Genomic DNA, 230686 nt, shown 5'->3' on the forward strand with positions numbered 1-230686 from the left:
CCGGAGTTTGTCGAGGAGGATCTGGTACTGCTGCAGCAACAGGTGAATCTGTGCAAGCAGGCGCTGGAGCAGCTCAAAAGCCGCGCGCGCGATCCGGCGGGTAACGAGGAATACCAGTCGGTGGCGGGCTTCATCGACCGCAGTCTGGAGCGCTGGCAGTTACTGCGCCCGGAAGCGCGTTTCCAGATGCAGCAAAGTGGCCCGCAACAAATGCGCGCGCGCTTGCCGCTGACCCTCGAGCAGACGCTGATTAACGTATTGAACAATGCACTGGATGCTTCTCAGGCGAGCGGCTCACCGGAGCCAGTCGAGCTCAAAGTGGCATGGGGGGCGGAGCATTTGCGTATTGAGGTAGCGGACAACGGTCAGGGTTTTGGCGCTGATGCCGAAGCGGAAAATGAACAGCAATCAGGCGGCTTCGGTATCGGTTTGATTCTGAGTAAAACCACGCTGGCCCAACTTGGGGGCAGCCTGACACTTACAGCCCGGCGCGATTGCCCGGGGACCGTGGCCACCATTGAACTGCCTCTTGAAAGTGACATGGCGGAGGTCTCGTGAGTAGCTCCCCGTTGCGCCTGCTAATCGTCGACGATGAGACCGGCACCCGCAATATGCTGGAGCGGGCCATGTCCCGGCGTGGCTTTGATACGCGCGTGGCAGAGTCCGTTGATGAGGCGTTAGGGCTTATTGCGCGGGAACGGTTTGATTGCGCGCTGCTGGATTTAAAAATCCATCACGACAGCGGTTTGGAATTGATTGCGCCGCTGCGCGCAGAGAGCCCTCGCGCGCGCATTATTCTCCTTACCGGTTACTCGAGTATTCCCACCGCGGTCGCCGCGATCAAGCTGGGCGCCGACGACTACCTGTGCAAACCGGCCGGAGGCGAACAGCTGGTGGCGGCGCTCACCGGTGAACAAGCCAACTCCAGCGATGCTGCCGAATTACCAGAGATCTCCAGCGCCCCACCATCGGTGAACCGTTTGGCGTGGGAGCATATTCAGCGCGTGCTGGCGGAGAATGATGGCAATATCTCGGCCACGGCGCGGGCACTGGGAATGCACCGGCGCACGTTGCAGAGAAAGCTGCAGAAGCGGCCCAAGGGCCAGTGATCCCGTAAGCAGCTAAGACTCACGGCAACATTTTCTCCAGTTGCCCGCTTCCCTGAATTTCCCGTTCCATCAAATAATGTGCAAGCGCGCGTTTCTGGCCGCTGCTGAATCCGTAATTCGGCATAGGTGGCGTCGGCGTGTCGAAATAATCGGCCAGTTGTTTCAGCGTGTAGCGGCGGCTCAGGCCTTTCAGCGGAAGCTGCTGGTGGCAGCGCATACAGTCGCGGCGTACAAAAATTTGCTCCCCCTGGCGCGCGGCATCGCCATCGATGGCGAGGGGCTTTTTCGGCGCGCTGATGGGCGGACGTTTACTGGTTACCGTGCCGGTTGTGTCTCGATCGGCTGCTCCCGCCTGTATTCGGTACACCGCACCGGCGTAATCGTCGGAGACATAAATAGTCCCGCGGATATCTTCGGTTATATCCACAGGGCGACCGAAAACCGTTTCGCGGTCTTCAGAAAGAAATCCCCACAAGAAGTCTTCACTGCGAATACGGCCACTGGTGTCCCAGTGCAGGGCCACCACCTTGTAGCCGTCTTTTACATCCCGGTTCCACGACCCGTGCAGCGCAACCAACGCCGCCTCCCGGTACCCCAGAGATTGCTCCGGACTGGTTAAAAAGCGCATGCCAAGTGGGGCATTGTGCGCGGGGAAATCGAATACCGGGGGGATCGAGTCGCGAATAATCTGCTGCAGCGCAGCGTCGCCATTTACGCCAAAGTCCGGGTCGGGAATTCGGTTGCCGTTGGCGAACGGCCAGCCGTAAAAACCGTCCTGTTGAATTCGGTTTAGCTCGCAGGGAGGGAAGTCGTTACCGACCCAGTCGCGCCCGTTGTCGGTGGCATACAGTGCGCCATCCTTTGGTGACCAGTCGAAGCCAACGCTGTTACGCAGGCCGGTAGCATATACATGGAAATTGCTGCCGTCCGGGCGGAAGCGCATGATCGTTGCGCGTTGCGGGTCTTCTTCTATACACACATTGCAGGTCGAGCCGCTGGAGAGGTACATCCAGCCATCCGGACCCAGGCCGATGGTCTTGGTCCAATGATTGCCGGTGTCGCCGAGCCCGGTGACCACGCGCTGGTAGCTGCCGGCAATACGTCCATCGGAGTGATCAAATGGCACGCGCCCCACTGCGTCGCTCTCGGCGATATACAACCAGTCTTCAAACAGCGTCAATCCGTGTGGGCGCTTCAGCTGGTCTATGAGCACGCGCTGGCCATCGGACTCGCCGTCGCCATCGCGGTCGGCAAGCAACAAACTGACCTGACCAAGCTTCGGTTGCGACACCAGCAGATCACCATTGCGGGTAATTGCCATAAACCGCGCGTTGGGTACATCGTCATTAAACAGCGTTACGTGAAAGCCGTCGGCAACTTTGATTTGATGCTGCACGGTTTTTTCATCGGTGCTGACACCAAACATCTGCCCCCAGGGCACATTCACACCGGGTACCAGACCGAATGCCAGGGCGACGATGAGGGCTAGAACTGAAATTACGCCAGCTGTGGCAAACAGATAAAAAACTAGCGCCTTTTTCGACATGTGTCCCCCAACGTCCTTGATCTCGTAACAAAAGTAACTATAGTAAGCCGCTAAATGTCGCACAGCAGTACCAGTTGCGATACGCGCCAAGCCTTTTCAAGCAGCCTGTTCAGGTTAAATGTGACGACGGTCACGTGTGTGTAAGACATCTCTTACAACAAGTTCAGCACTTTCCCACTACCGCATCTTTCTGAAAAGACCATAATGTAATTGCAAGGACGGAGAACGGATTGCAACGGCGGCAAGGATAGATCCCCAAGGAATGGAGATCGCGCTGCCAGCCCGAAAGGATTTGGGCACCATCCTGTGAGACGCACCGCTTGGGCCGGATTGCTCAAGCGGTGTTTTACGTTTTGGGCCAGAATAAATTGTTTTCTCCCCGCCCTGGCGCCTCAGTTATCTTGAACTTCCCTTTTCCTGTCTATACAAGTTTGCCGCTCGGCTAGCCTGATCGTTCGCGTGCATACAATTTCTGCAGCAGTTTATTTGCTTCGTCTGGAAATCGTAACAAACCTCCGCTTTAATCAGGTCAAGCCGGTCAACTTTTTTTGACCGTGGAGGATGATGCATTCAGTAACCTAGTGCTTTACCCGTTTATCGTACAACCACCTTTTCACCACTGGTGGTCGAGCCTCCATCGCCTCCAAATTTCGCCCCTTTCCTCCGATTCGCCCGATTTACTCCGCGCACTCTCTTCAAGAATCGTCAAATTCCTCATCCTGCAACAAAGCCCCGTCGGTATGCCCGCGGGGCTTTGTTGCTTTTCAGGCTCGCAAAAACGGGAGGTGAACTCGTGCAAGCACAAATCCTGAGGTTGAATCTCGCCGGGCAACCCCTGGAATGGCTGAGCTGGGAGGAGGCCGCCTGCCTGTATGTACGGGAGCTGGTTACCTGGACCCTGGGTGGTGTCGTACAGACGGTGCACGGTGGTATTAACCGCCAGGGCGAGCGGTCCACGCTGGATCTGGCGGCCATTATTGCCTGCGGTGGTGATCGCATGGCGCGACCGCGCAATCGGCCGCCGTTGAATAATCGCGCGCTGTTCGCCCGCGATCAGCATACCTGCCTGTACTGCGGCAGCTGGTTTCCAATACGAGACCTCACCCGAGATCACGTTCACCCGGTTTCCAAAGGTGGCCGCGACACTTGGGAGAATGTGGTCACCGCCTGCCGTCGTTGTAATCAACATAAGGGCAACCGGCTGCTGGAGCATATCGATATGGAATTGCTGGCCCTGCCATTTGTGCCCAACGCCGCGGAGTATCTGGCGCTAACCAATAGCGCGCGGATTCGTGGTGACCAGATGGAGTTCCTGCGCGGGCAGTTTTCGCGCAAACGGCAGGATGGATGGTTGTTGGAAACGCTACAACAGGTGAGTTAACGAAAGCAGCTTCTACAAACTTCTAAACTTGCACTATGCACATCGACTGAATAAGTGAATCAGCTATGAGAGTCTATCTGGGTATGCTGTTCGCGGTTTTTGCATTAACCGTGTGTACAACAGAAGCTTCCGAAATATCAGCCAAGATCGCCGACACCATTTATACCGGCGGACCAATACTCACAATGGATGATAAGCACCCCAAAGCCGACGCGGTGGCGGTAAAAGACGGGCGTATTATCGCGGTAGGCAGTCTGGCAGATCTAAGGAAATACAAAGGCAGTACCACCAAGGAGTTCAATTTAAACGGCAGGGCGATGGTGCCCGGGTTTGTGGATAGTCACGGTCACGTTGTATTTGGCGGCCTACAGGCGCTTTCCGCAAACCTGCTTTCGCCGCCAGACGGTAAAGTGACAGATATTGCCTCGTTAAAGAGCACCCTCTCTCAATGGGCGAAAGACAATGCCGATGCTGTTGCCGCAACCAAGATGATCATCGGCTTCGGATATGACAACGCCCAGATGAAGGAGCTGCGCCACCCGACGCGAGAGGATCTCGATGAAGTCTCAAAGGATATCCCCGTGCTTATTGTGCATCAGTCGGGGCATCTCGGAGTGGCGAATTCCAAAGCACTGGAAATGGCGGGGATCAACAAGGATTCCAAAGCGCCCGCCGGTGGCGTTATCCAGCGCGATGAGAATGGTGAACCGAACGGTGTGCTGGAAGAATACGCCTTTTTCTCTGTGTTTGTGCCGCTTCTTGGTCAGCTCGGCGATGAGGGCCTGGTGACCTTTGCCCGCGCTGGTAGCAAGCTGTGGGCCAAGTTCGGCTATACCACGGGGCAGGACGGCCGTTCATCGGAGGCGGCGGTCAAAGCACTGAAGAAGGCGGCCGCGGATGGCGATATTTTGATTGATGTGGTGGCCTTTCCGGATGTTTTGGAGGGGCGTGATTTTATCAAGCAAAGTATGTCCAGAGATTACGTGGATAACGTGCGAGTAGGCGGCTGCAAGTTAACAATCGATGGGTCACCGCAAGGGTTTACCGCACTGCGAGATCGTCCTTACTACGACCCGGTAGGAAAATACCCCAAAGGTTACAAAGGCTACTCCGCAATTACCCAGGAGCAGCTGCAGGATGCGGTCAACTGGTGCTTTGAACACGGCCTGCAGATTCTGGTGCATTCCAATGGCGAAGGTGCATCAGATATGTTGATTGCCGCGTTTAAAAAAGCGCGCGAAAAATATGGTGATCCGGGTAATCGCCCCGTGCTGGTTCACGGTCAGTTTCAGCGCGAGGACCAGGTAGACAGCTTTCAGGAGCTGGGCGTCTTTCAGTCGGTATTTCCCATGCACACCTATTACTGGGGTGATTGGCATCGTGAGCATACGGTCGGCCCGAAAAAAGCAGAAAATATTTCCCCTACCGGGTGGATTCGCAAACGCGGCCTGATGTTTGGTACCCATCACGATGCGCCAGTGGCCTTCCCCGATAGCATGCGGGTACTCGATGCCACGGTGAATCGCCGCACACGCTCCGGTTATATTCTCGGCCCCGAGCAGCGGGTTGATGTGGATACCGCGCTGAAGGCCATGACGATCTGGCCCGCATGGCAGCACTTTGAAGAGGATGACAAAGGCTCAATCGAGGTGGGTAAGTTGGCGGACTTCGTTGTTCTGTCGGAAGACCCAACGGCTGTCGCGCCGGAGAAGCTTGCTGACCTCAAGGTGCTTAAGACGATCAAGAAAGATAAGGTTATTTTCGAGCGCAAACCGGGTGAGCCAAGCGCACGCCTGCAATATGCACCACTCTCCAATAGCCCCGAGGCCGCCCATCACGTATTGCACACTCTGTTCTCTGGACTGGCAGCAGATTAAGAAATAACGCAGTATTACCCGGGAGTCATGGTGAGATGGCCGCCCGGGTTAAAGTCGTAAGGGTGAAGTGAGTATAAGGCTTGCCGACTTAATGCACCGCCGCCTGGATTAGCGCAGCCAGGTATTCCGAAAAATCATGCCCCTGATTCTTCAGCATCTTCGGAAACATGGAGATCGAGGTCATACCGGGGAAGGTATTTACTTCGTTCAGGTAGATCTCGCCCTCGTCGGTGAGGAAGAAGTCGATGCGGGAAAGGTCTTTTAGCTGCAGGCCGACAAACGCGCGTCTCGATGCTTCGCGAATCCAGTTCAGTTGCCCTTCGGACAACCCTTCCGCTTCCACAAAGGTTTCTGCGCGGCTGTCTTCCGCATACTTTTCGTCGTAGCTGTAGAAGGTGTCCGACGGCGCGCGCACTTCGCCCGGTGGGGTTACCACCAGTTCGCCCTGGTATTCGTAGGACGCAACTTCCAGCTCGCGCACATTCAGGCACTTTTCTACCAGCACGTAGGGGGAGAGTTTGAATGCGTCCTTCAATGCTTCATTGAGAGCTTCCGGAGTACTTACCTGATAGCAGCCCACGGATGAGCCCTGATTGGAAGCTTTCACAAACACCGAGCCCCACTCGCTCAGCGCATCCTGGGCCTTGGCAAATTCCTCCGGGGTTTCTGCGCACAGGAACTGGTAGGGGGTATTGTCGATACCCAGTGCCGTCAGCCACAGTTTGGTGGTGACCTTGTTGAAGCAGTTTTTGCTGGCCTCCGGGCCACAGCCGTAATACGGCAGGCCGAGAATTTCCAATTGTGACTGCAGGTCGCCGGTTTCACCGGGGTAGCCGTGGATGGCCGGGATCACATAGTCCACCGGTTGCGCGCTGCCACCGGCGTTGTACAGCAGTTTGTCCGAGCGCAGTTCGCGCAGCTGGCCGTCCGCATCGATAAAGCGGCCATCCGCATCCATGGTCACCCGCGTCAGCTTTAGCGCTGGGGACTTGGCCAACTCCTGTTGAATAAAATCCGCGGTGCGCAGGGATACATCGTGTTCGCTGCTGCCGCCGCCGCAGATCAGCAGGACGTTGATGGGATTGGCAGACTCGTTTGTCATCGGTCTCTCATTTGTTTGTTGTCGTACGTTAGCGCTTACTTTCGCCAGCGGGTGCACTCAATACCTGGGCACACTGGGAGGGCATTGGCGGCTTCTCGGCCGGCTTTTCCGGCTCTTTGGAAGGCGGACGGTTAAGGATGGCGTAAAACTCATCACTAAACCACCAGTCCAGACCACCGCCACAAGGGTCGCCCTTAACCTTCGCCTGCGGTTTGCAACTGTTGTCCCCGGGCGGGCAATTCAGGCGCACATGAAAGTGATAGTTGTGTCCCCACCAGGGGCGCACCTTGCGCAGCCATTCGTTATCGCTCCCTGCAATATCGCACATTTTCCGCTTGATGGTGGGGTGTACGAAGATGCGCGCGACACGGGGGTCTTCCGAGGCGAGGCGCACGATGCCCGGGATGCGTTTATCCCAGTTTTTTTCCAGCAAAACATGCTTTTTGGCATCGGCCATGGGGATGGCGGCGATATTGTCGCGCTCCCAGGGAGACAGCGGACGCTCGGCAGCGCGGCGGTCCTGGGAAAACCAGATGTCGGCATCCAACCCCATCTGGTGGCTGGTATGGCCGCTACTGAAGGGCCCGCCGCGGGCCATGGACATATCCCCAATCTGCAGACGCCCGAGATTGTTCTTTTCCACACTACTGGAAAAGTCCTTGAGGAATTTCACCAGATACGGATTGCCGTAGTGGCGGTCGCGCCCCGTGCGCACCAGTTGAAAACCGTCGCCGCGCAGGGGCATCTGTTCGGCGCCACTCAGGCAGCCATTGGTGTAGGCGCCGATACTTTCCGGAGACTGCTTGGAAGGGGTTTTCACATCCTCCCACGGGTTTTGCGCGGATGCGTTCGTTGCTGCGAGCAGCAGGCTCAGGCTCAGGGGCAGGGCGGCGATAAGAAGTCGGGCGAAGAGTGATTTGGTCAGCGGCATAACAACGGCGGATGCGTCCGGTTGAGGCTCAAAGTGGGGCCGGTTTAGGCATTAGTGCTCGGGGAATTATAGAGGTTCCCCGAGCCGCTTCTGTGGGCGTATCCGCTATTGTGGAAAGTGGCGACGTGGGCGCTTACTGCAGAATTTCCTGGCAAGCGCTCACCAGTGCCTGCATCTCCTCATCGGTGCCGATGCTGATGCGCAAGTACTCACTAATCCGCGGCTTGTTGAAATAGCGCACGATGATATTGCGCTCGCGCAGGGCGAGAAACAGTGCCTCGGCAGAAGTCTTCGTCGGCTTGGCGAAGATAAAGTTCGCGGTGGATGGGACTATGTCGAAGCCCAGCTCAGACAACTGTTCACAGGTCCACTCGCGAGTGGCGATTACCTTGGCGCAGTTGTCGGTCAGCCACGCGCGGTCGGCGATCGCCGCGGTGGCCACCTTCTGTGCAATCCCGTCGATGGGGTAGGAATTGAAGGAATTCTTCGCCCGGTTCAGTCCCTCGATCAGGTGTGCCTGACCCATGCCATAGCCCAGGCGCAAACCGGCCAGTGCGTGGGATTTCGACAGGGTGTGGATAACCAGCAGGTTGGGGTAGCGGTCGATCAGGCTTACCGCGCTCTCGCCACCGAAATCGATATAGGCCTCGTCGATGACGACCACACGCTCCGGGTGCAGCTGCAGCAGCTTTTCGATCTCTGCCAGCGGCAGGTAGCGGCCGGTGGGCGCGTTGGGGTTGGGGATAATCACCCCGCCGGCATTCTCTACCGCGTAGTCCTCGACACCGATGGAGAAGTCCTCGCGCAGGGGCAGGGTGCGGGATTCAATACCGTAGAACTGGCAGTACACCGGGTAAAAGCTGTAGGTGATATCTGGAAACAGCAGTGGTTCCGGGCGCTGGAAGAAGCTGTAGAAGGCATGTGCCAGTACTTCGTCGGAACCGTTGCCGACGAATACCTGCTCGGGAGCAAGGTCGAACTCCGCGGCGATGGTTTCACGCAGCTGGGTAGATTCCGGGTCCGGGTACAGGCGCAGATGTGCGGCCAGGCCGTCTTCCTGCAGTACCGCCTGTGCCTTGGGCGAGGGCGGGTAGGGGCTCTCGTTGGTGTTGAGCTTGATCAGGCGCTCGTTGCTCTTGGGCTGTTCGCCGGGCACGTATGGCTTCAGCTGGGCAACAGCGGGGCTCCAGAATACGCTCTGTTCGGTGGTGGACTCGGTCATGGCATCTACTCCTGATTCGCGCCGCTACGGCGTCGGCGCGGGGAGATTTTATGCGTTCGCGGCACAGAGTTCGACCGTGTGGTGATAATTAGCCGTGGCCAATAACCTGTCTGCTCATTCGCCTTCGGCGCTCGCCGGTGTTTTTGACTCGGTGCTTTTCTCGGCCTTTTTATCGTCCTTATCCTTTTTGATGGGGATATCGAACAGGGCCGGAGTAGCCGCGAGGAACTCGTCCATGGGCACCGGCTTGCGCCACAGCAGGGTCTTTGACTTCAGTTCCTTGGACACTTCCGGCGAGCCACTGAACTCGTCCATGCGGCCAATTTCCACCGCGGCCAGAAAGCCGAGGAAACACCAGGGCAGCACAATGGAGGCCACCAGGCGCCAGTGCGGCGCAATATTCAGGGCCAGATAGGCCGCGCACCACAGCATCACCGGCAGGATCACCGCCAGCGCCAGGATGTTGAGCAACGGTATCGCATGGTGAATGGAATAGTTGAAATTGAGCAGCGAGCCGAACCACTGCCAGGCGGCGTACACCAGGGCCGCCGTAGCGGCGATGGAAAAGTGGGCGAGGAAGTGTGATTCGTGCTTCACCACCTTGCCGATAAATGCCCAAGCAGCGGCGTAGATCAGCAGGCCGAAGATCACATCGGTCAGTACCTCCACCACGCGGGTCCAGGGGAATTCGCTGGTGCTGCCGAGGAACGCGAGCCACAGGCTGATACCGGCGACCAGCAGGCACAGCAGTATGGCGACCAGTGGCGTCGCCAGGCGGTCGAACACGTTTTCTGCCGAATGCAGCGGAATGGCCGGCGACACGCTCATGGCCGAGTCAATAAAACGCACCCGGCTCTTGCCCAGCTGCACCTCATCGCCACACTGGATCTGGTAGGCATCCACATCCATCGGCTTTACCGACTTGTCGCGGAAGTTGCGCATCAGGCGCATGCCGTTGAGGCTCTTCAGGTCGTGCAGGACGTAACAGCCGTCGTCGTCCTTCAGTACTTCTGCGTGCACCGGGTCCACATGCGGGTCTTCCAGCATCACCTCGTTGCTGTAGCAGCGGCCGAGGGTCGCGCGGTCGCCCTCCATCCGGAAGCGGTTACACACCCGGTGGGCACGATCTATGGTCTCAATAATCAGTGCCATTGGATTTCGCTCACAAACTTCTGGGTAAAGGCGGTGGCCGACTTCTGGGTGAATCCGGACAGGGTGAAGTGGCTCACCAGCGCGCGGTTTTCATGGTCCACGGTGAGGCTCACAAAGAACACATCGAACAGGTCCGGGAAGTTCTTGTAGCGGCGCACGCAGTAGGTGGTGCGGGCAATCACCGGCTCATGGTTGCCATTGGCCTTGGGTGGTTTCTGTTCGTCACCGCTGGCTTCTTTGTTATCTTCCTTGTCCGCGCCATTGGTTTTGGCGGCATTGCCATTGCGCGGCTGGGTGGTGAACTGCTGCTTGCAGTTAAAGTCGGTGACATCCTCTTCACTGGCGCTGTTACCAGGGAAGAAGCCGCTCATATTTTCTTCATAGGCCGCGTAAAAGCGCGACGACAGGAAGTCGTCCTCGGATTCCAGCCAGAAGAATTCGTATTCCACCCGCCCGGTGTCGAAGTCTTCCGATAGGTACACCACATCCTGCCCGGTGCAGCCCTTGGCCACCTGCTTGATCATCTCGTCTTCGTCGTCGCTGGTGTTCCCCCAGCACTGGATCGACGGCACGATTTCGCCGACCACCATGGCGTCGCCCAGTGGGCGCAGCTTCCAGTCGGCGCCGAGTATTTCGTCGATAATGCGCTGCTGGTTTTTGTGCAGCTGACGGTCGATGATCGGCTGCAACTCCGGGGTGCCGTTGCCGTTCTTCAGGTCATTCTTGAAGTCTTCCAGCAGGTTGATGAGCTTGTCCACCGGCACCAGAAAGCTGATTTGGTTACCGGCGGTGGCCACATTGATGCCTACCACCTCGCCATTGCGATTGATCACCGGGCCGCCACTCATGCCGGGGTTGATGGAGCCGGAGAAGTGGATGCGGTCGTAAAAACTGCCGCTGGCGATCCCGTTATAGGTGCCGGGCACAATGGTCATACCCAGGTCCAGCGGGTTGCCCATAGAGACAATGGTTTCACCGCGGCTTGGCGGCTGCTGTGCTAGCCGCAGGTAATCTGGCCCCGGTTCACCTTTTTGCCGCAGGATGGCCAGGTCATTGATGACATCCACATCCAGCAATTCCAGGTCGCCTTCCTTGCCATCCACCGACAGATACTTGAGCGCGTACTTGTCTTCATCGTGCACCGCGGCGGATACCACGTGGTAGTTGGTGGCAATCAAGCCGTCACTGGAAATCTGGAAGCCGGAGCCGAGGCCGGATTTGGAATTGGAGGAGAGTTCGATCAGGCGGATCTGGTAAAGGCTGCCGCGGTAATCGCTGTACAGCTGTTCGTAACTTTGTGCCTGGCTGAAGCTGCCATATAGAAGCAGCGAGAAGACAGCCAGGTAGCTCAGAAGATTCAGGCGCGTAAACATTCTCGGCATTGTGGATAAATCAGCGCTGTTTAATTTGTGGGCGAAATGACCGCCGAGTTTACGGGAAGGCCCGGTGCCCAACAAGCAAGCAACAGGCGTCACACAGGGTACCCGTGAAGCGCGGGCACCGATTTCACAGTGTAGTGAATGGTTTCACATTACGCGGTGCTTCCATGTGCCCCAGTCGTCTACATAGTTTCAACAAGAGGCACAGAGTTCCACAGCCCGCATAATTGCTTAATTTGTAGTTTAAATACGCGCCAAATTGGCGTGACGCAATTGTCGTGTAATTTCGTGTAATGGCGTGTGATCGACCTGTAATAGAGAAATCCGTAAATTTCACTTCAAGGTTGAAGGGGACGCGATGCCCGGCCCTCACAGGAGCCGCGGCAAGGTGGATTGCAGACACCCTGTTTCCGGTGTCCGTTAAGGAAAACGGATCTACGGATAAGGATCATCGGGTTGCTCAGGATGAGCACCCGTCATCGGCAAGCAGTACAGCGCCTTTCAACCATTTCGCCAATGGATTGGTAGTTGACCGTCACCACAGAGCCCAATTGGGTGCGGTCAGCAATTCAGGAAGACTTCAGCGCAAGCTGAACCGTCAGGCCGGCCCGGCAACCACAGAGCCTAGGAAGCCGGGATTGTGGAAGGGCCTGACAGAGGCACGGATGCCTCATTTCGCTCTTGATAGTGTTGTTGTAACCGTAGATGGCTGGGACCATCTTTTTACTACCGGCAGTAAGCGTGCTTACTGCCGGTTTTTTTTGCTCAAAATTTGATGGAATTTCCTGCGCCGGTTGCATTAAGCTATGTGACTCAGTTCTCACTCTGAGTCTGTGTTTGTAATTCAATTATTTCAAGACCAACGATCACCCTGGGCGGTTTGCAGGGATACAGTCAAAACGTACAGGATAGAAAAATGACAGAAGCAGCTGAACTCGTTGAATCGACAGTTACAGTACCGGCGAAAGGTAAAACTACCGCGGAGTTTACTCTGGAGCCTACTGGTGCAGATCAGTTATGGATTCTCAAGGATGCTGAGGGCGTAGAATTCGATACTTTCCATGTTGTGTTTGAAGGGGTAAGTACTGGAGGTACCAGCAACTCCGGCAAGGCGACCCTGGTAGTTACATTGGTTAATACAGACTTAGAGTTTGCCAAGCAACCGGGCAAATATGACGGTATCGATACCTACGATAACGAAAATGACGGTCTCGGCGCGATCCAGAAGTGCAAGGTTAAGAATCAGGCCCCTCAAGTTCTAGAAATTGAACTGAAGGCAAACAAGCAATCTGAAAATGGTTTTTCTTTTAAGTGGGTGGCAGAAGATACGAGCGGTAATCCTGTGGTGTCTGCTGACCCAAATGCGCGACTTGAACCGCGCTAATCAGTTACAGATTGCTGTTCTCACTTGATCCGAAACCTGAGGTTGGGCGCAGAGTTGCTGGAATGCCGGCAGACTAAACCACTCTGTGCTCATACCTTGGTTTAGAAGTTCTTGCATATATAATCCAGCCGAAACCGACTGACCTGAAAGTGCGTAAACGTGCGCGGCGGTGTATTTCACATCAGTATCTGAAGGGGATAATCGTATTGCTTCCAGAGTTAGGCGAATCGCTTCAGGGTGTTGCTTTAGATTTGCTAAGGCGACAGCTCTGCTAAGAATAGACTCTAGACCCGATTCATTTTCAGTATATTCAAGAACGGAAGAAAAGCTTTCTTGCGCGGCGGTTATTTTTCCTAGAGCAAGCTGTGCTTCGCCTATTTGAGAAAATGTATATGCATCACTTGGGAATATCGATAATACTTTTTCGTATTCTTTGATGGCTTTTTCATACTCACCAGTAAGAAAGTAAACAATCCCCAAATTTGATTTTGTGCGCCAACCTCTTAAGTTTTCAGGAATTTTTTTGATTGCGATCTCTGCTTGAGAAAAGTTTCCGCTTTCCAGCTCAATAACCCCAAGCGCCGAATAGGAAGACCAGTGCTCGGGATAGTTCTCAGTAGTCTCGTTTAAGGTGATACGGGCATCATTATATTTCCCGCTAGAAATCTGATTTAGTGCCATCAAATAAAGATTGTCTGCTGACGGGTTTAACGCAGTAGCTTCTCTTGCGTATTTTAAGCCGGACTCATAGTTTCCTTGCGAAAACAGAAATCTTGAATACTGACCGAGCAGGTCAGCTTTTGGGAAGTCTCGCGCATTTAGCTCAGAAAAAGCTCTATCAAATGCATCCTCATCGGTATCAAATGAACGAAGAAGTAACTCAATAGCAAGGAGTTCTGTGTGGTCGTCAGATTGTGCTTTACCGAAGTTGATTAAGTTTAATGCTTGCTTCAGGCGTTCAATTTCCCCATCTTCCAAGAACAAGTAAGTAGTAATGTCCGCATAGGTGCGATAAAGGTTGTAGTTGGCTGAATAGGTTTCGATTAGTTGCTTAAGTGTGGCTAAGTCCGCACCTGAGGTGTTTCGACTTTCGGTACGAGCTGCAATCTCAATATATCGATCGTAGTGCTCGTCAGACATCGCAACAATAGAGGCGTTTTGGTGTCGATATTGTTTAGGGAAGAGAGCCGAACTGACGCTAGCAGTTCTGTCCCATGCAGCCTGCCGACTATTGGTCAAGAAGATGAAGTTGTCTTGCCGTTGAACTTGAGCATTCGAAGGGTTTATTCGTTGTAGCTCAGTATCACAGCGAACCTGTGTACACTCCAGACGTGCGAAAAGAGCATCCGTTACCCCTTTGTCATTGAGCTCTTGAAGCTGGGAGTCAAAGTCCTGTTCTTCTTTCGGTTCAAAGCTGACCAGCGCACTGGCCTTTAGCTGAGAAACCGAATTCATCAATGCCTGGCGCACCATAGTCTTGGTCAACGCCTTGGCACTCTCCTCTCCGTGAATTTCCCCATTTATCTCCACCGGCATCACCGCAATATACTGCGGTTCCAGTCGGGTAATTTCTTTCCAGCCCCAGTAGCTTCCCGTCCCCAGTACCAGAGTCGCGGCAACACCTGCAACCACTCGCTGCCAACGTCGGCGACTTTTAACTTTTTGCTGGGTAAACAGGTCGGTCAGAGTCGCGGTAAAATCTTCAGCTTCCGATTCCATTCCCTGTTTGTGCAGCAGGGCAAAACCCTGATACACAATCTGCGCACTTTCCGGGCGCTGCGCGGGCTCTTTGGCGAGAAGCTTGTCCAGTAGTATCGCCAGTGGCTCGGGAATACCCGCCCACGCCTGTTGCGGCAGGATATGCGGTTCACAGGTAATGCGGTTGGCCATGGCCAGGGCGCCGGCTTCGTGTTTTTCAAACGGACGGCTGCCGCAAAGCAGCTCAAACGCGATTGCGCCCAGGCTAAACAGGTCACTGCGCGCGGTGAGGGTTTTACCGAGAATCTGTTCCGGCGACATGGCGGTGATGGTGCCGGCCAGCTGGTTTTCCGCGGTGAGGGTTTTCTCGTCCAGCTGCTGGGATTTGGCGATGCCGAAATCGGTGATCTTGGCTACCGGCTCGCCCTTGGCGTTTTCCGCGATCAGGATGTTGTCGGCCTTGAGGTCGCGGTGGATGATGCCGAGTTCGTGGGCCTGCTGCAGGCCTAAGCAGATCTGCATCAGCAGGCTGAGCTTCTGCTGCAGGCTGGGGCTGCGCTCGCGCATCCACGCGCGCAGTGTGGTGCCCTCGATATATTCCATTACCAGGGCGACGCTGGTGTCACTGCCGGCGGTTTCCTCCAGCACATCGTGCAGGGCGACAATATTTGGGTGGTTGAGCTGGGCGAGCAGGCGGGCTTCCTGCTGGATGCGCTCGCGGGCATTTTGTGTGGCAACGTCTTCCCGGAGCTTTTTGATCGCGACCTGGCGGTGCAGCTTCAGGTCTTCGGCGAGGTAGACAATACCCATGCCGCCCGCACCTAGAGTGCTGTGGATGCGGTAGCGGTCGCTGCCTAACTCCGGTGTTTCCTGGGGAGCATCGGTTGCGTTGTTTTTCCGTACAACCTCGGGATCTGCAATATCCATCTGCGTCGCTTCATTGTGTGGTTGAGCCCGAACCCGTTACTCCTGGGTCCCATTGAGGGCAAGCTGGGAATTGCCCTCTTTTTTATTCTTCCCCTTGCCGCCGCATAGCCCTGGATATTGCTGCCGCAGGTCGTCGAAGCTGGGGATAGTGCAGATTTTGGCAAACCGCGGCGTGTAATACCAGATGGGGGATATCCCATGCTCCAGGGTTTTGCGCATATGCGCCTTGGCGGAGAGCAGGTCTCCGGTGGTGATGTATACCTGGGCCCGGGCGTAATTGGTGTACAGGTCGTCCGGGGCATCGCGACGGATCTTGATCAGGTTCTCTACCGCTTTTTCCGGCTGGCCGAGTTCGGCATAGGCGCGGGCCTGCATCAGCAGCCCCTCCCAGTCGTCGCGGTTCTGGGATGCACGCAGCGCGCGGCGGGCAAAGTTCAGTGCGGTTTTGTGTTCGTTGAGTTCGTAGGCAATCTCTGCCTGATACATATAGGCTTCGGCATCTTTGGGGGAGAGTTGGTTGACGCGGTCGAAGCAGCCGCGGGCCTCGCCGTACTGTTTTTCGATGTAGTAGGCCAGACACAGGTTATACAGGTCCAACGGGCCAATGCTGTCCACGCCGGCCTCGGACAGCAGGCGCACGGTTTCCCCGGTTTCCCCCAAATCCAGCTGGTTGCTGGCGAGCAGCGATACCGCCGCGATGTGGTCGCCATTCAGTGCGATGGCTTCGCGCAGGGTCTGGTTGGCTGAGGTCATATCGCCGCCGCGGGTCTCCGCCAGGGCTTTCTGGATCAGGTAGCCGTAACTGGTGCGCAGTTGCAGGGCCTTGTTGATTTCCTGCAGGGCCTGGTCGTAGTTGCCGCGCTGTTCCTGATACATGGCGCTCAGCTGGTAGTAGCTGGCCTTGTCCGGCAGGATCAGCTCCAGACGCGCGAGCAGCGCTTCCGCGCGGCCCGGATCATTAGCGTGGATGGCCAGGCGCAGTTCGCTGATCAGCAGCTGGGGCGTATTTGCCAATGATGCCGGCGCGCGCTGTAAAAAGCCCTGCAGGCGCTCGACGGCCTCGGCGGCGCGGCTATTGAGGTCGTGGTCAATTACGATATGCGCGTAGAGTTCATATAGAGGTGCAAAGTTGCTCGCCTTCTGCTGCAGCGCGTCCATTTCGTTCAGCAGCTCGGGCTGGTGCAGCTCATCGGCTCGGCGCTCGTAAATTTCCAGATAGCGCTGATAGTTTTCGGCACTGATTTGCAGAGCCTGTTCGGCACCACTGGAAGGGAAGTTGGGCAGCAGGTTGTTGAGCTGGTGCAGTGTCCGCGCGCGGCTTTCCAATCCCTCGTCCAGTGCCAGGCGCGTGCTGCGATTGCCGATCACTGCCAGCGATTTGCTGTCGAGCAGCTCCATGGATAGCTCGCAGCTGTGGCGGATGCAATCCAGGGTGGGGACCAGCAGCAGGTCGGCATTGAGGCTCTTTGCCTGTGCCGCAATGGGCTGGCCGTGCAACTTGTGGGATTCCGCAAAGGAAATCAGATTGAGCCCTGTGCGGTTAGACAGCCCCTGTTTGAGGGCGCTGTGCACATTGTTGAGCAGCAGGCGCTGTTCGCGCGAGATGCTGTCGTCATCGTGGTTGTCTTCAACCTCGAGAACGGCAATGTATTGGTTGTGCGCGGGCTCTTCTGTTGTGGGCAGCCAGTTCAGCTGTGATCCTGCAAACAGCGCGGCAACACCCAGGGCACCGCCCACCACAATACCAGTGGCAATTTGCAGGCGGCGCCAGAGCGAGGGTTTCTCTGCAGGGTACTGGTAAAAAGTATCCGCGGAGATAGTGGCGGTCAGGCTGTGGGTGCGGGTAAAGCTGGTATTGCTGCCGCGCAGTTGCGAGAGCAGGGCTTCCAGTTCGGTGGCAACCGCAGCCGCGTTGATCGGGCGCTGCTCGGGCTTCTTCGCCAGCAACAAGTCCAGCAGCTGGCACAGCTGCGGCGGCAGTTCGGGAGCCAGACGCGCGGGCGGCACATGCGGTTGCTTTACGATACGGTCGGCAACCACATAGGGGCTGCTGTTATCGCCAAACGGGCTCTGCCCACATAGCAGGCGGTAGGCGAGTACCCCGAGGGAGAAGAGGTCGCTGCGGTTGTCGAGGGGTTTACCCTGGGCCTGTTCCGGCGACATGGCGCCCCAGCTCCCGGCCACATGCTGTTCGCGGGTGAGGCCGCTGTCTTCCTGCCAGTTTTTGGCAATACCGAAGTCGGTAATCTTGATGGTGCCGCCGTTGTCCACCAGGATGTTTTCGGCTTTTAGGTCCCGGTGAATAATGCCGGCACTGTGCGCGCGGGTAAGGCCGCTGCAGATTTGCTTGATCAGTTGCAGTTTTTGAATCAGGTCTGGCGAGCGTTCCTTTTGCCAGCGGTCGAGGCTGCAGCCATCGACGTATTCCATCACCAGCGCGATGCCATTGTCTGTGTCTACCACATCGTAGAGCTGGACAATATTGCTGTGGTTGAGCTGGGCGAGTAGTAACGCCTCGCGGCGGATGCGTTCGTCGGCGTTGCTGCTGTTGGGGTTGCGGAGCAGTTTTTTGATCGCCACCTGGCGGTTGAGGCGTTCGTCGGTGGCTAGGTAAACCACGCCCATGCCGCCGGACCCGAGTCTGGCGGTGGCGTGGTAACGGCCGATATAAAACGGTAACTGCTCAGATTGCATGTGATGACTGCGGTAAACAAATCTACGGGAAAAACCGCCGTCCGTGGATTCCAACTTGCTCCTTGCAAAGGGGCCTCTGATCGAGGCTGGGCCGGCGATCAGGCCGGCGTCAGGTCGCTCTCCTGTGCAGGCTCTTTGGCAAGAGGGTATTCACCGGTAGAGGCTTCCAGTTCTTCCCTCTGAGAGCCTTTGAAGATATCCAGCTGGGTGCAGCCGAGGCGCATTTCATACGCGCGGCGCTCTACCAGCTGTGAGGTATCAATGGCATCGGGCAGGCTGTCGGCGATCTGTTTGCGTGCGCGGAAAATCTGCGTGTTCAGGTGGTTGATGGTGATGCCCAGCTCGCGGGTGGCGAGGTCCACCGCAACCCAGCCCTGGTCGGCGGGGTCGACACCGCGCTTGATGTCGCTGATGCGCGCACGGGCCAGGTAAAGCAGCAGGTAGTTGTGCGAGCGTGCCGGCAAATCCTGCTTCATGTCGTCCTTCAGCAGTTGCAGTTGCACGTGTTCCTCGTGATGGCTCACGGTATAGCGCAGGCGGAAGTCGGCGATGCACAGGTTCTTGAGGGAGAGCTCGGTGGTGGTGCCCTGGCTGTTGCCAAGGAACAGTTGCCAGCTGTTGCGCGCACAATCGACACGCGCACCGTGACTCACCACTTTAGCGTTATCGCTGTTTTCTTCGCAGTCGAGGAACTCGTAAATCCACACCCCATTGGTGGGGTTGAAGTGCAGGCTGGCAATGGGGTCGTGTTCGTCCGGCAGCAGATGGTAGGACTCGAGGGTGGTGGCTTCGCCGGTTTCCAGGTCGATCAGCAGGTTTTCCGGCGGGTCGAGGTTTTCTACCTTCCATTCGGGGTTGGTGGCGCGGCCAAAGGTAATCTTGTCACCCAGCTGTAATTGCTGGTTTTTGGCGGGGATAAGTTGCTGGCCATTGACCCAGGTACCGTTGCGGCTGACGTCGCGAATAATCCAGTGGCTGCCAGTCCATTGGATGGCAGCGTGAATACCGGAAATTTCCGGCAAGGTGATACGCGTGTCCGCGACTCCCTGGCGGCGGCCAACGGTGTGATGGGCCAACAGGTAGACGGGTTGATCCCGGTCCGGGTGCTGCAAGCAAGCCATGATTTGTCCTTTCCCCTAAGAGCTGCACAAAAAAACGGCGCGGTGCAGCTGTCAAAACGGCTGCAGTTGCCGAAAATCTGAACAGAAATTGCAAGACAGGGTGGCCGGAATTTGTTGTGCCGGGCACGGCCTTGTGCACGGTTGGGCGAATGGGTTTACCACTCTGTTTTTAGCCCCGGGTGCGGTCGCGGATATAGACAATCAGAACGATCTACGGAAAGGGTGCACCTGTCCGAAGCGTTGTCGTCTATCGATATACGAAAGTATTGCGGATTCGTTTGTTTTCGCCGCGACAGCTGTTCACCGCTGTCTTGTATTAGTGATCACAAGTCTGTTGCTGACTTCTTCCTAGTCAACAGACCTGCAGCCACTCTAGTGTTGCCCGTCCTTTATACCCGACTTCGCTTTGAATGCAACGACCTTGGGGGCAAATTAGGGGAAATAGCACCCTAATTGCACGGCCGTACAATTTGATGGCGAGTTTTTGCGTTTTTAGCGGAATTCGTGAGGTGGCTGGTTCGGCATAATTGCACTGATTTTGTGCTGGAGTGCCCGGCGATGTGTCGGGGCCCTTTAGCTTTCCTCAGAATTGCCGGGTGGTTTTGTTGCGTCTTGCGCGGGTAGTTTGCGGCTATCCTTGCGGTCGAGTTCTCCCACATCCAACACCGGGGAAGCATCGATATGCTCAGCGTCCATCATTAGTGCCACTCGTTGCAGAGAGGAGATGATCATGGATTGTTCCCATTCGCGCAGGTCGCGGAACTGTTTGACGAAGTGTTCCTGCAGTGGGGTTGGTGCATCGCGAATAATATCTGCGCCTTTGTCGGTGAGGTAGGCGTGCACTTTGCGCTTGTCTTCCTGTGAGCGCTCCCGGTACACCAGACCGCGCTTTTCCAGGCGGTCGAGTACCGTAGTAACCGTAGCCTGACTTAGGCTGATTTCTTTGGCCAGCGCGCCGATGGTGACCTGTCCCTGTTCTCGAATTGCCTGTAGCAGCAACAGTTGCGGCGCAGTGAGTCCGGCAGTTTTCACCAGTTGCTTGGAGTGTAGGTCGGTGGCGCGAATCAGGCGGCGCAGAGTGGTCAATACTTCTTCGATTTTATCCATCGGCAGCACATTCTCGGATTAGTGATGGGTTTCTACACGTGGCCGATTTTGAATTCTGCTGTCGGTTTGTCAATCGGTCAGTAAATCTATTGGTGTTTGGGCTGCCCGTAGAATGTGTATTCCACCGGTTAGGGCCGGGTTGGTGCGCGCTATTTGGGTGCGTCACAAGGCCGCTCATATGCCCTACTCCCTCGATTCTGTTCAAGATTTCACCTTGTCTACGCGATAATATTTAGAGTACTATTGATATAAATGTTTAGAGTCGTAAATATTTTTTTACGAAATTGAATGAATTTCAAGCGGAATCCCACCATTTTGGCTGGATTATGTTTTTTTTGATGTCATGCACATACTGCTCTAACAGTTTGATGACTAAATATTTATAGGGCGGTATTGGTTTGAGTACAGTAGATGGGTGCGACGTGGAACTGGGTGGTGGCAGCGCACCGCAAGAGGGCGTTGCTGTGCAAAACAAGGCCACTTCGGTTCAGTTGCGCCTCCCGCAGAGTCAAGATGGGGCCCGCGTACACTCGTTGGTCGCGAATTGTCCGCCGCTGGATACCAACTCCCTATACTGCAATTTGTTGCAGGCTACCCACTTTTCCCAGACCAGTGTTGCCGCGGAGCGCGATGGTGAGCTGGTTGGGTTCATCTCCGGTTACATCCTTCCTGACCGTTCTGACACCTTGTTTATTTGGCAGGTGGCGGTAGCAGAGCGCGGCCGCGGTGAAGGCCTAGCTGGCCGCATGCTCCGAGAAATCCTGTCGCGCACCGCCTGTGCTTCGGTCACTCACCTTGAAACCACCATTACGCCAGACAATGCCGCCTCTTGGGCGTTATTTCGTAGTCTCGCAGCCAAGCTGCAGGCGAGTTTGTGCGATTCAGTGATGTTTGACCGCGATCGCCACTTCAACGGTGCGCATGACAGTGAGCTGTTGGTACGCATCGGCCCCATTGCGCCAGCAGAATCCATGCGCTGAGTGCTCCGCCCGAATTTCTGTTCCAGTATTTAAAACCAACCACCAAATAAAGGTTGCCTTGTGAAAATCTTTGATGAGATTGAGTCCGAAGTCATGAGCTATGCCCGCGCTTTCCCGCGGGTGTTTAATAAGGCTCAAGGGGAGTACCTGTACGATGAGGAGGGCAATCAGTATCTGGACTTCCTCGCCGGTGCAGGCACCCTGAATTATGGCCACAACAATCCTGTGTTTAAGGAAGCACTGCTGGATTACATTCAGCAAGACGGTATTACTCACGGACTGGACCTGCATACCAAGGCCAAGCGTGAGTTTCTGGAGGTGTTCTCCGAGAAAATTTTGCAGCCACGTAACCTGAGCTATGTGGTGCAGTTCACTGGCCCTACTGGTACCAATGCGGTGGAAGCAGCGCTGAAGATTGCGCGCAAATACAAAGGCCGCGAAAATATAATCTCCTTTACCAACGGTTTTCACGGATGCAGTTTGGCTGCTCTGGCTGCTACCGGTAATTCCCATCATCGCGGCGCCTCGGGTGTGAGTATGAGCGGTGTTACCCGTATGCCTTACGAGGGCTATTTGGGTGACGGCATCGATACCACCGCATATCTGGATAAGGTCCTGAGTGACTCTTCTAGCGGTATTGACCACCCCGCAGCAGTACTGGTGGAGACGGTGCAGGGTGAGGGCGGCATCAATGCGGCCAGTATCGAGTGGCTGCGTAACCTGCAGTCTGTATGTACCAAGCACGATGTACTACTGATCGTTGATGACATTCAAGCGGGCTGTGGCCGTACTGGCAGTTACTTCAGTTTTGAAGAGGCCGGTATTGTCCCGGACATCGTCACCATGTCCAAATCGCTTAGTGGCTATGGCTTACCGTTTGCGGTTGTGTTGATGAAACCGGATCTGGATCAATGGAAGCCCGGTGAGCATAACGGTACATTTCGTGGCAACAACCTGGCCTTCGTTACTGCTGCGGCTGCCATCAATCATTACTGGAGTGACGATACTTTTGCGCGCGATGTGCTGCGTAAGGGTGAGTACATTGAGCAGCGCCTGGAGCGCATTGTCGATAAGTACGGTGATGGCAACATGACCACGCGCGGCCGCGGCATGTTCCGCGGACTGAACTGCGTCAGTGGCGACTTGGCGGACAAAATCACCTCGGAAGCCTTCCGCAACGGTCTGGTGATCGAAACCAGTGGCGCTGATGACCATGTGGTGAAAACCCTTTGCCCACTGACTATTACCGATGCCAACCTGACCCGAGCATTGGATATCATCGAGGCTGCCGTGTCCAAGGCCGTGAAAGGCGAAGGTGTGCCGGTAGAGCGTAATTTCTTTGCCACTGAGTTCGAAGAGCAAACACTGGCCGGTGCAGCTTAAATCCGAATATTAGATTCGATCAAAGAATTGAGACAGAGATAGAAATGATTGTAAGAAAGCTACAAGAAGCCGAACAGACAGACCGCCGCGTTGTATCTGAAGGTTGGGAAAGCACCCGCCTTCTACTGAAGAACGACAATATGGGTTTTTCTTTCCACATCACCACGATTTACGAAGGTGCGAACCTGAACCTGCATTACCAGAACCATCTGGAATCGGTTTACTGTATCTCCGGCGAGGGTTCGGTTATGGCGGAAGCCGATGGCGTGGTACATGAAATTACCCCGGGCACGATCTACATATTGGATAAGAATGACAAGCATGTGCTCAAGGCAAAGTCGGAGATGAAAATGGCCTGTGTGTTTAACCCGCCACTCAACGGCAAGGAAGTACACAATGCAGAAGGTGCATATGAGCTGCAAGCGGAAGAGGTGATGGACGTAAAATAGACGCCCTGTTATCCACTGGCTATGCAGAATACAGCAGCGGAGTTTTGGTGCGACGGCCGAGACGCCACCTTCGCAAATGACATTGGCTTAAATCGGAAGTTTGAACGCGGTAAAAGCAAGGAATCCATGAAGGCACATACGGTTGAAAAAATCGGTGGTACGTCCATGAGCGACTACCCCGCAGTACGTGACAACATCATTTTAAAAAACGGCAAGGCAGAAACGGAAGGTTTGTACGGGCGTGTGTTCGTGGTATCTGCGTACGGCGGTATTACCGATATGCTGCTGGAACATAAGAAATCCGGCCGCCCGGGAATTTTTGCGTTGTTTGCCGGCGCCGATGATGAGCGCGAATGGTCTGATGCGATAGCCGCCTTGCGCGTACATATGGAAGAGCTGAACGCTCAGCTGTTCACTGATGAAGTGACCCTGGCTAAGGCCAACGGGTTTATTGCTGAGCGTTTGAATGACACCGCCAATTGTCTTGGTGACCTGGAGCGAGTCTGCCAGCACGGCCACTTTGCCCTTGAGGGCCACCTGGATGTGGTTCGGGAAATGCTTGCCAGTTTGGGTGAGGCGCACAGTGCCTGGAACATGGCACAGCTGCTACGGCAGGAAGGTGTGAATGCCCGTTTTGTAGACCTGACCGGTTGGCGCGACGGCGAGCACCTGACTCTCGATCAGCGTATCGAGCGAGCCTTTGCGGGTGTGGACTTCGATAATGAACTTCCCATAGCGACTGGTTATGCACACACTGCTGAGGGGCTGATGAAAACCTTCGCCCGTGGCTATAGTGAAATGACCTTCAGCCGTATCGCGGCTATTACCGGTGCCAGTGAAGCAATTATCCACAAAGAGTATCACCTCAGTAGTGCCGACCCTCGTCTGGTCGGTGAAGAGCAGGCGGTACCCATTGGCCGCACCAATTACGATGTGGCCGATCAACTGGCCAACCTGGGAATGGAGGCCATCCACCCGCGCGCGGCCAAGGGGCTGCGCCAGAAGGAAATCCCGCTGCGCGTCATGAATACCTTTGAGCCGGAACACCGCGGCACGTTGGTGACCGGTGATTACGTTAGTGATACACCGCGGGTGGAAATCATCGCCGGGCGTAAAGGCATTTACGCGGTGGAGTGCTTCGACCAGGACATGATGGGTAGCCTCACTAGCTACGACGGTGTGATCAACGGCATTATCGCCCGGTTTAAGGGTGCAGTAGTGACCAAAGATACCAACGCCAACACCATCACATATTATCTGAGCAGTAACCTGAAGACCGTAAAGCGAATTAAAAAGGTGATTGGTGAACAATTCCCGGACTGCGATCTGCAGGTACGTAAAGTTGCAGTGGTTTCTGCCATCGGCAGTGACATGAAAGTGCCCGGCATGCTGTCCGGCGCCGTTGGTACATTGGCGCAATCCGGTATCAGCATTCTCGCGGTGCACCAGTCCATGCGTCAGGTTGATATGCAGTTCGTGATTGACGAGAGTCATTACGAGGTTGCGGTTAAGAGTTTGCACGCCGCACTGGTGGAAGTGCATGAGCATGGCGAAGCCATCTGCGCAGCCTGATTCTCTCGTTTTTGTTTGGCCGCCAGTGCTGCTGGCGGCGCTTTCCTAGAACGGCTTGTCCAAGCAGTGTTTAACAGCCGCAATAATAACCACTAGCGATCGTATTGCTGTTTTAAGAGGCTAGCCGTGCTAATCAGTTTTTTGTTCTTTCTTTCCCTGTTTGCCGCAGTGGGAATTAGCTCTTACCGGAAAAGTCGCGGTACCAAAAGTGACTATTATCTGGCAAGCCACGATGTGTCACCAATGCTGGTGGGGCTCTCAGCCGTGGCCACCAATAACAGCGGCTACATGTTTATCGGTGTCATCGGCTACACCTATGTCACCGGCCTTGCCTCTATTTGGTTAATGGTTGGCTGGATTCTCGGTGATTTCCTCGGCTCCCTATGGATACATCGCAACCTGCGTCAGGCGGCAAAGCGCAGTGGTGAATCAAGCTATGCCGGTGTGCTCGCTTGCTGGCAGGGTACACGCTTTGGCGCCTGGCAGAGACTGGCCGGCATACTTTCTCTGCTATTTCTGCTTGCCTATGCCAGTGCGCAGCTGGTGGCTGGTAGCAAGGCACTGTATGTGGTGCTGGACTTGCCTATCTGGAGTGGTGCGGTTATCGGCGGTGTGATTGTCGCGGCTTACTGTCTTGCCGGCGGCATCCGCGCGTCTATTTGGACTGACGTGGCCCAGTCGCTAGTGATGGTGCTGGCGATGGCCACAGTGCTGGTTGTGGCAACCCAATCCGTTGGCGGTGTTGGTGCCGCTTGGAGTGCCATGGGGCAGGTGCCGGGGTTCTTAAACTGGTACCCCAGCGACTTGTTAATACCCGGCATTGGGGGGGCTGCGTTGTTTGTAATGAGCTGGGTATTTGCGGGTATTTCTGTGGTGGGGCAACCTCATGTCATGGTGCGTTTTATGGCGTTGGATGATGTGGGTAACATGGTGCGCGCACGCTGTTGGTATTACCTGTGGTTCATCTTATTTTATGGGATGGCCACCGGTGTGGGCATGTTATCGCGAATTCTTCTCAGTGAGTCGGGTGCATTTGATGCGGAACTAGCGCTTCCGATGATGGCGATGGAATTACTGTCGCCGGTATTGGTTGGATTGATTCTGGCAGGTATTTTTGCTGCCACCATGTCCACCGCCGACTCACTTGTTCTGAGTTGCTCTGCAGCACTGACCCACGATCTCCTTCCTGAGCGCACGGAGAGCACCCGGATCCTTAAGTTGGCGACGGTCGCCATTACTTCGCTGGCGGTGGCTTGGGCGCTGTTAAACGAACAAAGTGTATTTAGCCTGGTGGTGATGAGCTGGTCTGCACTGTCTTCCGCTTTTGCACCGTTGTTGATGGTTCTGGCCGCCGGTGGTCGCCCTTCACAGAAGCTGGCCATCATAATGAGTTTATTGGGACTGGCGACGGCACTGGGTTGGCGTTGGCTTGGCTGGCACGCACACATCTATGAAGGGATGCCCGGAATTTTAATGGGTCTTGTCGTGTATGGGGTGGGCCAGCTGTTGGCCCGAGCGACGGTTGCACGCACAGTAAATGCATAAAGAAAAAGCCCGGCATTAAGCCGGGCTTTTTTGTATTTGGTTGAGGCGGGTGGTTAAAGGCGAATACCTTCAACATCCAGAATCATCTCTACGGTTTGAGACGCAGGGCCCAGGTCGTAGTCGATACCGAAGTCTTTCAGTTTGAATTCGGTGGTGCCGGTGAAGCCCTGACGGTAGCCGCCCCACGGGTCCTGGCCGCCGCCAATCTCGGTCACGTCGATGGTGATCGGCTTGGTAACACCGTGCAGGGTCAGGTCGCCCTTCAGCAGCGCCTTGCCTTCGCCATTGGGTTCAAAGCTGGTGCTCTTGAAGGTGGCGGTGGGGAAGTCCGCAACATTCAGAAAGTCTTTACCGCGCAAGTGCTTGTCGCGCTCGGCGTGGTTGCTGTTCAGGCTGGTGGTGTCCACGGTTACCTGCACGGTAGACGCTTCGGGCTTGGCTTCGTCGTAGACGAAGTTGCCGTCGAACTTGTCGAAACGGCCATACAGCCAGCTGTAACCCAGGTGCTTGATGCGGAACTGTACAAACGCATGAGCGCCCTTGGTGTCGAACTTGTACTCGGCGGCGTTAGCGGTGGTGCTGATGGAGCCGGCTACCAGCGCGGCAAACAAAAAGGTTGCGATTTTTTTCATTGAGCGGGTTTCCTGTTTCAGGGTTATTACTGGGTTAACTAGGTTCAAATGATGATTTAGCGGCTAAATTATCAAGGTGTTTGGGTCAGGTGCTTTCCGTTTGTCGCATGCTGCAGGGCATCTGTCTCGGCCTCGGCCTTGCTGGGTTGCTTCCCCAGCATCTTGCGCAGCGTGTTGTCTTTGTTCACAAAGTGGTGCTTGAACGCCGCCAGCGCATGCAGTGCGATCAGTCCAATCAGCGTCCAGGCCAGCCACTCGTGTACTACGCCGGCAATGTCTTCCTGGTTTTCTAATCCTTGAAGCGTGGCGGGAACGCTGAACCAGTTGAATACCTCGATGGCGCGGCCATCGGCGGTGGAAATCAGGTAGCCGGTAATACAAATGGCAATCAGCAGTAGATACAAAACACCGTGGGCAATGCTCGCCGCTTGCTGTTGCCAGCGGGGCGCGGGCTCTGGAGCCGGGGATACGTTCAGCCAGCGCCATACCAGGCGCGCCACCAGCAGAATCAGCAGCAGAATACCAATGGACTTGTGGATGCTCGGGCCCTGGCGGTACCAGGGGTCGTAATAGGAGAGGTCCACCATCCACCAGCCGAGCACAAACATGCCGATGATGGCCGGTGCCATCAGCCAGTGCAGGGTGACGGCCACCCAGCCGTAATGGGTTTTACTGTTGCGGGACTGCACGCTCCGACGCCTCCGTATGAGCAGGTTTGTATTCGTTAGGGAGGATTATAAAAAGCTGGCGTGCGGTGAATAGCGCAAAAACATGGCGCTAAGTTTCGAAAAAATCGCATTTGCCCGTTGGTGGTTTGTTTTTTGTACGATTTTCGTGCTCTTAGCGCTAACGGGCTGAGGGTAAAGGTGGGGGAGGTCTTCGATCAGTAATGCGTCGCGTGCTGGCGCTCGGCTGCATTCAAGACCTTGCCCAGCAGCCTGGGGTCGAGCTTGGTGCGGTCGCTCAGCTCGTCGGTTAGCCAGTTCAGATCATGGGGGTGTTCGTGGGCTTGGCCGTTTTCCATGGCCATCTGTTCCAGTTGCCAGATAACGTCCAGCAACAGGCCCGCCTCCAGAGGTTGCTCGTCCTCTTCCGCGAGCATCTGGCTTTCCAGGTTATCCAGATCCCGGCGTCTAACTACCAGCTCGGAATAATTGGGATACCAGCGGCCACTGAATGGCTCGGGACGATCGTGAAAGCCAAAGGTGATGCGCAGGCGGTTGCCTTCGGCATCCAGCAGGGTGGGGGTGTCGTTTTCCGTTGCTGGCAAGGCGGGCTGGTGGCGCAAGATACCGACAATCGCCCGCCAGTCCCCCCGGTTCTGGGGAGACAGACGCAGGGGTTCACTGAGCTCGATATTGCTCCAGCCGGTTTTGTCGATGAATTTGAGTTGCTGGCCCGGGCGGTACCAGTAAAGGTCGAGTTTCTGGTCTTCCGCGAGACGTGCCAGGTCGTCGCCGGTGAGTTGTTCTTCCGTTAGCACATTCAGGTGGTCGACGGCCTGTTGCGCGCTGAGCCAGCGTCGCAAGTGGAAAGGTTTGTGTGTGGATTGCTCCGAATTGTTACCGCCCGCCGTCGCCATTATCGTCCTGCTTCCCTGTTATGGCTTTCCAACGCATTAAGGTTAGCAGGTGGTGGCCTAGAGCCACCCTTTCTTTTTGAAATACAGGTAGGGTGCCATGCCCGCCAGCAGCATCAGCATGAGTGCCCAGGGGTAGCCCAGCAGCCACTCCAATTCCGGCATGTGTTCGAAGTTCATGCCGTAAATGCTCGCGACCATGGTCGGCGGTAGGAAAACCACCGCAGCGATGGAGAAAATCTTGATAATTTTGTTCTGCTCGATGCTGATAAAGCCCTGGGTGGAATCCATCAGGAAGTTGATCTTTTCGAACAGGAAGGTGGTGTGAGACATCAGGGTGTCGATGTCGCGCAAAATTCCCCAGCAATCTTCGCGCAGCTCCGGGTCGTCTTTCAGGTGGCGCTGCAGGAAAGCGATGGAGCGCTGGGTATCCATCAGGCACAGGCGGATTTTCCCGTTGGAATCTTCCAGCTTGGCCAGGTGATCGATCGCGTCTTCGAGATTGCCTTCCTCTTCTTCCAGCACCAGGTGGCTGACTTCCCCCAGTTTCAGGTAGTTGTCTTCCAGGGCGTCGGCGAGATTTTCCACCTTCTGCTCAAACAGCTGGATCAACAGCTCCTGAGCGTTGTGTGCCTCAACCTGATTGCGGCGCGCGCGCATACGCAGCAGGCGGAAGTCTGCCAGTTCGGTATCGCGTACGGTGATCAGGCGCTTGGGCTGCAGGATGAATGCGGCGGTCGCGGTGTCGTGCCGGCCCTCGCTCTGGGTGAGATACAGGGAGTGAACGTGGATGCCTGCGGAATCGATGAAGTAGCGCGCGGAAGACTCCAGTTCGTCGACGTCTTCGGATTCCGGCAGTTCGGTACGCAGCAGATGTTCCAGCAGGTCGCGCTCTTGTTCTTCCGGTTCCTGCAGGTCAATCCAGGCGGCGTCCTCAAGGGGCTGGCTGCGATAGTCGCTTCCGGAGTAGGTTTCTTTGATTTTGCCGTGCTGGATTTGAAACAGTCGTAGCATGCCGCTTCCTTGGAGGTGTGACTTGTGCGCGGGCCCTGGCCTCAGGCTGGTTGGGTGGCATGGTCTCAGGGTGGCGATAACAAATCAATTGCCGCCACCGGGCGTCTTGGCCCGGTGGTGGGTAAGGTTTTCCGTAACCATTTTAGGTGCTAGACGCTGCAGGAGCGAAAGCGAGGACCGCCCGTCTGCGGGCTGACGGCTATAGCCACATGGGCAGCTGCGCGCGAATTTCCTCGGTATCGCTCTTCGTCAGGTTTTTGCGCGCCTCGCCGGCAATACTTGCCAGGCAAGGGGAGCTCATGGAGAGGCGCAGGTTACCGGCCATCGAGGGTTCGGCGACGATGTAGAGGCGGTCAAAGCGGCCTTGCTGGCGGCCCTTTTCCAGGGTGTGGGCAATGTCTTTGGCGAAGCGCTTGGCGCCTTGCTTACGCACATTTGGCCCTTCCATGGCGTGGCGGCCATCGCCGCGGCTGTCGAAGGTACGCCCGGGTGCGTCACTGAGCAATTCGTGCCCCTTCATCCGCCCTTCCGGGTATACCAGTGTTTCTATCTCGTTGAGGGTCCCCGCGCGTTTTTCCGCCTCAAACAGGCGGGCGTGAGTATGATTGGCTACCAGAACCCAGGCTTTTGACATGGCGGTTACCTCTGTTTTTCTCGGTTTTACCGCTGAATATTAGGGCCGGTGGGGACGGGTTCCTAATGGACGATTGTCAGCTGCTGACTGCGCGCCCGCGGTACATCTTCACCGGGGTATCCGGCTTCTTGTCCTGCCCACCGTGTAGCGCCAGTTCATCGCCATAAATCATCTCGTAGATGTCTTGCTTTTTCTCCTCTTCAACCAGTACCTGGCGTCCCCGATACAGGCGCGGCGCTCCTTCATCATCGGTCTGGAAGGGGCTGCCGCGCAGGCCTTCCAGTTCGGCAACTAGCGCACGGCTCTGCTCGTCCTGAGTGCGGTGTTTTAATGCGGCGAGGTGTGATTCGAAGTCGAAATCGGAAAAGCGCAGGGTGATATCAAACTCTGCCTGAATACGCTTGCGCAGTTTGCGCAGGGTGTTCAGCGCCTGAGAGGTCATTAGCCACTGGTGGTCGGTCATCATCGTTAAGCCTTATTGGTTCTTGTTTTCATTGCACTTGCACCAGCAAGGAACGGGCCAAGTTAATTGTTAACGAATACTGCGCCATTCAGGCACTTTTGCGGGCTATCGGCACTGACCTGGTGCGCCAAATATGTGCGAGGAATAAGTTGGTGCGCACCTTTGCACTATTTGAATGCGTTGTGCGGCGCAGATTCTTTATTCAGATCTGATAAGCTGGATGCGATTGTCAGGACGATACACCCATAGCCCAGGAGAAAAGGTATGTCAGCAGAGCCCATAACGTGTAAGGCAGCGGTTGCGTGGAAGGCTGGAGAGCCGTTGTCGATTGAGGAAGTTGTGGTGGCGCCGCCCAAGGCGGGCGAGGTGCGTATTCGACTGTTGGCTACCGGGGTTTGTCATACCGACGCGTTTACGCTGTCTGGCGCTGATCCGGAGGGCGTGTTTCCGGCGATTCTTGGCCACGAGGGTGGTGGCATCGTCGAGTCTATTGGCGAGGGGGTTACCAGTGTGGCGGTGGGCGACCATGTTATTCCGCTGTATACCCCCGAGTGCGGCGAGTGCAAATTCTGCCTGTCGGGAAAAACCAATCTTTGCCAGAAGATCCGTGCCACCCAGGGTAAAGGCCTGATGCCGGATGGCACATCGCGTTTTACCGTCAACGGTAAGCCCGTGTTCCATTACATGGGAACTTCTACTTTTTCCGAATACACGGTGCTGCCGGAAATTTCCGTCGCCAAGGTCAATAAGAGTGCCCCGCTGGAGGAAATTTGCCTGCTGGGTTGTGGTGTTACCACCGGCATGGGCGCTGTGGCCAATACCGCAAAAGTGGAAGAGGGGGCGAGTGTTGCCGTATTTGGCCTGGGTGGTATTGGTCTGGCCACGATTATTGGTGCAAGGCTGGCAAAAGCCGGGCGGATTATTGCTATCGATATTAACGAAGGAAAATTTGAGCTGGCGAAAAAGCTCGGTGCCACCGACTGTATCAATCCAAAGAACTACGACAAGCCAATTCAGGATGTGATCGTTGAGCTTACCGATGGTGGTGTGGATTATTCCTTCGAGTGTATCGGTAATGTGGATGTGATGCGCTCGGCGCTGGAGTGCTGTCACAAGGGTTGGGGCGAATCAGTGATTATCGGTGTGGCCGGGGCTGGCAAGGAAATTTGCACCCGTCCGTTCCAGCTGGTTACCGGGCGCGTCTGGCGCGGCACGGCCTTTGGCGGTGTGAAGGGGCGCTCACAGTTGCCTGACTATGTGGAACGTTATCTGGCCGGTGAATTCAAGCTCGATGACTTTATTACCCACACCATGCCGCTGGAAAAAATTAACGAAGCTTTTGACCTGATGCATGAGGGTAAAAGTATCCGCAGTGTTATCCACTACGCGTGAGGATTGTCGATGACTCTAGAACTTGTCAGCAAGACGCAGTGTTTCGACGGCAGTCAGTGCCAGTACACGCATCGCTCTAGCGTGTTGGACTGTGCCATGCGCTTTTCGGTTTTTCTGCCCTCACAGGCGGAAAAGGATCAGCGCTTTCCGGTGCTGTACTGGTTGTCTGGCCTCACCTGTAGTGACGAAAACTTCTCTCAGAAGGCCGGTGCACAGCGTATGGCGGCGGAGCTCGGCATTGTGCTGGTGATTCCTGACACCAGCCCTCGTGGGGACGACGTGATGGATGACCCGGGTTACGACCTGGGGCAGGGCGCCGGGTTTTATGTGAACGCCACTGAGGAGCCCTGGCGCGCGCACTACCGCATGTACGACTATGTGGTGGATGAGTTGCCGGGCCTGATCGAGGCGCATTTCCCGGTAAGTGAGCGCCGTGCAATCTGCGGTCACTCCATGGGTGGGCATGGTGCACTGACCATCGCGCTGAAAAACCCCAAGCGCTACACCTCGGCATCCGCATTCAGTCCTATTTGCAACCCCATGGCGTGTCCTTGGGGTGAGAAGGCGTTGGGGGCGTACCTGGGGCCAGATAAATCCAAGTGGCAGGAATACGATACGACAGAGCTGCTGGCGCACGCGAGTGAGCAGCTGCCGATACTCGTGTCCCAGGGTGAAGATGATCAGTTTCTCGAAGAGCAGCTGAAGCCGGAGGCCCTGAAGGCTGCGGCAAGTGCGGCCCAGTACCCGCTGCGTCTGGAGTACCATGCGGGATACGACCACAGTTACTTTTTCATTGCGTCGTTTATCGAGCAGCACCTGCGTTTTCACGCGGATTTCTTGTTAGCCCACGAATAGTGGTGTTCGAGCTCTTGGTGCTTGCCAAGAGCTCTCGCCTGAGTTTCCCGCCTAGTCTTCTTATCTTGCCCGGCACTCTCCGCGGACTTCCACAGAACCCTGCAAGTTGGTTTGTTCAATCACAAACCAGCCGTGGGGGCAGTAGTGAGTCTCCGCGAGAATTTCCTCAAGCCGCTCGCGTGCTGCCTTCTCCGGATTCCCGCGCCCTTGCTGTTGCATTCCGCTGCTCGGCCCTCCCATTCCGCCACCACTCATGCCGCCCTTTCCGCCTCCTTTGCCCCCTCCTTTACCGCCGCGTCGACCATCGGCAGGACCACTTGGTCGGCGCTGTCTGTCGCCGGTATTTACCTCGGCGGTGTAGGTGAACATGCGGTTGCCCTGTTCGGTGATGTTGGTGATAAAGGCTTCCGAGAATACGGGTGGAGCTTTCGGTGTGGAGGTGCAGCCTGCAAGGGTGCCAAGTGCGGCCAGCGCGGCCACGGCGTAAGCGTGTTTCATGGTGTCTCCTGAATTGTGAGACCTTTATGACCATGAATGGGGGGAGAGAGTTGGCACCCGCCGGGTAAAGATGCGTAAACGAATGTTAACCCGAAGGGTGTGGAGTTTGGTTAGTTACCGGATTCTGCGAGCTGCTGCAGCTGGGCTTCAAATACACTGGTCTCCTCGGCTCCGCTGATGGCGTAGTCATGGTTGAACATGAACAGAGGAACACCACTAATACCCTGCATCAGTAATTGCTCTTCGCGGGCGAGTGTTTGTCGTTTGATGGCGGCGTCGTGCAGTGCAGCCGAGGCTTCTTCGCGGTTCAGTCCCACGCTGTCGACCGCATCCAGCAGTACACGTTCGTGATTGAGGTTTTTACCGTGGGTGAAGTAATCCTCAAACAGGCGCATTTGAAGCTCGGTTTGGCGCCCGGTTGGCTCGGCCCAATGCAGTAACCTGTGGGCATGGTTTGTGTTGTAGATCCGCATCTCGTCGGAGAAATTGAAGTCGAAACCGAGCGCCGAGCCAATTTCTTTCAGGCGCTCCCTGCTCTCGAGGCTTTCTTCCGGAGAAATCTGGTACTTGGCGACCATATGCTCGCGCAGGTTCTCACCGGCCTCTGGCATTTGTGGGTTCAGCTCGAATGGGTGCCAGACGAAGTTGGGTTCAAACTGCCCGGGGAACTTGGCAAGGGCCTGTTCCAGGCGCTTGAATCCGATGACACACCAGGGACAGACAACATCGGAGACTATGTCGATTCGCAGGTAAGTTTTTGCCATCACTGACGGTCTTCTTTTCGTTATGGTCTTATTTTTTCCAAATAATGACTAAGGATTCTTGGCATGTAAACGATCTTTGTCAAATGTCCAGTATGACTGATGCCTTCATCTGTGACTCAATTCAGGGTTGGCTGGCGCTTACACATCGTCCAGCGGCCCGGTACCCATGCTGGCCCAGTTACCTCAAAAATCCTTCGTCGGGAAGGCTGCCTGGCACAATTGCGAGTATAGAAGTGATTGCTGAGACCCATGAGGCATGGCTGGCAGTATGTGCTCAAAAGCTACAAATCACGCCGGTTTTGTGTCATTTTGCTGACACAAATTTGTTTATGTTGAAGTGGTTATGAAGCGTCTCGTCCTGTCTCTACTGATCGCCGGTTTCCCCGGATATTCGTCCGCGGAAAAGCTAACTATTGATCGAATATTCTCCGACCCCGCCTTGAGCGGAACCAGCCCCCGTGCCCTGCAGTATTCCCCGGACGGCAGCCGCGTGACGTTCCTGAAAGGCCGCGAGAACGACTACAACCGCTACGACCTGTGGGAGTACAGTCTGCAGGATGGCGAAACCCGTGTGCTGGTCGACTCCGATTCGCTGCATCAGGGTGAGGAAAAACTTTCCGACGAAGAAAAGGCCCGTCGTGAACGCCAGCGTATCTTTGGCAGTGGCATCATGGAGTACAGCTGGTCAAAAGATGGCAAGTCGCTGCTATTCCCGCTGGCCGGTGATGTTTTCTATTACGCATTGAACGACGGCAAGTCCAAGCGCCTGACCGAGACCGAGGCTTTTGAAACCGATGTGCGGGTTTCTCCCAAAGGCAACTTTGTTTCGTTTATTCGCGACCAGAATATTTATGTGGTTGACCTGGAAACCGGTAAAGAGCGCCAGCTAACCACTGACGGCAAGGGTCCGATCAAAAACGGCATGGCCGAATTTGTGGCGCAGGAAGAAATGGGCCGCATGACCGGCTACTGGTGGTCACCGGATGAAAAGCGCATTGCCTATTTGCAGGTGGACGAGAGCCCGGTCGACGAGGTAACCCGCAGCGAAATCTATGCGGACCGTATCGAAATGATCAGCCAGCGCTACCCTGCGGCCGGCCGCCCCAATGTGACCGTCAAGCTGGGGGTGCTGGACCTGGACAGTGGCAAGACCCAGTGGCTGGATCTTGGCAAGGACCAGGATATTTATATCCCACGGGTAAAGTGGGCCCGTGACAACCTGCTGTCTTACCAGTGGCAGAACCGTAGCCAGCAGCAACTAGCGCTGCGTTTTGTGAATATCCCCAGTGGCGAGACCCGCGACGTGCTGGTGGAGTCCAGCGATACCTGGGTGAACCTGTTTGATGACTTGCGCTTCCTGAAAGATAGTGAGCGTTTTATCTGGTCTTCGGAAAAGGATGGCTTCAAGCACCTTTACCTGTACGACTTTGATGGCAAGCAATTGGCCCAGCTGACCCGTGGTGAGTGGGCAATAGATGAGCTGGAAGCGCTGGATGAACAGTCCCGCCAGGTGTATTTCTCCGGTCGTAAAGATACGCCGCTGGAGCGTCACCTGTATGTGACCGATCTGGAAGGCAGCGGCAAGATCGAAAAGGTTTCTTCCCGCGCTGGCATGCACACGTTTGCGTTTGCCGGTGATGCGTCCGGTTACATCGACACCTATTCCAATCCGACCACGCCGCCTCAGGTGAGCCTGCACGGTACCGATGGCAAACGCGTGACCTGGCTGCAGGAAAACAAGGTTGAAAAGGGGCATCCGTTGCACCCGTATATGTCCGACTGGATCGAGCCCGAGTTTGGCGAAATTACCGCACCTGAAGGCCACACCCTGCACTACCGGATGTACAAGCCGGCGGACTTCGACCCGAAGAAAACCTACCCGACCATGGTGTTCCTGTATGGCGGCCCACACGCGCAGTTGGTAACCAACAGTTGGGACAGGCCGTTTAATCAGTTCATGGCGCAGCAGGGCTATGTGGTATTTACCCTGGATAACCGTGGCTCTGCTAATCGCGGCAAGAAATTTGAAGACCCGATCTTCCAGAAGATGGGTGGCGTGGAAGTGGAAGACCAGGTTACCGGTGTGAAGTTCCTGCGCACATTGCCGTTTATTGATGCTGAGCGCATCGGTGTGTTCGGCCACAGCTACGGTGGCTATATGGCTCTGATGACCATGTTCAAGGCCGGGGATTATTTCAAAGCGGGCATTTCCGGTGCGCCGGTAACCGACTGGGGGCTTTACGATACCCACTATACCGAGCGCTACATGGGTAACCCGAATCAGGTACCGGAAGCGTACGAGGCTTCTTCTGTATTCCCTTACGCGGAAAACCTGAAGGGCCCGCTGCTGATTTATCACGGTATGGCGGACGACAACGTCCTGTTCACCAACACCACCAAGCTGATCAAGCAGCTGCAGGATAATGGCCAGCAGTTTGAACTGATGACCTACCCGGGCAAAAAGCACAGCCTGCGTGGCAAGGAAACCCGCAAGCACTGGTACCAGATGATGAAGGACTTTTTTGATCGCACGCTTGCGGCTGGCAACTAAGCCTGTCAACCGCGGTAACGAAAAAGGGGCTTCCGGTTGGAAGCCCCTTTTTTATTTAGTGGTAATCCAACTGCGTCGCTTTACCTCTGAACACATGATAAGAAAAAGCGGTGTACAGCAAGATCAGCGGTATTACGATAAGCGCGCCGACGAGGATGAACTGCAGCGAGTTGCGCGCGCTAGCGGCTTCCCAAATGGTGAGCTCACCGGGCACGATATACGGATAAAAGCTGAAGCCGATACCACTGAAACACAGGGTGAAAATAATCGTGGTGATAAAAAACGGTAGCGCGCTGTGCCGGTCGTTGTCTTTCGGCAGGCGTTTCAGCAGGATATCGTTAAAGATAAAGCCCAGGAAACATATCGCCGGGATCAGCAGTACAAACATTACCAGTGGATAGTTAAACCAGCGGTCAAATACGCCGGGGTTAACCAGCGGGTTGATGATACTAACCGAGATAACCCCGAGCAGTGCGGCGCGGCCTGCGCGACGCGCCCAGCGTATTACACGCGTTTGCAGCTCTCCCTCGGTTTTCAATACCAGCCAGGTGGCGCCGATGTAGCTGTATGCCGCAGTAACCCCCAACGCTGACAACAGGCAGAACAGCAGCGAAGACACACTGTAGTCAAAGCCCATGACGTACTGCCCAAGCATATAGCCCTGGGTAAGGGTTGTGATCAGCGAGCCGATTTTGAAGGTGCGGTCCCAGGTGAGTTTGTGATCCACTGCGGCCTTGGCGCGGAAGTCGAACGCAACGCCGCGCATAATCAGCCCAACTAGCATCAACGCCACTGGAATATACAGGTGCATGAGAATAAGACTGTGGGCCGAAGGGAAGGCGATGAGCAGAATACCGACGGCGAGCACCAGCCAGGTTTCGTTGGCATCCCAGAACGGGCCGATGGATGCGATCATGGTGTCGCGTTCGGGTTCATCCTGCTCGCCCATCGGCAGCAGGATACCCACGCCGAGATCGTACCCGTCGAGAACCGCGTAAGCCAGCACCGCGAGTCCCATCAAGCCAATAAATACCACGGGTAGCCAGTCGCTCCCATTATTGATGATCTCGTTCATGCCACACCTCCGCTGGTGTCGACTTTTGCCTTTGGTACATTCGGCAGGTTGCCGTGCGCTCTGGGTTCAGCGGTTTCAAATTCTTCCACGGTGACCGCCTTGAGCGCCATGCGTTTCAGGGTGTGGATATACGCCCACATTAATACTGCGTAGGTGGTGAGATAGAGTGCGAGTGAGAGTGCAACGTTTTTTGGTGCAATTGGTGTGACTGCATCCGCCGTTCTTAATATGCCGGTGACCAGCCATGGCTGCCGCCCGATCTCGGTAACATACCAGCCCGCAAGGGTTGCCACCCAGCCGGCAAAGGTCATCACCACAAGCCACTTTAGATAGGCTGTCGGTAGCGTTTTTTTGCGGTATAGGAAGTAACAGCCTGTCCACGCGGTGATTAGCATAAGAACTCCCATGCCCACCATGATGCGGAAGCCAAAGAACATTGGCGCTACCGGAGGATGGTCGTTGGGGAACTCGTTGAGCCCAAGAATTTTGCCGTCGGGTTTGTGCGTGAGAATCAGGCTGGCTAGTTTCGGGATGCCAATGGCGAAGTCATTGCTGCGAGTTTCTTCGTTGGGGATGGCGAACAGCAATAATGGCGCGCCGTCTTCTGTCTCCCACACCCCTTCCATCGCGGCAATCTTTTGCGGCTGGTACTTGAAGGTGTTGAGTCCGTGGGCGTCGCCGACGAAAGCCTGAATCGGGGCCAGTATGGCGGCGACGATCAGGCCGGTTTTCAGTGCCAACCGCGGCGCCAGCTTTGGGTCACCTTTGAGGATACGGTAGGCAGAAATACCACAGACAAAAAAGGCGGCAGTAAGGCCCGAGGCCAGCAGCATATGCGTTAGTCGATAGGGGAAAGAGGGATTGAAGATGATCTCCATCCAACTAACGGCATGGGCAACACCGTCGCGCATCTCGTGCCCGGTGGGTGTTTGCATCCAGGAATTGAGTGCGAGGATCCAGAAGGCGGAGAGTGTGGTGCCTATTGCCACCATGAGTGCAGAAAATGTGTGGACTTTACTGGGCACGCGCTTGATGCCGAATAGCATGATGCCGAGAAATGTCGCTTCGAGGAAGAATGCGGTCAGTACTTCATAGCCCAATAGCGGTCCGGCAATGTTACCCACCGTTTCCATGTACCCTGGCCAGTTGGTGCCGAACTGGAACGACATGGTGATTCCGCTGACAACTCCAAGGGCAAAAGTAAGCGCGAAAACCTTTACCCAGAAGCGATATGCACGCATCCACACCGGATCACTGGTGAAATCGAAGCGAAGTTTAAAAAAGACCAGAATCCAACAGAGTGCGATGGTGATGGTGGGGAATAGAATGTGAAAGCTGATATTGGCAGCAAACTGTATTCGGGAGAGCAGCAGTGTATCCAGCATGGGCACCTCTAGAGAGCAGCCGCGACCGGGGTGGCCGCAGCCTGTAACAGCGTGCGGCGATGTTTAGCCCGGTGCCGCACGCCCGGGTTGTAAAACTGGCGAGCTTGGCAGTGACTATTTGCGTGTTGAATTTTTCTTTGCGCTGGACCCGGTGGCTTTGGATTTAAGGTCCAGCAACTTGTTCAGCCCAGAACCGAGTTTCATGAGCTTGAGCAGGTCTTTTTCATCCAGCTTGCTGAGTGTATTGGCAAACTGGTCGAGCATTTCCAGCAGGCTGTACACCTCCTGGATTTTTTCTTGTGCGACGCTTTCCTGTTCGTCCCGCGGTTCGGTGAGCAGCAGCTGGCGCAGGAGGGTGAGGGTCGGGTCCAGCTCCCGTTTGCGCCGCTCCTCGAAGACGGTGCGCGCCAGATCCCAGATACTGCCCGCTGCGGTAAAGTAGTCCTTCCGGTCACCGGGCTGATGATGCAGTTCAATCAGCCGCCAGGCCTGCAATTCCTTGAGGCCCATGCTCACGTTGCCACGGCTGATTTTCAGTGCCTCCGCCAACTGGTCGGCATTTACCGGCTCATTGTGGATGGTCAGCAGGGCGAACATCTGGCCGACTGTGCGATTGAATCCCCAGCGGCTTCCCATCTCACCAAAATGTAGTACAAAGGCCTGCGCTTGATTGGAAAGCTTCATCTGTTTTGATTTCTTCTTAACTTTCAGAAATTTCTGAAAATTGTAAATATAAATTGATCTGTGTCAAGCAAGATTGTGTGGGCGTGGCTGAACGATCGGGGGGTGGTGCGTTGCTTTGCGCGCGGCAGCGCTGCCGGGAGGGTTGCTATCAGGCTTGGCAGGGAATGGATGCCAGTGCACGCGCTTGCCAGTCTGCCGGCACCAGGAAGCCGCGGCTCAGTTTTCCCTCTGGCGCAGTACGCGCCACACAGATGGGGCCGCGGGATAGCAGCGCTTCGCTAAGTTCGGGCTCTGCCTCAGTACTGGCAGGTACGCCGTCAGCCATGCGCATCGGATAGGGGGCAAGCCAGCAGGACTTGGGCAGCTGGTACCAGGTATCGAGATTGTCCCCGCGAGCGGTGGGGAAATAGGCGCGAAAGGTGGCGAGGTCGGCCCACCAGTAATCTCCTGGCCGCGGATCCGGTGCGGGCAGCGACGCCAGGGGCCGGAACAGGCGGCCGGGCATTAGCGCCCACTGCCGGTCCAGCTGAATGCCCTGATTGCGCAAGATTGCGCTGGCTGTTTCGCCGAGAGCTACCGGCAACTGGTGGTCGCGCATGCGCTGCAGTTTGATATCCAGGCGATCCTTGAGGCCGGGACCCACCCAGTATTCGTCTATCTGCAGGTAGAACTTGAGTGCCAGCTCCCAGTGTTCCACTGCGTTATCGAGGTGGTGGCGTACCACGAAGTCGAGCTCACCCAGCGTTTTGCCCTCCGCGCGAATCGGCAGGTTGCGAGCGAGTAAGGTGTAGTCCGGGTGGTGAGTGAAAGCGAAGGCCCAGAGCTGTTCGAAGTAGATACCGAGGCGGTGGCTTGTGCACTGCTGCAGTGTTTCCAGCAGCGGAGCCTCAAGTTGCGCGCGGACTCCGGGTGCTGAAAAATATTCCGCCAGTGCCTGACGTCGCGTCTGTGGCAACCACGGCAGTGGATACTCCGGTGCGATGTCGGTGGTATTCAACATCCACAGGAAGTTATCCCAGTGATCCGGGGTAGCGATAGGCAGTTGGGCACTCATGGGGCGAGTATAGGGAATTCGGCTGGCGCTCGATACTTGCGAATATCCGAGCGATTCAGAGAGGGCAGATTACCACTTGTAGCGAAAACCGAAGGTCAGCTGCACGCTGTAACTATCCCCCAGGTTGTTCAGGCTGGTCGCGTAGTCCAGTTCACCATACACCGAGCATCCGTCACCGCACTCGTCGTAGGTAAAACCCGCACCAATTTGTCCCCACCACTGGTCCCGTTCCTGAAACAGCGAGGTACCGGATACCTTCACCTCAGTCTGGTCGTCAAAATAAAAGTAGGTGTTGGCGATGGCGTAAAAGCCGATGCGTTCCAGCAGCAGGTTGCCGTACATATTGCGGTTCACCCGCTGGCTGAGGCGTTGCTCGAAAGCGACGCCCATCCGGGCAAAGCCCCCCTGATTTTCCGCGTCCGTCATGCTGGCGCCGTAGGGGTCTTGGTTATCGTCGATGTCTTCAGCGGTGAACGCGAGTTGCAATTGCGGGGTGAGGGAGTAGAAGTCACACAGTTTGAGACTGTGCCCGCCTTCGACGGAAAAATTAAATCCGACAGCGTCATTGTCTTTGCCCAGGTACCAGAGTTCGCTGGAATACAGGTCTGAGTCGAACCAGTTGAACTGGGCCTGTATATCGGCATAACTGCCCTGACTGCCGTGCCAGGTCAGCGAAGCGCCGACACCGAAGTAATCGGTATCGATATCGCCGCGGCCAAAGAAACTGTCGAGCTCGGTGCTGCCACTGCCGTACTGGGCGAACACGCCGAGCATCATGCGGCCGTAGTACACCGCAGGATCGAAAGAAAAGTCGCTACCGATTTGTACCTGGCCGAAGTCCTGCTGCCACTCGGCGTGTGCGGTAGATCCCTCTGGCGCATTGTCGTTGTACTCGGTGTTCAAACGCATCCACCAGCCGCCGCCGTCGATGGTGCGTTCTACGGCCTCGCCGTAACAGCAGGTGCCGCGATCCCTGAAACTGGTGCCGGCCCAGAAACGATTACCCACGCGCTTGCGCAACGTGGTTGGTGTGTTCATGCGGCGAATGGACTGGGCATAGGTTTCGTAGAGCACGGCGCCTGGTTGCCAGCGCGGGATTAAGTTACCGCTGCCATTGAACGGATTGCTGATCGTGGAGCGAAGGAACCAGGTGTCATTGCTGCCGCCATCGATGCCGCCCCGGTGCAATGTGTAACCATAGGCGCCGCCGACAATCGCCGAGCGCCCATCAAAACCTGTGTAGTCTGGTGCGAGGGTAAAGGCACTCCGCGGGTTATTGCCTTCAACCTGGATGATGGGAATGCCATCGCCAACGGTGAGCGCGCCATTTCCACCTAGGTTGAAAATACCGACGAAGGTGCGCCCGCTCGCATTGCCGGCGATGGAGAGAAAATCGCTTGGTGCGTTGTCGCCTGCGAGTTGCGTATCCATCCACAGGCGTCCGTCGCGACCATGATAAGAGCCAAAACGTCCGTCGTCATGGGTGGCGATATTGAGCTGATTGAAGACGCCGTTTTCCAGGTCGAGGGTGCCGGCATTTTGCACGTCGCCAAAGATGGAAAACTCCGTATCGGTCGGTTCCAGAATGCCGCCGAAACGGATGTCCAGCCCAAGTGATTCGCCTCCGCTGCGCCCGCCACCGACGGTCAGATCGTTGAACATGCGCAGCTTGGAGCTGCCGTTGATAATCAGGTTCTCCCAATTCAACAGCTTGCTGCCATCAAGCAGGTGATCGAGTTTGAAGCGCAGCGTGTCGATATCACCGTCGTCTGCTGTGGCATCGTCGCCGCCGTCGAGTATGGTGTCTTCCTCGTCGAAGGCGCGGGCGTCAATCTCCAGGTAATCGGAGCCGCTGCCTCCCACAAAGTGGTTGATAATGCCCTCGTCGTAATAAAACGTGTCGTCGCCAGCGCCCATGTTCGCGATTTCGAATATGAAGCCGCCGTCGAGCAGCAGAGAATCGTCGCCAGCACCTGCGTTCAGGCGAAAGGTCAGGCCGTCGTATATCTCGATACGGTCGTCCCCATCGCCGGTATCCAAACCGCCGTTAAAGAAATTACCAATCTGCGAATCGCGGTTTTCCACAATCACCGTGTCGTTGCCATCTCCCGTGAACAGGTTGGTCTCGATCACTGCACCATTGACGTTGATCTGGTCATCACCAGTGCCCGCATTGGCGATACCAATGGTGCCGCCATCAAGGTTGAGTACATCGTCACCACCAAGTGCGTCTACGTCGGCACCGGCGGCATCATTGTCTGTGTCACAGAGGATGGTATCCGGGCCTTCGGTACCAATATTCCCCGGCGAGCAATCGGCCTTGGCTGGCGTTGGCAACAGCAGTAACGCAATAAGCCCGATTACCCAGGATGCGCCGACGGCCATTGCTGTAGGGCCGTGCGGCCGGGTGTCAGAACTCATAGGTGACGCCCAGGTTGAATGTCCATGGGTCGGTATTGAAGTCTGAATAAAGCCGCTCGTAACCGAGCGTTGTGGGGAAGGTAACCTCAGCATCGACACTGGAATCGACATAAATTACTGCGGCGTTGATGAGCCAGGAGCGCATCTTGCCCCACCCCAGTCGCCAGTCCACACCCAGTTGAGCCGTGACTCCCCAGGAGTGGCCCACACCGAAATGTCCCGGACCTGTCGCCATGCCGCTGTTAATCAGGTAGTTCTGGAATTCCGGGTACAGGTGGTCGTCATGGTAATCGGAATAATTCACGCCGATGCCCAGGTAAGGTTGCCCCAGGCAATCCAGGTCTGTCATATACCAGTTAACAAACAGATTGGTGGAGGAGAGGCTAAATCGCCCAAAGTGGATATTGTCCCGGCCCGGGCGTGCGCGAAAGTTTCCTAAAGAGAGCGGGTGGCCGGAGTCACCGACATGCATTAGCTCCACGCCAAGGTAAGGCAATGGCCGCCATACCCCAGAAATATTCCAGGTGGTGTCGTCATCGGTTTCCCAGGAAGTACGGTAAAGCTCCCAGTCCTGAAACAGGTAGTACTTCAGTGAGGTGTGGCTGTCGTCGGGGTGTACCGAGCTGGCGCCAATACGCAGGTAAAACCGGGTGAGGTCGACATCGGAAACAGGAATCTGGGCCGTTGCGAAAATCGGGAACAGAATTGCCAAGCAAGCGGTCAGCCTGAGTCTTTTCATGGTTAACTCCATGTCACACCGGTTGATGCAGGCGATCTGATTATCGTGATGGACCGCCAGCCGGATCTTGAGAAATCGCCGGACCTGTTTGTGTTTAGGTGGCCCGGAAAGCAGTGCGCGCAAGTTACCTCGTGAATAAAAAGGCCGCACGCGAGAGCAACACTAAAAGTAGCATGGCGTACGGAAGTTGCCGGGGTGTTTGTGACTCATTGCGGCGGGCCGTTTCAGGGGGCGCGGGGTAGGTTTTGTGGAGGGTGTATCGTAGGCTGGCTGCGACCTTCACCCCTGACCGGTGGGTAACAAATAGCGGTGGGACTTACGCCGATCCAATGTGTAAAATCTCGCCGTTTCTCGTTACGGAAAAGTGACAGCAATTCCGCTCACTGCGAAGTTTATGAATTCCAACAGCTATACCCGCCTGCGCGACCAGGAACTGGCAAAATCCACCAAACCTTTTCAGGCCAAAGGCAAAAGCGTGAAGCGCTGCCCGGACTGCCAGATGGGTGAGTTTGCCTGTATGTGTGCGTGGCGGCCGCAAGCGCAAAGTGCGCTGGACTTCGTATTGTTGATGCATCGCAAGGAGCTGTTCAAGCCCACCAATACCGGGCGGCTGATTGTGGATGTGTTTCCCGATACGCCGGCCTTTCTGTGGAACCGGCTGGAGGCGCCAGCAGAATTGAAGCAGCTGTTGCAAGATCCTGAGCGAAACTGCTTTGTGGTTTTCCCCGCTGATGGCACAGAAAACTGCTCCCGCGAGGTGGTACAGAGCGTGCCGGTGAGCGATAAAAAAACCACGCTCATCATCCTCGATGGCACCTGGAAACAGTGCAGCCGTATGATCGGTCTCAGCCGCTGGTTGGATGATGTACCCTGTTTGAGTTTGCCGGAAACCCTGGTGCGCTCTTACTCGGTGCGCGATTCAGGCAGAAGCCATCGCTTTTCCACCGCCGAAGCCGCCATCAGTTGCCTGTTACTGGCCGGTGAGGAACAGCCAGCGCTAACACTCCAGCATTACTTCAGGGTGTTCAACCAGCACTACCTGGCCACGCGCGGCTGTTGCTTGCCGGAGATTGGTGAGAGCCACCAGTTTTTAGACGCGACTACCTGAACATTGTGGCGCTCAAAGAGCGCCTACCGGGGCGCTAATCAGCCGTTAGGCAGCTGGCATTGCATCAGCTGCGCTTCCCACTCGTCTTCCAACTGTTGTGCAATGATTTCGATGCGGCTTTCGGCGCAGTCGTCCAGCTCTATCTCGGTAAGGGTGTCCGGAGTCAGGTTGTAGCCGAGTACACCTTCGTCGGTAATAAACACCGCTTTCATGCGTTCCACTGTCAGGCCGCTCAAGAAGTTGAACAGCTTTTTCTGGTCGAACACGATATCCGGAGCGAAGCGCCAGCCAACACTCTGATAACTTTCTCCCTGATTGACCGCCTTAACGAAGCCCGCTTGCGGAATTTCAGCTTCTTCCGGTGCCGAGGGTGCACCATGGCTTTCGTGATAATGCGGGGAGACGCGCGTGGCAGTTGGGCCCGATAGGATGGAAAAGTCTATCTGGCCCTGTTCGGCAAATAGCACTTCGGTTGCATTTGGACTGTGCTCTTTGACGTATTCCTGCAGTGCGGCTTTTTCCCGCTCACCGTAAAGATCCTGTTTGTTGCCCACGACGATATCGGCAATAGCGATTTGCTGATTAAAGGTCTTGTGGCTGGTGTAGCGTTCGTCCGCCAGCTTGCGCGCATCTACCAGGGTGAGAATCTTTTGAATGGAGAGTACGTCTTTGTAGTGCTCTGCTGAGAGTGTTTCCAAAACCTCAATCGGGTGGCCGAGGCCGGTGGGTTCGATCAGTAAGCGGTCGGGCTTGGCGCGGGTTAGCAACTGGTTTAATGCTATTTGCATGGGCAGACCGGCGGCGCAACACATGCAGCCTCCGGGTACTTCACGAATAAACACCCCATCTTCTTCGCGGTGTGTACCTTGAAACAGGCTGCCGTCGATACCAATTTCCCCGAACTCATTTACCAGCACCGCCCAGCGTTCATCGGCGGGCTTACTTTTTAGCAGGTGCAGAATGGTCGAGGTTTTACCGGCTCCCAGGAACCCGGTAATGATGTTGGTTGGAACGGCAGAAATCTTTGTCTTCTCGGCGCCCATGCAATATTCCTTCACAAAGTGCAGCGCGCCACCACTACCTGTAGTAGCTATGGGGGCTGTTCAAATGGGGAGCAAACCTATCGAGCGCGAACTCAGTGACAGTTACAGTTGCCGTGCTGCTGGCAGCGACGATAGTTCTGGAAGTGGGCAAGTGCCAGCAGCGCCGCGCCGGTCAGGGTGAGCCCCTTCTCTACAAATTCACCAGCATTCTCCCTCAGGACGATGGCGATAACCAGCAGTGCCAACCCGGCAACGCCCATTGCCGCAAAACGATACTGCTTGTGGGCCTTACAGCCCATGGCCAGTGCATAGATACTGGTTGGCAGTACGGCCGCGACCATCCACTGGTGGAATTGTTCGCCGGCAATGGTCAGCGTGGCAATACTCGGCACCAGCAGAATCAGCAGCGGTACCAAAAGGCAATGCGCGGTACAAAGAATCGACAAGCCGATGGCGGCTTTATCAGTGGAGTACTGAAGTGTTGTCATTTGTCAGCTTGAATTTGGTTGGGCCACATCGAGACGCGTGGGTCATAGATGTTGGGGCTGTTGCAATGCGGTGCTATCCAGTGTGCAGGCACTGCTGTACCTGAGGAAAGCCTGCGATGCTACCATAACGTTATGTTGCAGTGTAACTTTTGCGTGTTTTGATTGAGCTGGATCGTGGGCTGCGTATCGGTGGACATCCCGTTTGCGAGCAATCGCGGGGCCCGGAAAGAAACTAGACTGAAAGGCGATTTCCCAATTTTTCTGTCGTTTTGTGTAAAGGGACGCCGCGAAAATGCAGAGATTCCTGCCTGTCGCATTGAGTTTGTTCGCTTTTGGCCTGCTTTTCGCGGAGAGCAGTCACGCGGATAAAAGCGTATTCGACCTGAGCGTGGTGGAGCGCAAGAACTTCGAGCCGGCCATTCCCCGGCCTCATCAGGAAGAGCTGGCGGCGAAGAAGCTGGAAGAGTTCCAACAACGGGCTGGGCAGAAACCGAATATCCTTATATTCCTTGTGGATGATATGGGCTGGGGCGACCCGGGCGCGTTTGGCGGCGGAGTAGCCATTGGTGCGCCCACGCCGAATATCGACAAGCTGGCGCGCGAGGGTCTGAAGTTAACCTCGATGTACTCCCAGCCAACCTGCACTTCCTCACGGGCGGCGTTAATGACGGGGCGTTTGCCGGTGCGCAGTGGTCTGGTGCGCCCGATCCTCACTGGCGACGTGATCACCAAGAACCCGTGGCGAATCGAACAGTCCAGCGGCAAGATGCTCACCTCTGCCGGCTACAAGACCGCGGTGATCGGCAAGTGGCATATTGGTGAGGCGGAAGGGATGCTGCCCCACGAGGTGGGCTTCGATTATTTCTTTGGGTTGCCGTCGGTACAGTCGGATTACACCCAGTTCCTGTTAAAGCGCCAGTACTCCGACATGATCAATAACCCGGAGCTGCACGAATTGGCGTTTACCCTGCGTCCGGAAGGTCTGATCGAGGGTGAAAAGGGTGGCCGGCGCAAGGTCGCGTACCCGATCAATACCGTCGACGATATGCGCATGGTTGACCAGGTGTTACGGGATAAATCGCTCAAGTTTTTAAAAGATGCCAAAGCAAAAGGCACACCTTTCTACCTGGTCCACTCGTTCTCAAAAATCCACAACGATTCCTTGGTAGCACCCGCATATATCGGCAAAAGCCCGGCCGCCATGCCGGTGCGTGATGCGATGGTTGAGGTCGACGACATTGTTGGTGAGATCATGCAGGCGTTGGAGGAGAATGGGCAACTGGAAAATACCATTGTGTATTTCACCTCGGACAACGGCGCCAATGAGGACGTTTGGCCGGATTCTGGCTATCACCCATGGCGTGGCGGCAAAGGCACCACCTGGGAGGGCGGCGTCAGAGTGCCCGGCATTGTGTTCTGGAAAGGCATGATTGAACCCGGACAGGTAAGCAATGAGTTGGTGGACCTCACCGACCTCTATATGACGTCCCTGCGTATGGCCGGCGTGCTCGACAATTTACCCAATGATCTGTATTTCGATGGCATTGACCAGACTGCATTTTTCCTTGCGCCCAATGGGCACTCGCGGCGTCAGGTTGTGTATATGTGGAACCGTAATGAATTTTGCGCACTGCGCTGGCGTGACTATAAGGTGCACTTCAAAATTTTCGATGTGAAAGTGCCACGGCGTAATCTTGACGCCAGCGTATTGTCCGATGTGGGCACCGCGCTCTGGGTCTTTAACCTCAATGTCGATCCCAAAGAGATGTCCAGCACCGGACATCAATTTTTCGAGTGGGGTATGCCGCAGGCAATTAAATTTTCCAAGCAGCACCAGGCGACCATGAAAGAGTATCGCAACACAGATATCGGCCTCGGCTTATAAGCGCCTGTTTACTGCTCTTCCTGTTGCATTTTTTCAAACATTTTCGGGCGCCAATCTTCTTTCTGCAGATTGTTCTTTTCCATGTATTTATCGAGGGCCGGGTCCTGGGCCTCGAAACCGGGGCGCCAGCGCCCGGCGTTCATCGATTCGCTGAGCGGACTCGGCTGTCCTTTTTCCGGTGGAGGTTGCTGCGCGGTACCCGGTACCGACCAGGCGTCGTCGGTTGAAACTGCCATGCGCTCGACGATGCCATCTTTCGTCACATTCCACACCATCATATCGGTAGCCATGGACAGCGGCCCATCGTAGGTCTCGCGGATACTCTGGTAAATTTGATAGCGGGTATCCGGCTCATTAAAAAAGTGAAAGGCCACCGCGTGTCGCGGCTGGATGGTGCTCATGATCTTGCCGAATGCCTGCGGGGAAGTGTGAAATTCGCAACAGGTGCGCCAGCCCAATTGCGGTGGTTGGTTGTACAGGCGGACGAACTGCTCGGGGGTGTGCATGGCTTCGTGTATTGCCAGGTCTACATCTTTTCCGTGTTCGATAAACCAACGGTTGGGTACCGTGTCCCCGCTGAAGAATACACTCAGACCTGCATATTCGAGCTTGTAACTTACCGGTCCGTCGCCGGCATGCACCGCCGGATAGGAACGAATCGTTACCCCGTTTTGCTGGTACACCACCTGGTCCACCACCGCATAGTCAAACTCGGTCACGTCCAGTTGACCGGGAATCGGACTGATCTTGTACTCGCGGGTGACCTTGTCCCAGTTCACGAACTTCAGGAAATGCTCCATGGCATAGGCCGTGCCCATTTCTGGGTCTGCCCCACTTGGACCCCAAATACGCAATGCATTTGGCCGGCCCGCGGTCCAGCCGCCCGCCCACAAGCCGAGGAGGTCGCCCATATGATCGGTATGTAAATGGGAAAGGAAAACCTTGTCGAGATACTGATAGGGAATCATCAGACTGGCCACATTGGCCATGGAGCCGGTGCCAATATCAAACAGAAATTTGTCTCCGTTTCCCACTTCAATCAGAAAGCAGCTTGCGGCTTGCCCGCGCCGCGCTGCAGGCATACCAGTTCCACAAGCCACTACGCGAATTTCGTCCTTGGCCAGTGCTTCGGTGCCGGGGTAGTAGGCATAGCGATCCGGTGCGGTCCCCGTTGGTGATTTAACTTCGCACCCGCCGCTTCGGCCAAGGGAATCGTAGTCAATGAATAGATACTGCTCAGCCAGAAGGCGAGTGCGCCAAACGCGGCGCCCACCAGAAAAATGAGGGAGGCAGAACGAAGAGGAGCGCGAATAGGAGAAGGCTGTGCCATCCTGAAACCCTTTGCGAAGTTATGCAAACTAATTAGAAGGGTAGTGGAAAGCCAAGCAGCGCTCATCGCACGACAGATTAAATGCAGCAATCTCTACTTTATGTGTCGATCATGACGAATCGCATTCAATCATCTACTCCGTGCCGGATGAGCGCCGTTATGTATTCGACGGAATAATCTTACTCATTGGGGTTTCCTGCACCTGCATAGGCAACCCCGGAGAGTAGCGCCATATCCCGGTTCCAGGTCGTCAGGTCCGACGCGTTAAACCCACTTAGACTATCGTGGCCACATGCACGGGCCATGACCTGCATAAGTTCGACGGAAGCCTCGAAGAAGTTCTTCAGCTGCTGGGCAGACTTGTCGACATTCAGCCGTTGCCGCAAGTCTGCTTTTTGTGTGGCGATTCCGGCGGGGCAATTGTTGGTATTACAAATACGCGCAGCGACGCAGCCAATGGACTGCATGGCGCTGTTGGCAATGGCGACACCGTCGGCGCCCAGTGCCAGGGCTTTTACAAAGTCTATGGGTACGCGCAGGCCGCCGGTGATGATCAGCGTGACGTCACCGCTGGCTCCGTTGTCGTCGAGAAAGCGTCGCGCCCGTGCCAGGGCGGGAATCGTCGGCACACTAATATGGTCGCGAAACATAGCCGGGGCAGCGCCGGTACCGCCGCCACGTCCGTCGAGGATGATGTAATCGGCACCGGCATCCAGCGCGAACTGCATATCGTCTTCAATGTGGTTGGCACTCAGTTTGAACCCGATCGGAATGCCGTCGGTAATTTGTCGCACTCGATCGGCAAAGCGCTTGAAGTCATCGACCGTATGCAAATCTTCGAATGAGGGCGGCGACACGGCGGGCTCCCCTTCCGGAATACCGCGCACCTCGGAGATCTTGCCCACGTTTTTTGCCCCCGGAAGGTGACCGCCGGTACCCGTCTTGGCGCCCTGTCCGCCTTTAAAGTGGAAGGCCTGCACCTTGAGCAACTTGGATTCCTCAAACCCAAACTTGGCACTGGCGAGCTCGTAAAAGTAACGTGAGTTGGCCTCCTGCTCTTCCGGCAACATCCCGCCCTCGCCGGAGCAGATACCGGTGCCCGCCATCTCGGCACCTTTCGCCAGTGCGACCTTGGCCTCTTCAGAGAGTGCGCCAAAGCTCATATCCGATACAAACAGCGGTATTTTCAGTTTGAGTGGCTTGTTGGCGCGGGGGCCAATAACCAGCTCGGTGCCGACGGCGGCATCTTCCTGCAGCGGTTTTCTTGCCATCTGTGCGGCGAGCAACTGAATGTCGTCCCAGTGGGGCAACTGATGGCGCGGGATTCCCATCGCCGTCATGGGGCCGTGATGGCCCATTTGCGACAAACCTTCGCGCGCCAGCTGATGGATAAATTCTACGGTGGGTTCTTCTTTGGTGGCTTTTGCGGTCGGGGTGCCATCATTGTCCGCACGGATTCCCGGGCCTTCCTTGCCCAGCATTTCATCGGAAAACTGTTTGTGGGTTCCGTCGCAGTAAGGGATGTTCGCGGAATGCTTGCACTGGCAAAGATAGGCCTCACCGCTCTTCTCCGGCACAAAGAGTTTCGGTTCCAATCCCGTCCCCGCATGGGAGCCATCGCAAAATGGCTGGTTGCCGGATTTTCCGCAGACACAGAAGAAGTATTCTTTGCCCTGCTCAAGGTTCACTTTGCTGGGCTTATTATTGGCAATGATTGGATTCATCGGGCGCTCGATCCGGTTGCTTGCTGAAAGGCAGACTGTATTTATACACACAGTGGCTAGGCTTTGGATCGCTGGACGGATTGAAAGCGGTAGTTAGAGGGATTTACGCGTCATTTTTGTGCGCTATTACCGTGAAGCAAAAACGTAAGGGTTCGGCCAGCTTCTATCGAAACAACTACGCTTCAATTTTCCGACGTTGCGATATCGCTGTGATCGCGCAATAAGTCGTGCTCTTTGATCCAGCGGTGTTCAACGCGGGTTTTGGGGGCTGGTCCTATTTAAATAGGGAGACAAGGTGGGCATCGAATCATCCGTATCTGACGAGCATTCAAAGCGCGGCATGTGGATCGTCCTGGCAATGACCGCCATGTGTATGACCGTTGTTGCCTATAACACGACAGCGATTACCACGGTCATCCCAATGTTGCGCAAAGATCTGGACCTCACACCCAGTGAAGTGCAGGGCATCATGGCCGTTTACATGGTGGCGGCATCGTCGCTGATGCCGATCATGGGACGTTGCGCTGATCTGTTTGGGCGGGTACGTATCTTCGTGCTCGGCATGTTGACCTTTGCATGTGGTTCACTGTTTGTCGCCATTTCCACCGGCGGCACGGAAATGTTACTCGGGCGTATGTTGCAGGGTTTTGGCGCTTCATCCCTATTTGGTACCTCTCTTTCCCTACTGACATCCGCGACCCCGCCCAAAGACCGGCCGGTAGTGGTCGGTGTATGGGGTGCGATGATCGCACTGGGTATGAGTCTCGGCCCGATCATTGGCGGTGCGCTTGGGCAGTATCTGAGCTGGCGCTGGATCTTTTATATGGATCTTGCCGTACTCGGGTTGGCCCTGATCCTTGTGCGCATTGTTTCGCGCAATAATTATGTGCCGGCGACACAAAGGCTCAATAAATCACTGGATATTCTCGGCGGTATTCTATTGATATTGACTCTGGGGCCGGTTGCCTATGGACTTGCGAATAGCTCACTTGCCGGCTGGACAAACCCGGTCACACTCACTTCCATCGGTATCGGCATAGTCTCCGGTATCGCCTTTTGGTGGCGTGAGCAGCATTGCGAAAGTCCACTATTACATCTCGATTACTTTCGTCACCCGCGCTTCAAAATGGCGACGCTGGGAATCTTTATCGCCGGTTTTAACCTGCTCGGTTTCTTTATCTTCTACAACCTTTTCGTGCAGTCCCCAGCCGCGTTCGGGATGAGCCCGGTTGAAGCTGGTGCTGCGGTGCTGCCGATGACCGCGGTTATGTTGGTCTTCTCCATTTGGGGGCCGAAGATCCTCGGGCCTTATAGTTACCGCTGGCCGATTACCATCGGCATGCTGTGTTTGGCGCTCAGTGGGATTTTGCTATCTACGGTATCCAACGACTCTACTTACCGCGACACCTGGTGGATGTTGCTGGTGACCGGGGTTGGCTTTGGTCTCACCATTCCGCTCTTGCCGCGTATCGGCTTGCGTCTCTGTGCGGAGGAGCATACCGGCCAGGCATCGGGCATGGTTAATGCCTGCCTAACCTTCGGCGCATCCGTAGGTTCCGTCGTCGCCGGTGCGGCGCACGTAGCGTCAATTCGAAAGCATTTGGAAGCCGTATTGCACGCCTTGCCGATAAAGTCTGAGCAGCGACATGAGCTCGCCCAGGCGCTCGCCAATGGATCCAACAGCGACATACTGACCAAGCTCGGCACATTAAAGCCAGAGACCAGTCACGCATTGCAGCAGGCCCTGCGTGATGTGCAGGATGATGCATTTAGCGCGGCCATGTTGACCTGTTCCGTGGTTTCCATTGTCGGGGCGATTATCGCGGTGTATTTGATGCGCGGTCCGGTGCCGGAGGAGGGGAGTGCCAAGGCGCTACTGCGGCACTGATCGAATATGAGAGCGATACTTACCGTGGTTAATCACGATTTAATAAGAAGGCTCCCATCCGGGAGCCTTCTTATTACGAGTTGAAATCTATATATAGTTAGTCGAGATCCGCTACATCCGTTCGTTCAGCAGAAATTGCCCTCTTAAACTCTTCCGAATTGGCATTGCGCAGTGCGATGCACTGATCAATCATTTCTAGGCTTTGATTGGCGGCTCGCGTAATGCCGGGAATTTTTTCTTCGGCTCCAGCAAAGAAATTTGCTGCCTTTTGGCGCTGACTTTCGTTGCAGAATTGGTTGGCAGCCGATGCCGTGTAGTGCTTAAAAAGCCCGCCAATACCTTCCGTTACTAGATCGGTATTGTCTACTAGGAAGTCAAAGCTGCGATCTTGTAAATCTCGATTGTGTGGAAACATGAATACGATCATTCGTGCCCGATCGTGTCCGGATAGGCGTTCATCAAAAAGAAGTTCTGTGAACATATGCTCGATATATTTGGTATCTTTTGACTTTGATAAAGCGTAAAGCATCCGGTCGCGCAACATTTGATCCGATGTTGAGAGGGCCATGTCCTCCATGCGCACGAGTAGATCGTAGTCAGCATTTATCGCGGTTCCACGGAGTGCGACGTTAATCCAGTCGTCGGGCATAGAGTTTGCTTCGTCTCCTGCTTCGATAGCCGAAATGTGCTCACGGCCGAGTTTGCCAAGTATCTCAATGACACGCTCGGATTCTGCCTCCATCGCCATAAGGTCAATCGTATCGCGCCTATCCAAACGTGTCATTGGGGAGTCATCTGACGAATGCTCCATTCGCAATTCCGTTAGTCTTGGCGCATACATATCTTCAACGAAAATGCGGTAGTCTTCCGTCGCCTCTCCATCGAGCAAACTGAGGCGGAGTTTCTGTAAAACATCCCCTACAGAAGAAGCTACTTCATAGTTTTCGTGCTTAGCTAGTGCCCGAAGGATGTCAACATAGGCTCCCGACTTAAGTTTGCCTGCTTTAAATGCTGATGTTGAACTGTCAGAGAGATTAACCAGCTCAGAAACCGAGAGAGCGTCTCGATTCGCCAAGAGTTTGGCCCAGCTATCGGCATCGAGATTCCAACGGTAGTAACCGGCACTACGTGCATTGGGCATAAGATAATCGGGGCAGGATGCCAGCTCGATTTCGGTTTTCTCTTCGGAGATCAACTCGCAGGCTTCACTATCTTCTGTTTTGTAACAGAGCGGCAACTGCCAAATGGTATCAACAGGGAACTTGGCACCAAGTGGACGATAGCGACTTTGTGTGGCGGTGAGTTTTGCTCCGTCGTCGCTACAGCTGACTTCCACATCCACCGTCGGTGCTCCTACCTCTTCTACAAAACTTTGTAAAACCTGCTGTAGCCGCGGTTCATTGGATCCAGCGGCCATTGATTCGAAGAACTGAGAGGAAGTAGCAACGCTATGTTCAAAACGCTGGATGTGATGGCGTACTCCATCGCGAAAGCGGTCTTCTCCAACAAATGCTTCCACCATCGCCAATACTGCTGCTCCTTTGTTGTAGGTGACGCTGTCAAAGGTTTTCCCTATCTCGGCATTATCGCGGACTGGCTGCTGGATCTGACGCGATGCAGCGGTAGAGTCCTGATTGATGGCTCCCAGACTGAATTTTTGCTGAACGGTGTCGATGGCCAGGTCGGGGCGAACTGCGTGCGCAGCCTTCGCAGCTAGCCACGAAGCAAAAGATTCGTTTAGCCATATATCCTCCCACCAGTGTGGTGTAACCACATTGCCAAACCACATATGGGCTAGTTCGTGCGCGTGCACTCCGTAATACCACTGTAGGGTGGCGGGCGTGGAATCTTCGTCAACGAGCAATCCCTGTTCGCCGTAAACGATAGCTCCTGGATTTTCCATTGCGCCACCGAACTGCGGGTGCGCGATCAGGTCGATTTTTTCGTAGGGATACGGTGTGCCGAAGTAATTCTCGAGCTCTTCCAGCAGAGGCTGAGTATTGCGCAGTGCATACTCGGCCTTGTCGCGTTTGCCTTTAGTCACAATGGCGCGGAGTGGTACTTCGTAATCGCGTAACTCGGTCTTGGGAAGATTATCCCACTCGTAGATATCGAATGGGCCAACCGCGAAAGCCAGCAGGTAGGTTGGCAAAGGTTTGGTAGTGGCAAAGATATGTCGAATATTGTCTTCGTCTCCTGCTACCTCCTTCGTAACGGGAGTATTGAAGATAACCACATTTTTATCGGCAGAGGTTACCTCAACCGAATATGCTGTTTTGAATTGTGGATCATCAAACCCTGGGAATACTCGTCGCGCGTCGATGGCCTGCATCTGGGAGAAAACATAGTATTCTTCGTTTTCCTCAATGCTGTGGAGGGCTGAGGATGACTTGCTAAAGGGGGCGGTATAGCTGAACTGCAAATCACCACTGCCTGATACTGGAGTGGAAAAAGATACGCTGGAAACCCCTAGTCGATTGGCTTGCTCATAAGAGCCGATGAAAGTCTTCTCACCCTGCGTAAATGCAACTGAGTTCACCTGTAGGTCCTGGCCATGTAACCAGATTTTGGTCGTCGCCTTCTCGATGCTGATGGCAATCCGTGCCATGCCGGAGAATTCAGCTTGTTCCGGTTGGATATTTAATGACAGGGAATATTCGTGAGGTCGGACATTGGTGCCAAGGCTGCCTAACGGCATGGGTTCTTCGTAAACATCTCTATCGGAGTCGGAGCTGCAGCCGGCAAAGGTAAAAATGAGCACCAAAAGAAGTGCGATTCGGGTACGCATTGCGTCTCTCCCTGTTTTTTATGGTTTGTGATGTACCTCTCTACTTCTAAAAACAACGTTTCATTAACCCTTATTTTTTCAATGCGCGCAATTACACGGAGTTGCATATGTGTACCAGCGTGTAATTGCGCACATTGTCGTCACGGCACTCTTCACGTTTATCACTACTTGATGACTCATAAGGGCTAACGAGCGCCGTTGAAAACGAATGGTGCTCTGGGTGGTTTATGCTTTCTTTAGGCAGACGCGCGATGCGCGCGGGAATTGCAAAGAGTTGATTGAAGGGCGAGGGAGGTGTGCCATGTCTGCGAATCGAGAAATAGGTAAAACAGGACTGAAAGTACCGCCCATCTGTTTTGGCTCAACAGGCCTGGGCAGCATCCCTGACTTGTATGGCTATGAGGTGGACGAAGCCCGCGCACTGGATACCATACGCGCGATCCTCGAGCGGCCAGATGGCTTTATCGACACCGCACGTGTCTACGCGATGGGGCGCAGTGAGGAGCGTATTGGCAAGGTGGTCAGCGAACTGGGTGGCTGGCCTGAGGGCAGAGTGCTGGCGACCAAGCTGGATATGGATGGTGAAAGTCGTGTGTTTGATGGCCATCAGGCGCGCAAGTCGTTTGAACAGAGTCTCGAGGCGCTGTGTGTCGACCGCGTGGATATTCTGTATGTGCACGATGTGGAGTACGCCGCGAATCTAACGGATGTCACCCGCGAAGGCGGCGCGTTGGATGTATTGTTCGAGCTCAAGGAGGAAGGGCTGGCGACCGCCGTCGGCCTTGCGGCGGGCAATATTGATGTGATGATGCCGATCGTGCGCGACCGGGACTTCGATGCATTGCTCACCCATAACCGGCATACACTGGTGAACAACAACGCGGCGCCAATGATCGAGCTGGCCAAATCAAAGGGCATCTCGGTACTTAACGCGGCACCTTTTGGTGGCGGCATGTTGTCAAAAGGCAGTGCTGTTCAGAATCATTACGCTTATCGCGAAGCCGACGAGAAGACGCTGGCACTGGTGCGGGCGGTCGAAGAGATTTGTGTCCGTCACGATGTGCCACTAGGTGCGGTCGCCCTGCAATCCTCACTGCGGGATCCGGATATTACGTCCACCGTGTGCGGAGTGACCTGGCCTGAGCATGTGCGCCAGGCCTACGAGTGGGCCGACTGGCCTATCGACGATGCAGTCTGGCAGGAGCTTGCCAAGATCAAACCCTCCGCTGCCAACCCAGAGGCTGCCACAGGCTGATGTCGTGATACTGGAGGTTAGGTTTTGGCTTTCTTGGCGTATTGCTGCAGGAAGGTTGTGAGTGCGGTATCCACCACCCGCGATTCTTCATTGGGGTCTAGCCGCGGTGCCCCGGTCAGCAGCTGTGGCCAGAAGGCAAAAGTGTCCAGGATTCCCTGCATATGCCGACCGGCATACATCACATCCTTCTTCTCCAGGTGGCCGTCTGCGGCCGCCGCTTCCAACCAGTGCAGCAGAGGCCCCGGGGTGGCATTCAGTAACTCGGTCAGTTGCTGCGCGCGCTCCGGGTCGGCCAATACCTCGGGGATGCCGATACGCGCCAGTGTGACATAGGCCGGGTCTGCAAGGATCTCCAGCTTCGCGTGTAGCAGTGAACGCAGCTGCGGCTCCAGCGGTGTATCGGGCTGGTAAGTCTGGTTTACCTGCGCCACACATCGCTCCGCTAATCCTCCCAGCACGTGCGCAAACAGCACTTCTTTGGTGGGGAAGTGCCGGTACAGGGTTCGCTTGGATACTTCCGCTTGTTCCGCCACCTGGTGCATGGCCGTGGTGGCGAAGCCTTTCTCCAGGAACAGATCGCGGGCGGTGTCCAGAATCTGTTGTCGCTTCTGCTCAGAAACTTTCACTGTCTCGGTTCTTTTTCAATTCGCATTGGTTACGCCTGTGTATGGCAACGATGGCTTACACAGGCGTGGCGCAAGTATCCGACGGACCCTGCGGTATATCGCTAAGGGCGGAGGTTAGAGGGTTGCAAGTCAAAGGTAAACACCTGTGTTTACTTTTTCCCGGGCTTGACGCAATATGGCCTTAAGCTGAATTTGGGGCAGAATCGAGTCATGAAAAAGCGAATTGTAGGCCTGCTGGGGGCGGGCATTGTGCTGGTGGTGGCAATTGCCAGTGTCCGCGCGGTAATGGTCTATCCAGACCGACAACTGGTGATCGAAAATCCGCAACCGCCGCTTGTGTTGGATGCGGAGCAGGCTGCACAGCGCCTGGCCGATGTCATCCGCTTTCCAACCATTACCCAGGATGAAGCGCCATACCTGGAGCCGCAGCCATTTATCGATTTTCACAACTATCTCGAAGCGCAATACCCTGCGGTGACGGCATTCGCTACACGCCATGTCTTTAATAAATACTCTCTGGTGTATGAGTTCCCCGGTACCAATCCAGAGCTGAAGCCCATTCTGTTGATGGGACATATGGATGTGGTCTCTGTGGATGAGGACACCCTGTCCGACTGGACGCACCCACCGTTTGCCGGCGTGATCAGCGATGGCCAGATCTGGGGCCGCGGTGCCATCGACGATAAAGCCAGCGTGATGGCGTTGATGGAAGCCATGGAGCACCTGCTGCAAACCGGCGCACAGCCTGAGCGCAGTATCTTTTTCTCCTTCGGCCACGACGAAGAAATCGGTGGGGAAAACGGCGCTGCAGAAATTGCGCGCTACTTCGCCAGCCGCGATCTTAATTTCGAATTTGTGCTGGATGAGGGCGGTGCGATTACCGAGGGCCTGATGCCGGGCTTCGAGCAGCCGATTGCCGTTATTGGCGTGGCCGAGAAAGGTTTTGTGAATGTACGGCTGGTAGTGGAACAGCCCGGGGGCCATTCATCCAAGCCGCCCGCCAGCACCGGCGCCGGTATTCTGGCGCGCGCGATTGTGCAGCTTGAGGACAATCAATTCCCCACCACGCTCAAGTTTACCAACATGACATTTGATGCGGTTGGCCATTACGCAGGCTTTGGTGCCCGCTTTGGCATGGCAAACCAGTGGCTGACCGGCCCACTGGTGGAATCCGCGATCCTCGCTAACGAGAGCAGTGCCTCCGGCATTCGCACCTCGACCGCTGCCACCATGCTCAAAGGCAGCAGCAAGTCCAATATCCTGCCGACCCGCGCCAGTGCGGTGGTGAACTTCCGCATTATGCCCGGCGAAACAGCCGAGTCCGTCGTCACGCGAGTGCGTTCGGTCATCGACGATCCGCGCGTATCCATTGAGCCGTTCATGGCCAGTAACCCATCGCCGGTATCGAGCACCGATGCCTACGGCTACCAGCTGATCGAAAAGAACATCCGCGAGTTGGATCCGAATGTGCTGGTAGCACCGTATCTGGTACAGGGTGGTACCGACTCCAAACATTTCTATGGTTTGTCGGATGCGGTATACCGCTTCCTGATGGTGCGTGTTACCCCCGAGACGGTAAACACATTCCACGGCATCGATGAACGACTTGGCGTGGAAGATTTTGCCAACGGTATTCGCTTTTTTGTTATGTTGCTTGAGCAGTCGTCCTTTCCCGATAAAGACCAGCGCGGTGGCGAGGCCACGGCAAAAGCCCACTAAATAAAACCCAAAAAATAGAACGGATAACAGAGGTTATCGATTGTGAAAAAAATCCTAAAGTACACCGGTGGCACTTTGCTCGCCGCCATCGTCGCAGCCGGTGGTATTGCCACGCATGAAGTAATTGCCGAGAAACCCTTTTCCTTCCGTGTGTTTATCGATCGCCCGCTGGTGAGCATGGCGTTTGACAGCCCAGAGATGCTGACTTCCCTCGGCTTTCTCGAGTCCATGGGAATCAAGGGCCACAATGCTCGCCTGGACGAAACAGATCCCGAAAAAACCGCACAGATGTTTGCCGACTTTAAACAGTTCCGGGCGACTCTGGATCGCTATGAGGGGCTGGACGAAAACGAGGAGCTGACCCGCGATATCGCCACATACCTCGCAGATATGATCATTGCTGCGGAGCCATACCGCTACCACACCTACCCGGTGAATCAGTTGTTTGGTGTGCAGAATGGCTATCCAAGCTTTATGGAAGCGCAGCATCGTGTGGAAGACCTTGAAGACGCACAGAATTATCTGTCACGCCTGCAGGCGGTGGAGTCGAAATTCGGCGCGCAACTAGAAGATCTCAAGGTACGTGAAGAGCGTGGCATCGTTCCCCCGCGCTTTGTGATTGATCGGGTACTCGATGAGATGCGCGGTTTTGTGGAAACGCCGGCGCAAGAGAATATTCTGTATACCGCACTCGTGAAAAAGCTCGACGAAGCTGAAGACATTGACGCGGAAGCCGGCGCGCAGATTCTTGCCACTGCCGAGCAGCATATCGAGCAGTACGTGTACCCCGCCTATCAGGACATGATTGGTTACTTCTCCAACCTTTCCGACCGCGCTGGCAATGACCACGGCTATTGGCATCTGCCCGAGGGCGAAGAGGTCTACAAGCTCGCCCTGAAAATGTTTACCACTACCGACTACACCCCGGATCAAATCCATGAACTGGGCCTGTCTGAGGTGCAGCGTATTCAGTCGGAAATTCTCACCATCTTGAATGGAGAAGGTTTCGATACCTCCGTTGGCTTCACCGCGACCATGGCAGACCTCGCCGCGCGTCCAGAGTTTTATTATGAGGACACTGAGGAAGGCCGTGCGCAGATTCTGCAGGACTACCAGAAGATCCTCGACGAGATTGATGAGGGCATCGATGGTGCCTTCCGTGTGCGCCCGAAGGCCGGCATGGAAGTAGTGCGTATTCCTGAATTCAAGGAGAAGACCGCACCGGGTGCCTACTACGAACAGCCGGCACTGGATGGCAGCCGCCCCGGCCGTTTCTTTGCCAACCTGTACGATATCAAGGCTACTCCGAAATATGGTATGCGCACGCTTGCCTACCACGAGGGCATTCCCGGGCATCACTTCCAGATCGCCATCGCCATGGAGCTTGAAGGTATGCCATTTATGCGCCGCATGGCCCCGTTTACCGCCTATATCGAAGGCTGGGCCCTGTATGCGGAGCAGGTGGCGTGGGAACTCGGCTATCAGGATAACCCCTATGACAACGTGGGCCGTTTAGTCGGCGAGCTGTTCCGCGCGGTGCGCCTGGTTGTCGATACCGGCATTCACCACAAGCGCTGGACCCGCGAGCAGGGCATCGAATACATGCTGGCCAATACCGGTATGGCGGAGAGCGATGTAGTCTCCGAAATTGAGCGTTATATCGTCATGCCCGGCCAGGCGACCTCGTATAAGATCGGTATGATCAAGATTTTGGAGCTGCGTGAGAAAGCCATGCAAGAACTGGGCGACCAGTTTGATCTGCGCGACTTCCACGACGTGGTGCTGAAGAATGGTGCGGTGCCGCTGGATATTCTGGAGAAGATTGTTGACCGGTATATTGCAGACACCAAAAGCGGGTTCGAATATGTACCGGCTTCTTGATCAATAGTGTCAGTCTAGAAATTTTAACGCGTTGCTAGAAAACCCTGACAACTTAGGTGTCAGGGTTTTTCGAAAACAGTGTCCAAGGTAAACGGTTAGACTGAAAACCCATCTTTCACGTATTAAAGGCGCAGGCTCAAACCGAAGTATGGGCCCGTTGCCTCAAAATCCATGTTTAGCTCATCCAATTCAGTACTATCCATAAGAAGACCGCGATAGCCCGCTTCAAGTGCAAAATCCATCGTAGGCACGAAGTCCCAACGGACCTTTGCAGTCAATTCGCTTATTGTGTCACCGCGATAATTGGTTCCATTACCTTGAGCGATAATAGATAAGCCTGTGACGGGAAGCTCAAATTCGGCCATTAGATAAGCCATAGGTACTGTGCCAGCGAAGTCCAGGAGAATGCTTCTCGAGGGAATCAAATCCCACGAGCAGCTATCTGGACATCCGACAAGGCCAATCGGCGTCTTCTTTAATCGACCATCGTAGTTACGAGCGGTCAGGCCTAGATCGAGATTTAGCCAGTTATCTAAGACTTCATAATACAGCGTGGCGTCGGTATGGCTAAGGTCCATGTCATACGTGCCGTCCTCAAAAATCGTTTCGATATTGTTATGAGCCACTAGTATATTGGGCAGATAAGGTACGGGATGTTCCACTGCTATCTGTATGGTGATGTTACTCTCTTCTTGAAAAAAGTCTGCCGCGCGCAGGCCGTCGATCGAGCCCTCATAGGCTGTGGTCCAACTGCCGATTGTTGTATCAACGCCCAGAAGTGTGTCTGCGCTGGCGTGCGTAGACGCAAGGACTGCAAGTAAGGTTAATGTTGTCTTTTTCATCTTTAATATCCCTGCAAAAATTCAGCGATATTACAGATATTTTCAGCGGCAGTCATGATGGAGTTGGTCGGAGAGCTATTCTGAATAGTGCGCCTGGTTGTCGATACCGGCATTCACCACAAGCGCTGGACCCGCGAGCAGGGCGTCGAATACATGCTGGCCAATACCGGTATGGCGGAGAGGGATGTGGTCTCCGAAATCGAGCGCTATATTGTCATGCCCGGCCAGGCGACCTCGTACAAGATCGGTATGATCAAGATTCTGGAGCTGCGAGAAAAAGCCATGCAAGAACTGGGCGACCAGTTTGATCTTCGCGATTTCCACGATGTGGTATTGAAGAATAGTGCGGTGCCGCTGGATATTCTGGAGAAGATTGTTGACCGGTATATTGCTAATACACACGAAGGCTTAGGTAGCTGCGCAGAATCCTGATGGGATGTATCGGATAGTTCTAAGTAAAAAGCCCCGTTACCTTTTGGTGTCGGGGCTCCATTGTCCGAATTGGATTATTCTCCAATCAACGTTAAAGCTCGGCGGTCAATAGCACCGTGGCACCAGACTTCGGATCCATCGCAATCACTCTGCCTGTATAGAGATATACAAGTTCGCGTTCGCTGTCCCAAGTCAAACCATCGATACGGCTTTTAAGATTTGCGCCCGCGGTGTCTACAATTTCTCGCTCACCAGACTCCGGATCTATCGATATTAAGCGGTAGTAACCACCACTATCTCCGAGGGCATAGAGTTTTTGTATTTCCGGAACCCAGAGTAGCTTCCCGATAGTTGAAATTTCTGGTTGAAGGCCATCGTCATTGGAAGAAAGGACCGCCCTATCACCGCTAGCCAGGTCAACGGAAAGGATCTGTTCATCAATCGATATATAGGCGAGATTCTCGGTTTCATTTATCCCGATACCCGCTCCCCATACTGTATATGGTGATGGTCCTGTTCCCATGCCATCCTCAGGGCTGCTAATGAGGAGGCTATGTCCAGTCGATGTGTCGATAGAAACCAAATCAATATCATCAGACTTATCAATAATACCGATCAGGCGGCCATTAAACTCTTGTGACAGCCCCATATAGACTTCGCCGTAAGCGAGAGAGTGCCCGCTGCTTTCCGGGCTGTTTATTTCGCGCCGCACACCGTCGTCTAGTCCAACATAAGAAATATAATTGTCATTACTAAAATACAGCGCATTCTGGTTTCCTGCTGGAACAATGTTTCCGCCTTGCCAGCCCAGAAGAGCATCGCGATCATTTACCTTGACCTCTCTTTTACTGCCGCTATCGGGATCTACGGCGTACAGGTGATCATTGCCATATGCCAAGTAAATCGTGTCGGCGGCGCTGACATAGGCCATATCTTCAATAAGGCCGGAATTAGCGTCACCAAAGCGGGTAGTTCCAGTGACAATGCCTTGGTCAATGGCTAATTCCACAATGAATTCTTCGTAGCATTGCGCCAGATACAAATTGCCGGTTAGCGAATCCTTGTCCAATGTTGGGTTGTCGAGACTATAGACCTGAAAATTTCGCAGAATTTCACTGAAAGAAAACGCGATTTCCTGTGAGTTTCGGTCAACGGCAAACCCCGTATTGCTCCTAGCTCCCACGAAATAAAAATAGGTTTCGTCGACTACAAGTTGCGCCAGAGCGGCGTAGTGGTGGGTGTAAAGCTTGGTGCGTTCACCGGTGGTTAAATCAACCTGATAAACTTCACTTGATTCTGGTCTGTCAAAATTACCGCTGTCACCCACAAGCCAGTACAGCTGACCACTATGGAACCACACGTCAGCATATTGACCTGAAAGCAGTGGGCTTCCAGCAGAAGACTCCGTCGATAGGCGCTGGAGTGTACCGGACTCCAACGGATATACCCAAATAGCGGCAGCACTTCCAAAGTAGAGATTCTTTCCGCTTTCGTCGAAGGCCATTTCAATAACCGATCCATCGAACGTACTCAGGGTATCAATTTCGTTGATCTGTCCTGTGGTTAAATCATGCCTATAGAGCGTATGTTTAACCATTCCATATAAGGCATTCTCTATGGGAGAGTGTACAAAGCTATCAAACTTCAATTGCTGGTTGGCGGGTAAGAAATTCGCACTAGCACTGGCATAGTCGATGGTGAAGCCGGCGTGAGGCGTATACAAAAGACCATTGTGCGCGGCGACTCCCCCGCACCAGTCAAGTTCGGTTTCAGTTGTGACGTCGACCTCTAGCTCGACTGGCTCACTGACGTTTCCACTTATGTCAACTGCGACAGCTTTGACGGTATTTCTACGAAAGTCTGTTAGATTGATTTCTGCGACCCAGTAGCCGTCCTCGTCTATCGGGAAGCCCCCGATACCATTGACTTCGATTTCTGCAACTTCTTCATTATCAGTTGCATATCCGGCCAGGCGGAACCTTGTGGAATCAATCTTTACCGGGTTTTGGTGAGGAAAGCTGATCGATATTTCGGGGCTGACATCATCATTGATCACCGCGGGTGGTGGATCCTCGACGACGGGCTCTTGTGGTTGAGGTGTACTGTTGCCTCCACCTCCACCACATGCGGCGAGAGTGAATGCCATAGGCAGGAGCAGCCTTTTCGCGGAAAGGATCATTTTGAAACCCCTTATGATTATTAGACACGCAAGGTGGACATCTACAGCGGATGTAAGGCGTGTATTTAAACATAATGGTTTATAAAAAAGGAATCGCTTCTCAGGCGGGAATCGAAAGTTCTCACCCTCTTAAATCGCGAGGGTTTCGACACCTCCGTTGGCTTCACCGCGACCATGGCAGACCTCGCCGCGCGTCCAGAGTTTTATTATGAGGACACTGAGGAAGGCCGTGCGCAGATTCTGGAGGACTACCAGAAGATCCTCGACGAGATTGATGCGGGTATCGATGGTGCCTTCCGGGTGCGCCCGAAGGCGGGCATGGAAGTAGTGCGTATTCCTGAATTCAAGGAGAAGACCGCACCGGGCGCCTACTACGAACAGCCCGCATTGGATGGCAGCCGCCCCGGTCGCTTCTTTGCCAACCTGTACGATATCAAGGCCACTCCGAAATATGGCATGCGCACACTTGCCTACCATGAGGGTATCCCCGGACATCACTTCCAGATCGCCATCGCCATGGAGCTTGAAGGTATGCCATTCATGCGCCGCATGGCCCCGTTTACCGCTTACATCGAAGGCTGGGCCCTGTATGCGGAGCAGGTGGCGTGGGAGCTCGGCTATCAAGACAATCCCTATGACAACGTGGGTCGTTTAGTCGGCGAGCTGTTTCGCGCGGTGCGCCTGGTTGTCGATACCGGTATTCACCACAAGCGCTGGACCCGCGAGCAGGGCATCGAATACATGCTGGCCAATACCGGTATGGCGGAGAGCGATGTGATCTCCGAAATCGAGCGCTATATCGTCATGCCCGGCCAGGCGACCTCGTACAAGATCGGTATGATCAAGATTTTGGAGTTACGCGAAAAAGCCATGCAAGAACTGGGCGACCAGTTCGATCTGCGCGACTTCCACGATGTGGTGTTGAAGAATGGTGCGGTACCGCTGGATATTCTGGAAAAGATTGTTGACCGGTATATTGAGAGCAAAAAAGAAGGCATGGCGCTAGCTGCAGCCAGCTGATTCCACGTCCAAGCGACGTTTCAATTCTGTGCAAAAGAAGGCCCGGTATGACGCATATCGGGCCTTTTTAGTTTGGTCAGTCCTTCCCTAAAAGAGAGTAATCGGGGTTAGTTACCCGTTTTTTTAGTTCGGTGGAACCCATAGGTCACCACGTTTCTTACGTCGATTTAGTCATGTCTTGATTGCCACATTACCCTATCGTCTGATTCAAGTACCCTGCGCGCAATAATGGTTCTGCTGGCTGGGAGCAGAGGTTTGAGCGTATTCGTTGGAGAGTGGTATGAGCAGTTCCAGAACAGTCTGGGGTATTGGCACCGAGCGGACGATACGCCCTTTATGGGCTTTGGCTGAGCTCGGGCTGGACTATGAACATCAGAAAGTTCTGCCCCGGGGTGGTGGTATTGAGAACTCGGGATTACTCGAGCGTAGCCCACGTCACAAAGTACCATTTTTTGAGGATGATCGCGTCAGTATTGGCGAGAGCGCAGCGATCGTATGTTACCTGGCTGACCGCTATAGCGATCGGGGTCTACCTATGCCGGCTCTTGCTACCGCCGAGCGGGCGGTGCTGTTCGATCACATTTTCTACATCATGACCGAGATGGATGCGAGGCTGTATACGGTACGCATGCATTGTGATCCGCCCCAGGGCCTTTCGCAGACTTATGGTTCTGCCCCGGTGGCTGTCGATGCCGCAAAGAAATATGTCGGCCGCGGACTTAATGAGGCCGCGAGATGGTTCGAAGATGGGCGTGCATTTGTCATGGGCGAAGATTTCGGTGTCGCAGACTTGCTGCTTACCACCTGCCTGGACTGGGCCTTGGGCTATGAAATGGACATACCGGATGCGCTAACCACGTTTCGCGACAAGATTGCCAAACGCCAAGGTTATATCCAAGCAACGAATTGCAATGATGCCTCAAAGCTGTGAGCGGGCGCATGGCATATGTTGAGCCGATGCGTCGTCACCTTGCTGCTGTAATGAATCCTGCTACCTTGTTGTAACTCAGATATTTCGGAGAGATTTTTACGGAATAATTTGAGCTTAAGCGCGGTTACCAAGAAATCGATATTTTGAAACCGTTTGAATAAGCGATTGTGTGGCAAGTTGGCAACGAGTGTATGGATAAAATTGTTTCGTTCGATAGCGAACCATTAATTCTTGTTGATCATAATGGTAATGCTATTGGCCCAAAAGGCAAGAGTGACTGCCACGACGGGGAAGGTGTTTTGCACCGAGCCCTGTCTGTATTCGTATTCAATCCTGAGGGCGAAGTCCTCCTGCAACAGCGCAGCGGAGAGAAACGGCTTTGGCCAAACTTTTGGTCCAATAGTTGTTGTAGCCATCCACGTTGGGGTGAGAAATTGACTGCCGCAGCGCATCGTAGAGTCGATGAGGAGCTGGGGATGCGCGCGACATTAACATTCTGTTTTGATTTTGAGTATCACGCCAGATTCAGGGATCTCGGCTCGGAGCATGAGTACTGTGGTGTATTTGTTGGCACCTCAATTGATACACCGGAAATCAACAAGAACGAAATTTCAGACTGGCGCTGGATTAGCCAGTCTGAACTGACGGACGCATTAGCTGCCGACGCAAGTCATTTCACACCTTGGTTGGTCGCCGAGTGGAAAACGTTAACGACTAAATTCCCGCACCTTCTGCCCAAGAAACATTAGCGTCTAACTGGCGCACTTTTCTCATTACTGTCTGAATACTGTTAGCTCTGTCGGGCTTATTTCCCATTGCTTACTCGAGTGCTGGCGCGTGCAATGCTCGCATCAGACTTTGCGCGCCATGTTCCTTGCGTTTGAGTGGGCGCGGTCTAGATTTCTTGCAGCTAGTTCCAGCTGCACTCCGGTAGCTCGGTCATTGATTGTTCAATGAAACTGGGGTGTGAAAGACCGACCCACAAATAGTGCGTCACTTGTGACCACGATCCATATAACGTTAATAGGATCAGACACTGCTTCATGTCAATTGAACTCGGAAGCTTGTTGATGCCTTCTTTGGCTCCGGAAGTCTCGATAGCCGAAGGACAGCAGGCGGCATTAAATGAAATCGCGCTACTTGACTCGCTAGGCTTTTCCGAAGCTTGGATCGGGGAACATTTTACCGCGCCATGGGAACCATGCCCCGCACCAGACCTGCTGATTGCTCAGGCTTTACAGAAGACCCAGCAGATACGACTGGGCCCACTCGGGCATTTACTGCCTTATCACCACCCTATCGAGCTCGCACACCGTGCAGCCTATCTCGATCATATGGCACAGGGGCGTTATCAGCTCGGTGTGGGTATCAGTGCACTGCCCTCAGACCGAGAGCTGTTTGCGCTGGATTCGGCCCCGGATACCAATCGCGACATGACGTTTGAAAGTCTCGAGATGATGACGCGTCTTTGGGCCGAGGGCGATCAGGAGATGACGGGTAAATACTGGTCGTGCGGTAAGGTGCAAACCAATCTCGCGGGCCTTGGTTACCATTTAAAGCCTTACACCCAGCCTCACCCGCCAATCGCGATCGCAGGCCTTACGCCTGGCTCTCGCAACCACAAGCTTGCTGGTGAGCGGGGCTATATCCCTGTCAGTCTCAGTGTCAGTCCAGATCACCGAATAACCGCAGCGCACTGGTCAGCCGTCGAGGAGGGGGCCGCCAGAGTACAGCGAGTCCCTAACCGGAATGACTGGCGCATCGTGCGCGACATTTATGTCGCGCCTACTGATGAGGAGGCAAGAGAACTCGCGCTAAACGGAATGATGGGGCGTTGCTGGCAGGAGTTCTTACTGCCCGTATATCTGGGACTGGGTTTGGGGCCCTTCCTCAAAAAGAGCCCGGAGATGCATGAAGACCAGATTGATCTTGAATATGTGGCCGACAACCTCTGGTTTGTCGGTTCACCGGAAACGGTCGCGCAAAAAATTATGGATATGTACGGCGCAACAGGCGGCTTCGGCAAGCTTGTGATTCTGTCCTATCACTCTGAAAAGGAGCGGACTAACTGGGAGCGAAGTCTGCGGCTATTGACCGAAGATGTTCTGCCCCGTTGCAATGCCGCCATTGATGCGACAACGGCTGCGCAAAGGCTCCGTGAAAGCAGTGCCCAATTGACCGATTAACCCGCGTAAAGCGTTGCTGATATTTTTTATATTTACACAGGAAGTGAACCATGGCTTACACAGTGGATCGTGCCGCAATCCCTCGTACTTACCGCGAATACATCGAAAAGTTGGTTGAGATGGGCGAGGCGGTTGAAATCAATGACGAGGTGGACATAAAGCTGGAAATGGGTGCGATCTGTCGCCACTCATATGAAACCCGGGCCGAAGTCCCGGTGTTTAACAGCGTGTCTGGCACGCCGGAAGGAGAAGGTTTCCGCGCGTGCGATATCGGTTACACCAAGTCCGGTACACCGGGCAAAGAGTGGTGTCGGCTGGCAGTCATGCTCGGGCTGCCACCGGAAGCTGGCCTGATGGATATTCAAAAGGCCTATCTTGAAGCCCGTGACGGTACCGACGTGCATGATCCGGTGATTGTCGATGCTGCGGATGCCCCGTGTAAGGAAAACAAATGGACCGGTGATGAGGTAGACATCAACAAGATACCGGCACCGCTGGCGCATGATGGTGATGCTGGCCGTTACATTGGAACGGCCGGTGTAAACATCGTACGCACGCCAGACGAGAGCTGGACCAGTTGGTCGATCAACCGCGCAATGATCGTCAATAAGAACACCATGACGGGCCTGTGGTTGCCGTCTCAGCACAATGGCATGGTGCACGACGCCTGGGCGAAGGAAGGCAAAGATACCCCCTGGGCAATGGCCTTCGGTGTACCTCCGGTTGTGCTGTCCCAGGCTTCCGCCAAGGCACCGGACTATGAGAATGAATACGACTATGCCAGTCGCCTACTTGGCGAAGGCATTCGTATGGTTAAGTGCGAAACGAATGACCTACTGGTACCTGCGGACTCGGAAATTGTTCTCGAAGGCTATGTATCGAAAGATCAGGTTGAAAGCGAGGGCCCGTTTGGCGAATACCAGGGATACCTGCCTTTTGATTCCGTAAACCGGGCCCGCGTCACGGTGACCTGTGTCACCTATCGCAATAAGCCGCTCTTTCCGATTTCGATCCCGGGGAAACCCATCGACTCCTGTACGGTTGGTATGGGTTTCTTCATGTCTGGCGATGTTCTCGATGCACTGAAAAAAGAAGGGCTGCCGGTGGTCGATGCCATGCTCACTATGGAGTCGGCACTTGCGTGGCTGGTTGTACGTGTCTGTAATGACTGGCATGAAAAAACCGGCATGGCCATGGAAGAGTTTGTCAGAAAAATTGCCACCACCCTGTGGACCCAGCACTGCGGTAACGTCACGACCAAGCTGATCGTCGTCAATGAGGACATCGATCCGGACAATGTCAGTGATCTGAGCTGGGCGTTTGCCACCCGTAACCACCCAACAAAGGGCACCTTCGGCTTTCCGGATATCACCAACGTGGTCGGTACCGGTCTCGAGGCCTATCACTGCCAGAGCGATTTCATCCATGGCAGTGGCCTGACGGCATACAGCTGCCTGCCTGCAGAGAGTAAAACTGGGCAGCCTCTCGAGCGCATTCTCACGTTTGAAGATAACTATCCGAGCAACTTGCAGAAAAAAGTGGTGGATAACTGGGATAAATGGGGATTTGGTAAGTCCTAAGGCGCTGTGTCTATTTTTGACTGAGCCGGCGGGCGCGCGTGACCTACCTGCGCCACCGGCTAGGAAAGCGTCTGTTATCTGAGTAACAGCAAATTCGGAGGTTGTACTTGAGCTTTATTGCACTGGCGACCAATCAGTTTGAGGCTGTTGCCGAATTTTATGAGGAGATGCTCGGCTTGCCGGTTGTCGATCAATGGGACCGTGCACGGGGCCGAGGGCGACGCTTTGATCTGGGTGGTATGCAGCTGGAGATATTAGACAATCAGCGTGTGCCAGAGCCGATGAATCTTGGGCCCTCACGCAATAGCGTGCATGTGGTGGTGGAAGTGTCGGATATCGATGACTCCCACACGCAACTGAGAGAAAGGGGCAATAAGCCTCCGGCAGTAGAAGATACATCTTGGGGCGCTCGTCTATTTCGTCTCAATGATCCGGATGGCGTCGCTGTCACCTTCCTCCAGTGGACGTGAGAGCAAATAGGTACAAGGAGTAGAAGTATGAAACGACTCATTATTGGGCTTTCGGGTGCCAGTGGTGTTATTTACGGTATTCGCCTGCTCGAAATGCTGCGTGATATTCCTGATGTAGAAACGCACCTGATTATGAGTCGCTATGCGAGGCTCAATATCGAGATTGAAACAGAGCTTTCGGCAAAGTATGTAGAAAGTCTCGCGGACGAGGTGCACAGTCATAGTAATCAGGCAGCGAGTATTTCCAGTGGTTCGTTTAAAACCGATGGGATGATCATTGCTCCATGTTCCATCAAGACGCTATCTGCGATTGCACACTCGTCTGCTGAAAGCCTGATGTCGCGCGCAGCAGATGTCGTGCTGAAGGAGAGTCGCCGGCTTGTGCTTATGCCACGTGAAGTTCCCTTGCACACCGGTCACTGCAAGCTTCTTTATGAGGTATCCATGTTGGGTGCTCTGATTGCGCCGCCAATGCCTGCCTTCTACAACCATCCCAAAACCATCGACGACATTGTTAATCACAGCGTTGGCCGGGTACTGGACTTATTCGATATCGAATATTCCGGAGTAAAGCGCTGGCACGGAACTTCATCTTCATCGCAGTCTGTCGACAGGGAGAAAGCGCCAGAAGTTTTGGTTGCCGATCCGGATCAGGCGACTTCGTAGACGGCCGTGTGATCGAATGGTATGAAAATGTCTAAGTTCTATACCTGCCAATATATTCAATGCGTTCAGTGGTGTCTGGTTGTCATTTTATGCGTGTCGTTTTCGGGCGGGATAAATGCAGAATCCGATTGGCGCTACGATGTAACCCTCTACGCCAATGTGCCCACCCTCGAGGTGGAAACCCAGGATGGAACCAAAACCACGATCAGTCGCGGTGATGTTATTTCGGACCTCGACCTGGTGTATCAGTCACGTTTACGCGCGATGAAGGGTAAGTGGTCGCTTACTGCGGATCTTTATTACTTCGATATATCCAACTCGGATAAAGTCCAGCTTGAACCGGGCGTGATTCGCGACAAGGTCAGTCTTCAGGGGTTTTTGGGCACGCCCAGTATTGGTTACCGGGTTCACGGTTCCGCCACTGATGATATGTCCACGCATACCGATCTTTACCTCGGCGCGCGCTACCTGTGGATCGATAATGATACGTGGACGACAGAAGAGGGGCCGCCTCCGGTAGCAACCACTACCTCTGTGTCCTTTCGAAATTGGGATGCGATTGTCGGCGTACGCGGTCGATATTTTTTCAATGATCGTTGGTATGCACCGTATTTCGCCGATATCGGATCTGGCGAGTCGGACTCACTGGGGCAGGCAGCACTCGGTATTGCATATCGCTTCAGGTGTTTCAGTATGAGCGGCGGTTGGCGTTACATTCGTTACAATTTAGGTGATAGCGGCGGGCCGGTAAAGGAGCTGGATGCTAGCGGGCCCTTCGTCGGCGTAACGCTGTTTTTTAATTAATTGAGTATTATTTCCGCACTGTTATCTAAGTTTGTGATCTCTTTTAAGATTACTTTTCACGCGCATCTTTTCTTTTTCAAACCTGGCTGTCCGTTTTTTCTCTCCGCATGAATAAGTTGCTGCTAGAGGCTTGTCACCTCTAAGTATCTGTTGGTAGGGAGAATATCTCTCTGCACTGCAGACAGTGCCCACTTCCCACTTTCGACCCAGGCGCCCACTTTTCCAGGCTTGCTCCAACTGGGACGCAAGCTGACAGTCATTTCTGGCAATGTCATTCTCGAGTAGTCCCAAGCTCAAACAAAACAATAACGAGTGGACCAACGCGATGATACGTTCCCCCCTCTTGTCGACAGTGGCTTCACTGTTGATTTGCTCGGCTGTGGCCGGGCAAGCCCATGCTCAGTCTCTAATCCATGTCGAGGCTGAAGACTATGACGCATATTACGATTCCGATCCTGGTGACAACGGCGGCGCAGGCAATGGTGACGACGTTGACATTGAAACAACGACCGACGATGGCGGCGGCCGCAATATTGCCTGGACCGAAACTGGTGAGTGGCTGGAGTACACCCTCAGACCCAAACCCGGCTTTTACTCGGTATTTGCCCGCGTAGCTTCCAATACTGGTGGAGGTGCATTCAGCCTGTCTCTGGATGGCGTTTCCATTGGCTCCGATACAGTGCCGTCCACCGGCGGCTGGCAGACCTTTGAAACCCGCTATGTCGGTTCTATTGATCTATCCAGCCGGGGGCGCAAGACATTCCGCATGGATGTCGATGCCGGCAATTTCAATGTGAACTGGTTTGAACTGGTTCCCGATGCCGACAGTGATGGCGACGGTATACCGGACCTTGTTGATCAGTGCGCGGCTACGCCTGCGGGTACCACGGTCGATGCGGTCGGCTGCCCTGTGACCACTGGTGGCGGCGACAGCGACAACGATGGCGTGAGCGACGCTCTCGACCAGTGCCCGGGTACTCCCGCCGGCACCACGGTTGATGCGAACGGTTGCCCAGTGTCGAGTGGCGAATACGGTTTGACGGAAACCGGTGTGGACAGTGTCCAGTTGTTCGTAAACAGCTCCTCGTGGGCCGATGCACACTACAGCGTAAACGGCGGCGGCCAGCAAAATGTGCGCATGACGCAAGCGAACAATCGTAATACCTACACCGTCACCGGCCTCGCGAACGGCGACGAGATCACCTACTACTTCACCTATTGGGATGACGCACTGCCCGGAGCGAAATCCACCTCGCCGGTTACCCATGTGTTCGGTGGTGGTGACCCGAGTGCGGACAGTGATGGCGATGGTGTCGTTAACGGTCAGGACCAGTGCCCGGCCACACCGCCCGGTGCAACCGTCGACGCAAACGGTTGCGAAGTAATTGTCGACAGTGATGGCGATGGTGTTGCCGATGGCAGCGACCTGTGCCCCGGCACCCCGGCTGGCACGCAAGTGGATGCGAATGGCTGTGAACTTGCGGCGGGCGACGCCGATGGTGATGGTGTTGAAGATGCGCAGGACTTGTGTCCCGGCACCGCGGCAGGCACACCGGTAGACGCTACAGGTTGCCCGTTACCCAGTGGACAGGTTGAGGTGTCCTTCGCAAATACCATGTTGGTGGGCGGTGCCGATAGTGCCCAGCCTGGCTACACCCTGTACGTGTTTGACAGTGACCTGAATGTGCCCGGCACCAGCCAGTGTAACGATGGCTGTGCCACTAACTGGCCACCGGTTCTGGTAACCGATGGCTTTGCTACCGGTGTGGTAAACCTGAGCACCATTCAACGTGCGGATGGTAGCTACCAGGCTGCCTATGAAGGCCGCCCGCTGTATTTCTACGCCGGTGACAATGTCGCTGGTGATACCAATGGCGATGGTGCCGGCGGTGTGTGGTGGACGGTGCCCTACGGCGTGCTCGGCGCGGTAACCCGGCTCTTCGATAATGCCACGGTGCTCGAGCCCGATACCCAGTATGAAACGGCTACCGCATTGGTTACGCGCTTCTCCGATCGTCCGCGTACGCGTCATGCCCGGGAAGATGAGTTCCAATCCTACGATCACTTCATCAAGTTCTACTTTGAGCACCGCTCCAGCAGCATTGAGATCATCGACGAAGTTGCCAAAGGCGGTGACACCGTAACGATGAATGTGCGCACTGTGTTCCCCCTCGATCCAAACCAGGCGGAAAACCGCTGGTGGTACACCGGCTTCACCACCGTTGCTTCCTATGCAAGTAACGTGATGATGGATTACCTGGGTACCGATGGCGAGTTCTACTACTACCGTAAGACCAGCAATTTCAACAATCGTCTGGGACGCGAAATACAGGTAGGCGACCGCATGGAATTTGAGATCAGCCAGTTCAGTGATCCGAGTATTCCGCGCGGTCAGACAAACTATTACGGCACCACATTCCTGTACGTTGTAGGCGAAGGCATCGTGCCCTGGTTTGCGGAGGCTCCCGGCGTCAGTCAGTTCCGCGAAGACAGTGCCAAGATTCCGGAGGAATACTGGTTGGGCGGCAAAACCAGTATGCACTATCAATACACCAACGAGCCGAACGACCATTTCATGCAGATGGCCACCAACCTTGGCTATGACAATGCGCAGAAGTTCCTCGAGGGGCGCCGCGTACACCACTCTTCCTTTATCGACGGTATGCACGATGAAGATCCGGAGAACGGGGTACTCGAATCCAACGTGGGGCTGACCGGAACACGCTACATCAACGAGCGCTGCTCCGACTGTCACGAGCGCAATGGCGGTGCACCGGTTGCTACGGATGGTGAACTGCTGGACCGCTGGGTATTTAAGATTGGTGACGCCACTGGTGCGCCTACCGCCGACCGCGGCGGCGTATTGCAGCCGAACGGATCGGGTGGTGAAGGCGACGTGTCGATTGCTTCCTGGACCGAAACACCAGAGGGCCTGCGCACGCCAAATTATCAGTTCACCGGTGGTACTCCGGAAACCTTCTCCGCGCGTATTGCTCCGCGTCTGGTAGGTCTCGGTCTGTTGGAGGCAATTCCTGAAGCGTCGATTCTTGCCCTTGAGGATGCCAATGATGCAGATGGCGATGGTATTTCCGGTCGCGCCAACCGCGTACTCGACCCGGAAAATCCGAGCCTGACACGCATTGGCCGGTTCGGCTGGAAAGCAACGGCGGCCAGCGTGCGTCACCAGGCGGCAGCAGCCCTGAATACCGACATGGGGGTACGCACCAGCGTAATGCCAGATCCGGATTGCGGTTCCGCACAGGCCAACTGCGGCCAGAATAGTCCGCTGATGCCGGAAGAAAATCTGGACAAGCTGGTTACCTACCTGTCCACCCTGGGTGTGCGCCCGCAGCGGGTTTGGAAAGCCGGTGTGGAAGACACCACCGTACTGCAGGGGCGCGATGTGTTCCGCCGCATTGGCTGTACCGGCTGTCATACCGAGTCATTCCAGACCAGCGAATTCCACCCGCTCGCCGAAGTGCGCAACCAGACCATCCACCCATACAGCGACATGTTGCTGCACGATATGGGGCCGGGTCTGGCCGATAGCCTCGGCGATGGTCAGGCGTCTGGCAGCGAATGGCGTACCACTCCGCTGTGGGGGCTTGGACTGGCCGCGTGTGTTACCGGCGGTGTAACCAACCCAACCGGCGCCGAGGGCGATGAAATCTGTACGCCACATCATGCCTATCTGCACGATGGTCGCGCGCGCACCGTGGATGAAGCAATTCGCTGGCACGGCGGTGAATCGCAAGACTCCAATGATGCCTATCAGGCCCTGAGCGATACCGATCGTCAGGCGCTGCTCCACTTCCTCAATAGTTTGTAATCCAGGCTAGATGTTGAGAGAGCCCGAAGCCCTCTGCGGCTTCGGGGTTTTCAAAAACCAAAAAAATATCCAGGAAGAGATAACAATGCATAAAACCAAAATAATGCGTCGTACCTTTAAAACCCTCGTGCTCAGTTCCGCAATCGGTGCCATATCCAGTGGCGCTTATGCGCAACAGTGTCAAACGCCGATTTTTGAAGATAATTTTGATCAGGCCAGCCTCGACACCAACGCCTGGGACATCATGATCGGTGATGGCTGTAGCTACGGGATTTGTGGCTGGGGTAACAGTGAGCTGCAAAGCTATCAGGCCGAAAATATCACCCTGAACAATGGTGTTATGACCATTGAAGCGCGCAAGGAGCGTATTCGCGGCTCGCAATACACCTCTGCGCGTATCCGCACTGCGAATATGCCGGGCTCTGGTGAATGGGCATTTGGGCGCTTTGAAGCGCGCATGAAATTCCCCGATGGCCAGGGCATGTGGCCGGCCTTCTGGATGTTGCCTACCGACCCGGTAAACGGGTGGCCCATGAGTGGTGAGATCGACATTTTTGAATCCGTCGGCCAAAGCGCAAATTTCGCCTACGGCACCATCCACTACGGGCAGCCGTGGCCGGATAATTCCCATCAGGGCAACGGCATTATGATGCAGCCCGGTAAGTGGTCGGACGATTACCACACCTATGCCATTGAATGGGAATCCCACGAAATACGCTGGTATGTGGATAACCTTCTGTACTCGGTAAAAACCCCGGCGGATGTCTCTCCGGAAGACTGGCCGTTTGATGGCCGGAACAAGTTCCACTTTCTGCTGAACCTCGCCGTCGGTGGTTCCTGGGGCGGTGAGGTGGATGATTCCGTAATGCCGCAGCAGCTGAATGTCGACTATGTACGCGTTTATCCGGGCAGCCAGCCGGCACTGAGCGGCAATCACTTGCCGCTGCCGGGCAGTACCGAAACCTATAGCGTACTGAATGGATCCGGCAGCCCAACCTGGTCGGTGACCGGCGGTACCATTTCTGGTTCCGGTTCCAGTATTCAGGTGACCTGGGATGAGGCGAGTGCGGCAACTACGCAGACACTTACCGTTAATAGCGGTGGTTGTGAGGTTTCCACCGGCATCTACGTCGGTAAAAATCTGAGCACCGAAACCGTACTGGAAGACTACGACGGCAACAGCCAGATGTCCGTAAGCTCTGCCAGCGGTACTTATAGTGCGGATAACGGTGTGCTCACTTACACCCGCGACGCGGGGTCTCAGTGGGATGTACTTGCTCACGCGACTTCGGCCATCCCCGATGCCGGTCCCTTTACCCTGGGCGACAAAGCCTTCCAGCTGGATGTGAATAACACCGATACCGCAATGGTCGGCAAAGAGATTCTTATTCAGCTGGAAAATAGTAACGTTGCTACCCCGAGTAACTATCCTAGCGGCCGTCACAGTGGCTATCGCGCCTATATTGAGCACGCCAATGGCTGGCAGACCCTACGCCTGCAAATGGCAGACCGTATCGATGGCGCCACCACGGACGCTGATGTAAATGCATTATTGGTGATGGTGGACCCGGGCAACTTTACCAGCGACACCTATGTGTTGGATAACATTGTGATCCTTGGGGAGGGCGGTACGACTCCTCCGGGTAACAACGCGCCGGTCGCAGTATTCTCTGAAAGTTGCACCGATCTCGCGTGTACGTTTGACGCCTCCGCAAGTAGCGACAGTGACGGCAGTATTGCCGGCTACAGCTGGGACTTCGGCGACGGCAATAGCGATATTGGTGTAACCGCAAGCAACAGCTATGCGGCGGCCGGTAGCTACACCGTAACCCTCACCGTCACCGATGATCAGGGCGCGAGCGATACCGCGAGCAAGGTTGTCAGTGTGAGTGATGGTTCGTCCGGTGGCGAAGCGACCAGTCTGGTGGTGAGTTCCGTGGTAACCGGAACCCAGGATGCCGGCCGCGGTGCAAAATCCGGTACCGCGACAGTGACCGTGCTCGACGACTTGGGCAATCCGGTTTCTGGTGCGACCGTTACCGGTGACTTTAGTGGCACCTGGAGCGAATCCGCTTCTGCTGTTACCGATGCGAACGGTGTGGCGACACTGGTGACATCAGGCACCGCAAAAGGTGGTGTTACCGTTAACTTCTGTGTCAGTGATGTAAGCGGTACTCTGGCATTTGATCCCGCATCAAGTGTTAACGTCTGTCAGTAACAGACACAGAGTTCTACTAAAAAACCCGGCCTTGGCCGGGTTTTTTAGTTTTTGAATTTCGCCTCTAGGGAGCATCGTGAGCCGATCGAGCCTGAACTAGAATTACTGAATATTCCCCAGTAATTAAAGGTCTCATAGTGAATCTTCTGAATCAATCTGGCGCGGGAAAGTTGTACGAGAAAAACGACTTTCTGATTCCGGTTCTCTCTGGCGACGCCCATGACATGGGAGTGCAATATGGCGCCCTGATGATCGACGCCATGCAAAAAACCTGGGACGTGCTGGTAAAGCCCCAGCTGGATTCCGGAATGCTCACGCAAGAGGAAATGCAGCGCTGGGCACGCCGGGCCTATATCTCCTGTTCAACACGTAACCGCCAGTGGTACGACGGCGTTGCGCAAGGTTCATCCTGGCCGACAGAGAATGTCTGTATGCTCGATCAGGTGATGGAATATGGCATCTTCCAGTCCAAGTGCCATTCCTTCGCCGGTTGCACCTCGATCCTGTCCTGGGGCAAGCACTCCGCCAATGGGAATATGGTTATCGGGCGCAACATGGACTGGAGCGAAACCTTCAATGAGTTTCCACAGGTGTTGACCGTACGCAAACCCACCGACGGCTCTTATCGCTTTGCCGCGTTCGGCTGGCCCGGCATGTATTGCCCGTTTACCGTGATTAACGAACATGGCGTATATCTGGATGTGCACGATGGCACGAGTATGGGCGGATCTGTGGTTTATGTGGAGCGGCCTTCAATCCTCAACGAGTTGACGGACATAATGAGTGAGGCGCACACACTGTCTAGTCTTATCACGCGGCTAAACGGCATCCTGACCAGCACCTCCATGATCCTGTCGATCGGCGATGAGCACCGCGGCGCGTCTATGGAGTGCTCTTCTCTCGGTGGCAACCGTCTGCGCTCACCCGACGATCATTCGCTGGTGGTGGTGAATTCCTTTATGGGGGAGCACTGGGGGCTGGGTAAGCGCGAGACGGTGAGTAATTCCCTGCGCCGTTTTGCGAATATGACCGAACGCCTGAAAGAGAATGCCGGCGCGGTAGACGCGGACAAGGTGCGCGAACTCATGGACCTGCGCCTGTTCAATGACGATGGCACTTTCGCGAACAATGGCGGATCAACCAAGCCCATCAAGCAGGATGCGGATTTAACCACCCACCAAATGGTCACCGATGTTGCCCAGCGCACCCTGTGGCTGAAGGTGCCAGTGCCCGATTACTTCAGCGATTGGACCGCCATCGACCTGAAGCAACTATGGAATTGAGCGTTTCAGGTCGGAGCGATGACTGTGTTTAGATAGGGTTACTCCCCGGGCAATTCGATCACTGCCTCGTAGGGATTTTGCTCCCGCTCCGGCACGGTTTCGGCACTGGGAATCATTGGGAAATTCGGCGTGAAGGTGACCAGAGCCTGGCCGAGCTGATACAGCAGTTGTACATTGCCATCCGCCTTGGCCGTGCCATCTTCAATCGCCGCTTTCAGCGTCTTCTTGCCCATCATGACCTGCTCGAGGTCGGAGCGATTGATACGCAAGGTCAGGTCTGGGTCATCAACTTCGAAGCCCTCGATGTTGGTCAGCGTGCCGTCGGACAATTCAATCGCATACTTCTCATCGTTATCCGGTGTTATCAGGGTCATGCGGAAGCCGAGATCTTCCACTTTTCCTGGGTCAAGACGCACGCCAAGAAAATCCAGAAACTGCCCGGTAGTCATCGCACGAATAACGTCGGGGCTGCTGGTGCTGGGCGGAGCACCCTTGGGCAAACCGTTGCGCAGTTCATAAGCGCCCTGCAAAAAGCTGTTGCGCAGGCCGGGGTTCTCCTGCTGGTAACCAATTTGCTCCCATACATCGGCCAGTAGTAGTCGCGCATCGCGATTGTTGGGTTCTGCCTGTACCAGCTTGTCGAGAATTTCCTGTGCAAGGAAGTAGTCGCCCGCGTCGTGCAGCTTTTGACCCTCGCGCAGAATTTTGTCCGAGCCGCCCATCATCTTCACATAGAGTGGAGCGGAGTCTGCGGGCGACAGTGGAATCAGGGTGGCGGGGTTGCCGTCCCAGTAACCCAGGTAGCGATTAATCACTGCGCGGCTGTTGTGCTCTGGTGAACCGTGATAGCCGCGGTTGTACCACTGCTTGGCGATTCCCTCGGGAGTTTCAAACACATTGTGAATTTGGTTAATGGTAACGCCCTGGTTTGCGTGGAACAGCGAGTAGTTGTTCATGTTGGCGTAGAGGTCGCGTTGCCCACGCAGCACTTCCTGTACGCGCTCATTACCCCAGCGTGGCCAGTGGTGAGAGGCCATCATCACATCGGCATTGCGCCCATAGCGGTACAGCGCGCGGTTGATATGTTGCGACCATACGTGCGGGTCGCGCACCAGCGCGCCGCGCAGGGTGTACACATTGTGGAAAACACCGGTGACGTCTTCCCCGGTCCAGTAGACTTTGTCCTTGGGGAACCAGATATGCGCTTGCGAGGGCGCTTCGCCGCCCGGCGTGTTCATGAACTCCATTTCCACGCCGTCCACCGTCAGCGTTTCAAAGTCGTCTTCGATGATCGTGGTGGGTTGGATCAGGCCGGTCGCGCCATTGGCGACGTTCATATTAAGGCCCTGGCCGGCGTGGCCAAACGGGCTGGCGGGGAGTTGGGTGCCGTACTGATACTGCACCCGTCGGTTCATGGCGTTGCCGGCGAAAACATTTTCCGACACCGCGTGTTCCATAAAGCCACGTGGTGCAATGATCTTCACCTTGCCGGCTTCCACGTCTTTCTCATCGACGATACCGCGCACGCCGCCCCAGTGGTCAACGTGGGAGTGGGAATACACCACCGCGACGATCGGGCGTTCTCCCAGCTCCGCATCCACCAGTGCCTTTGCTGCGGCCGCCACCTCCGGTGCCGTTAGCGGGTCCAATACGATCCAGCCAGTCTTACCGCGCACGAAGGTGATATTGGCAAGGTCGAAGCCGCGCACCTGGTAGAAACCGGGAATCACCTCGAACAGTCCGACCTTCATATTCAATCGGGATACCCGCTGTAGCGATGGATGGATGCTCGGGAAATCCTTGTCACTGCGGAAGAAGTCGTAGCGGTCGAGGTCCCACACCACATTGCCTTCCGGGCCAGTTACCTTCCAGTTGTCCGGCTTGGCGATAAACCCTTTATTGGCTTCGTCAAAGTCGCGCTTGTCGTCGAACGGCAGGTTGGCGCTGTCTTCGGCAATCACCTTGAGCGTGTGTTCTGACGGCGGCTTGCCCAGCGGGTCGAAGTGTTTCGGTGCGTCGTCTGCGGCGTGTAGCGGGTAAGTCGCCGAGAGGCCGAGAATTAAGAACAGGACAAAAAGCGGGCATCGGATATTGTGTGAATTATGCACAGGCGGCTCTTCCGGTAGCTTGCGGTACGTGGGGGGTTCAATTGTGACTGGAGTATAGACACCGTCCCCCGTATTCCGGCGCCAGGCAGGTTTCCGCAGGCGTTTTTGACAAACCGCATGGCAGCACCGTGCGCGCAATGGCTTGATAGATGTAATCGTGTCCGCCATCCAATCGGAGCAGACGGTCCCGGTGATATACCTAACCTGACAAATTATGTGTAAGTGAGCTGTGTTATGAGTGAGTCTGAGATCAAGTGGGATATGGCCGCGGAACTGTCGATGGACTTTGTCCCGGCGTTTGTACGCGGCACTGTAAAGAAGAAAGTGGAGGCCGCCGCGCGTGAACGGGGCATCGCAGAGATCACCGTCGATTTCATTGAGGAAATCCGCAAAGAAAAAGGCCGCTAAGTCACGGTTTTGGCCGCCCACTGCCTCTGCTTCCTTTATCCTAAGGGTGTCAATGTTGGCCTGAACTGGAAGCAATGCACACGGATAAGGATTCTGAAACGCTGTTTATCGGCTGGGATGTAGGCGGCTGGAACTGCGACAACAACGCTAACAGCCGCGACGCGCTGGTTGTTCTGGACCGCAGACGCAATGTCCTCGGTCATCCCTGGCGCGGTAACCTGCGAGCCATAATCAACGACGCCGGTTCCACCCAAGCGTGGTGCCGCGCGTTACTCGATTGCTGTGACGCGCAGCCGGCCGGCGACTTGCCTCCGGTCGTACTGGCAATCGATACCCCGCTTGGCTTCTCCCAAGCCTTCCAACAGCTGGTCACTGGTGGCCCCGCAGCCGGCGCAATAAATGAATCGGCCACAAACCCCTACCTGTTTCGCTATACGGAACAATTCCTCTTTCGACACGGCCTGCGCCCACTGTCTCCCGTCAAAGATATGATCGGCAGCCAAGCCACCAAAGGCATGCATGTACTCGCCCGCTTTGCCCCTGAGACCACCACTGCCGGCGTTTGGCAGGGTGGCTCTGCACTCACTGCGTTTGAAGCCTATCCATCCGCGTGCAAACCATCGCCATTGGTGCGCAAGCTACTAAGGGGTTACCGGAGCAGACCTACGGAGCCCGCTGTGGATGAGTGGCACATGGACGGCTATGAATTTGGTATCGACCATGAAGACAAGCGCGATGCGCTGTTGTGTGCACTCGTCGCCTGGTTGTTCCATTGCGAGCCGGATGCACTGTGCTTCCCGGATGCGGATACCCCCGCCGGCGAGGGCTGGATATTTGCGCCGCGGGATGGGCTCAAGTACCTCACAAGCTGAGTGCGGGCTCGGCGGATATACCCCACCTATTGAGGAAAGACACCGTATTCATCCTTGGCTGCGGCAGAGTGTCTAACTTTGGGGGAGTCTTATTCCGATTCATTCGATCCTCACTTTATGTTTTCACTGGGCACCCAATGACCTATCGGCATCAAATGCGTAGCGGATGGTACGTGTTGGCAATCGTGCTTCTTTTGGCCGGGATTGGCTCGCCCTCTATAACCAACGCAAACCCGCTCCCACGTTACGAAGTGTTTGGTGCCGGCCCTGAGGACCATTGGCTGTTTGGTGTAGAAATGTATCTATGGGGGGCGAGTGTCGGCGGAGAAACCGCATCCGGTGACGATATTGATATCGGCTTTGATGAACTGGTTGAAGATCTCAAGTTTGGCTTGATGGGGACCGTCGCTGCATCCCGTGCCCAGTGGACACTTTTTTCAGACGTTATTTATCTGGATGTCGAGGAGGATATTCGCCAAACGGTCGTGTTGGATGACATGTCACTGCGGGCGGCGGCGAGTATCGACCTGAAAGGATTTGTTTCCACCACCGGCGGCGCCGTGCGAGTTTTCGAAAACAATCACTCCCGCCTCAACGTTATGGCGGGGGCTCGTTATCTTTGGCTCGATGGCACAATCGATGTCGATCTCGAGTCATTCCCACGCGTCAAGATTACGGATACCGGTAAGTTCTGGGACGGCATTGTCGGACTTCGTGGTAAATCAGACATTTCGCCACGCTGGTACCTGACCTATGTTGCCGACATCGGCGCTGGCGATAGTGACTTCACTTGGCAGGCATTGGCGGCGCTGAACTACAAGTGCCGACGGTTCGACATTGTCGGCGGGTACCGTTACCTGGACTGGGACTTCGATAACAATCGTGTGTTTTCCGACGTCAACTTCAGCGGCGTATTTGCGGGCATCAAACTGGCGTTCTAGGTGGCGAGTAATTTCCGTCTTGGTTACAGCAAGAGTCAATAAATCACAAGATCCGATTGCAGGTATATATGAGTCAAAGTCCCGATATAAATCGTCAAATTACGCTGGCGTCCCGTCCCCATGGCGCGCCCACTCCCAACGATTTCAACTTTATTGAAGCGGCGGTGCCAACCCCAGGTGACGGAGAAATCCTGCTGCGCACCATTTACTTATCGCTCGATCCTTATATGCGCGGGCGCATGAGTGATGCGAAGTCCTATGCGGAACCTGTTGCGATTGGTGAGGTGATGGTAGGGGGCAGCATCTGCCGAGTGGAGGAATCGAAGCATCCCGGTTTTACGAAGGGCGACCTGGTGGTGGCCTTTGGCGGCTGGCAAGACTACAGCCTCTCGGATGGCGAGGGGGTAATCAAACTGGATAGTGCTATGCCCAACCCATCCTATGGTTTGGGTGTATTGGGTATGCCCGGGTTAACCGCGTATATGGGCCTGATGGATATCGGTCAGCCCAAAGCCGGAGAAACCCTCGTTGTTGCTGCAGCGACGGGCGCGGTGGGCAGCCTGGTGGGCCAGATTGGGAAAATTCAGGGCTGCAAAGTGGTAGGTATTGCCGGTAGCCAGGAGAAGTGCGACTACGCGGTGAATGAACTGGGTTTTGATGCCTGCCTGAATCACCATGCGGAGGATCTGGACGAGCAGCTTGCCAAGGCCTGTCCGGCCGGCATTGATGTGTATTATGAAAATGTTGGTGGCAAGGTGTTTGATGCGGTGCTGCCCTTAATTAACCCCAAAGCGCGTATTCCACTGTGTGGACTGATCGCCCAATACAATGCAACCGAGTTGCCTGCCGGCCCGGATCGCATGCCGATGCTGATGGGTAATCTATTGGTGAAGCGTGCCAAGATGCAGGGCTTTATCGTATTTGACGACTACGGGCACCGCTATGACGAATTTCAGCAGGCCATGGTGCCCTGGTTGATGTCGGGGAAAATCAAATACAGGGAAGACAAAGTGACGGGCCTTGAAAATGCTGTAGAAGCTTTCATTGGTTTACTGCAAGGTGAAAACTTCGGCAAGCTGGTGGTAGAGGTTGGCCCTGATCAGTTGGCTTAAAGCGCACCTCAGGTGCCAGAGGAGCGCTTAACGATGCCCGACGTCTCTGCAAGCCCCGCTCGTGTAACACTGTTCGCTACAGGCCTTGCGACGTTAGCGATTTCTGCGCTTTTCGTCGGCATGGTTCGAGACTTTCTTGTCGCGCTTTTACTTGCTGCAATCTTTAGCGCGATGGCGGCGCCCCTTCAGGCAAAAGTAAGCGCTGCCGTTGGGGGGCGACAGGGGATTGCCGCTGCCATCACCCTTATCATCTTATTGATAGGCGTGTTGGTGCCGACCCTCGCAATCGTGTTTATCGCCGCAACCCAAGCCAGCGATTTGGTCGCAGGAATTGGTGGTTTTATTCAGCGGCTGGACACGGACTGGACGACAATCCAGCTCCCCGACTGGGTTCCGTTTCGGGAAAAAATCGAAGCACTTGGTCCACAGATCGCAGCGAAGGCGGGTGAGCTTGCCAGTAGGTTGGCTTCACTCTTTTTGTCTATCGTTTCTGCGGCCACTAGAGGTACAGCACATTTCTTCCTGAACCTTTTTGTCATGGCGTATGCAATGGTGTTTTTTCTGCAGGAGAAGACGACCGTGCTGGCGCAGCTTGCCCGCTATACCGGGTTGACGATCGACGCGCAAAATCGCCTGGTCGATAGAGTGGTCTCCGTGAGCCGTGCGACCATAAAGGGGACATTGGTGATCGGGGTTGTGCAGGGTGCCTTGGGTGGCATTGCTTTTTCGGTCGTGGGCATCCAGGCGGCGGCATTTTGGGGCGTAGTGATGGCCTTCGCCTCGATTATCCCGGCCGTCGGCCCCTCCATCATATGGATTCCTGCGGTCGTCTATTTAGCATTTGCCGGCGAAACCGTTAGCGCAATCGGACTGGCGGCTTGGTGCGCTATCGTGGTTGGTTTGGCGGATAACCTGCTTCGTCCATGGTTAGTTGGTCGCGAAGCCAAACTGAGCGACCTGATGGTGCTGATCGGCACTTTTGGCGGTCTTGCCATGTTCGGCGCAGTCGGTTTGATCATTGGACCGGTCATCACCGGCGTATTTATTACCGTATGGGACATCTTTCACAAAGCGCTCGCGACCGCTCTCGCCGCTCCTGCACAGTCCTCAGTCGAGTCCAGTACAGACGGCGGACCATCGGCTGGAAAGCAGCCGGGTAGCGTTTAAATCATGAATTAACGACCAACTATCTGCTGGTCAATTCGCTCACTCTCCAAGCCATTTCGATCCACCGCGACAACCGCAATGGCTGTGATCTCATCCTGTTGCCTGAATTGATGGCTGAGGATGTCTTTGTTGAAAATCCTGTAGCGCCACTTGTTGCCCGCTTGGTAGTAAAGCAGCCAGCGTGCTGCCGCCTCATCACCGCGAGGTTGCCAGCTGACACTCAGCCCGTCGGTGTTTGACTGATAGCGCACCTCCGGTGGCAAAGGCGCTGCACTGTCCAGCCATGGCGAAGCGGGTACCAGTGCCTGGTGATAGAACACGGTATCTTTCAGCAACTGCGCGAACTTTGGATTTTCACTCACCGTTTTCACGTTCCAGAAAACCTGGCCGGTTTGCTCTTGCAGCAGTGCACGGGTAAACAGAATCTGGTTGATGATTTCGTCGGTGCCCCGATTCGTTTCCACTTTATTACTGCTTAAACCTGGCCATAGGTGGCGCTGTTGGTGGTTCTCACCCTGCCACCAGGCCAGCAGCATGGGGTAACTCTGTTGCACGCGGTTAATGTTCCAGTACAACTGCGGTGTGAAGTAATCCAGCCAACCCTCGTTCAACCAGAGGCGGGCATCGGCATAGAGCTGCTCGTGCTGGTCAAATCCGGCGATGGTCTCTGGGTATTTGGGGCGCCAGATACCGAAAGGGCTGATACCCACTTTTACATGGGGCTTGATGCGTTTTACTTCGCTGTAGATATCTTTGACAAAGCGGTTCACCGCTGCCCGGCGCCAGTCGGATACGCCAAGCTGACCACCCTGCTGCTGGTAGGCGGTGTAGCTTTCGCTGTCGGGGAAGGGCGCCCCTTCGTTGTAGGAAGGGTAGGGGTAGAAATAATCATCGTAGTGAATGCCATCGATATCGTAGCGCTGCACAATGTCTGTGATGACCGATAGCGAATGCGCGATGGTTTCTTCGCGTGTGGGTTCCATCCAGTACATGCCATTAGCCAGCTTTGCGATCAGCTCCGGCTTTGTGTTGACGATGGAATGCTCGGATACCGGGCCGCCCTGAGTGTGGTGCGCACGGTATGGGTTTACCCAGGCGTGTAGCTCAAGGCCGCGCTGGTGGGCCTGTTCTATCCAGAAGGCGAGCGGGTCATAGAGGGGCTCTGGGGCTTTGCCCTGTTCACCGGAGAGGTAGTAAGACCAGGGCTCCAACTCGCTGGTATACAGGGCATCGGCCTGCGGGCGGACCTGAAAAATCACTGCGTTCATGTTTGCCGCAGCAACCTTGTCCAGCAAAGAGATGGCCTCCTGTTGCTGCTGCTCTACCGGCAGGCCAGGCCTACTGGGCCAATCAATATTCGCCACCGTCGCAACCCAGGCCGCGCGGAATTCTCTCGCCACCGTTTCCCGTTGCGCCCTGCCGTAGTCTGGCAGCTCCTCTTGCTCCTCTTGCTCCATCGCGACCTGCTTCGGCGTTTCCTGGCCAAACCAGGCCGGGTATTGCCACAGTGCCAGCGCCATCACCGCAATGACGGCGGGGTAGACCCAGCGGTTAAGGAGCTTTGCCAGCGGGATTTTTTTCGGTAGCGTCATGATTGCCTTATGGGAGTTACATCTTGTTAGTGTTCTGGCCGACCGATGCGGCTAAGCCCTAGTATCCTAGACCCGCTGTGACGTCTCAATATGTGAGATGGGGGTGTCTAAATTGTGAGTGGGGTTGCGGGTTGGTGTCCACGGAGCCACACATCGGCGCAAACGATAGAAGGTCACTATCATTTGTGCGGGTATACCGTAACTTAGTCGTTAGATTTTGGATAAAAGCATCGTTGGTACAGGTATGGCTATGCAGTTAGCGCGCTTAAGCTCTTCATTTTTCATCGTATTGACCCTGTCTCTCCTTCAGGGCTGCGCGGATACGCCCACCGTTATTGAAGCAGATACCACAGTAGAAACCACGGTCGATATTGGCCCTGTGGTGAAAACGATGGAAGAGGTGGACGTACTGCTGGTGTCTGATCACACCTTGCCGGATCACCTCAACTTATCCAGCGGCGGGGCGAATGGCGAAGAGCGTTTATTTATTGACCCCACCCTGCAAAGCCTGAATCGCAAGCTGATTAAGCGCGGTCTTAAAACGTATATTCTCAACGTTGAAGATATGGTCGCCGGCAAAGATATTCAGAACAAAGGCACTTTTGATGCAGCGTATAACCAGTACGACCAGATATTAAAAGCCGCGGTAAAGCACGGAGTTACCATCGCTTCAATTCACTATGATGCAGATAAAATCCTTGCCGAGAATTATGGTGAAAATAAAGCCTATGCCAGCGCCGAAGAAGACGGAAAAAAGTATGGATATATTGGTGGAGTGCAATTAATTCTGGACGAACGGGCCACCAGCGATGCAACGCTCGCCTTGGCGGATCAGATTATTCACCGCGACAATATCCTGCAGCAGCTTAACGCGGTGGGGTTTCGTATCCGCCCGGGCTACGGAGATAAAGTGCGCTTCCAAAACAACCTGACATTGAATATCGCGGGCCACTCGGAAGGCGGGGCTTTCTTGCTGGAAATTGCACCGCAAGATCAGGCCGTTCGGCTCTATGGAAGCCCGCAGAAGATCGTCGAGGCGATCGAAACACCCATGGACTCCTTGGCAGATACGCTCTACGCGTTCAGAAACGAGACAAACTAACTTGAGCTGTGTGAGGTCAGGTAAGTAAAAAGGCCCGGTATCTTTCGATACCGGGCCTTTTTAATTTGGTGGAGATGGCGGGAGTCGAACCCGCGTCCGTCAGCACTCCGCCAGAGGCTCTACATGCTTAGTTCCGTCTATTGATTTAATCCACTACAGCCCAACGGGCAGGACGTAGCAGACGATTCTGAAAAAGTTTTAACCGATCTACCTCAGATAAGTGTCACGGCGATCCAGTTCTGTATAACAGCCAACAGCGCGGTACTGGAACCTTGCTGAGGGCCGCTAAGGGACGAACCCTTAGTTAGTGCTTCACAAGCTGCTTACGCAGCGAGTTGGGCACCGTAGTTGTCGTCGTTGGCAACTAATAAAATGCAGCTTTGGATTTACGTGATTCGCTACCCTCACGGCATGCACCCATGGTTTCGTCACCGGCGTCGAATCCAAGTCATCCCCGGAATCTGCCGCTACGAATATCGTAGGCGTATTAGTAATTATACCGGAAGCAGGATTGTCACAATAGGTGTGTTTGCAAAAAGATTGACCGCCGGTTCTGGGCTGTTCACGCGCTCATGGTGAACTGGCGGGCCTGACTGGGTCAGGCCTTTTCGAACAAAGCGATCGATTCCACGTGGGTGGTGTGGGGGAACATGTCCATGACCCCGGCCTTGCGCAGGACGTAGCCCTGTTGGATCAGTTCTGCGGTATCCCGCGCAAGGGTGGCGGGGTTGCAGGAGATGTACAGGATGGCTTTGGCGTTGAACTGGCCGATGTTGCGCACCACTTCCAGCGCGCCGTTGCGCGGCGGGTCCAGCAGGATGCGGTCGAAGCCGCCGCGCGCCCAGGGGCTGCGGGAGAAGTCTTCGGTCAGGTCGGCGGCCTGGAAGCGGACATTGTCGATGCCGTTGGCAGACGCATTTTCCCGCGCGCGCTCGGTGAGTGAAAACAGCCCCTCCACGCCAACCACTTCCCGCGCGCGGGTGGCCAGTGGCAGGGTGAAGTTGCCGAGGCCACAGAACAGGTCCAGCACGCGGTCTTCCTGTTGTACGTCGAGCAGTTCCAGCGCCAACGAAACCATCTGCCGGTTGATCTCGAAATTCACCTGAATGAAATCCTGCGGATGGAAGTTCAGGGTCAGGTCGAATGCGGGCAATACATAGTGCAAGCGCGCCGGGCCGGATTCGGGGCAGACCTTGTGCGTGTTGGCATCGCCCTGCTCACCCTGCAGGTAGAGGTGCAGCTGGTGTTGCTTGGCAAAGCCCAGCCAGCGCTCGCGGTCCTCTTCTGATAACGGCTGCAGGTGGCGGATGACTAATGCGGTGTGATCTTCGCCGGCGGCAATTTCGATATGCGAGATGTTGCGGCGGCCCTCGCACTGCAGGATGGTCTCGCGCAGCTGCGGAATCAGCGCAGAGGCTTCCGCAGGAAGTACCGGGCACTGCTCGACATCGGTGAGGTCGTTGGAGCCTTTCTCGCGGAAGCCCAGCACCAGGCTCGCCTTGCCGCCGCTTTTCGGTTTTACGAAACGCACACCGAGGCGTGCCTTGCGGCGGTAGCCGAGCGTGCTGCCGGTGAGTGGCGGTAACACCTGCTCGGGAGTGGCTTTGGCAAACCGGCTGAGCTGATCCAGCAGGATTTGTTGCTTGGCGTCGATCTGCGCGGCAGGAGTCATCTGTTGCAGCGCGCAGCCGCCGCAGACCTCTGCGTGGGGGCAGGGCGGTGTTTGCCGGTCTGGGGAGGCTATCAGCACCTCGGTGGCCACTGCTTCATCAAACTTGGCGCGGTTGGCGGTATAGCGGATGCGCACCGTCTCACCCGGCAGGGCGTTATCCACAAATACGGTTTTGCCCTGGTGGCGCGCAATACCGCGTACCTCGTGGCTAAACCGTTCGATCTCTACCTCGGGTGTCGCTTTCGATGGTTTCTTGCTGCCGCCCTGTGGTGGTTTACCGGCATTGCGGCGAGTGGAATTGCGGAAGATCGAAGGTGGTTTTCTGGATGGCATAAACGCGGCGTCGTTAGACGATAGGTTAGAACGATAACAGTGGGGGAAAGTTTGGGCTGCCGCGGCGGGCAGCCCAAGGGAATATCAGGAGTATTCTAGGTCAGATAATCCGGACAGGCGGTTACAGCACGGTCTGCGCGAAGGCCGCGAGGATCAGCAGCGGGCACACGATGCGCACGTACCAGGGCCAGACTTTCCAGAACAGGGTGTTCTCGATACCTTCGTGGCCTTCCTGCATTTCCATCAGCAACTGGTCGCGGCGCCAGATCCAGCCGGCAAAGATACACAGTGCCACACCCAGCAGCGGCTGACCGTATTCGGTGCTGATGGAAATCACCAGGCCGAACAGGCTGTCGAAATTAAAGATGATCACGGTACTGATCAGGAAAATAATCAGGCCCATCAACAGGGTGGCGGGCTTGCGCTTCAGGCCCAGACTCTCGATAGAGAAGGCGACCGGCACTTCCAGCATGGAGATGGAGGAGGTGAGGGACGCGATGCTCATCAGGGCAAAGAAGGCGATGGCCACAAACAGGCCGGTGGTGCCCATGCTGTCGAACAGGGCGGGCAGTACCTGCAGGATCAGGCCCGGGCCGGCAATCAGGTCGCCCGCTTCGGAGAAGATCTGGGTGCCTGCGGCCTGGGCCACATACATGGCCGGCAGGATCAGCAGGCCGGCGGTGAACGCGATACCCACGTCGATCAGGGTTACCAGCGCGCCCAGGCGCGGCAAACTTTCTTCCTTGCTCAGGTAGGAGCCGTAAATCAGCATGGTGCCCACACCCAGCGACAGGGAGAAGAACGCCTGGCCCATGGCCGACAGCAGCAGTTCCGGTGAGAGTTTGCTGAAGTCTGGGATCAGGTAGGCTTCGAGGCCCTGGAAGGCGCCGGGCTGCGCGAGCACGTACACGATCAGCATCAGCAACAACAGGATCAGTGACGGCATCAGCAGGGTGGACCAGCGCTCGATACCTTTCTCCACACCGCTGGCAATAATCAGCATGGTGAAGCCGCTGAAAATGGCGGTAAAGGTGAAGTTGCGCGCGGTGCTGTCACCGGTCATCCAGGCGGCAGCTTCCTTCGCGCCGGCGAGGGTGGCAACCGGGTCTGCCAGATGGGCAACCATCCAGCCGGCGACAATGGCGTAGAAGCTCAGGATCAGGGAGGCGACGAGAATCCCGCCGAGACCGGTGAGGGTACCGGCGGCGCGGCTGACGGGCCCCGGGGAAATTTCCCGCAACGCTTTGACCATGTTGCTGCGCGCGTAGCGGCCGATGGCGAGTTCCGCCATTAGCACCGGGTAGGCCAGCAGGAAGGCAAGTACCAGGTAGATCACCACAAACGCGGCACCACCATTGGCGGCGACGTTGGTGGGAAAGCCCCAGATATTACCGAGGCCAACGGCGGAGCCGGCGGCGGCCATCAGGAAGCCAAAGTTAGAACTGAACTGTCCTCGCGGTGCACTCATGCTAAATCTCGTCGTTATTGTTCTGTTGTTTTGGTGAGTTGCGGATTAACGGTGGTCGCTGCGCATCAGGCGCTGTTTCTGGCGGTTCCAGTCCCGTTCTCGCTCGGTCTCGCGCTTGTCGTGGCCTGCTTTACCCTTGGCCAGCGCGATCTCGCACTTGATCAGGTGCTGCTTCCAGTAGATTGCGGTGCACACACAGGCGTAGCCTTTCTGGTTGACTGCTGCCACCAGTTTGGCGATCTCGCGCTTGTTCAGCAGCAGCCGGCGGGTGCGGTCCGGTTCGGTAACGAAGTGGGTCGAGGCGCTGGGGAGCGGCTGAATGCGCGCACCCAGCAGCCACGCCTGGCCGTCTTTGAACAGCACGTAACTATCGGTGAGCTGGGCCTTGCCCTCGCGGCAGGACTTTACTTCCCAGCCCTGCAGCTCCATGCCCGCCTCAAACTTTTCCTCGATAAAGTAATCGTGCTTCGCCTTCTTGTTGAGGGCGATGGTGTTTGAGGACGGGGCCTTTTTCTTTTTGGCCATGAATACAACGTTGCCTGAGTTTAGAAGAAGCTATACCCGAAGTACTTCTCGGCCACCGTGTTGATGAATACCAGCAACAGGATCAGTGGGATAAAAGTACCGAGGGAAAAGTTCACATATTTCTGGGAGAGGGTGCCGGCAAAGCCACTGTCACCCTCCTGGAGTTCGGCATCAAAGTTGGACTTCTTCCATTTGTAGATCACAAACAGGCAGACCAGCAGGCCGTTCAGCGGCAGGATTGTAGAGTAGAAGATCAGTTCTACAAGATCAAAGAACGACTTATTTTCACCGGCGATCGATACGAACTGGGTCAGCCAGCCGGCCATGCCGAAAGACATGGCACAGGCGATAGCGAGTACCAGCTGTGCCGCGGCTACGGTGTAGATGGCTTTCTTGCGCTCCATGCCTCTTTCATCACACAGCGTGGCGACGGGCACTTCGATGATGGAAACCAGCGAGGTGATGGCGGCAACCAGTACCAGGAAGAAGAATACCGAGGCAAAGGCGCTCGCGCCGAAGTAGCCGATGTTTTCCTGCAGGGCGAAGAAGATCTTCGGCAGGAACAGGAAGATCATGCCCGCGGACGAGTCGCTCAATTCTGCCGGGTCGATCTGCGGGTTGAAGTGGAAAATCGTTGGTAGGATCAGCAGGCCCGCGGTGAACGCCACCATGGTGTCGGTGAGCGCGACGGCTTTCGCAGAACCGGGAATCGCGTCCCGCTTCTTCATGTAGGAGCCGTAGGTGATCATGATGCCCATACCCAGCGACAGCGAGAAGAAGGCCTGTGCCATCGCGTTGTTCACGACTTCCGCATTCAGCTTGGAGAGGTCTGGGGTCAGGTAGTATTTCACTCCCAACATGGCGTTTTCTTGTGAGAGAACGAAGATCACCAGGCCCACCAGCATCACGAATAGCATGGGCATCAGGGTCTTGGCTGCGCGCTCAATACCGTCTTTTACGCCCATTGCCAGGATGCCGTTAATGATCAGCATCATCACGATCAGATAAACGAACACGATCGGCGAGTTGATAAATTGGCCGAAGTATTCGCCGCTGGCCAGCTGATCCAGGTTGCCGGTCAGGGTGGCGAGCAGGTAGCCGAGGACCCACACGGTCACCACGATATAGAATACCGCGATCATGAACGGGGTGAGCAGGGCCAGCCAGCCCGGGATATGCCAGAGTCGGGAGCCGCCGGAAAGCTGGCGGTAAGCGCCCACCGGGTCCTTGTCGGTTTTGCGGCCGAGCGCCAGCTCCGCCATCATCACCGGCAGGCAAATCAGGAAAACGAAAAACGCGTACACCAACAGAAAGGCACCACCGCCACTTTTGGTTGCGGCCACGGGGAAGGCCACCAGGTTGCCAATACCGACGGCGGAGCCGGCGGCGGCCAGAATAAAACCGATTCGGGAGCCAAAATGTTCTCTAGCTGCGGACATAGATTTCTCGCTTGCCTGTTATTCTTGTCATCTGAGTGATTGCCGTGGCCGCGCTGGGCGCCCCTGAGCCGTACATAAAAAGTACAGGTCCCGCAGGGGCTGGTCTGGGCAAAAAACGGTCGAGTCTGCAGAGCAGATAAAGAACGAATTGTTGCAGGATTTATCCGCCTTGAGTAGCTTCGCGGGCGAAATTTGCCTTCTGTATCGCGAGATAGGTAAGAATCCGGTCTCTATGGCGCAAGCCGTGAGTGATGAAAAAGATACCCGATGACAAAAATTGAACGCAGTGCACTGGTGATGTTCAGTGCGGAACAGATGTTTGACCTGGTCAACGACGTGGCCAGTTACCCGCAGTTTTTGCCGGGATGCCGCGGTGCGGAGGTGCTGCACCAGGATGAAGAAACCCTGGAGGCGCGGCTCGATCTGTCGCGCGCGGGGATCAGCCAGAGCTTTACTACCCGCAATGGTTTACAGCGCCCCACACAGATGACACTGGAGTTGGTGGACGGGCCGTTTAGCGCCTTCAACGGTTGCTGGACCTTTACCCCGCTCGCAGAGGATGCCTGCAAAGTGGCTTTTACCCTGTCGTTTGATGTAGAAAGCCGCCTGTTGGGCGCCGCGGCGGGCAAGCTGTTCGGCGGTATTGCCAATCAGATGGTGGACGCCATGTGTGAACGGGCCAAGAAGATTTACGGAGAGAATGCATGAGCACCCAGAAAACGATTGCGGTGGAGGTGGTGTATGCGTTGCCCCACGAACAGCGTCTTATGAGTTTGCTGGTGGAGCCCGGTACTACTGCCCTGCAGGCGCTGGAGCAGTCCGGCATCCCGCGCGAGTACCCGGAAGTAGACCCGGCCACCGCCAAGCTGGGCATTTTTGGTCAGGCGCTGGGCACTAAAGGACTGGCGGTAGCCGCGGAATACGTATTACAGCCGGGAGATCGGGTGGAGGTTTACCGGCCGCTGATCGCGGACCCGAAAGAGGCGCGCAAGCAGCGGGCGGCAAAGGCGAAGCGTCAGGCCGAGGGCGGCTGACGTCGCTTCGCGGGGGCTGGTGAGGGCTTAAGGCCAGCCGACCGGCTGCCAGTCGCCGCTGGTGGCAATCAACAGGTCGCCATTGAAGTAGACGGTAAAGCGCTTCTGGCTTTCTTCGCCTTTGGGGCTGCGAATGCGGTTGATGTAGTCCCAGCGGTTGGGGTTGAAGGTGTCTTCAACCAGCGGGGTGCCCAGGACAAAGCGCACCTGGCGGCGGGTCATGCCCGGCTTCAGCTGGTCGACCATTTCCTGGGTAATGATATTGCCCTGCTGAACCTGAATCCGGTGTACCCCGGGGAATTTGAACAGGCTACAACCGGTAATCAGGCTAACCAGCCCGGCGATCAGCAGAATGCGTACAACTGATGGCATTGAATGCTCCATCTGAATTTTTATGGTTCCGTAATGGGGCCCATTGCTAGGCCTCTGGTGGATTCAGCGCCCTGCGCTGCCGCCCGACGGTATGATGCCGCCCTGACAGAGAATAGTCGCCTTTCCGGCGATTAAGTTCCCGGCCCTGTCGGCCCAAGCCGCATACTGGGTGCCAGCACCACGGATCATGAATCCGGGTGTCGGGGTTTCGCTGCCCACCTTGGGCGTGGATAATACCCGAACTATTCGCCCGTCGACAGGCGGACGATCAATAGAGCATAAAGATCCGGAACTTGAATACCCATGTCTAACGAAAACCAGGAACTGCGCAAGGCTGGCCTTAAGGTCACGCTGCCGCGTGTAAAAATTCTGCAGCTGCTTGAGAGCGCCAGTGAACAACATCTGAGTGCTGAAGATGTGTACAAAATGCTGCTGGAGGCCGGTGAAGATGTGGGCCTGGCGACCGTTTACCGGGTATTGACCCAGTTTGAGAGTGCCGGACTGGTTATGCGCCACAACTTCGATGGCGGCCACTCCGTGTTCGAACTGGACCGCGGCGATCACCACGATCATATGGTGTGCACCGATTCCGGCAAGGTCATCGAATTCCACAATGAGCAGATCGAAGAGCTGCAGCACAAGATTGCTGCCGAGCACGGTTACGAGCTGACCGGCCACAGTCTGGTGCTGTACGTGAAGAAGAAAGAGAGCTGATCGGCCAGTACTGATCACACAGCCCAGGCTTCAAGCTTTGGGCCAATAAAAAAGGGAGCAGAAGCTCCCTTTTTTGTTATCTGGTTTTATTGGCCGTTTACGCCGCGGTTTAGATGGGCGGGGTGTAATCGTTCTGATGCTTGCCCGCCTTGCCGGCGTAAAACGCACCCAGTCGCTTCAGGTCTGCTTCCAGGTCGTCGCTCATCTCCATCACCGGGCCGATGCCGGCCATCTTGTTGGGAAAGTCGACGAAGCCACAGGCAACCGGAATCGAGGCGCCGCGTGCGATATGGTAGAAGCCGGTCTTCCAGCGTTCGCCCTTGCCGCGGGTGCCTTCCGGCGGGATACCAATGATCAGTTCTTCGTGGGCGTTGTACTGGTTGATGGTGGCGTCTACCAGGTTGTTCGCCTTGCTGCGGTCGACGGGAATGCCGCCAAACCAGCGCACCACGCGACCCAGCGGGAAGGGGAACAGCTTGTCTTTACCCATCCAGTGCGGGTTTATCCCCAGTTTCAGCGCCGCCAGAATAAAGATGTAGCCATCCCAGTTGGAGGTGTGGGGGGCGGCAATGAGTACGTACTTTTTCAGTTTCATTGCCTGCTCGTCGGCGACGATGTTCCAGCCGTGTAGCTTCAGTAGCAGCTTGGCTATCAAACGCAGGAATGGCGTGATAATGGGGGTGTTGAAAATCGTGGTTTGCATGGTGAGACCGAATTGATTCCCGTCAGTGTAGTCGTATCCGCCGTAGCGGGCGCGGGAGTATAAAGTGAATTTCCCGCCACTTTCGGTCAATTTCGGTCCCGAAGGCCGCTTAATTGTGACTGCTTAGCCGAGTTTTCCCTCGGTCGAGGGCCCTCGATCAGGCCCGGGCCAGCATCTCTTCCGCGTGCGCCAGAGACTGCGCGGTAGCCTCACCGCCGAGCATGCGCGCCACTTCGGCACTGCGCTCGGCATCCTTCAGTTCCCGCAGGGCCACAAATGCCGCTTCGCCATCGCTGTGCTTCTCCACCAGATACTGGCGGTGCGCGCGCGCGGCGACCTGGGCAAGATGGGTCACGCAGATAACCTGGCCGCGCTCGCCCAGCTGGCGCAGCAGTTTGCCCACCACATCGCCGGTAGCACCGCCAATACCCACGTCCACTTCATCGAACACCAGCGTGGGGGTGCGCGAGGTTTGCGCGGTGACGACCTGAATGGCCAGGCTCACCCGCGACAGTTCACCACCGGAGGCAATTTTGCCCAGTGCCCGCGCCGGCTGGCCGGGGTTGGTGGCGATCAGGATTTCCACTTCTTCGAGGCCGGTAGCGGTGGGCTTTTCCAGCGCAGTGAGTGCCAACTCGACGCGGGCATGGGGCATGGCCAAATCGGCCAGTTGGCTGTTTACCGCGTCCGCCAGTTCTTTTGCTGCCGCGATGCGGAGCTTACTGAGCTTGCCGGCGGCCACCCGGAATGCCTGCTCCAGTTGCTCGCATTCCCCGGCCAGTTTATCGAGGGCGTCGGGTGCGCCGATCTCCTCCAGCTCCTGCTGCCACTGCTGTTGCAGCTCGGCGAGCTGGGTTGGCTGAATCCGGTGTTTGCGGGCAATGGAGTAGATGGCGGACAGGCGCTCTTCCACTTCCGTCAGGCGCTCGGGGTTCATCTCAAAGCTGTCGATATGCCGCGACAGGGTGCTGCCGGCTTCATCGATCTGGATGCGCGCGCTGTCGAGCATCTGTGCCACTTCGGCAAGTGCCGGGCTCTGCTCGGGCATGGCGCTGACCAGCTGCAGGGCGCGGTGTAGTTGTTCGGCAATGTCCCCTTCGCCACCGTTCAGCATGGCGGCCAGCTGATAGCTGCCGTTCAGGATGTCGCCGGCGTTGGCCAACTGGCGCTGCTCGCTCTCAAGCTCTTCCAGCTCGCCGGGTTTCAGGTCCAGTTGCGCCAGCTCTTCCAGCTGGTATTCCAGCAGGTCGCGGCGCGCCTGGGTTTCCTCGGCAGTGTCTGCCAGGCGGCGGTAGCGGCGGTACTGGTCCTGCCAGGTTTTGTAGTGAATGCGCACTTCGGCGCTGTGCCCCTCGGCATGGGCGTATTCGTCCAGCAGGCGACGGTGGGTGTCTTTCTTCAGCAGCGACTGGTGTTCGTGCTGGCTGTGGATATCGATAAGCTGCTCGCCCAGGGTGCGCAGCTGCATCAGGGTTACTGGCTGGCCATTGATATAGGCGCGGGAGCGGCCGTCGGCACTGATGGTGCGGCGCAGAATCACTTCGCGCTCGGCGTCCATTTCCTGCTCTTCCAGCCAGGTGCGGGCTTCCTCGTGGTTGCTGATATCGAAGGTGGCGTGGATATCGGCGCGCTTGGCACCGGCGCGCACCAGTTCGCCATTACCCCGGTCACCCAGCGCCAGACCGAGTGCATCCAGGGTGATGGATTTGCCCGCGCCGGTCTCGCCGGTGAGGGTGCTGGTGCCGTGACCGAACTCCAGCTCCAGCTGGTCGACCAGGGTGAACTGACTGATAGACAGGTGCAGCAACATGGGAATGCGTTCGTTGTTATTTCGATAGTGGTTGTTTATACAGTATTTTCACCAGGGGTTTCAATCTTCACGGGACCTAATTGGGTGCAGATCACATTCGTCGCCGGCCAATCGCCACATTACCCTGCTTTCCCAAGGGGCGCTTCTCTGCCAGCTCGCTGCCTGCGCTTTTGTATGCGGCCGGTGCCGTGGACCGTCGCTGCCGGTATCCATTAAGTGCGACTTGAAGTGTGCCTGGATGACCCCATATACCCTCCTCACCCGCGACGGACCGGTATCGAACGGCCCGGCACGACGGGTTCTTTCTTTTGAACACCCAACTGCGCCGTTGACGAACGGTCAGTTGAATGCAGGACACAGACGGAGAAAGCAGTGGCCAAAGAGCGCAGCGAAGAAGAGCAGATCGACACCGGCGATCAGGCGGCGGAACACGCCGTCGAAGTAGAAAACCCGAGCGCAGCAGAGCAGCACGCCGCCGAAGAGGCGCTGGCTGAAGAAAATGCGCACGACGATGAGATCGCTTCCCTCCATCAGCAGCTGGCGGACCACAAAGACATGGTGCTGCGCGCTCAGGCCGAGGTACAGAATGCCCGCCGTCGCGCCCAGCAGGACGTGGAAAAAGCCCACAAGTTTGGCCAGGAAAAACTGCTGAAGGACCTGCTGCCGGTTGTGGACAACCTGGAGCGCGCACTCGCCACCATCGACAAGGATGATGAGGCGCAAAAGGCAGTACGCGAAGGTATCGAACTGACCCAGAAGTCTTTTATCGACACCCTGACCAAGTCCGGTATGGAACTCATCGACCCGGCCGGCGAGCCCTTCGACCCGGAACTGCACCAGGCCATGACCCAGATCCCCAATGGCGATGTGGAGCCAAATACGGTGCTGGACGTGTTCCAGAAAGGCTATCGCCTGAACGGTCGCCTGTTGCGCCCGGCAATGGTCGTCGTCTCCAAGGCACCTTGATTTAACGGCCGCCCTTGAAATGTGAAAGGCGGCACCAATATAAGCAGCAACCGAATACAAACGTGCAGCGCCGGTGACTGAAAATCGCGTAAAACCGGCGCGCAGCAAAGTGAGGAATCAGATCCATGGGAAAAATTATCGGCATCGACCTGGGTACTACCAACAGCTGTGTGGCAGTCCTGGACGGCGACAAGGCCCGCGTTATTGAGAACGCCGAGGGCGATCGCACCACTCCTTCCATCGTTGCGTTCACCGACGACAACGAAGTACTGGTAGGCCAGTCTGCCAAGCGTCAGGCGGTAACCAACCCGACCAACACCCTGTTCGCGGTGAAGCGTCTGATCGGCCGTAAGTTCAAAGACGACGTTGTGCAGAAAGACATCAAAATGGTGCCTTACTCCATCGTTGAAGCCGAAAACGGCGATGCCTGGGTAGAAGCGAAGGGCGACAAGAAAGCGCCGCCGCAGATCTCTGCCGAAGTACTGAAGAAGATGAAGAAAACCGCCGAGGACTTCCTGGGCGAGACCGTCGATGCGGCAGTAATTACCGTACCGGCCTACTTCAACGACTCCCAGCGCCAGGCGACCAAAGACGCCGGCCGCATCGCGGGTCTGGACGTTAAGCGCATCATCAACGAGCCGACCGCAGCCGCACTGGCATACGGTATGGACAAAGCCGGTGGTGACCGCACCATCGCCGTATACGACCTGGGTGGTGGTACCTTCGATATCTCCATCATCGAAATCGCCGACGTCGACGGTGAAAAGCAGTTTGAAGTACTGTCCACCAACGGTGACACCTTCCTCGGCGGTGAAGACTTCGACCTGCGCCTGATCGACTACCTCGCGGAAGAGTTCAAGAAAGAGCAGGGCATCGACCTGAAAGGTGATCCCCTGGCCATGCAGCGTCTGAAAGAAGCTGCCGAAAAAGCCAAGATCGAGCTGTCTTCCAGCCAGCAGACCGAAGTGAACCTGCCATACATCACCGCAGACGCCACCGGTCCTAAGCACCTGGTTGTAAAACTGACCCGCGCCAAGCTGGAAAGCCTGGTAGAAGAACTGGTTGCGCGCTCCCTGGAGCCGGTTAAGACCGCACTGGCCGACGCCGACATGTCCGCATCCGGCATCGACGAAGTGATTCTGGTAGGCGGTCAGACCCGTATGCCACTGGTTCAGTCCAAGGTAACCGAGTTCTTCGGTAAAGAGCCGCGTAAAGACGTCAACCCGGATGAAGCCGTTGCCGTTGGCGCAGCGATTCAGGGTGCGGTACTGGGCGGCGACGTGAAAGACGTACTGCTGCTGGACGTAACCCCGCTGACCCTGGGTATCGAAACCATGGGTGGCGTGGCGACTCCGCTGATCGAAAAGAACACCACTATCCCGACCAAGAAGTCTCAGGTGTTCTCTACCGCCGACGACAACCAGACTGCAGTGACCATTCACGTAGTTCAGGGTGAGCGTAAGCAGGCGGCACAGAACAAGTCCCTGGGCCGTTTCGACCTGGCTGACATCCCGCCGGCGCCGCGCGGCATGCCGCAGATCGAAGTAACCTTCGATATCGATGCCAACGGCATTCTGCACGTGCACGCCAAAGACAAGGCGACTGGCAAAGAGCAGTCCATCGTGATCAAGGCCTCCTCCGGTCTGTCCGATGATGAGATCGAAAAAATGGTTCAGGACGCCGAGGCCAATGCCGAAGCGGATAAGCAGTTCGAAGAGCTGGTAACCGCGCGCAACACCCTCGACGGTCTGATCTCTGCCACCAAGAAGACTCTGGAAGAGGCCGGTGACAAGGTGACTGCGGACGAGAAGACCGCCATCGAAGCCGCGCTGACCGAAGCCGAAGAAGCCGTGAAAGGCAACGACAAGGCTGCCATGGAAGCGGCGACCACCAAGCTGACCGAAGCGTCTGGCCCGGTTGCACAGAAGATGTACGCGGAGCAGGCGCAGGCACAGGCCGGCGAAGCGGGTGCCGAACAGCCGCAGGGCGAGCAGGCCCAGTCCGGTGGTGACGACGCAGTGGACGCTGAGTTCGAAGAAGTAAAAGACGACAAGAAAGAAGACAAGTAAGATACAGCCGCCGCTGGGATTCCGGCGGCGTCCTGAAGCTTACGCCTTCAGAGGCGCGGACGTTCGGTCATCAGAACCGGGCTTCGCGCCTTGCGCCGTTTTAAGGCGTGCCTAAAAAGCAGTTGAAACAGAACACACAGAGCTATGTCCAAACGCGATTACTACGAAGTCCTCGGCGTCAGCAAAGGCGCCGATGATAAGGAGCTGAAAAAGGCTTACCGCCGGGTGGCGATGAAATTTCACCCGGACCGCAACCCCGACGATAAAGAGGCGGAAAACAAGTTCAAGGAGGCCAATGAGGCCTACGAGATCCTGTCCGACCCTCAGAAGAAGGCGGCCTATGACCAGTTCGGTCACGCCGGAGTCGATGGTCAGGCGGGCGCCGGTGCCGGTGGCTTCGGCGGCTTCTCCGATATCTTCGGTGATGTGTTTGGCGATATCTTTGGTGGCGCCGCCGGTGGTGGTGGCCGTCGTGGTCCGGCGCGCGGTTCCGACCTGCGCTACGACCTGGACCTGGACCTGGAAGACGCGGTGCGCGGCACCACCGTCAAGATCAAGGTCCCGACCCTGACCAACTGTGGCACCTGCCACGGTTCCGGTGCCAAGCCGGGTACCCAGCCCCAGACCTGTGGCACCTGTGGTGGCGCCGGTCAGGTGCGTATGCAGCAGGGCTTTTTCTCTGTACAGCAAACCTGCCCCAATTGTCGCGGACGCGGCACGGTCATTACCGACCCCTGCACCGACTGTCACGGTCGCGGCCGTATCGAAGAAACCAAAACCCTGTCGGTCAAGGTACCGCCGGGTGTGGATTCCGGTGATCGTATTCGCCTCGCCGGCGAGGGTGAAGCCGGGCCAGACGGCGGCCCTGCCGGTGACCTGTACGTACAGGTGATGGTACGTGAGCACGAACTGTTCCAGCGCGATGGCAAAAACCTGTACTGCGAAGTGCCGATTAGCTTCGCCACCGCCGCCCTCGGCGGTGAAATGGAAGTGCCAACTCTCGACGGCAAGGTTAAGCTGAAGATCCCGGCAGAAAGCCAGACCGGCAAGCTGTTCCGTCTGCGCGGCAAAGGGGTAACCCCGGTGCGCGGTGGTTCCCCGGGCGACCTGCTGTGTCGTGTGGTGGTGGAAACCCCGATTAACCTCACCGGCAAACAGAAGGAGTTGCTGGAAGAGTTTGCCGGTACCTTGAGCGAAAAGAAAAACTCCCCGCGTCAGACCGGCTGGTTTGAAGGGGTTAAGAATTTCTTCGGTGATATGAAGCTCTGATTTAACAATCGCTCTTTCTTCTTGTCGGTATTTATCCGGCAAAGCAAAAAGCCCGGGCAGAAATGTCCGGGCTTTTTTGTGGTGCTTTTTACCGGGCTATTCTTTGGTCTTTTTGTCCAGTCGCTTGCGGAATTCCTGGTGAAATTCCGTCTGCATTTTCTTGAGCTCTTCGAGCTGCTCTTTGTTCAATACTTTAACCATTTCTACGCGGGTGGCTGCGCGGGTTGCGATGATTTTTGCATCCAGCTCCTCGCGTTGTTCACGGGTCAGTTTGGGTAACTTGCCCTTACCAAACCCGTAGTCTTTGAGGATGGTCAGTTGTAGCTCAAAGTTGCGCTCTAAAATAGGCAATACCTTGTCTTCCTGTTCCGGGGTCAGGTTCAGGCGCAGGGTCGTCCAGTCGGCAATATCGTCATATTTCTCCCAGAAATCTGGGCCGAGTGTGTCGTCGTCTCCTGCTTTACCGGTATTTACCACGGCGAACAGCAGCAGCGCGACGAGCGCCGCACAGAGCGAAGACCAAAAGGGGTGGTGAGACTTGCGAGGCATGAGTGGCGCTCCAATCAACAGGTTACTAAAAGCCTAGTAGAGGAATGCCATGCCGCAAGGCGTACTTGGGAGTCAGTAGGTCAAAGTTGCTGTTAATGGTGGCGGCACAGATTATTCAGTATTGCCCGGAGGCTAAACCGGAGTAGAATCCGCGGTTTTCGCCCCGCCGTAAAAACAGGAGAGTTACAGGGATCATGTCAGCAGGTACCACAGTAAATATTGCGATTACAGGATTTGGCGGCCGGATGGGCCGGGTACTGGCGGAGGCGGTGTCATTTGCCGAACAGGAAGGCAAGGCCAAGTTGAGCGGCGCCATCGTGCGCCCGGGTTCCAGTCTGGTGGGCGCGGACGCGGGCGAGGTCGCAGGGCTCGGGCGCAATGGTCTGGCAATCGTCGACAGCCTGGAGAAGGCCGAGTTTGATGTACTGATCGATTTCACCTCTCCGCAAGCGACGCTGGATAACGCTGCCTACTGTGCCGAACACGGCAAGGCGATCGTGATCGGTACCACTGGGTTTACCGCGGAAGAACGCGCGCAGATGCTGAGTGCCGGAGATAAGACGCCACTGTGCTTCGCCACCAATTTTTCCACCGGTGTGAATCTGTGCTTTAACTTACTGGAAACCGCTGCGCGGGTACTGGGCGACGACGTAGATATCGAAATCGTCGAGGCGCACCATCGCCACAAGGTGGATGCACCCTCGGGTACCGCGCTCAGTATGGGCGAGGTGATTGCCGATACCCTCGGGCGCGATCTGTCCAAGGTGGCGGTGTACGGCCGCGAAGGGCAGACCGGCGCGCGCGAGCGCGAAACCATTGGCTTTGCTACGGTGCGCGGCGGCGATGTGGTGGGCGAGCACACGGTGTCTTTCCTCGCCGATGGTGAACGAATTGAGATTACCCACAAGGCAAGCAGCCGTCTGGCATTTGCTCGTGGTGCGGTCCGCGCGGCGATCTGGTTAATCGGACGCGACGCCGGGCAATACGATATGCGTGATGTATTGGCGCTCAAATAACTTGGGCGAATAGTAAGAGGCCTTTTACTTGGATCAGAAAATCATTGTCGGCAGTGAAGAGTGGTGTGGTTTCCCGGGGCTGGGTATTCCCGCTATCAAAGCTCGCGTAGATTCAGGCGCCAAAACCTCGAGTTTGCACGCGTACAACATTCAGCCATTCAATCGCGGCGGCGAACCGTGGGTGAGCTTTGAGGCGCATCCATTGCAAGGTCAACGACGTCCGAGCGTTCGTTGCGAGGCGCGGGTACTGGATAAACGCACGGTGCGCAGCTCTTCTGGCGACAGCGAGAAAAGGTTGGTGATTAAAACGCCTATCAGTATCGGTGGCAGTACTTGGGATGTGGAACTCACGCTGACTAACCGTGATTCCATGGGCTATCGCATGTTGCTCGGCCGCGAGGCGATGATGGGGCGTATGCTGGTGGACCCTGCAGCGAGCTTTTGTTTGGGTGAAATTCCGGGCAGCCAGTTGGAAGAGTACTACCACGACGAGCACCATATGGCGGGTACCGGCCTGCGTATAGGTGTGCTTGCATCCAACCCGGACCTCTACAGCAATCAGCGCATCATGGAGGCTGGTACGGAACGTGGTCACCGTATGACGTTTCTGAACATCCGCCAGTGCTACATGAAGTTGGATGCTGCCGAGCCTGAAGTGCATTACCGGGATGGTCGCATCCTGAATAACCTGGACGCCATTATTCCACGTATTCGCCCCAGCCAGACCTTTTACGGGTGTGCGCTTACCCGCCACTTTGAAAGCATGGGGGTATTTGCGCTCAATGGTGCCCAGTCGATCAGTCAGTCCCGCGACAAGCTCTATTCGTTGCAGTTGCTACAAGAGGGTGGGCTGAATATTCCAATCTCGGGTTTTGCCAATTCGCCCATCGATACCAATGAGTTGATCAATATGGTGGGCGGCGCGCCGTTGATCGTGAAATTGCTGGAGGGCAGTCAGGGGCGTGGCGTGGTGCTGGCGGAGACGCGCAAGGCGGCGGAGTCGGTGATCAATGCGTTCAAGTCGCTCAAGGCGAACCTGCTGGTGCAGGAATTTATCCGCGAGGCCGAGGGCAAGGACCTGCGCTTGTTTGTGGTCGACGGCAAGGTGATTGCGGCGATTCAGCGCGAGGCCGCTCCCGGGGAGTTTCGTGCCAATATCCACCAGGGTGGCACCGCGTCCGTGGTCAAGGTGCTGCCTGAGGAGCGCAGGCTGGCGATCAAAGCGGCCAAGGTATTGGGCTTGAAGGTGGCCGGCGTGGATATCATCCGCTCCAAGAAGGGGCCGCTGCTGCTGGAGGTAAACTCTTCGCCGGGCCTTGAAGGCATTGAAAGTGCCACCCGCAAGGATGTCGCGGGGTCGATGATTCTGTCGATTGAAAAGGCGCTGAAATGGAAGCCGGCCATTGTCGGGGCGTCCGATAACGCCTGATCCGGTATTTACCGCTAAGTACTTTTGGCGCTCACCTCGCGCTGCAACGATGGTGAGCGCTGGCTGCGGATACTACCCTTTGGGTGAGCCCGCGTTGTACATCCACAGTGTGGGGAAATCTTTATTTTGGTGACCCCCAGCCATGTTGAAGTCAGCCTTCCATTGCACGCGCCCGTCCAGGTCCATTGGATGTTGGCGTGGTTTTGTGGGTTTGTTGCTGATTCTGGGGGTGAGTACGACGACGCCCTCCGCTGCCGAACAACTCTCCGACACCGATCTCGGGCGCAAGGTGATGGTCGACTATATCGTCCACTTCGCCCACCACTTCCAATGGCCTATCGAGGTCTTTAACGGCTCCAACGCGCCTTTCCGCATCTGTGTGATGGGCGATGAGGCGCTGGTACCTGCGCTGACTGCACGTTTTCATCGCCACCGTATCCAGGGGCGTATGGTTGCGCTGGAGACCGTTAACGACGGTGAGACCATGCGCGCACGGCGTTGCCAGATTATGGTGATGGGCAGTGAGCTGGGGCTCGAGCCGGTGGCCAAGGCCGTGGGGGCGCTGGAATTCTTCCCGGTGCTGACGGTGAGCGATGTCAGTCGCTTCAACCAGCTGGGGGGCATGGTGGAGTTTGCCGGCAGTGGCGCCAACATGTCGCTGCAGTTGAATAAGACGCGCCTCGACCGCGCCGAACTGAAGATGGGTAACAGCCTGTTTCGCCTGACCCGAGAGGTCAACTAATCTGCTTTGGGCTCCCGATTGGCCGTGAGTGCACAGTCCCGTGCGGTTTTTCATATCTGGCGTAAAATTGTACTAGCCGGCTAGGGCATTTTCCCGTAGAATCTGCGCCCGGCTTGGAGAGGCCCCACAGTAGTTGCTCGCGCCATAATGGCCGCTGAGCCCGTGGCTTTCCTGCCAAAAATTGCGCCGGTGTTGGCGGTTATTTCCCGCCCACCAAACCACCGAACTGGTTGCCGGCCAAACCGTGAGAGCCAAGGTGAAAGCCTCAGTGAGCGCCCGAAAAGAACTCTATAAATAAGCGAGATGAAGCAGAAGTTTCATCTCGCTTTTTTATAAAGGGCACAGGGTAAAAAGTTGCAGCTGAAACTTCGCCTGTTGTGGCACGTAAATGTGCGCCCTCTCACCCCGCCCGCAAGCTGTTCTGACGACTGGAGATTGAATTGAACAACGCTGTTCCCACGCCGGAATCCTTGATGCCCAGCACCACCCCGGCACTGCTGGTGCTCGCCGATGGCAGTGTCTTCCGCGGTCGCGCTATTGGCGCGGAAGGCTCAACTGTTGGTGAGGTAGTCTTCAATACCTCCATGACCGGTTATCAGGAAATCCTGACCGATCCATCCTACGCCCGCCAGATCGTTACCCTGACTTATCCGCACATCGGCAATACCGGTACCAACTCTGAAGACGAAGAGTGTGCCGAGATCTGGTCTGCCGGTCTGGTAATCCGCGACCTGCCGCTGCTGGCTTCCAGCTTCCGTAACGAACAGTCTCTGGAAGATTACCTGAAGGCGCGCAATATCGTCGGCATCGCTGATATCGATACCCGTCGCCTGACCCGTATCCTGCGCGACAAGGGTGCGCAGAGCGGCTGCATCATTGCGGGCGAGGGCATTGATGAGGCGGAAGCCCTTAAAAAGGCCCAGGAGTTTGCCGGCCTGAAAGGCATGGACCTGGCCAAGGTGGTTTCCACCAAAGAACAGTACGACTTCAACGAAGGCACCTGGGAGCTGGGCCAGGGTCACAAGCCGGCACCGGCGGCGCAGCCCTACAAGGTTGTGGCGTATGACTTCGGCGTGAAGCGCAACATCCTGCGCATGCTGGTGGATCGCGGCTGCAGCATCACCGTGGTGCCGGCAGAAACTCCTGCCTCCGAAGTGCTGGCGATGAATCCGGACGGTGTCTTCCTGTCCAACGGCCCTGGCGACCCCGAGCCGTGTGATTACGCGATCAAGGCGATCCAGGAAATCCTCGACACCAGCCTGCCGACTTACGGCATCTGCCTGGGTCACCAGCTGCTGGGCCTGGCGGTTGGCGCCAAGACCGCAAAAATGAAATTCGGCCACCACGGTGGTAACCACCCGGTGCAGGACCTGAACTCCACCAAGGTGATGATCACCGCGCAGAACCACGGTTTTGCGGTGGACATGGACTCCCTGCCGGACAACGTGGAAATCACCCACAAGTCCCTGTTCGACGGCACCCTGCAGGGTATTCGCCTGACCGACAAGCCGGCGTTCAGCTTCCAGGGCCACCCGGAAGCGAGCCCCGGCCCACACGATGTGGCGCCGCTGTTCGATCAGTTTATTGAGATGATGGAAGCGCGCCGCTAAGCGCCGCTCTCACGGCAGGGGCTTAAACGGGCCCCTGCGATGCAAGACCAGAATTTTATCCACCGGCTGCGGCCGGCTAGATTCGGAAGAAAGATGCCAAAACGCACAGACATTAAAAGCATTCTGATCATCGGCGCGGGCCCGATTGTTATCGGTCAGGCCTGTGAATTTGACTACTCCGGCGCCCAGGCCTGTAAGGCCCTGCGCGAAGAGGGTTACCGGGTGATCCTGGTGAACTCCAACCCGGCCACCATCATGACCGACCCGGCCATGGCGGATGCGACCTACATCGAGCCGGTCGAGTGGAAGACCGTAGCCAAGATCATTGAGAAAGAGCGCCCGGACGCGATCCTGCCCACCATGGGCGGCCAGACCGCACTGAACTGTGCACTGGCGCTGGACGAGAACGGCGTGCTGAAAGAATTTGGCTGTGAGCTGATCGGCGCCGACAAAAATGCCATCGAAAAAGCGGAAGACCGCAACCTGTTCGACAAGGCGATGAAGGCCATCGGCCTGGAAACCCCGCGCGCCAAGATCGTTCACAGCATGGACGAGGCCAAGAAGGTACCGGAAGAGTTTGGCTTCCCGGTGATCATTCGTCCGTCCTTCACCATGGGTGGTTCCGGCGGTGGTGTGGCCTACAACTGGCCGGAGTTCGAAGAGATCTGTAAGCGTGGTCTCGACCTGTCTCCCACCAGCGAGCTGCTGATCGACGAATCTCTGCTCGGCTGGAAAGAGTACGAGATGGAGGTTGTGCGTGACAAAAACGACAACTGCATCATCGTGTGTGCCATCGAAAACTTTGACGCGATGGGCGTACACACCGGTGACTCCATCACTGTAGCGCCGGCGCAAACCCTGACCGACAAGGAATACCAGCTGATGCGTAACGCATCCATCGCGGTATTGCGTGAGATCGGCGTGGAGACCGGCGGCTCCAACGTACAGTTCGGTATGGACCCGAAAACCGGCCGTATGGTGGTGATCGAGATGAACCCGCGGGTATCTCGCTCCTCTGCACTGGCTTCCAAGGCCACCGGCTTCCCGATCGCCAAGGTCGCGGCCAAGCTGGCGGTGGGTTACACCCTCGACGAGCTGCAGAACGACATTACCGGTGGTGCTACCCCGGCGTCCTTCGAGCCGTCCATCGACTACGTTGTGACCAAGATTCCGCGCTTCACCTTCGAGAAATTCGGTGAAGCAGATGCGCGCCTGACCACCCAGATGAAATCTGTGGGTGAAGTGATGGCGATTGGCCGTAACTTCCAAGAGTCCATGCAGAAAGCCCTGCGCGGCCTGGAAGTGGGTTCCTTCGGTTTTGAGCCGAAGATCGACCCGGCAGAAGTTGGCTCCATGGAACGCCTGCGCCGCGAACTGTCCGTACCGGGCGCCGAGCGCATCTGGTATGTGGGTGATGCCTTCCGTGTGGGCATGACCATCGAAGAGGTGTACGAACTCTCCGGTATCGACCCCTGGTTCCTGGTGCAGATCAAGGAACTGATGGATATCGAAGAGCCGCTGAAGTCCATGCCGACTTCCGCGCTCACCGCGGAAAGCATGCGCTTCCTGAAGCGCAAAGGCTTCTCCGACCGTCGTCTGGCAGACCTGCTAGGTGTGAGCCAGAAGACCGTGCGCGAGTTCCGCCACAAGATGGGCGTGTTCCCTGCGTACAAGCGTGTGGATACCTGTGCGGCGGAATTCGCCACCAGCACCGCGTACATGTATTCCACCTACGACGAAGAGTGCGAAGCGGCACCTTCGGACAAGAAGAAAATCATGGTGCTCGGCGGCGGTCCAAACCGTATCGGCCAGGGCATCGAGTTCGACTACTGCTGTGTACACGCAGCGCTGGCAATGCGCGAAGACGGTTACGAGACCATTATGGTCAACTGTAACCCGGAGACCGTATCCACCGACTACGACACTTCCGACCGTCTCTACTTTGAGCCGGTAACCCTGGAAGACGTGCTGGAAATCGTGCGCAAAGAAAAGCCGGTGGGCGTGATCGTTCAGTTTGGTGGCCAGACCCCGCTGAACCTGGCGCGCTACCTGGCTGCCGAAGGTGTGCCGATTATCGGTACCACTCCGGAGCAGATCGACCGCGCGGAAGACCGCGAGCGCTTCCAGCAGATGATCATGCGTCTGGGCCTCAAGCAGCCGCAGAACGCCATTGTGCGCTCCGAGTATGAAGCCATCCAGAAGGCGAAAGAAGTGGGCTACCCGCTGGTAGTGCGCCCTTCCTACGTACTGGGCGGCCGTGCGATGGAGATCGTCTACAAGGAAGACGAACTCAAGACCTACATGAAGGAAGCGGTAGAAGTATCCGACGATGCGCCGGTACTGCTGGACCACTTCCTGCACTCCGCCATTGAGGTGGACATCGATGCGGTTTCCGACGGCCAGGACGTGGTCATCGGCGCGATCATGCAGCACATCGAGCAGTGTGGTGTGCACTCCGGTGACTCCGCTTGCTCCCTGCCGCCGTACAGCCTGCCGGCCGACGTACAGGACAAGATGCGCGAGCAGGTGAAAGCCATGGCCCGCGAACTGGGCGTGGTTGGCCTGATGAACACCCAGCTGGCCTATCAGGATGGAGAGATCTACGTGATCGAGGTGAATCCGCGCGCATCCCGTACCGTGCCGTTTGTCTCCAAGTGCATCGGCACCTCCCTGGCCAAGATCGCCGCACGCTGTCAGGCGGGTATCAGCTTGGCAGACCAGGGCTTCACCCAGGAAATCGTGCCGGACTACTACTCCGTGAAAGAGTCAGTATTCCCGTTCAACAAGTTCCCGAAAGTGGACCCGATCCTCGGCCCGGAAATGAAATCTACCGGTGAGGTGATGGGTGTCGGCGAGAGCTTTGCCGAAGCCTTCGACAAGGGCCTTATCGGTGCCGGCGACGCACTGCCGGAGTCCGGCAAGGTATTCATCTCCGTACGCGATGTGGATAAGCAGGGTGTTGTCGAGGTGGCGCGCGAGCTGGCCAGCCTCAGCTTCGAACTGGTTGCTACTCGCGGTACCGCGAAGGTCTTGCAAGAAGCGGATATTCCCGTTAAAACTGTGAACAAGATGAGCGAAGGACGCCCGCATATCGTCGATATGATCAAAAATGACGAGATTGCGCTGGTAGTGAATACGACCGAAGGTCGTCAGGCCATCCGGGACTCCGCCGACATCCGTCGCAGTGCGGAAAACCACCAGGTTTGTTACACCACTACCTTGGCTGCGGCACGCGCCATGGCCATGGCTCTGCAAATTGCCGAACCACACAAGGTACGCAGCTTGCAGGAGCTGCACCAGCGTGTAGTGCGCCTGCAGGGCTGATCGACGAGCCAATAGCGCGCTTTAATGAGTGGCGCAAGTAAAAAGCTCTGCCATTTGGCGGAGCTTTTTCGTTCAAGAAATACCGTATAAAAACCATCGCGGTTGCTCCCCAAGCGCCGCGAAATATTGAGATTCTGGAGGTTCCCCATGAACCGCGTACCTATGACCGTTGAAGGCGCCGAAGCACTGCGCATCGAACTGGAAGACCTGAAGAAGGTGCAGCGCCCCGCCGTTGTGCAGGCGATCGCCGAAGCGCGCGAGCACGGCGACCTGAAAGAAAACGCCGAATACCACGCTGCCCGTGAGAAGCAGGGTTTCATCGAAGGTCGCATTCAGGAAATTGAAGCCAAGTTGTCCCTGGCACAGGTCATCGATGTCAAAGCCATCGAGCCGTCTGGCAAAGTGATCTTTGGCACCACCGTGACCATCATCCATATGGAAGATGACAGCGAAGTAACCTACAAAATCGTGGGTGACGATGAGGCGGATGTGAAGCAGAAGAAAATTTCTGTGAACTCACCGATTGCGCGCGCGCTGATCGGCAAGGAAGAGGGCGATATCGCTGTGGTGAACACGCCTTCTGGCGCGGTGGAGTACGAGATCGACTCCGTCGAACACATCTGATTTTTCCAGTTGTGGATAAAACAAGGCGGCCATCGGCCGCCTTGTTTGTTTTTGCTCTGCAGAAAGCGCTAGCGAGTACTACTGCAAAATCACCGCCTGATTGCCTACGCCAACCTGAGTGACAATGGCAGTCTCGGACAGCCCGCTCTGGATCACCATGGCGTTGTTCAGGCTACCGCTCTGGCTAATCATCGCGTTGTGCCCACCGAGCCCCTGCTGCAGGATACTGGCGTGGTTCAGGGCGCCATCCTGGGTGATGGATGCGCTGCTATACAGGCCAAACTGGGTAATGTAGGCATCATTTCCAAAGCCGTTCTGGGTCACTACGGCATCGTTGTAGAAACCTACCTGGGTAATGGTTGCATTGTTGGCTGCACCAGCCTGGTTGACCATTGCCGTGTGGCCAATGCCGCCCTGGAGAATTGCGGCATCGTTCCCGATACCCTCCTGATATACATAGGCCGTGGAGTCGGCACTAAAGAACTGACCGATGTACGCATTGTGCACCAGACCATTCTGCTGGATGATCGCGGTGTTATCCGTACCGGCCGCCTGATCAATACGCGCGTTATTACCGGTGCCCTGTTGCGAGATCACGGCGCTACTGTTGAAGGATCCCACTTGCAGGGTGTTTGCCGTATTGGCAAAGCCCTGCTGCTGAATATCGCTAAAGTTGTTTGCGCCATATGACTGCAGTGCGTAAGCATCATTCAGTGACCCTTCTTGGGTCTGATAAATGACGCTGCCGGTTTCACCAACCTGCATCGCATGAGCCTGATTGAAAAAGCCGGTTTGTGTCTGGTGAATGGTATTGCCCATTGCGGCCGCATCGGTCTGATCCACGCTTGCAGTATTGCCGACACCTGTCTGAGTCAGCCATGCCGTATTGGAATCGGCCAGCGCAGCGCCGCTTACTGCGAGCATCGCGACGGTGCTGATATGCGCTAGATGCTTCATCTGAACTCCCTCACTTCCCACATCGAAAGGAATTTTTTGAAATAGCGTGAGTGATTTTCTGTGTCGATAAATAACGAACGAGCGGCTGGTTTAGCCGCTCGCCGTTAAACACTGATCCGCAGAATTACTGGAAAATCACCGCGTTGTTACCGACACCCATCTGGGTCGCCATCGCGGTATCGCCAACAAGTCCGAACTGGCCTACCAGTGCGTTGTTGAACGCGCCAACCTGAGTGGTGGTTGCCATATGGCCTACACCAACCTGGCCGATGTAGCTGTCGTTGAAGAAACCAAACTGTGAGCTGCTACCTGAGTTTGCAGCGCCCAGCTGAGACACGTCAGCTTGGTTGCCGAGGCCGTCCTGCAGAATGTTTGCGTCATTAAACAGGCCAATCTGGCGGGTGTCCGCATCGTTACCGAGGCCTAATTGCGTAATGCTGGACGTTTGCATAATGCCCGATTGCCAGGAGTCTGCGTTGTTTAACGCACCGTTCTGACTAATTACCGAGGTGTTAGCCAGGCTAAGGAACTGTACGGCTTTGGCGCTGTTGCCAATGCCGTTCTGGCTGATGGAGGCCGAGCTCAGCAGGCTTACTGTTTGCGCTACTTTGGCCCAGTTCAGGAAGCCAGTTTGCACGATTGAGGCTGAAGATAAACCGGATGCGGTTTGCTTGGTTTTCGCGGTGTTAGCGATACCCACCTGCAGAACCGATGCAGTGTTGCTGAGGCCGAGGGTTTGGGTGGAGGACGCGTAGTTCAGCGCACCCAGCTGGACTTGCATGATGCTGCTGCCATTCTCGGCGGACTGAGAGGCATCGGCACTATTGAAGAAGCCGGTTTGCACCTGCATCACAGTGTTGTTGTTGGTGAGAAGACCCGTCTGGTTCACATTGGCGTTGTTGCCAACACCGGTCTGCAGCGTTGTAGCGGTATTGTTCCCTGCAAAAGCAGAACCGCTGACAGCGAGCAAGATTGCAGCGGCAATCGGGGTAAACGTCTTCATGAGTTGCTCCTTTACTTCGGACGTTAAATACAATCAGCCCTTGGAAGCTGATTAACGATGGCGCGACGGTATGCCGGCGCCATGTACCTCGGCACGAAGCCTCACGTTGAAACTTGTTCCACGTATTCATGAGGCGTCGCTGCCCAAGTTCTTGAAGTTCGGTGCCCGCGTATACAGCTCATTCCATTCGCTTGAGGAGAACTGGCGCGGCCCATAGCGTTGGCTACAGTCGGTCGATCTTTGCTTGATCGTTTTGATCAAAAAGTAATCGTTACGTACTTGAGTGTTGATGCTCGAAAGGGGGGGCGCTATAGGAGGGAAGTCATGAAAAACTAGGAAAAAAGTACAATTTTTAATCAGTAATAATTCTGGAAAATACGCACTCATAACTGAATAGCGTAGTTATGGCGCGAAAAGTATTTTAATGAAGGGATTATGTGCCAGAAGGGCGATTCGGGTGACCAAGGAAAACTCAGCGCCGCGTGCGCACTTCGTTGCTGATTCGTTGCGGGTTAGTTGCTGAGCGACACCGAATTACCCACACCGTACTGGGTCACTGTGGCACTGGAAGAACTACCGGTTTGGGTAACGGCGGTTGCATTAAGCGTACCCGACTGGCTTATGACCGTCTGGTGATTCCCCCCAAGGCCAATGGCGCCACGCTGTTCAATCATTAGCTGGTTGAAATTACCGCTCTGGCGGGCGCTGATTTGGTTGTCGTCACCTGCCTGTAATAGGGATGCCTGATTGGCCAGCCCATCTTGAAATACATCGGACGCATGCAGCGCACCAGACTGTTGAACTACGCTCTTGTTAAACGCTCCCTCCTGCACTGAGATTGACAGCTGCGCTACGCCGGTTTGCGTGACCGTGGTCGTGTTGTCATTGCCCCGCTGTTCGATAAAGCTTCTCGCATAAAACGCACCGGTTTGTTGAATCTCCGCGCGATTCTGTATGCCGACTTGTCGGATGCGCAAATCATTGAAATTCCCATCAAGTTGTTGCGCGTCGGCCTCGTTACCGAAGCCGCCTTGCTGTACCTGTGCGCGGCTGTTGTAGGAAACGGATTGCAGGCTGGTTACGCGATTCTCTGTGCCAACTTGCAGACTGTGCACTGTATTTCCAGTGCCGTATTGTTGCTGTGCATAGGATTCATTAAAAATGCCGTCCTGTTGCTGCTGAATGAGGCTGCCACTCTCCTGTTTCTGTGTCGCTTCGGCCGTGTTCTGCGAGCCTTGCTGATCCTGCTCCAGCTGGTTATCCACAGTATTAAAAAACTGCTGCTGGATAAGTGCAAAGTTATCCAGTCCCTCCTGGTACTGATACACGGTATTTTGTTCAGCGTGCACCTGGGGCGGATAAGCAGACAACATGGCCACGGCCACCAGGGCAATTGTAACCGCGGGGGTGATCGCGCTTGCTATTGAACTGTTATAGATACGCGAGAGGGCGTGACTAGTCATATTGATTAATCGTCGTGTTCATGGAAACACCGGTCTGGGTGACCGCAGTGCTCAGGCCGTTTCCGCGCTGGTTGATGGTGACGTTGTGATATAGCCCCACCTGCTCCACGGTGGCCGAGTTACGCACACCGTACTGTGTGATACCGGCAGTATGTGCATAACCCACTTGTTCCAGCAGAATCAAATTTTCATAGCCCGCCTGTAGTAGTGCAGCGATATTACCCTCGCCAGCTTGGCTGGTGATGCTGCTGTTGCCGTCACCGACTTGATTGGCGACCACTAAATTGTTGAAGCCCACCTGTTGCACAGAGAGGAAGTTCACCGTGCCTGTCTGCTTCGCGGAAACCTGATTGAAATTTCCTTCCTGATAGATATTGGCCATATTGGCGGCAGAAAAACCGAATGACACATCGAGTTCACTGAGCGTCGAAAGCTCGGAAGCGGTACCTTCAATTTCCTGCGCCACCAGTGAACCGGGAAATGCCAGCATGAAAATTGAAACATACCTCGAGTAAGGGCTAGCAAACTTGGCGTGCCAGAAGTCCATGGATATTTTCTCTTTGATTTTTCTAGCGACCGAACATCAGGTAAAACGCGATCTACAAGATCGCCGTGCCTTCGTTCAGGTAGTACTGCAGTACCGGGTTATTAATATCTTCGGGATTATCCAGGGCCCAGGAGTTAGCCACGATGCCCTGGCTGATCAGGTGGATCACCGCCGACTCCATCGCCGATAACATGGCAAGCTGGGCCGGTTCGTTGGTAGTGGTGCCCACTTCTATCTCCAGCAGACGCTTGAACTTCACGTAACGGAATACATCCGCACTAATGGCCTTTGAGTACACCGTCTTCGAAGTCAGCACCGAGTGAAGGACGCGGCCGGAACGAATGTCGACGGCGCGCAGGTTTACAGTCACCTGGTCTACCCGGTACTGCTCGTCGGCGCCGATACCGAAATAGCGGATACCGGCACCACCGGTACGGATATTGGTGTCATAAGCGACGATGCCGCCTTCGAGCAGAATATTGGCGGCTACCAGAGAGGGCAGCACCAGATTGTTTTCCGGCGCGTTCGGTTTGGCCAGTGCCGCACGTACAATCTTGCGCTCTGTCAGCAGGTTCTGAAGGCCCTCGCGCTCTAGCGGAATGAACCATCCGGATTCGTTCAGCACATTCATCAGCATCGATGCAGCGCCCTGGGTAACCGCGGTAGAGAAGCTACTGGAGGGGGCGGGTTTGTACTGACCGGTTTGGTCACGGAAATTGTATACCGCCGCGAGAATTTTCCCCCGCGGTTGAGGTAAGCCAAGCAGGTCACGGAAGGTGTTCTTACGCGGTGTCAGCTTCGCATCCTGAATGCCAGGTCCAAACAGGGCCTCGCCCGTTTGCTTCACCAGAACACAGCCACTCAAGGCGAGCACAAACGAAAGGGCGGCGACGAGTCTGAAACCTCTAGTAAACATCACGCTTGTCTCCAATATTATTCGCGATTATTCGGATTGCGGATCAGTCCAGGATGCATCTAGTTGGCGCTGATAGCTTTTTCCTATTTGTGATTGACGTCAGTAGGTTGGTTTATTCGTTCGTTAAACGGGGTATCAATTTGTCGGGTTTAACCCGCTCACTACAATTTCACTTTTGTCACCGGTGGATCGGTCGGTAATCAGTACCGTCAACACACCATCGTTATCCACAATCTGAACGATGAAGTCGTCGGTGATCAACTCTCCGCTATTGCCATCGCCGACATCGGTAAGCAATTGATTGAGCAGGCGCGTTTCCAGTGAGTCGGTAAAGCGGTCCAGTGCGCTGGGTTGCTGGTACAGGTCTGCCGGGCTATCCGGATCGTCGTGATCATCCTGGGATTGGGCATTCTGTAGCAGAAAGGTGCCGTTCAGTGGGTTGCCACCGAAGTTCGGGTTAGTCGGTTCATAGATCAATTCGGTAGCAAGTGCGCTGCCGCCCACTGCGATGCCCGCGATGAATGTCAGTTGACGCATTATTTTGATTTTCATCAGAGTTCGTCCTTGCCTAAATCAAAGTGATCGGTAAAGGCCGCCCGTACCTTTTCCTGTAATACCATTTCGTGAATCATCTGCGACGCTTCTTCTGCCAGCTGGCGGATATTGTTTGTACTGGGGCTGATAAAGCGCCGAAATACGGTTTTGTTGTTGTAGGTGATCCAAATCAGGTTGCCCCAGCGCGCGGAAGGGCGCTCCTGAATCGTGAGGTTGTAGTCGCTGTCTGGATAATTCAGGTTGCGGTACTCACTCATAAACCTTGCGAAATCATGCCCTGTGCGGGTAATTGTCTGGTCGATATTGAATCCGCTGATCTCGTCTTCGATGGCCGCGCTATCTTCTGCCACAACCTGGTCTTCCAGGGTGCCGTTATCCTCCTGAGAAATGGCAGGCAGCGGCGTCATTAGCAAAATGCAAAGCGCGACAGTGGTTCTCATATTCGTTCAACTTGCAGGTGCAATTTTGCCCAGTTGCTTGCCTGTAGCCGGTTCTTCACACCAATCTTGCGAAAGATGTTGTACATATGGTTTTTTACCGTGTGCTCACTCAAGTGCAGGCGCGAGGCAATGATACTGTTGGGCTCTCCGGTAGTGAGTTGAGCCAGGATCTCTTGCTCCCGTTTGGTTAACAGCAGCCTCGATCGTGAGTCGGAGTCATTTTGAAGTTGGGAACTCTGGATGCTGGCGGCCAGTTTGCTCACCAGTTCCTGTTGTCCGGTACGGTGATCACAGAGGAAAACAAACTTGCGCTCTTCCAGCGGTGTGGTGACGTGGGCAGGCAAATCATCGGGAAGGTTGATAAGTAGGACGCGCGAGTGTTCCAAACCCTTTAAATAGTGAAACTCTGTCCCGGGGATGGGTTGGGAGGCAAGGCCAAAACAATTTACGACGATTACATCGTAGTTTTGCAGGCAGTGCTTCTGCTTTCCAAATTCCGATTTTTCCCAGTTAAATGGCAGTGACTCTGAAATGAGAGAGAACAGCAAGTCCCCATGAAGGCCGGCATCGCTCAAAAAGAGAATCGGCATAGATGACCCCATAATTAACTCAAGGAGTCTCAGGAATATGAGCATGTGGGAAGGGATGCCTGGGGCGTTAAATCAGGCAAAAAATGCGTCTTCCTAAATTCCTCGCCGATGCGTCTTAATTTACTGCGCGTTGTGGTGCGAGCCCACTTCTTCGTGCCGGGAGGAAAATATGCCAATCCACTTAGGTGGAAAATCTCAATCCCTGAGAAATTTGTATGGAGTGTAGACGGATTTCCCGGAAAGTCGGCGCAATCCGATGACAGAAGCTGGATTATTTATCTTCGCTGTGCACTTCATCGATGTGTCAACCCGAGTATTCCCAAGTACCTATAGTTTTTAGGGAATATTTTTTGTGGGGGCGGTTTTGGTGAAATTTATTTTTTTAAAAATGTGGAGTTTTTTATGTGGCTGGCGATGATCTCTGTGTCACGGGATGGTTTTGGCTCCGGTTTCAGGTCGCCTGCTGGGCACTGAATATGTTTAGTGCGCCATCGGTTTGATGCTCACATGAAATTCACGGCGTTAATCTGTCGTCTGTGCGCTCTGGGCCTGATTCTGTGTGCGTGTGAAAAGCCGAAGGATGTCGTGCTGGGGACACTGGAGTGGGATCGTATCGCGCTGCCCGCACCACTGGCAGAAAAAATCGTCCAGGTTCATGTGCGCGAGGGGCAGCGAGTGGAGGCGGGGCAGCTACTGCTGGTGCTCGATCCTTCGACGACCCTGGCGCAATTGCGCGCATTGGAAGCGAGTGTGGCGCGCCAGCAAGCCGCGCTCGTGGAGCTGCGTGTCGGCCCCCGGGTAGAAGAAATTGAACGCGCCAGAGCCGATCTCTTCGCCGCGCGGGCGGACCTGGTAGACCGGGAAGCGGATTACCGGCGCCTGGTGGCGCTGGGCAAAAACAATTACGTCTCCCAGGCGGATATCGATGGCGCACTGGCGGCAACGCAAAATGCGCGGGCACAGGTGCGCTCCACACAAGAGCAGCTACTGGAACTGGAGCGCGGTAATCGGGTGGAAGACATAGAACAGGGAGAGGCCGCCCTCGCCGAAGCGCGGTCACAGGCGCGAGCCCAGCGCGTATTACTGGAGAAGCTCAACGTCCGCGCACCCCGTGCCGGTCTTGTGGATAGTATTCCCTTCAAGCTGGGGGATGAGGCTCCAATTGGCGGCTCACTGGTAGTGATGTTGGTTGGCGATACACCTTATGCCAGGGTTTACGTTCCGCAGTCACTGCGTCGCGATGTCGCCGTCGGTCGCCAGGCGCGCATCGTGCTGGATGAGAGTACGGCTTCAGCGAAGACCGACAAAGCCCTAAAACCTGTGGCGTATCCGGGGCGGGTGCGGGTGGTACGCGATGAGCCATCGTTCACGCCTTACTACGCATTGACCGGCAGCGATGCCGCCCGCCTCAGTTATGTCGCCGAGGTGCAGTTCGCGCCGGGGGAGGGGGTCGACCGCTTGCCTGCCGGGCTGCCGTTGCGAGTGGAATTTCAACCGGGATTTGACCCCGCTGCACCCGCACGCCAGCCCAGCGTATTGCCCGGGTTCGACCGGCTGGATTCCTCCACTACACATTCGCCAGGCCCCCTCGAGGAGTACGACAGCCGGCAAATACCCGATGCGTTGAAGTCCACTATCCAACCGCAAGAGCCTGCCGATGTCGGAAAGTGATGTCGCCATTCGCGCACGCGGACTCACTAAAACCTTCGGCTCTCTGGTGGCAGTGGATCATGTGGACCTCACGGCACCGCGGCAGCAAATATACGGTTTTCTTGGCCCCAACGGTTCTGGCAAGTCCACCAGTATTCGCATGTTGTGTGGCCTGCTGACGCCATCGGCGGGGGAAATCGAAGTGCTCGGGCTGAAGATTCCCGCTCAGGCCGAAGTACTGCGCCAGCGTATCGGCTATATGACACAGCAGTTTTCCCTGTTTTCCGATCTGACGGTGCGCGAGAACCTGGAGTTCCTCGCGGCGGTACAAAATGTGCCGACCAATAAGGCCCGCGCCCGTATTGACGATCTGCTTGAGGAGTACCATTTCGAAGGGCGCAGCGGGCAGTTGGCGGGGACCATGAGCGGCGGCCAGAAGCAGCGCCTGGCACTGGCAGGGGCGGTGATTCACGAACCGGAGTTGTTATTTCTGGATGAGCCGACCAGTGCGGTGGACCCGGAATCCCGGCGCGACTTTTGGGAAAAGCTGTTCGAACTGACCGACGCCGGCACCACCATTCTGGTTTCCACCCACTACATGGATGAAGCGGAGCGCTGTCATCGTTTGGCGATCCTGAATCGCGGTCGTCTCGTGGCCGACGGTACGCCGGGTGAATTGACCGGCGCACTGAAAGGCCGAACATTACTGGTGGAATCCGCGAATCAGCGACAGGCACGGGAATGCCTGCTGAAAGTACCCGGCGTAATCAGCGCCGCGCAGATTGGCAATAGCTTGCGCATTCTCACGGATGGTGAGGGGGAAGTGTCTGCGGTGCAGCAGCAGTTGCAGCAGGCTCTGAACAGCGCGGAGCCCGGTGCCCGCATCACGCCAATTGCCGCGAGCCTGGAAGATGTTTTTGTATCGGCCACCCATCGCGAGACTGGTGATAAAGCCACGTTAGATACCGCGGAGCCTCTTCGTTGAACTGGCGGCGCCTCTACGCGGTGTTGATCAAGGAGTTTCGTCAGATGCGACGAGATCGCATGACGCTGGCGATGATTGTTGGTATCCCCATCATGCAACTCGCGCTATTCGGTTACGCCATTAACCTCAACCTGCGTAACCTGCCGGCGGCGATCGCCGATCAATCCAAAACCAGTGCATCCCGTCAGTTTGTGATGGACATGATTGCTACGGAAGTCATTGAACCGGTCACGCCAGCACAAACCCCGGATCAGCTGATGGGCATGTTGCGCCGTGGGGAGATCAGCGTCGGGGTGGTGATCCCCTATGACTACGAACGCCGTTTGGCGCTCGGGCAGGAGGCGGTTCAGATACTGGTGGATGGCAGTGATACGGTGGTACAAAGTGCGGCTCAGCAGTTGGCGCAGATCCCGGTGGGTGAGCCGCCACCCGAGACCGACATCGCGTTGCCGAACCGGCAATCGACAGTCCCCTTGCCGGATGGCCCCATCAGCATTGTGGCCTTCTACAATCCGCAGCGCGTTTCCGCGATCAATATCGTTCCCGGCCTGATCGGCATTATTTTGACCATGACGATGGTGATGTTTACCTCGGTGGCGATCGTGCGCGAGCGCGAGCGGGGCAATATGGAGTTGCTGATTGCCACGCCCATCAGCCGTGCGGAATTGATGATCGGCAAGGTATTGCCCTATGGGCTGATTGGGCTGGTGCAAACCAGCCTGATCCTGTTGCTGGGGGTAGTGCTGTTCAGCGTGCCCATTCGCGGTAGCCTGTTGGATGTGTACATCGCCGCGTTACTCCTCATTCTGGCGAACCTGGCCATGGGGCTGCTGATCTCCACGCGCGCACAGTCCCAGTTTCAGGCCATGCAGATGACGTTCTTTGTCTTTCTGCCATCCATCCTGCTGTCCGGGTTTATGTTCCCTTTCGATGGTATGCCCAAGGCCGCGCAGTGGCTTGCGGAGATATTGCCGCTTACCCACTTTCTGCGCCTGATTCGCGGCATTATGTTGCGGGGCGCCGACATTCTGGAGCTGTGGCCGGATCTGGTCGCGTTGCTGGTGTTTGTGGTGGTGATGATGACCCTCGCCATTCTCCGCTTCCGCAAACGACTTGATTGATGACCCTGTTGCTCGGCTGATACCTGTTTCATGCCCGCCTCATACCGGCACACCACATTTTGGCGTATAAAACTTCTTCGTGGATGCTTCACGTCTCTGCCTCGGCGGATTAATCGCGCATATTCGCCTTTTGCCGCATTTGTGGCGTGGTGCACGAGAATCCTTTCGCGGCACTTGATAGCATGGGGTGTTACCCCGGCCCAAATTGAATAAAGCGAAGTTATCCATCAGGACTTAAACCAGGACTTAAACAGCAGTACTTAGGTCTGTGCATCCAACAAGCATTGCTGCCAGTCAGCAGGGAGGACGTTGTACCATGGCCGAGATATTCCAAAGTTTGCCGCCGTGGATGTGGTTTGTCATCGCACTGGTAGCGCTGTTTCTGGCGCGCAGACCGGCCCACCAGGGCATCTACGCATTGGCGCGTTTTTTTCACCAGTCCCTGCGGCTTGGGGCCAATGCCGTTGCGGCAGCGGAGGCACGCCTGCAACTGCGCAATCGTGAGGTTCTACTGGCCGCGGGACGCGAGGCAACCGAGCGGCAGCTTGAGCGGGACTTCGACCGCATTGAAGCGGCGATGAAAAAAGATCTCGCCCAGTATCCATCCCTGCACCGGCGTTTGTGCGAGCAGCTCACCACCATCGACGAAGATTATGTGCGCAGCGCCGAGGTCCCTCCCGAACCCACCAACTGGGCCAAAGCCATCAAGGCGGTTGCCGAAATTCCTTCCAAACACGACGGTGTGGTTGGCGATGTGCTGGAGACGATCCATGGTTCCATGCGCAAGGCGGAAGGCCGCGCGCTGGAAGCCTATCGGGAGTCTGCGCGTGAACGGCACCTGTTACTAAAGCGCATGATGCCGGGCTGGCGCGGCATTCTCACCAGTCTCGGTGATATGCACAAAACTGTGACCACGGTGCAGCAGCGCTCCAAAGCCATCGACGGACACATGGCGCGCTATGAGGAAATTCTGCAGGGCAGCGACCGCGCCCTGCGCATCCTGTCTTCCTCCTCACTGATTCAGTTTTTCATCGCGACACTGGTGCTGGCGATGGTCGCCGGCGGTGTCCTGGTGAACTTTCACCTGATTGCTCGCCCGATGGTAGAAATAGTCGGCAGCGCCAGTTCCCTTGGTGCCTTCAAGCTGGCCGATATTTCTGCGCTGGTGATTATCTTTATGCAGATCTCACTGGGGGTCCTGATTATGGAGAGCCTGCGGATTACCCGTATGTTCCCTGCGGTCGGTGCACTCGCCGACAAATTGCGCAATCGAATAAAGTCGGCGGCGCTTATCCTGCTGGTGCTTTTCGCCACCATGGAGTCGGGGCTCGCGTATATGCGGGATATCTTGTTACAACAGGATCTCGCGCAGAGTGCAGCGCCAGCCGGCGGCGATGTGGTGGGAAGCTCGGTGCACTGGATCACCGTGGCCGTGCAAATGGGGATGGGTTTTTTCTTGCCCTTTGCACTCGCGTTTATGGCGATTCCTCTGGAGCGATTCGTGCTGTCTTTGCGCACGGTGGTCGGCGTGGTTTCCACGTTTACCCTGCGCCTTGTGTCGATGACGCTGCGGCTGACCGGCGCGGCGGTTACCGGTTTAGGCGGCATGCTGGTGCGGGTTTACGACATTGTGATTTTCTTCCCGCTCTGGCTGGAAGCCCTGTTGTTGCGTTGGCGCGAACAGCGCGCTGCGCGCCTGGCTGCGAACCTGACTGCGAGTGAATTGTCCGAAAATGCTTAAACGCCTGTTGTTACTACTGGTTCTGGCTGCTTTGCTGTTTCTTGGCTGGCGGTTTCTGGCCGCACGCCCTGCGCCAGATACCGGTTTGCAGTTTCCCAGTTACCAGCAGGAGGGGTTCCGCCGACCGCTGGTGATTGCCCATGCGGACGATTCCGGCAAGGGGCTGTTCCCGGGCAATACGGCGATTTTCCTCGAGCAGATGGTCGCTCTGAAGGTCGACGTGCTGGAGATGGATGTACACCTGACGGCAGACGGTGCACTGGTGCTGATGCACGATGACACCGTGGACCGGACCACGGATGGACAGGGCGCGATTCGCGATAAGACCCTGGCGCAACTGCGCCAGTTGAACGTGGCTTATAACTGGACCAAGGATGGCAGTAGCTATCCCTACCGGGAGAACCCCCAAAGCATCCTTACGGTGGATCAGGTATTCAAGGCTTACCCGCGCTACCCGATGATTGTTGAGCTGAAAACACCGCAGGGGGAAGCCGCGCGTTTGCTGTGTCAAAAGCTGCAATCTTTCCAGAAAAGTAATTTGGTGATTGTTTCCTCCTTTCACCAGGAGGCGATAGACGCATTTCGCCGCGACTGTCCGCAGGTGGCCACTGGCGCAGGGGCTGACGAAGTGAAAGCCTTTGTCGCGACGAGTCAACTGCGCCTCTTTCGCCTGTTGAGTCCCCGCTATCAGGCACTGCATATTCCGGTGCGTTATTCTGGTATCACCCTGGTGGATCGTAGTAGTGTGCAGCAAGCACAGATCCGAGGCGTTCGTGTCGACGTATGGACCGTCAACGACGAGCCTGAAATGCGCCGTCTCATCGCACTGGGGGTGGATGGGATCATGACCGACAGGCCGGATCGTCTACAAAAAATAATTGAAGAACTACAGGAATTTGAGGAGATGAATCAATGAAGAAAGCGTTTTTGGTGAAACTGGCCGCGCTCGGTTTAAGCTTGAGTGCGGCCATGTCCGCGCAGGCGCAGCGCGACTTTTCCAAGGTGGAAATCAAATCCGAACCTGTAGCTGAAAACCTGTATATGCTGACCGGCCTCGGCGGCAATATCGGACTGTTCGTGGGGGAAGACGGTGCGTTTATGGTGGACGATCAGTTCGCCCCGCTGAGTGAAAAAATACTCGCGGAGGTGGCGAAGCTCACCGATAAACCCCTGCGCTTTGTGATCAACACCCACTGGCATGGCGACCACACCGGTGGTAACGAAAATATGGGCAAGGCGGGTGCGCTGATTGTTGCGCATGAGAATGTGCGCAAGCGCATGAGTACCGAACAGTTCACCAAGCTGTGGGACCGCACCACCCCGCCGGCCCCAGCGGATGCGCTACCGGTCATTACCTTCACCGACGCCACCACTTTCTACTGGAACGGCGATGAAGTCCGTGTACAACATGTGGGCCCGGCACACACCGATGGCGATTCGATTATCCATTTCAAAAATGCCAACGCGATCCATATGGGCGATACCTTTTTCAATGGTAGCTACCCCTATATCGATATTTCTGCGGGCGGTGTGTTGGACGGCGTGATCGAGAATGCGCGCAAGGTGATCGAAATGTCCGATGACAACACGCGCATTATTCCCGGCCATGGACCGCTCACGGATAAGAAAGGGCTGCAGAGCTACCATGACTTGCTGGTGAAATTGAAAGGTAACATCAAGGCGCTGGTGGACAAGGGCATGAGCAAAGAAGAAGTCATTGCGGCAAACCCCACCAAGGAGTTTGATGAAAAGTACGGCCAGGGCTTTATGAAGCCCGATGTGTGGACCGGAATTGTCTACGACTCGATTAAGCAGCAGTAATCGGGCTGCAGAAAAGGGTGATAAAAAAGGGCCAGGAATCGTAGATTCCTGGCCCTTTTTTTGTCTAGTCTTTTGTTTAGCCTGCCGGCTGGATTGATGGTGTCTCGGCTGGTGCTATAGACGCGGTATCGCTATTCGGTCGCTTGACCCGATACCATGCGGCGTAAAGCGCTGGTAAGAACAGCAGTGTCAGTGCCGTCGCCACGATGAGCCCGCCCATAATCGCAACCGCCATGGGACCAAAGAAGTCGCTGCGCGAAAGCGGAATCATCGCCAGCACCGCGGTCAGTCCGGTGAGCACGATTGGGCGGAAGCGGCGTACGGTGGACTCAACAATCGCGTCCCATACGGAGAGCCCCTGGCCTTTGTCCTGTTCGATCTGGTCCACCAGAATCACCGAGTTACGCATGATCATCCCTGCCAGCGCGATGGTGCCGAGCATCGCCACAAAGCCAAATGGTTTGTTAAACAGCAGCAGGAACAGGGTGACGCCAATAATGCCCAGCGGTGCGGTAAGGAATACCATTGTTGAGAGTGAGAAGCTGCGCAGCTGCAGCATCAGCAGGGTGAACACAACGAATACAAACAACGGCATTCCGGCATTCACCGATTTCTGACCCTGTGCGGATTCTTCTACGCTACCGCCGATTTCCAGCAGGTATCCTGCGGGCAGCGCGTCGCGCAAGTGCTGCAACTGTGGCCAGAGTTCGGCGACGACCGAGGCCGGTTGTTGGGTGCCGTAGATATCTGCGCGCACGGTAACGGTGGGCAGGCGGTCGCGACGCCAGATGATGCCTTCCTCAAAGCCATAATTCAGTGTGGCAATTTGATTTAGCGGCAGCGAGTTACCGGTGTTGGTTTGCACCGCCAGGTTACCCAGCTGTGCCAGTGCCTGTCGCTCGCGCTCTTCACCGCGTACCGCCACGGTGATCAATTCATTGTCTTCACGATACTGCCCCACCGCAGTACCTGACAGCGAGCCTTGTAGCGCCTGTGACAGTGATGAACTGCTGACACCCATCTGCCGTGCGCGGGCCTGGTCCACCGCCAGGTTGACCACCTTGCTCGGCTCTTCCCAATCCAGGTGCACATTGGTGACCGCTTCATTACCGCGCACCACGTTGGCGACTTCGCGGGCAATACGCCGCGCTTCACCAATATGCTCGCCTGATACCCGGAACTGAACCGGATAGCCTACCGGCGGGCCGTTTTCCAGACGCGAAACGCGGGTGCGCACTTCAGCGAACTGTTCACTCAACGTGGCAATCAGCCAGGCACGGACCTGCTCGCGCTCGTCAACACTGCGGGTGAGCACCACAAACTGCGCAAAGCTGGCAGCGGGCAGCTGTTGGTCCAGAGGCAGGTAAAACCTTGGCGACCCGGTACCTACATAAGCGACATAGTTTTCGATCTGCGGGTGCTGAGACAGTAACTCTTCCAAACGCAGCGCCTGTTCTTCGGTGGCATAGAGGGATGCTCCCTCATTCAGTTTCAGGTCAACGATCAGTTCCAAGCGTGCGGATGAAGGGAAAAACTGCTGCGGTACAAAACGGAACAGAAACATCGCGCCGAAGAAAATCAGTGCGGTGAGTAGCAGTACGGTTTTGCGATAGTACAGGCACCAGTTGAGAATTCGGCGAAAACGCTGATAAAACGGCTTGTTGTATGGATCAGCGTGACCGCTTCCGCCATGGCCGCCGCGCTCTGGCAGCAGGCGGTTCCCCAAGTAGGGAACAAAAATCACCGCGGCAACCCACGAAGCCAGCAGCGACAGGGTAACGACTTGGAAGATGGAGCGCGTGTATTCACCGGTGCCCGATTGCGCGGTGGCAATGGGCAGGAAGCCGGCCGCAGTAATCAGGGTGCCGGTCAGCATCGGGAACGCGGTTGTAGTCCACGCGTAGCCGGCGGCCTTGATACGGCTCAGCCCCTGTTCCATTTTAATCGCCATCATTTCTACGGCGATGATGGCATCATCCACCATCAGGCCAAGGCCGAGTACCAGCGCGCCGAGAGAAATCTTGTGCAGCCCGATACCGAAGTAGTTCATCAGTGCGAAAGTCATTGCCAGCACCAGCGGGATCGACAGCGCCACCACAAGCCCTGTACGGAAGCCCAGTGAGAAAAAGCTCACCAGCATCACGATCACCAGTGCTTCAATTAGCACTTTGACGAACTCGCCCACACCACTTTTCACCGCTGCCGGCTGGTCAGATACTTTCCTGAGCTCAAGCCCGAGGGGCAGGTCTTGTTGCAGCTCAATCACCGCGGCATCCAGGTGCTCGCCAAGCTGCAAAATATCGCCGCCTTCCTTCATTGAAACGGCAATGCCAATAGCGTCCTCTCCCATAAAGCGCATACGGGGTTGGGGTGGATCACTGAAGCCACGCTGTACTTTGGCGATATCACCCAGAGTCAGGGTGTGGCCGTTGGCGTAAATAGGGAACTGACGAATTTCCTCGACGCTGCGAAATTGCCCGCTGATTCGGATCCGCACACGGTCGCTGACCGCTTCCACAATACCTGCATCGGCCATCTGGTTTTGCGCCTGCAATACCGCCTGCACCTGAGAGAGGGAAATACCCAGTGATGCCAGTTTGGTATTGGAGATTTCTACCCAGATTTTTTCGTCCTGCAGTCCCAGCAGTTCGACCTTGCCGACATTGTCGATACGCTGCAGCGCCAGCTGCAAACGGTCGGCATAGTCTTTCATCAATGCATAATCGAAGCCTGCGCCGGTAAGTGCGTAGATGTTGCCGAAGGTGGTGCCGAACTCATCGTTGAAAAAGGGCCCCTGAATATCCGGTGGCAGGGTGTGGCGAATGTCACCCACCTTTTTCCGTACCTGATACCAGAGCTCCGGGATCTTGTCCGAGTGCAGGCTTTCCCGGGCGACAAACATCACCTGGGATTGCCCTGGGCGTGAGAAGGACGTGATGCGCTCGAAGTCCCCGGTCTCCATCAATTTCTTCTCGATGCGCTCGGTAACTTGGCGGGATACTTCCTCTGCACTGGCTCCCGGCCACTGGGTATTGACCACCATCACCTTGAAGGTAAACGGCGGGTCTTCACTTTGGCCGAGCTGGGTATAAGAGATGGTACCGATCACCCCGAGGATGATCATGGCGTAGAGCACCAGTGGCCGGTTATTGAGAGCCCACTCGGAAAGGTTGAATCGCATCTTAGGGTTTCCGGTCGTCCGCTACGGCGGAGGGTTAGCAGGGAATAAGGTTGCTTGCGCAAGCGGCTATTGCTGGTGGGCGATACGGTTATCCGCCTCGATAGGGCGGTTCTGTCGGTCGACAGGACGCACTCGCTGCCCCTCGCGTACCAGCTGAGTACCTGCGGCAAGGATCCAGTCCTGCGGGCTGAGCGTGGAAATAACTTCGGCATCTTCGTGGCCGTAGTTGGCAATGGTGACGGCCACCTTGTGCAGGGTGAAATGCTCCGGATCCATACGCCATACGTAGGGATCGGCGCCCTCCGCGGTAATTGCGGACATGGGCAGGCGCTGCGTCGGGCGTGCGCTGCTGGTGCGCGCGTAAACCCGCGCGCTCTGGCCGAGCTTGGGGGCAGGCTGATTTACCGCGCTGTCGGCGACCGGGACTAAAGTGACGCGTGCTTCGAAGGTGCGCAGCCCCGCTTCGGCGGCGGGGGACAGCTCGCGTACCGTGCCATTAATCGGCGCGCCGGGCGCTGACCACAACTCGATGGAGACGGGCTGACCAACCGCAAAGCGCGTTACCTCGTGCTCTGGCAAATCGATGCGCACCTCGCGCTCACCGTCTGCGGCCAGCACAAATACCGTTTGTCCGGCACTCACCACCTGTCCGGCATCGACACTGCGACGGGTGATTACGCCATCGCTGGGGGCCTTGAGCACCGCGTAGGCGGCCTGGTTTGCTGCCACCTGCAGCTGGGCACGGGCGCGTTCCAGCTGCGCAACACTGCTGTCGTGTCGGGTACTGACCGCATCGAACTGCGATTCACCAATGAGTTTGCGCTCCAGCAGGTCGCGATAGCGCTCGAGCTCGTTACTGGCGTTGCGGTTTTCGGTTTGCGCGGCCTGCAATTGCGCTTTGGCCGCATCCCGCTGCAGGTTCAAGTCCTGGGCGTCGAGCTCGGCGAGGGGCTGGCCCTGCTTTACCCGCTGCCCGGTTTCTACCAGTCGGCGGGTGACCGCTCCACCCACGCGAAACGCCAGTGCAGACTCATGCCGGGCGTGGACTTCTCCGGGGTAGACGGCCAGCTGGCTGCCGGACGCCTTAGGGTTTACCACGATCGCCGGGCGCGGCGGTGTGGCCTCGCCGCTTTCTGGCGTGGAGCAGGCGACCAGTATCAGCGAGCCCAGCAACAGGCTGGAGAGTTTGAGTGCGTGGCCCAGATGGCCCAGATGATTTCGGTATCCTGGGTGTGCAAAAGCGCGTCGCATGAGTACCTCATTCCTTGTGAATCACTGGGCGCACTAGTGACGGACAGTGGGGATCAAGGCGGATACTGGTACAGTTGTCTGCCACGTCACATCGGCGCCCATTGCTACCTATTAATATGTAGGAGCCTTTGATTTGAGCTTGAGAGGCCAAGTCTGTAGTAAACTGGCCTTTAATGAACTGAAGAGTATAGTAAGTATATTAAACTCGTGAGTCCACTAATTCGGTGGAGGCGAGCGCGTACTTCAACCTGAATGACCGATCCGGTTGCTCGATTGGCTGGAAGTGTGTGAGAACGACGGCGATGAACCAGAACCATGAGTGAACAGAATCTATCCAACACTAAAGACGCACCGGTCAGTCGCGGTCGCCCCAAGGATCCAGCCAAGCGGCTGGCGATCCTGAATGCGGCCAAGGACCTGTTTCTTGCCCTCGGCTTTACCGGCACCAGCATGGATGCCGTGGCGGCGAAGGCGGGTGTATCCAAGTTGACGGTGTACAGCCACTTCTCCGATAAGGAAACGCTGTTCTGTGCGGCGATAGAGGCCAAGTGCGGCAGTCAGATGCCGGAGGAGATGTTTACCCTGGACGCGGGCGCACCGCTGTCAGATAGGTTGCAGGCGATTGGCGAAGCGTTCCTGGATATGCTCTACCACGATGATTCACTGCAGCTTATGCGCCTGATCAGTGCGGTGGGGGCTCAGGACCAGACCATGGCCAACCTGTTCTACGAAGCGGGCCCAGTGCGCACACGCAGTGAGATGATTCGTTTCCTTGACCGGGCGGTGGACCTGGGGCTGATGCAGGTGCCGGACCCGGAGCGGGCATCGGAAGTGTTTTTTGGCATGTTGCAGGGCGGCTGCACCCATATCCAGATCATCATTGGTTGTGCCGAGCCGCCGTCGCGTGAGGAAATCGCCCAGCATGTGACGGAAGTCGTGCGCGTGTTTATGCGTGCCTATCAGTCGGCATAAGCAGTCTGCATAAGCAGTCCGTATCAGCAACCGGCAGAGACCAGAATGTAAAAAGCCCGCGAGAAAAACTCGCGGGCTTTTTTGTTGCTGCCTGTGGGATCAGGAGCGAATTTTGTAGCCGGTGCGGAAAATCCACCAGATTCCGGCCAGACAGGCGAACAGGAAAAACAGGGTCATCCCCAGGCTTATCCCCACATTGACATCGGACACTCCGTAGAACGCCCAGCGGAAACCGCTGATCAGGTACACCACGGGGTTAAACAGGGTTACCTTCTGCCAGAACTCCGGCAGCATATTGATGGAGTAAAAGGCTCCGCCCAAAAATGTCAGGGGAGTGATGACCATCAACGGGATAACTTGCAACTTCTGGAAGTCGTCGGCCCAAATGCCGATGATAAAACCGAACATGCTGAAGGTAACTGCGGTGAGGACCAGAAAGCCAAACATCCAGAACGGGTGAGCGATTTCATAGTCCACAAAAAAGCGCGCGGTGATCAAAATCAGGATGCCGATGACTACAGACTTGGTTGCCGCGGCACCCACATAGCCGGCAACAATTTCAAACGCGGACACCGGTGCCGACAGCACTTCATAGATGGTGCCGGAAAACTTCGGGAAAAAGATACCGAAGGAGGCGTTGGAAATACTCTCCGATAGCAGCGAGAGCATAATCAGCCCGGGAATAATAAATGCCCCGTAGCTGACGCCCTCGATTTCCCCCAGGCGACTGCCGATGGCCGTGCCGAACACGATAAAGTACAGGCAGGTGGAAATTACCGGCCAGGCGATACTCTGCATCAAGGTGCGGCCGGTACGGGCCATTTCGAACTGGTAGATGGCGCGGATGCCATAAATATTCACGATGTTACTTCCTCTTTCACCCAGCGGCTTTTACCCGGCTTTTTGGCGTTCATCCTGGTTCTGATGCACTAGGCTGACGAAAATTTCTTCCAGCGAGCTTTCACTGGAGTGCAGGTCCTTGAACTCCATCCCCTGTTGGTTCAAAGCGCGCAGCAGGGTGGCGATCCCGGTGTGCTCACGCTGCGTATCGAAGGTGTAAATCAGTTGATTACCTTCATCGGCGATATCCAGTTCAAACTCTTTTAGTTCTTCTGGCAGTTCGCTGATCGGGTTTTGCAGGTGGATGGTCAGTTGTTTCTTGCCGAGCTTTTGCATCAGCTCGTGCTTCTCTTCCACCAGCACCAGTTCGCCATGATTGATCACGCCGATACGGTCTGCCATTTCTTCGGCTTCTTCGATGTAGTGGGTCGTCAGTATGATGGTTACACCACTCTCGCGCAGGCCGCGCACCATTTCCCACATATCGCGACGCAATTCCACATCCACGCCGGCGGTTGGTTCGTCGAGGAACAAGATGGAGGGTTCGTGGGATAGTGCCTTGGCGATCATCACGCGGCGTTTCATGCCGCCGGACAGCGCCATGATTCTACTGTCCTTCTTATCCCACAAAGACAGTTGGCGCAGTATCTTTTCGATATGTTGTGGGTTTGGCGCCTTGCCAAACAGGCCGCGACTAAAGCTGACGGTATTCCACACGCTTTCGAAGGAGTCGGTGGAAAGCTCTTGGGGTACCAGGCCGATCTTGCTGCGCGCCGCGCGGAATTCCCGCTGGATATCGTAGCCGTCGGCGGTGACCCGCCCACTGGTTGGATTGACGATGCCGCAGATGATACTGATCAGCGTGGTTTTGCCGGCGCCATTGGGGCCGAGCAAAGCAAAGATTTCTCCGGAATTAATGTCGAGATCGACAGACTTGAGTGCGGTAAAACCACCGGCGTAGGTTTTACCCACACCGGCGATGGAAATGATGGGTTGCACGCTTCCCCCTTTGGAATGACTGGCAGTGCAGAATGCAGCCGCCCCAAGATGCTGCATAGGAAAGGGCGGGAGGCAATAATTACTGCTGGAAGATTTTGTTGTAGAAGTTTACGGCACCTTCGTAGGCGTCGTTGGCGGCTGCTTCATCGTATTTCAGCGGGATGCCAAATTTTTCACCGCGCGCGGTAGCCGCCGGGTTGGTGAAGCCGTGTTGCACACCGGGGTAGCTGGTTACGTCGAAGCGCACGCCGGCGGTTTGCATTTCCTGTACGAAATTGGCCACGTGCTCGGCGGGGATCATGGCGTCGTCGCCGCCGGTATAGACCTGCAGTTCGGCAGTGATGTCACCGGCTTTTACTTTGATATCGCTTTCCAGCGCACCGTGGAAGCTGACAACGCCTTTGAGTGGCAGGCCGAGGCGGGCCATGGTGAGGGCAACGGCGCCACCGAAGCAGTAACCCTGGGCGGCGACCTGGCCTGCTTGCACAGTTGGGTGGGCGTTGATGAGGTCGAGGGCGGCCTGGAAGCGTTTCAGTGGTGCGCCTTCGGTTTCGATGGTTTTGGTCATCAGGGCGCCGGCGTCGCTGGGGTTGTCGGCGCTTACGCCGGTGCCGTACATGTCGAGGGCAAAGGCGGTGAACCCTTCGGCGGCGAGGCGTTCGGCTTCTTCGCGGGTGAAGTCATTCATGCCCCACCATTCGTGCAACAGGAGGATAGCGGGGCGCTCACCTTCAATGCTGTCGTCGTAGGCCAGGTAGCCGGTAAAGGACTCGTCGTCGATATAGTATTCGATTGCTTCGGTATGCATTGCGTCCTCCCTGAGGAATGCTTGGTCTTGGAAATAGTGAGCCAAGGTTAGTTGGATAGGGGAGGGGGCGCAATGGGTCGAAGTAGCTTGGTGCTTATGTGGCGGCAAAGCGCCGGGTGTGAATTTTCAGGACCGCTGTGAACCCATCCCTGGGCGCTTCGGCGCAAACATCCTGTTTGCGACGATCCTGAAAATTCACACCCGGCGCTTTACCTTAGCGATTCGCTTTTGTTGTTACTTATTGGGCTGTCGGTATTTCGGATCTTTCGGTGGGATGATATCGCCGTCTTCATCCAGCTCCGGAAATGGCAAGTTGTGTTTCTCGCAGTACTTCACCATTTTCGGGTGCATCCAGCGGAACAGAATATCTTTAATGGCCGGATCTTCTTCATCCAGCACCTTATCCTCATACATGCCGGCTTTTTGGCGCTGATGCATCGCCTCTTGCAGAATGATCGCAGCGGCCACACTCACGTTGTAACTCTCGACCATACCGATAATCGGAATGGTGACATGGTCGTCGGCATGCTCTGCGGCGTAATCGCTCAGGCCGTGTTTTTCGGCTCCCATGATCAGTGCAAAGGGTTTGGTGTAGTCGGCTGCGCGAAAGTCGATGGCGCGGTCGGACCAGTGGGCGGCGTAGAGGTGCATGCCGCGATTTTTGAGTTCGACTATGCCGGATTCGATATCGGGGTAGACGGCATTGCCGGTGAAGCGGCCACTGCCACCGGCTGTGTTGTGATATAGCAGGTGGCCGTAGCTGGGTTGCACCATGTGGATTTCGGGGATACCGACAGCGTCGGCGGTGCGCAGCATGGCGGAGATGTTCTGGCCCTTGTGCACCTGATCGGTGAGCAGGGTCATGTCGTGCTGGCGCTGGCGGAGCACCTGTTTAAATTTCTCGTAGCGGCTGCGGCTCATGGTACTTCTTGTGGAGTTGTTTTAGACGGAGAGCATTTCAGGCCGCGGAGTATAGCACTGGCACCGTGGGTCTATTTTAGCGGCGCGTTGAACGGTTCTATGGTGACCCAGTCGCCGGTCTCACAATCACCTCCTTCACGGGGCAGCACCACAAAACAGTTGGCGCCGGCGAAGCCAGAGAGAATGTGGCTACCCTGAATGCCCCGGGTTTCCACCACCTGGATACCGTCGCCATCGCAATAGGTAAAGCCGCGTTGGTAGTCGGTGCGGCCGGGGCGCTTGCGGATGTTGTTGAGTAGGCGTGCGCGCGTCTGCAGTGGTGGGTGACGGTGTTCTGCGGAAGTACCGCGCAGTTTTTCCAGCGCCGGTACTACTAGCTGATCCAGCGTGACGATCGCAGAAACGGGGTTGCCGGGTAGGCCGAAGAATAGGGTTTCGCCCTGATCCTTGGGCAGGCGACCGAAGGCGAAGGGTTTGCCTGGTTTGATGGCGAGTTTCCAGAAGCCGATTTCGCCGAGTTCCTGTAATACGGTTTTGGTGAAGTCGGCTTCGCCCACGGATACGCCGCCGCTGGTAATCACGAAGTCGGCGTTGTCCCGGGCCTCGACAAATGCCTCGCGGATTTTTTCCGGTTGGTCTGGCCAGCAGCCGAGGTCGAGAATCTCGACACCCAGTTGTTCCAGTGCGGCGTGCAGGGCGATACGGTTGCTATCGTAAATGTCGCCGTCGCCGAGTTCAGATACCGGGGTGCCGATGGGCTTGAGTTCATCGCCGATGGAAAGCAGGGCGGCTTTCAGTTTGCGGTGTACGGTGATTTCCGCCACGCCGGTGCCGGCGAGCAGGGCGATGTGAGGCACTTTAATTTTTGCGCCCACCGGTACCAGACTTTGGCCGGTGTGGACGTCTTCACCTCGGCGGCGAATGTTTTCGCCGGGCCTGGCGGGGCGGCTCATGGTGAGTTGGTCGGCTTCGACGCTGCAATTTTCTTGCATCTGTACGCGATCGGCGCCTTCAGGTACCGCAGCGCCGGTGGTGATGCGGGTGGCTTGGCCGGGTTCGAGTGTACCGTCGAAGGGGTGCCCGGCGAGGCTTTTGCCGATCAGGATATAACTATGGTGGTCTCCGCACAGGGCGTAGCCGTCCATGGCGGAGTTGTCGCAAGGGGGTAGGTCTAGCGCTGCCAGTACCGGTTCGGCCAGTACCCGGCCACATGCCTGGACGAGGGGGATTGTCTCTGTTGCGGTAATGGGCTGGATGCTATCGATCAGCATCTGTTTGGCGGTTTCTACGGAACGCAGACCATCTTGTGCACAGACATCGGACATGAAGCTCGCCTTTTCTTTGTCGACTTGAGTTGCAAGATAGCTTTGTAAGGGCTGTTGGTTCAAGTGTTGGGGAGTTCGAGTATTGGTGGCGTGGGTTAGTTGTCTGGGGTAGGTGGTACTTACTTGACTGGTTGTGTGGCGGCAAAGCACCGGGGATGGGTTTTCGAAACCGCCACAAGTACATCCCTGTAGGCTGCGTCGGCGACGTCCGTGTCGCCGACGCTTTCGTAAACCCATCCCTGGCACTTTGCCTTCGTATTAAGTAGGTAGGTTGTCGACGGTTTCGGAGAAACCAGTCTAGCCGACGGCGACTGCGAGGTTGGTATTTAGCAGTGCGGAGATTTCTGGCTTACAGGAGCCGCAGTTGGTGCCGCAGCCCAGTAGCTCACCGAGTTCGTCTACCGAGGCGGCGCCTTCTGCGATAGCGGATTCGATTTCTTTACGGGAGACCTGTAGGCAGGTGCATACCATCTGTGCACCGGCAGGTACGTCGTGCAGAAGTTTTGCGGGTGCGTCGGGCAGTGGCTCCAGCAGCGCATTCTCGAGTGTCTTGCGGTCTGGCAGGGAATGCCATTCGGCGCTGGTGAATACCAGGAATTCCATTTGCTCGCTGTGCAGTAGCCAGCGTTCACCGCTGGGTAATTGCAGCTGCTTACGATTGAGTTGTTTGTCGCCGAGCTTAAACAGTTTGTCGGCGAGCGCTTGCCAGTCCGGTTGCTTTTTCAGTGTCAGTTCGAAGCGGTAGCCGCCTTCAACCGGTACCCGGTACCAGTGGAGAATGGTTTCAAACAGTTTGGCTTCGCCAACTTGCAGGCGGCTGTGTAGTTCTTCTGCGGCTTCGGTGCGCAGTAACAGGCATGCGTAACTGTGCGCGGTGAGCGGCTCCACCTTAACCGCGACTTGCTTCAACTCTGGCTGGCCGGAGAAGGGGTCGGTAAAGGGGATGGCCAGGGCGCTGACAGTGGCGTTGTGGGCTAGGCTGTCGCTCCAGTGAATGGGCGCGAACAGTTGGCCGGGTTTCTGGCTGGGGGTGACTCTGGCGCGGCCGAAGAACTGGCCTTTTTCGCTTTCCACACGCACCAGCTGCTCATCCTGGATACCAAATTTTTCTGCTTCCTGGGGATGCACGTGCAGCTCTGGGGCTTCGCTGTGGTCCAGCAATTGGCGTGCGCGGCCGGTGCGGGTCATGGTGTGCCACTGGTCGCGCAAACGGCCGCTATTTAATACCAGTGGGTATTCGTCGCGGGTTTCCTGCTTTGGGCTCTGTGGTTGTACGGCGACAAAACGGGCGCGGCCATTGGGGGTGTAGAAATTGCCATCGCTAAACAGGCGCGCGGTACCCTGTGGGTTATCTGCGTTTACTGGCCACTGTACCGGGGTGAAGAAGTCGTATTCGTGGTCGCTGATATTGGCCAGCGCGGAGATATCAAACGCGCGACGGGCCTGCTCGCGGTTGTTTTCAAAACCGGAAAGCGCGGCGTGTTCGCGGAAAATATCGGCGGGCGACTGGAAGTCGAAGGCTTCACCGAAGCCCAGGCGTTTTGCCACATCACAAATGATTTCCCAATCGTGGCGGGCTTCGCCGGGTTTGGGGAGGAAGCCTTTCTGGCGGGACACGCGGCGTTCGGAGTTGGTAACGGTACCGGTTTTCTCGCCCCAGGTTGTGGCGGGTAGGAGTAGGTCGGCACAGCGTGCGGTGTCGGTATCGCCAACACAGTCGGATACGATGACGGTGGGGCAGTTCTTCAGTGCATTTGCGACGCGGCGTGCGTCGGGCATGCTCACCGCCGGGTTGGTGGCCATAATCCATACGGCTTTGATCTGGCCGCTTTCCACCGCATTAAACAGCTCAACCGCTTTCAGGCCCGGCCCCTGGGCCATGTTACTGGCATTCCAGAAGCGACCGACACGGTCGATATTCTCTTCGGTAAAGTCCATGTGCGCGGCGAGCATGTTCGCCAGCCCGCCCACTTCACGTCCGCCCATGGCATTGGGCTGGCCGGTGATGGAGAAGGGGCCGCAGCCCGGCTTGCCAATACGGCCGGTGGCCAGGTGGCAATTGATAATGGTGTTGTTCTTGTCGGTGCCGGTGCTGGACTGGTTGACGCCCTGTGAATAAAAGCTGATGGTTTTTTCGGTGTTGCGGAACAGCTCGTAGAATTCGAGAAGCTGTCCCAGCTCGACGCTGCAGTGGTCTGCGACCTTTTCCGGAGTCCACTCTGCGGCGGCGTACAGAGTGTCGGAAAAGTTTTCGGCGTGGTTGTCGATAAACGCCTGATCAAGAGCGCCGAACTCGGTGAGGTAGTGGAGCAGTCCATTAAACAGAGCCGCATCACTGCCTGGGGAAATGGCCAGGTGCAAGTCTGCCATTTCGCTGGTGGCGCTACCGCGCGGGTCGACGACCACAAGTTTGGCATTGGCTGCCTGCATACGTTGGAACAGGATCGGGTGGGTCCAGGCGGCGTTGGAGCCGATCAATACCACGAGTTCCGCTTCGTCGAGATCTTCGTAATTACAGGGTACTGCGTCTGCGCCCAGTGAGCGCTTGTAGGCGGCAACCGCAGAAGACATGCACAGACGCGAATTGGTATCGACGTTGGCGGTGCCCACATAACCCTTCATCAGTTTGTTGGCTACGTAGTAGTCTTCGGTCAGCAGCTGGCCGGACAGGTAGAAGGCCACCGAGTCCGGGCCGTGCTCATCGATTGTCTCGCGCAGTTTCGTAGCGGCAAAATCCAGTGCGGTTTCCCAATCGCACTCTTCGCCATGGAGTTGTGGTTTTAACAGGCGCCCGTGGTTGCCCAGCGTGTCCGCAAGGGAAGAACCCTTTACACAAAGTTTACCTTTGTTGGCTGGATGCTGATCGTCCCCCTGGATTCGGATCACACCTTCTTCGCCACCTTGATTGCCAGGGGTGGTTTCCCTGGTTGCGGCGACTCCACATCCAACGCCGCAATAGGGGCAGGTGGTACAGGATCTATGGGCGCTAAACAGCTCTGTTAATGCCATCTTCGACTGCTTTTTTGTTGTTATTGATCGACCTGGATTAGTACGTCATCGCCATCGAAAGCGACAGGGTAAACCGCGAGCTGGATAGCTTCCTCTTCCAGGCACTGGCCATCGGTCAGTCGATAGTGCTGTTTGTACAGCGGTGATGCCACGGTGACTTCATCATCGATTTCCGCAACCAGACCGCGGCCAATAACACCGGCCTTGGCGATAGGATCCCAGTTATCGATCGCGAACAACTGCGGTTCCTGTTCGGGTAAAAAAAACAGGGCAATCTGTCGATCGCCCACAAGAGCGCACACTCCGGAATCGGCTACAAGATCTGATCGCTTGCAGACTTGCAGCCACTCGGTGCGGGTTATGGCAACTTCGCTCATTTCGGTTCTCCACAATGGTATGGAAAGAATAGGGTTATGAAATCTTCAACGCTGTTTGCTAATGCGAGCCGGCTTATGCCGGCTCTGCGATCTTGACGATCTCTTCTTCGGTAGCTGGACGACGCTGCTGGCGCTCTTCCACGAATACGATCTTTTCGTCTTTCTCATCGGTGTTAACGAACTGGCGGAAGCGCTTGAGCATTTCCGGGTCGTTGATCGCGGTTTTCCATTCACACTGGTAGGTGCCAACCACGTTGGTCATCTGACGCTCCAGCTCGTCGCAGATGCCCAGCTTGTCCTCGATCACAACTTCGCGCAGGTAATCGAGACCGCCTTCCAGGTTTTCCAGCCATACAGAGGTACGCTGCAGCTTGTCGGCAGTGCGCACGTAGAACATCAGCACGCGGTCGATGTACTTGATCAGGGTGACGTCATCCAGATCCGTCGCGAACAGGTCGGCGTGGCGCGGGCGCATACCGCCGTTACCACATACATACAGGTTCCAGCCGTTTTCGGTAGCGATCACACCGATGTCTTTGCTCTGTGCTTCCGCACACTCACGCGTACAGCCAGATACCGCCATTTTGATTTTGTGCGGAGAGCGCAATCCCTTGTAGCGGTTCTCAACGGTGAGGGCCATGCCCACACTGTCCTGGACACCAAAACGACACCAGGTGCTGCCCACACAGGACTTCACGGTACGCAGTGACTTGCCGTAGGCGTGGCCGGTTTCGAAGCCCGCGTCGGTCAGTTCGCGCCAGATCTCTGGCAGCTCTTCCAGGCGTGCGCCAAACAGGTCGATACGCTGGCCGCCGGTGATCTTGGTATAGAGGTCGTATTTCTTCGCCACTTCCCCGAGTACGATCAGCTTGTCCGGGGTAATTTCGCCACCGGCAATACGCGGAACAACGGAGTAGGTTCCGTTCTTCTGCATGTTGGCCATAAACGTATCGTTGGTATCCTGCAGGCCAACGTGCGGCTTCTCGTGAATGTGTTCATTCCACAGCGAAGCGAAGATTGAGGCTGCAGTGGGCTTACAGATTTCACAGCCTTTGCCGGTGCCGTGTTTTTCCAGCAGCTCGTCAAAGGTTTTGATTTCTTCCACCTGCACCATGTGGAATATTTCCTGGCGGGTGTAGGGGAAGTGCGCACACAGGTCGTTATTGACCTCGACACCCAGAGCGGCGAGTTCGGTATCCACAACATTTTTCAGCAGTGCAGCACAGCCGCCACAGCCAGTCGCCGCTTTGGTGCAGTCTTTCACTTCACCCACGGAGCAGCAGCCACCCTGAACGGCGCCGACGATGTCGCCTTTGCTGACGTTGTGGCAAGAACAGATAGTTGCGGTGTCCGGCAGCGCATCGGCACCCAGAGTTGGTGCAGCGCCATCCAGCGCTGGCAGGATCAGCTGTTCGGGATGCTCCGGCAGATCCATGTCATTCAGGTGGTACTGCAGCAGGGTGTCGTAGTCGCCGGTGTCGCCGACCAGTACTGCACCGCGCAGCTTTTTCCCTTCACTGTCAGTGATCATGCGCTTGTACACGCCGGTCTGTTCATCGACAAAGGTGATGGCTGCAGAGCCCTCTTTGCGGCCGTGGGCATCACCGATGGAACCTACTTCTACACCCAGCAGCTTCAGCTTGGTGCTCATGTCCGCGCCGTTGAATTCCGCTGCTTCACCGCACAACAGGGAAACCGCGGTGCGCGCCATGGTATAGCCCGGAGCTACTAGACCGAAGATGAAGTTATTGAACAGGGCGCATTCGCCGATGGCGAAGATATTTTTGTCAGAGGTACGGCAGTTATTGTCGATCACGATACCGCCGCGCTCGCCCAGTTCGATACCGGCGGACTTGGCCAGGCTGTCTTCAGGGCGAATACCTGCAGAGAACACAATCAGGTCGGTAACCAGCTCTTTGTCGCCCTTGAACTGCATGCGCAGGCGGCCGCCGTCCACTTCTTCGATCAGTTCGGTCGCGGTGCTGGTGTGAACGGTAACGCCCAGTTCTTCGATTTTTTCGCGCAGCAGGTTGGAGCCGCCTTCATCCAGCTGTACAGACATCAGGCCGGGAGCGAATTCCACCACGTGTGCTTCAAGGCCCAGCTGCTTGAGGGCGTTGGCCGCTTCCAGACCCAGCAGGCCACCACCTACAACAACACCAACCTTGCCGTGGTTTGCAGCTGCCTGGATCTTGTCGAGGTCTTCCAGGGTGCGGTAAACAAAACACTTACTGTGTTCATGACCGGGAATCGGCGGTACGAAAGGATAGGAGCCGGTGGCGAGCACCAGGTGATCATAGGCCTCACTGGCACCGCTGGCAGAGGTGACGATTTTGTTTTCGCGGTCGATGCTCACTGCGGCGTCGTTCAGGCGCAGGTCGTAGCCCCACTCGCGATACTGTTCGACCTTGCCCATCGCCAGATCGTCGGCGGTACGGCCACCGAAGTATTCGGAGAGGTGCACTCGGTCGTAGGCGGGGCGGGGTTCGGCACAAAATACCAGTACGTCGAACAGTTCCCGTTCGGGGCGATTCGCCAGTTGTTCCAGGAAGTGGTGGCCCACCATGCCGTTGCCGATGACGACGATTTTTTGCTTAACCATAATCTCTGCCGTGATTTACCAGGTTGTACCCGGAGTCTTACCGAGTATTGGTACCTGACATGTTCGACAGAAAATTGGGGAGCCACAGATGCAGGAAGATGCTAAGGCTGCACGGGCTTACCCTCTTCTGTCGAAGAGTGTCAGGCGCCGTTGCCTTGCTAAAAGAATTTCAGATTGTGACTAATGGTATTCAATCTCTGTGCCAACTTGGGTTGATCGCTGATGGCGTGGGGAAACCGCAAAGACCTTGTGGTTAATGGGGGATTCGAAATCCGCGGGCACTTAGTTTGATGCTGCAAATTGGTGCGATTAGTAGGTGTGCGCCCCAGATTGGGACGCGACTGTGCCTTTGGCTGCACTTTTGCAGTGTTTTGGAAAGCAGTATTAAAGGAAGTACAGCAAATGAGAAAGTAGCGCGAGCACCGCGACGGTCTGCCAGAACAGCAGTGGGTTGCGCTGGATCAGCGGAGGCTTCTCCGTCGTGTCGAACTTTTTATTCGGAGTGCTCAGGTCGTGCACAAGCTCTGATAGAGCGGGGTAGCGGTTCTTCGGGTCCGGCGCGCAGGCCTGGCGCAGGGCGCCATCGATCCATTCCGGGATGTCCTCCCGGTATTGCCGCGCGCTGATGTAGCGCAGACTTGCGTAAGTCTTCAATTGGTAGTGACTGCTGCCGAAGCGCTCTTTATACGGGTAGTGCCCCGTCAGCATCTCGTAGGCGATAACACCGAGGGAGAAGATATCGGAGCGATGGCTGGCCGCATCTTTAAAGAAATACTCCGGGGCACAGTAGTTTTTACTGCCGGGCGGTGCGCTGTCCTGGTAGCGCAACAGCTCCTGAAGGCCTGCAGCATTGGCTCCCCCCAGATCAATTAACTTCAGGCGCCCGCTGGTGTCCACCATGATGTTTTCGGGCTTGAGATCTCCATGCACGATTTCCAAGCGTTGCAAGCGTCTCAGAGCACTAACCAGTTGTTGTACCAGATTGCGTACCTGGTCCAGTGGTGGCTCCGGATTGAGCTGCATCCACTGGCGCAGGTTCTGCCCATCTACATATTCCATCACGTGGTATAGAAACTTACGTTCCTTGCGCGGTGGGAATATTTTGACGATGGCCGGATGATCCAGGCGGCGCCCCGTCCACTCTTCCGCGATAAAGCGTTCGATATACGCGGGATCATCACAGAAGTTCTCCGACGGCGCCTTCAGTGCACACAGCCGTTCCGGCTCGCCATTTTTTCCTGACTGCATATCTCTGACGAGATACAGGTAGCTGCGGCTACTTGCATGGAGTTCCTGCAATACCTCGTAACCATCAATCTTGTTGCCGGGTTGCAGTGGCGGCGGGAAGGGCAGTTGGCTGGTAGCTACCATCACATCGTCGGCCTGCACGGTGTCCACCACATTCACGCGACACAATGCCAGGCTCAGATTGTCTTTACTGCCATTGTCCAGCGCTGCCGCGGTCAACGCCTGGGCCGCGTCCAGTTGGTGTCTGGCGAGCAGCTCGGTGAATTGGCCTTTCGGCAGAAAATCGTGGATACCGTCGGTGGTGACACAGAAGAGATCGCCAGCTTCCAGCGGCTCGCGCCGATAGTCCACCTCTATATGCGCATCCATACCCAGCGCGCGACTTAAAAAGGTGCGCTCCGGGCCAAGTGCGCGACTGTGATCGCGGGTCAGACACTCCAGATTACCGTCGCGCAACCGATAAATTCGCGAGTCACCAATATGAATCAGGTGTGCGGTAGAGCCCTTGAGAATCACTGCCGAAAAGGTCGTCAGCCAACCACGCTGTACCTCGTCGGCTCCACCACTCTGCCGATACAGCCAGCTGTTTAGTGCATGCAGCACTCGCCCACTGGCCTGCTTTACCGACCAGGAGTCCGGTGTGCTGTAGTAATCGGAAATAAACCCGCTAATTGCCGCCCGTGCCGCCGCGCCACCCGCCTCGGCACTCCCAACACCATCGGCGATCGCCGCCATGGAGCCGCGATAGCGCAGATCGCTGCCGGTAGCCCGATATACGGCCACCGCATCGTCATTGTAGGCGCGTAGCCCACACTCGCTCGCAGTGGCGAACTCCAGATTTTCAGAATTAGAGGCTTTTTGATCCGAGTCTGACACAGTAGTGGTTTCGCAGGTGTGGTTCAAAGTGGTCCTCTCAGTATCGGCAGGGCTGAGATCTATGCGATAAGTGGTGTGCCGGAATCCGTTTTCGGGACTGTCTGCGAGAGGGATCTCGCGGACAAGCCCCCAGGGATGGGTTCACGGCGTGTCTCGAAAACGGATTCCGGCACGCCGCGCCACGTAACTATCTGAGTGGTTGCCCCATTATCTAGATTAGGCAACGTCGATCAGAGAAACGCTACCATCCGGCATAACCTCAGCCATTTGACCTTCCGGCTCTTCAAGGAACAGCAGAGTAACAAAGCCAAGTACTGCGGTACCAGCAATCACCAGGAAGAAGGTCTGGTAAGACACCATGCTCAGAACGGTCAGGTAGAACACCGCACCCACGTTGCCGTAAGCACCCGTCATACCGGCGATCTGGCCGGTCAGGCGACGCTTGATCAGCGGTACCACCGCAAACACTGCACCCTCACCGGACTGTACGAAGAAAGAACATGCCATCGCCGCAGCTACTGCCAGATACAGCGGCCATTCAGCGTCGATCATACTCATGGTCAGATAGCCCAGCGCCAGGCCCGCAGTCAAAATCAACAGCGTGCTCTTGCGTCCAAAGCGGTCACTGATCAGACCGCCCGCAGGGCGGGACATCAGGTTCATAAACGCGTAGGCGGAAGCCAGCAGGCCAGCTTTTACCGGATCCAGGGTAAAGGTTTCGGAGAAGAACAGCGGCAGCATGGAAACAACCGCAAGCTCGGAGCCGAAAGTCGCGAAGTACAGAATGTTCAGCACCGCAACCTGCTTGAACTGATAGCGATGAATCGGCTCCGGCAGTTTTACGAAAATCTCTTTGTTGATGTCGTAACACTTCTTCGCATCAAACGCATACAGAGCGGCGAGTGCCACGTAAATCATAACCGCGACGGACTGCGCCAGCATGCCAACACCGGCCGGGGACAATTTCCAGGTAAGCAGCGCCAGTGCCGCGTACATGGGTACTTTCATGATCAGCAACAGTACAAAATCCGCAGGGCTGGAAACTTCCATACCGCCGATTTTCTTCGGCTTGAAGTAGGTGCCGCCCTTCGGGGTGTCGGTCACGGAACGGTAGTAAATCACACTGTAAACCAGCGCAATCGCACCAGTCAGGCCCACCGCGTAACGCCAGCCGTCGTCGCCGCCGAACAGCAGGGCGATGGTCGGCAGGGTCATGGCACCCGCCGCAGAACCAAAGTTACCCCAGCCGCCGTAAATACCTTCCGCGGTGCCCAACTGCTTTGCCGGGAACCACTCGGAAACCATGCGAATACCGACTACGAAACCGGCGCCGATAAAGCCCAAAAGGAATCGACCGATTGCTGCAGCAGTAAAGCTGTCGGCCAGTGCGAAAATAAAGCAGGGGATACTGCCGACTGCCAGCAGCAGAGAATACGTCAGGCGCGGACCGTACTTGTCCGTCAACATGCCGATAATTACGCGCGCGGGAATGGTCAGCGCCACGTTCAAAATCAGCAGGGTTTTTACCTGTTCCGAAGTGAGCGACAGACTGTCGGCAATTGCCATCAATAGAGGTGCATGGTTGAACCAGGCAAAGAAGGTAATAAAGAAGGCAATCCAGGTGAGGTGCAGTACCCGGATTTTTCCTTTAAAGGAAAATAGGTTTAAGGAGTCACTGGACATAATGTTATCCCGTTAGTTTGTGTTCTGAATCTGTCGGCTTGCTCTGCAAGGCTCCAAACGGCGGGCATAAAAAAAGCCCACGGGGCACCCTGGCTGCCGCCGGTGGACTTCGCTGTCCTACTAATAAGTGTTGATAAGTACGAGTAAGCTTCACCTGCGAGGTTCTTTACCGTGCATGCGGTTCTGCTTGTGGCTAATTACGATTTAGCTACTCAATCACTATGTAATAGCTATTCAATAACTGTGCCATGGTTGTGCGAAAACAGGGCCGCAGGCCGAAACTGGTGCGTTGTGTTGCAAAAAAATGGCGCATCGGAGGTGAAACTTGCTCGATAACGCGCGGTAATGTTCCGCGGCCAATGAATCTTGAGCGGTTGCGGGGCGCAGCTAGATGTCAGTTGCGCCCCGTTTTGGTGTGCTTTGGTTGTGGCGGTGCACAATTGTGCACCGAGGGTGGGCGTGTGCGGATAGCGCTTCAGGGCTTAGTGGGCTGCAAGATGCTACTAACTTGTGTGTGACTTAGGTGTTCAGGACTTAGGTGTTCAGGACTTGGATGTATGCATCTCGCGCAGCCGGAGGTAGTCAAGGGTTTGCTGGTAAAGGTCGGGGTGGAATAGTTCCACAGTATCCGTATCGACCGGCGCGATTTCATTGCACAGGGCGAGCAACTCGCGTGCTTTTTGCGGGGAGGGGCGCCCGTGATCTGTCTGTGGGTGGGCAAACAAATGCCAGCCTGTATTCTGCTCGGGAGTCATGTCCTGTTTACGATACAGTTGATCGTTCAGGGAGGCTGCAACTACGTCATCAGGTAGGTTGAGATATTCCGGGCGCGCTAGAATTCCCGCTGCATCGCGACGGTTGGTGCGATCGCTCAGCCATCCACAAGCCTCGAGTAGTGCGGCGCGCAACGCCATATGGGTTGCCGGATTTGCTTCGTGCCAGCTGCGTGTAACCGCGAGTACTTTTTCTGGCATTGCAGGCATCAGGGCGTTGTTCGGCGTGGCGATAACTCCGATACCTTCCAGGGCGGCAAAGGTGTTCCAGGGTTCGCCAACGCAGAAACCATCAATATCCCCACGGCGCAGGTGGTCCACCATTTGCTCCGGGGGCAAGACCTGTAGGCGTACATCGGTGTCGGGGTTAATCCCTGCACTGCTTAACCAGTGGCGCAGCTGCAACGTGTGGCTGGCAAACGGGTACACGCTGGCAAACGTGAGCGGTGCTGTATCCGATGCTTGTCCGTCAATAAATTGCTTCAGCGCTTTACCGACGCCATCCGCGTCGTCAGATTGTGGGTTTAACTTGCCGTAGAGGTCGCTGGATAGGGTGATCCCGTTGCCATTGCAGCTCAGGATCAGGCCACTAAGCAGCTCCTCTTCGCAGTTTGGCAGGGTTTGCTTGAGAGTGAGCGGCATGGGCGCAAGCATCGCGGCTGCATCGGCAGCGCCGCCGATCAGCTTATCCCGCAGCGTGGCCCAGGAAGTTTCCCGCTTTAATGTCACTTGCAGTCCATGTTGCTCAAATAATCCGAGCTCATGGGCGATGATCAGTGGGGCGCTATCTGTCAGACGCAGATAGAGCAGTTTGAGTTTTGGCTTTTCGACTTGCAGGCTGCTCACGGTATTACTCTCGGCAATCTTTAAAATTCTGTGTCAAATCCCGCTATCTGGCCGGTGTTTGCAGATGCGTGACGATTTGTTCGGCGACATTGCGCATGGTGGAGTTGCTGTTCATCGCCAGGGTGCGCAGGGTCTGGTGGGCGGCCTGCTCACTGATATTTTTGCGGGCCATTAATAGCCCCTTGGCACGCTCAATGATTTTGCGTTCGTCCAGCTGTTGCTGGGTGCGCTCCAGGGACTGCCGCAGTTGCTGATAGCTGCGGAACTGTGCCATGGCGATTTCAATGGCCGGTGCGACGCGTTCCGCGGACAGGCCTTCCGCCATATAAGCACTGACACCGGCATCTACTGCGCTACTAATGAAATCTGCGCCACCGCGGGCAGAGAACATCGCTACTGGCGTAGGGTTGTGCTGGTTGATTACGGAGAGGCTTTCAAGAATGTCCCGATCGGGGGATTCGATATCGATTAACACGATATCGGGGCGGTGTTTTTCTACCTGATATAGAAGGCCTTCAGCGCTGGAAAGCTGCGCTAACAGGTTGTATCCGGCAGCGCTGAGCTGCTCGGACACCATGGCCGCGCGCTCGCTCTGGTCATCGACCAGTAAAATGCTGATAGGGTTAGTCGTCATCGCTTTGTCAAAACTTCAATTCGAACTGCAGCCAGAATTTGTCCGTATCGCTGCTGAAGGTGTCAGCGTCGTAGGTAGCGTATTTGGCGAGCAGGTCGATATTTTTTGTTATGGCATAGGTCGCTACCAGGTCGAGTTCGTTGCCGTACTCGCGGCTGAAGCGATCGCTATAGAATTTATGCAAAGTTGCTGCAAACTTAATGCCAGAAATAACCACTGAGCCGCCAGCGTAGTAGTCGCGGATGCCGTCGACGGGGGTGGTCAGGAATTTGTCCGCGTAGCCCTGGAACTTGTGCAGCGTGGCCAGTGGGGTTTGAAATGCCCACTGATCATCACCGGCGAGCCACTCGGTACCGACGAATCCGGCAAATTTGTATTTCTGTTCCGGCTTGGTGCCGAACTCCGCGTTGTAATACTCCGCGCGGTAATCGTAGGGGTTGCGCCCGGTATCGCTCTGCGTGGCGGCACGCAGGTGCCAGCGGAAGGTTTCGCAGTCCACGCTCCATTTGAAACCGGCGGTGACACTCGCGAGTTCGTCAAATTCGTGGAAATCGAGGCTGTAGAAAAAGCCGCTGAGGGTTTGGTTTGGGCGTACCTTGTATTTAAGGCGCAGCGCGTTTACCGGCCCGCCAATGTCTCCGTCGGCACCATCGGGGCCGAAGATCCGGTTGACGTTCCAGGAGTAGAAGTAGTCGCCGGTAAACCGGTCGTCGAATGCCCACTCACCGCGTAACGCATCGTATGTCTGTTCGTTCTGGCGCCAGCCAACGCCGCCGATAAAACGCTGGTCGTCAAAATTAATGCGTTGTCGGCCCAGGGTGAGCAGGTTCTTGTTGCGCTTGTAGCTCAGCTGAACCCGGTTTACCTCGCTGTATTCCGGGTCGGCAATGACCGGGTACTGGGTGCGTCCGTTCTCGGTGTTGTTGAACTTCTCGCTACTGATATAGGTGACGTTGTCACCTTCCAGCAAGAACTCCCAGCCATCCCAGCGCGCACTGGTCCAGGTGGCGCGGCTGCGCAGAGTGCCGGCAGTGGCATGATTGGGAAAAGAAACTTCGCGCACATGCTCGTAGCGAGGGCGAAAGTTGAGATCAAAGGTGCTGTTGCGAATCATGTCCCCGGCCATTTGCGCGATGTTTTCTTCCGCACCAACGGCACTTGTCGCACTAAACAGCAGCGCAGCCCCGAGAACCGCTTTGCTGAGCTGAAGGTATACGGCGGTAGTCTGGCCTGCACATGGGCTGGCAAACATGGACATCTCCCTGGATATTCGCGCGCAATAGAAAAGGCCCGGCGGCACGGATTGTGCGGCCGGGCCTCAATGCCACTAGCATTTGGACAATCAAAACTCGTACCAATGGGTGCAAATTTAGTAGAGCGTGTGCTTTATATGAGCGCTGCAGCGATGATTCGTCGTCTTCTGGCGGACGATTGCGCCCTAGCGGTGCAAAAAGGTCGTGGCGTGGAGCGAGAAAGCAGTTGGGTGCGCCGTTATATGGCGGTTGGTGGTGCGACATGGTGCAAAGACGGGTGGCTGCGCGGCAATATGGTGCAGTATTTGGCCGGGCCGGGAGCGTCCTTTTGGGCTACATTTTCCAAAGATGAAATATACGAAGCTAATTTGCCGTAATTTTGCTGTATGGTTTCGCCTCCCAGCGGACGTGGCAAGCTGGAGTCACGAGAATCAAGTGTCAGGATGCAGTAATAAATGACATCGCCATCAGGTAATCAATCAACGCCGGCAATTCGGGTGTGCCCGGTTGTGCTCGCTGGTGGACTCTCTAGTCGAATGGGGCAGGACAAGGCGCTGCTAAAATTATCCAATGGCAGCACGCTGCTCGAGCATGCGAAGCGCCAGCTGGAGCTGGTTGACGCGCCTCAAGGCATGGAGATGATGGCGCCACTGGTGAGCGGGCGCCGCCCAGGTGGCATTCCAGACCAAGTAGAAGCCGCAGGCCCTCTCGGGGGGCTCCAGGCCATCGACCAGCATTTGCGCCAGTGGGAACTCTCCTGCGACGCATTACTGGTGGTGCCGGTGGATATGCCGCTGCTGTCACCTGGCCTGCTGGAGCAGCTGTGTGTTGTCGGGCAGACCGTGGAGCAAGCGGTGTGTTTCGGTGACTACTTTATGCCGTGCTGGCTTCCACTGAACGCGCGCAGCCGCAAGTACCTGGGTGCCGCGGCCGCAGGGGACGCGATTGCGTCTGTGCGCGCCCTGTTTGGGTTTGTTGGCTGCGTGCAACTGCCGGTCCCGGAGGGCGATTGGCACCTGAACCTCAATCGCCCGGAGGATTTCAGCCGATTGCAGGGGTAGCACAAGGATTGGCACCACCTACAGAGTGGTGGCAGCGAGTGACGGGCAGTGGGGGTAGATTCGAATTGAGGTATTTGTATTCGAATGTTGTTACGAAACACGAGCTTTTCCCTCGCCGGTAAACTGCTTCGGCGCCTGTTTGCGACCATCTATATCGTTGTGGTCGCAGTTGCTCTGTCCAGTTGTGGCGAGCGCGCCCCGAAGGTGCTGCGTATCGCCGTAGATGCCAGTTTCCAGCCCGCGCTCGAGGCTTTGCGGCCGTCTTTCGAAGCGCACTGCCGCTGTCGCCTGGAGATCACCGCTGGGGCCAGTGGCCTGCTCTACAGTCAGATTCGTGCAAACGGCGCGGATCGTCCCTTCGACCTGTTTCTCTCTGCCGATATGGCACGCCCGGTATTGCTGGAAAAGGCTGGACTTACGGTTCCTGCCAGTCGCCAGACCTATGCACGCGGTCAGTTGGCGGTATGGGCCAGTGAGAAAATCTCCACCAACAAGTCTTCCGGATTCTCCACCCTTGCTGCGCTCGCGACACAGGGCGCCTCCGGCGCGACCCTCACCCCTCGCCAGCTCATCCTGTTATTGGGCCGCGGTAAACACAAATTGGTCGTGGCTGACCCGCAGCTCGCCCCGGATGGGGATGCGGCGGTCAAGATGTTAAAGAAGCTGCGCTTGTGGCCGAGGGTAAAGAATCGGGTGGTGTACGCGGGGCATTCGGGGCACGCGCAGATCATGTTGCACCAAGGGGAGGGAGACCTGGGATTGATTCCCTACGGCCAGGCTCTGGCTTCCGGGCGCCGAGCCCAGTTTATGCGTATCCCCTATCAGTTCCACCCACCACTGGAGCAGCAGCTGGTGATCCTGCGGGGTACCCGGCAGCGGGATCTGGCTATTCGCTTCCTACAATATTTGCGCTCAGACCCGGTACAGGCGCGTTTGCTCCCTTTAGGATTTTTACCTGCCAAAAGCCGGTAATACGCCATATAAAATATGGTTGCAGGGGAAATCGATTCGCCTAATGGGATTGATAAATGTTGTAAAAATTATCTAGATAATGGTTTTATTTGATACCTATTCCAATGCCGCATCAATTCCATTTCAAAGGGTTATTATTTAATTAAACGGTTTGGAATAGTTAATTAAATAATCCTTTATACGACTCGCCCTTAGGCATATAGCGCTTTTTCGCGCCACTTTTTTCATTGGCCTCTCGGTGTAACTTAAAGTGCGTTCTGTCACGATATACATGTCTATCTCTCGCTTTTTCGTTTCAGGTGTAACGTGATTTGCTGTTTTTTGAGCAAATTTCGATATTTTTAATAAATTTCCTTAAAGCGAGTAATAAGAATCCTCTATTTCCGTCGCCGAAATATATTTTCTTTAATGCAGCGACTTACCGAAAAGGTTTTAATTTCTCTGGAAACTGTTTTTTCCGGGGCAGGCCTGTCTTTGCCTTTTAATTTGTTGTTTCGGGGCGACCCGAATAAAAGGCTGCACTGGCGGAATTAAATTCGGCGGTAGTGTTTCGTCCTACAAAGGACAGCCCAAATGTTCGTATCAGGGCCTTGGGTTTATAACAACGACAAATCTTTTAACGGGAGCACAAACGGTGATTATTGCCATACCAAAAGAGACCGCGCCTGGAGAGTCGCGGGTCGCGGCAACGCCAGCCAGCGTAAAGCGTTTGCAGTCGCTGGGCTTTGACGTTGTCATCGAGCAGGGTGCCGGAGAAGGAGCTAACTTCCCCGACACAGAATATGAACAGGCCGGCGCCAAGCTGTGCGCTAATGCCACCGACTGTCTGAGTCAGGCCGGGATCGTACTGAAAGTTCAGCAGCCGAATGATGCGGAGCTGGATCTGATTCCCAGCGGCGCCACGCTGGTAGCCTTTCTGAAGCCGGCGCAGAACGAAGCGCTGCTGAAAAAGTTCGCAGACAAAAACATTAACGCGTTGGCGGTGGAATCTATTCCACGTATTTCCCGTGCGCAGAAAATGGACGCGTTGAGCTCCATGGCCAACATTGCCGGCTACCGTGCAGTGATTGAAGCCGCCCACGAGTTTGGCCGCTTCTTTACCGGCCAAATCACCGCCGCCGGTAAAATTCCACCGGCCAAGGTGCTGGTGATTGGTGCCGGTGTTGCGGGGCTGTCTGCAATTGGCACCGCCAAGAGCATGGGAGCCATCGTGCGCGCCTTCGATACTCGCCCGGAAGTACGTGAGCAGGTGGAATCCATGGGTGCGGAATTCCTCACCGTGGAAATCGAGGAAGATGGCTCCGGCACCGGCGGTTACGCCAAGCAGATGTCCAAGGAATTCATCGACGCCGAAATGGCGCTGTTCCGTGAGCAGGCCAAGGAAGTGGACATTGTTATTACCACCGCTCTGATCCCCGGCAAGCCGGCACCGAAACTGTGGCTGGCGGACATGGTGGAAACCATGGCTGACGGTTCCGTAGTGGTGGACCTGGCTGCGGAAATGGGCGGTAACTGTGACTTCACCGAAGCCGATAAAAAGGTGGTGAAGAGTGGTGTCACCATTTTGGGTTACACCAACCTGGCCAGCCGTGCGGCCACCCAGTCTTCCACCCTGTATGCCACCAATCTGTGTCATCTATTAACGGATATGACTCCGGAAAAGAATGGCGAGATCGAGATCAACTTCGAAGACGAAGCCATTCGCGGTGCCACCGTGGTGAAGGAAGGTGAAATCACCTGGCCGCCACCCCCGCCGAAAATTTCTGCCGCGCCCCAGCAAAAGCAACCGGAGCCGCAGATCGAAGTGGAGCCGAAGCCGGAGAAGAAATCTTCCCCACTTTCCCTGGTGGCCTTCTGGGCTGTCGCCGGCCTGTTGCTGCTGGCACTGGGTAAATCTGCTCCGGCAGACTTTGTTGCCCACTTTACAGTGTTTGTTCTGTCGATCTTTATCGGCTGGCAGGTGATCTGGAATGTGTCGCACGCGCTGCACACTCCGCTGATGAGTGTTACTAACGCTATCTCCGGCATTGTGATTATCGGTGCGTTATTGCAGGTAGGGGCCACTGGTTCCTTTGTTGTCACTGTCATGGCGTTTATCGCGGTACTGGTCGCCAGTATCAATATCTTCGGTGGATTCTTTGTTACCCACCGTATGCTCAAAATGTTCCGTCGCTAAGGAGAAAGAGACATGAATAGCGTAATTTCCATGGCTTATCTGTTCTCTGCGGTGATGTTTATTCTGAGCCTCGGCGGACTGTCCGCGCACGAGACCGCAAGACGTGGTAACTACTACGGCATGGTGGGAATGGCGGTTGCCATCATTGCCACCGTCGCCGGGATTACCTCTGGCGCCTACCTGCCGGTGGCGATCGCCATGGGCGTGGGTGCGGTGATTGGCATCCACCTCGCGCGCAAGGTGGAGATGGCGGCGATGCCGCAGCTGGTAGCGCTGCTGCACAGCTTTGTCGGTCTGGCCGCGGTGCTGATCGGCTGGGGCGGCTACCTGGACCCGCGCATCAATCTCGAAGGTGCCGCACACATTGTGCATAACTCCGAGATTTATATCGGCGTGTTCATCGGTGCCATCACCTTAACTGGCTCCATCGTTGCCTTCGGTAAACTGCAAGGCCTGATTTCCGGTAAACCACTGATGCTGCCGGCACGCCATTGGCTGAACCTGATCGCGTTGGTGATCTGCGTGGTGCTGGGTGCCCAGTTCATTCCGGCGGACGTGAGCAATGCCACCATCATTAACCTGCTGGTTATGACGGGTATTGCACTGTTGCTGGGTATCCACCTGATCGCTGCGATCGGTGGTGCGGATATGCCGGTAGTGATCTCCATGCTGAACAGCTACTCCGGTTGGGCCGCTGCGGCTACCGGCTTTATGCTGAGCAACGATCTGCTGATTGTTATCGGTGCCCTGGTCGGCTCCTCCGGTGCCATCCTCAGTTACATCATGTGTCGCGGTATGAACCGTTCCTTTATCAGCGTGATTCTGGGTGGTTTCGGTTCCGATGGTGAAGTGGCCGGTGGTGACAGTGAGGTCGAAGGCGAGGCGGTTGCTACTACGCACGACGAGTTGGCGGATGACCTGAAAGCGGCCAAGAACATCGTTATCGTTCCCGGTTTCGGCATGGCGGTAGCCCACGCGCAGCAAGCGGTAAGCGACCTTACCGACAAGCTGCGTAAAGCGGGCAAAACCGTGCGCTTCGGTATCCACCCGGTTGCGGGCCGTCTGCCCGGACACATGAACGTGTTGCTGGCGGAAGCCAATGTGCCTTACGACATCGTGCTGGAAATGGAAGAGATCAACGATGATTTTCCGGAAACCGATCTGGTACTGGTAATCGGTGCGAACGACACCGTGAACCCTGACGCGGTGGAAAAGCCCGGTTCACCCATCGCCGGCATGCCGGTACTGGAAGTGTGGAAGGCTGGAAAAGTTGTTGTGTTGAAGCGTTCCATGGCGTCCGGCTACGCCGGTGTTGCCAACCCGCTGTTCTACAAAGACAACTCGCGCATGCTGTTTGGTGATGCGAAGGAGAGTCTGCAGAGCGTACTGGGTAAGATGAATCCGGCCTGATTTTTCAGGCCCGGTTCGTACAAAAAACGGCCCCCCGCAAGGTGGGCCGTTTTTTTTCGTCTGAATGTTGACGAGGGTCACAGATAGCCGGGGTTTTACCCGGGGGTTAGCTGGGATAATCTAATCGCCTGTACCAATTATAAAAATCATCGCACGCACGGAGCCACCATGTCCGTAAACCATCCTTCAGCCCTCCCTGTTCGTTATTTACGCGCTCTGGGTAAGTCGCTGTGTATCCTGGGTACCGCTTCTCTTGTGGCCTGTGGTGGTGGCGGTGGGGGCAATGACGGCCCGCTGCCCCCCGATGCAGGTACTCCAGTGCCACCTTCGAGCTCGGTACTGACGCTCACAGGGGATATGAGTGCGGAAGTTGATAATGCCGTGGGTATAGTCGCGACCCTGTCGGAGCAAGGGTATACCCGCTTCCAGTGGGAGCAGTTGGCTGGGCCGGTGGTGACACCCCTAGCAGGCAATGGCACGGCGGGTATCAGTTTTGATACCGCGTTCAGTGGCGAATACAGTTTTCAGTTGACGGCCTCGAATGAAGACGGCGATCAGGTGCAGGGCACTTTTGATATGTCCGTAGCACCAAATAGCGACCACACCCGCGTTCAGTTGCGTGCGGACCGGGCGGTAAGCGAGGGGGCTGACTTTTCCCTGCGCCTGAATCTCACCGAATATTCCGGCTCGGTAAATTCGTGGAGATTTGTGCAGGAGTCGGGGCCGCAGGCGGATCTTGTGGAAGATGATTCCGGAGAGCCAGTAATTTTTGTGACCGCACCGAGGGTGAATAGTGATCAGGTAATGCGGTTCCGCGGTGAGGTGGAGACGTCTTTTGGGACCTACTCCGATGTGGCGTATGTGGTGGTGCAGGATCGTCCTGAGGTTACCAGTGAATTTTTCTGTGACGGCGATGGTGAATATTGCGCGAAAACGTCGCCATTAAATCCGGTGTACAGTTATCGCAGCGACAGCCCTTATCGCGATGCACTGGCTCAGTGTGTCTATTCCAACCAGTTGACTGAAGAGAGCCTGTGTAGCCTGCGCACTTTGCCGATAATTGGCTTAACCAGCAATGCACCTACCGTCGATCAGATTATGGATCATGTCGCGGTCTCTCACGACTGGATGGGAGAGCGCTTCGAACGCTTTATTCGCGAGCTGGACCCCTACGATGACTTTGCGCTGATGCTGCGTTCAGTTACCGCCATTGTGATTTCCAGTGACGTGCGGCCCTCCTTCTATTGGAGCCTTACCGGGGCAATCTACCTTGACCCTGATAGCCTGTGGCTAACACCCAGCGAACGTGACCTTATTAACGAGCAGCCAGATTTTCGTAGTGGCTTTGGTAGCGATCTGCAATACGTCACCCCTTGGCGTTACGTAAAAAACAACAGCTATGCCTTCCCCTTTTATCCGTCTTACTTGAGAGAGACTCGCTCTTTCTTCGATCTGGAAGTTGACCTAGGATCTCTGCTCTACCACGAGCTAGCGCATGCCAACGACGCTATGTCACAGGCGAAAATTCAGGGTGGACTGGCTCTCGACGATATTTTCTTTAACCAGGCATACAACAGTGATTTTGTGAATCCGTCCGTCACCGCGGTGAATGGGATGACATCCCAAGAACTCTACGATTTGGCCGGCGTGCGTTACCGCGGTGATCAAGCGACATTGGTGCAGCAAAGCTATACCCCGTTAGACGTCGCGAACTTCTTTTTCCCGGACAGCGCTAACGCCTTCTACAGCTATAGCTCTCCCTGGGAAGATACCGCCATGCTGTTCGAAGAAACCATGATGAGCCTGCGCTATGGCATCGAGCGCGATGTGGCGGTCACCAACAGTCCGTTCAATCCTACTTCCGCCGATGATTATGTGGTGGCGCAGGGGCAGCGAGGGCGCATTGGCTCGGAGCTGATTCGCCCGCGGGCCAGCACTGCGGTACAAGGGCTGTTGCCGGAAGCCTGGGCCGCTGCCGATGATCACCTGCGGGGCATTACCCCTGTCGCCCTGTGCGCTGGCGAGGGCTGGGGGCAAAACCTGAGTCCCGCTTGTGCCGGCTCATTCGGCGTACTGCGCTTTGAGGTCGAGGCGCCAAACGCCAGCGGGCGGATGCCCACGGATCGTCCGCGCAGCTTTATCCCGCCGACGCGTTTTTAAAGAGAAGCTTTTAAGGGCCGGCGCCAGGGCTGGCGCTGGCCAGAAAGGGAAGGGGGGCCTCAGGGGCGCAGCAGATTGGAAAGGCGTGCGTTGGGCTTTTCCGCCTTGCGGAAGATCAGCGCGATTTTGCCGATTTCCTGGACCAGTTCGGATTTGCTCTGCTCACACAGCTCGCCAATCAGTTCCCGGCGCACATCGCGGTCATTGACCGCCAGTTTCACCTTGATTAGCTCGTGATCTTCCAGCGCGCGATTCAACTCTTCCAGAACGCCTTCGGTCAGACCTTTGTCGGCAACGGTCACGATTGGCTTGAGGCTGTGGCCACGGGCGCGCAGCGCTTTTTTGCGGTCAGCGGTTAAAGGCATACAATACTCCATCCTTAAACCCATACTTGGGTATTCGACGTGTGGGCAACCCGCGTGGACAACCCCATAAATTAGCGATGTATTGTAACTGATGGGCCGATCAAAGAGCAGCCACCGTTGGCTGCGTGAACATTTTAACGACCACTACGTCAAACAATCCCAGAAAGAGGGCTACCGCTCCCGTGCCTCCTATAAGCTGCAGGAGTTACAGGAGAAGGACCGCCTGATCAAGCCGGGTATGACCGTGGTTGATCTGGGCGCCGCTCCCGGTGGCTGGTCTCAGGTGGCTGCAGAACTTGTTGGTCACAAGGGCCGGGTGCTGGCATCGGATATTCTGCCCATGGATGCGCTGGCGGGCGTGGACTTTGTGCAGGGCGATTTCACCGAGGAAGCCGTGTTCGAAGAGTTGCTGGAAAAGCTCGGAGAAGAGCGCGCCGACCTTGTGATTTCCGATATGGCCCCCAATATGAGTGGAGTGCGTGCCGTCGATCAGCCTGCGTCCATGTACCTGGTGGAGCTGGCAGTGGATATGGCGCGCCAGACCCTGAAGTCAGGCGGTGCCTTTGTGGCCAAGGTCTTCCAGGGGGAAGGATTCGATGAACTGATTCGCGACCTGCGCAGTCAGTATCAGACGGTAGTAACCCGCAAGCCCGGTGCATCCCGCCCGCGTTCCCGCGAAGTCTATGTGGTAGCGCGCGGCTTTAAGGGGTAAGACGGGGCGAGAAAGGCTGACTTGCGAGGCTTTAATGGCCGAGATTTGATAAAGTCCCCATGACCAGGGCGACAGGTTTACGATTTTCGCCACCTATACTGGGTGGGATGGAAGGAATGGATAAAGTTGCCAAGGCGCGAACCAAGGCACAGGCAAGAGGGCATACCCTTTGAACGATATGGCAAAGAATTTGGTGTTGTGGCTGATCATCGCCGCGGTGCTGCTGATGGTTTTCCAGAACTTCAAGCCGCAAACCCGGGATGAATCCCTCAACTATTCCGACTTTGTCCAGGATGTGCAGTCCGGCCAAATCAAAAATGTGCTGGTCGATGGCCTCGTCATTACCGGCGAGAAAGCCGACGGCAGCCGCTTCAAGACCATTCAGCCGCAAATTATCGACGACGAGCTCACCAATGAAATGGTGCGCGGCGGCGTTGAGTTCAACGGTCGCGAGCCCGAAAGCGCCAGCCTCTGGCAGCAGCTATTGGTTGCCAGTTTCCCGATCCTGATCATCATCGCTGTGTTTATGTTCTTTATGCGCCAGATGCAGGGTGGTGCCGGTGGTCGCTCCGGGCCCATGGCGTTCGGCAAGAGCAAGGCGCGCCTGTTAGGCGAAGACCAGATTAAAACCACCTTCGCCGATGTGGCGGGTGTGGATGAAGCGAAAGAAGACGTGCAGGAGCTGGTGGAGTTCCTGCGCGACCCGTCCAAATTCCAGCGCCTCGGCGGTGCCATCCCTCGCGGCGTGCTGATGGCGGGCCCTCCCGGTACCGGTAAAACCCTGCTGGCCAAGGCCATTGCCGGTGAAGCCAAGGTACCGTTCTTCTCGATTTCCGGTTCCGACTTCGTGGAAATGTTCGTCGGTGTGGGCGCCTCCCGTGTGCGCGACATGTTTGAACAGGCCAAGAAGCAGGCCCCGTGCATCATCTTTATCGATGAGATTGACGCCGTCGGCCGTCACCGTGGTGCCGGCGTAGGCGGTGGCCACGACGAGCGCGAACAGACCCTGAACCAGCTCTTGGTAGAGATGGACGGCTTTGAAGGCAATGAAGGCGTAATTGTGATCGCCGCCACCAACCGTCCGGACGTACTCGACTCCGCGCTGCTGCGCCCGGGCCGCTTCGACCGCCAGGTATTTGTCGGCCTGCCGGATATCCGCGGCCGCGAGCAGATCCTGAAAGTGCACATGCGCAAGGTGCCGCTGGACGAGAAAGTGGACCCGCAGACCATTGCCCGCGGTACCCCGGGCTTCTCCGGTGCGGATCTGGCCAACCTGGTGAACGAGGCTGCCCTGTTTGCCGCCCGCGCCAACCGCCGCATGGTGACCATGGACGAATTCGAGCGTGCCCGTGACAAGATCATGATGGGGGCGGAGCGCAAGTCCATGGTGATGAACGAGAAGGAAAAGACCAATACCGCGTACCACGAAGCGGGTCACGCCATTATTGGTCGCCTCGTGCCGGAGCACGATCCGGTGCACAAGGTCACCATCATTCCACGCGGCCGCGCACTGGGTGTTACCCAGTTTCTGCCGGAAGAAGACAAATACAGCCTGTCCAAGCGCGCGCTGGAATCCCAGCTGTGCTCCCTGTTCGGCGGCCGTATTGCTGAAGAAATGACCCTGGGGGTGGATGGTGTAACCACCGGTGCCTCCAACGATATCGAGCGCGCTACCGATATTGCCCGCAACATGGTTACCAAGTGGGGCCTGTCCGAGAAACTCGGCCCGCTGCACTATGGCGAAGACGAGAGCGGTCAGCCCGGGCAGGGCAATCCTGTGTCTGGCAAGACCTCGAACGAAATCGACGAGGAAGTGCGCCGTATTATCGATACGTGCTACGACCGCGCGCACAAGCTGCTGGAAGAGAATCGCGATATTCTCGAGGCGATGAAAGACGCGCTGATGGAGTACGAGACCCTGGATGCGGAACAGGTGGATGACCTGATGGCGCGCCGCAAGGTACGCCCGCCGAGAGACTGGCACGACAACGACTACACCGGTGGCGACTCTTCCGACGACATCAAGCCGGAAAGCAAGTCCGAGGACGGTGACAGCTCCGTGGGTGGCCCGGTTAACGGTCACTGATTTAGAGGCGGACTCTGTCGATACGCGTCCAGTATCGACCGCGAAGCGGGCCTGCTATGTACTAGCAGGCCCGCTTTGTATATCTAGCAATACCAAGTGACGTCTGTCGATTTTTTCCCTTGGCGCCGCTTGAGTTGCATCAAGCGATAAGAACAGTATGAAGTTACTCTGCGGTCAGCGCGCGCTGGACCTGTCCCGTCCCCAGGTGATGGGCATCCTCAACACCACACCAGACTCCTTTTCCGATGGCGGCAGCTATTACGGCGACGGCGGTTTGAATCTGGATCTGGTGCTACAGCGCGCCGAGCAGATGGTGCGGGATGGCGCCTCCATTCTCGATATTGGCGGCGAGTCTACCCGCCCCGGCGCTGCTCCGGTATCCGAACAGGAAGAGTTGTCGCGTGTGGTGCCGGTAGTGGAAGCTATCGCGGCACGTCTTGATGTTGTGATCTCTGTCGATACCAGCACCGCCTCGGTAATGCACAATGCCGCCGCAGCTGGCGCGGGCATCATTAACGATGTGCGCGCGCTGACCCGGTCAGGGGCACTGCAGGCTGCTGCCTCGACCGGCTTGCCGGTTTGCCTGATGCACATGCAGGGGCAGCCCGGCACCATGCAGGACAAGCCCGAATACGCGGATGTGGTGGCCGAAGTGCGCGCTTACCTCGATACGCGCCTGCAAGCCTGCGTCGACGCCGGCATCCCGCAGGAAAAGGTTATGTTCGACCCGGGCTTTGGTTTCGGTAAGAACGACGAGCACAATCTCGCGCTGCTGCGCCATTTGCCCGAGCTGGCGCCGGTAGGGGTGCCATTGCTGGTGGGGATGTCGCGCAAATCCATGATTGGGCGGCTGCTGGGTCGCGAGGTCGGTGAGCGCCTCGCCGGCAGCCTGGCGCTGGCCATGCTGGCCGCCCAGCGCGGTGCTGCGATTATTCGCGTGCACGACGTTGCCGCCACCGCAGATGTGCTGAAGTTACAACGATTAGTAGATTGCCCTTGAGATGGGTCGAAAATAAAAGAAGTGAGCTATTAGATGACTAGAAAGTACTTTGGCACAGATGGTATCCGCGGCCAGGTTGGAAAGGGCCCCATCACTCCGGATTTTATGCTGCGTCTTGGTTACGCGTCGGGTAAGGTTCTGGGCGCCAATCACGGTGGCAAAGGGCGTAGCCGCATCCTGATTGGCAAAGACACCCGCGTATCGGGCTACATGTTTGAGGCCGCACTGGAAGCTGGTCTGATTAACGCCGGTGTCGACGTCGGTCTGCTTGGCCCCATGCCCACCCCGGCCATTGCCTATCTCACGCGCACCTTTCATGCCCAGGCCGGCATTGTTATCAGTGCCTCGCACAACCCTTATCAAGACAATGGCATCAAATTCTTCAGTGCCGATGGCAGCAAGCTACCTGACGAGGTTGAAGCCGAAATCGAAGCGGCATTAGATCTGCCCATGGAAACCGCCAAGGACCTGGGTAAGGCCTGGCGTATTGATGATGCCGTGGGCCGCTACATCGAGTTCTGTAAGGCGAGCACCCCCTGGCGCTACTCTCTGCAGGGGCTGAATATCGTTCTGGACTGCTCCAACGGTGCCACCTACCACATAGCACCTAAGGTATTTAGCGAGCTGGGTGCTGAAGTGCACGCTATTGGTGTGCAGCCGGACGGCCTGAATATCAACCTGGACTGCGGTTCCACCAAGCCCGAGAAGCTGCAACAAGCGGTCGTAGAGCGTGGTGCCGATCTGGGGATCGCGTTTGACGGCGATGGCGACCGGGTGATGTTTGTGGATAAGAACGGCAAGCTGATTGACGGTGACCAGTTACTGTTCCTGATTGCCATCCATCGCCAGCAATTCCTTGGCGGTTGCAGCGGTGTCGTCGGCACGCAAATGAGCAACTATGGTTTCGAGCTGGCTCTGAAAGAGCGCGCGATACCCTTCGCCCGTGCCAAGGTTGGCGACCGCTATGTACTGGAGATGATGTACAAGAACGGCTGGACCCTGGGCGGCGAGTCCTCCGGGCATATTGTCTGCACCGATGTGACCACCACCGGTGACGGCATCATCTCCGCATTGCAGGTATTGCGTGCGGTCAGTGACTTCGGGGAGTCTCTGGACCAGCTGAGCGAGAAAATGGACATGTTGCCCCAGCATATGATCAATGTGCGCCTCGCCAGCCGCGACGGCGTGCTGGAGCATGCGGACGTACAGGCCGCCGTTGCCCAGGCCGAGTCCACCCTGGCGGATAGCGGCCGGGTGCTACTGCGTCCATCTGGCACCGAGCCACTGATTCGGGTAATGGTTGAGGGTAAGGATGCGCCGCTCGTTGAACAGTTAGCGGCTGACATCGCACAGGTGGTGGAGCGTGTGGGCAACGCCTGAGAGCGGTCCTGCGTCCGAGCCGGGTTGCAAGCGAGCCCAAAGCGTCGGAAGCCATTGAAAAATCAATAAATATCCGAAAACGCTGGTTGTATGTTACCGGCAATACCGCTAAGATTTGCGCCCCTTGGAGGAGCACCCATGCGTAAAACACTGGTTGCCGCCAACTGGAAAATGCACGGCAGCAAGACGTTTGCCGAGCAACTGTTGGCCGAGCTGAACAGCGGACTTGAGTCCGGTAAATGCTCCGCACAGGTAGTGATCTGCCCGCCATACCCCTATCTGGGCCTGGTCGGAGAGATTGCCAGCGGTCTGGCCCTTGGGGCACAGAACCTCAGCGAGCAAGCCTCTGGTGCTTTCACCGGCGAAGTCTCCGCTGAGATGCTGAAAGACTTCGGTGCCGATTACGTCATCGTTGGTCATTCAGAGCGCAGAAGCCTGTACGGTGAAACCAGCGCACTGGTGGCGGAGAAGTTCGCCGCGGCCAAGGCTTCAGGCCTCGTTCCCATGCTGTGTGTGGGCGAGTCGCTGGAAGAGCGTGAATCTGGCAAGGCCCTGGAAGTGGTTGCCGCGCAGATTCAAGCCGTGGTTGACCTTGGCCTGCCAGATACCTGGCAGAACGCGGTGATTGCCTATGAGCCTGTGTGGGCGATTGGCACCGGTAAAACGGCCACCCCGGAACAGGCGCAGGAAGTGCACCGCTTTATCCGCGAACAGCTGGGTGAAGCCGGAGAGCAGGTACAGATTCTCTACGGCGGTAGCGTAAAAGCTGGTAACGCCGCAGAACTGTTTGCCAAGCCCGATATTGACGGTGCCTTGGTAGGCGGGGCCTCATTAAAGGCCGAAGAATTTATTCAGATTTGCCGCGCCGCAGATTAAGCGCAGCAAAGAAATTTTGAGCAAGGGCAGATGCCCGACAGCAGGTTTTCTGGACAATGGAAAAACTGGTTTTAATCGTACACATCCTCACTGCGCTGAGCATCATCGCGCTGATTTTGCTGCAGCAGGGTAAGGGTGCTGAAGCGGGTGCATCTTTCGGTGCCGGCGCTTCTCAAACCGTATTCGGCAGCCAAGGCAGCGGAAATTTCTTTTCGCGCTTGACTGCAATTATGGCGACGGTATTCTTCGTCACCAGCTTTGGCCTGGCCTACCTCGCCAGCGTTAACAAAGCACCGGACATCGACGGTCTGCCGCAGGTACCTGCAGCAGTTGAGTCCCGCGAACAGCAGGACGACGTTCCAGCGGTCATCGAGAGCGACATCCCTGAAGTTCAGGAAGCCGCTCCGGCCGACGAACTGCCTTCCGCAGAAGAGGCCCCACAGGCTGAACTGCCGGAAGCAGACACTGAGGAGCAGCCTCAGTAAGCCGAAAGGCAAATCAAAAACTGAAAAGTTTTTGCCCAGGTGGTGGAATTGGTAGACACGCTATCTTGAGGGGGTAGTGAGCTATGCTCGTGCGGGTTCAAGTCCCGCCCTGGGCACCACATTGAAAACCGAGCTTCGCATGAGTTCGGTATCCTTCCAAAAGCCCCGCAGTGCGGGGCTTTTGTGTTTCTGGCTCAGTCAGAGTCCTTCCGTTTTTTTAACCCGTCTAAGAATTTTCTCTGAAGCAGCTGAAGCTTCGGCTCGATGTACTTCTGGCAAAATGGTCGCTGTGGGTCACTGGAATAATAATTTGTATGCTGTGGGTCTGAACTACGAAATGCGTGGCAGGGCAAGACCTCGGTAATCAGCGGATCGGCGAAGTCATTCTGAAATTTGCGCAAAGCCTCTTGGGCTATCTCCCTTTGTTGCTCGGTAAAAAAGTAGATCGCACTGCGGTAATTTTTACGCAATTGGTGAGTTGCTGTAGCGCTGTGGGTATACAGGTGCACCTCGATCAGCGTTTCCAGGGAAATTTCGTCGGGGTCAAAGTGTACGATCACAGCCTCTGAAAAGCCTGAATCCGGAGGCTGTGATGCGATGTACCCTTGGTCGACGCGCTCAACACCGCGCAACTGCTGAAATACAGCTTCTGTACACCAGTGGCAGCCGCCGCCAAACCCTATACATTCTGATTCAGTTTTATTGTTCTCCAGAGGCATATGAATACTATGTGGTCTCTTGGTATGTATTCGGTAAGTTTAGCGTGAGCGTCATCGTCTCCGAGGGTTCTTTAAATGTTGAGGGGTAGCGTGATAGGCCTCCTCGTGGGGAGTGTGTGGGCTTTCAACAGCAGCGACTATTCGCACTGAGCGTCAAAGTTCGTCTGATCCAGCCAAGCCTCTTTGTGGCTGCACGGGTCAAATTCATTGAAGAGTTGCTTAACCTCTTTAGACTCCGAAAACTCTATACAGCGAGTAATCGCGGCTTGAGATCCGTTTTTGGTTGTAAATTCGGTCGGCTTCCAGTTTTTTAGTTGAGCTCTCAAGGCTTCGTAAGCCGCCAGGTCGACATTTCCCATATATACGTTCGCAGAACGATTAGCGTCAGCCCTAATTGACTTTTCCGAAAATGAAGACCCTAGGCAAATAGCTGTTGCGTATTTTCGGAAATCCTTTTCTTCTTTAGTGATTTCACGCAGGTTTGATGCAGTGCTTTCGCCGCAGGCCGATAACAGAAAAAAGCTTAAAAAGGCGAGTGCTTGCTTTTGAGTTCCCATAAGAAGGCCTTTTTCGAAATTGGAAAATAACATTTGTCAGAGCAGGCGTTGCCGTTCCAGATGGTAGCGTGGCCGCTGGCATCACTCCATTGATCGACCTCAAACACTAAAATTCCCTTTTTGTCTGTGAACGAAATTTCATCTGGGTTTCGGAAGGTGTGTTCAGGAGTTCCAAAGGTTTTCTTAAGATAGGCGATCAGGGTTTTGACTTTGTAAATGTACCAGCGACCTTGGGCGCCGGATACTGTTTGTCCACTTAAATACGGTATATTGATGCCATTCTCGTTGAGCACATAGCTCATACGAATCGCACAGGCGTTTTCGAATCGACCTTGTCCTTGCGGTACTTTATTTATGTTGTAGTCGACTTTCCCGCCGAGCTTAGTGCCCACCGCAGATACAGATTTTCCAATATCCGCATAAACTTCCTGGAAAGATTGCCACGCATCCTCAATATTTGGGCGCTTCATAGAATAGTTTCTGCTTCGAAAAAGAGAGTAGGTAGAAAATACCACTCTTTGTCAGTATGCGTCCCTTTACGCCAGTACCAGTTAAACTGGAATGGCGCAAAATGAATCTTATTGCGATTAAAAACTATAACTAAGGAGGGAGGGGGGAGAGGTGGTTTTTGTGTGAGGGATAGGTGGGAGGTTGGCGCATCACAAACCGGATGCGCCAGTTTTTACTCGCCGCTGAAAATCAGGGGTTTTCCACATTGTGATAAACCGCCTGCACATCCTCCAGGTCTTCCAGCATGTTAATAAACTTCTCAAACAGCGCTACGTCGTCACCGCTGATCTGGGTGTAGGTCTGCGGCACAAACTGGATCTCATCCACGTCGAAATCGATCTCGCCAAAGGCTTCGATCAGTGCCTGTTTGGCCTTGAAGTATTCGGACTGTGGGGCGAATACGGAGAGCTTACCGTCTTCGTTTTCGATGTCCGTTACGTCCACATCCCCTTCCATCAGGGCTTCCAGTACGGCTTCTTCGTCATCGTGCTTGAAAACGAGAATCGCCAGGTGGTCGAAGCTGTGGCTTACGGAGCCCTCGGTGCCGATCTTGGTCTTGGTTTTGGTGAACGCCTGGCGTACATCACCAAAAGTCCGGTTCGGGTTGTCGGTCAGGCACTCGATGATGGCCATACAGCCACCGGGGCCGAATCCTTCGTAGCGGGCGCGGGAGAAGTCTTCACCGGCGCCGCCCTTGGCCTTGTCGATGGCTTTTTCAATCACATGGGTGGGCACTTGCTCTTTCTTGGCGCGGTCGATCAGGCTGCGCAGGGCCAGATTGCCGTTGGGGTCAACGCCACCAGACTTTGCGGTCACATAAATCTCACGGCCATAGCGGCTGTAGACTCTGGCCTTCATGTTCGAGGTCTTGGCCATCGACTCTTTGCGGTTCTGATAGGCTCTGCCCATGGGTATAGCTCCGGTATCTCGGGATAGTCGTAATTGGGTAAAGAGGGCGATTTTACTGGCCGGGGAGGCCAATGAGAAGTCGCTGCCGGCTGCTGGGGCTTGCGCAACTGGGCGCCAGGCCGTTCATTGTCCACACTGTCTAGAAGTGCCCCTTCCCGTTAATTAACCCACAGGTTGGAGATGTCGGTGCTGCAGTCGTCAAACAAGGTGGTCGAGCGTCTGTTTGCGTTGCGCGCGCACGGCACCACGGTGCGCGGCGAGCTGCTCGCAGGCCTCACCACCTTCGTCACCATGGCCTACGTCGTATTCGTGACGCCCAATATGCTCTCCGGTACCGGTATGGACCCCGGCGCCGTGTTTGTGGCGACCTGTCTGGGTAGTGCGGTGGCCTGCTTCCTGATGGGCTTCTACGCGAATTGGCCGGTTGGACTGGCGCCGGGGATCGGTTTGACCGCGTTCTTTGCGTATACGGTGGTGGGCGAGATGGGCTACAGCTGGCAGATAGCGCTGGGTGCGGTGTTTATTGCCGGCGTGCTGTTTGTGGCCATGAGCCTTTCGCGGGTGCGTGAGTGGATTATGAACAGTATCCCTATGTGCCTGCGCTACTCCATGGGGGCAGGGGTGGGGCTGTTTCTCGGTTTGATTGGGCTCAAGTCGGCGGGCATCGTGGTGCCCAGCGATGCCACTTTACTGTCCCTCGGATCCTTTCGGGAGCCACCAGCCATGCTCGGTGCACTGTGTTTTCTGCTGATTGCGGTGCTTAGCTTCTGGCGGGTGTTCGGGGCGATCCTGATCAGTATTCTGGTCGTCACCGGTATCGGGCTGGCGCTGGACTTGGTGGAATACGGTGGTCTGGTGTCCAAGCCGCCGAGCTTGGCAGCTACCTGGATGCAGGTGGATATTCGCGGGGCGCTGGATCTCAGTATGGTCAGCGTGATCCTAGCGTTTTTATTTATCAATATTTTCGATACCGCCGGTACTTTGATGGGAGTTGCTCACCGTGCCAAATTGATCGAACCGGATGGCAGTATCGAGAAACTCCCCCAAGCCTTGAAGGCAGATAGTACCTCGAGTGTGCTGGGCGCCTTTGTGGGCTGCCCACCGGTAACCAGTTTTGTGGAGAGTGCCGCGGGTGTGGCTGCCGGAGGGCGCACTGGGCTCACCGCCGTGACGGTAGGTGTGCTGTTTCTGTTGTGCGTGTTCTTTGCGCCGCTGGCCGGGATGATCCCGGCATATGCCACTGCTGGCGCATTGATTTATGTGGCGATGCTGATGATGGGCGGCATGTCGCATATCGACTGGGAGGATCTCACCGATGCGATTCCCGCGGTGGTTACCATGATTATGATGCCGCTGACATTTTCCATCGCCAATGGCATTGCACTTGGGTTTCTGACCTATACCGCGCTGAAATTATTTACTGGTCAGCATCGCCAGATCTCTTTAAGTCTGTATATTCTGAGTGCGATTTTTCTCGCGAAATTTGCTTTCCTCTAACCCGGCGAGTGCATAGCCGGGCTGTGGTGAGAGGCTATTCGCAGGGAAGGGAAAAGAGAAGGGAACAAAAGCGGAACTGTTTTTGCAGAGTTAATCTACCGCCGCACTGCTAAGGAGAAGCCACTTGCCACCGTTGCCACCGATCCGCACTGAAATGAGCCCCGAGAGCCTTAGCCAGTGGCTGCGTGATCTCGCGCAGCTCACTATTGCCTCGGTACACCCGGACAACCTGTTTGCGGAACAGCTTCCGGCCCCGGGGCGTAAAACGCTGGTAGTGGGTGCCGGTAAGGCCAGTGCAGCTATGGCAGCGGCACTAGAGCGCGCGTGGTACCAGCAGTATCCACAGGCAGATATCTCCGGGGTTGTAGTAACTCGCTACGGGCATGCTGCGCAGTGCGAGAAGATCGAGGTATTGGAAGCGGCGCACCCAATGCCGGATAACCTCGGAGAGCAGGCGGCCAAGCGGATGCTTGCCTCCGTTGAAGCGCTCGGGGAAGAGGACCTGGTTTTGGCTCTTGTTTCTGGCGGTGGCTCCGCGCTGATGAGCCTGCCGGCGCCGGGGCTCACCTTGCAACAGAAGCAATCGATTAATAAGGCGTTGTTGCGCAGCGGCGCGCCGATTTGTGAGATCAATACCGTGCGCCGTCACCTGTCGGCAATCAAGGGCGGGCGCTTGGCTGCCGCTGCACATCCTGCACGTGTAGTGACCTATCTAATTTCTGATGTCCCCGGGGATGATCCTACGCTGATTGCCTCGGGGCCCACCTTGCCGGATAACACCACCGCGGCCGACGCCCTGGAAATCCTGCTGCGCTATCAGATAAACCTCGAGCCCGAGGTACGCGCGCATCTCGAAGCTGCAACGGAATCCCCGCGTCCGGATGATGCTGGCTTTGCACGCGACCAATCCGTGATGCTTGCCAAAGCGGCGGACGCACTGGAAGCTGCACGCAGCGCGGCGCTGGCGGCGGGTGTCGAGGTGCGTGTGCTGGGTGATGACCTTGAAGGAGAGGCGCGGGAGCTGGGTGCCGAGCACGCCGCGATGGCGCTGGATGTGCAAGAAGAACTCCGCCAGCCTTTGCTGATATTGTCCAGCGGCGAAACTAGCGTCACGGTGACTGGCAATGGTCGCGGCGGGCGCAATGTGGAGTATCTGTTGGGGCTGTTCGATGGGTTAAAAGGGGCGCCGGGTATCTATGGCCTGGCCATCGACACCGATGGCATCGACGGCTCCGAAGACAACGCCGGCGCATCGTTTGCGCCAGACGACTGGGCCAAGATGCAGTCGCAAGGCCTGCAACCAACTACCTATCTCGCTAACAACGACGCTTACAGCTTCTTCGCGGAGCTGGGCAACCTGATTGTGACGGGGCCAACCCGTACTAATGTTAACGATTTTCGCGCAATTCTGGTGCTGCCAGCTGGGGATAACTAGAAAGCCAGGCCCGTCGGGGCAGGATTGCTGGCTAAGCTGAGTCTATAGACCCGGACTCGCTCGCAAGTTGCCAGAGAAACCTCCATGCCCCACATCCCCACGGTCCAACCGGCCACCTCGCCTTTTCGCCGCACCAAGATCGTTGCCACACTGGGCCCAGCCAGTGACAAGCCCGGTGTGCTGGAGAAGTTGATTGCTGCCGGTGTAGACGTGGTGCGCCTCAACTTTTCTCACGGCACTGCCGAAGACCACCGCCGCCGCTTGAAGCAGGTGCGCGAGATCGCCGAACACCAGGGGAAAACCGTGGCGGCGCTGGGTGACCTGCAGGGGCCCAAAATCCGTATCGCCCGTTTCCGCGAAAATCGCGTCATCCTGCATGAAGGGGAGCGCTTTCTGCTGGATATGGAGCTTGACGCCAATGCCGGTGACGAGACGCGTGTGGGCTGCGACTACAAAGAACTGGTCAGCGATGTAACGGCCGGCGATGTATTGCTGCTGGACGACGGGCGGGTAATCCTGAATGTGGAGCAGGTAACCGAGCGTCATGTGCTGACAACCGTGGTGGTTGGCGGCAGCCTCTCCAATAACAAGGGTATCAACAAGCAGGGCGGTGGGCTGTCTGCCGCAGCCCTCACCGACAAAGACAAGCGTGACCTCAAAACCGCCATCGATATTGGTGTCGATTACCTGGCGGTCTCCTTCCCGCGCAGCGCCGAGGACATGCTGGAAGCCCGGGAATTGTTGGGTGAGGAGGGCAAGCATATCGGGCTGGTGGCCAAGGTCGAGCGCGCCGAGGCCGTGGCGGATCACGACACCCTGGACGATATCATCCGCGCTTCAGAAGCGGTGATGGTGGCCCGCGGCGACCTGGGGGTGGAAATTGGGGATGCCGCCCTGATCGGGGTACAGAAGCGCATGATCAAGCGCGCCCGCCAGCTCAACCGCGCGGTGATTACCGCCACCCAGATGATGGAAACCATGATTACCGCACCGCTGCCCACCCGGGCGGAGGTCTTTGATGTGGCCAATGCAGTACTCGATGGCACTGATGCGGTGATGCTCTCGGCCGAAACCGCCGCCGGCGGCTTTCCCGTGGAGGCGGTGGAGGCCATGCACCGCCTGTGCCTGGGCGCGGAGCGCGAACGCTCGGCCCAGGAGTCCGGTCATCGCATGCATCAGGGGTTTACCCGCATCGACGAGACCATCTCCCTCTCCGCCATGTATGCTGCCAATCATCTGGAGCGGGTCACCGCCATCGCCTGTATGACTCAGACCGGCTACACGGCCCTAATTGCCTCACGTATTCGTTCCGGCCTGCCGATTGTTGGCCTTGCCCATGAGCCTGTCGCGCAGCGGCGGATGGCGCTGTACCGCGGGGTAATCTCCGTGCTGTTCGTGCCCGGCGACGACGAGGGCGACCGCGAGCTCAACCAGCGCGCCCTGGATACCCTGCGGGCCCGCGGCATTGTCGATGAGGGCGATCGGGTGATTTTGATTCGCGGTGATCTGATGCAGTCCCACGGTGGTACCAATACTCTGAAGATCCTCGACGTCTGCTGATTCAGCGAGGCGCGAGATTGGCGGTGAAATTGCATTTAGACAGGTGGATGTGGTTAGAATACGGATGGTAGTGCCGAAACTACCTGTAATTTGAAGCTAATCTTGAACAGAGGACTGTGCTGCAGATGGCCTGAATCGGGCCTCGATTTAAACACTGTCTAAACGAACGATATAAACAACACCGAGCCTGCATTCCTAAGTCATCGATGAGTGAGCGATACGGGATGTAGGCCGCGAGCGGCAACGCCGCACGCCAGGGTCGCAAGGGAAACCGAACGGCCTCCCGCATTTGGAAAGGTGATGAAGGAAAACCGCGTATTGGAAGACGGTCATGGCCGTCGTTTCTACTATCTGCGCCTGTCGGTGACAGATGTCTGCAACTTCCGTTGCGACTACTGCCTGCCCGACGGCTACCAGGCCAGCCCCAAGCAGCCCGACCTCAGCGTCGCGGAAGCCACCACCGTCATGCGCGCCTTCGCCCAGCTCGGCACCAGAAAGGTGCGCCTGACCGGCGGCGAACCCTCTTTACGCAAAGATCTCCCGCAACTCATCCAGGCCGCAAAGACCACCCCGGGCATCCGCCGCGTCGCCGTCACCAGCAACGGCTACAAGTTGCCTACTGCCATCGACACCTGGCACCACGCGGGCCTCGACCAGCTCAATATCAGTATCGACAGCCTCGACCCCAGTGAATTTGCCCACATAACCGGCCACGATTGCCTGCCTAAAATTCTCACCGGTATCGACCGCGCACTGGAATTGGGCGTGCAAACCAAGGTCAACGCTGTGCTGCTCAGCGACGGTGCGCGCAATCGGCTGCAGCAGTTTCTCGCCTGGCTCAAAACCACTCCAGTCACCCTCCGCTTTATTGAGCTGATGCAGACCGGTGACAATCGCGACTACTTCGCCAGCAACCACCTGCGCGGCGCCGAAATCGAGCAGCTATTGATCGAAACCGGCTGGCAAATACTCCCTCGCGCCATCGATGCCGGCCCCGCCCGTGAATACGTCCACCCCGACTACGCCGGCCGCATCGGCTTGATTACGCCCTACAGCAAAGACTTCTGCAGTAGCTGCAACCGCCTGCGCATCTCCGCCCAGGGCAAATTGCACCTGTGCCTGTTTTCCGATGCCGGCATTGATCTGCGCCACGCCATTCGCGATGGCGATGCCAGTGCGCTGGCGGAAAGCGTAAGAACCATGATCGGCAATAAAGAAGTCAGCCACTATTTGCAGCAGGGAAATACGGGAGGAACAGAAAACCTCTCGATAATTGGTGGCTAAGCCAAAAATTTAACGCTTACGAAGTAGTAAATCGGACTCGAAGCGGGTGCGCTAGGGGGCTGGTTTTCAGGATCGTCGCAAACAGGATGTTTGCGCCGAAACGCCCAGGGATGGGTTCACAGTGGTCCTGAAAACCAGCCCCCTAGCGCGCCAGCGCCACAAACCAACAACAAAGTACCCAACATCAAAGGCCGCGACGGAGCACAAAAATGTCCCACGCCCCACTAGACCCAAATCAAAAACTGAACATCGCCGTTCTCACCGTTTCCGACACCCGAACCGAAGAAAACGATACCTCTGGCAAATACCTGGTAGAAGCCCTGCAGGCAGACGGCCACAACCTGGCCGACAAAGCCATCGTCATCGACGACAAATACCTGCTGCGTGCCCAAGTCTCCGCCTGGATTGCCGACCCCGAAGTACAAGTAATTATTTCTACCGGCGGCACCGGTTTTGCCGGCCGCGACTCCACCCCAGAAGCGCTCGCCCCCCTATTCGATAAACATATCGACGGCTTCGGCGAAATGTTCCGCTCCATCAGTTACGAAGAAATTGGCTCCTCCACCATTCAGTCCCGCGCACTGGCCGGCATCGCCAACCGCACCCTGATCGCCTGCCTGCCCGGTTCCACCGGTGCGTGCAAAACCGGCTGGACCAAACTGCTGCAGGAACAGCTCACCGCAAGTCACAAGCCCTGTAACTTCGTTGGCTATCTAACCAAGTAATTTGCCCAAGGTTGCCCAATTCATGACCCTGACACACCTCAACCAGCAAGGCGAAGCCAGCATGGTCGATGTCACCGACAAAGACATCACCGACCGCTCCGCCCGCGCCGTCTCCGCCGTCGCCATGTCCGCAGAAGCCTTCGCGCAACTGCAAGCGGGTAACAACAAAAAGGGCGATGTGCTCGCCACCGCCCGCATCGCCGGCATCCAGGCCGCCAAGAAAACCGCCGACCTGATCCCGCTGTGCCACCCGCTGGCATTAACCAAGGTGAAGGTGGACTTTGAACTGGATGAGGCCAATTCCACCGTGAATATCGCCAGCTTCTGTCGCCTCGCCGGCCGCACCGGCGTGGAAATGGAAGCGCTGACCGCCGCCAGTGTGGCCGCGCTGACTATTTACGATATGTGCAAAGCCGTAGACCCGGCCATGGTGATCGGGCCCACCAAGCTTCAGGAAAAGATCGGTGGCAAGCGCGGGCACTGGACACCGGAAGCCGCGGAGGAAAAGCCGTGATCAACGTACTGTTTTTTGCCAGCCTACGGGAGCAGTTGGGCTGCGAAGGTCTGCGAGCAGAAGCGACAGGTATTACCGATATTGCAGGCCTGCGCACCAGCCTCGCGGCCAAGGGCAGTAAGTGGCAGGCGGCGCTGGCCAGTGATCAGCTGCAGGTGGCGTTGAACCAGAAACTGTCGAGCATGGACGCCGCGGTCAAAGATGGCGATGAGGTTGCCTTCTTCCCGCCGGTGACAGGAGGCTGACGTGCCGCTGGAAATTTCTATTTCCGTTCAGGCTGAAGGGTTTGACCCGGGCGCGGAGTACAACCTGTTACGCAGTGAAAACTATGTGGACGGTGCCACAGCGATGTTTGTGGGTAACGTGCGAGACTTTTCCCCTGCGGAGTCGGGTGAACAGCAATCGGTAGCGGTACTGGAGCTGGAGCACTACCCCGGTATGGCGGAATCCGCCCTGACCGATATCGCCCGGCAGGCAGCGCAGCGCTGGCCGCTGGGGCGCGTGCGAATTGTGCACCGCTATGGCCCGCTCGCTGCCGGCGACGAGATTGTGTTTGTGGGCGCGACCTCGGCCCACCGTCAGGCTGCACTGGATGCCTGCGCATTTATTATGGACTTCCTGAAAAGCCGAGCCCCCTTCTGGAAGAAGGAGTTCGCCAAAGGCTCGGAGGAAGGCGACTGGGTGCAGGCGCGCAACAGTGACGAAGAAGCATTGAAGAAATGGTGAACTGCTCGATCGGGTTTGTGAGTGCTTGCAAACCCCGCGGGTGTCATTTATTAATGCTTTAACAGGCTTGAGCCACAAAAATATGACCCGGTTCCGCGCTTAGCGGCGAAATTGTGACCTGGTGCGCAAGAATGCTTCGCTTGAGGCTCGTGATACCTGTCACAAAATCGAGCTTCTTTCTCTTGTCCTTTGAATTTTAAGAAAAAATTCTTATCGCACTCTCTGCGCGAGTTTTGAAACGCCTCACATCTCCCACCCACTTGCTTGCAATACAATCCCCCGCCTAAGAATGCGTATTCGACCTTCGTTGGAAAAGTGACGGGCGAGTCCGCAGCTAATAAAAAAGGTTGGGTTTGAGGTAAAAGGGATATGTGCAGAGTTCTGATGGCGACCGTTTTGCTGATGCTGGCGGTGGTGACCAATGCCCAGGGGGCCAACCAGGTAAGCCGCGAAGAGATCCGCGGGCTCGACGAGCAGATTCAGGATGTAAAGAAAGATGTGATCAGTCTTACGTCCGAGCTCAATCGCCTGGAAGAGAAGCTGCTGTTCCCGTCCAACACTCAGGTCGCCCTGTTTGTTTCCCTTCCCAACAGCTCAGAATTCAGTCTTGAATCTGTCGAGGTGAAGCTCGATAACCAGGTGGTCGCTCACCACCTATATACCTACCGCGAAATCGAAGCCCTGCAGTTGGGTGGGGTACAGCGTATCCATACCGCCAATGTGCAGACCGGCCCGCACCCGCTGGAAGTGACTTACTTCGGCAAGTCCAAGTCCGGCAAAGAGTACCGTGCGACAGCAAGTTACAGTGTGGAAAAAGCGGTGGGTCCCAAGTTTGTTGAGATCCAGATTGCCGGCAACCAGTCCGCCATCAACTTCAAGGACTGGTAAGCATGATCACCCGTCTGGCCAGCGTGATTGCTGGCGCAGCCTTGACTGCGCTATGCGTCCTGCCTGCGCAGGCAAAAGCGCCCGCGGATCCGTCTGCCCTGCACACGGACCAGCTGCGTGACCTGTTCTTTGGTGAGGCGCTGTTCCAGGCCCACCAGGATCGGTACTTTGATGCCATTACCGGCCTCGATACCGAGCTCGACCAGTTCCGTCTGCTGGACGATCCCGAATTAGATCCATTCAGCCTGCACTTTGGGCAGGCCGCATTCGCTGTTGGCGATCTCGAATTGTCCTATCGCATGCACCGGGAAGCCGGCCGTGCCATGGAGCAGGTGCTCAAGGGCGATGTGCCCCAGCCGATCAAAAATGAAGCGGCCTACCGCCTCGCGAAAATCCATTACCACAAGCAGCAGTTTGCCAATGCATTGCATGCCCTGGAGTTGATTGAGGGGCGGGTGCCCGAGCGGGTGCGCCCGGAAGAGCAGTTTCTGCGTGCACAGGTGTACATGCAGCTGGGCCGTTTTGAGGAAGCGGTTGCACTGCTGAAAGCGCTAAAGGGTGAAGAGTCTCATTCCGGGTTTGTGGAGTACAACCTGGGCATTGCGTTGCTGAAGGCCGGGGAAACGGAAAAAGGCCTGCTAGAGCTGGACCGCCTTGGCCGTGGTGCCGGCACCGGCGATGCCAAGAGCGCGCTGCAGGATAAAACTAACCTGCTGCTGGGTTTCCAGCTGATGGAGGCCGAGGAATACGAGCGCGCACGTACCTACTTTGATCGTGTGCAGTTGAGCGGGCCGTTTTCGAATCAGGCACTGCTCGCAGCGGGTTGGGTCGAGGCCAATGCGGGCCGCTATGATCGCGCGCTGGTGCCCTGGCAGTTGCTAACCCAGCGCAAGCCGACAAATTCGGCGGTGCAGGAAGCGATGCTTGCGGTGCCCTACAGTTACGGCAAACTTGAGGTGCACAGTACCGCTGCGGTGAATTACGGTCAGGCACTGGACCTGTTTGGTTCTCAGGTGGATGTGTTGACCCAGTCCATCAACAGTATTCGCGAAGGCAAACTGCTCGAAGCGCTGCGCCGCAAGGAAGCCCGTCAGGTGAAGAACTGGGTGGTGGAGCTGCGCAAGCTGCCCGATGCCCCAGAGACCCACTACCTTCTCGATTTGATGGCCTCCAATGACTATCAAGAGTTTCTGCGCAATTATCAGGATCTGAATGACCTGCTGGAGCGCAATGAAGACTGGTTGCAGAGCCTGGATGCGTTTGAGGAAATCATCGCGCTGCGTCGCAGCTATTACGAGCCCATTCTGCCTGCGCTGGATGTGCAGTTCCGCCAGATTGACGCGCGCATAAAGATGCGTCTCGAGCAGCGTCAGCGCCTCGCTGCGCGTATCGATAACCTGCTGGTGAATCGTCGCCCTGAACTGTTGGCGAAAAGCGATGAAACAGAATCCCGCCTGATACTCGAGCAGATTCGCGAGATCCTCGACTATAACCCCTCTCTGAAAAGTGAAGAAACAGAGGCGCGGATCGCGCGCCTCGAAGGTGTGCTCAAGTTCCACCTGTCCCGCGAGTTCGATCACCGCCTGACTGAAGCTTTCAAGCGTTTGCAGGAGCTGGATGTGGTGATTGCCACCTTGCAGGAAACCTATCAGCGCTACGTGCGCAGTCGCCAGGCAGCCACCCACAGTTACGAAGGCTATACGGATCAGATCGTCAGCTTGCGCGCGGGCTTGAATCGCGCACAACGACGTATTGATCAGTTGATGGCACGTCAGGGTCGAATGCTGGAGCAACTGGCGATTAACGAATTGGATCAGCGTCGTGCGCAGCTCGAGAGCTACCAGATCAAGGCCCGCTTCGCGCTGGCCGATAGCTATGACCGTGCCAATGAGTTGCAGGAGCAGCGCGCAGACGCGCGCAAAGTGGAGGCGTATCAGCAGCAGTTTGAACAAACCAAGCCTGCGGCCAACGACGCCGACGGCGAGGCTTTGCCTGTGGATAACCCACCGGAACTCGAGGCTCCGCAATCGCAGGGTGAAAAGGTAGAAGGAGCCGGCGATGAATAATTCCGGCGTGTTGAAGAAAGCCATGGCGTCGCATTATCGAAGCCTGGGTTTGGTCACTGCCGCTTCAGCGGCGCTGCTATTGAGTGCCTGTGCCAGTAACAGTGGCAAGACCATTGGTAGCCTGCAGAGCGTCGATATTGAAATTCGTGAAACCCATATTGATGGGAGTCTTGAAAAGGCCCTGGCGAGCTATCAGAAATACCTGCAGGAAACACCGGAAACCGCGCTGACGCCCGAGGCGATTCGCCGAATCGCGGACCTGAAAATCAAACAGGCACATCGCGCGGAAGCGGGCATTTTACCGAACAGCAACGAGACTCGCATCCTGTCCGAGGGCGAAGTGGCCGCGGCCAACCAGCATGCGAATACAAAAGTGGCGACTGCCAGTGCAGATCTGGATGCGCCTGAACTCGCGGGCGTTTCTGCAGCCGCTGCGAGCTCAGAAGTGGCGCTTGCTGGTGTTGCCCGCGGAAGCGATGAGGCGCAGTCCGACTTCGAGGCGCGAGCCAGTGGTTCCGTCGATTTGACCGGCCTCGCAAGCGATACCGAAGTATCGGTGCCGGGTGATGATCCCGATGCACTGCTCGCTGCGAATGCCCGCGAAGCCATCGCGCTGTATCAAAAATTGCTGGTGCAATACCCGCTCTACGAGCGCAATGACCAAGTGATGTACCAGCTGTCTCGCGCTTATGAGGAAACTGGCGAAATTGAGGAGGCTGTGACGGTACTGCGTCAGTTGGTGGCCAAGTATCCGGCATCGCGCCACCTGGATGAGTCCTATTTCCGTCTTGGTGAATATTACTTCACGCGTAAAAAGTATCTCGACGCAGAGGAATCTTACGGTCGCGTTGTGGCCATGGGTGAGGTTTCCAGTTTTTACGAACTTGCCATGTACAAACGTGGCTGGGCGCTATTCAAACAAGATATGTACGAAATGGCGCTCGACGATTTTGTTGGCATGCTCGATTACAAGGTGGCGGAAGGCTACGATTTTGAGCAGAAGGCCAACGAAACCGAACGCAAGCATATCGAAGATACCTTCCGTGTTATCAGCCTGAGCTTCTCGTATTTGGGCGGTGCGGAGTCGATCGTTGACTATTTTTCCCGTAAAGGCGCACGGGACTATGAGTCCTACGTATACAGCCACCTTGGCGAGTACTACCTGGACAAGCGCCGCTACCAGGACGCTGCCAAGTCCTACGATACTTTTGTGGAGCGCAATCCGTTGCACAAGGTCGCGCCTGATTTCTCTATTCGTGTGATCGAAATTTACCAGAAGGGTGGCTTCCCTCGTCTGGTACTGGAAGCGAAGAAAGACTTTGCCAACACCTACGCGCTGGACGCGCAGTACTGGACGGTGTTCGATATTGCAGAATACGCAGAGGTCATAGAATTCCAGCAGACCAACCTGATTGACCTGGCGAGCCACTATCATGCGGCTTACCAGAATGTGAAGCCGAAGGACAAAGAGTTCGCCAAGAAGCGCGGCGAAAATTATGCCGAGGCGATTCACTGGTACCGACGTTACCTCACGTCCTTCGCGGATAAGCCGAAGGCGCCGGAAATCAATTACCAGCTCGCCGGCTTGATGCTGGAAAACAAGGATTTCCTCAATGCTGCCCGCGAGTATGAGCGCACCGCGTATCACTACCCGAATCATGCCGTTAATGAGAATGCCAGTGAGGCGGGTTACGCCGCGGTGTTTGCTTACCGTGAGCACCTCAAGAACGGGCTGGCCAACGCTGGTCGCGCAGATAAGGTTGCGCTGCAGCGAGAAATCATTCGTTCGTCTCTGACGTTCTCCGAGACTTTCCCGCAGCACGCCAAGGCTCCACAAATTTTGCTCGGTGCTGTGGATGATTTGTACAAGCTAAAAAGTTTCCCGGAGGCTATTCAAAACGGTCGCCTGTTGCTGGAAAAATTCCCAGCGGCCGATCAGGCAATCAAGCGCTCTGCCTGGTTGCTGGTTGCCCACGCTTCCTTCGATACCGAGCTGTACGCAGATGCCGAAGCGGGTTATCGCGAAGCGCTTAGCCTGACCGCTGTGGATGCGAAAGATCGACAAGATCTTATCGAAAACCTGGCCGGGGCCATTTACCAACAGGGTGATCAGGCGCGCAAAGCGGAGCAGCACCTCGCGGCTGCGGAGCATTTCCTGCGTATTCGCCAGGCCGCACCGACGGCTTCCATCCTTGCCACCGCCGAGTACGATGCGGCGGCATCCCTGATTCAATTGCAGGACTGGGGACGCGCGGCCAGCGTACTGCAGGCTTTCCGTAGCAACCATCCGCAGCACGAGCTGCAGAAAGAAGTTACCAAAAAGCTTGCGGTGGTTTACCAGGAAAGTGGTCAGCTGCTGCTTGCCGGTGCGGAGTTTGAGCGTATTGAACGCGAATCTGACGATGAGGACGTGCGTCGCGAGGCCCTCACGCAGGCCGCGAGCTTGTATAGCGCCGCGAAGAATTTCGATAAAGCGCTGGCGGTTCTCAACCGCTACGTGAAGCTGTTCCCGCACCCAATGGAGCCAGCCCTGGAGACTCGCCAGAAGATTGCCGATATCTACTTGAACAGCGGCAATCAGCAGGCGTACCTCAACACTCTGGGTGACATAGTGCGCATCGAGCTGCGCGGTGGTAACGAGCGCAACGACCGCACGCGTTATCTGGGTGGCAGCGCAGCCTTGAAACTGGCGGAACCCAAGTTTGATGCCTTCGCGCAAATTGCGCTGGTCGCGCCACTGGAGCGTAACCTGAATGCCAAGCGCGAACGCATGCAAGCGGCAACCAAAGCGTTTAGTGACCTCATTGATTACCAGGTGGCTGATGTTACCGCCGCGGCCACCTTCTACCTCGGGGAAATCTACCTGCATTTCAGCCAGGCGCTGAAAGATTCAGAGCGGCCAACCAACCTCAGTGCGCTTGAGCTTGAGGAATATGAGTTGGCGTTGGAGGAGCAGATTTATCCCTTTGAGGAGCGAGCGATCTCGGTACACGAGAAAAATATCGACCTGATGGCTGCGGGCATTTACAACAACTGGGTGGCAAAAAGTATTGGTCAGCTCGCGGGTCTGGTGCCTGCCAGGTACGAACGCCAGGAAGATGCCGGCAATATTGTGATGACCATAGTCCCGCTACCTGAAACAGTCCCGGTACCGGAAACAGAAAATTCGACGACCGAAGTGATAACCGGCGCAGTAGTCTCGCAAGAACCTGTCACAGAAAGCGACGCGGTTATCGCGGATAATTCGACCCAGGAGGATCAGGGCTGATGCGTACTGTGTTGTCATTGTCATTGTCATTGCCGCGGGTCGCGCGACTGGGAAAATTGGGTCTGGTCCTGGTGTTGCTGCAACTGCTTGCCGCGTGTGCCAGCGGCCCGCAGACCGCCCGAGGTCCGGTAAATCCATTGGATGTAAAGGTTTCTGGTAGTGTCAATCGGGACTTCACGGCGGCAGTGGAGTATCTGCAGGGTGAACGTTATCCCGAAGCGATTGCCCTGCTGCAAACCGTGGTCGAACGAGAGCAGAGGCTTTCCGCACCCTACGTCAACCTCGGTATTGCCTACTACCGCACAGGCGATGAGAAGCATGCGGAAGAGTCTTTTCTGGAAGCTCTGCGCGCGGCACCGCTGGATCCTGTGGCCAGTAATGAACTTGGCGTTCTTTACCGGCGTCAGGGGCGCTTTGAAGAAGCCCGCGCGACTTATTCCAAGTCACTGCAGTTGCATCCGGACAACCTGCCGCTGATCAAGAACCTGGGTATTCTGTGTGACCTTTACCTGCAGGAGCCCAACTGTGCTCTGGCCCAGTTCGAGCGATATCTTCAATATCAGCCAGATGACGCCAAGGTCGCCATCTGGGTAACCGACCTCAAGCGGAGAGTGAACTGATGAACAGTGTTTTGCGTCCACTTGCGGTAATTTTCTTGTTGATGAGTAGCCTCACTGCGGTCGCGCAGGAAGAAGGCGAAGGTAAAGTCGACAAAGAAGTGAAAGAGCTTTCCGGTATTTCCATTATTGGTAACAAGGAAGCGCCAAAATCGCTCTACATCGTGCCGTGGAAGAGTTCGGAAGTCGGTGTGGAAAATGGACTCAACTCCAGCTTGCTGGACCCGAGCCTGCAGCCGTTGGACAAAGAGGTCTTTTCGCGAGAACTCGAGTTCTACCAGCTCAGCCTCACGGACGATTGATCACCCTGTTAACTAAAACACGACCCTAAGGGTCAAAACGAAGGCAAGGCGGAAGCAACCGCGGGCCCGAGAAAGAAAACCAAGAGGAAAAGTGATGGATTTCTTTAATAGCGTAATCGCGTTTTTTCAGACTGGTGGTGCATTCATGTACCCCATTCTGGTGGTATTCGCGCTCGGCGCCGCGGTAGCGATCGAACGCTATATTCGCCTGGTGTATGAGCGTCGCACCAACCGCAATGCCTGGGAAAAGCTTCAGCCGGTGTTGAAGTCCGGTGATTTTGATCGTGCGCGCAATCTGGTGAAGGAAGATAACACCGGTGTGGGTCGCCTGCTTGCCATGGGACTGGAGCGTCAGGGTGCGGTCCGTCGTCGCGAAGACATCGAAATCGCGATGGAAGAGAGCATCATGGAAACCATTCCGCAGCTGGAAAAGCGCACGCCTTATGTCGCGCTTGGTTCTAACATCGCCACGCTGCTCGGCCTCCTCGGTACCATCATGGGTCTGATTGAAGCCTTTACCGCGGTTGCTAACGCCAACCCGGCGGAGAAGGCCGACCTGCTGTCTGCCAGTATTTCCGTAGCGATGAACACCACCGCCTTCGGCCTGATGGTGGGTATTGCCCTGCTGATCGTACACGCGCTGCTGAACTCTCTGACCGGGCAGATCGTCGACAGCCTGGAAATGGTTTCGGTAAAAGCACTGAACATTATGTCTTCGAGCACTCGTCGCCGCAGCGATGTACCAAAGGAAGAAAAGGCTGAGAGCGCTGACAAGCCGCAGAATCGCGACGTCGAACAGACCCGCGCAGCCCAAAAGAAAACGACCGTAGCGAAACCTGAAGAAACATCCAACGCGGAATCAGTGTAATGAGAAGCAGGCGTCACAGCAGAGCCAAAGAGGCTCCGGAGCTGGACATCACCGCCTTTCTGAACCTGATGGTGGTGCTGGTGCCATTCCTGCTGGTATCCGCTGTATTTTCTCGGGTGACCATCCTCGAGCTGAATATGCCCAGTGGTGCCGGTGGTGCGACTGATGATCCGGGCGTAACCCTCGAAGTGGTGGTGCGCAAGGATGTGCTGGAACTGAGCGATGGCGACAAGGTTATTGCGCGCTTCCCCAATCTGAATCAGGGCGAAGCCGCAAGCGATACAGTGGCGGCCGAGGGCGAAGTGGAAATTCCGCTGGATGAGTTTGGTTTGCCAATCGTACTGCCCACAGAGGAAGTGTATGACCTGGCCAAGCTGCGCGAGTACCTGCTGCGGATTAAAGAGAGCTACCCGGACAAGACCGATTCCACATTATTGATGGAGCCGGAAGTGGCCTACGAGCACTTGGTAGGTGTGATGGATGTCGTGCGCAGCGCGGAGGTGATGCCTACGCCGGAAGAGGGCGGTGAGCCTGATCCCGATGCCAAGCCAGAAGTAATGGAACTCTTTCCCGATATTTCCCTGGGAGACGCGCCGTGAAACGTGAAAGTAGACGCATGAAGCGCATGGCGCGCAGCCGCAAGCGCAAGACACCGGGTATGAATCTGACGTCCCTGATGGATGTGTTCACGATTCTGGTGTTCTTCCTGCTGACCAATAGCGCGAGTGACGAAGCCATCGAGGCGCCCAAGGTCATTACCTTGCCGGACTCGGTTGTAGAGTCCAAGCCGCGGGAGACGGTCACCCTGATGGTCACCCACGATGAGGTGTTGATCGAGGCCAAGCCGGTGATGACCACCGCGGACCTGTTCCAGAGTGAAGAGCTGGTGATCGAGGCGATTCAGCAGGCCATGATCCAGGAAGTAGGCAAGGCTACGACCATGGCGGAGTCAGAGCTGGAAGAGGCCAAATTGGCGCTTGCCGAGCGTGCAGCGGCGGGTGAGGACGTAACGGAAGAGGCGGCAGCCTTGCTGGCGGAACCGCCGGAAGTGAATATCCTCGCGGATCGCACCGTACCGTTCAGCATTCTGAAAAAGGTCATGTCCAGCTGTACTAATGCCGGATACACGCGGATTTCCCTCGCGGTTATTCAAAAAGCATCTCAGAGTTAGTGAGCGTTTGTGAATAAATTTCATCAACAAAAACAGGCACTGACCGTCAGGCAGGAAGAGGTCCGTCAGCATCTGGCTGCACTCGAAGAAGAGTGTGGGCAAGTTGATGGCAAGCTCGAAGCCTTGCATCAGGATGAAGCCAAGCATCAGCTGCTGGATGAGATTTCCGATCGTCTCAACAAGCTGGAAGAGGCGGGCGCGGGTGATCTGTTTTGGGCGGAGCACTACAAGCAGGACGCGTCCAAGGCGTTGATACACCGCCTGCAGAAAACGGTTGGCATCTATCACGCCAATATTAATCTGCTGCACGAGCGCAAGAGCAAACTGCAGGAGCAGGTGGAAGATTGCCGGGACGAACTGTTCGACCTGGATGCGGAATTCCGTGAGATCCGCCAGGCAGAAGAAGAGGTGCACTACCAGTACGAGGTCACTCGTGAGCTGGAAGACTCCGCCTTCCGAGACGGCGTTATGCCGTGGAGTACCAACGGTGATGACGAGCGCCGTTTCCGCAGAAGTGTGTTGGCCTGTCTGTTGTTGGCCTTCTTCCTCGGGTTCGGCGTGCACATGTGGCAGCTGCCGGAGCCGGATGAAGATGAGGTTGTCGAGGTGCCAGAGCGTCTGGCCAAACTGGTATTGGAGAAGAAAAAGCCCAAACCGAAGCCGCAGCCGGTGGTGAAAAAGCCGGAAGAGAAAGTCAGGGATCTGGAGAAGCCCAAGCAGCAGGTGGCGAAGGAAGAGCCGAAGCCGTCTAATGTTGAGCGGAAGCAGGTGCGTAAGAAGGTTGAGCGCGCAGGTGTGTTGGCTTTCAAGGACAACTTCCAGGATCTTATTCAGGACGATCTCGACAATCGCCTGGGTAACCAGACGCAGCTCAGCACCGCGGGCAAGAAGGAAAACCGCAGTCAGCGCTCGCTGATTACCGCTGCGGCGACGTCCGGGTCTGATGGTATCAACACGTCAGCACTCAGCCGTAATTCTGGCGGTGTAGGTTCTGCGCTGGATGGGGTGAGCTTCTCGCGGGTGTCCAGTGGTATTGGCACCGAGGGTGATTTTGCCGGCGAAGACCGTCCGCTCAGCGATGGTGTGGGGCCATCCCGTACCGACGAAGAGATCCAGATCGTGTTCGACCGCTACAAGTCGGCCCTGTACCGGATCTACAACCGCGAGCTGCGTAACAACCCGGCGCTGCAGGGCAAAATGGTACTGCGTATTACCATTCTGCCGGATGGCTCCGTGTCACTGGCGGCGGTGGAGACCAGTGATATGGACTCTCCGGCGCTCGACAGCAAGATCGTGGCTCGGGTGAAGCGGTTTAACTTTGGTGAGAAGGCCGGCGTGCCGACCATCACCATCCTGTACCCGATCGACTTCCTGCCCGCAGCCTAGCGGTCGGGTTAAAAAATAACCACCCAGGTCTCCCCTGGGTGGTTCTGTCATTTCTTAAGAAGTTACCTGAGCTTTACTTGAGAACTATTTGGCAAACGTAGAAAAAGTTCTCCTCTGGCTACCGCAATTTTGACTTGCTTCACGCCCTCCTTTTCAGCATATCGGTAAAGTCGCATCACCGGGCAGTGTGTGTACGGTTTGCGTGCATGAGCGTCTTGTGCGCGGAGCTTAAAACCTGATTTGCGACGAAAAATAAACAATGAAGCCAGATGTGATTGGACCGAAAACCTCGAATTCTTGCCAGGAAGGCTGGGCTATATGCTCCGAATTCGGCCTGTCCCGAAATTGGGTGCGGGTGTTATTCGCATTTCTCCTGTCGTTCGCGTTTGCCCAGGTCGCGCTCGCAGCTTCCTTTAAGACCACCGACTTTGCCACCGACTCCGCTTTGCCCGGCACCCCGGGAACGCCCAGTGGCTGTTTGATCGATGGCCCTTACTACACCACTACCGATGGTACCGGCCGCACCATGGCGCCGGCCGACCAGCTGTCCATTGACCGCTCCTGTACCGTACAAAATTTCTCCTGTGACGTGCCCCTCGAGTCCACCCTGAACTTTGCCGGTGCCCCCGAAGGAACCCTGATTATTTTTGATAACGTCTGCTTCGGCGGTAACTTTGCCTGTGCGAATGTGGAAGGCAAGGCGTCGGTGTGGGCGGTGAATGGCTCCGACTTCAGCACCGTGCGCGAAGGCTGTCAGGACCTGATCATCCCGGTTGAAAAAATCGAGAAGCAGGCCACCGACTTGGCCGGCAACCCGATTGCATCGGTCTCGGTCGGTGTACCGTTTGTGTACACCCTGGACATCCCGGTACTGTTCGATCCGGTTACCGGCACTGTGCTGCAGGACTTCGGCTCCCTGAACGATATCCAGGGTATTCAGATTGAGGACGACCTCTCTGCCGCAGCGCTGGGTGTGGACCTGGACCTGCTGGATGTGCGGCTGTTTTACGAGGATACCAGCGGTGCAATTACCACGATGTCGCCCTCCGCCTACTCGTTCAGTAACAGCGGCCCAGCAAACAACCCTGGTTTGCTGACCTTCCGTATCAATGACCCCAGTGTTCTTCCTGCCGGTGCCCAGATTCATATTGAGCTCGAGGTGGTGCTGGATGACACGCCGCTAAACAGCATTGGCAAGTCGTTTACCAATGTCGCCGAATGGCGGTTCGGTCGCGTAATCGACGGCACCTTCTACGATCCGTTACCCGGTGAAAACGGCGTTGCCCAGCTGTTGAGTATTTCCGCACCGGATCTGGTGTTGAGCAAAACCACCGATGCCAGTGCGATCAACTTCGCCGACACGCCGACCTATACCATCAGTGTACAAAATGTGGGCGGATCACCGGCCTGGAATATTGAGGTTGAAGACCTGCTGCCGGTGGGTATGCGGGAGACAGACCCTGTTGTGCAGAGCGTTACCCTGGGTGGTGTGACGCTGACCGAAGGTGACGATTACACCCTGACCTACAACGCAAATGGCGCGAATGCGGGGTTGATGTCCATCGCGTTAACGGATGAGGCGGGTGGCCTCGCGGCCAACGCGGTACTGGAGATCGTGTATACCAGTCAGCTGGATGATGTGTCGTCGGCAACCGCCCCGGTAGATGGCGATGTGCTCACCAATGTGGCCGCGGCTACCGCCTGGTACAACGATAACAGCACGAACAACAATCGCATCCAGTACACCGGAGCTCGCTCGGATGGCACCATCGGAACCGACGACGAGCAGGATGCCGCCTCGGTAACCGCAGCGCTGTCCGGTTACTACTTCGAGAAGACCGTCAGCAACGTCACCACCGGCCAGTCCCCGACTGCTTCGGCGGCGCCGGGTGACCGTCTGCGCTATCGCCTGCGTCTGTTTAACCTCGATGAAAATATTTACAACGTGGTGATCACCGATCAGCTCAATGCGGCTAGCTTTGACTTGGCTTCCGCGGCGGTTGATGCGGCGACCTGCCCGGCGGGTGCCACCTGTACCTTTAACGGTGCCGGCCTGCTGACCATCAGCGGTGACTTGGATGTGCTCCCCGGTACGGCCCTCGCCTCGATAGCGGTGGAGTTCGAGGTAAATGTCCTGAATTCACTCAGCACCGGTGACGTGGTCAGTAACCAGGCGCGGATGGATGCGGACGATGACGATATTAGTGGTACGGCTTTCTCAGCGTTGAGTGATGACCCGAACGATGCCGATGGCGTGGTTAACCAGGCCGATCCCCAGGGACCGATTAACCCAACGGATGTGGTAATTATTTCGCCGGGGGCGCTGGATAAGCAAAACCCCACTGGCGTCAGCCAAGTGGCGATTGGTGAGGTTTTTGAATATCGCATTCTGGTGCCTGCCGCCACGGTACCGGCACCGCTTTACGATGTGCAGGTGAACGATCAGCTGCCGACCAACCTCGAACTGGTTGGCGCAACGGCGCTGGTAAACGGTATCAATTACACCCTGAGTAACACCGGCAGCGCCAACAGTCTCGTGCTGGTAGAAGGGGTGACCGGTATCGATATTCCGGCCAATCAGCAGGCGGAAGTTACCGTGCAGGTACGCCTGAAAAACCGTATGGAAAACCAGGACGCGGTCACCTTCACGAACACCGCCAGTTACACCTACAGCCGTACCCAGGGCGGTGCCCAGAGTAGCGATGCGGGAACTGCGGACACCACCGCAGCACTCACCGTAGTCGAGCCGAATATTGCTGCCACGACCAGCGTGGTGAACAATTCCCGCGGTGGCACCAGTGCCTTTGGTGGCGATGTACTGCAGTACACCATCGCACTGGCCAACAACGGTACCTCCACGGCCTACGATCTCGCGATTGAAAACACCCTCACCTCTAGCCAAACCCTGGTGGCGGGCAGCGCACAGATTACTGTGGGCGGCAACACAACTGCGCTGGCACCTTCGGTGAGTGGCGATGTGTTGAGCTGGGGGCGCAGCAGCGGGCAAGAGCTGGATATTGCGGTTGGTGACACGCTTACGCTGACCTATCAGGTGGCCGTAAATGGCGTGGATGGCAGCGACCTGAGCAACAGTATCGTTGCCGATTGGACCTCACTGGATGGCGCTGACGTGGAAGAGCGCACCGGCAATGATGCGCCGGATACTACCGCGCTGAATGATTATTTTATTGTCGACGAGCTGTTGATGACGAGCGTCGACAATTCGGCCATCACAAAGACGGTGCTGAGCGATACCTGGAGTAGTGGCATCGCCACCACCGCAGATACCAACGCCCGTGCCGGCGACACCGTGACCTATCAGCTGGAACTCACCTTGTCCGAAGGGCTGAATCGCGACGTCGTGGTGACCGATGTGTTGGACCCGGGTCTGGCGTTCGTGAATGTAGTGAGTATCCATGGTGCTACCAGCGCACCCTATACCGCGAGTGGAGTATTTTCCTACGCAGATATTCCCGCGGCTAACGTACCCAGCGCGGACCAGACCGGTACCCTGACCTGGACTCTAGGTGATATCACCAACACGGCGGACCGGAACCCGGCGAACGATACCCTCGTTATTGTTTACCGCGCGCGGGTGCAACACGGTGCCGGCGATAGCCCGGCAGCTACCCCCACATCCACCGTGCTAAACAACCAGGCCACCCTGGGTTACACCTACGCCACAGGCGTTGCCGCATCTACCACGCCCGATGCCGCCAGTGTGGAAGTACTGCAGCCGCAGATTACCGCGCTGACCAAAACCGGAACGGTATTGCCGGCCAGTGGCAGCATCGTGGGCGATGGCCAGTCTTCTGCCACCGCCTATCTGGTGGATATCGTCAACAACAGCATGCAGTTCGCGATCGAGGCCTGTAACGTCGGTGATGCGCCAGCTTACGGCGTGACCCTGAACGACGACCTCCCGGCAGAGCTGGATGAGGGCTCTATTAGCAACATCGCGGTTGCCATCGATGGCACCGCGCTGGGCGCAGCCGATTACAATTACACGGCACCTGCAGGGCGCGATGGCGAAATGGCGTTTTCTCTGAACGTTGCCCTCGACCCGGCCAGCTGCGTCACCGTGAATTATCAGATTGGTTTTTATACCGACGTCGCGCCGGACCAGACCTGGTCCAACGCCGCTTCGCTTGTTGCCTACTGGTCCCGGGAAACTCTGGATCCGGCGGATGCGCGAGAATATGTCGCGATTAACCCGGTAGCTGCCGACAGTGTCTGGATGACCAACAACTTCCAGGTTGAGGCGCCCACCAAAACTGTATCGAAAACCCAGGCCACCATTGGGGAAGAAGTGGTGTACACCATCACCGTACCGGGTGCACCGGTGAACGGTATTTTGAGTGGGGTGAGTGTTACCGATACGCTGGATCAGGCGCTGCAATACGTCGATGCTACGGTCGAATTGAATGGTGCCGCTCTCGCGCTCGCACCGGTGCAGAGCGGGCAGGACCTGAGCTGGGCCATCGGCGATATTCCTGCGGGTCAGCAGGCAGTGATCACCCTGACCACCTGGGTGGCTAACACGCAGAATGTCAGTGCCAGTGCCACACCGGTGGCAAACGTTGCCGCCTATAGCTATCAGGCGGGTGGCAGCGCTGTGGATGGCGGCAGCAGTGCGCCGGCCGAGTTCACTGTGGTTGAGCCAAACCTTACCGTAGTCAAAGATGTCGCCAACCTGACTGACCCCGGACAGCCTGCGGCCACTGGTGATGTATTGGAGTACACCCTCACCATTACCAACGATGGTGACGCTTCCGCGTTCGATACCAACATTGCCGACGTCCTGCCGGCGGAACTCAGTTACGTGGATGGCTCTGCGGTTGCGTTGCTGGATGGCGGCGCGCTTGCCGGGTTCAATGCGACACCTTCGGTCAGTGGCAATACCCTGAACTGGGGCCGCGATAACGGCGATAGTTCCGTGGAGATCCCGGCGGGTAGCGTGTTGGTCGTTACCTATCAGACCGATGTAAACAGCATCACCGCTACGGATATCGTTAACAGTGCGCTGGTGGACTGGACCTCGCTCACCGGCACTTATCCCGGTGACCGTGAACGTACCGGGGCCGGCTGTCCGAGCGTTACCCCGCCCAATACCTATTGCAGTGGCGATACCAGCGGTTTCGGTGTCGATTACGATATCGATCTGCAGAAGACCCGTCAGGCTGACAGCTGGAATGACGATGGCAATCTGCGGGTTGGTGACACCGTCGATTACCAGTTACAGGTTGACCTCGTTGAGGGCGACCACGATGGTGTCGTGCTGGAGGATACGCTGCCCCAGGGTATGGCATTTGTCGGCGTGCTGAGTGCAGAGTTCTTCGGTACCCCCGCTGCCACACCGCCCACTCCGACAGTCAGCGCCGATCAGCGCACCGTTACCTGGGATCTGGGTTCACTCAGCAACCCGGCGGATGGCAGCGATACCAACGACTTCCTGACGATTACTTATCGCGCCCGCGTGCTGAATGGTGACGCCCTGTCACAGCAGCCTGTTTCGCAGGCGTTGAACAACGTCGTAACCCTGAATTATCTGGTGGGGAGCGCACCGGGTGCGCCGCTGACCACCAGCGCCAGCGTAAATGCATTGCAGCCATTGCTCACTGTGAGTAAGTCTGCGGTGACTGCTATTAACGGCGATACCGAAATTCAAGCCGGTGAGACGGCCACTTACACCATCGATATTACCAATGCCGGCAACGCACCGGCCTACGATGTGGTGCTGGAAGATGTATTGCCCACTGGCCTGCGCGATGGCGGGGTTAGCATGCAAAGTGCGACGCTGGTCAACGCGGCGACCAGTATCACCCTGACGCCAACCTATGATCTGGCCAGTGGTACCGCGACCTGGGACTTCGATCCCGCTGCCAACGCTGCGATTCCGGCGGGCGAAACCTTGCGAGTGGTCTACCAAGTTACTGGTGATGCCGACCTCGGCGCCGGCCTGACCTTGACCAACAGCGCGCAAGTAACGCGTTATTACTCGTTCGACAATGATCAGGTGCCGGCCAACAGCGCGGTAGACTGGCGTGAAGAGTACGGCCCTTCTGATGTCGCCACGTTTAACCTGACCACGCCGGTAGCCGGCGTGCTGAGTAAAGCGACGTCGCAGACATCCGTGGCGATCGGTGAACAGCTGACCTACATCCTGACCGTGCCCGCGACACCAGTAAATGTTGCGCTGGAAGATGTGCGCATTATGGACAACCTGGCGGCGACGGGCGTGGATCTCGCATTTGTTTCCGCCAATGTTGTTGGTGGTAATACGCTGAGCAACAGTGGAACCGATGATGATCTGGTGCTTGCAGACACCAGTGGTGGGCTGAATGTTCCCGCCGGCGCGCAGGTCGAGGTCGAGGTAACGGTCGAGGTATTGAATACCGCAAACAATCAAAGCCGCACCGACCCCTTTGTTAACCGCGCCTGGTATGACTACAGCAACGGTGTGACGCGTCTCGGTGACGATACCACCACCGGTGGTGACGCCAACCCGGTGACCATCGTACATGCGGAACTGGAGGTGGAGAAAACCGGCCCGGCAACCATCCAGGTGGGCACGCCGGAAAACTTTACCCTGACCGTACGCAACAACAGTTCTGCCAGCGCGTGGAATGTGACACTGACCGACTGGCTGCCAAATCCGGAGCCGGGCGGTATGTGCGACGTGCAGCCGGTGATTCAGTCGGCGGCGATCCAGAAGGCCGATGGCTCCACGGTTGCTCTGGTGGCCAGTGATTTCGCGGTCACCTTTGTTGACGGTACACCTACTTGTGAATTCTCCGCGAGCTTGCAGACCGACGACGAACTCGCGGCCGGCGATGCGTTGACCCTGGTTTATCAGGTCGAGCTGGACGGCGATAACATCAACGACACCACTCTGACCAATATTGCCGGTGCTACCCAGTGGTACAGCGCCGCTGCAGCAGCGGCGGAGCGTTTCGCCTATCAGCGCGCACTGACAGACGGCACCCCCGGTGTGGTTGATCACGAGGACAGCCATACCTTCACCGTTCTGTCGGCGATCCTCGAAGTGCGTAAGTCGGTGCTCAACGTGACCACCGGTCAGTCCGGCGCAGAGGCCAGTCCCGGTGATCACCTGCGTTACAGCATTGAAATTCAGAATGTCAGCGATGTGCCTCTGGACGCGTTTGTACTGCGCGACGAACTGGATCGCCTGAATAGCAGCGCGATGTTCCAGGTTGATTCACTGCGCGATGTTTCCGCACCTGCGGGCGCGACGGTCAATATTGTCGCCGACGGCGGGGCGCAGGCCAGTGGTCTGCTTGAGGTAACCGATCTGGCAATTGCCAAGGCGGGAGAAGCGGGAGATACCATCACCGTCACGTTTGACGTGGATCTGGTGCCGGTGATTACCAGCGGCACTGTGGTGCTCAATCAGGCGCAGCTCAGCATGAGCGACGTGGTGTTTGCGTCCAGTGATGATCCGTCTGTGGGCGGCAGTGAAGACCCGACCGAAACTCTGATCAACTCCGCGCCCTGGCTGGTGATTCAGAAAACCTCCGAGGATCTGACCGGCGACCCTGATGTGTTGGCACCGGGCGACAGCCTACGTTACACACTCACCATCGAAAACACCGGTAGTGAAGACGCAATTAATACCATCCTGCGCGACCTGGTGCCGGGCAACACAACTTATGTAGCGAACTCCACCACGCTGAACGGTGCACAGGTTGCCGATGTCAGCGGATCTACTGCGCTGGCCGCCGGTATCAGCGTACAGACACCGGGTGAAGAGAGCGGTCTGGTGATTGCCGCAGCCAGCGGTGCGGCGCCGGCGGTGATTACGTTTGATGTTGTGATCAACGACGTAAACGACGGTACCGTGATTTCCAACCAGGCCTTCGCCAATGGTGACGGTGCCGGGAGCGGCGCCTTCGCGGAACGTCCGTCGGATGATCCGGCCACCACCACCGTGGATGACCCCACCATTGATATCGTCGGTGACGTGCCGTTGCTGGTTGTTACCAAAACCGTACAGCTGGTGGTCGACAACCTGTCTGCCGGCATTGTGGACCCGGAAGATGTGCTGCGCTACACCATCTCCGTCGCCAATATGGGCGGTAAAGATGCAACCGAAGCGCGGCTGGTTGACCTGGTCCCGGCCGGTACCAGCTACGTGGCGAACAGCACAACGCTGAACGGGTTTGATGTGGCGGATAACGGTGGCGAGTCGCCGCTGGAGACTGGACTCGCCATTAGCAGTGACGATCTGACACCGCCGTTGCCCGCTACCGGCGAAGGCATTATTACCAGTGCGCAAACTGCCGTGATTGAGTTTGATGTGATGGTCAACGCGGATACCGAACGCGGCACCATCATCAGCAACCAGGGCAGCGTGTACAGCGTCGAGATGCCGCTCACCCTCACCGATGCCGACGGCAACAGCAGTAACGGCGCCCAGCCCACCGAGGTTGTAGTAGGAGACGCTCAGCAGCTATCGATTACCAAAGAAGTTGCGGTCGTCGGCGGTGGCGATGCCGAGTCTGGCAAGATCCTGGAATATCTGGTGCGGGTAACCAATATCAGCAGTGTACCGGCCAGCCTTATCGTGATTCGCGATGACCTGCTTGCCGCGGGCGACGGCGTACTCACTTATGTGGCAGATTCTGCGCTGGTAAATGGTCAGCCCGGTGGTGTGACCGTCAACGGTTCCGTTATTACCGTGGATTACAGTACCAACTATGGTGACCTGCAACCGGACGAAGTGGCGACCCTGCGCTTCCAGGCGCGCCTGGGGCCAAATCTTGCGATTGGTACCTCGGTGGTGAACACCGCTCAGGTGCAGTGGAATGATCCGGCGATGTACAACGAGGCGATCGTCTCCATCGATATCGGTGGTACCCCGGGTATCGCCAACCTTTCCGGTTATCTGTGGCACGACGGCAACTTCAATGAAACGCTCGACGCGGATGAGTCGCTGCTCAGTAATTGGAATGTCGAGCTGTATTTCAACAATGCGCTGCTGGAAACCGTACAGAGCGATGAAAATGGCTTCTTCATATTTGATGGACTGGTGCCGAATATGGACGGCGCCAATGTGTCCGGTATCAGTTACGAGATTCGTTATCTCGCCCCGAATGCGAGTGGTTCTACGGCCTCTCTCGGTACCGCCAGTTCCGATTACACCAACGGAGCACAGCAGATCCTCAACATTTACGTCGAGTCCGGGGCGAATCCGCAGAACCTGAACCTGCCGATTACCCCCAACGGTGCAATTTACGATTCGGTACTGCGTGCGCCAGTCAACGGTGCCCGTGTGCGCTTGTTGAGTGCCGCCAGTGGTCAGCCGCTGCCGGACAGCTGTTTTGATGATGCCAAGCAGCAAAATCAGGTCACGCTCACCGGCGGTTTCTACAAGTTTGATGTCAACTTCAGTAGTGCCGCCTGTGCAATCAACGCGGACTACCTGATCGAAGTGGATGTGCCCAGCGACGACTACGTGTCTGGCCCATCGCAAATCATTCCACCACAAACCGGTGTGGATACCGGCAGCTTCGATGTGGCGGCATGTCTTGGCAGTGCGGCGGATATGAATCCGGCGACACCGGATCACTGTGAGGTTCAGTCTTCGGCGACGCCGCCGCCTGTGGACGTGGATGCACGCAGCAGTGAGACCGACTACTACCTGCGCCTGAACCTGGATGACAGTAATCAGCCCGGTAGCAGCCAGTTGTTTAACAACCACATTGCACTGGATCCGCAGCTGGACGGCGCTCTGGCGCTGACCAAAACTGCCGCCATGTTGAATGTGACACGCAGCCAGCTGGTGCCCTATACCATCTCCTTCAACAATTCTCTGCCCGTGGCACTAACGGACCTGCAACTGGTGGATTACTTCCCCGCAGGCTTCAAGTATGTGGCCGGATCCGCGAACCTGGACGGTGAGCCCATGGAGCCCGAGGTCAACGGGCTGCAGTTGCAGTGGTCGCAGTTGCGTGCAGAGCCCGAGCAAACCCACAGCATGAAATTGCTGCTGGTGGTCGGTTCCGGTGTTGGTGAAGGTGAGTACATCAACCGGGCGCGCATGTTCAATGAACTGTCTGCCCAGCAGCTTTCTGGCGAGGCGTCGGCGACCGTGCGTGTGGTTCCAGACCCGACCTTCGACTGTACCGATGTGATCGGTAAGGTGTTTGACGATAAAAACCTGAATGGTTACCAGGACGCCGGTGAGGGTGGTGTACCGGGTGCGCGCGTGGTCACCGCTAACGGTCTGAAAGCCACTGCGGACGCACACGGTCGCTTCCACATTACCTGTGCGGCGGTGCCGAACCCGGATCGCGGTTCCAACTTCGTATTGAAACTCGATGATCGCAGTCTGCCCAGTGGCTACCGCCTGACCACGGAAAATCCGCGGGTGCAGCGCGCCACGCGAGGCAAAATGCTGGAGTTTAATTTTGGTACCAGCTTGCATCGTGTGGTGCGTCTGGATCTCGCGGAAGCCGTATTCGAGCCGGGTACTACCGAGCTGCGTCCACAGTGGCATTCGCGTACCGGGCTGCTGCTGGAGCGCCTGCAGGAGGCACCGTCCCTGCTGCGCCTGTCATATCTTGCGGAAAACGAAGATCCGGCGCTGGTGCAGGCTCGCCTCGATACTATTAAGGCTCGTATCGCGGAAGACTGGGCGGCACTGGATTGCTGTTACCCGCTGAATATCGAAACCGAAGTTTTCTGGCGCCGTGGTGCGCCGCCCGAACGCGGCAATGTGCTGGACGGGCTCAAACGCAGTATTAATCGCATGATCGGAAGTGAAGATCAGGGAGGGGCCCGGTAATGTTCCGTCCTTCACAAAAAAAGCTGGCGATGATCATTGCCGCGCTAGCTGGTACCTCGGCTTTTGCTCAGGAGGCCAGTCAGCAAGATATTTCCTGGTGGCAGAAAATCCCCGGACTTTCGCCACAGATTGAAAGTACCGCTGACTACACCGATAAGCCCCTCGGCAGTAATACCGAGACCACCTTGATACCCGAGGTGGGCCAGCTGTGGGTACAGGACGCCGAGGTGTTTGTTGCCCCGGAAGAGGCGGTGTTGGAAAAAGACGCACTGCCGCCACTGGTTTACCGCGAGGTAGACGATGCGCTGCCGGAAGAATTTGTTGCGCAGCTGAAAGAGAAACTGGCGGCGCTGGAAAATGCCCATGAATTGCAGCTGATTTTTACCGGTCACACCGACAGCGCGCCGCTGAGCGATGCGCAGCAGGCGGAGTATGCGGATAAAACTGCCTTCGCGCTGGCGCGTGCTCAGCGGGTTGCGGAGTATTTTCAGACCGCGCTGGAGTTGCCGGACGATGCCATCGTGGTGGAAGCGCATGGGGATAGCGAACCGCTTACGGAAAATATCACCGCGCAGGGTCGCGAACTCAATCGCCGGGTTGATTTAACGCTGCGTTATTTCGAACTGGATCAACAGGCGCGTGATGCCCAGCGTCGCGCCCAGGCCTTGCAGTTGAACAGGGTGCAGGTCTGTCGCCAGGAAACCGTGTGTAAGCTGCGTTATAGCGACGGTTCTGATCAGCGCGCGCGCCTGAAAAACCTGGTTTTGCCACTGCGCCTGGAACCGGGGCAGGTGGACTTGCCGGCGGCCTTTGTGCGCCGTATTCAGGAGGTGCGCAGTACCTTACTGGATAAGCCCAATCTCACCATTCACTTTGTTGGCCATACCAATGCGGCGTCTTTCCCGGAAGGCCCGGCCGAGCTGTATGACGATCAGATGGCGTTGTCCCGCGCCGAGGCGCGGCGGGTGGCGCTGGCGGTTGCAGACCAACTGAATCTGCAGGGTTACATGGTGACCAGCAGTGGCAAGGGCGCAACCCAGCCGGTTGCCGCCAACGACACCGCGAAGGGGCGCTCCCTTAACCATCGGGTAGAGGTAGAATTCTGGTACGACGACCTGCTGGAAACCGCCGCTGATGGCGTGCAGGCCTGCCCGGAGTCCGCTACGGCAGAAACCATCACCATCGCCCATGAGTCGCCCACCGGCGAGGTACCGCCGATTTTCCTCAACAGCGGTGATCCCCAGATTTCCAGTGTCCAGCTGGCTCAAATGCAGCGGTTGATGGATGAGGTGGCAGGCAAGTCGAATGTGCGCCTGAGCTTTGTCGGTTACAGCGATAATCAGCGTATGGAGCGTCGTGAGGCCATGGTGTATGGCGACGACGTGGGCCTGTCTTCCGCGCGCGCCAAGAAAACCATGCAGGTCGTGCAGGAAAAACTCGGCCTTGAAGATAACCAGGTGGAGTTCCACGGGCGGGGCTATGTAGAGTCCAAGGATGTGGTGCAGACCGGATTTATCCACATGGATGGTGCCCGTGTGGAAGTGCAGGTGCTGTACGACGAGCTGGCGATTCTCGCCGAGCAGGACCGTCTGGAAATTGAACGCCTGCAACAGGAAGCCGTGGCGCATAACCCGTACGCACTGAACCTGATGCGCATTACCGTGGACGGCGCCCCGGAATACGATCCGCACAAGAACTCTGCGGACTTGCAGCGCTGTACCGATGTGGCACTGGAGCAGGCCAACATCCAGTTCCGTTTTGATAATCAGTCGATGCAGCCGCGCCTCAATGTCACCGCATTCCCGAATACCATCCGCTATGCGGATGACCCGGAAACCGAGCTGGTTGAAAGTCGCGTCCAATTCAAGCACTACACCAACTACCCCTCGTTTATTACCCGTGGGGAAGTGCGTATTTTTGAGGAAGAGCAGTCCCTGCGGGATACGCCGTTGGCCGTGGTTACGCTGGACCAGAATGGCGAGGGTGAATGGGATGCAGATTTGGAAAGCTTCCAGGCACCGCTGAAAAAACTGAAGTATGTGCTGCGGGTTTACGACTGGAAACAGCGCTTTGATGAAACGCGTCCGCAGACACTTTGGCTTGTGGACAACTTTGAGCCACAGCTGCAGGAAGCCACCACCGAGACCGAGCTGCTGGTAGGTTACGGGGAAAACCGTCTCGCCGAGCAGAATATTCCGGTGAGCGGCAATGCGGTGCTGGTGAACGGTGCGGAGATTCCGGCGAACCACAGTGTGTGGTTGGCGGGCAGGGAAGTGCCCGTGAGCAGCGAGGGCGCTTTTGTTGCCGAGGAAATTTTTGCCAAGGGGCTGCACACTGTGGAAGTGGCGGTGCTGGACGAGCACGGCAACGGTGAGCTGTTCCTGCGGGATCTGGAGTTCAACCAAAGCGACTGGTTCAGTGTGGGTATTGCCGATGTCACCATCGCCCATGACGATACCAATGGTCCGGCTGCCCTGGTGACCGGGGACCAAACCCACTACGACAATTCCGCAAGTTACGACGGCCGTCTGGCGTTTTACACCAGCGGCAGTTTTGGTGATGGCTGGCGCCTGTCTGCCAGTGCCGATACCGAAGAGGGCCCGATCGACGAGCTGTTTTCAAACTTTATGGAAAAGACGCCAGACGCACTTTTCCGTCGTCTGGACAGCGATCTGTACTACCCCACCTTTGGTGACGACTCCACCGTCGTGGAAGATGCGCCCACCTCAGGCAAGTTCTACATCAAGCTTGAGAATTACGATGACTACGGTCTGTGGGGCAACTTTAAAGCTTCGCACACCGATAATGAGCTGGCACATATTGACCGCGCGCTCTACGGGGCCAACTTCCATTTCGAAACCGATGACGTCACCGACTTTGGTGAGAAGCGTTTTGAGATCGATGCATTCAGCGCTGAACCGGGTACCATTGCCGGCCGCGACGAATTCCGCGGTACCGGCGGTTCACTGTATTACCTGCGCCACCAGGACATTCTTACCGGGTCTGAGCGCCTGCGCGTGGAAGTGCGGGATAAAAATTCCGGCCTGGTGCTGGGGGTGAAAAACCTCACACCGGTGATCGACTACGATGTGGATTACATTCAGGGTCGCGTGGTACTGAATCGTCCGCTGTCGGCGATCGCCGGGGACAACCTGATCATTCAGGATGGTTCCTATAACGGCAACCCCCAGTATCTGGTTGCCCGTTACGAATACACCCCGGGTTTCGAAGATCTGGACACGCTTGCCGTGGGCGGTAGTGCGCACTACTGGGCCGGTGACCATGTGCGTATTGGCCTCACTGCGAGCCAACAGGATGAAGAGGACAACGAATCCTCCCTGAATGGCGTCGACCTGACCTTGCGTAAATCGGCGGGCACCTGGGTCAAGCTGGAAACCGCAGAGAGCCAGGGCAACACCCTGGAAAGCCTTTCTTCACTGGATGGTGGTTACAGCTTCAGTTCGGAAGACCCGATCGATCCGATTGACCCGAATGCAAAAGCAGGTGCGAGCAAGGTCGAAGCGGCGATGCAGCTGGATGATTTTTTTGCCGGTGCGCGCGGCTCTGTGTCTGTGTACGCACAACAGCGTGACGCGGGCTTCTCGGCTCCGGGTCAGCTGGCTACCCGCGAGACCGACCAGTACGGTGGCGCAATCAATGTGCCAATTGGCGAGCGTTTCGATGTTGCGTTAAAAACCGATAGCAAGGAACAGCAGCAGGGTCTGCAGACTGCGGCTACCGATGTGGAACTGGGGTATCGCTTGAGTGATCGCTGGCGCCTCGCCGCAGCGGCGCATTCAGATTCCCGGGAAGACCTGTCACCGGTGGTGCCAATTACGCAGAAGCAGGGCGACCGTACCGATGTCGCGGTTCAGGCCGGCTACGATTCCGGTGCCAACTGGAGTGCGTTTGGTTTTGTGCAGCGCACCGCGGAGCTCTCCGGCAGCCGTGAAGAAAACAATCGCGTTGGCTTTGGCGGCGCCTACCGGGTCAGCGATCGCTTTACCGTGGACAGTGAGCTGTCCGGTGGTGATACCGGTACTGCCGCCAGTGTCGGTACCGATTTCCTGGTTACCGACCGCACCAATCTCTATCTGAACTACACCCTGGATAACGAGCGCACCGATACCGGCGTGCGTGCGCGGCGCGGTAATCTGAACAGTGGTTTCCGCAGTCGCTTCTCGGATACCACGAGTATTTATGGTGAGGAACGCTACACCCACGGTGATGTGTCCACCGGACTGACCCACGCATTGGGGGTAGACCTGGCGCCCAACGATAAATGGAATTACGGCACCAACCTCGAGGCTGGCACGCTGGAAGATCCGCGTACCGGTGCTGAAGCCGAGCGCCGCGCCATGGGTGCGAGCATGGGCTTTAACGACGGCGAATTGCGTTGGTCCAGTGCGGTGGAGTACCGGGTCGACAATATGCAAACGCTGACCGGGTCCGTGGTCAGCGATACCGGTGAGCCGTCCAATCAAACCGTGTTGGAAAACGAGCGCAAAACCTGGTTGCTGAAAAATGCCCTCAGCTATCAGCTGAGTGCCGACTGGCGTCTCGTCGGCAAGCTGAATTATTCCGACAGCGAGAGTTCTGCCGGGCAGTTCTATGACGGCAAGTTTACCGAGGGGGTCATGGGCTACGCCTATCGCCCGGTAGATAACGACCGCTGGAACACCTTGTTGAAGTACACCTATTTCTACAATGTGCCCACATCCGATCAGGTACTGGTGACTTCAAGCAGCCGCAGCAGCGCGATCGATTATGTGCAGAAGAGCCATATCTTCTCTGTGGACACCAACTACGACCTGACCCGTCGCTGGACCCTGGGAGCCAAGTACGCCTACCGTCTCGGCCAGTTGAGTATGGAGCGGGAAAATCCGGAGTTCTTCGATAGTACCGCACACCTGTACGTGCTGCGTGCCGACTGGCACTTCGTCAACCAGTGGGACCTGCTGATTGAAGGGCGGATGCTCGACCTGCCGGAAGCCGGTGACCGCCGAAGCGGCGCGCTACTCGCGCTCTACCGTCAGATGGGGCGTAACTTCAAGGCTGGCGTCGGTTATAACTTTACCGACTTCTCCGATGATCTGACCGATCTCGATTACGACAGTCAGGGCGTATTCATCAACATGGTGGGCAAGTTCTGATCGATCCTGGCTGGGCTGCGTAAGCGAGCCCTGGTTTGGATGATGCGTGACCGGAAGGGGGGGCTTGGTTCTGCTCGCCTGCTTGGCGCGATTCACTGCTATCTATATATAGGTATCTATGATGTATCGCGCAGCTGGTTCGCGTCCCGTGACTGACGGGAGTAATTTAATGCCAGAAGTGACTTGACTCCCAGTGGGTCGATCAATAGAATGCGCAGCCTCTGAGCGGTTGGGGTCACCCACCGCAGGAAGTCGAGACTTACCAGGTCGACTTCCGGGTCGTTGGTGCGGGGTGGAGCAGCCTGGTAGCTCGTCGGGCTCATAACCCGAAGGTCGTAGGTTCAAATCCTGCCCCCGCTACCAAATTTCCATTTATACTTCTTGAGGTTTAAGTGGTCGCCTAGCCCCAGAGTTGTTGTTGCGGGGTGGAGCAGCCTGGTAGCTCGTCGGGCTCATAACCCGAAGGTCGTAGGTTCAAATCCTGCCCCCGCTACCAAATTCTTGTAGTTACATGAATATTATGTGACTACGCAGTTGAAGCCCCTATTAGGGGCTTTTTCGTATCTGCGGCAAACGGGAATTTCCCGGTTTGCCATCCGAATGGGCCGGGAGTCGGCGCCGCGGTTTCTCATTCGGGCCGTGGGGTTAGCTCCGCTGCCCATTTTTTGTTTTTTGCGGTCGGCACAAGCGATCGCGCATCCGCCCCTCCGGGCAGTCGCACTGCGATTGGCGCGGGCCGGGGCCAAAGTGGTGATATGGCAAGCAAGCGCGAACTTTTGGAAGAGCTTCTGGCTCCGGTGGTTGAATCACTGGATTGCGAACTGTGGGGGATTGATTACCAGACCCACGGTCGCAACGCCCTGCTGCGAATTTATATCGACGCCGAGCGCGGTATCTCCGTGGACGACTGTGAAAAGGTCAGTCGCCAGGTCAGCGCGGTGATGGATGTAGAAGATCCCATCACCAGCAAGTACACCCTGGAAGTGTCCTCCCCCGGGATGGATCGCCCGCTGTACAAGCTGGAACAGTACCAGCGTTATATCGGTGCCCAGGTTGAATTGCGCCTGCGTATGCCACTGGACGGGCAGCGCAAATGGCGCGGTCTGTTGGCCGGTGTCGAGGGTGACGAGATCGTCCTGCGTATCGATAGCGAAAATGAATATTTGCTGCCCATCGACAGTATCGAGAAGGCAAACATCATTCCGCAATTTGATGACAGCAAATAAGCAGTAACAGAGTTTCAGGCCTGAATTTTGGGCCAGTGTCCGGTTTTCGGGCCAACAATAAAGGGCAATGCGGAAGTAGTGGGTGGGACACAGGTAACGGTTCCACCAAAGCATTGAATAGTCAGCACGTAGCGTTTTTGAAGAGGCAGCTGCATGAACAAAGAAATCTTGCTGGTAGCCGAAGCGGTTTCCAACGAGAAAGGCGTTGACCGGGATATTATTTTCCAGGCAATCGAAGTGGCCCTTGCGACGGCCACCAAGAAGCGCTACGACGAAGATTCCACTATCGAGGTGATCATCGATCGCCAGAGTGGTGACTATGAAACCTTCCGCAGCTGGGAAGTTGTCGACGACGACACTCTGGCGGAGCTGGGTACCCAGTTCACCCTGGAAGAAGCCCATGAAAAAGATCCCGAACTGAAAGCGGGCGACGTGTTCCGCGAGCAGGTGGAAAACGTAGGCTTCGGTCGTATCGCAGCACAAACTGCCAAGCAGGTTATCGTACAGAAGGTCCGAGAAGCCGAACGCGCCAAGATCGTCGATGAGTATCGCGATCGCGTTGGCGAAATGGTGAGCGGTACCGTAAAGAAAGTGACCCGCGACTTTATCGCGGTGGACTTGGGCAGCAATGCCGAAGCGCGCCTGCCGCGCGATCAGCTGGTTGGTCGTGAAATTTTCCGCCTCGGCGATCGTGTACGCGCCATCCTGCTGGAAATCCAACCGGAAGCCCGCGGCCCGCAGCTGATGCTGAGCCGTTCCTGCCCGCAGATGCTGATCGAGCTGTTCCGTATCGAAGTGCCGGAAATCTCCGAGCAAGTGATCGAAATCCGCGGCGCCGCTCGCGATCCGGGCCTGCGCGCCAAGATTGCGGTGAACACCAATGACGGTCGTATCGACCCGGTTGGTGCCTGTGTGGGTATGCGCGGTGCGCGTGTTCAGGCGGTTTCCAACGAATTGTCTGGTGAGCGTGTGGATATCGTCCTGTGGGATGAAAACCCGGCCCAGTTCGTGATTAACGCCATGGCACCTGCCGAAATCGAGTCCATCGTGGTCGACGAAGATGCGGGCTCCATGGACGTAGCGGTAGCGGAAGAAAACCTGGCCATGGCCATTGGCCGCAGCGGTCAGAACGTGCGTCTGGCTTCCGAGCTGACCGAGTGGCAGATCAACGTGATGGGCGTTGACGAGTGGCAGGCCAAGCAGGAAGCGGAATCTGGCAGCATCATGGAAACCTTCATGGAGCGTCTGGACATCGACGAAGATGTTGCCGGCGTTCTGGTTGAAGAAGGTTTCACCTCCCTCGAGGAAGTGGCCTACGTACCCATCGAGGAAATGCTCGACATCGAAGGCTTTGACGAAGAGATCGCCGAAGAATTGCGCGCCCGCGCCAAAGATGCCCTGCTGACCCAGGCACTGGCTTCCGAAGAGGAGCTGGAAGCGTCCGAGCCGCAGGAAGATCTGTTGAACATGGAAGGTATGGACCGTCAGCTGGCGTTCCAGCTTGCCAGCCGCGGTGTTGCTTCTATGGAAGACCTGGCAGAGCAGGCGGTTGACGACCTGCTGGAAATTGAAGGCATGGACCAGGAACGTGCCGCAGCCCTGATTATGAAAGCACGCGAGCCGTGGTTCGCCGACGACAGTGATCAAGAGGCTTAATGCCCAAGTGCCGGGTGTGAGCCCGGCCCAGCGCGCCACTAAGTTGGCGGCGCGCACGCCCCGAATAGCCTGCCCGGCAGGCCAAGGGCGGAGCGGAAAGATGAATTGATACCGCGCCGCCGCAATGCGAATTTTTAGGAGAGAGAATGGCCGAAGTAACAGTTAGCGAACTCGCCAAATCGGTTGGTGCCACCGAGGAGCGTCTGCTTAAGCAGATGCACGAAGCGGGTTTGCCCCACACTTCCGCAGATGCGAAGGTATCTGCAGAAGAGAAGCAGGTCCTGCTCAATTTCCTGAAAAGCAGCCACGGCAGCAGTAAAGGGGAAGAGGACGCCGCACCTCGCAAGATTACCCTCAAGCGTAAAACGACCACCACGCTGAAAACCGGCTCTGGCACCGGCCGCAAGACCGTGAATGTGGAAGTTCGCAAAAAACGCACCTACGTGAAGCGCGCAGAGTCCGACGCAGAACAGCCGCAGGAAGAAGTGGATACTTCCGCACTGAAGAAGGCGGAAGAGGAACTGGCTGCAGCGGAGAAGGCCGCAGCCGAGCGTGCTCAGGCTGAGAAGGAAGCTGCTGAAGCTGAAGCCCGCGCTAAAGCGGAAGCCGAAGCTCAAGCGAAAGAACAGGCTGAAAAAGAAGCCGCCGAGGCTGCCAAAGCGGAAGCTGAGGCCAAGGCTGAAGAGGCCGCCAAAGCCGAGAAGCCTGCAGCAGAGGCCAAATCCGAAGCCAAGCCTGCGCCGAAAGCCAAGCCTGCACCTGCGCCCGTTCGCTCCAGCTATGTGGACGATATTGAAGCCATGCGTATTGCCGCCATGGAGCGCCGCAAGAAAGAAGCGGAACGCGAAGCGGCAGAGCTGGAAGAGAAAAAGGCGCGCGTAGAAGCCGAGCGCAAGCGCGTTGAAGAAGAGCAGAAAGAGCGCGCCGAAAAGGCCAAGCAGAAAACCGCCGCGGATACCTCTGGTGGCGTCAAGCCATCCCTGCGTCGCAAGCAGGAAGCTGCCGTTGATAACAGCAGCACTGAAGACGATGAGCCGCGCAAACGTCGCAGCAGCCGTCGCGGTAAGTCCGGCCCGAAAAAATCCAGCAAAACCTCCCTGTACGATGCCGCATTGGAAGCATTTGACGGGGATGACGACGGCAAACGCGGTACCCGCTCATTGTCCCGTCCTACGCTGAAAGTGAAGAACACACACGGCTTCAAAAAGCCGACAGGAAAGCAAGTGTACGAAGTACAACTGGGCGAGACGATTACCGTTGGTGAACTCGCCAAGCAGTTGAATGTTAAGGCTGGTGAGCTGATCAAACGCCTGATGAAGATGGGCGAAATGGTCACCATCAACCAGAGCCTGGATCGCGATACCGCGACCCTGATTGTCGAAGAAATGGGCCACAAAGTGGTGCTGCTCTCCGAGAACGCTCTGGAAGAAGCGCTGGTTGCTGAATCTCAGCAGGAAGGCGGCGAAGACGTGAGCCGTGCCCCGGTTGTGACCGTAATGGGTCACGTTGACCACGGTAAAACCTCTCTGCTCGACTACATCCGTGAAACCAAGGTGGCGTCCGGTGAAGCCGGTGGTATTACCCAGCACATCGGTGCTTACCGGGTGAAGACCAGCCAGGGCGAGATTGCCTTCCTGGATACACCGGGACACGCCGCGTTTACCGCCATGCGTGCGCGTGGTGCTCAGGCGACCGACGTGGTTATCCTGGTTGTGGCCGCGGACGACGGTGTAATGCCGCAAACCGAAGAGGCCATCGCCCACGCCAAGGCTGCCGGTGTACCGCTGGTTGTGGCGATCAACAAATGTGATAAAGAAGCGGCTGACCCGGATCGTGTAAAGAACGAGCTGGCAGCGAAAGACGTGATTCCTGAAGACTGGGGCGGCGACACCCAGTTCATCGAAGTATCTGCCCACACTGGGCAGGGTATTGATGAGCTGCTGGAAGCAGTATCCCTGCAGTCCGAGATGCTGGAATTGAACGCCAAGGTCGGTGTACCGGCCACCGGTGTTGTGATCGAAGCGCGCCTGGAAAAAGGTCGCGGTGTGGTTGCCACCCTGCTGGTACAGAACGGCGAATTGCAGCGCGGTAATATCGTGTTGGCCGGTCAGAGCTACGGCCGCGTGCGTGCGATGACCAACGAACTGGGTAAATCCGTGAAAGAAGCGGGCCCATCCACACCGGTAGAGCTGCTGGGTCTGGATAGCACCCCGAATGCTGGTGACGAGTTCATGGTTGTGGCGGACGAGCGTAAAGCCCGTGAAGTTGCTGAACAGCGCGCCGACAAAGAGCGTACCGAGCGTATGCAACGTCAGCAGGCTGCCAAGCTGGAAAACATGTTCGCCAACATGGAAGCCGGTGAGAAGAAAGTACTGCCGGTTGTGGTTAAGGCCGACGTGCGCGGTTCCCTGGAAGCGATCCTGGCCGCACTGGCGGATATCGGTAACGAAGAAGTATCCGTTAACGTGGTATCCAGCGGTGTAGGTGGTATTGCAGAAAACGATATCAACCTGGCGCTGACCTCTGGCGCGATCGTCATCGGTTTTAACACCCGTGCCGACGCCGCTGCTCGCAAGCTGGCAGAAACCGAAAGTGTTGAAGTACGTTACTACAGCGTGATCTACAACCTGCTGGACGAAGTGAAGCAGGCCCTGTCTGGCATGCTGGACCCGGAAGAGCGCGAAGAAATCGTCGGTATCGCCGAAGTGCGCGACGTATTCCGCTCCCCGAAACTTGGTGCGATTGCCGGTTGTATGGTTACCGAGGGTACCGTGTACCGCAATAAGCCGATCCGTGTACTGCGTGACAACGTTGTGATCTACCAGGGCGACCTGGAATCCCTGCGTCGTTTCAAAGATGACGTGCAGGAAGTCCGCAACGGTATGGAATGTGGTATCGGCGTTAAAGACTACAATGACGTCAAGCCTGGCGATCAGATCGAAGTCTTCGACATCGTAAAAATTGCCCGCGAACTGTAACGTTCTCTTTCGCCGGCAGTTGGGCCACCGCGGTTTTACCGCGGGGCCTGGCTGTCGGCGAAATGCCATTTTTAATAGGTAAACAATGGCCAAAGAATTTCATCGAGCCGACCGGGTTGCCGACGCCATGCGTCGTGAGCTGGCACGGCTGATTCAGCACGAAGTACGCGACCCGCGTGTTGGCATGGTCAATGTCAACGACGTGGAAGTGAGCCGCGATCTCACCACTGCCAAAGTATTTGTCACTTTGGTGGGCGAAGATGATCGCAGCAAGATCGATATTTCCATGGATGCGCTGAACAAGGCCGCCGGCTTCCTGCGCAGCCAGCTCGCCAAGGAAATCCAGATCCGTACCATTCCCCGTCTGCAATTCCGCTACGACGAAACCTCTGTGCGTGGCCAGCACTTGTCGGCGCTGATCGACAAGGCGGTGAAGTCCGACCAGAAAAAGTCTGACGACGAACCGGAAGAACAGAACGACTGATGGGCCGCAGACCAAAATGGGGCCGGCAGGTAAATGGTGTGCTGTTGCTGAACAAGCCCACCGGTATTTCTGCCAACGACGCCCTGCAACGAGCCAAGCGCCTGTTTTTTGCCAATCGCGCCGGCCATACCGGCGCGCTGGACCCGCTGGCGACCGGCGTGCTTCCGGTATGCTTCGGTGAGGCAACCAAGTTTTCCCAGTACCTACTGGATGCCGACAAGCGCTATCGCAGTACCTTCTGCCTCGGCATGACCACCGAAACCGGTGATGCGGATGGCAATGTGGTGGCCACCAGCGATGCCTCGGCGATCACCGAGCAGCAGGTGCACGATGCCATGGCGGATTTCCGCGGCACCATCAGCCAGGTGCCATCCATGTATTCCGCGCTGAAGCACAATGGCCAGCCGCTGTACAAGCTCGCGCGTCAGGGCATTGAAGTAGAGCGCGAAGCGCGCCAGGTGGAGATCTTCTCTTACGAGCTGCTGAACTTTATCCCGGCCGTAGACTCCCCGGACAAGCTGCCCAGGGCAGAAGTTGAGGTGCACTGTTCCAAGGGCACCTATGTGCGCAGTCTCGCGGAAGATCTGGGTAAGGCGCTGGGTGTAGGGGCTTTTGTGGAAAAACTGCACCGCATTGCCGCAGGTCCCTACCATGAAGACGACTCGGTCACCTTGGATGAGCTGACCGAAGAGCGTGGGGAAGACCGCGCTGAAGTGCTCGATCACCACCTGTTGTCAGCTGATTCTCCCGCCTCTGGGCTGCCCAAGATGATCCTCGCGGATGACACGGGTTACTATCTGCGTCAGGGGCAGCCGGTTATGGATCTGCAGGTCTATCGCTTGGGCGATGAAGGTGATATGGTGCGCCTCTTCCTGGAAAGTGGTGAATTTCTGGGCGTTGGAGAGATTACTGATGACGGGCGGGTTGCTCCCCGCCGGTTGGTAAAATAACCCGCAGGAGCCGGTTTTCCGGCGAATTCGGGGGATAAGCGACTAGCTGGTCTGTAAACATGCACGGGCCAGCCGAATTTTCAAAGCATGTTACGAACGAGGTAATTCGTTATGGCACTGTCTGCAAACGAAAAAGCAGCCATCCTGAAAGAGCACGGCCAGTCTGAAGGTGATACCGGTTCTCCGGAAGTTCAGGTAGCCCTGCTGACTGCCAACATCAACAAGCTTCAGGGTCACTTTGCTTCTCACAAGCAAGACCACCACTCCCGTCGTGGTCTGATCCGCATGGTAAACCAGCGTCGTAAGCTGCTGGACTACCTGAAGCGCAAGGATCTGAACCGTTACGCTCAGCTGATCGCCAAGCTCGGCCTGCGTCGCTAAGACCCTGACAATGCCCGCCTCTGGCGGGCATTGTTCTTTTTAGTTCTTGTATAAATGCTGCTTTATACGCATTGCGGTGCAGGAACGAGTGAATATAAGAATTTCGGGGAGTCGGTTAAGCAGTTCCCCGGGATTGCCGGCATAAGTTACAGGCCGGCAACCATCGTCCGTTTGTTTGCGGGCGAACACTGTAGGGGCTGTTGGAATGGGCCAGCAGCCGTAAGGAAACAGGAAAGAAACTAGTGAATCCAGTAACCAAAACATTCCAGTACGGAAAAGATCAAGTCACCATTGAGACTGGCCGAGTTGCACGCCAGGCCACCGGCGCAGCGCTGGTCACCATCGGTGAAACCGTTGTTCTGTGTACCGTTGTAGGCGCCAAAGAAGCCAGACCAGATCAGGGCTTCTTCCCGCTGTCCGTACACTATGTAGAAAAAGCCTACGCGGCCGGCAAGATTCCCGGTGGCTTTTTCAAGCGTGAAGGCCGTCCGTCTGAGAAAGAAACTCTGACCTCCCGCCTGATCGACCGTCCGATCCGTCCGCTGTTCCCGAATGGCTTCATGAACGAAGTACAGGTGATGATCACTGTACTGTCCGCCGAGAAAGACGTAGATCCGGATATCGCCGGCATGATCGGCACCTCTGCTGCCCTGTCTGTTTCCGGTATTCCTTTCGCGGGCCCGATTGGTGCTGCCCGTGTTGGTTACACCGAGAAAGACGGTTACATCCTGAACCCTGGCTATGCCGCTCTGAAAGAGTCTGAGCTGGACATGGTTGTTGCCGGTACCAAAGACGCAGTACTGATGGTTGAGTCCGAAGCTGCGGAGCTGCCGGAAGACATCATGCTGGGTGCGGTACTGTACGCCCACCAGGAAATGCAGGCAGTTGTTAAAGTCTGTGAAGAACTGAAAGCCGAAGCGGGCAAGCCCACCTGGGATTGGCAGGCGGAAGCGGTTAACGAAGAACTGAAGTCTGCGCTGGAAGCACAGTTCGGTGAGAAAGTAGCAGAAGCCTACAAAATCACCGACAAGCAAGCGCGTACTACCCGTCTGGGCGAGCTGCGTAACGAAGCGGCTGAAGCTCTGGCGACTGAAGAGCTGGATGAAGGCACCGTTAAGAGCTACTTCGGCAAGCTGGAGAAGAAGACCGTACGTGGAGCTGTGGTACGTGGTGAGCCGCGTATCGACGGCCGCGACACCAAAACTGTACGCCCGATCTCCGTAGAAGTTGGCGTTCTGCCGAAGAGCCACGGTTCCTCGCTGTTCACCCGCGGTGAAACCCAGGCGCTGGTGGTTTCTACTCTGGGTGCGACCCGCGATGCACAGATCATCGACGCCCTGGAAGGCGAGCGTAAAGATTACTTCATGCTGCACTACAACTTCCCTCCCTACTCTGTAGGTGAAGCGGGTCGTGTTGGTGCTACTAGCCGTCGTGAAATTGGCCACGGCCGTCTGGCTCGCCGCGGTATCGCTGCGGTACTGCCGAACCCGGAAGAGTTCCCTTACACCCTGCGTGTGGTATCCGAGATCACCGAATCCAACGGTTCCAGCTCCATGGCATCTGTGTGTGGTTCCAGCCTGGCCCTGATGGACGCGGGTGTTCCGCTGAAGGCACCGGTTGCCGGTATCGCCATGGGCCTGGTGAAGGAAGACGAAGGCTTTGCCGTTCTGACCGATATCCTGGGTGACGAAGACCACCTCGGCGACATGGACTTCAAAGTAGCCGGTACCGCTTCTGGTGTGACCGCGCTGCAGATGGACATCAAGATCGAAGGCATTACCGAGGAGATCATGGAGACCGCACTGGAGCAAGCTCTGCACGCGCGTCTGCACATCCTCGCGGAAATGAACAAGGTCATCGGTGCTTCCCGCGAAGTGGTTAACGAAAACGCTCCGCGTTACGCCACCCTGAAGATCCATCCGGACAAGATCCGCGACGTGATTGGCAAAGGCGGTGCGACCATTCGCTCCATCACCGAAGATACTGGTGCAACCATCGACATCGAAGACGATGGTACCGTGAAGGTATTCGGTGAAGACGGCGAGAGCCTGGAAGCGGCGGTAACCCGCATCGAGGAAATCACCGCGGAAGCCGAAATCGGCGCGATCTACGAAGGTAAGGTTGTGCGCATCGTGGACTTCGGCGCGTTTGTTAACTTCCTGCCGGGTAAAGACGGTCTGGTACACATTTCCCAGATCGCGGAAGAGCGCGTAAATGCGGTTACCGATTACCTGAGCGAAGGCCAGATGGTGAAGGTCAAGGTACTGGACGTAGACCAGCGCGGCCGCATCAAACTGTCCATCAAGGAAGCCAAAGCCGATGAAGCCGAGCAGGCGGATGAGGCGACTGGCGAGGAGTAATCCCGCTGGTTTCCGGGCCCGCTTGCGGGCCGACAAAAACGGTGGCTATATGCCACCGTTTTTTTTGCATTTTTTTTGATGACCTTTCAATAAGGGACCGGGGGCACGCAGTGGAAGTTTTGTTGATTTACTTGCTGGTGGGGATGGGGGCGGGCACCATCGCCGGCCTGTTTGGTGTCGGTGGGGGCCTGATCATCGTGCCGGCACTGGTGTTGGTATTTGCCGCTCAGGGCATCGCACCAGAGATTCTCACCCATATGGCGGTGGGGACCTCTCTCGCCACCATCATCATCACTTCCATCAGCTCCATTCGCACCCACCATCTCAAAGGGGCGGTGGACTGGGCCATTGTGGCGGCCATGGCGCCGGGTATCTTGATTGGCTCCTGGATTGGCGGCATGACCGCCGATTGGCTGAGCGGCGCCTGGCTGCAGCTGCTGATTGGTATTTTTGCCGTTGGTATCGCACTCAAGATGTGGCGCGACGGCCTGCGCAAGGCGCAGCTCGTCAGCGACGGCAGCCGTGTACCGGGCAGGGTGGGGCTCTCGTTTGCCGGTGGCTTTATCGGTTGGGTCTCGGCGATTTTTGGTATTGGCGGAGGTTCTCTGACGGTGCCATTCCTTAGCCGCTGCCATGTGGTCATTCAGCGCGCGGTGGCGACGTCCGCTGCCTGCGGCCTGCCTATTGCCGTCGCCGGTGCGCTCAGTTTCGTAGTGCAGGGCTGGAACAATCCACAGCTACCGGAGTGGAGTAGCGGCTATATCTACTGGCCCGCGTTTCTCGGCATTGTGCTCGCCAGTACCTGGTTTGCCCGCCTCGGCGCGCTGCTCGCGCACAAGCTTTCACCCCAGTTGTTGAAAAACTGCTTTGCCGGCTTGTTGTTCCTGATCGGAGCGCGCTTTATTTGGTTGAACTATGGGGTGGTTCTCGGTTGATCTAGCTCTCGCCTGTGTCGAAAACAGTGCACATAAAAAAAGGCCGCTGCGGTTACCCGCAGCGGCCTTTTTATTAGGTTGTAATCGAGCGATTACACGGTCTTGGCAGTAGCTTCGGCCGGCTCAACAGGCTCGATATGGTCGCCACCCTGGGATTCCCAGGACTTGGACTTGAGGCTGATCAGCGCGATCACGGCACCGATACCAATGCTGAAGATGGCGATCTGCAGGTACAGGTTCGGCAGCTCGGAAACATTGTTCGGGTCGAAGTTACCAGCCAGCAGACCAGCGATGATGTTGCCGATGGAGTAGGTGAGTACGAACACACCCATCATCTGGCCAGCGAAGCGGCGCGGAGACAGCTTGCTCACTGCACTCAGTGCAACCGGACTCAGGCACAGCTCACCCACGGTGTGCAGGAAGTAAGTGGTTACCAGCCACATCGGCGCCACTTTCAGGCCTGCAGCGGCCTGCTGGGCAGCGAAGAACATGACGATGAAGCCGGTGGCCATGATGATCAGACCAACCGCACATTTCATGCCGTAGGACGGCGAGATCATGCGCTTGCCCAGGTTAATCCACAGCGCTGCGAAGAACGGCGACAGGATGATGATGAACATTGGGTTCACGTTCTGGAACCAGGATGCCGGGATCTCGAAAGAGCCGATCATGCGGTCGGTGAAGTCGCGGCCGAACAGGTTCAGGGAGGAACCCGCCTGCTCAAAACCAGACCAGAAACACGCGGAAGCCACACACACCAGGAACAGTGCCCACATACGCTTCTTCTCGGACGGGCTCAGCTGGCCGGCAAAGTAGATATAGGCGTAGTAGATAAAGAAGATCAGGGTGAAGGCAACGGCCACATACTTGGCCACGGAAACCGGATCAAACACGATCACCCCGCTCATGGTCAGCGCAGTGATTACCACAACGGCAGCCACAACCGCCCAGATGGTGCCCCAGGCCTTCTTGGCGCCGGCTTCGGTCATCGGGTGTTCCGGCTTCAGGCTGGCGTCGCCCAGGTTGCCGATGGTCTTGCGGTACTGGACCAGGCCGATCGCCATGCCCACGGCAGCGGCGCCGAAGCCCCAATGCCAACCCACTTTCTCACCGAAGTAGCCACAGATCATGTAGCCCAGTACGGAACCGATGTTGATACCCATGTAGTAGAGGGCATAGCCACTGTCGCGACGCACGTCGTCGTCGGCGTAGAGGTGGCCAACCAGGGCGCTGATATTTGGCTTCAGCAGACCGGTACCGGTGGCAACCAGAATCAGGCCGATAAAGAAGGTATTCTCACTGGGAATGGCCAGCACGATATGGCCGCACATAATGATGATACCGCCGTACCAGACGGTACGCTGGCCACCGAGCAGGCGGTCGGCAATCCAGCCACCTGGGAGGCCCAGGAAGTACACGGCACCGGTATACAGGCCGTAGATTGCGGTTGCAGCGGCAACGGTGAAGGCAAGGCCTTCCTGCTGCAGGCTGGCGGTCATGAACAGGACCAGCAGGGCCCGCATGCCGTAGTAACTCATCCGTTCCCACATCTCGGTAAAGAAGAGGGTGGAGAGCCCTTTGGGATGACCAAAGAAGCCATCGCTGTTGTGTTGTAGTTGTGACGACATATCAGCGTTTCCGATTGTTATAACGTTATAAGTTAATCCCCTGCGAGTGTAACAGCGGTGCCGGAAACTGGCGAATGGTTACAGCTGAAACAGGAAATGAACCTGCGAAAGGTATTCCTACACGACAAGAATTGTGGAAAATCAGAGATTCAGAAAACGATATGGGGAGAATAACCATGAAAACCCCGGAATATTCTGGAATGACAGGCAAAAATCGGTCACTGCTGGCTGCTTGGCGGAACAAGATCTGGTTTGCGGTTCTGGCGCTGCTGCTGAGTGGCTGCACCAGTGTCCCGGACGAGGTACACCAGCCAATCGATACCCATTGGTTGTTATCCGGCCAGTCCCTGTTTGCAGAACCTGTGCGCCTCTCGGAGCTACCGGAGGACGATATCCTGGGCCTGGCACCAGAGATGCGGGCTTACCTCGCGGAAATTGCACCGGACTCGGGCCCCCAGCACCGCCTGCAAATGCTGCTGAAGGGATTTGAGCGCCGCGATTACACGGTGCAATACCATGCGGACAAGACCCTCACCGCCAGCGAAACTTATTCCCGGCAGGTGGGCAACTGCATGGCGTTCACCGTGCTGATGGTAGCCATGGCCCGGGAACTCGGTGCTAATGCCTATTTCAATCAGGTGGAAGTGCCTCCGGTGTGGGGGCACGAGGAAGCTCAGACCTTTGTGGTGTACCGCCATATCAACATGGTGAGCCAGAGCCCGCGCGGACGGCGCGTGGTCGATTTCAACCTGCAGGCTTATGACCCTGTCTACGATCAGCGCAAGATTTCCGATACCGAGGCATTCGCCCAGTACTACAGCAACCGTGGTCTTGAGTTGATGCAGCAAGGTGAGATGCGCGATGCCTTCCGCTATCTGCGCAAGTCCCTGGAGTTGAGACCGCATCATGCGGATCTCTGGGCAAATCTCGGTGCTTTTTACAGCCGCAATCAGGAATTTGGTGCGGCCGAGGAAAGTTACAAGCGCGCACTGCAGTTAAAGGGCGATCACGCCATTGCGATGAGCAACCTGGAGCGCCTGCATCGCAAGCAGCAACAGTTTGAACTAGCCGATTACTACGCGAAACGGGCCCGCTACCATCGCGAGCGTAATCCGTATTATCTGTATTACCAGGCGCGGGCTGCGTATGAAGAGGGCGACTATAAGAGTGCGAAGAGCCAGCTGCGGCGCGCTATCTGGCGATACGAGGACGATCACAGGTTTCACTTTTTGATGGGGCTCACGCGCTTTCGCCTGGGTGAGCTCGATGACTCTCGCGTGCACTTTTCAGAAGCCTTTTCCTTGGCGGATAACCCTGGAACACAAAGGGCCTACAACAGAAAGCTGAATTATCTACTCAGCGACCGGAAAGAATAAAAAAAGGGGATGCCAGTGGCATCCCCTTTTTCGTTCGACACAATGTCTACAACATTAAACGCGCGACTTAGAACTGGTAAGAAGCACCAGCCCAGAAGTAGCGACCCTGGAAGTCGTAGAAGCTGTTCCAGTCGTTGTAGCCGGAGGTGTCTTCCGGTGCCTTGTCGGCCACGTTGTCGATACCGGCAGACAGACGCGTGCCTTCATTGATATCCCAGCCTGCACGCAGGTTCAGGTAAGTCATGGACTTAACCGGCTTGTACGGGCTGTAGCCATCGTCGAAGTACTGCATTTCCGCACCCATATCCCAGTCGTTGCCGTACCAGGTGGCGCTGGCCAGACCGCGCCATTTCACGTACAGGCCACCGGTAGTGCCTACATACTCGAGGTAGTCGGACTCGGTACCGGACTGCTCGTTGTACTCGTTGTACTCCAGCAGACGGGAAGCCTGAGCGCGCAGGCCCAGACGGCCGGCATCGAAGTGCAGGTTGTGTACGATGTCGACGTCTACGCCGCGGGTGTCAACCTGGCCGATGTTCATCTTCGCACCTTCCAGCGCAACGATCTGATCGCCAGCACCACGGGTAACAAATTGACACGCGCTTGCGATGCCATCGCGGAAGCAGTCATCCAGGATGCGCTGCAGATCCGGCGAGGTAATCGCGTCCTCGATGCTGATGTCGTAGTAGTCCAGGGTGATGGACAGATCATCTACGAAGCTTGGGGTCCACACGATACCTGCGGTGAAGGTTTTCGCTTCTTCAGGGGTCAGTTCTTCGTTACCACCGATGTTGGTGGGAACCTGGTTACCGGCTTGGGTGAAGCCTGCACCGACCATGCCACAGTTTTCACCCTGGCCGTCGGTGTTGGACGAGCTGGTGTCACACGGATCGATCAGGTACTCGTAGCTCTGCGCAGAACCGCTGAACAGTTCATAGATACCCGGTGCACGGAACGAAGTGGAGTAGCTGGTGCGGAAGCGCACATCTTCAACCGGCGCGTAAACCAGACCGACTTTGCCGGTGCTCTGGCCGCCAAAGGTGCTGAAGTCGGAGTAGCGCACCGCCACGTCAGCAGTCAGCTCTTCTGCGAATTTCGCACCCTGCAGGATCGGCAGATTGAATTCCGCAAATACCTCGGTAACGTCGTATTCTCCGCCGGTGGCGTCTTGTTGGTTACCAAAGGTCTCGCCGCTCTGGGTTTCCGGAGACGGGTTGAACTCACCGGATTCCTCGCGGTATTCCACACCCGCTGCAAAGCCCAGTGCACCGCCCTGGAATTCGATAGCATCGATATCGCCGGACAGGGACGCACCTGCATTCAGCAGCTCGTAGGAGTTGCTTTCACGGTCGTCGTAGCGGAAGTAATCCATGATTTCGGGGCTCATGCCACCAGCGAAATCAAAATCGAGGCCCGCTTCACCGCTGAAGATTTCATCCAGCTTGGTTTTGTTGTAGGAGTTCAGGGTGACGTTGTTACCTTCGTTTTTGCCGTAGCTTACGAAGGTGTCCCAGCTCCAACCGTTGGAGAAATCACCGCTCAGGCCAGTGGCGAGACGGTAGGTGTCGGTGGTCTGCTCGTAAGAGCGGGTGCCGCCGTCAACCGGACGAATACGGAAATCCGAGAAACCATCAACCCAGTCGGTGCCGTGGGCGGCAACCGGAGCAGTCGGCTCCAGGCCTTCCGGGCTGCCCTGCGCTTCCCACTCCGCTACTGCAGCGTTATACGCAGCCAGCTCGATCTGATAGGCATCGTCGGCTTGTTGCCAGGCATCCTGCAGCTGAGATTTGATGGCTTCAGGCAGGTGCGTTTCCGGATTCAGGTTAAAACCATTACCGGCATACATCGGCTGTGCGGCCAGCTGCTGGTTGGTGGTTTTGGTTGTGAAGCTTGCTTCACCCCACAGCTCAACGCTGTTGGTGATGGAGTACTTACCAGATGCGGTCGCGGAGGAGCGCTCCATGGCGCCAGACAGCCACATGTGCTGGCCAATGTCGTAGCCCGCGTAATCGCCCAGGGTTACACCGTCTTCCTGGATACTGAAGGCGCCGTAGCGAGTAAAGATATTGCCGTTCGGGCCCATGGAGCTGGTCAGGCCAGCCCAGTCGCGGTCGTTGTAAGTGATTTCGTCGCGCTGGCTGTGGCTGATGTTCGCGATGAAACTGCCGCGATCGCCTTCGCTACCGAAAGTGAAGGAGATGTCTCCGTTCTCACCACCGCCTTCGGAAGTTGCACCGGCGCGGGCATTGATACGCAGACCTTCAAAGGAATCTTTCATGACCACGTTGATCACGCCGGCAACGGCGTCGGAGCCGTAAACCGCGGACGCACCGTCGGTCAGCACTTCGATTCGATCGATCATCTCAACGGGGATGTTGTTCATGTCCACCGCAGAGCTCACGCCGGAAGCGGAGGATACGAAGCGACGACCGTTCACGAGCACCAAAGTGCGCGCGGAACCGAGGTTACGCAGGTCAACAAATGCCAGGCCCTGGCCACCGTTGTTGTCGTTTGCGTTGATACCGGTGGTACCCATGGACGGCAGCTGGTTCAGCAGTTCGTCAATGGTGCCAACACCGGAGCGGCTGATCGCCTCGGAATCTACGATGGTAATTGGGCCGGTGGTCGACAGTGGGTCACGCGCAATGCGGGAACCGGTAACGATCACTTCCTCAACGGCTGGGCCGGGGACGTTTTCCTGAGCGGAAACGCCTGCGGCAGCGATACTGCTGAAGGCCGCAATAGCGATACTCAACTTGGTCTTGATCATAGATGTGTCCTTTATGTTTTCAGAGGCACTTTTATCTGGTTGCTCTATATCGAGTGCGAGCTGACTTTAAAGGACAAAAATATTTTATGGAACTAACGTGACATTAGTGTATCTACGGTAATTAAGCTGTTTTGTTTGTTATATGTCCGCCTTGTTTAAAAAGTATCCCCCCTAGAAGTGTGTCTATCCTGATTTATTGGTCTTGATTGTTAGGGTTTATTAAATTTTTATAGAAATTAGGATGGAATGGGCTATCGGCTAATTCGAGTTGATTCGTTCAAATAATGGTCAGCGCCTGGGGTTGTATGATTTTTGGCCCATTTCCAGTCTTATGGGGCCTCGCTGGGGTTAAATTCTGTAGGATTTAGGCTGCGCAGTTGCAACCACTGGCAGGTGAACTTTTCGCGATGTGTATTCGGAATTGCGTTCGGTTATTGCTCTAGGAACAGTAGAAGCTGTAATGAGTAGGGTGGACTTACGGAGCGAGCAACCGGGCGCGATACCCGCGCCCAGAATTCAGTTGGATCAATTGAGGCTCTGTTTGATACCGTCGAGGAACAGCTGAACGGCGAGCATTACCAAGACCATCCCCATCAATCTTTCCACGGCAATCAGTCCCCGATTTCCCAACAGTTTCGCTAGAGGCGATGACGCTAACAGAATAACTGCCGATACACCCCAGGCGCCAAGTAGGGCGAGCGTCCAGTTCCAGAGTTGCTCTCCTTCACTATTTGTCATCAGCATCAAAATAGCCATGGTGGAAGGGCCGGCGACCAGGGGCACCGCCAGCGGTACAAAGAATGGCTCTCCTTCCAGTCGCTCCCCCATAATGCCGCCCTCAATCGGAAACACCATACGTATAGCAATCAGGAAAAGGATGATCGCGCCTGCGATACGGATGGCTTCTTGAGATAAACCGAGCCACGCAAGTACAAAACGGCCCGCATATAGGAACACCAGTAAAACGATCAGCGCGAAAATCAGCTCACGCATAATGACGTAAAGCTGGCGCTTTGGCGGCACATTTTTTAGTGCTGCGAGAAAGACTGGGATGTTGCCCAGTGGATCCATGACAAATAGAAGGGTAAGGAATGCGGTTAGAGTGTCCATAAAGGTTTTCAGTTGAAGTTGCTACGCAAATAAAAAAAGGGGCCCCTAAGGGCCCCTTTAATATACGCTTTTCTTCGGTATTAGAACTTAATGCTAGCACCGGTGAAGAAGCGACGGCCGATTACATCGTACATGCCCGGCTCGGTGTTGGCATTGAACGCACTATGGAAGCGCGGAGCATCTTCGTCGGTCACATTGTTGATACCGAAGGAGAAGTCAATATTTTGCCAAGTATAGGTGCCGATAAGGTCATGATAGACAATGCTTTCAGCAACAGCGTCATCGGTTACTGAGGCAGGGCGCAGTGCATCGGTAGTTTCATCGATGTAGCGCATATCCCAGTCCAAAGTCCAGTTGTCGCCGTAAACACCTACGGTGGTGTTCATGCGCCATTCTGGGAATACCGCAAAGCCGTTAGCCGTTCCAACCAATTCGCGGGTGCCTGCAAGCGGGTAGGCGCGCTCGTAGGTGTCCATCAGAGTACCCATCCAGCTTACAGAGTAGCCTTGCACAGGGCCAACACTTAGGTCGCCTTGGTATTGGGCTGCAAAGTCAAAGCCGCTGGTGGTAAGGGTGCCGAGGTTACCGAAGGACGCGTAGGCATCACCAGGGTAGGGGGCGGTACCATAGGCGGTCAGGTATGGATTGCCCTGCTCTGTACCATCACTGCCGTACAGTACAGTACAGGCCTGATGAGAGAGATCGACAGAGTTCATACATGCAAACATCAAATCGTTGATGTCTTCGGAGCCGATCACGTTTTCGATCTCAATGCTCCAGTAGTCAACACTGAGGGACAAACCGTCTACGAAGTTCGGGGTGTAAACGAAGCCTACGTTGAAGGATTCAGATTCTTCTGCTTCGAGAGGCTCGCTAGGAGCGGAAGTTTCGTAGTAAGACTGCCATGCAAAGCCCAGTTCACCTGCGTCACTAGTGTCGATGCCCAGAGCCTGACAGTTGTCGTAAATGGTCTGGGAAATGTCACCAGATGCCAGTCGACGATCACCAAACTCACACAAAGGCTCAACAATCGGGAAGCCACCAGCATCACCCTGATTTAGCTCAGAAATGTTCGGAGCGCGGAAACCTGTGGCGAAGCCAGCGCGAACACGCAAATCTTCCAGAGGCTGATAATCAGCACCAATTTTATAGGTGGTGGATTCACCGGCAGAGGTGTTGTAATCCGAATGGCGGACAGACGCATTCAAGCTCAGGTTGTCCAGAACCGGGAGCAGTGTTTCTGCGAACACTTCGTGGACAGAGAATCCGCCCTCGAGTGGGTCACCAGCACCGCCAGTGGTAAGGCCCTCGGAAACAAATTCGTCAGGTATATACTGGCCTTTTTCGTTGCGATTCTCGAATCCTACGGCCCAACCTGCAGTGCCGCCAGCCATCTCGAACAGGTCGCCACTAAACGCCAAAGAGGTCACTTCCATACGGGACTTATAGAAGTCTTTCAGGGAGTTGGCACTCAGGTAGGCCATCTGCTCAGGAGTAATGCTACCGAATTCGCCGAACGGGTTCAGTACGCCCGCATCAGCACATGCGCTATCCGCAGCACAAGCTTCGGGATCAACAATGATGGCCCAGCGATCGAAACGGCCATAGTTGGTAGTTTCGTCGAAAGTCTGGTTTTCAGAGAAGGTGTAGCTGAAGTCCCAGTCAACTTTATCCGCGATGTTGCCTTTGAAGCCCGCAACCATGCGGTAGGAATCCGCAACCTGGGTGAACAGACGACCGCCGGACTCTTGGAAGCGACGGTTTACGCGTACACCAATGTCTGAGATGCCCAGATCGTTCATGTCATCAGCGGTGCCAAGGATACCGTCTTCACCTGCGGCGTTTACACCGAAGGGGTTGTACGGGTTGCTGGCAGGAACCCAGTCATTCCACTGAGCACCGTTGTTTGGAGTTTCAACAGTCGAGCTTACAGCGAAAGATGCATCAGGCGCCAGGCGCTGGTGGGATGTACGGCGAGTGTAGATAGCTTCTACATAGCCTTCTACATCATCAGAGATTTCAATATTGCCAAGTACACCAAATTGCCAACGCTCGTTCGGGGTGATCAGGGCGTTTACCGGAGCATAGTTGTACACATCACCAGAGGCGAATTCGCGTGCCATACCGATCGAGGAGTCATAAATGTAGTTACCCTCACCCGGCACACGAATTTTCCGGCTGTTTGAAGAGCCTGAGCCCTGAGCCTCAAAAGAGCCGTCTTCCTGAAGGATCGGGTACAGGGCTTCAGTAGCCCATGGGCGTTCCGCCTGAACCATTTCTTCCTGTACGGAGTAACCGAGGGACATCATCATGTTGCCGCGGTCACCATTAATGCCTGCCAGCATGGAGAAGCCGCTGTTCTCGGCTTGTCCGTCTTCTGTACCCGCGCCCAGGTTGGCGTTGACTTCGAAACCTTCGAAATCATCTTTCAGGATAAAGTTAACAACGCCGGCAAGTGCGTCGGAGCCGTAAATGGTAGACGCGCCATCTTTCAAGACTTCGACGCGCTCAATCATGGCTTCAGGTACGTTGTTGATGTCAACAGCGCCGTCACCGGTTGCGTCGCCAGCCATGCGGCGGCCATTAACCAGCACCAGGGTACGGTTGAAACCCAGGCCACGCATGTCGATCTTTTTCTGACCAGTGGCGCTGCCGTTGTTGGTAGAGGTACCCATTTGGTAACCGGTAAATGCCGGGTCTTCTTTCAGGAATTCGTCAACACTGGCGAGGCCAGCTTTGCTCAATTCCTCAGTACCATAAGAGTTAATTGGGCTGGAAGAGCTGAAGTCGTCGCGAGCAATGCGCGAACCAGTAACAACAACCTCTTCAACCATGGTTGCATCTTCCTGCGCGAAGGCCGGCAGGGCTGGAACCATGATCGTAGCGGCAACCGCTACGGAAAGAAGGTTCTTTTTCATTGTAAATCCTCTCTTGATCGTTGGATTTATGTTTGTTTGCCAGATTTGGCGTGTGCGGAAACAACTACCCCCAAGTGGTCATTTCCTTCCCAACATGTATTTAACGGACGGGGTATAAGTTCCCTCAAAAAAAATATAAAAATTTTGAAAGTATCGTTATGGCAGGTTAGACAGGTGTCTAGTGGCGGGTAGTAAGTATGAAATTCTGGTGAGAGCCTGTGGGATGAATAGCGCCCGGATGAAGGAGGAGCTTTTAGTCGAGGTACAGATACAAAAATGGCGGCCCAAGAGCCGCCTTAAAGAGATGAAAACACCTAGAACCTAGAAGTTAAAGCAAACACCAATGTGGCCACTGCGGCCAATCGGGTTGTAGACCGCGGCGTTGGTGTCAGCACCGGTTACGTTACCTGGCACACCAGACAGGATGATCGGCGCTTCTTCGTCGAGGAGGTTGTTCACCCCGATGTTTGCGCTGATGTTATTGGTGAATTGGCAGGACGCGAACAGGTCGTGGCTCACATGCTCCCCGACTGAGCAGTCAAAATCCGTGCTGCTCAGATCTGGAGACGCATCGCTCAGGTAGGAAGTTTCCAGTTGAACGATCAAGCGGTCCATGGCGTAGTTGACGGTTGCCAGCCACTGGTGCTCGAAGAAGCCCACTTCACCTACCTGCTCATCTTCGTCGCCATACATGGTCAGGGTGTAATCCATGACGTGGCCGTAGTTCAGGCCAACGGGCAGCTGGCCCGGGCCCACATCTATGCCCCACTGCGCCTGGAGGTCAATACCGTCCATTTTAAGAGTGCCTTCATTTTGGGAGGAACGATGATCACGGCGTCAGTAAGGCTCAGGGCGCCTTTCACAGCTGCGGACAGAATGTTCTTTTCATGGGAAATCCTCTCGTAAGATCGTTGGAGTAATTTGGTGTGCCACTTGGTGCGGCGAAATGCGGAATCACTACCTCCAAGTGGTCATTTCCGTTCCAGCATATACGCGGGGGATAAAGAACAGGTTCCCTAAAAAATAACAAATAGTTCGATGTTTAACTTTACGCAGTTTAGATAGGTCGTTGGTTGGCACGTTCTTCGGGGGGGTACTTGCGTGCTTCACTTGGCAATAAAAAACCCAGCCTGTTACCAGGCTGGGTTTCATTTCGGGTCACTGCTTCAAATTAGAAGGCGGTGTTGAACCCAAGGGTATACGAAGTACCCCAAGTCCAGCGACCCACCGCGGTTTCTGCCGGAGTAGGCTCCCAACCTGTAGCGTTCTCTACGAAAAGACGAACGGTAGTTTGTTCGGTCAGTTCGTAGTTGGCGCCCAGGTTGACCAGAGTGCGGCTCGGCAGTTCATCAAACGGATTGCCTGATTGGTCGATGTACTGCAGCGGGTCCGCCTGGAACACATTGCGCTCGCCGCGCGCAGCGTAGTCGAGATCCACCAAAGTGGTCAGCCTACCCAGCTGGTGACGCATGGTCAGGCGACCGCGCCAGTCAGGGTTGTCGTGCTGGCCGGTAGTATCGTTGAAGTCGAATCCGGTGTTAGAGGTCTCGTTCTTCTTCAGGTTGTACAGACTCAAATCTGCGCTGAAGTAGCCGGCATCTATTTCACCCATCAGGTTGCCGATGAACGGCATGTCGTTGATGTTGGACTCGTACGTCGCGTTGTACTGCATAGCTCGCAGGCTACGTAGCGCTGCGTTGACATATCCGGAAGTGAACGCGTTGTTAGTAGGCAGCTGGAAGTTGGAGCCACGCACAAATGTGTTACAGAAGCTATTCGGGAAGTCCGAAGCGTCGTAACAAGCGTTCATCAGGTCGGTCAGCTCAAAGCTCACGATGGCATCGGCGATGTCGATCTCAATGTAGTCCGCTGAGATTGCGAAGCCCTCGAACCAGGACGGGGTGTAGACAATGCCAATGTTGGTGCTTTCGGCATTTTCCGTTTGCAGGTTCAGGTTACCGCCGTTAAAGCCGCGTCGAGAGGCGTTCTGCGCGATACTGCTGAAGTCCGTTGGGATACCCTCGGAGGCACAGTTAGCCTGACGAATCTCCGGATTCGGGCCGCTCGCCAAGTTGCGCTCATCACAGGGGTCGGTGGCGAACTGGGCGGATTCCACTTGTGGCAGGAACAATTCCTCTACCGCTGGCGCACGCACGGTCTCCTGTATGTTACCGCGGATCATCACGTCGGCGATTGGGCGGTAGTTGATGCCAACTGCCCAAGAGTCGTCCTCACCAGAGCGACTGTTCTCCATCACCCGGTAAGAGCCTTCCATCGACAGGGAGTACAGGCCCAGCAGGCCCATATCATCGGAGATGATTGGAACGTAAGCCTCTGCATACCCATCGAGGGTGTCGTACTCACCTTTCAGGCTCGCGTCAGACAGACCCTGCAGGGAGCTGGTTCCGTCGTCGGTGAAGCCGGCGGCCTCAGTGCGATATTCAACGCCCATGGCTACACCCAGTGCACCGGCCGGCAGTTGCATGGCGTCGCCGGAAAGGTATGCGCTGAAGATCTCCTGATCGATACGGGATTGGCCAATATTGCTGTAGGTTATGTAGTCATAGGCTTCAGGTGACACTTCGCCGAACGGATTCAGCGGTGCACAGCTGCCCACGCCGCCCAGCGGATTGTCGTCGGATACCAGTCCGGAGCCCTGTGGGGTCAGGTCATCGGCGTAACCCGCTTCGTAGTTGTAGCGGCAGTCGATTTCACCGGTATTGGGGTTGATGCCTGCATCCAGCGCGGCTACGAATTTGGCATCATCAAGGCCAATGGTGGAGGAGGTAATAGTGCTCCAGCCCTTCTGGGCGGCCACGTCCCAGCTCCAGTCCTGGCCCAAGAACGTGAAGTCGCCGTCGAGGCCGAAGCGGAAGCTGGTGGTTTCGGACTCATTGGTGATCTCACGTGCGCCCAGATTGGTCCAGCCCTTTTGCATATAGAAGGTGCCAGGGCCGCCCAGTAGGTCTTCCAGTTGCTGGCGTGAGGCGTCAGTCAGGAAGGGGTTGCTGGTGTCAAACTCCAGTGCGTAGCCGAGACCGCCGAAAACACCGGAATTGTACTGCAGCGCCTGGTAGCCCGGGTTGGCCGCGCTGGAGGCGTTGGAGAAAATCTGCGAACTGAAATTGATGCTGTCTGTCAGCTGATAGCTGCCGAGAGCAACGATATTCCAGCGCTCGTAGCCTTCCTGTGCAGTGTTGGTGGCACCGAGGTCGAGGCCGTCACCGCCAGAGGCCCAAACCGAGTTTCCGGTGGGTGCGCCCGGGTCATAATTGGTGATGGCACCGCTGCCGGACGGGTCGAATTGGTAGAAGTTGCCGTCGCTCCAGGAACCGAGCCCGACGTTGGTGACGGCTACTGGCCCCGGTGTGATCAGGCCGCTGAAGGAAAGGATGCCGGCGCGAGGCGCTTTGTAAAGGCGAACCTGACCGCCAAAGACGTCGCCATTTGCATCTGCAACTTCGTCACCCGGAGCGGGGGTGAAGGAGCCCCAGTCGTCGGTGCTCAGGGAATCGACGTCACGGGACAGGATGTTGTCCATCTTGTTGTACTCGACAGCGACGGCCAGGTTGCCGCGTCCATTGTCGAAGTTGCCGCCGAACAGGCCGCGGATAGAGGTGTCGTTGCCGAGGTCGCCGCCGATGGAGCGGTTGTCGATGGACAGCTCGGCGCCCTCATAGTCTTTTTTCAGCACGTAGTTAACCACGCCGGCAACGGCGTCGGCGCCATAGACAGCGGAACCACCCACCTTGACCACCTCGACACGGTCGATCAGGGATACGGGGATGTTGTTCACATCAACCTGGGAGCCGGGGTTGCCAGCGCCACCAAATGGGGAGTTGCTCGATACAAAACGGCCACCGTTGACCAGCGTCAGGGTCCGTTGAGAGCCCAAGTCAAACAGGCTGACGGTGCGTTGGCCCACGCCTTGGGAGTTGGCAGCCGTGTTGCTAGCGATGATTGGGTTGGCTGCCGCAAATACGCCCGGGATGTCTGCCACCGCCTGTTGGGCGTTGGTGATACCACGTTCTTTCAAGTATTCGGAGTCAACTGAAGTAATAGGACGGGTGGTAACCAAGTCTGGTTTTTTGATACGCGAACCGGTGACAACAACCTCTTCTACAAGCTCGGAGTCAATTTTTTGATCTTGCTCCGTATCTTGCTGGGCAATTGCAGGCAATGCTGGAACTGCAATTGCAGCAGTGATTGCCAAGGACAGTAAGTTTTTATTCATTGTAAATCCTCTCTGATCGTTGGATTCATATTTATTGCCGGGTTTGGCGTTTACAGAAATGACTACCCCCAAGTGGTCATTTCTCTCCCAACAAAGGCTTGACGGACGAGAGGTCAACCTCCTCAAGAAAAATAAAACAAAATTTCGCAAAATGGTGTTATGGCAGGAAAGTCGGTTTTGTTCAGGGGTGGGGTGGTGAGAAATATGGCTTGAAGTGAGGGCTTACCGGCATAAAAAACCCCGCCATGAGGGCGGGGCTTGGAGGAGAGGCTAGAGCCTTAGAACTGCAGGGTAATACCGCCGTAGAAGTAACGACCGACGGTGTCGTAGCTTCTCATCAGGGTGTTCATGTCATCGTAGTTGGTGACATAGGGAGGCTGCTGGTTCCAAAGGTTGCGGATACCGCCGGTGATAGTGACACCTTCCCACTGGAAGTAGTTGAAGTTCACATCCTGATACCAGGTGTTATCAATCTGGGTGGCCAGGTCGCGTGGAGATGGATCGAAGTCGTCCACTTCACCGATCATACGAATGGTGGTGAAGGCGCTCCAGCAATCCAACTCGTAGCCCACGGTGCCGTAGAACTTCCACTCGGGGAAGGCCACGATCGCGGTGGTTACCGGGTCGGCGTAGAAGTAACCCGCCAGATCGATGGTGGGATCTTCCGAGCTGCCGCGGTATTTCCACTCATGCAGGTAGGTGGCGGTGGCGTTTACGGTCACCACACCTGGGCCTACAGGCACGCTGTAATCGAAGCCCAGGTCAACACCTGAGGTTTCGAAGGTGGCCACGTTCTGGCTGTTCAACAACTGACCGGCGATGGTCAGGTCGGAGGCGCGTCGTGTGGGTGCGCCTGCGGATGGGCTGGTGCCTACTGCCGGTGCCCCGGTGATCAGGTCACACAGGGGTGAGCTGAAGTTGGGGCTTTCATAACAGCCTTGCACGATGGTATCGGTGGTCAGGGTACCGATGGCGTCGTCAATGCTGATGTCGAAGTAGTCCAGCGTGAAGCCCATGTCATCGGTCCAGGACGGGGTCCACACGATACCCAACGTCCAGCTATCGGATTTCTCCGCTGCCAGATCGGGGTTACCGCCGAAGAGACCGGTTGCCTGAGTGGACGAAATGGTGGTGCCGGGCGCAATGCCGTCTGCAGCACAGTTAGCCCGGACATTGGGATCATCTGCTGCACCATATTCATTACACGGATCAGCATAGGACTCTGCGGACACGGTAGGCGGCAGGAACAGATCGTCCAGGCCAGGTGCGCGGAAGCCCTCAGAGTAGGTGCCGCGGAAGCGCAGTTCGTCGAGCGGCGCATATTCCAGAACCGCACCGAAGGTGGTGTCGCTACCGATGGTGTTGTAATCGGAATAGCGGAAGGAGGCCTCTACTGCGAGGACTTCGACCCAGGGTTCGCCGTCCATGATAGGGAGTCGCACTTCCCCGTAGAACTCGTCGACGCTGTAGTTACCACCCCAGGAGTCGCCACTGACAAAGTAGATCTGGCCGATTTGCGCGGCACCATCTGCAACAATTTCCACGCGCTCGGCACGGTGCTCATAGCCCACTGCCCAGGCGGGTCCTTCACTGGCCAGAGACCAGTCACCGAAGTCACCTACCAGGTTCGCTTGCAGGCTACGCAAGGTGGAGCGCTCTACTGGTGAATTGGTTACCAGAGCGTAGTTTTGCATCTCCGGAGTTAGGGTGCCTTCGGCAAAGGGGTTCCAGGCGACCTCGCCAGATGCCCCCACGGCTGCGGCACAGTCCGGGTCTTCCGCACACAGGGCGGGATCAAGCAGATTGCCAAAGCGGACGGTGTTACCGCGGCCACGGTCAATCTGGGAGTCTACCCAGCGCGCATAATTGTAGGAAAGGTCCCAGGTCCATTCATTACAGAATTCACCTTCCAGGCCGAGAACGCCACGCCAGGTGTTCAGATCCTGGGTGAATGCGCGTCCGCCGGTTTCTTCCAGACGACGACCGATATTTACCGGTTCACCGATTGGATTGTAGGGGTTGCTAACGGGTACCAGTGGGCCCCAGAAGGTACCCTCTGCAGCCAGTAGCTGATCTGAGCGGCGGTTTACAAAAGAGAGCTCGGTAAACGCGTTGATGTCGGTGAAGTCTTTCCAGTCGTACAGCTCGTAGGTGCCGTAGCCATACATGGATGCAACTTCTTGCGGGGTGATCAGGTAGCTCACTTCCGCAAAGTTATAGGCATCGGTGGCTGCGTCGAAATCGCGCACCAGACCGGTAACCGGATCTACAATCAGCTGATCAGAATTCGCGGTTGGTGAGAAACGGGCTGGCGTGGTTGTCGAGCTGCCGCCGCAAAGAACGTCACCGCCAATTTCACGCCGCGGACAATCGGAGAAGCGACGGTCGCCCTGGCCGATTCGTTCACGCTTGGTGTATTGCGCGTTGATCATTACGTGCCCTTTGTCATTGGAGGCACCCAAAGTCATTGCTGCAAGATATTCGTCACCATCGCCGTGGGTAGAAGAGCCGTACTCCGCCGTGAGCTCCGCCCCTTCAAAACCTTTTTTGGTGATGATGTTGATTACACCAGCGATCGCGTCGGAACCGTAAATGGTGGAAGCACCGTCGCGTAGAATTTCCACGCGTTCAATAACTGAAACGGGGATGGTGTTAAGGTCCACCACGCCGGTAGCGCCCGCAGACGAGCTGAGCCGGCGACCGTTCATCAGAATGAGCGTGCGGTTTGAGCCCAAACCGCGCAGCGACACGGTTGAAAGACCGGCACTACCGTTGTTCACGGAAGAGCCCAATTGACCACCTGTCATGGATGGAATGTTTTGCAGGAAATCTTCCAGCGTTGTCTGGCCCGACTGCTCCAGTGCAGCCGCATCGAATACGGTGATGGGCGTGGCGCTATTGGCATCCGTCGCACGTTGAATGCGAGAACCGGTTACAACAATTTCCTCAACCTGCGCCTGAGCATCCTGAGCAAACGAAACGGTAGAAAAGCTGGATGCGACGGCTGCAGCTGCGATTGCGCCCTTGATTGCCCGAGAAAGACGGGTTTTGTCCATGGTATACCTCTCCTGATACCGGTAATGATCGCCGAATATGGCTACGCCCTCCCTGACAACTACATACATCTATCAACAAGAGGCTTGCTATCAACCCTAGAACAATTTTTCACCGTTCAAGTCGATTCGTGAATGAAATTGCGCCTTT

Annotated in this window: 174 protein-coding genes, 3 tRNA genes, 1 other RNA gene and 1 riboswitch (1 of these 179 cut by a window edge); of the genes, 99 read left to right on the forward strand and 79 right to left on the reverse strand. The window is 56.2% G+C overall.

Translation table 11 applies throughout. The features are described from left to right. Positions 1–558: the end of a sensor histidine kinase gene (locus tag KUV22_RS17485; protein WP_222229892.1), read on the forward strand. 780 nt of this gene lie to the left of the window's left edge; only the last 558 of its 1338 coding nucleotides appear in the window; its start codon lies off the left edge, out of view; its stop codon occupies positions 556–558. After that, positions 555–1109 (forward strand): response regulator transcription factor, encoded by a 555-nt coding sequence (locus KUV22_RS07675; protein WP_222229894.1) that lies wholly within the window; start codon positions 555–557, stop codon positions 1107–1109. The genes KUV22_RS17485 and KUV22_RS07675 overlap by 4 nt, the downstream gene beginning before the upstream one ends. A 19-nt stretch (positions 1110–1128) precedes the next feature. On the opposite strand, the gene KUV22_RS07680 is transcribed toward KUV22_RS07675, so the two are convergent. Then, positions 1129–2655, reverse strand: coding sequence for a PQQ-dependent sugar dehydrogenase (locus tag KUV22_RS07680; protein WP_261319262.1), 1527 nt, complete (start codon positions 2653–2655; stop codon positions 1129–1131). A gap of 793 nt (positions 2656–3448) precedes the next feature. Here KUV22_RS07680 and KUV22_RS07685 point away from each other — a divergent pair. Further along, positions 3449–4036 carry an HNH endonuclease gene (locus KUV22_RS07685; protein ID WP_222229896.1) on the forward strand — a complete coding sequence of 196 codons (588 nt, stop codon included), beginning with the start codon at positions 3449–3451 and terminating at the stop codon, positions 4034–4036. Positions 4037–4101: 65 nt separating this feature from the next. After that, positions 4102–5913, forward strand: coding sequence for an amidohydrolase (locus KUV22_RS07690; RefSeq protein WP_261319264.1), 1812 nt, complete (start codon positions 4102–4104; stop codon positions 5911–5913). Positions 5914–6001: 88 nt separating this feature from the next. On the opposite strand, the gene KUV22_RS07695 is transcribed toward KUV22_RS07690, so the two are convergent. The 5 genes from KUV22_RS07695 to KUV22_RS07715 form a co-directional block, all read right to left on the reverse strand. Then, complete coding sequence (locus KUV22_RS07695) at positions 6002–7015, reverse strand: D-alanine--D-alanine ligase (RefSeq protein WP_222229898.1); 1014 nt, start codon at positions 7013–7015, stop codon at positions 6002–6004. Positions 7016–7043: 28 nt separating this feature from the next. Continuing rightward, entirely contained in the window at positions 7044–7946 is a 903-nt protein-coding gene (mepA, locus tag KUV22_RS07700; protein WP_222229900.1) for a penicillin-insensitive murein endopeptidase, read from the reverse strand. Between the two features lie 133 nt (positions 7947–8079). Beyond that, positions 8080–9168: a histidinol-phosphate transaminase gene (gene hisC / locus KUV22_RS07705; RefSeq protein WP_222229902.1), complete on the reverse strand. Its 1089-nt coding sequence runs from the start codon at positions 9166–9168 to the stop codon at positions 8080–8082. A 114-nt stretch (positions 9169–9282) separates the two neighbouring features. After that, the gene (locus KUV22_RS07710) at positions 9283–10320 is read right to left on the reverse strand and encodes an FHA domain-containing protein (protein WP_222229904.1); all 1038 of its coding nucleotides are present in this window, start codon (positions 10318–10320) and stop codon (positions 9283–9285) included. Further along, positions 10311–11702 carry a S1C family serine protease gene (locus tag KUV22_RS07715; protein ID WP_261319265.1) on the reverse strand — a complete coding sequence of 464 codons (1392 nt, stop codon included), beginning with the start codon at positions 11700–11702 and terminating at the stop codon, positions 10311–10313. Before KUV22_RS07715 ends, KUV22_RS07710 begins: the two co-directional genes overlap by 10 nt. 913 nt (positions 11703–12615) lie before the next feature. Between KUV22_RS07715 and KUV22_RS07720 the strand changes: the two genes are divergently transcribed. Then, a complete protein-coding gene (locus KUV22_RS07720; protein ID WP_222229906.1) occupies positions 12616–13083 on the forward strand; it encodes a hypothetical protein in 468 nt (155 codons plus the stop codon). Here KUV22_RS07720 and KUV22_RS07725 read toward each other — a convergent pair whose 3' ends face one another. The 4 genes from KUV22_RS07725 to KUV22_RS07740 form a co-directional block, all read right to left on the reverse strand. Beyond that, the gene (locus tag KUV22_RS07725; RefSeq protein ID WP_222229909.1) at positions 13084–15708 is read right to left on the reverse strand and encodes a serine/threonine-protein kinase; all 2625 of its coding nucleotides are present in this window, start codon (positions 15706–15708) and stop codon (positions 13084–13086) included. It abuts the gene before it with no gap. 36 nt (positions 15709–15744) lie between these two features. Then, positions 15745–18402, reverse strand: coding sequence for a serine/threonine-protein kinase (locus tag KUV22_RS07730; protein ID WP_222229910.1), 2658 nt, complete (start codon positions 18400–18402; stop codon positions 15745–15747). 98 nt (positions 18403–18500) lie between these two features. Then, complete coding sequence (locus KUV22_RS07735; RefSeq protein WP_222229912.1) at positions 18501–19523, reverse strand: FHA domain-containing protein; 1023 nt, start codon at positions 19521–19523, stop codon at positions 18501–18503. Between the two features lie 573 nt (positions 19524–20096). Continuing rightward, positions 20097–20630: a MarR family winged helix-turn-helix transcriptional regulator gene (locus KUV22_RS07740; protein WP_077400711.1), complete on the reverse strand. Its 534-nt coding sequence runs from the start codon at positions 20628–20630 to the stop codon at positions 20097–20099. 398 nt (positions 20631–21028) lie between these two features. On the opposite strand from KUV22_RS07740, the gene ectA reads away from it, so the two are divergent. The 5 genes from ectA to KUV22_RS07765 all read left to right on the forward strand — a co-directional run bounded on the left by ectA (position 21029) and on the right by KUV22_RS07765 (position 26559). Continuing rightward, positions 21029–21610 carry a diaminobutyrate acetyltransferase gene (gene ectA / locus KUV22_RS07745; RefSeq protein WP_315856889.1) on the forward strand — a complete coding sequence of 194 codons (582 nt, stop codon included), beginning with the start codon at positions 21029–21031 and terminating at the stop codon, positions 21608–21610. A 60-nt stretch (positions 21611–21670) separates the two neighbouring features. Next, positions 21671–22993: a diaminobutyrate--2-oxoglutarate transaminase gene (gene ectB, locus KUV22_RS07750; RefSeq protein WP_222229914.1), complete on the forward strand. Its 1323-nt coding sequence runs from the start codon at positions 21671–21673 to the stop codon at positions 22991–22993. 44 nt (positions 22994–23037) lie between these two features. Next, positions 23038–23442: an ectoine synthase gene (locus tag KUV22_RS07755; RefSeq protein ID WP_077400717.1), complete on the forward strand. Its 405-nt coding sequence runs from the start codon at positions 23038–23040 to the stop codon at positions 23440–23442. A gap of 126 nt (positions 23443–23568) precedes the next feature. After that, positions 23569–25014 (forward strand): aspartate kinase, encoded by a 1446-nt coding sequence (locus KUV22_RS07760; protein ID WP_222229916.1) that lies wholly within the window; start codon positions 23569–23571, stop codon positions 25012–25014. Positions 25015–25140: 126 nt separating this feature from the next. Further along, positions 25141–26559, forward strand: a complete 1419-nt coding sequence (locus KUV22_RS07765) for a sodium/proline symporter (RefSeq protein WP_222229918.1) — start codon at positions 25141–25143, stop codon at positions 26557–26559. Positions 26560–26612: 53 nt separating this feature from the next. Here the strand turns inward: KUV22_RS07765 and KUV22_RS07770 are convergent, their stop codons facing one another. From KUV22_RS07770 to KUV22_RS07795, 6 genes are all read right to left on the reverse strand, one after another. Next, on the reverse strand, positions 26613–27191 hold the full coding sequence (locus KUV22_RS07770) for a YceI family protein (protein WP_222229920.1): 579 nt from the start codon (positions 27189–27191) through the stop codon (positions 26613–26615). A 71-nt stretch (positions 27192–27262) separates the two neighbouring features. After that, complete coding sequence (locus KUV22_RS07775) at positions 27263–27880, reverse strand: cytochrome b (RefSeq protein WP_315857517.1); 618 nt, start codon at positions 27878–27880, stop codon at positions 27263–27265. A gap of 194 nt (positions 27881–28074) precedes the next feature. Beyond that, positions 28075–28773 carry a hypothetical protein gene (locus KUV22_RS07780; RefSeq protein ID WP_222229922.1) on the reverse strand — a complete coding sequence of 233 codons (699 nt, stop codon included), beginning with the start codon at positions 28771–28773 and terminating at the stop codon, positions 28075–28077. A 57-nt stretch (positions 28774–28830) separates the two neighbouring features. Beyond that, on the reverse strand, positions 28831–29784 hold the full coding sequence (gene corA, locus KUV22_RS07785; RefSeq protein ID WP_222229924.1) for a magnesium/cobalt transporter CorA: 954 nt from the start codon (positions 29782–29784) through the stop codon (positions 28831–28833). Between the two features lie 199 nt (positions 29785–29983). Then, the gene (locus KUV22_RS07790; protein WP_222229926.1) at positions 29984–30418 is read right to left on the reverse strand and encodes a host attachment protein; all 435 of its coding nucleotides are present in this window, start codon (positions 30416–30418) and stop codon (positions 29984–29986) included. 76 nt (positions 30419–30494) lie between these two features. Next, complete coding sequence (locus KUV22_RS07795; protein WP_222229928.1) at positions 30495–30884, reverse strand: hypothetical protein; 390 nt, start codon at positions 30882–30884, stop codon at positions 30495–30497. Between the two features lie 261 nt (positions 30885–31145). On the opposite strand from KUV22_RS07795, the gene KUV22_RS07800 reads away from it, so the two are divergent. Further along, positions 31146–32273, forward strand: coding sequence for an S-(hydroxymethyl)glutathione dehydrogenase/class III alcohol dehydrogenase (locus KUV22_RS07800; RefSeq protein ID WP_222229930.1), 1128 nt, complete (start codon positions 31146–31148; stop codon positions 32271–32273). 9 nt (positions 32274–32282) lie between these two features. After that, a complete protein-coding gene (gene fghA, locus KUV22_RS07805; protein WP_222229932.1) occupies positions 32283–33128 on the forward strand; it encodes an S-formylglutathione hydrolase in 846 nt (281 codons plus the stop codon). Positions 33129–33188: 60 nt separating this feature from the next. Here fghA and KUV22_RS07810 read toward each other — a convergent pair whose 3' ends face one another. Together KUV22_RS07810 and KUV22_RS07815 are read right to left on the reverse strand one after the other, a co-directional pair. After that, entirely contained in the window at positions 33189–33626 is a 438-nt protein-coding gene (locus KUV22_RS07810) for a hypothetical protein (protein WP_222229934.1), read from the reverse strand. A gap of 110 nt (positions 33627–33736) precedes the next feature. After that, positions 33737–34390, reverse strand: coding sequence for a DsbA family oxidoreductase (locus tag KUV22_RS07815; protein ID WP_222229936.1), 654 nt, complete (start codon positions 34388–34390; stop codon positions 33737–33739). A 343-nt stretch (positions 34391–34733) separates the two neighbouring features. Here KUV22_RS07815 and KUV22_RS07820 point away from each other — a divergent pair, with 343 nt between their 5' ends. After that, complete coding sequence (locus KUV22_RS07820) at positions 34734–36941, forward strand: S9 family peptidase (RefSeq protein WP_222229938.1); 2208 nt, start codon at positions 34734–34736, stop codon at positions 36939–36941. Between the two features lie 55 nt (positions 36942–36996). Here KUV22_RS07820 and KUV22_RS07825 read toward each other — a convergent pair whose 3' ends face one another. The 6 genes from KUV22_RS07825 to KUV22_RS07850 form a co-directional block, all read right to left on the reverse strand. Further along, on the reverse strand, positions 36997–38016 hold the full coding sequence (locus KUV22_RS07825; protein WP_222229939.1) for a cytochrome d ubiquinol oxidase subunit II: 1020 nt from the start codon (positions 38014–38016) through the stop codon (positions 36997–36999). Then, a complete protein-coding gene (locus KUV22_RS07830) occupies positions 38013–39401 on the reverse strand; it encodes a cytochrome ubiquinol oxidase subunit I (protein WP_222229940.1) in 1389 nt (462 codons plus the stop codon). The genes KUV22_RS07825 and KUV22_RS07830 overlap by 4 nt, the downstream gene beginning before the upstream one ends. Before the next feature lie 114 nt (positions 39402–39515). Continuing rightward, positions 39516–40085: a GbsR/MarR family transcriptional regulator gene (locus KUV22_RS07835; RefSeq protein WP_222229941.1), complete on the reverse strand. Its 570-nt coding sequence runs from the start codon at positions 40083–40085 to the stop codon at positions 39516–39518. A gap of 148 nt (positions 40086–40233) precedes the next feature. Then, a complete protein-coding gene (locus KUV22_RS07840) occupies positions 40234–41139 on the reverse strand; it encodes a DUF1853 family protein (RefSeq protein ID WP_222229942.1) in 906 nt (301 codons plus the stop codon). 69 nt (positions 41140–41208) lie between these two features. Beyond that, positions 41209–43560 (reverse strand): autotransporter family protein, encoded by a 2352-nt coding sequence (locus KUV22_RS07845; RefSeq protein ID WP_222229943.1) that lies wholly within the window; start codon positions 43558–43560, stop codon positions 41209–41211. Continuing rightward, complete coding sequence (locus tag KUV22_RS07850) at positions 43550–44299, reverse strand: OmpW/AlkL family protein (protein WP_222229944.1); 750 nt, start codon at positions 44297–44299, stop codon at positions 43550–43552. The genes KUV22_RS07845 and KUV22_RS07850 overlap by 11 nt, the downstream gene beginning before the upstream one ends. Positions 44300–44693: 394 nt before the next feature. Here KUV22_RS07850 and KUV22_RS07855 point away from each other — a divergent pair, with 394 nt between their 5' ends. Next, positions 44694–45407, forward strand: a complete 714-nt coding sequence (locus KUV22_RS07855; protein WP_222229945.1) for a tRNA-uridine aminocarboxypropyltransferase — start codon at positions 44694–44696, stop codon at positions 45405–45407. A gap of 38 nt (positions 45408–45445) precedes the next feature. Here KUV22_RS07855 and KUV22_RS07860 read toward each other — a convergent pair whose 3' ends face one another. Together KUV22_RS07860 and KUV22_RS07865 are read right to left on the reverse strand one after the other, a co-directional pair. Beyond that, the gene (locus tag KUV22_RS07860; protein WP_222229946.1) at positions 45446–46450 is read right to left on the reverse strand and encodes a CobW family GTP-binding protein; all 1005 of its coding nucleotides are present in this window, start codon (positions 46448–46450) and stop codon (positions 45446–45448) included. 92 nt (positions 46451–46542) lie between these two features. Next, positions 46543–46938 carry a MerC domain-containing protein gene (locus KUV22_RS07865; RefSeq protein ID WP_222229948.1) on the reverse strand — a complete coding sequence of 132 codons (396 nt, stop codon included), beginning with the start codon at positions 46936–46938 and terminating at the stop codon, positions 46543–46545. 292 nt (positions 46939–47230) lie between these two features. Between KUV22_RS07865 and KUV22_RS07870 the strand changes: the two genes are divergently transcribed. Further along, positions 47231–48823, forward strand: a complete 1593-nt coding sequence (locus KUV22_RS07870; RefSeq protein WP_222229950.1) for an arylsulfatase — start codon at positions 47231–47233, stop codon at positions 48821–48823. Between the two features lie 8 nt (positions 48824–48831). Here KUV22_RS07870 and gntH read toward each other — a convergent pair whose 3' ends face one another. Continuing rightward, on the reverse strand, positions 48832–50067 hold the full coding sequence (gene gntH / locus KUV22_RS07875) for a guanitoxin biosynthesis MBL fold metallo-hydrolase GntH (protein WP_315857526.1): 1236 nt from the start codon (positions 50065–50067) through the stop codon (positions 48832–48834). A gap of 265 nt (positions 50068–50332) precedes the next feature. Further along, positions 50333–51877, reverse strand: coding sequence for a glutamate synthase-related protein (locus tag KUV22_RS07880; protein ID WP_222229954.1), 1545 nt, complete (start codon positions 51875–51877; stop codon positions 50333–50335). Between the two features lie 295 nt (positions 51878–52172). On the opposite strand from KUV22_RS07880, the gene KUV22_RS07885 reads away from it, so the two are divergent. Beyond that, positions 52173–53765, forward strand: coding sequence for an MFS transporter (locus tag KUV22_RS07885; RefSeq protein WP_222229956.1), 1593 nt, complete (start codon positions 52173–52175; stop codon positions 53763–53765). 97 nt (positions 53766–53862) lie between these two features. On the opposite strand, the gene KUV22_RS07890 is transcribed toward KUV22_RS07885, so the two are convergent. Further along, positions 53863–56553, reverse strand: coding sequence for a M1 family metallopeptidase (locus KUV22_RS07890; protein WP_222229958.1), 2691 nt, complete (start codon positions 56551–56553; stop codon positions 53863–53865). Between the two features lie 301 nt (positions 56554–56854). Here KUV22_RS07890 and KUV22_RS07895 point away from each other — a divergent pair, with 301 nt between their 5' ends. Beyond that, positions 56855–57808, forward strand: a complete 954-nt coding sequence (locus tag KUV22_RS07895) for an aldo/keto reductase (RefSeq protein ID WP_222229960.1) — start codon at positions 56855–56857, stop codon at positions 57806–57808. 17 nt (positions 57809–57825) lie between these two features. Here the strand turns inward: KUV22_RS07895 and KUV22_RS07900 are convergent, their stop codons facing one another. Then, entirely contained in the window at positions 57826–58434 is a 609-nt protein-coding gene (locus tag KUV22_RS07900; protein WP_222229962.1) for a TetR/AcrR family transcriptional regulator, read from the reverse strand. Between the two features lie 210 nt (positions 58435–58644). On the opposite strand from KUV22_RS07900, the gene KUV22_RS07905 reads away from it, so the two are divergent. Both KUV22_RS07905 and KUV22_RS07910 read left to right on the forward strand, forming a co-directional pair. Beyond that, a complete protein-coding gene (locus tag KUV22_RS07905) occupies positions 58645–60153 on the forward strand; it encodes a M20 family peptidase (RefSeq protein WP_222229964.1) in 1509 nt (502 codons plus the stop codon). Between the two features lie 42 nt (positions 60154–60195). Continuing rightward, positions 60196–62034 carry a DUF885 domain-containing protein gene (locus KUV22_RS07910; protein WP_222229966.1) on the forward strand — a complete coding sequence of 613 codons (1839 nt, stop codon included), beginning with the start codon at positions 60196–60198 and terminating at the stop codon, positions 62032–62034. Positions 62035–62156: 122 nt separating this feature from the next. On the opposite strand, the gene KUV22_RS07915 is transcribed toward KUV22_RS07910, so the two are convergent. Beyond that, positions 62157–62876, reverse strand: coding sequence for a TIGR04219 family outer membrane beta-barrel protein (locus tag KUV22_RS07915; protein WP_222229968.1), 720 nt, complete (start codon positions 62874–62876; stop codon positions 62157–62159). Between the two features lie 87 nt (positions 62877–62963). Here KUV22_RS07915 and KUV22_RS07920 point away from each other — a divergent pair, with 87 nt between their 5' ends. Continuing rightward, on the forward strand, positions 62964–63308 hold the full coding sequence (locus KUV22_RS07920; RefSeq protein ID WP_315857518.1) for a DUF885 family protein: 345 nt from the start codon (positions 62964–62966) through the stop codon (positions 63306–63308). 91 nt (positions 63309–63399) lie between these two features. On the opposite strand, the gene KUV22_RS07925 is transcribed toward KUV22_RS07920, so the two are convergent. Continuing rightward, positions 63400–65487, reverse strand: a complete 2088-nt coding sequence (locus KUV22_RS07925) for a hypothetical protein (RefSeq protein WP_222229970.1) — start codon at positions 65485–65487, stop codon at positions 63400–63402. Between the two features lie 81 nt (positions 65488–65568). Between KUV22_RS07925 and KUV22_RS07930 the strand changes: the two genes are divergently transcribed. From KUV22_RS07930 to KUV22_RS08000, 11 genes are all read left to right on the forward strand, one after another. Next, complete coding sequence (locus tag KUV22_RS07930) at positions 65569–66507, forward strand: DUF885 domain-containing protein (RefSeq protein WP_222230438.1); 939 nt, start codon at positions 65569–65571, stop codon at positions 66505–66507. A 280-nt stretch (positions 66508–66787) separates the two neighbouring features. Beyond that, complete coding sequence (locus KUV22_RS07935) at positions 66788–67438, forward strand: glutathione S-transferase family protein (RefSeq protein WP_222229972.1); 651 nt, start codon at positions 66788–66790, stop codon at positions 67436–67438. Positions 67439–67629: 191 nt separating this feature from the next. Then, complete coding sequence (idi, locus tag KUV22_RS07940) at positions 67630–68187, forward strand: isopentenyl-diphosphate Delta-isomerase (RefSeq protein ID WP_222229974.1); 558 nt, start codon at positions 67630–67632, stop codon at positions 68185–68187. Positions 68188–68481: 294 nt separating this feature from the next. Next, entirely contained in the window at positions 68482–69624 is a 1143-nt protein-coding gene (locus KUV22_RS07945) for an LLM class flavin-dependent oxidoreductase (RefSeq protein ID WP_222229975.1), read from the forward strand. 50 nt (positions 69625–69674) lie between these two features. Beyond that, positions 69675–71204, forward strand: coding sequence for a UbiD family decarboxylase (locus KUV22_RS07950; protein WP_222229976.1), 1530 nt, complete (start codon positions 69675–69677; stop codon positions 71202–71204). A gap of 107 nt (positions 71205–71311) precedes the next feature. Then, entirely contained in the window at positions 71312–71674 is a 363-nt protein-coding gene (locus tag KUV22_RS07955) for a VOC family protein (protein WP_222229978.1), read from the forward strand. A 27-nt stretch (positions 71675–71701) separates the two neighbouring features. Further along, complete coding sequence (locus KUV22_RS07960) at positions 71702–72340, forward strand: UbiX family flavin prenyltransferase (RefSeq protein WP_222229980.1); 639 nt, start codon at positions 71702–71704, stop codon at positions 72338–72340. 93 nt (positions 72341–72433) lie between these two features. Then, positions 72434–73144, forward strand: a complete 711-nt coding sequence (locus KUV22_RS07965) for a hypothetical protein (RefSeq protein WP_222229982.1) — start codon at positions 72434–72436, stop codon at positions 73142–73144. A 325-nt stretch (positions 73145–73469) separates the two neighbouring features. Then, on the forward strand, positions 73470–76973 hold the full coding sequence (locus KUV22_RS17490; protein WP_315857519.1) for a di-heme oxidoredictase family protein: 3504 nt from the start codon (positions 73470–73472) through the stop codon (positions 76971–76973). 85 nt (positions 76974–77058) lie between these two features. Continuing rightward, entirely contained in the window at positions 77059–79191 is a 2133-nt protein-coding gene (locus KUV22_RS07995; RefSeq protein WP_222229984.1) for a family 16 glycosylhydrolase, read from the forward strand. A gap of 137 nt (positions 79192–79328) precedes the next feature. Beyond that, the gene (locus tag KUV22_RS08000) at positions 79329–80474 is read left to right on the forward strand and encodes a C45 family autoproteolytic acyltransferase/hydolase (RefSeq protein WP_222229986.1); all 1146 of its coding nucleotides are present in this window, start codon (positions 79329–79331) and stop codon (positions 80472–80474) included. Positions 80475–80512: 38 nt separating this feature from the next. Here the strand turns inward: KUV22_RS08000 and KUV22_RS08005 are convergent, their stop codons facing one another. After that, on the reverse strand, positions 80513–82582 hold the full coding sequence (locus tag KUV22_RS08005; RefSeq protein WP_222229988.1) for an alkyl/aryl-sulfatase: 2070 nt from the start codon (positions 82580–82582) through the stop codon (positions 80513–80515). A 234-nt stretch (positions 82583–82816) separates the two neighbouring features. On the opposite strand from KUV22_RS08005, the gene KUV22_RS08010 reads away from it, so the two are divergent. The 5 genes from KUV22_RS08010 to KUV22_RS08030 all read left to right on the forward strand — a co-directional run bounded on the left by KUV22_RS08010 (position 82817) and on the right by KUV22_RS08030 (position 87082). Beyond that, complete coding sequence (locus tag KUV22_RS08010; RefSeq protein ID WP_222229990.1) at positions 82817–82990, forward strand: hypothetical protein; 174 nt, start codon at positions 82817–82819, stop codon at positions 82988–82990. A gap of 74 nt (positions 82991–83064) precedes the next feature. Then, complete coding sequence (locus tag KUV22_RS08015; RefSeq protein WP_261319266.1) at positions 83065–83862, forward strand: hypothetical protein; 798 nt, start codon at positions 83065–83067, stop codon at positions 83860–83862. Between the two features lie 137 nt (positions 83863–83999). Then, complete coding sequence (locus KUV22_RS08020; protein ID WP_222229992.1) at positions 84000–84803, forward strand: hypothetical protein; 804 nt, start codon at positions 84000–84002, stop codon at positions 84801–84803. A 68-nt stretch (positions 84804–84871) separates the two neighbouring features. Further along, the gene (locus KUV22_RS08025) at positions 84872–85915 is read left to right on the forward strand and encodes an NADP-dependent oxidoreductase (protein WP_222229994.1); all 1044 of its coding nucleotides are present in this window, start codon (positions 84872–84874) and stop codon (positions 85913–85915) included. A gap of 33 nt (positions 85916–85948) precedes the next feature. Continuing rightward, positions 85949–87082, forward strand: coding sequence for an AI-2E family transporter (locus tag KUV22_RS08030; protein ID WP_222229996.1), 1134 nt, complete (start codon positions 85949–85951; stop codon positions 87080–87082). Between the two features lie 8 nt (positions 87083–87090). Here the strand turns inward: KUV22_RS08030 and KUV22_RS08035 are convergent, their stop codons facing one another. Then, complete coding sequence (locus tag KUV22_RS08035) at positions 87091–88674, reverse strand: glycoside hydrolase family 10 protein (protein WP_222229998.1); 1584 nt, start codon at positions 88672–88674, stop codon at positions 87091–87093. 244 nt (positions 88675–88918) lie between these two features. On the opposite strand from KUV22_RS08035, the gene KUV22_RS08040 reads away from it, so the two are divergent. Continuing rightward, positions 88919–89776 (forward strand): hypothetical protein, encoded by an 858-nt coding sequence (locus KUV22_RS08040; protein ID WP_222230000.1) that lies wholly within the window; start codon positions 88919–88921, stop codon positions 89774–89776. 66 nt (positions 89777–89842) lie between these two features. On the opposite strand, the gene ssrA is transcribed toward KUV22_RS08040, so the two are convergent. The 5 genes from ssrA to KUV22_RS08065 all read right to left on the reverse strand — a co-directional run bounded on the left by ssrA (position 89843) and on the right by KUV22_RS08065 (position 95213). Beyond that, positions 89843–90232, reverse strand: a transfer-messenger RNA (tmRNA) gene (ssrA, locus tag KUV22_RS08045). A gap of 142 nt (positions 90233–90374) precedes the next feature. After that, positions 90375–91781, reverse strand: a complete 1407-nt coding sequence (gene rlmD, locus KUV22_RS08050; protein ID WP_222230002.1) for a 23S rRNA (uracil(1939)-C(5))-methyltransferase RlmD — start codon at positions 91779–91781, stop codon at positions 90375–90377. Between the two features lie 121 nt (positions 91782–91902). Then, positions 91903–93249 carry a sodium-dependent transporter gene (locus tag KUV22_RS08055; RefSeq protein ID WP_222230004.1) on the reverse strand — a complete coding sequence of 449 codons (1347 nt, stop codon included), beginning with the start codon at positions 93247–93249 and terminating at the stop codon, positions 91903–91905. Between the two features lie 45 nt (positions 93250–93294). Then, entirely contained in the window at positions 93295–93774 is a 480-nt protein-coding gene (gene smpB, locus KUV22_RS08060) for an SsrA-binding protein SmpB (protein WP_077400871.1), read from the reverse strand. 20 nt (positions 93775–93794) lie between these two features. Continuing rightward, positions 93795–95213, reverse strand: coding sequence for a sodium-dependent transporter (locus KUV22_RS08065; RefSeq protein WP_222230006.1), 1419 nt, complete (start codon positions 95211–95213; stop codon positions 93795–93797). A gap of 267 nt (positions 95214–95480) precedes the next feature. On the opposite strand from KUV22_RS08065, the gene KUV22_RS08070 reads away from it, so the two are divergent. Then, the gene (locus tag KUV22_RS08070; protein WP_222230008.1) at positions 95481–95921 is read left to right on the forward strand and encodes a type II toxin-antitoxin system RatA family toxin; all 441 of its coding nucleotides are present in this window, start codon (positions 95481–95483) and stop codon (positions 95919–95921) included. Next, positions 95918–96247, forward strand: coding sequence for an RnfH family protein (locus tag KUV22_RS08075; RefSeq protein WP_222230010.1), 330 nt, complete (start codon positions 95918–95920; stop codon positions 96245–96247). Before KUV22_RS08070 ends, KUV22_RS08075 begins: the two co-directional genes overlap by 4 nt. A 27-nt stretch (positions 96248–96274) precedes the next feature. On the opposite strand, the gene KUV22_RS08080 is transcribed toward KUV22_RS08075, so the two are convergent. After that, on the reverse strand, positions 96275–96619 hold the full coding sequence (locus KUV22_RS08080) for an outer membrane protein assembly factor BamE (protein WP_222230012.1): 345 nt from the start codon (positions 96617–96619) through the stop codon (positions 96275–96277). 303 nt (positions 96620–96922) lie between these two features. Here KUV22_RS08080 and fur point away from each other — a divergent pair, with 303 nt between their 5' ends. Beyond that, a complete protein-coding gene (gene fur / locus KUV22_RS08085; RefSeq protein ID WP_077400884.1) occupies positions 96923–97333 on the forward strand; it encodes a ferric iron uptake transcriptional regulator in 411 nt (136 codons plus the stop codon). A 109-nt stretch (positions 97334–97442) separates the two neighbouring features. On the opposite strand, the gene KUV22_RS08090 is transcribed toward fur, so the two are convergent. Continuing rightward, positions 97443–98036: a lysophospholipid acyltransferase family protein gene (locus tag KUV22_RS08090; protein ID WP_222230014.1), complete on the reverse strand. Its 594-nt coding sequence runs from the start codon at positions 98034–98036 to the stop codon at positions 97443–97445. A gap of 157 nt (positions 98037–98193) precedes the next feature. Then, positions 98194–99846: a DNA repair protein RecN gene (gene recN / locus KUV22_RS08095; RefSeq protein WP_222230016.1), complete on the reverse strand. Its 1653-nt coding sequence runs from the start codon at positions 99844–99846 to the stop codon at positions 98194–98196. 372 nt (positions 99847–100218) lie between these two features. Between recN and grpE the strand changes: the two genes are divergently transcribed. The 3 genes from grpE (at position 100219) to dnaJ (ending at position 104150) form a co-directional block, all read left to right on the forward strand. Then, a complete protein-coding gene (gene grpE / locus KUV22_RS08100; protein WP_222230019.1) occupies positions 100219–100812 on the forward strand; it encodes a nucleotide exchange factor GrpE in 594 nt (197 codons plus the stop codon). A gap of 125 nt (positions 100813–100937) precedes the next feature. Beyond that, a complete protein-coding gene (gene dnaK, locus KUV22_RS08105; protein ID WP_077400893.1) occupies positions 100938–102881 on the forward strand; it encodes a molecular chaperone DnaK in 1944 nt (647 codons plus the stop codon). Between the two features lie 144 nt (positions 102882–103025). After that, entirely contained in the window at positions 103026–104150 is a 1125-nt protein-coding gene (gene dnaJ, locus KUV22_RS08110) for a molecular chaperone DnaJ (protein ID WP_222230021.1), read from the forward strand. Between the two features lie 96 nt (positions 104151–104246). On the opposite strand, the gene KUV22_RS08115 is transcribed toward dnaJ, so the two are convergent. Next, entirely contained in the window at positions 104247–104699 is a 453-nt protein-coding gene (locus KUV22_RS08115; protein ID WP_222230023.1) for a hypothetical protein, read from the reverse strand. A 194-nt stretch (positions 104700–104893) separates the two neighbouring features. On the opposite strand from KUV22_RS08115, the gene dapB reads away from it, so the two are divergent. The 6 genes from dapB (at position 104894) to greA (ending at position 113444) form a co-directional block, all read left to right on the forward strand. Further along, positions 104894–105715, forward strand: a complete 822-nt coding sequence (gene dapB / locus KUV22_RS08120) for a 4-hydroxy-tetrahydrodipicolinate reductase (RefSeq protein ID WP_077400919.1) — start codon at positions 104894–104896, stop codon at positions 105713–105715. Between the two features lie 28 nt (positions 105716–105743). Further along, positions 105744–107144 carry a 30S ribosomal protein S6--L-glutamate ligase gene (gene rimK / locus KUV22_RS08125; RefSeq protein WP_222230025.1) on the forward strand — a complete coding sequence of 467 codons (1401 nt, stop codon included), beginning with the start codon at positions 105744–105746 and terminating at the stop codon, positions 107142–107144. A 142-nt stretch (positions 107145–107286) separates the two neighbouring features. Beyond that, positions 107287–107886, forward strand: coding sequence for a YfiR family protein (locus KUV22_RS08130; protein ID WP_261319267.1), 600 nt, complete (start codon positions 107287–107289; stop codon positions 107884–107886). A gap of 473 nt (positions 107887–108359) precedes the next feature. Then, positions 108360–109496 carry a glutamine-hydrolyzing carbamoyl-phosphate synthase small subunit gene (gene carA / locus KUV22_RS08135; RefSeq protein ID WP_222230442.1) on the forward strand — a complete coding sequence of 379 codons (1137 nt, stop codon included), beginning with the start codon at positions 108360–108362 and terminating at the stop codon, positions 109494–109496. 93 nt (positions 109497–109589) lie between these two features. Further along, on the forward strand, positions 109590–112820 hold the full coding sequence (gene carB / locus KUV22_RS08140) for a carbamoyl-phosphate synthase large subunit (protein ID WP_222230027.1): 3231 nt from the start codon (positions 109590–109592) through the stop codon (positions 112818–112820). A 147-nt stretch (positions 112821–112967) separates the two neighbouring features. After that, entirely contained in the window at positions 112968–113444 is a 477-nt protein-coding gene (gene greA, locus KUV22_RS08145; protein ID WP_222230029.1) for a transcription elongation factor GreA, read from the forward strand. A gap of 78 nt (positions 113445–113522) precedes the next feature. Here the strand turns inward: greA and KUV22_RS08150 are convergent, their stop codons facing one another. The 8 genes from KUV22_RS08150 to KUV22_RS08185 form a co-directional block, all read right to left on the reverse strand. Beyond that, on the reverse strand, positions 113523–114401 hold the full coding sequence (locus KUV22_RS08150; RefSeq protein WP_222230031.1) for a hypothetical protein: 879 nt from the start codon (positions 114399–114401) through the stop codon (positions 113523–113525). A 124-nt stretch (positions 114402–114525) separates the two neighbouring features. After that, positions 114526–115404, reverse strand: coding sequence for a hypothetical protein (locus KUV22_RS08155; protein ID WP_222230033.1), 879 nt, complete (start codon positions 115402–115404; stop codon positions 114526–114528). A gap of 512 nt (positions 115405–115916) precedes the next feature. Further along, the gene (locus KUV22_RS08160) at positions 115917–116867 is read right to left on the reverse strand and encodes a hypothetical protein (protein ID WP_222230034.1); all 951 of its coding nucleotides are present in this window, start codon (positions 116865–116867) and stop codon (positions 115917–115919) included. Continuing rightward, the gene (locus tag KUV22_RS08165; protein WP_222230035.1) at positions 116860–117357 is read right to left on the reverse strand and encodes a hypothetical protein; all 498 of its coding nucleotides are present in this window, start codon (positions 117355–117357) and stop codon (positions 116860–116862) included. Before KUV22_RS08165 ends, KUV22_RS08160 begins: the two co-directional genes overlap by 8 nt. A 109-nt stretch (positions 117358–117466) precedes the next feature. Beyond that, a complete protein-coding gene (locus KUV22_RS08170; RefSeq protein WP_222230443.1) occupies positions 117467–118330 on the reverse strand; it encodes a CsgG/HfaB family protein in 864 nt (287 codons plus the stop codon). Between the two features lie 135 nt (positions 118331–118465). Further along, complete coding sequence (locus tag KUV22_RS08175; RefSeq protein ID WP_222230036.1) at positions 118466–118882, reverse strand: curli assembly protein CsgF; 417 nt, start codon at positions 118880–118882, stop codon at positions 118466–118468. Continuing rightward, positions 118882–119292: a curli production assembly/transport protein CsgE gene (locus KUV22_RS08180; RefSeq protein WP_222230037.1), complete on the reverse strand. Its 411-nt coding sequence runs from the start codon at positions 119290–119292 to the stop codon at positions 118882–118884. Before KUV22_RS08180 ends, KUV22_RS08175 begins: the two co-directional genes overlap by 1 nt. Before the next feature lie 29 nt (positions 119293–119321). Continuing rightward, positions 119322–119960, reverse strand: coding sequence for a helix-turn-helix transcriptional regulator (locus KUV22_RS08185; RefSeq protein ID WP_261319268.1), 639 nt, complete (start codon positions 119958–119960; stop codon positions 119322–119324). A gap of 462 nt (positions 119961–120422) precedes the next feature. Here KUV22_RS08185 and KUV22_RS08190 point away from each other — a divergent pair, with 462 nt between their 5' ends. The 6 genes from KUV22_RS08190 to KUV22_RS08215 all read left to right on the forward strand — a co-directional run bounded on the left by KUV22_RS08190 (position 120423) and on the right by KUV22_RS08215 (position 127233). Then, the gene (locus tag KUV22_RS08190; protein WP_261319269.1) at positions 120423–121586 is read left to right on the forward strand and encodes an HlyD family secretion protein; all 1164 of its coding nucleotides are present in this window, start codon (positions 120423–120425) and stop codon (positions 121584–121586) included. Then, a complete protein-coding gene (locus KUV22_RS08195) occupies positions 121573–122550 on the forward strand; it encodes an ABC transporter ATP-binding protein (protein WP_222230038.1) in 978 nt (325 codons plus the stop codon). Before KUV22_RS08190 ends, KUV22_RS08195 begins: the two co-directional genes overlap by 14 nt. After that, positions 122547–123671, forward strand: a complete 1125-nt coding sequence (locus KUV22_RS08200) for an ABC transporter permease (RefSeq protein ID WP_222230039.1) — start codon at positions 122547–122549, stop codon at positions 123669–123671. Before KUV22_RS08195 ends, KUV22_RS08200 begins: the two co-directional genes overlap by 4 nt. 316 nt (positions 123672–123987) lie before the next feature. Then, complete coding sequence (locus tag KUV22_RS08205) at positions 123988–125412, forward strand: hypothetical protein (RefSeq protein ID WP_222230040.1); 1425 nt, start codon at positions 123988–123990, stop codon at positions 125410–125412. Beyond that, positions 125405–126328, forward strand: a complete 924-nt coding sequence (locus KUV22_RS08210) for a glycerophosphodiester phosphodiesterase (protein WP_222230042.1) — start codon at positions 125405–125407, stop codon at positions 126326–126328. The genes KUV22_RS08205 and KUV22_RS08210 overlap by 8 nt, the downstream gene beginning before the upstream one ends. Continuing rightward, complete coding sequence (locus KUV22_RS08215) at positions 126325–127233, forward strand: MBL fold metallo-hydrolase (protein WP_222230043.1); 909 nt, start codon at positions 126325–126327, stop codon at positions 127231–127233. The genes KUV22_RS08210 and KUV22_RS08215 overlap by 4 nt, the downstream gene beginning before the upstream one ends. Before the next feature lie 76 nt (positions 127234–127309). On the opposite strand, the gene KUV22_RS08220 is transcribed toward KUV22_RS08215, so the two are convergent. Together KUV22_RS08220 and KUV22_RS08225 are read right to left on the reverse strand one after the other, a co-directional pair. Next, complete coding sequence (locus tag KUV22_RS08220) at positions 127310–130414, reverse strand: efflux RND transporter permease subunit (protein ID WP_222230045.1); 3105 nt, start codon at positions 130412–130414, stop codon at positions 127310–127312. Positions 130415–130480: 66 nt separating this feature from the next. After that, positions 130481–131665 (reverse strand): efflux RND transporter periplasmic adaptor subunit, encoded by a 1185-nt coding sequence (locus KUV22_RS08225; RefSeq protein WP_222230047.1) that lies wholly within the window; start codon positions 131663–131665, stop codon positions 130481–130483. Positions 131666–131980: 315 nt separating this feature from the next. Between KUV22_RS08225 and KUV22_RS08230 the strand changes: the two genes are divergently transcribed. Then, positions 131981–132637: a TetR/AcrR family transcriptional regulator gene (locus KUV22_RS08230; protein ID WP_222230049.1), complete on the forward strand. Its 657-nt coding sequence runs from the start codon at positions 131981–131983 to the stop codon at positions 132635–132637. 99 nt (positions 132638–132736) lie between these two features. Here the strand turns inward: KUV22_RS08230 and KUV22_RS08235 are convergent, their stop codons facing one another. The 13 genes from KUV22_RS08235 to KUV22_RS08295 all read right to left on the reverse strand — a co-directional run bounded on the left by KUV22_RS08235 (position 132737) and on the right by KUV22_RS08295 (position 150830). Beyond that, positions 132737–133498, reverse strand: coding sequence for an ABC transporter permease (locus tag KUV22_RS08235; protein ID WP_222230051.1), 762 nt, complete (start codon positions 133496–133498; stop codon positions 132737–132739). 30 nt (positions 133499–133528) lie between these two features. After that, positions 133529–134476, reverse strand: a complete 948-nt coding sequence (locus KUV22_RS08240; RefSeq protein ID WP_222230053.1) for an ABC transporter ATP-binding protein — start codon at positions 134474–134476, stop codon at positions 133529–133531. Between the two features lie 79 nt (positions 134477–134555). Further along, positions 134556–135284, reverse strand: a complete 729-nt coding sequence (locus KUV22_RS08245) for a dienelactone hydrolase family protein (RefSeq protein WP_222230055.1) — start codon at positions 135282–135284, stop codon at positions 134556–134558. 234 nt (positions 135285–135518) lie between these two features. Further along, entirely contained in the window at positions 135519–136205 is a 687-nt protein-coding gene (trmH, locus tag KUV22_RS08250) for a tRNA (guanosine(18)-2'-O)-methyltransferase TrmH (RefSeq protein ID WP_222230057.1), read from the reverse strand. A gap of 71 nt (positions 136206–136276) precedes the next feature. Next, the gene (moeA, locus tag KUV22_RS08255; protein WP_222230059.1) at positions 136277–137530 is read right to left on the reverse strand and encodes a molybdopterin molybdotransferase MoeA; all 1254 of its coding nucleotides are present in this window, start codon (positions 137528–137530) and stop codon (positions 136277–136279) included. Positions 137531–137827: 297 nt separating this feature from the next. Continuing rightward, positions 137828–140539, reverse strand: a complete 2712-nt coding sequence (locus KUV22_RS08260) for a nitrate reductase (protein ID WP_222230061.1) — start codon at positions 140537–140539, stop codon at positions 137828–137830. 20 nt (positions 140540–140559) lie between these two features. Next, on the reverse strand, positions 140560–140916 hold the full coding sequence (nirD, locus tag KUV22_RS08265) for a nitrite reductase small subunit NirD (RefSeq protein ID WP_222230063.1): 357 nt from the start codon (positions 140914–140916) through the stop codon (positions 140560–140562). 73 nt (positions 140917–140989) lie between these two features. Further along, positions 140990–143518 (reverse strand): nitrite reductase large subunit NirB, encoded by a 2529-nt coding sequence (nirB, locus tag KUV22_RS08270; protein ID WP_222230065.1) that lies wholly within the window; start codon positions 143516–143518, stop codon positions 140990–140992. A 384-nt stretch (positions 143519–143902) separates the two neighbouring features. Further along, positions 143903–145642, reverse strand: coding sequence for a protein kinase domain-containing protein (locus KUV22_RS08275; protein ID WP_315857520.1), 1740 nt, complete (start codon positions 145640–145642; stop codon positions 143903–143905). A 216-nt stretch (positions 145643–145858) separates the two neighbouring features. Beyond that, the gene (locus tag KUV22_RS08280; protein ID WP_222230069.1) at positions 145859–147325 is read right to left on the reverse strand and encodes a NarK family nitrate/nitrite MFS transporter; all 1467 of its coding nucleotides are present in this window, start codon (positions 147323–147325) and stop codon (positions 145859–145861) included. A gap of 542 nt (positions 147326–147867) precedes the next feature. Next, positions 147868–148944, reverse strand: coding sequence for a CmpA/NrtA family ABC transporter substrate-binding protein (locus tag KUV22_RS08285; RefSeq protein WP_222230071.1), 1077 nt, complete (start codon positions 148942–148944; stop codon positions 147868–147870). A gap of 43 nt (positions 148945–148987) precedes the next feature. Then, complete coding sequence (locus KUV22_RS08290; protein WP_222230073.1) at positions 148988–149578, reverse strand: ANTAR domain-containing response regulator; 591 nt, start codon at positions 149576–149578, stop codon at positions 148988–148990. A 7-nt stretch (positions 149579–149585) separates the two neighbouring features. Then, positions 149586–150830 (reverse strand): hypothetical protein, encoded by a 1245-nt coding sequence (locus KUV22_RS08295; protein WP_222230075.1) that lies wholly within the window; start codon positions 150828–150830, stop codon positions 149586–149588. 69 nt (positions 150831–150899) lie between these two features. On the opposite strand from KUV22_RS08295, the gene KUV22_RS08300 reads away from it, so the two are divergent. The 6 genes from KUV22_RS08300 to KUV22_RS08325 all read left to right on the forward strand — a co-directional run bounded on the left by KUV22_RS08300 (position 150900) and on the right by KUV22_RS08325 (position 158610). Further along, a complete protein-coding gene (locus KUV22_RS08300) occupies positions 150900–151208 on the forward strand; it encodes a hypothetical protein (protein ID WP_222230076.1) in 309 nt (102 codons plus the stop codon). 78 nt (positions 151209–151286) lie between these two features. Continuing rightward, positions 151287–151892 carry a molybdenum cofactor guanylyltransferase gene (mobA, locus tag KUV22_RS08305; protein ID WP_222230078.1) on the forward strand — a complete coding sequence of 202 codons (606 nt, stop codon included), beginning with the start codon at positions 151287–151289 and terminating at the stop codon, positions 151890–151892. Between the two features lie 84 nt (positions 151893–151976). Beyond that, complete coding sequence (gene modA / locus KUV22_RS08310; protein ID WP_222230080.1) at positions 151977–152864, forward strand: molybdate ABC transporter substrate-binding protein; 888 nt, start codon at positions 151977–151979, stop codon at positions 152862–152864. A gap of 634 nt (positions 152865–153498) precedes the next feature. Continuing rightward, positions 153499–155040, forward strand: a complete 1542-nt coding sequence (locus KUV22_RS08315) for a Re/Si-specific NAD(P)(+) transhydrogenase subunit alpha (RefSeq protein WP_222230081.1) — start codon at positions 153499–153501, stop codon at positions 155038–155040. A gap of 12 nt (positions 155041–155052) precedes the next feature. Further along, entirely contained in the window at positions 155053–156450 is a 1398-nt protein-coding gene (pntB, locus tag KUV22_RS08320) for a Re/Si-specific NAD(P)(+) transhydrogenase subunit beta (RefSeq protein ID WP_222230082.1), read from the forward strand. A gap of 168 nt (positions 156451–156618) precedes the next feature. After that, positions 156619–158610, forward strand: a complete 1992-nt coding sequence (locus KUV22_RS08325; protein WP_222230083.1) for a hypothetical protein — start codon at positions 156619–156621, stop codon at positions 158608–158610. A 59-nt stretch (positions 158611–158669) separates the two neighbouring features. Here KUV22_RS08325 and KUV22_RS08330 read toward each other — a convergent pair whose 3' ends face one another. Continuing rightward, positions 158670–158975: a YhbY family RNA-binding protein gene (locus KUV22_RS08330; RefSeq protein WP_222230084.1), complete on the reverse strand. Its 306-nt coding sequence runs from the start codon at positions 158973–158975 to the stop codon at positions 158670–158672. A 91-nt stretch (positions 158976–159066) separates the two neighbouring features. Between KUV22_RS08330 and rlmE the strand changes: the two genes are divergently transcribed. From rlmE to KUV22_RS08365, 7 genes are all read left to right on the forward strand, one after another. Next, the gene (gene rlmE / locus KUV22_RS08335; protein ID WP_010131665.1) at positions 159067–159687 is read left to right on the forward strand and encodes a 23S rRNA (uridine(2552)-2'-O)-methyltransferase RlmE; all 621 of its coding nucleotides are present in this window, start codon (positions 159067–159069) and stop codon (positions 159685–159687) included. 178 nt (positions 159688–159865) lie between these two features. Further along, positions 159866–161773 (forward strand): ATP-dependent zinc metalloprotease FtsH, encoded by a 1908-nt coding sequence (gene ftsH / locus KUV22_RS08340; RefSeq protein ID WP_222230448.1) that lies wholly within the window; start codon positions 159866–159868, stop codon positions 161771–161773. Between the two features lie 157 nt (positions 161774–161930). After that, entirely contained in the window at positions 161931–162773 is an 843-nt protein-coding gene (folP, locus tag KUV22_RS08345) for a dihydropteroate synthase (protein ID WP_222230085.1), read from the forward strand. Between the two features lie 33 nt (positions 162774–162806). Continuing rightward, on the forward strand, positions 162807–164153 hold the full coding sequence (glmM, locus tag KUV22_RS08350; RefSeq protein WP_222230086.1) for a phosphoglucosamine mutase: 1347 nt from the start codon (positions 162807–162809) through the stop codon (positions 164151–164153). Positions 164154–164291: 138 nt separating this feature from the next. After that, on the forward strand, positions 164292–165029 hold the full coding sequence (gene tpiA / locus KUV22_RS08355) for a triose-phosphate isomerase (RefSeq protein ID WP_222230087.1): 738 nt from the start codon (positions 164292–164294) through the stop codon (positions 165027–165029). Between the two features lie 56 nt (positions 165030–165085). Continuing rightward, positions 165086–165514 carry a preprotein translocase subunit SecG gene (gene secG, locus KUV22_RS08360; protein WP_010131659.1) on the forward strand — a complete coding sequence of 143 codons (429 nt, stop codon included), beginning with the start codon at positions 165086–165088 and terminating at the stop codon, positions 165512–165514. Positions 165515–165547: 33 nt separating this feature from the next. Beyond that, a tRNA-Leu gene (locus tag KUV22_RS08365) sits at positions 165548–165633 on the forward strand. A gap of 75 nt (positions 165634–165708) precedes the next feature. Here KUV22_RS08365 and KUV22_RS08370 read toward each other — a convergent pair. The 4 genes from KUV22_RS08370 to KUV22_RS08385 all read right to left on the reverse strand — a co-directional run bounded on the left by KUV22_RS08370 (position 165709) and on the right by KUV22_RS08385 (position 168209). Further along, positions 165709–166233 (reverse strand): peptide-methionine (S)-S-oxide reductase, encoded by a 525-nt coding sequence (locus tag KUV22_RS08370; RefSeq protein WP_222230089.1) that lies wholly within the window; start codon positions 166231–166233, stop codon positions 165709–165711. Between the two features lie 137 nt (positions 166234–166370). After that, on the reverse strand, positions 166371–166790 hold the full coding sequence (locus tag KUV22_RS08375; protein ID WP_222230091.1) for a hypothetical protein: 420 nt from the start codon (positions 166788–166790) through the stop codon (positions 166371–166373). Next, entirely contained in the window at positions 166757–167260 is a 504-nt protein-coding gene (locus KUV22_RS08380; RefSeq protein WP_222230093.1) for a type VI secretion system amidase effector protein Tae4, read from the reverse strand. Before KUV22_RS08380 ends, KUV22_RS08375 begins: the two co-directional genes overlap by 34 nt. A gap of 229 nt (positions 167261–167489) precedes the next feature. Beyond that, positions 167490–168209: a YebC/PmpR family DNA-binding transcriptional regulator gene (locus tag KUV22_RS08385; RefSeq protein ID WP_222230095.1), complete on the reverse strand. Its 720-nt coding sequence runs from the start codon at positions 168207–168209 to the stop codon at positions 167490–167492. Positions 168210–168389: 180 nt separating this feature from the next. Between KUV22_RS08385 and KUV22_RS08390 the strand changes: the two genes are divergently transcribed. From KUV22_RS08390 to KUV22_RS08480, 19 genes are all read left to right on the forward strand, one after another. Then, complete coding sequence (locus KUV22_RS08390; RefSeq protein ID WP_261319272.1) at positions 168390–169706, forward strand: NCS2 family permease; 1317 nt, start codon at positions 168390–168392, stop codon at positions 169704–169706. Between the two features lie 124 nt (positions 169707–169830). Next, complete coding sequence (locus tag KUV22_RS08395) at positions 169831–171141, forward strand: glycerate kinase type-2 family protein (protein ID WP_222230099.1); 1311 nt, start codon at positions 169831–169833, stop codon at positions 171139–171141. An 84-nt stretch (positions 171142–171225) separates the two neighbouring features. Further along, the gene (gene pyk / locus KUV22_RS08400; RefSeq protein WP_222230101.1) at positions 171226–172701 is read left to right on the forward strand and encodes a pyruvate kinase; all 1476 of its coding nucleotides are present in this window, start codon (positions 171226–171228) and stop codon (positions 172699–172701) included. A gap of 167 nt (positions 172702–172868) precedes the next feature. After that, positions 172869–173017, forward strand: a riboswitch (molybdenum cofactor riboswitch). Then, positions 173002–173985 carry a GTP 3',8-cyclase MoaA gene (moaA, locus tag KUV22_RS08405; RefSeq protein ID WP_222230102.1) on the forward strand — a complete coding sequence of 328 codons (984 nt, stop codon included), beginning with the start codon at positions 173002–173004 and terminating at the stop codon, positions 173983–173985. It overlaps the preceding riboswitch by 16 nt. Before the next feature lie 209 nt (positions 173986–174194). Next, positions 174195–174710 (forward strand): molybdenum cofactor biosynthesis protein B, encoded by a 516-nt coding sequence (gene moaB, locus KUV22_RS08410; protein WP_077401072.1) that lies wholly within the window; start codon positions 174195–174197, stop codon positions 174708–174710. A 22-nt stretch (positions 174711–174732) separates the two neighbouring features. Beyond that, positions 174733–175224 (forward strand): cyclic pyranopterin monophosphate synthase MoaC, encoded by a 492-nt coding sequence (gene moaC, locus KUV22_RS08415; protein WP_222230103.1) that lies wholly within the window; start codon positions 174733–174735, stop codon positions 175222–175224. Then, the gene (gene moaD / locus KUV22_RS08420) at positions 175221–175469 is read left to right on the forward strand and encodes a molybdopterin converting factor subunit 1 (protein ID WP_222230104.1); all 249 of its coding nucleotides are present in this window, start codon (positions 175221–175223) and stop codon (positions 175467–175469) included. Before moaC ends, moaD begins: the two co-directional genes overlap by 4 nt. A gap of 1 nt (position 175470) precedes the next feature. Continuing rightward, entirely contained in the window at positions 175471–175950 is a 480-nt protein-coding gene (locus KUV22_RS08425) for a molybdenum cofactor biosynthesis protein MoaE (protein WP_222230105.1), read from the forward strand. Between the two features lie 384 nt (positions 175951–176334). Beyond that, entirely contained in the window at positions 176335–176838 is a 504-nt protein-coding gene (locus KUV22_RS08430; protein WP_261319273.1) for a hypothetical protein, read from the forward strand. Between the two features lie 2 nt (positions 176839–176840). Further along, on the forward strand, positions 176841–178904 hold the full coding sequence (locus tag KUV22_RS08435) for a tetratricopeptide repeat protein (protein WP_222230107.1): 2064 nt from the start codon (positions 176841–176843) through the stop codon (positions 178902–178904). Beyond that, positions 178897–182172, forward strand: coding sequence for a tetratricopeptide repeat protein (locus KUV22_RS08440; RefSeq protein ID WP_222230108.1), 3276 nt, complete (start codon positions 178897–178899; stop codon positions 182170–182172). Before KUV22_RS08435 ends, KUV22_RS08440 begins: the two co-directional genes overlap by 8 nt. Then, positions 182172–182792 carry a tetratricopeptide repeat protein gene (locus tag KUV22_RS08445; RefSeq protein ID WP_222230110.1) on the forward strand — a complete coding sequence of 207 codons (621 nt, stop codon included), beginning with the start codon at positions 182172–182174 and terminating at the stop codon, positions 182790–182792. Before KUV22_RS08440 ends, KUV22_RS08445 begins: the two co-directional genes overlap by 1 nt. Continuing rightward, a complete protein-coding gene (locus KUV22_RS08450) occupies positions 182792–183091 on the forward strand; it encodes a hypothetical protein (RefSeq protein WP_222230112.1) in 300 nt (99 codons plus the stop codon). Before KUV22_RS08445 ends, KUV22_RS08450 begins: the two co-directional genes overlap by 1 nt. A 94-nt stretch (positions 183092–183185) precedes the next feature. Beyond that, positions 183186–183959 (forward strand): MotA/TolQ/ExbB proton channel family protein, encoded by a 774-nt coding sequence (locus tag KUV22_RS08455; protein ID WP_222230114.1) that lies wholly within the window; start codon positions 183186–183188, stop codon positions 183957–183959. After that, positions 183959–184558 (forward strand): ExbD/TolR family protein, encoded by a 600-nt coding sequence (locus tag KUV22_RS08460; protein ID WP_222230115.1) that lies wholly within the window; start codon positions 183959–183961, stop codon positions 184556–184558. The genes KUV22_RS08455 and KUV22_RS08460 overlap by 1 nt, the downstream gene beginning before the upstream one ends. Beyond that, positions 184555–185130, forward strand: a complete 576-nt coding sequence (locus KUV22_RS08465) for an ExbD/TolR family protein (RefSeq protein WP_315857521.1) — start codon at positions 184555–184557, stop codon at positions 185128–185130. Before KUV22_RS08460 ends, KUV22_RS08465 begins: the two co-directional genes overlap by 4 nt. Positions 185131–185139: 9 nt before the next feature. Beyond that, positions 185140–186516: an AgmX/PglI C-terminal domain-containing protein gene (locus tag KUV22_RS08470; protein WP_222230117.1), complete on the forward strand. Its 1377-nt coding sequence runs from the start codon at positions 185140–185142 to the stop codon at positions 186514–186516. Between the two features lie 355 nt (positions 186517–186871). After that, the gene (locus tag KUV22_RS08475) at positions 186872–197323 is read left to right on the forward strand and encodes an isopeptide-forming domain-containing fimbrial protein (RefSeq protein WP_222230119.1); all 10452 of its coding nucleotides are present in this window, start codon (positions 186872–186874) and stop codon (positions 197321–197323) included. Next, the gene (locus tag KUV22_RS08480) at positions 197323–202476 is read left to right on the forward strand and encodes an OmpA family protein (RefSeq protein WP_222230121.1); all 5154 of its coding nucleotides are present in this window, start codon (positions 197323–197325) and stop codon (positions 202474–202476) included. The genes KUV22_RS08475 and KUV22_RS08480 overlap by 1 nt, the downstream gene beginning before the upstream one ends. A gap of 116 nt (positions 202477–202592) precedes the next feature. Here the strand turns inward: KUV22_RS08480 and KUV22_RS08485 are convergent, their stop codons facing one another. Further along, a complete protein-coding gene (locus KUV22_RS08485) occupies positions 202593–202799 on the reverse strand; it encodes a hypothetical protein (RefSeq protein WP_222230123.1) in 207 nt (68 codons plus the stop codon). Here KUV22_RS08485 and KUV22_RS08490 point away from each other — a divergent pair. The 10 genes from KUV22_RS08490 (at position 202763) to KUV22_RS08535 (ending at position 213446) form a co-directional block, all read left to right on the forward strand. Then, a tRNA-Met gene (locus KUV22_RS08490) sits at positions 202763–202839 on the forward strand. The genes KUV22_RS08485 and KUV22_RS08490 overlap by 37 nt on opposite strands. 56 nt (positions 202840–202895) lie before the next feature. Then, a tRNA-Met gene (locus KUV22_RS08495) sits at positions 202896–202972 on the forward strand. A 259-nt stretch (positions 202973–203231) separates the two neighbouring features. After that, the gene (gene rimP, locus KUV22_RS08500; protein WP_222230125.1) at positions 203232–203702 is read left to right on the forward strand and encodes a ribosome maturation factor RimP; all 471 of its coding nucleotides are present in this window, start codon (positions 203232–203234) and stop codon (positions 203700–203702) included. A gap of 153 nt (positions 203703–203855) precedes the next feature. Next, the gene (gene nusA / locus KUV22_RS08505) at positions 203856–205358 is read left to right on the forward strand and encodes a transcription termination factor NusA (protein WP_222230127.1); all 1503 of its coding nucleotides are present in this window, start codon (positions 203856–203858) and stop codon (positions 205356–205358) included. A 146-nt stretch (positions 205359–205504) separates the two neighbouring features. Further along, a complete protein-coding gene (infB, locus tag KUV22_RS08510) occupies positions 205505–208336 on the forward strand; it encodes a translation initiation factor IF-2 (protein ID WP_222230129.1) in 2832 nt (943 codons plus the stop codon). An 85-nt stretch (positions 208337–208421) separates the two neighbouring features. After that, positions 208422–208820, forward strand: a complete 399-nt coding sequence (rbfA, locus tag KUV22_RS08515) for a 30S ribosome-binding factor RbfA (protein ID WP_077401119.1) — start codon at positions 208422–208424, stop codon at positions 208818–208820. Next, on the forward strand, positions 208820–209770 hold the full coding sequence (gene truB / locus KUV22_RS08520; RefSeq protein ID WP_222230130.1) for a tRNA pseudouridine(55) synthase TruB: 951 nt from the start codon (positions 208820–208822) through the stop codon (positions 209768–209770). The genes rbfA and truB overlap by 1 nt, the downstream gene beginning before the upstream one ends. Positions 209771–209881: 111 nt before the next feature. Beyond that, a complete protein-coding gene (gene rpsO / locus KUV22_RS08525; RefSeq protein WP_066966910.1) occupies positions 209882–210151 on the forward strand; it encodes a 30S ribosomal protein S15 in 270 nt (89 codons plus the stop codon). Between the two features lie 242 nt (positions 210152–210393). Next, on the forward strand, positions 210394–212511 hold the full coding sequence (gene pnp / locus KUV22_RS08530) for a polyribonucleotide nucleotidyltransferase (RefSeq protein WP_222230132.1): 2118 nt from the start codon (positions 210394–210396) through the stop codon (positions 212509–212511). 110 nt (positions 212512–212621) lie between these two features. After that, complete coding sequence (locus tag KUV22_RS08535; RefSeq protein ID WP_222230134.1) at positions 212622–213446, forward strand: sulfite exporter TauE/SafE family protein; 825 nt, start codon at positions 212622–212624, stop codon at positions 213444–213446. Between the two features lie 92 nt (positions 213447–213538). Here KUV22_RS08535 and KUV22_RS08540 read toward each other — a convergent pair whose 3' ends face one another. Next, a complete protein-coding gene (locus KUV22_RS08540; RefSeq protein ID WP_222230136.1) occupies positions 213539–215074 on the reverse strand; it encodes a peptide MFS transporter in 1536 nt (511 codons plus the stop codon). A 200-nt stretch (positions 215075–215274) separates the two neighbouring features. Here KUV22_RS08540 and KUV22_RS08545 point away from each other — a divergent pair, with 200 nt between their 5' ends. Continuing rightward, on the forward strand, positions 215275–216450 hold the full coding sequence (locus KUV22_RS08545) for a tetratricopeptide repeat protein (RefSeq protein WP_261319277.1): 1176 nt from the start codon (positions 215275–215277) through the stop codon (positions 216448–216450). A 67-nt stretch (positions 216451–216517) separates the two neighbouring features. Here the strand turns inward: KUV22_RS08545 and KUV22_RS08550 are convergent, their stop codons facing one another. From KUV22_RS08550 to KUV22_RS08575, 6 genes are all read right to left on the reverse strand, one after another. Continuing rightward, entirely contained in the window at positions 216518–219220 is a 2703-nt protein-coding gene (locus KUV22_RS08550) for a TonB-dependent receptor plug domain-containing protein (protein WP_222230140.1), read from the reverse strand. A 525-nt stretch (positions 219221–219745) separates the two neighbouring features. Next, positions 219746–220330 carry a MarC family protein gene (locus KUV22_RS08555; protein ID WP_010133659.1) on the reverse strand — a complete coding sequence of 195 codons (585 nt, stop codon included), beginning with the start codon at positions 220328–220330 and terminating at the stop codon, positions 219746–219748. Between the two features lie 80 nt (positions 220331–220410). Beyond that, the gene (locus KUV22_RS08560; RefSeq protein ID WP_222230142.1) at positions 220411–223248 is read right to left on the reverse strand and encodes a TonB-dependent receptor plug domain-containing protein; all 2838 of its coding nucleotides are present in this window, start codon (positions 223246–223248) and stop codon (positions 220411–220413) included. A 321-nt stretch (positions 223249–223569) separates the two neighbouring features. After that, positions 223570–224043 (reverse strand): hypothetical protein, encoded by a 474-nt coding sequence (locus KUV22_RS08565; protein WP_390625249.1) that lies wholly within the window; start codon positions 224041–224043, stop codon positions 223570–223572. A 376-nt stretch (positions 224044–224419) separates the two neighbouring features. Next, the gene (locus KUV22_RS08570) at positions 224420–227482 is read right to left on the reverse strand and encodes a TonB-dependent receptor (protein ID WP_222230143.1); all 3063 of its coding nucleotides are present in this window, start codon (positions 227480–227482) and stop codon (positions 224420–224422) included. 278 nt (positions 227483–227760) lie between these two features. Beyond that, positions 227761–230538 (reverse strand): TonB-dependent receptor plug domain-containing protein, encoded by a 2778-nt coding sequence (locus tag KUV22_RS08575; protein ID WP_222230144.1) that lies wholly within the window; start codon positions 230536–230538, stop codon positions 227761–227763. Between the last annotated feature and the right edge of the window lie 148 nt (positions 230539–230686).

This window comes from Microbulbifer agarilyticus (assembly GCF_019800665.1).
GTDB classification, from domain to species: domain Bacteria; phylum Pseudomonadota; class Gammaproteobacteria; order Pseudomonadales; family Cellvibrionaceae; genus Microbulbifer; species Microbulbifer agarilyticus_C.

What these genes read in the sequence shown, in the direction of transcription:
- KUV22_RS07915 (WP_222229968.1), bottom strand. Translation starts at nt 62,876, where the DNA reads ATGAAAAAGACAACATTAACCTTACTTGCAGTCCTTGCGTCTACGCAC.
- idi (WP_222229974.1), top strand. Translation starts at nt 67,630, where the DNA reads ATGGATAAAATTGTTTCGTTCGATAGCGAACCATTAATTCTTGTTGAT.
- moaC (WP_222230103.1), top strand. Translation starts at nt 174,733, where the DNA reads ATGACCCTGACACACCTCAACCAGCAAGGCGAAGCCAGCATGGTCGAT.
- KUV22_RS08260 (WP_222230061.1), bottom strand. Translation starts at nt 140,539, where the DNA reads ATGGCATTAACAGAGCTGTTTAGCGCCCATAGATCCTGTACCACCTGC.
- KUV22_RS17490 (WP_315857519.1), top strand. Translation starts at nt 73,470, where the DNA reads ATGATACGTTCCCCCCTCTTGTCGACAGTGGCTTCACTGTTGATTTGC.
- KUV22_RS08325 (WP_222230083.1), top strand. Translation starts at nt 156,619, where the DNA reads ATGTCCGTAAACCATCCTTCAGCCCTCCCTGTTCGTTATTTACGCGCT.
- KUV22_RS08440 (WP_222230108.1), top strand. Translation starts at nt 178,897, where the DNA reads ATGAATAATTCCGGCGTGTTGAAGAAAGCCATGGCGTCGCATTATCGA.
- dnaJ (WP_222230021.1), top strand. Translation starts at nt 103,026, where the DNA reads ATGTCCAAACGCGATTACTACGAAGTCCTCGGCGTCAGCAAAGGCGCC.
- KUV22_RS07815 (WP_222229936.1), bottom strand. Translation starts at nt 34,390, where the DNA reads ATGGCAAAAACTTACCTGCGAATCGACATAGTCTCCGATGTTGTCTGT.
- KUV22_RS07840 (WP_222229942.1), bottom strand. Translation starts at nt 41,139, where the DNA reads ATGAGTGCCCAACTGCCTATCGCTACCCCGGATCACTGGGATAACTTC.
- nusA (WP_222230127.1), top strand. Translation starts at nt 203,856, where the DNA reads ATGAACAAAGAAATCTTGCTGGTAGCCGAAGCGGTTTCCAACGAGAAA.
- KUV22_RS07865 (WP_222229948.1), bottom strand. Translation starts at nt 46,938, where the DNA reads ATGACAACACTTCAGTACTCCACTGATAAAGCCGCCATCGGCTTGTCG.
- glmM (WP_222230086.1), top strand. Translation starts at nt 162,807, where the DNA reads ATGACTAGAAAGTACTTTGGCACAGATGGTATCCGCGGCCAGGTTGGA.
- KUV22_RS08220 (WP_222230045.1), bottom strand. Translation starts at nt 130,414, where the DNA reads ATGCGATTCAACCTTTCCGAGTGGGCTCTCAATAACCGGCCACTGGTG.
- KUV22_RS08090 (WP_222230014.1), bottom strand. Translation starts at nt 98,036, where the DNA reads ATGCAAACCACGATTTTCAACACCCCCATTATCACGCCATTCCTGCGT.
- KUV22_RS08020 (WP_222229992.1), top strand. Translation starts at nt 84,000, where the DNA reads ATGACCTATCGGCATCAAATGCGTAGCGGATGGTACGTGTTGGCAATC.
- fghA (WP_222229932.1), top strand. Translation starts at nt 32,283, where the DNA reads ATGACTCTAGAACTTGTCAGCAAGACGCAGTGTTTCGACGGCAGTCAG.
- mepA (WP_222229900.1), bottom strand. Translation starts at nt 7,946, where the DNA reads ATGCCGCTGACCAAATCACTCTTCGCCCGACTTCTTATCGCCGCCCTG.
- KUV22_RS08195 (WP_222230038.1), top strand. Translation starts at nt 121,573, where the DNA reads ATGTCGGAAAGTGATGTCGCCATTCGCGCACGCGGACTCACTAAAACC.
- infB (WP_222230129.1), top strand. Translation starts at nt 205,505, where the DNA reads ATGGCCGAAGTAACAGTTAGCGAACTCGCCAAATCGGTTGGTGCCACC.
- KUV22_RS08485 (WP_222230123.1), bottom strand. Translation starts at nt 202,799, where the DNA reads ATGAGCCCGACGAGCTACCAGGCTGCTCCACCCCGCACCAACGACCCG.
- smpB (WP_077400871.1), bottom strand. Translation starts at nt 93,774, where the DNA reads ATGGCCAAAAAGAAAAAGGCCCCGTCCTCAAACACCATCGCCCTCAAC.
- KUV22_RS08080 (WP_222230012.1), bottom strand. Translation starts at nt 96,619, where the DNA reads ATGCCATCAGTTGTACGCATTCTGCTGATCGCCGGGCTGGTTAGCCTG.
- KUV22_RS08210 (WP_222230042.1), top strand. Translation starts at nt 125,405, where the DNA reads ATGCTTAAACGCCTGTTGTTACTACTGGTTCTGGCTGCTTTGCTGTTT.
- folP (WP_222230085.1), top strand. Translation starts at nt 161,931, where the DNA reads ATGAAGTTACTCTGCGGTCAGCGCGCGCTGGACCTGTCCCGTCCCCAG.
- KUV22_RS08185 (WP_261319268.1), bottom strand. Translation starts at nt 119,960, where the DNA reads ATGCTCATATTCCTGAGACTCCTTGAGTTAATTATGGGGTCATCTATG.
- KUV22_RS07770 (WP_222229920.1), bottom strand. Translation starts at nt 27,191, where the DNA reads ATGAAAAAAATCGCAACCTTTTTGTTTGCCGCGCTGGTAGCCGGCTCC.
- KUV22_RS07730 (WP_222229910.1), bottom strand. Translation starts at nt 18,402, where the DNA reads ATGCAATCTGAGCAGTTACCGTTTTATATCGGCCGTTACCACGCCACC.
- moaA (WP_222230102.1), top strand. Translation starts at nt 173,002, where the DNA reads ATGAAGGAAAACCGCGTATTGGAAGACGGTCATGGCCGTCGTTTCTAC.
- KUV22_RS08380 (WP_222230093.1), bottom strand. Translation starts at nt 167,260, where the DNA reads ATGAAGCGCCCAAATATTGAGGATGCGTGGCAATCTTTCCAGGAAGTT.
- KUV22_RS08455 (WP_222230114.1), top strand. Translation starts at nt 183,186, where the DNA reads ATGGATTTCTTTAATAGCGTAATCGCGTTTTTTCAGACTGGTGGTGCA.
- KUV22_RS08010 (WP_222229990.1), top strand. Translation starts at nt 82,817, where the DNA reads ATGAGTGAGTCTGAGATCAAGTGGGATATGGCCGCGGAACTGTCGATG.
- tpiA (WP_222230087.1), top strand. Translation starts at nt 164,292, where the DNA reads ATGCGTAAAACACTGGTTGCCGCCAACTGGAAAATGCACGGCAGCAAG.
- KUV22_RS08055 (WP_222230004.1), bottom strand. Translation starts at nt 93,249, where the DNA reads ATGAGTGCACCGCGAGGACAGTTCAGTTCTAACTTTGGCTTCCTGATG.
- KUV22_RS08215 (WP_222230043.1), top strand. Translation starts at nt 126,325, where the DNA reads ATGAAGAAAGCGTTTTTGGTGAAACTGGCCGCGCTCGGTTTAAGCTTG.
- KUV22_RS08205 (WP_222230040.1), top strand. Translation starts at nt 123,988, where the DNA reads ATGGCCGAGATATTCCAAAGTTTGCCGCCGTGGATGTGGTTTGTCATC.
- KUV22_RS08295 (WP_222230075.1), bottom strand. Translation starts at nt 150,830, where the DNA reads ATGTTTGCCAGCCCATGTGCAGGCCAGACTACCGCCGTATACCTTCAG.
- KUV22_RS08575 (WP_222230144.1), bottom strand. Translation starts at nt 230,538, where the DNA reads ATGGACAAAACCCGTCTTTCTCGGGCAATCAAGGGCGCAATCGCAGCT.
- KUV22_RS07680 (WP_261319262.1), bottom strand. Translation starts at nt 2,655, where the DNA reads ATGTCGAAAAAGGCGCTAGTTTTTTATCTGTTTGCCACAGCTGGCGTA.
- KUV22_RS07925 (WP_222229970.1), bottom strand. Translation starts at nt 65,487, where the DNA reads ATGATCCTTTCCGCGAAAAGGCTGCTCCTGCCTATGGCATTCACTCTC.
- KUV22_RS08430 (WP_261319273.1), top strand. Translation starts at nt 176,335, where the DNA reads ATGGCGACCGTTTTGCTGATGCTGGCGGTGGTGACCAATGCCCAGGGG.
- rlmE (WP_010131665.1), top strand. Translation starts at nt 159,067, where the DNA reads ATGGGCCGATCAAAGAGCAGCCACCGTTGGCTGCGTGAACATTTTAAC.
- KUV22_RS07720 (WP_222229906.1), top strand. Translation starts at nt 12,616, where the DNA reads ATGACAGAAGCAGCTGAACTCGTTGAATCGACAGTTACAGTACCGGCG.
- KUV22_RS08300 (WP_222230076.1), top strand. Translation starts at nt 150,900, where the DNA reads ATGCCACTAGCATTTGGACAATCAAAACTCGTACCAATGGGTGCAAAT.
- KUV22_RS07710 (WP_222229904.1), bottom strand. Translation starts at nt 10,320, where the DNA reads ATGGCACTGATTATTGAGACCATAGATCGTGCCCACCGGGTGTGTAAC.
- greA (WP_222230029.1), top strand. Translation starts at nt 112,968, where the DNA reads ATGAACCGCGTACCTATGACCGTTGAAGGCGCCGAAGCACTGCGCATC.
- KUV22_RS08165 (WP_222230035.1), bottom strand. Translation starts at nt 117,357, where the DNA reads ATGCTGGCATTTCCCGGTTCACTGGTGGCGCAGGAAATTGAAGGTACC.
- KUV22_RS08015 (WP_261319266.1), top strand. Translation starts at nt 83,065, where the DNA reads ATGCACACGGATAAGGATTCTGAAACGCTGTTTATCGGCTGGGATGTA.
- moeA (WP_222230059.1), bottom strand. Translation starts at nt 137,530, where the DNA reads ATGTCCGATGTCTGTGCACAAGATGGTCTGCGTTCCGTAGAAACCGCC.
- trmH (WP_222230057.1), bottom strand. Translation starts at nt 136,205, where the DNA reads ATGAGCCGCAGCCGCTACGAGAAATTTAAACAGGTGCTCCGCCAGCGC.
- pntB (WP_222230082.1), top strand. Translation starts at nt 155,053, where the DNA reads ATGAATAGCGTAATTTCCATGGCTTATCTGTTCTCTGCGGTGATGTTT.
- KUV22_RS07725 (WP_222229909.1), bottom strand. Translation starts at nt 15,708, where the DNA reads ATGGATATTGCAGATCCCGAGGTTGTACGGAAAAACAACGCAACCGAT.
- KUV22_RS08030 (WP_222229996.1), top strand. Translation starts at nt 85,949, where the DNA reads ATGCCCGACGTCTCTGCAAGCCCCGCTCGTGTAACACTGTTCGCTACA.
- KUV22_RS07740 (WP_077400711.1), bottom strand. Translation starts at nt 20,630, where the DNA reads ATGGATAAAATCGAAGAAGTATTGACCACTCTGCGCCGCCTGATTCGC.
- KUV22_RS08435 (WP_222230107.1), top strand. Translation starts at nt 176,841, where the DNA reads ATGATCACCCGTCTGGCCAGCGTGATTGCTGGCGCAGCCTTGACTGCG.
- KUV22_RS07760 (WP_222229916.1), top strand. Translation starts at nt 23,569, where the DNA reads ATGAAGGCACATACGGTTGAAAAAATCGGTGGTACGTCCATGAGCGAC.
- KUV22_RS07950 (WP_222229976.1), top strand. Translation starts at nt 69,675, where the DNA reads ATGGCTTACACAGTGGATCGTGCCGCAATCCCTCGTACTTACCGCGAA.
- KUV22_RS08570 (WP_222230143.1), bottom strand. Translation starts at nt 227,482, where the DNA reads ATGAATAAAAACTTACTGTCCTTGGCAATCACTGCTGCAATTGCAGTT.
- mobA (WP_222230078.1), top strand. Translation starts at nt 151,287, where the DNA reads ATGACATCGCCATCAGGTAATCAATCAACGCCGGCAATTCGGGTGTGC.
- KUV22_RS08065 (WP_222230006.1), bottom strand. Translation starts at nt 95,213, where the DNA reads ATGTCCGCAGCTAGAGAACATTTTGGCTCCCGAATCGGTTTTATTCTG.
- KUV22_RS08025 (WP_222229994.1), top strand. Translation starts at nt 84,872, where the DNA reads ATGAGTCAAAGTCCCGATATAAATCGTCAAATTACGCTGGCGTCCCGT.
- KUV22_RS07835 (WP_222229941.1), bottom strand. Translation starts at nt 40,085, where the DNA reads ATGAAGCTTTCCAATCAAGCGCAGGCCTTTGTACTACATTTTGGTGAG.
- KUV22_RS08115 (WP_222230023.1), bottom strand. Translation starts at nt 104,699, where the DNA reads ATGCCTCGCAAGTCTCACCACCCCTTTTGGTCTTCGCTCTGTGCGGCG.
- KUV22_RS08155 (WP_222230033.1), bottom strand. Translation starts at nt 115,404, where the DNA reads ATGAAGACGTTTACCCCGATTGCCGCTGCAATCTTGCTCGCTGTCAGC.
- KUV22_RS07845 (WP_222229943.1), bottom strand. Translation starts at nt 43,560, where the DNA reads ATGAGTTCTGACACCCGGCCGCACGGCCCTACAGCAATGGCCGTCGGC.
- KUV22_RS07880 (WP_222229954.1), bottom strand. Translation starts at nt 51,877, where the DNA reads ATGAATCCAATCATTGCCAATAATAAGCCCAGCAAAGTGAACCTTGAG.
- KUV22_RS07935 (WP_222229972.1), top strand. Translation starts at nt 66,788, where the DNA reads ATGAGCAGTTCCAGAACAGTCTGGGGTATTGGCACCGAGCGGACGATA.
- KUV22_RS07780 (WP_222229922.1), bottom strand. Translation starts at nt 28,773, where the DNA reads ATGGCGACGGCGGGCGGTAACAATTCGGAGCAATCCACACACAAACCT.
- KUV22_RS07695 (WP_222229898.1), bottom strand. Translation starts at nt 7,015, where the DNA reads ATGACAAACGAGTCTGCCAATCCCATCAACGTCCTGCTGATCTGCGGC.
- modA (WP_222230080.1), top strand. Translation starts at nt 151,977, where the DNA reads ATGTTGTTACGAAACACGAGCTTTTCCCTCGCCGGTAAACTGCTTCGG.
- rimP (WP_222230125.1), top strand. Translation starts at nt 203,232, where the DNA reads ATGGCAAGCAAGCGCGAACTTTTGGAAGAGCTTCTGGCTCCGGTGGTT.
- KUV22_RS08280 (WP_222230069.1), bottom strand. Translation starts at nt 147,325, where the DNA reads ATGTCCAGTGACTCCTTAAACCTATTTTCCTTTAAAGGAAAAATCCGG.
- KUV22_RS08190 (WP_261319269.1), top strand. Translation starts at nt 120,423, where the DNA reads ATGAAATTCACGGCGTTAATCTGTCGTCTGTGCGCTCTGGGCCTGATT.
- corA (WP_222229924.1), bottom strand. Translation starts at nt 29,784, where the DNA reads ATGCTACGACTGTTTCAAATCCAGCACGGCAAAATCAAAGAAACCTAC.
- KUV22_RS07960 (WP_222229980.1), top strand. Translation starts at nt 71,702, where the DNA reads ATGAAACGACTCATTATTGGGCTTTCGGGTGCCAGTGGTGTTATTTAC.
- carA (WP_222230442.1), top strand. Translation starts at nt 108,360, where the DNA reads ATGCCCAGCACCACCCCGGCACTGCTGGTGCTCGCCGATGGCAGTGTC.
- KUV22_RS08560 (WP_222230142.1), bottom strand. Translation starts at nt 223,248, where the DNA reads ATGAAAAAGAACCTTCTTTCCGTAGCGGTTGCCGCTACGATCATGGTT.
- KUV22_RS08390 (WP_261319272.1), top strand. Translation starts at nt 168,390, where the DNA reads ATGTCGGTGCTGCAGTCGTCAAACAAGGTGGTCGAGCGTCTGTTTGCG.
- KUV22_RS07800 (WP_222229930.1), top strand. Translation starts at nt 31,146, where the DNA reads ATGTCAGCAGAGCCCATAACGTGTAAGGCAGCGGTTGCGTGGAAGGCT.
- KUV22_RS08160 (WP_222230034.1), bottom strand. Translation starts at nt 116,867, where the DNA reads ATGACTAGTCACGCCCTCTCGCGTATCTATAACAGTTCAATAGCAAGC.
- KUV22_RS08035 (WP_222229998.1), bottom strand. Translation starts at nt 88,674, where the DNA reads ATGACGCTACCGAAAAAAATCCCGCTGGCAAAGCTCCTTAACCGCTGG.
- KUV22_RS08075 (WP_222230010.1), top strand. Translation starts at nt 95,918, where the DNA reads ATGAGCACCCAGAAAACGATTGCGGTGGAGGTGGTGTATGCGTTGCCC.
- ftsH (WP_222230448.1), top strand. Translation starts at nt 159,866, where the DNA reads ATGGCAAAGAATTTGGTGTTGTGGCTGATCATCGCCGCGGTGCTGCTG.
- KUV22_RS07850 (WP_222229944.1), bottom strand. Translation starts at nt 44,299, where the DNA reads ATGAAAAGACTCAGGCTGACCGCTTGCTTGGCAATTCTGTTCCCGATT.
- KUV22_RS08385 (WP_222230095.1), bottom strand. Translation starts at nt 168,209, where the DNA reads ATGGGCAGAGCCTATCAGAACCGCAAAGAGTCGATGGCCAAGACCTCG.
- hisC (WP_222229902.1), bottom strand. Translation starts at nt 9,168, where the DNA reads ATGACCGAGTCCACCACCGAACAGAGCGTATTCTGGAGCCCCGCTGTT.
- fur (WP_077400884.1), top strand. Translation starts at nt 96,923, where the DNA reads ATGTCTAACGAAAACCAGGAACTGCGCAAGGCTGGCCTTAAGGTCACG.
- KUV22_RS08370 (WP_222230089.1), bottom strand. Translation starts at nt 166,233, where the DNA reads ATGCCTCTGGAGAACAATAAAACTGAATCAGAATGTATAGGGTTTGGC.
- KUV22_RS07905 (WP_222229964.1), top strand. Translation starts at nt 58,645, where the DNA reads ATGAAAAAGCGAATTGTAGGCCTGCTGGGGGCGGGCATTGTGCTGGTG.
- KUV22_RS08130 (WP_261319267.1), top strand. Translation starts at nt 107,287, where the DNA reads ATGTTGAAGTCAGCCTTCCATTGCACGCGCCCGTCCAGGTCCATTGGA.
- KUV22_RS08040 (WP_222230000.1), top strand. Translation starts at nt 88,919, where the DNA reads ATGGCTATGCAGTTAGCGCGCTTAAGCTCTTCATTTTTCATCGTATTG.
- nirD (WP_222230063.1), bottom strand. Translation starts at nt 140,916, where the DNA reads ATGAGCGAAGTTGCCATAACCCGCACCGAGTGGCTGCAAGTCTGCAAG.
- KUV22_RS07790 (WP_222229926.1), bottom strand. Translation starts at nt 30,418, where the DNA reads ATGTCAAAAGCCTGGGTTCTGGTAGCCAATCATACTCACGCCCGCCTG.
- KUV22_RS07895 (WP_222229960.1), top strand. Translation starts at nt 56,855, where the DNA reads ATGTCTGCGAATCGAGAAATAGGTAAAACAGGACTGAAAGTACCGCCC.
- nirB (WP_222230065.1), bottom strand. Translation starts at nt 143,518, where the DNA reads ATGGTTAAGCAAAAAATCGTCGTCATCGGCAACGGCATGGTGGGCCAC.
- KUV22_RS08375 (WP_222230091.1), bottom strand. Translation starts at nt 166,790, where the DNA reads ATGGGAACTCAAAAGCAAGCACTCGCCTTTTTAAGCTTTTTTCTGTTA.
- KUV22_RS08565 (WP_390625249.1), bottom strand. Translation starts at nt 224,043, where the DNA reads ATGGACGGTATTGACCTCCAGGCGCAGTGGGGCATAGATGTGGGCCCG.
- rlmD (WP_222230002.1), bottom strand. Translation starts at nt 91,781, where the DNA reads ATGCCATCCAGAAAACCACCTTCGATCTTCCGCAATTCCACTCGCCGC.
- KUV22_RS08450 (WP_222230112.1), top strand. Translation starts at nt 182,792, where the DNA reads ATGAACAGTGTTTTGCGTCCACTTGCGGTAATTTTCTTGTTGATGAGT.
- KUV22_RS07995 (WP_222229984.1), top strand. Translation starts at nt 77,059, where the DNA reads ATGCATAAAACCAAAATAATGCGTCGTACCTTTAAAACCCTCGTGCTC.
- rpsO (WP_066966910.1), top strand. Translation starts at nt 209,882, where the DNA reads ATGGCACTGTCTGCAAACGAAAAAGCAGCCATCCTGAAAGAGCACGGC.
- KUV22_RS08330 (WP_222230084.1), bottom strand. Translation starts at nt 158,975, where the DNA reads ATGCCTTTAACCGCTGACCGCAAAAAAGCGCTGCGCGCCCGTGGCCAC.
- KUV22_RS08480 (WP_222230121.1), top strand. Translation starts at nt 197,323, where the DNA reads ATGTTCCGTCCTTCACAAAAAAAGCTGGCGATGATCATTGCCGCGCTA.
- moaB (WP_077401072.1), top strand. Translation starts at nt 174,195, where the DNA reads ATGTCCCACGCCCCACTAGACCCAAATCAAAAACTGAACATCGCCGTT.
- pyk (WP_222230101.1), top strand. Translation starts at nt 171,226, where the DNA reads ATGCCCCACATCCCCACGGTCCAACCGGCCACCTCGCCTTTTCGCCGC.
- KUV22_RS08540 (WP_222230136.1), bottom strand. Translation starts at nt 215,074, where the DNA reads ATGTCGTCACAACTACAACACAACAGCGATGGCTTCTTTGGTCATCCC.
- KUV22_RS07795 (WP_222229928.1), bottom strand. Translation starts at nt 30,884, where the DNA reads ATGATGACCGACCACCAGTGGCTAATGACCTCTCAGGCGCTGAACACC.
- KUV22_RS08445 (WP_222230110.1), top strand. Translation starts at nt 182,172, where the DNA reads ATGCGTACTGTGTTGTCATTGTCATTGTCATTGCCGCGGGTCGCGCGA.
- KUV22_RS08290 (WP_222230073.1), bottom strand. Translation starts at nt 149,578, where the DNA reads ATGACGACTAACCCTATCAGCATTTTACTGGTCGATGACCAGAGCGAG.
- KUV22_RS08070 (WP_222230008.1), top strand. Translation starts at nt 95,481, where the DNA reads ATGACAAAAATTGAACGCAGTGCACTGGTGATGTTCAGTGCGGAACAG.
- KUV22_RS08225 (WP_222230047.1), bottom strand. Translation starts at nt 131,665, where the DNA reads ATGCGACGCGCTTTTGCACACCCAGGATACCGAAATCATCTGGGCCAT.
- dapB (WP_077400919.1), top strand. Translation starts at nt 104,894, where the DNA reads ATGTCAGCAGGTACCACAGTAAATATTGCGATTACAGGATTTGGCGGC.
- KUV22_RS07860 (WP_222229946.1), bottom strand. Translation starts at nt 46,450, where the DNA reads ATGGGCGCCGAGAAGACAAAGATTTCTGCCGTTCCAACCAACATCATT.
- truB (WP_222230130.1), top strand. Translation starts at nt 208,820, where the DNA reads ATGGGCCGCAGACCAAAATGGGGCCGGCAGGTAAATGGTGTGCTGTTG.
- KUV22_RS07890 (WP_222229958.1), bottom strand. Translation starts at nt 56,553, where the DNA reads ATGCGTACCCGAATCGCACTTCTTTTGGTGCTCATTTTTACCTTTGCC.
- KUV22_RS07810 (WP_222229934.1), bottom strand. Translation starts at nt 33,626, where the DNA reads ATGAAACACGCTTACGCCGTGGCCGCGCTGGCCGCACTTGGCACCCTT.
- KUV22_RS08550 (WP_222230140.1), bottom strand. Translation starts at nt 219,220, where the DNA reads ATGATCAAGACCAAGTTGAGTATCGCTATTGCGGCCTTCAGCAGTATC.
- KUV22_RS07870 (WP_222229950.1), top strand. Translation starts at nt 47,231, where the DNA reads ATGCAGAGATTCCTGCCTGTCGCATTGAGTTTGTTCGCTTTTGGCCTG.
- KUV22_RS07690 (WP_261319264.1), top strand. Translation starts at nt 4,102, where the DNA reads ATGAGAGTCTATCTGGGTATGCTGTTCGCGGTTTTTGCATTAACCGTG.
- KUV22_RS08555 (WP_010133659.1), bottom strand. Translation starts at nt 220,330, where the DNA reads ATGGACACTCTAACCGCATTCCTTACCCTTCTATTTGTCATGGATCCA.
- KUV22_RS08170 (WP_222230443.1), bottom strand. Translation starts at nt 118,330, where the DNA reads ATGTTTACTAGAGGTTTCAGACTCGTCGCCGCCCTTTCGTTTGTGCTC.
- KUV22_RS07945 (WP_222229975.1), top strand. Translation starts at nt 68,482, where the DNA reads ATGTCAATTGAACTCGGAAGCTTGTTGATGCCTTCTTTGGCTCCGGAA.
- KUV22_RS07830 (WP_222229940.1), bottom strand. Translation starts at nt 39,401, where the DNA reads ATGCTGGATACACTGCTGCTCTCCCGAATACAGTTTGCTGCCAATATC.
- KUV22_RS08245 (WP_222230055.1), bottom strand. Translation starts at nt 135,284, where the DNA reads ATGCATACCGAAGCAATCGAATACTATATCGACGACGAGTCCTTTACC.
- KUV22_RS07735 (WP_222229912.1), bottom strand. Translation starts at nt 19,523, where the DNA reads ATGGCTTGCTTGCAGCACCCGGACCGGGATCAACCCGTCTACCTGTTG.
- KUV22_RS08460 (WP_222230115.1), top strand. Translation starts at nt 183,959, where the DNA reads ATGAGAAGCAGGCGTCACAGCAGAGCCAAAGAGGCTCCGGAGCTGGAC.
- KUV22_RS08180 (WP_222230037.1), bottom strand. Translation starts at nt 119,292, where the DNA reads ATGACGCCGCTGCCTGCCATTTCTCAGGAGGATAACGGCACCCTGGAA.
- KUV22_RS07755 (WP_077400717.1), top strand. Translation starts at nt 23,038, where the DNA reads ATGATTGTAAGAAAGCTACAAGAAGCCGAACAGACAGACCGCCGCGTT.
- KUV22_RS07820 (WP_222229938.1), top strand. Translation starts at nt 34,734, where the DNA reads ATGAAGCGTCTCGTCCTGTCTCTACTGATCGCCGGTTTCCCCGGATAT.
- KUV22_RS08175 (WP_222230036.1), bottom strand. Translation starts at nt 118,882, where the DNA reads ATGAAAATCAAAATAATGCGTCAACTGACATTCATCGCGGGCATCGCA.
- dnaK (WP_077400893.1), top strand. Translation starts at nt 100,938, where the DNA reads ATGGGAAAAATTATCGGCATCGACCTGGGTACTACCAACAGCTGTGTG.
- carB (WP_222230027.1), top strand. Translation starts at nt 109,590, where the DNA reads ATGCCAAAACGCACAGACATTAAAAGCATTCTGATCATCGGCGCGGGC.
- rbfA (WP_077401119.1), top strand. Translation starts at nt 208,422, where the DNA reads ATGGCCAAAGAATTTCATCGAGCCGACCGGGTTGCCGACGCCATGCGT.
- secG (WP_010131659.1), top strand. Translation starts at nt 165,086, where the DNA reads ATGGAAAAACTGGTTTTAATCGTACACATCCTCACTGCGCTGAGCATC.
- KUV22_RS08545 (WP_261319277.1), top strand. Translation starts at nt 215,275, where the DNA reads ATGACAGGCAAAAATCGGTCACTGCTGGCTGCTTGGCGGAACAAGATC.
- KUV22_RS07855 (WP_222229945.1), top strand. Translation starts at nt 44,694, where the DNA reads ATGAATTCCAACAGCTATACCCGCCTGCGCGACCAGGAACTGGCAAAA.
- recN (WP_222230016.1), bottom strand. Translation starts at nt 99,846, where the DNA reads ATGTTGCTGCACCTGTCTATCAGTCAGTTCACCCTGGTCGACCAGCTG.
- KUV22_RS07825 (WP_222229939.1), bottom strand. Translation starts at nt 38,016, where the DNA reads ATGAACGAGATCATCAATAATGGGAGCGACTGGCTACCCGTGGTATTT.
- KUV22_RS08230 (WP_222230049.1), top strand. Translation starts at nt 131,981, where the DNA reads ATGAGTGAACAGAATCTATCCAACACTAAAGACGCACCGGTCAGTCGC.
- KUV22_RS07715 (WP_261319265.1), bottom strand. Translation starts at nt 11,702, where the DNA reads ATGCCGAGAATGTTTACGCGCCTGAATCTTCTGAGCTACCTGGCTGTC.
- KUV22_RS08150 (WP_222230031.1), bottom strand. Translation starts at nt 114,401, where the DNA reads ATGAAGCATCTAGCGCATATCAGCACCGTCGCGATGCTCGCAGTAAGC.